Annotated in this window: 157 protein-coding genes, 2 tRNA genes and 3 pseudogenes (1 of these 162 running past the window's edge); 86 read left to right on the forward strand and 76 right to left on the reverse strand. The window is 55.9% G+C overall.

Going from position 1 to position 202,426, the window contains the following annotated elements; translation table 11 throughout:
- Positions 1-270, forward strand: partial view of a hypothetical protein gene (locus tag GSQ81_RS16720; protein WP_158911774.1) — the 3' end only. It extends 786 nt beyond the left edge of the window; 270 of the gene's 1,056 nt are visible here — the last part of the coding sequence; its start codon lies beyond the left edge, outside the window; the stop codon is at positions 268-270.
- Positions 271-389: 119 nt separating this feature from the next.
- On the opposite strand, the gene GSQ81_RS16725 is transcribed toward GSQ81_RS16720, so the two are convergent.
- Positions 390-3,950, reverse strand: a complete 3,561-nt coding sequence (locus GSQ81_RS16725; protein ID WP_158911775.1) for a carboxypeptidase-like regulatory domain-containing protein — start codon at positions 3,948-3,950, stop codon at positions 390-392.
- Between the two features lie 327 nt (positions 3,951-4,277).
- On the opposite strand from GSQ81_RS16725, the gene GSQ81_RS16730 reads away from it, so the two are divergent.
- On the forward strand, positions 4,278-5,795 hold the full coding sequence (locus tag GSQ81_RS16730) for a tetratricopeptide repeat protein (RefSeq protein WP_158911776.1): 1,518 nt from the start codon (positions 4,278-4,280) through the stop codon (positions 5,793-5,795).
- Positions 5,796-6,292: 497 nt separating this feature from the next.
- Here the strand turns inward: GSQ81_RS16730 and GSQ81_RS16740 are convergent, their stop codons facing one another.
- The 5 genes from GSQ81_RS16740 to GSQ81_RS16760 form a co-directional block, all read right to left on the reverse strand.
- Complete coding sequence (locus GSQ81_RS16740; RefSeq protein ID WP_158911778.1) at positions 6,293-6,661, reverse strand: cupredoxin domain-containing protein; 369 nt, start codon at positions 6,659-6,661, stop codon at positions 6,293-6,295.
- A gap of 65 nt (positions 6,662-6,726) precedes the next feature.
- Positions 6,727-7,218, reverse strand: coding sequence for a hypothetical protein (locus tag GSQ81_RS16745; RefSeq protein WP_158911779.1), 492 nt, complete (start codon positions 7,216-7,218; stop codon positions 6,727-6,729).
- Between the two features lie 14 nt (positions 7,219-7,232).
- On the reverse strand, positions 7,233-9,440 hold the full coding sequence (locus tag GSQ81_RS16750; protein ID WP_158911780.1) for a tetratricopeptide repeat protein: 2,208 nt from the start codon (positions 9,438-9,440) through the stop codon (positions 7,233-7,235).
- Between the two features lie 31 nt (positions 9,441-9,471).
- Positions 9,472-11,322, reverse strand: a complete 1,851-nt coding sequence (locus GSQ81_RS16755) for a CRTAC1 family protein (RefSeq protein ID WP_254060258.1) — start codon at positions 11,320-11,322, stop codon at positions 9,472-9,474.
- A 402-nt stretch (positions 11,323-11,724) separates the two neighbouring features.
- Positions 11,725-12,264, reverse strand: a complete 540-nt coding sequence (locus GSQ81_RS16760) for a polymer-forming cytoskeletal protein (RefSeq protein WP_158911781.1) — start codon at positions 12,262-12,264, stop codon at positions 11,725-11,727.
- Positions 12,265-12,597: 333 nt separating this feature from the next.
- Between GSQ81_RS16760 and GSQ81_RS16765 the strand changes: the two genes are divergently transcribed.
- The 4 genes from GSQ81_RS16765 (at position 12,598) to GSQ81_RS16780 (ending at position 15,966) form a co-directional block, all read left to right on the forward strand.
- Positions 12,598-13,299 carry a hypothetical protein gene (locus GSQ81_RS16765; protein WP_158911782.1) on the forward strand — a complete coding sequence of 234 codons (702 nt, stop codon included), beginning with the start codon at positions 12,598-12,600 and terminating at the stop codon, positions 13,297-13,299.
- Positions 13,300-13,393: 94 nt separating this feature from the next.
- Positions 13,394-13,588: a YqaE/Pmp3 family membrane protein gene (locus tag GSQ81_RS16770; protein ID WP_158911783.1), complete on the forward strand. Its 195-nt coding sequence runs from the start codon at positions 13,394-13,396 to the stop codon at positions 13,586-13,588.
- Positions 13,589-13,615: 27 nt separating this feature from the next.
- A complete protein-coding gene (locus tag GSQ81_RS16775; protein WP_158911784.1) occupies positions 13,616-14,290 on the forward strand; it encodes a YdeI/OmpD-associated family protein in 675 nt (224 codons plus the stop codon).
- Positions 14,291-14,340: 50 nt separating this feature from the next.
- A complete protein-coding gene (locus tag GSQ81_RS16780; RefSeq protein ID WP_158911785.1) occupies positions 14,341-15,966 on the forward strand; it encodes a DUF5597 domain-containing protein in 1,626 nt (541 codons plus the stop codon).
- Here GSQ81_RS16780 and GSQ81_RS16785 read toward each other — a convergent pair.
- The gene (locus tag GSQ81_RS16785; protein ID WP_254060259.1) at positions 15,963-16,922 is read right to left on the reverse strand and encodes a YafY family protein; all 960 of its coding nucleotides are present in this window, start codon (positions 16,920-16,922) and stop codon (positions 15,963-15,965) included. The two genes, GSQ81_RS16780 and GSQ81_RS16785, sit on opposite strands and share 4 nt — an antisense overlap.
- Before the next feature lie 130 nt (positions 16,923-17,052).
- On the opposite strand from GSQ81_RS16785, the gene GSQ81_RS16790 reads away from it, so the two are divergent.
- Entirely contained in the window at positions 17,053-17,559 is a 507-nt protein-coding gene (locus GSQ81_RS16790; protein ID WP_158911786.1) for a DinB family protein, read from the forward strand.
- Between the two features lie 71 nt (positions 17,560-17,630).
- Here GSQ81_RS16790 and GSQ81_RS16795 read toward each other — a convergent pair whose 3' ends face one another.
- On the reverse strand, positions 17,631-18,071 hold the full coding sequence (locus GSQ81_RS16795) for a CBS domain-containing protein (RefSeq protein ID WP_158911787.1): 441 nt from the start codon (positions 18,069-18,071) through the stop codon (positions 17,631-17,633).
- A gap of 61 nt (positions 18,072-18,132) precedes the next feature.
- Between GSQ81_RS16795 and GSQ81_RS16800 the strand changes: the two genes are divergently transcribed.
- Together GSQ81_RS16800 and typA are read left to right on the forward strand one after the other, a co-directional pair.
- Positions 18,133-18,780: an FmdE family protein gene (locus GSQ81_RS16800; protein WP_318523738.1), complete on the forward strand. Its 648-nt coding sequence runs from the start codon at positions 18,133-18,135 to the stop codon at positions 18,778-18,780.
- A 225-nt stretch (positions 18,781-19,005) separates the two neighbouring features.
- Positions 19,006-20,838, forward strand: coding sequence for a translational GTPase TypA (typA, locus tag GSQ81_RS16805; RefSeq protein ID WP_158911788.1), 1,833 nt, complete (start codon positions 19,006-19,008; stop codon positions 20,836-20,838).
- Positions 20,839-21,195: 357 nt separating this feature from the next.
- Here the strand turns inward: typA and GSQ81_RS16810 are convergent, their stop codons facing one another.
- Together GSQ81_RS16810 and GSQ81_RS16815 are read right to left on the reverse strand one after the other, a co-directional pair.
- Positions 21,196-22,845 (reverse strand): carboxylesterase/lipase family protein, encoded by a 1,650-nt coding sequence (locus GSQ81_RS16810; protein WP_254060260.1) that lies wholly within the window; start codon positions 22,843-22,845, stop codon positions 21,196-21,198.
- Positions 22,846-22,953: 108 nt separating this feature from the next.
- Positions 22,954-23,565: a superoxide dismutase gene (locus GSQ81_RS16815; RefSeq protein WP_216846458.1), complete on the reverse strand. Its 612-nt coding sequence runs from the start codon at positions 23,563-23,565 to the stop codon at positions 22,954-22,956.
- Positions 23,566-23,765: 200 nt separating this feature from the next.
- On the opposite strand from GSQ81_RS16815, the gene GSQ81_RS16820 reads away from it, so the two are divergent.
- From GSQ81_RS16820 to GSQ81_RS16875, 12 genes are all read left to right on the forward strand, one after another.
- Positions 23,766-26,228 (forward strand): glycoside hydrolase family 15 protein, encoded by a 2,463-nt coding sequence (locus tag GSQ81_RS16820; protein WP_158911790.1) that lies wholly within the window; start codon positions 23,766-23,768, stop codon positions 26,226-26,228.
- A 120-nt stretch (positions 26,229-26,348) separates the two neighbouring features.
- Positions 26,349-28,355 carry a transketolase gene (gene tkt, locus GSQ81_RS16825; RefSeq protein WP_158911791.1) on the forward strand — a complete coding sequence of 669 codons (2,007 nt, stop codon included), beginning with the start codon at positions 26,349-26,351 and terminating at the stop codon, positions 28,353-28,355.
- Between the two features lie 73 nt (positions 28,356-28,428).
- A complete protein-coding gene (locus tag GSQ81_RS16830; RefSeq protein WP_158911792.1) occupies positions 28,429-28,566 on the forward strand; it encodes a hypothetical protein in 138 nt (45 codons plus the stop codon).
- A 91-nt stretch (positions 28,567-28,657) separates the two neighbouring features.
- Positions 28,658-29,140: a ribose 5-phosphate isomerase B gene (rpiB, locus tag GSQ81_RS16835; protein ID WP_158911793.1), complete on the forward strand. Its 483-nt coding sequence runs from the start codon at positions 28,658-28,660 to the stop codon at positions 29,138-29,140.
- Positions 29,141-29,221: 81 nt separating this feature from the next.
- Positions 29,222-30,076, forward strand: a complete 855-nt coding sequence (locus GSQ81_RS16840) for an oxidoreductase (protein ID WP_158911794.1) — start codon at positions 29,222-29,224, stop codon at positions 30,074-30,076.
- Positions 30,073-30,699, forward strand: coding sequence for an HAD family hydrolase (locus GSQ81_RS16845; RefSeq protein ID WP_158911795.1), 627 nt, complete (start codon positions 30,073-30,075; stop codon positions 30,697-30,699). Before GSQ81_RS16840 ends, GSQ81_RS16845 begins: the two co-directional genes overlap by 4 nt.
- Before the next feature lie 19 nt (positions 30,700-30,718).
- Positions 30,719-31,624: a phosphogluconate dehydrogenase (NAD(+)-dependent, decarboxylating) gene (gene gnd / locus GSQ81_RS16850; RefSeq protein WP_158911796.1), complete on the forward strand. Its 906-nt coding sequence runs from the start codon at positions 30,719-30,721 to the stop codon at positions 31,622-31,624.
- A gap of 58 nt (positions 31,625-31,682) precedes the next feature.
- On the forward strand, positions 31,683-33,239 hold the full coding sequence (zwf, locus tag GSQ81_RS16855) for a glucose-6-phosphate dehydrogenase (protein ID WP_158911797.1): 1,557 nt from the start codon (positions 31,683-31,685) through the stop codon (positions 33,237-33,239).
- 144 nt (positions 33,240-33,383) lie between these two features.
- Positions 33,384-34,181, forward strand: coding sequence for a 6-phosphogluconolactonase (pgl, locus tag GSQ81_RS16860; protein WP_158911798.1), 798 nt, complete (start codon positions 33,384-33,386; stop codon positions 34,179-34,181).
- The gene (gene glk, locus GSQ81_RS16865) at positions 34,182-35,216 is read left to right on the forward strand and encodes a glucokinase (RefSeq protein ID WP_158911799.1); all 1,035 of its coding nucleotides are present in this window, start codon (positions 34,182-34,184) and stop codon (positions 35,214-35,216) included.
- A gap of 129 nt (positions 35,217-35,345) precedes the next feature.
- Positions 35,346-37,934 carry a M1 family metallopeptidase gene (locus tag GSQ81_RS16870; protein WP_158911800.1) on the forward strand — a complete coding sequence of 863 codons (2,589 nt, stop codon included), beginning with the start codon at positions 35,346-35,348 and terminating at the stop codon, positions 37,932-37,934.
- A 327-nt stretch (positions 37,935-38,261) separates the two neighbouring features.
- Positions 38,262-42,011 carry a TonB-dependent receptor gene (locus tag GSQ81_RS16875; RefSeq protein ID WP_158911801.1) on the forward strand — a complete coding sequence of 1,250 codons (3,750 nt, stop codon included), beginning with the start codon at positions 38,262-38,264 and terminating at the stop codon, positions 42,009-42,011.
- Positions 42,012-42,131: 120 nt separating this feature from the next.
- On the opposite strand, the gene GSQ81_RS16880 is transcribed toward GSQ81_RS16875, so the two are convergent.
- From GSQ81_RS16880 to GSQ81_RS16930, 11 genes are all read right to left on the reverse strand, one after another.
- Positions 42,132-43,322 (reverse strand): glycoside hydrolase family 27 protein, encoded by a 1,191-nt coding sequence (locus tag GSQ81_RS16880; protein WP_158911802.1) that lies wholly within the window; start codon positions 43,320-43,322, stop codon positions 42,132-42,134.
- Positions 43,323-43,458: 136 nt separating this feature from the next.
- The gene (locus GSQ81_RS16885) at positions 43,459-43,962 is read right to left on the reverse strand and encodes a GNAT family N-acetyltransferase (protein ID WP_158911803.1); all 504 of its coding nucleotides are present in this window, start codon (positions 43,960-43,962) and stop codon (positions 43,459-43,461) included.
- 36 nt (positions 43,963-43,998) lie between these two features.
- Positions 43,999-44,274 carry a hypothetical protein gene (locus GSQ81_RS16890; protein ID WP_158911804.1) on the reverse strand — a complete coding sequence of 92 codons (276 nt, stop codon included), beginning with the start codon at positions 44,272-44,274 and terminating at the stop codon, positions 43,999-44,001.
- A gap of 144 nt (positions 44,275-44,418) precedes the next feature.
- Entirely contained in the window at positions 44,419-45,879 is a 1,461-nt protein-coding gene (gnd, locus tag GSQ81_RS16895; RefSeq protein WP_158911805.1) for a decarboxylating NADP(+)-dependent phosphogluconate dehydrogenase, read from the reverse strand.
- 368 nt (positions 45,880-46,247) lie between these two features.
- Positions 46,248-49,037, reverse strand: coding sequence for a ComEC/Rec2 family competence protein (locus GSQ81_RS16900; RefSeq protein ID WP_158911806.1), 2,790 nt, complete (start codon positions 49,035-49,037; stop codon positions 46,248-46,250).
- 40 nt (positions 49,038-49,077) lie between these two features.
- A complete protein-coding gene (gene rlmD, locus GSQ81_RS16905; protein ID WP_158911807.1) occupies positions 49,078-50,379 on the reverse strand; it encodes a 23S rRNA (uracil(1939)-C(5))-methyltransferase RlmD in 1,302 nt (433 codons plus the stop codon).
- Between the two features lie 143 nt (positions 50,380-50,522).
- Positions 50,523-51,239, reverse strand: coding sequence for a hypothetical protein (locus GSQ81_RS16910; RefSeq protein ID WP_158911808.1), 717 nt, complete (start codon positions 51,237-51,239; stop codon positions 50,523-50,525).
- Between the two features lie 12 nt (positions 51,240-51,251).
- On the reverse strand, positions 51,252-52,097 hold the full coding sequence (locus tag GSQ81_RS16915) for a type III pantothenate kinase (protein WP_158911809.1): 846 nt from the start codon (positions 52,095-52,097) through the stop codon (positions 51,252-51,254).
- A 15-nt stretch (positions 52,098-52,112) separates the two neighbouring features.
- Positions 52,113-52,901: a biotin--[acetyl-CoA-carboxylase] ligase gene (locus GSQ81_RS16920; RefSeq protein ID WP_254060261.1), complete on the reverse strand. Its 789-nt coding sequence runs from the start codon at positions 52,899-52,901 to the stop codon at positions 52,113-52,115.
- Between the two features lie 7 nt (positions 52,902-52,908).
- A complete protein-coding gene (gene nadC, locus GSQ81_RS16925; RefSeq protein WP_158911811.1) occupies positions 52,909-53,793 on the reverse strand; it encodes a carboxylating nicotinate-nucleotide diphosphorylase in 885 nt (294 codons plus the stop codon).
- Positions 53,794-53,821: 28 nt separating this feature from the next.
- Entirely contained in the window at positions 53,822-56,584 is a 2,763-nt protein-coding gene (locus GSQ81_RS16930; RefSeq protein WP_158911812.1) for a valine--tRNA ligase, read from the reverse strand.
- A gap of 137 nt (positions 56,585-56,721) precedes the next feature.
- Between GSQ81_RS16930 and GSQ81_RS16935 the strand changes: the two genes are divergently transcribed.
- On the forward strand, positions 56,722-57,222 hold the full coding sequence (locus GSQ81_RS16935; protein WP_158911813.1) for a hypothetical protein: 501 nt from the start codon (positions 56,722-56,724) through the stop codon (positions 57,220-57,222).
- Between the two features lie 310 nt (positions 57,223-57,532).
- Here GSQ81_RS16935 and GSQ81_RS16940 read toward each other — a convergent pair whose 3' ends face one another.
- The 5 genes from GSQ81_RS16940 to GSQ81_RS16960 all read right to left on the reverse strand — a co-directional run bounded on the left by GSQ81_RS16940 (position 57,533) and on the right by GSQ81_RS16960 (position 61,372).
- Positions 57,533-58,294, reverse strand: a complete 762-nt coding sequence (locus GSQ81_RS16940; protein WP_158911814.1) for an SDR family oxidoreductase — start codon at positions 58,292-58,294, stop codon at positions 57,533-57,535.
- On the reverse strand, positions 58,291-59,676 hold the full coding sequence (locus tag GSQ81_RS16945) for an FAD-binding oxidoreductase (RefSeq protein ID WP_158911815.1): 1,386 nt from the start codon (positions 59,674-59,676) through the stop codon (positions 58,291-58,293). The genes GSQ81_RS16940 and GSQ81_RS16945 overlap by 4 nt, the downstream gene beginning before the upstream one ends.
- A gap of 72 nt (positions 59,677-59,748) precedes the next feature.
- Positions 59,749-60,138 carry a 50S ribosomal protein L20 gene (gene rplT / locus GSQ81_RS16950; protein WP_158911816.1) on the reverse strand — a complete coding sequence of 130 codons (390 nt, stop codon included), beginning with the start codon at positions 60,136-60,138 and terminating at the stop codon, positions 59,749-59,751.
- A gap of 181 nt (positions 60,139-60,319) precedes the next feature.
- Complete coding sequence (rpmI, locus tag GSQ81_RS16955; RefSeq protein WP_158911817.1) at positions 60,320-60,517, reverse strand: 50S ribosomal protein L35; 198 nt, start codon at positions 60,515-60,517, stop codon at positions 60,320-60,322.
- A 324-nt stretch (positions 60,518-60,841) separates the two neighbouring features.
- Positions 60,842-61,372: a DUF2059 domain-containing protein gene (locus GSQ81_RS16960; protein ID WP_158911818.1), complete on the reverse strand. Its 531-nt coding sequence runs from the start codon at positions 61,370-61,372 to the stop codon at positions 60,842-60,844.
- Between the two features lie 223 nt (positions 61,373-61,595).
- Between GSQ81_RS16960 and bla the strand changes: the two genes are divergently transcribed.
- From bla to GSQ81_RS16975, 3 genes are read left to right on the forward strand one after another with little or no spacing between them, the layout of a single operon-like run.
- Positions 61,596-62,438, forward strand: a complete 843-nt coding sequence (gene bla, locus GSQ81_RS16965) for a subclass B3 metallo-beta-lactamase (RefSeq protein ID WP_216846502.1) — start codon at positions 61,596-61,598, stop codon at positions 62,436-62,438.
- Positions 62,439-62,493: 55 nt separating this feature from the next.
- Positions 62,494-63,828, forward strand: coding sequence for a M48 family metallopeptidase (locus GSQ81_RS16970; RefSeq protein WP_158911820.1), 1,335 nt, complete (start codon positions 62,494-62,496; stop codon positions 63,826-63,828).
- A gap of 24 nt (positions 63,829-63,852) precedes the next feature.
- Positions 63,853-64,197: a histidine triad nucleotide-binding protein gene (locus GSQ81_RS16975; protein ID WP_158911821.1), complete on the forward strand. Its 345-nt coding sequence runs from the start codon at positions 63,853-63,855 to the stop codon at positions 64,195-64,197.
- A gap of 216 nt (positions 64,198-64,413) precedes the next feature.
- Here GSQ81_RS16975 and GSQ81_RS16980 read toward each other — a convergent pair whose 3' ends face one another.
- Entirely contained in the window at positions 64,414-65,526 is a 1,113-nt protein-coding gene (locus GSQ81_RS16980) for a response regulator (RefSeq protein WP_158911822.1), read from the reverse strand.
- Positions 65,527-66,557: 1,031 nt separating this feature from the next.
- Between GSQ81_RS16980 and GSQ81_RS16985 the strand changes: the two genes are divergently transcribed.
- Positions 66,558-67,229, forward strand: a complete 672-nt coding sequence (locus GSQ81_RS16985; RefSeq protein WP_158911823.1) for an OmpH family outer membrane protein — start codon at positions 66,558-66,560, stop codon at positions 67,227-67,229.
- A gap of 410 nt (positions 67,230-67,639) precedes the next feature.
- On the opposite strand, the gene lepA is transcribed toward GSQ81_RS16985, so the two are convergent.
- Positions 67,640-69,442, reverse strand: a complete 1,803-nt coding sequence (gene lepA / locus GSQ81_RS16990; protein ID WP_158911824.1) for a translation elongation factor 4 — start codon at positions 69,440-69,442, stop codon at positions 67,640-67,642.
- Between the two features lie 133 nt (positions 69,443-69,575).
- Between lepA and GSQ81_RS16995 the strand changes: the two genes are divergently transcribed.
- Both GSQ81_RS16995 and GSQ81_RS19860 read left to right on the forward strand, forming a co-directional pair.
- The gene (locus GSQ81_RS16995) at positions 69,576-71,453 is read left to right on the forward strand and encodes a lytic transglycosylase domain-containing protein (protein ID WP_254060262.1); all 1,878 of its coding nucleotides are present in this window, start codon (positions 69,576-69,578) and stop codon (positions 71,451-71,453) included.
- Positions 71,454-71,596: 143 nt separating this feature from the next.
- Positions 71,597-72,421 (forward strand): hypothetical protein, encoded by an 825-nt coding sequence (locus GSQ81_RS19860; RefSeq protein WP_216846459.1) that lies wholly within the window; start codon positions 71,597-71,599, stop codon positions 72,419-72,421.
- Between the two features lie 76 nt (positions 72,422-72,497).
- Here the strand turns inward: GSQ81_RS19860 and GSQ81_RS17005 are convergent, their stop codons facing one another.
- The 7 genes from GSQ81_RS17005 to GSQ81_RS17035 all read right to left on the reverse strand — a co-directional run bounded on the left by GSQ81_RS17005 (position 72,498) and on the right by GSQ81_RS17035 (position 78,800).
- Positions 72,498-73,049: a peroxiredoxin gene (locus GSQ81_RS17005; RefSeq protein ID WP_158911825.1), complete on the reverse strand. Its 552-nt coding sequence runs from the start codon at positions 73,047-73,049 to the stop codon at positions 72,498-72,500.
- 106 nt (positions 73,050-73,155) lie between these two features.
- Positions 73,156-74,010, reverse strand: a complete 855-nt coding sequence (locus GSQ81_RS17010; RefSeq protein WP_158911826.1) for an LpxI family protein — start codon at positions 74,008-74,010, stop codon at positions 73,156-73,158.
- Positions 74,011-74,039: 29 nt separating this feature from the next.
- A complete protein-coding gene (locus GSQ81_RS17015) occupies positions 74,040-75,194 on the reverse strand; it encodes a Gfo/Idh/MocA family protein (RefSeq protein ID WP_158911827.1) in 1,155 nt (384 codons plus the stop codon).
- A gap of 50 nt (positions 75,195-75,244) precedes the next feature.
- Positions 75,245-76,564 carry a hypothetical protein gene (locus GSQ81_RS17020; protein WP_158911828.1) on the reverse strand — a complete coding sequence of 440 codons (1,320 nt, stop codon included), beginning with the start codon at positions 76,562-76,564 and terminating at the stop codon, positions 75,245-75,247.
- Between the two features lie 27 nt (positions 76,565-76,591).
- Positions 76,592-77,374, reverse strand: a complete 783-nt coding sequence (gene lpxA, locus GSQ81_RS17025) for an acyl-ACP--UDP-N-acetylglucosamine O-acyltransferase (RefSeq protein WP_158911829.1) — start codon at positions 77,372-77,374, stop codon at positions 76,592-76,594.
- On the reverse strand, positions 77,371-77,901 hold the full coding sequence (gene fabZ, locus GSQ81_RS17030) for a 3-hydroxyacyl-ACP dehydratase FabZ (protein ID WP_158911830.1): 531 nt from the start codon (positions 77,899-77,901) through the stop codon (positions 77,371-77,373). The genes lpxA and fabZ overlap by 4 nt, the downstream gene beginning before the upstream one ends.
- Before the next feature lie 26 nt (positions 77,902-77,927).
- Complete coding sequence (locus GSQ81_RS17035) at positions 77,928-78,800, reverse strand: hypothetical protein (RefSeq protein ID WP_158911831.1); 873 nt, start codon at positions 78,798-78,800, stop codon at positions 77,928-77,930.
- 173 nt (positions 78,801-78,973) lie between these two features.
- Here GSQ81_RS17035 and GSQ81_RS17040 point away from each other — a divergent pair, with 173 nt between their 5' ends.
- A complete protein-coding gene (locus tag GSQ81_RS17040; protein ID WP_158911832.1) occupies positions 78,974-79,354 on the forward strand; it encodes a DoxX family protein in 381 nt (126 codons plus the stop codon).
- A gap of 448 nt (positions 79,355-79,802) precedes the next feature.
- Here the strand turns inward: GSQ81_RS17040 and GSQ81_RS17045 are convergent, their stop codons facing one another.
- A complete protein-coding gene (locus tag GSQ81_RS17045; protein WP_158911833.1) occupies positions 79,803-80,240 on the reverse strand; it encodes an MmcQ/YjbR family DNA-binding protein in 438 nt (145 codons plus the stop codon).
- 20 nt (positions 80,241-80,260) lie between these two features.
- Complete coding sequence (locus tag GSQ81_RS17050; RefSeq protein ID WP_158911834.1) at positions 80,261-80,701, reverse strand: DUF3253 domain-containing protein; 441 nt, start codon at positions 80,699-80,701, stop codon at positions 80,261-80,263.
- A gap of 13 nt (positions 80,702-80,714) precedes the next feature.
- Between GSQ81_RS17050 and GSQ81_RS17055 the strand changes: the two genes are divergently transcribed.
- From GSQ81_RS17055 to GSQ81_RS17100, 10 genes are all read left to right on the forward strand, one after another.
- Entirely contained in the window at positions 80,715-81,353 is a 639-nt protein-coding gene (locus tag GSQ81_RS17055) for a hypothetical protein (RefSeq protein ID WP_158911835.1), read from the forward strand.
- A 63-nt stretch (positions 81,354-81,416) separates the two neighbouring features.
- Positions 81,417-82,661: a tyrosine--tRNA ligase gene (tyrS, locus tag GSQ81_RS17060; protein ID WP_158911836.1), complete on the forward strand. Its 1,245-nt coding sequence runs from the start codon at positions 81,417-81,419 to the stop codon at positions 82,659-82,661.
- A gap of 64 nt (positions 82,662-82,725) precedes the next feature.
- A complete protein-coding gene (locus tag GSQ81_RS17065; protein ID WP_158911837.1) occupies positions 82,726-83,532 on the forward strand; it encodes a hypothetical protein in 807 nt (268 codons plus the stop codon).
- A 47-nt stretch (positions 83,533-83,579) separates the two neighbouring features.
- Positions 83,580-86,285 carry a ribonuclease R family protein gene (locus GSQ81_RS17070; RefSeq protein ID WP_158911838.1) on the forward strand — a complete coding sequence of 902 codons (2,706 nt, stop codon included), beginning with the start codon at positions 83,580-83,582 and terminating at the stop codon, positions 86,283-86,285.
- A 222-nt stretch (positions 86,286-86,507) separates the two neighbouring features.
- A complete protein-coding gene (locus GSQ81_RS17075) occupies positions 86,508-86,780 on the forward strand; it encodes an oxidative damage protection protein (protein ID WP_158911839.1) in 273 nt (90 codons plus the stop codon).
- A gap of 90 nt (positions 86,781-86,870) precedes the next feature.
- Positions 86,871-86,947: transfer RNA gene (locus GSQ81_RS17080), tRNA-Pro, on the forward strand.
- A gap of 551 nt (positions 86,948-87,498) precedes the next feature.
- Entirely contained in the window at positions 87,499-88,590 is a 1,092-nt protein-coding gene (locus tag GSQ81_RS17085; RefSeq protein WP_158911840.1) for a homocysteine S-methyltransferase family protein, read from the forward strand.
- A gap of 20 nt (positions 88,591-88,610) precedes the next feature.
- Complete coding sequence (gene metH / locus GSQ81_RS17090) at positions 88,611-91,334, forward strand: methionine synthase (protein WP_254060263.1); 2,724 nt, start codon at positions 88,611-88,613, stop codon at positions 91,332-91,334.
- Between the two features lie 136 nt (positions 91,335-91,470).
- Positions 91,471-92,769: an aminotransferase class I/II-fold pyridoxal phosphate-dependent enzyme gene (locus GSQ81_RS17095; RefSeq protein ID WP_158911842.1), complete on the forward strand. Its 1,299-nt coding sequence runs from the start codon at positions 91,471-91,473 to the stop codon at positions 92,767-92,769.
- Positions 92,770-93,768 (forward strand): NAD(P)-dependent oxidoreductase, encoded by a 999-nt coding sequence (locus GSQ81_RS17100; RefSeq protein ID WP_158911843.1) that lies wholly within the window; start codon positions 92,770-92,772, stop codon positions 93,766-93,768. It abuts the gene before it with no gap.
- Here GSQ81_RS17100 and GSQ81_RS17105 read toward each other — a convergent pair.
- The 3 genes from GSQ81_RS17105 to GSQ81_RS17115 form a co-directional block, all read right to left on the reverse strand.
- Positions 93,765-94,976: a beta-ketoacyl synthase gene (locus GSQ81_RS17105; RefSeq protein WP_158911844.1), complete on the reverse strand. Its 1,212-nt coding sequence runs from the start codon at positions 94,974-94,976 to the stop codon at positions 93,765-93,767. The two genes, GSQ81_RS17100 and GSQ81_RS17105, sit on opposite strands and share 4 nt — an antisense overlap.
- A 2-nt stretch (positions 94,977-94,978) precedes the next feature.
- Entirely contained in the window at positions 94,979-95,245 is a 267-nt protein-coding gene (locus GSQ81_RS17110) for a phosphopantetheine-binding protein (RefSeq protein WP_158911845.1), read from the reverse strand.
- Between the two features lie 206 nt (positions 95,246-95,451).
- A tRNA-Ser gene (locus GSQ81_RS17115) sits at positions 95,452-95,541 on the reverse strand.
- Positions 95,542-95,838: 297 nt separating this feature from the next.
- Here GSQ81_RS17115 and GSQ81_RS17120 point away from each other — a divergent pair.
- On the forward strand, positions 95,839-97,605 hold the full coding sequence (locus GSQ81_RS17120) for a CRTAC1 family protein (protein WP_254060264.1): 1,767 nt from the start codon (positions 95,839-95,841) through the stop codon (positions 97,603-97,605).
- A gap of 13 nt (positions 97,606-97,618) precedes the next feature.
- On the opposite strand, the gene GSQ81_RS17125 is transcribed toward GSQ81_RS17120, so the two are convergent.
- Positions 97,619-98,470 carry a phytanoyl-CoA dioxygenase family protein gene (locus GSQ81_RS17125; RefSeq protein ID WP_158911846.1) on the reverse strand — a complete coding sequence of 284 codons (852 nt, stop codon included), beginning with the start codon at positions 98,468-98,470 and terminating at the stop codon, positions 97,619-97,621.
- Positions 98,471-98,505: 35 nt separating this feature from the next.
- Positions 98,506-99,630 carry a cellulase family glycosylhydrolase gene (locus tag GSQ81_RS17130; RefSeq protein WP_158911847.1) on the reverse strand — a complete coding sequence of 375 codons (1,125 nt, stop codon included), beginning with the start codon at positions 99,628-99,630 and terminating at the stop codon, positions 98,506-98,508.
- 138 nt (positions 99,631-99,768) lie between these two features.
- Here GSQ81_RS17130 and GSQ81_RS17135 point away from each other — a divergent pair, with 138 nt between their 5' ends.
- From GSQ81_RS17135 to GSQ81_RS17145, 3 genes are all read left to right on the forward strand, one after another.
- Complete coding sequence (locus GSQ81_RS17135) at positions 99,769-101,271, forward strand: glycoside hydrolase family 125 protein (RefSeq protein ID WP_158911848.1); 1,503 nt, start codon at positions 99,769-99,771, stop codon at positions 101,269-101,271.
- Positions 101,272-101,378: 107 nt separating this feature from the next.
- Entirely contained in the window at positions 101,379-104,288 is a 2,910-nt protein-coding gene (locus tag GSQ81_RS17140) for an FAD-binding and (Fe-S)-binding domain-containing protein (RefSeq protein WP_158911849.1), read from the forward strand.
- A 123-nt stretch (positions 104,289-104,411) separates the two neighbouring features.
- Positions 104,412-105,668 (forward strand): glycoside hydrolase family 28 protein, encoded by a 1,257-nt coding sequence (locus GSQ81_RS17145; RefSeq protein WP_254060265.1) that lies wholly within the window; start codon positions 104,412-104,414, stop codon positions 105,666-105,668.
- A gap of 3 nt (positions 105,669-105,671) precedes the next feature.
- On the opposite strand, the gene GSQ81_RS17150 is transcribed toward GSQ81_RS17145, so the two are convergent.
- Genes GSQ81_RS17150 through trxB form a run of 3 tightly spaced genes read right to left on the reverse strand, consistent with a single transcriptional unit; the run spans position 105,672 to position 107,638 of the window.
- Positions 105,672-105,986 (reverse strand): DUF167 domain-containing protein, encoded by a 315-nt coding sequence (locus tag GSQ81_RS17150; protein WP_158911851.1) that lies wholly within the window; start codon positions 105,984-105,986, stop codon positions 105,672-105,674.
- Positions 105,983-106,675, reverse strand: a complete 693-nt coding sequence (locus tag GSQ81_RS17155; RefSeq protein WP_158911852.1) for a YggS family pyridoxal phosphate-dependent enzyme — start codon at positions 106,673-106,675, stop codon at positions 105,983-105,985. The genes GSQ81_RS17150 and GSQ81_RS17155 overlap by 4 nt, the downstream gene beginning before the upstream one ends.
- A 9-nt stretch (positions 106,676-106,684) precedes the next feature.
- Positions 106,685-107,638 carry a thioredoxin-disulfide reductase gene (gene trxB / locus GSQ81_RS17160; RefSeq protein ID WP_158911853.1) on the reverse strand — a complete coding sequence of 318 codons (954 nt, stop codon included), beginning with the start codon at positions 107,636-107,638 and terminating at the stop codon, positions 106,685-106,687.
- A gap of 72 nt (positions 107,639-107,710) precedes the next feature.
- On the opposite strand from trxB, the gene GSQ81_RS17165 reads away from it, so the two are divergent.
- From GSQ81_RS17165 to GSQ81_RS17180, 4 genes are all read left to right on the forward strand, one after another.
- The gene (locus GSQ81_RS17165; RefSeq protein ID WP_158911854.1) at positions 107,711-107,911 is read left to right on the forward strand and encodes an allantoinase; all 201 of its coding nucleotides are present in this window, start codon (positions 107,711-107,713) and stop codon (positions 107,909-107,911) included.
- Positions 107,912-108,587: 676 nt separating this feature from the next.
- Positions 108,588-109,328, forward strand: coding sequence for a hypothetical protein (locus tag GSQ81_RS17170; protein WP_158911855.1), 741 nt, complete (start codon positions 108,588-108,590; stop codon positions 109,326-109,328).
- Positions 109,329-109,365: 37 nt separating this feature from the next.
- Positions 109,366-112,239: an IPT/TIG domain-containing protein gene (locus GSQ81_RS17175; protein ID WP_254060313.1), complete on the forward strand. Its 2,874-nt coding sequence runs from the start codon at positions 109,366-109,368 to the stop codon at positions 112,237-112,239.
- A 102-nt stretch (positions 112,240-112,341) separates the two neighbouring features.
- Positions 112,342-113,721 carry an NAD(P)/FAD-dependent oxidoreductase gene (locus tag GSQ81_RS17180; protein ID WP_158911857.1) on the forward strand — a complete coding sequence of 460 codons (1,380 nt, stop codon included), beginning with the start codon at positions 112,342-112,344 and terminating at the stop codon, positions 113,719-113,721.
- An 18-nt stretch (positions 113,722-113,739) separates the two neighbouring features.
- On the opposite strand, the gene GSQ81_RS17185 is transcribed toward GSQ81_RS17180, so the two are convergent.
- Positions 113,740-114,663: an MBL fold metallo-hydrolase gene (locus tag GSQ81_RS17185; RefSeq protein ID WP_254060266.1), complete on the reverse strand. Its 924-nt coding sequence runs from the start codon at positions 114,661-114,663 to the stop codon at positions 113,740-113,742.
- Between the two features lie 235 nt (positions 114,664-114,898).
- Between GSQ81_RS17185 and GSQ81_RS17190 the strand changes: the two genes are divergently transcribed.
- Complete coding sequence (locus GSQ81_RS17190; protein WP_254060267.1) at positions 114,899-115,894, forward strand: YihY/virulence factor BrkB family protein; 996 nt, start codon at positions 114,899-114,901, stop codon at positions 115,892-115,894.
- A gap of 154 nt (positions 115,895-116,048) precedes the next feature.
- Here GSQ81_RS17190 and GSQ81_RS20125 read toward each other — a convergent pair.
- A pseudogene (locus GSQ81_RS20125) lies at positions 116,049-116,870 on the reverse strand (alpha/beta hydrolase family protein); the annotation flags it as partial.
- Between the two features lie 248 nt (positions 116,871-117,118).
- Here GSQ81_RS20125 and GSQ81_RS17200 point away from each other — a divergent pair.
- Positions 117,119-118,567 (forward strand): sodium:solute symporter, encoded by a 1,449-nt coding sequence (locus tag GSQ81_RS17200; protein ID WP_158911860.1) that lies wholly within the window; start codon positions 117,119-117,121, stop codon positions 118,565-118,567.
- Between the two features lie 99 nt (positions 118,568-118,666).
- On the forward strand, positions 118,667-118,981 hold the full coding sequence (locus GSQ81_RS17205) for a hypothetical protein (protein WP_158911861.1): 315 nt from the start codon (positions 118,667-118,669) through the stop codon (positions 118,979-118,981).
- Between the two features lie 44 nt (positions 118,982-119,025).
- Here the strand turns inward: GSQ81_RS17205 and GSQ81_RS17210 are convergent, their stop codons facing one another.
- The 9 genes from GSQ81_RS17210 to GSQ81_RS17250 form a co-directional block, all read right to left on the reverse strand.
- Entirely contained in the window at positions 119,026-119,997 is a 972-nt protein-coding gene (locus GSQ81_RS17210) for a 2-hydroxyacid dehydrogenase (RefSeq protein ID WP_158911862.1), read from the reverse strand.
- Between the two features lie 102 nt (positions 119,998-120,099).
- Positions 120,100-122,151: a beta-L-arabinofuranosidase domain-containing protein gene (locus GSQ81_RS17215; RefSeq protein WP_158911863.1), complete on the reverse strand. Its 2,052-nt coding sequence runs from the start codon at positions 122,149-122,151 to the stop codon at positions 120,100-120,102.
- A 144-nt stretch (positions 122,152-122,295) separates the two neighbouring features.
- Positions 122,296-123,261 carry a lipopolysaccharide assembly protein LapB gene (locus GSQ81_RS17220; protein ID WP_158911864.1) on the reverse strand — a complete coding sequence of 322 codons (966 nt, stop codon included), beginning with the start codon at positions 123,259-123,261 and terminating at the stop codon, positions 122,296-122,298.
- 150 nt (positions 123,262-123,411) lie between these two features.
- Entirely contained in the window at positions 123,412-125,109 is a 1,698-nt protein-coding gene (locus tag GSQ81_RS17225; protein ID WP_158911865.1) for an L-lactate permease, read from the reverse strand.
- A 227-nt stretch (positions 125,110-125,336) separates the two neighbouring features.
- Positions 125,337-127,427 carry a VWA domain-containing protein gene (locus tag GSQ81_RS17230; RefSeq protein WP_254060268.1) on the reverse strand — a complete coding sequence of 697 codons (2,091 nt, stop codon included), beginning with the start codon at positions 127,425-127,427 and terminating at the stop codon, positions 125,337-125,339.
- A gap of 21 nt (positions 127,428-127,448) precedes the next feature.
- A complete protein-coding gene (locus GSQ81_RS17235; RefSeq protein ID WP_254060269.1) occupies positions 127,449-130,496 on the reverse strand; it encodes a TonB-dependent receptor in 3,048 nt (1,015 codons plus the stop codon).
- A gap of 136 nt (positions 130,497-130,632) precedes the next feature.
- A complete protein-coding gene (locus GSQ81_RS17240; protein ID WP_254060314.1) occupies positions 130,633-131,412 on the reverse strand; it encodes a TIGR03435 family protein in 780 nt (259 codons plus the stop codon).
- A gap of 36 nt (positions 131,413-131,448) precedes the next feature.
- Positions 131,449-132,699, reverse strand: a complete 1,251-nt coding sequence (locus GSQ81_RS17245; RefSeq protein WP_254060270.1) for a TIGR03435 family protein — start codon at positions 132,697-132,699, stop codon at positions 131,449-131,451.
- 83 nt (positions 132,700-132,782) lie between these two features.
- On the reverse strand, positions 132,783-133,583 hold the full coding sequence (locus GSQ81_RS17250) for a glutamine amidotransferase (protein WP_254060271.1): 801 nt from the start codon (positions 133,581-133,583) through the stop codon (positions 132,783-132,785).
- A 74-nt stretch (positions 133,584-133,657) separates the two neighbouring features.
- Between GSQ81_RS17250 and GSQ81_RS17255 the strand changes: the two genes are divergently transcribed.
- Together GSQ81_RS17255 and GSQ81_RS17260 are read left to right on the forward strand one after the other, a co-directional pair.
- Positions 133,658-134,968 carry an aminotransferase class I/II-fold pyridoxal phosphate-dependent enzyme gene (locus GSQ81_RS17255; protein ID WP_256369681.1) on the forward strand — a complete coding sequence of 437 codons (1,311 nt, stop codon included), beginning with the start codon at positions 133,658-133,660 and terminating at the stop codon, positions 134,966-134,968.
- Between the two features lie 215 nt (positions 134,969-135,183).
- Complete coding sequence (locus tag GSQ81_RS17260) at positions 135,184-137,823, forward strand: GAF domain-containing SpoIIE family protein phosphatase (RefSeq protein ID WP_158911869.1); 2,640 nt, start codon at positions 135,184-135,186, stop codon at positions 137,821-137,823.
- A gap of 13 nt (positions 137,824-137,836) precedes the next feature.
- Here GSQ81_RS17260 and GSQ81_RS17265 read toward each other — a convergent pair whose 3' ends face one another.
- Positions 137,837-140,317, reverse strand: coding sequence for an ABC transporter permease (locus GSQ81_RS17265; RefSeq protein ID WP_158911870.1), 2,481 nt, complete (start codon positions 140,315-140,317; stop codon positions 137,837-137,839).
- A gap of 602 nt (positions 140,318-140,919) precedes the next feature.
- Between GSQ81_RS17265 and GSQ81_RS17270 the strand changes: the two genes are divergently transcribed.
- Both GSQ81_RS17270 and def read left to right on the forward strand, forming a co-directional pair.
- Positions 140,920-141,327 (forward strand): carboxymuconolactone decarboxylase family protein, encoded by a 408-nt coding sequence (locus GSQ81_RS17270; protein ID WP_158911871.1) that lies wholly within the window; start codon positions 140,920-140,922, stop codon positions 141,325-141,327.
- A gap of 187 nt (positions 141,328-141,514) precedes the next feature.
- On the forward strand, positions 141,515-142,108 hold the full coding sequence (gene def / locus GSQ81_RS17275) for a peptide deformylase (RefSeq protein ID WP_158911872.1): 594 nt from the start codon (positions 141,515-141,517) through the stop codon (positions 142,106-142,108).
- A gap of 127 nt (positions 142,109-142,235) precedes the next feature.
- Here the strand turns inward: def and GSQ81_RS17280 are convergent, their stop codons facing one another.
- From GSQ81_RS17280 to GSQ81_RS17295, 5 genes are all read right to left on the reverse strand, one after another.
- Positions 142,236-143,684, reverse strand: coding sequence for a sulfatase (locus GSQ81_RS17280; RefSeq protein ID WP_158911873.1), 1,449 nt, complete (start codon positions 143,682-143,684; stop codon positions 142,236-142,238).
- A 98-nt stretch (positions 143,685-143,782) separates the two neighbouring features.
- On the reverse strand, positions 143,783-145,234 hold the full coding sequence (locus GSQ81_RS17285; RefSeq protein ID WP_158911874.1) for a sulfatase-like hydrolase/transferase: 1,452 nt from the start codon (positions 145,232-145,234) through the stop codon (positions 143,783-143,785).
- 368 nt (positions 145,235-145,602) lie between these two features.
- Entirely contained in the window at positions 145,603-147,183 is a 1,581-nt protein-coding gene (locus tag GSQ81_RS17290; RefSeq protein ID WP_158911875.1) for a sulfatase-like hydrolase/transferase, read from the reverse strand.
- A 169-nt stretch (positions 147,184-147,352) separates the two neighbouring features.
- Positions 147,353-147,628, reverse strand: a complete 276-nt coding sequence (locus tag GSQ81_RS20370; RefSeq protein WP_371715349.1) for a helix-turn-helix domain-containing protein — start codon at positions 147,626-147,628, stop codon at positions 147,353-147,355.
- Between the two features lie 131 nt (positions 147,629-147,759).
- On the reverse strand, positions 147,760-149,190 hold the full coding sequence (locus GSQ81_RS17295; protein WP_158912318.1) for an arabinose isomerase: 1,431 nt from the start codon (positions 149,188-149,190) through the stop codon (positions 147,760-147,762).
- Positions 149,191-150,197: 1,007 nt separating this feature from the next.
- On the opposite strand from GSQ81_RS17295, the gene GSQ81_RS17300 reads away from it, so the two are divergent.
- From GSQ81_RS17300 to GSQ81_RS17310, 3 genes are all read left to right on the forward strand, one after another.
- Entirely contained in the window at positions 150,198-151,358 is a 1,161-nt protein-coding gene (locus GSQ81_RS17300) for a substrate-binding domain-containing protein (RefSeq protein WP_158911876.1), read from the forward strand.
- Between the two features lie 274 nt (positions 151,359-151,632).
- Complete coding sequence (locus GSQ81_RS17305) at positions 151,633-153,171, forward strand: glycosyl hydrolase family 39 (protein ID WP_216846460.1); 1,539 nt, start codon at positions 151,633-151,635, stop codon at positions 153,169-153,171.
- A 2-nt stretch (positions 153,172-153,173) separates the two neighbouring features.
- Positions 153,174-153,527, forward strand: coding sequence for an L-rhamnose mutarotase (locus GSQ81_RS17310; RefSeq protein ID WP_158911877.1), 354 nt, complete (start codon positions 153,174-153,176; stop codon positions 153,525-153,527).
- Between the two features lie 206 nt (positions 153,528-153,733).
- Here the strand turns inward: GSQ81_RS17310 and GSQ81_RS17315 are convergent, their stop codons facing one another.
- The gene (locus tag GSQ81_RS17315) at positions 153,734-157,216 is read right to left on the reverse strand and encodes a carboxypeptidase regulatory-like domain-containing protein (RefSeq protein ID WP_254060272.1); all 3,483 of its coding nucleotides are present in this window, start codon (positions 157,214-157,216) and stop codon (positions 153,734-153,736) included.
- Positions 157,217-157,646: 430 nt separating this feature from the next.
- On the opposite strand from GSQ81_RS17315, the gene GSQ81_RS17320 reads away from it, so the two are divergent.
- Complete coding sequence (locus GSQ81_RS17320) at positions 157,647-159,047, forward strand: ATP-binding protein (RefSeq protein ID WP_158911878.1); 1,401 nt, start codon at positions 157,647-157,649, stop codon at positions 159,045-159,047.
- A gap of 65 nt (positions 159,048-159,112) precedes the next feature.
- On the opposite strand, the gene GSQ81_RS17325 is transcribed toward GSQ81_RS17320, so the two are convergent.
- Positions 159,113-159,757 (reverse strand): response regulator transcription factor, encoded by a 645-nt coding sequence (locus GSQ81_RS17325; RefSeq protein WP_158911879.1) that lies wholly within the window; start codon positions 159,755-159,757, stop codon positions 159,113-159,115.
- Between the two features lie 561 nt (positions 159,758-160,318).
- Between GSQ81_RS17325 and GSQ81_RS17330 the strand changes: the two genes are divergently transcribed.
- From GSQ81_RS17330 to GSQ81_RS17380, 11 genes are all read left to right on the forward strand, one after another.
- Positions 160,319-160,819, forward strand: a complete 501-nt coding sequence (locus tag GSQ81_RS17330; RefSeq protein WP_216846461.1) for a rhodanese-like domain-containing protein — start codon at positions 160,319-160,321, stop codon at positions 160,817-160,819.
- Positions 160,820-160,825: 6 nt separating this feature from the next.
- Entirely contained in the window at positions 160,826-161,341 is a 516-nt protein-coding gene (locus tag GSQ81_RS17335) for a heme-binding protein (RefSeq protein WP_158911880.1), read from the forward strand.
- Positions 161,342-161,604: 263 nt separating this feature from the next.
- Positions 161,605-164,856, forward strand: a complete 3,252-nt coding sequence (locus tag GSQ81_RS17340; RefSeq protein WP_158911881.1) for a TonB-dependent receptor — start codon at positions 161,605-161,607, stop codon at positions 164,854-164,856.
- A 258-nt stretch (positions 164,857-165,114) separates the two neighbouring features.
- Positions 165,115-165,609: a DUF6644 family protein gene (locus GSQ81_RS17345; protein ID WP_158911882.1), complete on the forward strand. Its 495-nt coding sequence runs from the start codon at positions 165,115-165,117 to the stop codon at positions 165,607-165,609.
- Positions 165,610-165,651: 42 nt separating this feature from the next.
- A complete protein-coding gene (locus GSQ81_RS17350; RefSeq protein WP_318523733.1) occupies positions 165,652-166,131 on the forward strand; it encodes a DUF6644 family protein in 480 nt (159 codons plus the stop codon).
- 330 nt (positions 166,132-166,461) lie between these two features.
- The gene (locus tag GSQ81_RS17355; RefSeq protein WP_158911884.1) at positions 166,462-169,752 is read left to right on the forward strand and encodes a carboxypeptidase regulatory-like domain-containing protein; all 3,291 of its coding nucleotides are present in this window, start codon (positions 166,462-166,464) and stop codon (positions 169,750-169,752) included.
- 33 nt (positions 169,753-169,785) lie between these two features.
- Entirely contained in the window at positions 169,786-170,208 is a 423-nt protein-coding gene (locus GSQ81_RS17360; protein WP_158911885.1) for a DUF6152 family protein, read from the forward strand.
- 29 nt (positions 170,209-170,237) lie between these two features.
- Positions 170,238-171,008, forward strand: a complete 771-nt coding sequence (locus GSQ81_RS17365; RefSeq protein WP_216846462.1) for a hypothetical protein — start codon at positions 170,238-170,240, stop codon at positions 171,006-171,008.
- 46 nt (positions 171,009-171,054) lie between these two features.
- Positions 171,055-172,170 (forward strand): hypothetical protein, encoded by a 1,116-nt coding sequence (locus tag GSQ81_RS17370; RefSeq protein WP_158911886.1) that lies wholly within the window; start codon positions 171,055-171,057, stop codon positions 172,168-172,170.
- Positions 172,171-172,276: 106 nt separating this feature from the next.
- Positions 172,277-172,870: a hypothetical protein gene (locus tag GSQ81_RS17375; protein WP_158911887.1), complete on the forward strand. Its 594-nt coding sequence runs from the start codon at positions 172,277-172,279 to the stop codon at positions 172,868-172,870.
- Between the two features lie 498 nt (positions 172,871-173,368).
- A complete protein-coding gene (locus GSQ81_RS17380; protein WP_158911888.1) occupies positions 173,369-174,535 on the forward strand; it encodes a YeiH family protein in 1,167 nt (388 codons plus the stop codon).
- Here the strand turns inward: GSQ81_RS17380 and GSQ81_RS17385 are convergent.
- The 5 genes from GSQ81_RS17385 to GSQ81_RS17405 form a co-directional block, all read right to left on the reverse strand.
- Positions 174,440-175,795 (reverse strand): histidinol-phosphate transaminase, encoded by a 1,356-nt coding sequence (locus tag GSQ81_RS17385; RefSeq protein WP_216846463.1) that lies wholly within the window; start codon positions 175,793-175,795, stop codon positions 174,440-174,442. The genes GSQ81_RS17380 and GSQ81_RS17385 overlap by 96 nt on opposite strands.
- Before the next feature lie 54 nt (positions 175,796-175,849).
- Positions 175,850-176,293, reverse strand: coding sequence for a hypothetical protein (locus GSQ81_RS17390; RefSeq protein WP_158911889.1), 444 nt, complete (start codon positions 176,291-176,293; stop codon positions 175,850-175,852).
- Positions 176,294-176,295: 2 nt separating this feature from the next.
- A complete protein-coding gene (locus tag GSQ81_RS17395; protein ID WP_158911890.1) occupies positions 176,296-176,913 on the reverse strand; it encodes a hypothetical protein in 618 nt (205 codons plus the stop codon).
- A gap of 411 nt (positions 176,914-177,324) precedes the next feature.
- On the reverse strand, positions 177,325-180,039 hold the full coding sequence (locus GSQ81_RS17400; protein ID WP_158911891.1) for an ABC transporter permease: 2,715 nt from the start codon (positions 180,037-180,039) through the stop codon (positions 177,325-177,327).
- 2 nt (positions 180,040-180,041) lie between these two features.
- Complete coding sequence (locus tag GSQ81_RS17405; RefSeq protein ID WP_158911892.1) at positions 180,042-180,386, reverse strand: PadR family transcriptional regulator; 345 nt, start codon at positions 180,384-180,386, stop codon at positions 180,042-180,044.
- Positions 180,387-180,973: 587 nt separating this feature from the next.
- Here GSQ81_RS17405 and GSQ81_RS17410 point away from each other — a divergent pair.
- A pseudogene (locus GSQ81_RS17410) lies at positions 180,974-181,353 on the forward strand (transposase).
- Here the strand turns inward: GSQ81_RS17410 and GSQ81_RS17415 are convergent.
- Entirely contained in the window at positions 181,340-181,522 is a 183-nt protein-coding gene (locus GSQ81_RS17415) for a hypothetical protein (RefSeq protein ID WP_256369694.1), read from the reverse strand. The pseudogene GSQ81_RS17410 and the gene GSQ81_RS17415 sit on opposite strands and share 14 nt — an antisense overlap.
- Positions 181,523-181,692: 170 nt before the next feature.
- Between GSQ81_RS17415 and GSQ81_RS17420 the strand changes: the two genes are divergently transcribed.
- The 9 genes and pseudogenes from GSQ81_RS17420 (at position 181,693) to GSQ81_RS17455 (ending at position 189,781) form a co-directional block, all read left to right on the forward strand.
- On the forward strand, positions 181,693-182,376 hold the full coding sequence (locus GSQ81_RS17420; RefSeq protein ID WP_371715350.1) for a TonB-dependent receptor domain-containing protein: 684 nt from the start codon (positions 181,693-181,695) through the stop codon (positions 182,374-182,376).
- Positions 182,377-182,527: 151 nt separating this feature from the next.
- Positions 182,528-183,031 (forward strand): hypothetical protein, encoded by a 504-nt coding sequence (locus tag GSQ81_RS17425; RefSeq protein ID WP_158911895.1) that lies wholly within the window; start codon positions 182,528-182,530, stop codon positions 183,029-183,031.
- Positions 183,028-183,390: a hypothetical protein gene (locus tag GSQ81_RS17430; RefSeq protein WP_158911896.1), complete on the forward strand. Its 363-nt coding sequence runs from the start codon at positions 183,028-183,030 to the stop codon at positions 183,388-183,390. The genes GSQ81_RS17425 and GSQ81_RS17430 overlap by 4 nt, the downstream gene beginning before the upstream one ends.
- A gap of 181 nt (positions 183,391-183,571) precedes the next feature.
- The gene (locus GSQ81_RS17435) at positions 183,572-184,159 is read left to right on the forward strand and encodes a sulfatase-like hydrolase/transferase (protein WP_158911897.1); all 588 of its coding nucleotides are present in this window, start codon (positions 183,572-183,574) and stop codon (positions 184,157-184,159) included.
- A 160-nt stretch (positions 184,160-184,319) separates the two neighbouring features.
- The gene (locus tag GSQ81_RS17440) at positions 184,320-185,267 is read left to right on the forward strand and encodes a rhodanese-like domain-containing protein (RefSeq protein WP_158911898.1); all 948 of its coding nucleotides are present in this window, start codon (positions 184,320-184,322) and stop codon (positions 185,265-185,267) included.
- A 101-nt stretch (positions 185,268-185,368) separates the two neighbouring features.
- Positions 185,369-186,289, forward strand: coding sequence for a PIG-L family deacetylase (locus GSQ81_RS17445; protein WP_158911899.1), 921 nt, complete (start codon positions 185,369-185,371; stop codon positions 186,287-186,289).
- Positions 186,290-187,683: 1,394 nt separating this feature from the next.
- Positions 187,684-188,127 (forward strand): annotated as a pseudogene (locus tag GSQ81_RS20130) (DUF1016 N-terminal domain-containing protein); the annotation flags it as partial.
- Positions 188,128-188,239: 112 nt separating this feature from the next.
- A complete protein-coding gene (locus GSQ81_RS19870; RefSeq protein ID WP_254060316.1) occupies positions 188,240-188,743 on the forward strand; it encodes a PDDEXK nuclease domain-containing protein in 504 nt (167 codons plus the stop codon).
- A gap of 111 nt (positions 188,744-188,854) precedes the next feature.
- On the forward strand, positions 188,855-189,781 hold the full coding sequence (locus GSQ81_RS17455; protein ID WP_158911900.1) for a site-specific integrase: 927 nt from the start codon (positions 188,855-188,857) through the stop codon (positions 189,779-189,781).
- A gap of 754 nt (positions 189,782-190,535) precedes the next feature.
- On the opposite strand, the gene GSQ81_RS17460 is transcribed toward GSQ81_RS17455, so the two are convergent.
- Positions 190,536-191,648, reverse strand: a complete 1,113-nt coding sequence (locus GSQ81_RS17460; protein ID WP_158911901.1) for a toll/interleukin-1 receptor domain-containing protein — start codon at positions 191,646-191,648, stop codon at positions 190,536-190,538.
- Between the two features lie 141 nt (positions 191,649-191,789).
- Here GSQ81_RS17460 and GSQ81_RS17465 point away from each other — a divergent pair, with 141 nt between their 5' ends.
- The 4 genes from GSQ81_RS17465 to GSQ81_RS17480 all read left to right on the forward strand — a co-directional run bounded on the left by GSQ81_RS17465 (position 191,790) and on the right by GSQ81_RS17480 (position 195,668).
- Positions 191,790-192,476: an ion channel gene (locus GSQ81_RS17465; protein WP_158911902.1), complete on the forward strand. Its 687-nt coding sequence runs from the start codon at positions 191,790-191,792 to the stop codon at positions 192,474-192,476.
- 254 nt (positions 192,477-192,730) lie between these two features.
- A complete protein-coding gene (locus GSQ81_RS17470) occupies positions 192,731-193,033 on the forward strand; it encodes a hypothetical protein (RefSeq protein ID WP_158911903.1) in 303 nt (100 codons plus the stop codon).
- A 947-nt stretch (positions 193,034-193,980) separates the two neighbouring features.
- On the forward strand, positions 193,981-194,769 hold the full coding sequence (locus tag GSQ81_RS17475; RefSeq protein ID WP_158911904.1) for a hypothetical protein: 789 nt from the start codon (positions 193,981-193,983) through the stop codon (positions 194,767-194,769).
- Between the two features lie 137 nt (positions 194,770-194,906).
- Positions 194,907-195,668 carry an SDR family oxidoreductase gene (locus GSQ81_RS17480; protein ID WP_158911905.1) on the forward strand — a complete coding sequence of 254 codons (762 nt, stop codon included), beginning with the start codon at positions 194,907-194,909 and terminating at the stop codon, positions 195,666-195,668.
- Between the two features lie 829 nt (positions 195,669-196,497).
- On the opposite strand, the gene GSQ81_RS17485 is transcribed toward GSQ81_RS17480, so the two are convergent.
- The 4 genes from GSQ81_RS17485 to GSQ81_RS17500 all read right to left on the reverse strand — a co-directional run bounded on the left by GSQ81_RS17485 (position 196,498) and on the right by GSQ81_RS17500 (position 199,853).
- Entirely contained in the window at positions 196,498-197,376 is an 879-nt protein-coding gene (locus tag GSQ81_RS17485) for an alpha/beta fold hydrolase (RefSeq protein ID WP_158911906.1), read from the reverse strand.
- Between the two features lie 109 nt (positions 197,377-197,485).
- Positions 197,486-198,262 (reverse strand): hypothetical protein, encoded by a 777-nt coding sequence (locus GSQ81_RS17490; protein WP_158911907.1) that lies wholly within the window; start codon positions 198,260-198,262, stop codon positions 197,486-197,488.
- A gap of 24 nt (positions 198,263-198,286) precedes the next feature.
- On the reverse strand, positions 198,287-199,291 hold the full coding sequence (locus GSQ81_RS17495) for a zinc-binding dehydrogenase (RefSeq protein ID WP_158911908.1): 1,005 nt from the start codon (positions 199,289-199,291) through the stop codon (positions 198,287-198,289).
- Positions 199,292-199,313: 22 nt separating this feature from the next.
- Positions 199,314-199,853, reverse strand: a complete 540-nt coding sequence (locus GSQ81_RS17500) for a DUF302 domain-containing protein (protein ID WP_158911909.1) — start codon at positions 199,851-199,853, stop codon at positions 199,314-199,316.
- A gap of 291 nt (positions 199,854-200,144) precedes the next feature.
- Here GSQ81_RS17500 and GSQ81_RS17505 point away from each other — a divergent pair, with 291 nt between their 5' ends.
- The 3 genes from GSQ81_RS17505 to GSQ81_RS17515 all read left to right on the forward strand — a co-directional run bounded on the left by GSQ81_RS17505 (position 200,145) and on the right by GSQ81_RS17515 (position 201,838).
- Complete coding sequence (locus GSQ81_RS17505) at positions 200,145-200,387, forward strand: MarR family winged helix-turn-helix transcriptional regulator (protein WP_158911910.1); 243 nt, start codon at positions 200,145-200,147, stop codon at positions 200,385-200,387.
- A gap of 86 nt (positions 200,388-200,473) precedes the next feature.
- A complete protein-coding gene (locus GSQ81_RS17510) occupies positions 200,474-200,803 on the forward strand; it encodes a muconolactone Delta-isomerase family protein (RefSeq protein ID WP_158911911.1) in 330 nt (109 codons plus the stop codon).
- Positions 200,804-201,001: 198 nt separating this feature from the next.
- Complete coding sequence (locus GSQ81_RS17515; RefSeq protein ID WP_254060317.1) at positions 201,002-201,838, forward strand: alpha/beta fold hydrolase; 837 nt, start codon at positions 201,002-201,004, stop codon at positions 201,836-201,838.
- Between the two features lie 358 nt (positions 201,839-202,196).
- Here the strand turns inward: GSQ81_RS17515 and GSQ81_RS17520 are convergent.
- Positions 202,197-202,426, reverse strand: a 230-nt coding sequence (locus tag GSQ81_RS17520) for a single-stranded DNA-binding protein (protein WP_158912323.1), incomplete at its 5' end; no start/stop codon positions are given.

Below are 202,426 nucleotides of genomic sequence, written 5' to 3' on the forward strand. Positions count from 1 at the left end.
ACAGGCGGCACCGTCGACTTTGGCAAGCTCACGATGCATCACGCGGACCTCACCATGATCGATGCCACGAAAGCTCCCTGGTTCGATCTCGACCTGGTGAACTATCAGGAACAACTCGTGCAGGGAATTTGCCGCATGACTCCTCAGGCTGGCCTCGAGATCTTCATGCCCGAATTTGATGAAAAGAAGGGGAACCGCAAGGTCACTCTCGAATGGCTCAAGAACCGCAATCTCTCGATGCCATCGGATGTTCCCGTCCAGCAACCCTAAGGCTGCTGCTGAACAGAGCGCTCGTTGCTCAGACGCTGAGGCTCATTGCAGGTGCAGATATAGGGCAATAAAAAAGGGCGCCCGCTTTGGAAGCGGACGCCCTTTCTGCTGAACTCTCTTTAGAAAGCGTATTTCAAAGAGAACTGGAAGAAGCGCGAATCCGGGGTGTAGCTCTGGAAGGATCGCGCGCCGGTGATAAGCCCACCATTACTGGAGATACCAGCATTGCTGGGGTCTCCATAGGCGGGCGTGTTGAGGGCGTTGAACATATCCGCGCGGAACTGCAGATACTGCTCGCGGAAGGTGGGGAACGATTTGAACAACGACATGTCGATGCGGACGTAACCAGGGCCATAGATCTGGCCGCGTGGACTGCCCACATAGGGAAGTGCAGCCGCTCCTGAAACAGTGTTTGGAATGGGTTGATTGGTTGGTGAATCGGCGTAGGTTGCGGTTGAGTAGCCAATGGTGTCAGCCTTTGGATTGGCAAACGTGCAGGGGTTATACCAGTTCTGCACGGTGCGGACCTTTGCGGGGCACGCGATCCCTGGGTTGGTGGCATCGGCGGTGCCGCCTCCCTGGTAGGGGTTTTTGCCAAGGTAGACTGCGTTGACACCAGAACCGCTGGGGCTGGTGAGGTTATTGGTTCCGATGGTAATGGGCTCACCCGTCTGTGCTCTGAAGACGAAGCTGTCGGACCAGCCGCCAACGATGTAATTCAGAAGACCAGAGGTATTCACAAATTCGCGACCTCTGCCAAACGGAAGCTCATAGTTGCCGTTGAGAGTAAATCGCTGACGGACATCGAAGGCAGAGTTGCCATAGTCAGCACCGAGCCCAAGAATATTCCAACTGCGATAACCGGGATCCGATGTGCTGCCGAGAGGTGTCGGAGCATCATCGAGCGAATGTGACCAGGTATAGGTAGCCAGGAAACTAAGTCCTCTCGATAGCCGCTTCTCTACCTTGCCTTGTAACGAGTTGTAGCTGGACACTGCATCGTATGCCGTGAAGGCCGGTCCTCCGAAGTGCGGATAGGGCTGCAGAGGATTGACCTTGTCTCCAGCAGTGTCGATATAGCCGCTAAAGCTGTTGGGGGCAAGGGCCATTGGGCCGTTGGGGTTGGGGAATGTTTGCAGGTGGCGGGAGACAGCGCCCACGTAGCCGAGTGAGGCCACCATGGAGTTGCTGATCCCGTACTCTACGGTGAAGTTGTACTGTTGGCTGTATGGCGTGCGTACGTTTGCCTCGCTGCCACGAAGCGCCGGTTGTTGAATGGAGTTGATGAGTCCCTCGGCGATGGCGTTGGTGAAACCATTCTCAAGCGTAAAGCCGTTGTTGACGCAGGAGCCCTGGAAGTTGCAACCGCCGGCGGCAAAGCCGGAGTCGAACTCGAAGGGGAAGTTCATGCCAAGGTTTGGATAGTAGCCTGTACTTTCGAGGCCACCGAAGAAGATACCGTAACCGCCATGCAGCACCAGCTTATCCGTTGCCTGATAGGCAAAGCCCAAGCGTGGACCGAAGTTGGTTTTCTGAGGGTTCACCAGGTAGCGGTTACCCGTGTATTTAATGGTGATGTTATCCAGAGCGAGCAGCCGGGTAAAGGCTACCGGCAGGACGAGCCCACGTTGGCTATTGGGAAGCAGATAGAGCCCCGTGCTGTGGCCTTCCGTTGGCGCGCTGGTAGGAATAAACGCAGCCTGGTTGTCATGACGTTCGAGGTAAGGAGTCGAATAGTCGTAGCGCGCGCCAAAGGTCACTGTCAGCTTCTGGCTTGCCTTCCAGTCGTCCTGCAAATACCCCGAGCGATTGAAGCGAACGTCGGAGGTATTGAAGACGTTGGAGATCGACGAACTATTCATGTTGTTGGTGAGAAAGTCAGCAATGCCGTAACCGGTATTTGCCACACCCGACTGGCCGGTATAGACGCCGGTGAAGTTATAGGTTCCACGGGCCTCCGGTGGTTGCGAGGTATCGAACCGAATCCGCTGGATATTTACGCCGCCCTTGAGGGTGTGATTGCCGAGGACCTTGGTGACGTTATCGAGAATTTGATAGACATTCTCGTATTCGTTCGTTGCATACCAACCGGGCGATCCAAAGGTTGAGAGGCCAGCGACGTTGAAGATTGGCAGACCGCCGTTGTTCTTAGAGTAAGGAATGCCGCCCAGGCCCAGGTCTGAAGCAGCGTTGGGATTGTTCGCGTTCTCGTGCAACCCGGTGTAGTGGCCGTAGTTGTAACCAAAGCGGAATTCATTGGTGAGCGTTGGCGAGAATACGTGGGTTTCGCTGCCGGCGAAGTTTTCGCCCAGTTGAGCTACCTGACCGGTGTCGCCAAAGCCACCGCCATCCAGAGTACTGCCGAATGGAGCGGGGTGAGACGCCGGTTCGTGGTTGTAGCTGAAGCGGCCGAATGCCTGATCCTTCGAGCTCAGGTTCCAGTCCATACGGACATCCCATTGGAAGGTGTTGTCGATGGAGTTGGTCTGGTCAGTAAAGTTGCTGAAAGTCTTCCCTACCGGGCCAACGTTTGGAGAGGGGAAGAGGCTGAGTAACTTCAGGGCGACCGGATCGAGGGCCACGCCTGGCTGAAGGTCAAGACGATTACCCGCGACCGGCGTCGTGCCGTTAGCGGATGAGTTCGGGACGTAGAGATGGACCGGATTGCTGATGAGATTTGTATCTGTGCTCAGCAGCTCGCTGAAGTTGCCGGTACGCATCAGCGCGGTGGGAACGGTAAGGCCGGAATGGGTCTCACCAAAGACGATGCGGTTTGCCTGGGCATCACCAAAGAAGAAGAGCTTGTTTTTGAAGACGGGAAAGCCGAGGGTCGCGCCGAACTGGTTCTGACGATACTTGGCGATCGGGCTGGAGCCCTGGAAGAACTCACGCACGTCGAAGGCGTCGTTGCGAAGATACTCCCACGCACTTCCGTGGATGTTGTTTGTACCGGATTTAATGCTGGCGTTAATGACTGCTCCGGCAGAGTGTCCGAACTCGGAGCTGTAGGCGCCGGTCTGGACCTTGAATTCTGCAAGGGCATCGGGTGGAGGCCGCACAACGTAGCTCGATCCATTAAAGAAGTCGACAACGTTCACGTTGTTGTCGACGCCATCCATGATGTAGTTATTTTGCTCGGCACGCTGGCCGTTGGCGTTGAAGTCGCCGCCGTTCTGGCCGCGAGCACCGTTAGAAGGAGCGACGCCTGCGGTGAGTTGTGCGATGAAGACCCAGTTACGGCCATTGAGCGGGGTATCGTTGATCGTCTTCGATTCAATCACCTGTCCAGTGGACCCTTCCTGCGTCTGCATCAAGGGAGGGGCGCTCGAAACCGTGATGGAGGTGGAGGCTTCGCCCGTCTTGAGCTCTATATTGACGGCGACGCGGTCCTGAAGATGGAGCTGAATATTTTCCTGAGTGGTTGTGGAGAATCCAGTAGCAGTGACCGCGACCTTGTAGCTGCCGATTTTGATCGGCGAGAACACATAGTTGCCGCTGTTATCGGTCCGAACGGTCAAAGTCAATCCGGTATCGACATTGGTGAGGACGACTTGTGCGTTGGGTATCACTGCTCCGGTTGTGTCCTGCACAAGACCTATGATGGCGCCTTGATCGGCTTGGGCGAAGGCGCGATGACTCAATGCGCCAAATAACGCCAGGGCAAAGAGCAAAGCGCTCACGCCCCCAAACTTTCTGCATCGTTGAACTATTGTCATGTTGCATCCTTATGGGAAATCGTTTTCTTTAGGAAATGGTTCACATCGGAGTGGAATTCTCTGCTTCCGATATCTGGCCCTGGAAATAATGCGGAACAGCGGATACTATGGCGTTTCTGGCACTGAAAAGTTTATGAAATCGGCAAAAATCCCTTATGTAACCGCTAAACAATCCATTCAACGCCACACGAAGCTTTGCAGAGCGGATGGGTCTTGTCAAGAAATAATTGCCGGCTGTTATTGACGGCGATGTCATCCTCCTTAAGGTGGATAGTTTGCTAATTCTCTGGTATGGGGAAAGCGATTACGCAGCCAGATTCAACCCTGGAACGTAGTAGAGTATCCCTTGTCGCAATATGCCAACCGGTAAGGGAGAAACAGCTCCAGAGAGTTGCTGCCATGATGAATGATTCCTTGCCGGCGCATGTCGTTTTGATCTTCTGCTGTCTCATCACTGTGTCTGGTGCAGCACAAACGGCTGCTCGAAACACCGCTGTTATGTCAGCTGGAGATGCAACGGCACTCTCGCAGGCACTTACTGCCTACAACGGAGGCAATGAAGGAGCCGCGGTACCGGAGTTGGAAAGGCTCGCGGCAAAATATCCAGATAATTTTCCGGCAAATGAAGCTCTGGGGCTGATCTATGCCGGTGACGGTAACTTCGCGCAGGCCCTCCCCTATCTGGAACATGCGGCAAACGCAAAGAAAGAAAATACGATAGCGCAGGCTAACCTGGGCGCAGCGTATCTGCAGGTGGGCGATGTCAAGGCTGCGGTGCAGGTTCTGAAGCGGGCGGCTATGCTCGATGCGAAGAATGGCCAGACCTTATCCAATCTGGGCCATGCATTATTTCTAGATAAGCAGCCGCAAGCAGCGGCAAATGCATTTGCAAAAGCATCGGCGATAGATCCTGCCAATATGGACGTTCGCTACGACTGGGCATTGGCTTTGCATGAGTCCCAAAAGGATGCATCGGCGTTAGAGGTACTTCAGCAAATTCCCGCCGGGCAAAGAAATGAGGCTGTTGAGTCGTTATGGGGCGAGACCGCGGAGAAGCAGGAGCAATTTAAAGAAGCCGCAGATCACATGCAGGCGGCGGTGAAGTTGAATCCGAGTGAACAGAATGTCTATGCGCTGACCCTTGAATTGCTGCGCCACTGGACCTGGCAACCGGCAATCGAGATCGCCACCTATGGCGTGAAGAACTTCCCTGACAGCAGAAGATTGCAACTGGCGCAAGCAATTGCGCTTTATGGAAGTAAGCACTATGTCGATGCGGCCGCAGCCTTCAGCGTGTTGTTGTCTCTCGATCCCGATAATGAAAGTTATGGAGATCTATTGGGAAAGAGCTGTTCTGCATTGGGATGGAGTGGCGCTGTGCAGTGCGACACGATGATCGATTTTGCAGATAAGCATCCTGCGAACGCACAAGTAGCGGTGTATGCAGCGTCAAACATCCTGCACAATGCGGACCCGGATGCAAAGGATACGCTTGATCACGCGGAACGATTGCTGGCACAGGCGATTCGTGTCGATCCCAGGATTGCCGAGGCTTACTATGAGCTCGGAACCTTACAGCAGGAGCGATCGCAATGGAGCGAGAGCGTAGTCAATCTGAACAAGGCGGTCGAACTGCGGCCTGCTTTCCCCGCGGTCCATTATCGACTGGCGCGCGCGTATGCACACATGCATCAGCCCGCACTGGCCGATAAGGAGAGGGCCCTACTGTTGAAGTATGACCAGCAGGTACAAGATGATTCGCGAGCAATCATTCGAGAGGTAACTATGTTTCTAGTGACGTCCCACTAGGTGAATATCTTTGTTCGCCCGCATAGAAGCACGCCCACTCCCTGGGGATAACAGTCTATGGCTGCTATTCATCTACGCGCTGCAATCCGTAAATGGATAAGTCGCTGGAAGGGATATTCAACCCTGGAAGCAGTACATATTTATTTTTCACCAGCAGCTTCTTAAGGCCGCGCAGCTCCTGCTCTGTATCAGGGGAGTCCAGGAAATGTCCCAGCCAATCTCGATAGGCAGACCATAGCGCTATGCCTTCATATACATGTCGATTGCCTGCACTGGCTGCCAGCAGTATTCGTATCATTGGGTCGCGTGGAGATCCCGACATCCATATCAATTGGACCTGCGATCTCAATGTCCCGGAGTTGAGTAGATTCATCATAAGCATTGATTGCCACTGAAAATAGAAAATTCTATAGAGCTAATAAGGAGCAATTATTTTTCTGATGCTTCCGGCGAAATATAGAAGCCCTCGCCATCATCAAGATTAAGTTCCGTAAAACTTATTTTTCGACATGAATTCCTAACTTCATCCTATCGTGACCTGCTCCGCAGTATATTGAACATTCGCCTTCAAAATTACCAGCTTTAGATGGTGTGAGAAGCACTTCGCTGGAGTGATTTTTCTTGATGCGTACTTCGAGTCCAAGGCCGGCCACGGCCAAACTGTGAGTAACATCATCGGAAACGAAAACCAGTTTCACCTGCTGTCCTTGCTTCAAGATAATATTCGCCGGACTAAACTCATAGCGCCGGGCATGAATCGTAATGACAGGCACCGTTGATTTGACTTGCGCCTGCTGAGCAAACCGGGACATTGGATTCAAAACAACAAGTGCTGCAGCTATTACTGCACTCTGAATAAATCTCATGACACAAGCCTTTTCTTTACGACGTCAAAATTGCCAATGAATGTTCACACACTAAACTTTTCTGCCTAAAACAAAGAACCAGCTACCTGTTCTGCAATACCTGTTGCCTTTAGCTGGAGCGCCTCAAGAGTCACCGCTCGATTCATCCTCAAATTTGATCCAACGCTGACAATGAATTTTTTGTCGCGGACACGGCCAATCACCTGCTCTCCATACAGGTCTTCAGAATTGACAGGACACAATATCGCTTCGTTACCAATTCCCTTGAGGAGAGTTGCATGGGATCGGCAACGAGACTCATCAGCCGTCGATTCGCCGGGGGCAGATTTTATGTCGTGTACTACGATTTGAAGGTCATATACCGTGGAGCCTTCCTGGTATTGAAACAGGCAAACACTTCCATTGTCTGCAGTGCTCTGCATCTTCAAACTCGCAGCGGCATTCAGCACGCCGGAAGCAGTGGCGTTATTCAACCATGGGCAGGAGGTCTGCGCACGGCCTGTTACAGGAACCATCGCAATGCCTAATAACAATAGCCAGCTTATATATCGTGACATCGAGGAGCTTCTCTTTATTTCTGTGCTGTTTGAGTGAAACCGTTAGTGACGTCGGCAAGGTCGGTGTGAAGGTGCCAAGGTATGCTTTCAGTCGAAATCTCAGGGTGACTGCGGAGATATCCAAGAGAGTATGTACGAGCATTCGAGTTAATCTTCTCTGTTACAAATAATGCCTGTTGCTCTTTGGCCTGCTTTATCATGCCCATCCGGTGGTAGAGAATAGACAGGTTATAGTGTGCTGAAAGATCATCGGGATCAATTGCCTGTAATGCTTCAAACTGAGTCATCGCTTCGTGATAGTTGCCCTGACGATAATAGGTAATACCCAGATCTCGTCGTGCATCCCGGGATTGAGGATATTGTCTTACTACTTCCAATAGATCGTCCAACTCCTCCTTCGGGTGTGAGGCTCTTCGTTCCAGTAGCGCTGCATAATAGAGCGCACGCGCATTGTTAGGACTTAGCGATAAGGATTTTTGTATGTTGTCCCACGCTGATTCGTACTTTTCCCAGGGAATTTCGGTGACCGCAATATTGGTATAAGCATCGGCATAATCCGGCCTTAGTTTGACGACTTCGCCGAAGGCCTGAACTGCTGAAGAATATTGCAGTGCATCAAGGTAGCCTATGCCCAGGTTATTCCATCGCATCCAGTCAGGATTATCATTGGCATCGGGTTTCTCCGGCTGGTTCTCTCCAATATTCAGCGTCCGGCTGCGTGTAGCAAGTTGCACCACGGGATATGCCGGATGATCTTTGCCCAATACATTGTTCAAATAGCTTTGCCGCAAATGGCGATAGTTGACCTTTGCAGTGATGGTGATTGGGCCGCTTATGTTGGAAGGCACACGAAATTGATACCTGACAATCGTCGACCTTCCTGCCGCGATCGTGTTGTCATAAGCGACCGAATGGATAAGTTGGACCTGGTGATTATCGACAAACTCGCCATCCTTATCGACGGGCCGATTGGTGAAGCTGTGCGCCCGCTCGTCCAGTGAGCCATCGGGTTTAAGGAAGCCGCTGTGATAGATATCTTTACCACTGGCATCTTTCACCGTGAATTCGACCCAGGCTTCGTAGAGGTCACGAACTTCTGGAATAAGTGAGTGCCCTATGTTCTTATTTTGAATAACAACATAGACATCTAGAACATCGTTTGGCCCGATACTGAAAGGAACAGAACCGAGCGGCGCAATTAATGTTTCGGTATTGGCCTTTTTCAATCCAAAGATATCTACGTTCAGATAGTTCCCAGTCTGAAGAAATCTGACAGTCTTTTCCAACTGCTCATCAAAGCCATAGTAAAAAGGCGCTGCTGTATTGCCGGCAGTCCAGCTATGCGATGCGAAGGTTCCATGTTTTGCTCCGTAATCTGGAAGAGTATTGGGAGCGCGCATCATGTGGCAGGCCTGGCAGGTTTTGAAATCTCCAGAATAAAAAGTCAGCGGGTTTCTGTGCGAGAATTTGGAGTTCTGCCATTCATCAAAAGTGGTAAAGGCACTTATAAACTTGAAGTCGTTGAGATGCTCCGGAAGGTTTGCCTTGTGGCATGCGGCGCAAAACTCTGGGGTCCGATAGAGGTCCTTCATCACGGCCCGTACATGGCGATCCGTGTGACTCATGATCTCGCTGTACGGAACTTCACCCGGAATACGGTTTCCTTTTTCATCCACCATTACCGATGGGACGCCCATGACGAAGCCGCCATTGCCGCTCGTCGAGCGCACTGCCTGAATGGAGTGACAAACAGTGCAGGTCAAACCGTTCTGGTCGAACTTGCGGTCGACCTGCGAATTTTGCGTGAGCCCACCGCTCAACACACCGATAGGATTGTGGCAGCTATCGCAATGGCGAGAGTATTCAATGCCTTTGGTCTTAATCAGGAGATTTACGCTGGTCCTGTAAAACGGCTCGCGGAAAGAGTTCGAGTGGAGCGCCTGGCGCCACTGGTGATAGGCCTCCTGGTGACAGTGAGCGCAGTAGGTGGCATCTGGAAAAGCTCCCGGCTGGATAAACTCATTGCCTTCGATCTGAGGATTTCCCGGAGCAAAAGGCAGTTCTTTACCAAAGCGGTAGTTATAGGTGGCGCTGACTTTATCTGAATAATCTTTTCGCGGACTTTCCTGGGTCAAACCGCTCTTAGCAAATACTGAAAAGAAACACAGGGCAACTGCGGCTGAACTCGCAATCGATACGCCTAATCTCCTCGCCGTTTTCATAGGTCATCGTTCCGTTCAGAATAGGTCAGCATTAGTTGGCCGCGTGAGAGGTGGTCTGTACTGCTGTTGCACCTTTTGCGATCGCGTCATAGACGCTTGGCACGAGGCCTTTGCCTTCTTCAATCACAAAGTAGCGATCCACTGCCGGAAGCTTGATGTGTTCCACTGCTCCACTTGACCAGTGGACCTCGACAGAGTCCACCGTGGTTGCCTGACCTAAGCCGAAGTGAAGGCGCTGGTCATTCGACGATTCAAAGCTTCCACCACTCATCACGTCGCCACGCTGTCGAATGCCTCCCGCAGTGAGATATACGGTAGTTCCAACGGCGTCACGCGGGCTTTTCGGTCCCCCGATCAACTTAATGCCTACCCATGCGTGGGTGTCGGCATTGACGTTGCGAAGCAGGACAGGCGTGTGGTCGATGCAGTTAATGACGACATCAATCTTTCCATCATTGAAGATATCGCCGAAGGCTGCTCCTCGGCCGGGAATGACATCGGCAAGACCAGTCCCCTCTACTGCAGGAACGACTTCGAACTTCTTACCCAGGTCCACATTGTGAAAGAGCAAAGGCCGCTGCGCGAAAGACGTTCCCCAGTCATGATGATCGGCCTGAGGATAGACATGGCCGCCGACCATCATAATGTCTTTCCATCCATCGTTGTCGTAATCGATGAATTCTGTACCCCAATCCAAAAATGGATAAGTGAGCCTGGCTATACCTGCGCCTGCAGTAATCTCCGAGAAATTCCCATCGCCTTCATTACGAAAGAGTGTGTTGTAGTCATCGGAAAATGTAGTGGTATAGATATCGACTAATCCATTGTTGCGATAGTCCCCGACGGCAAGTCCCATGGATGCTGTTTCGCGGGCTTCCTGATTGAGCGCAAAGCCGGAATAGAAACTTGCATCGTCGAAGGTCCCATCGCCCTTATTGATATAGAGGTAGTTTGGTGTCGAATCATTCGCAACGATAAGATCTACTTTCCCATCGTTATTGACGTCAACGAAGGTAGAAGAAAATCCATAATTTTTGTTCTTATCGCTGACTCCGGCCTTCTCGCTTACATCGGTGAAAGTCCCGTCTCCATTGTTATGAAACAGGTGGTCCGGTTCACCGGGAAGACCGCGCGGGCCGCACATGACATGCACGCCGCGGAACTCGCAGAACCCATTGTTAACATTGTCTGAGCCAGCGCCGATGGGATGCTTTGCGTCCCAGTGGACATACCCGGGAACAAAGAGGTCGAGATGCCCGTCGCCGTCATAGTCGCCGAAGCTCGCTCCTGTAGACCAGTTGCCGAGAGTTACACCGGCCTTCTGTCCTACATCCGTGAAGGTGCCATCGTGGTTGTTATGGTAAAGGCGGTTTTCCCCATAGTTTGAAACATAGATGTCAGGCCAGCCATCGTTGTCGTAGTCGCCGATGGCGACACCAAAGCCCCAGCGATCGTTGGTCACGCCTGCTTTGGCGGCAACATCGGTAAACGTGCCGTCATGATTATTGTGAAACAGCGCAGCATGGGGAGGTTCGGCTTTTCCATCCTCCGCATCGTAAGTCGAGCCATTCACAAGATAGATATCGAGCCAGCCATCATTGTCATAATCGAGCAACGCCACACCGGAACCGATGGTCTCCAGGATGAAGGGCTTCTGTGAAGTCCCCATCTTGTGGGTCCAGACAGTAAGGCCTGCTTTTTTCGAGATGTCTTCAAAGACAATCGGCCCCGTCTTCACGAAGCCGCCCTCTGTGATCGGCCGTTTTTCGGAGTCGAGTATGGGAGCGAACTGTCCGCCAGTGGCAGATCCCCCCTGATGCGCCCGAGGAATTCCTCCATCCTGTAATGGCGTCTGAATGGTCTGTTCGGTTGCCTGAGCCATTCCTGCAGATGGCATTCCCACCATTAAAGCAACGAGCGCACATGCCAAGCCCTTAGGCAAAGTTTCGATGAACATACCCTGACTTTCTTTAATCCTGACGGAGTCAATGAGACTAACGACCTGATTATCATGAGATTTGAAGCGGGTGTCTTCCTTCAATCGGATGACATACGAATGGTGGATAGCCATCTCATTCTGTAAGCGGATACAGACTTGCCAGGGCCGCGATTGCTGCTCTTTATTCTGAAATGGCTTCCAGGTAGATCTCCACGGCGACGAGAAGTCAGTCTAGGGCGGGCAGGGTGTTGTCGGTAAAAATGGTGCGAGTCGAAAGATAAGAGAACTGTACGCAAAATGGCCCCGGCGCAAGCCGAGGCCATTCTGAAAACGTACGGTTGTAGCTTAAGCCTGAGTTGTTACGGGCTCGGAAGCAGGAGCAGCGCTGGTCGCCGTGCCGCCCTTGAGGTCCGTGCCGCCCGGCTTGCGGATGTCGATGCCGCCCTTGAAGAACGCGCCATCCTCGATGGAGATGCGGGCTGCAATGACGTCGCCGGTCAGTGAGCCTTCGCTGCGAATGTCCACGCGATCGCTCGCCTGGCAGTTGCCGCGCACCTTGCCCAGAACGACTACTTCGCGGGCAACGATGTTGGCCGCGACCTGGCCATTGCGGCCTACAGTGACGCGATTGCCGGGCAGATTGATGGCGCCTTCTACCTTGCCGTCGATGTACAGCGATTCAGAACCCGACAACTCTCCCTTGACGATGAGGGATTTGCCGATCGTCGCCTGCTCGCCCGTGGGCACCGCCGAGGCTGGCGTCGCGCTGCCTACACTCGCCTGCCGCGTCGGGCTGGCCTCGTAGTTCGGGCTTGCTGCCGGAGTCGGACGCACTGGTTCGGGAGTTGAAGGGCTATTGCTTCCGGGCTGATTCGGTTTCCACATATCTGTCTCTGTCCTTTCGTACTGCTTAAATATTCCCGCCGCGAGCTATCGAACGCGCCACCACGACGGCAGCACGCATTCATTCCACGATACTACTCTGGATTTCGCCTGCATAACGTCGCCAACGGCAACGAAATCCACAGATTTTACGCGCCTTCCGTTGACTCGGAAGGTTCTTCCCGGCCTTCCGTTCCTTTCTTCCGGATATCGTCCCATTTATTCCACTCCCCAAAAGTGTTAGGCAGGTTAAAACGGCACAGAGCATCCCACGAATTAGCATGGCAGCACTTTGAAAGTTCTATATTGCAGCAATCTCAAAACACAGGCCCGACCTTGAATCTCTCTGCGCTTCGCAAATATCTGCCCGCATCTCTGCTGTTCGTCTTCGCGCTTCCATCCGCACAACTTCTGGCTGCGCCCAAGGTTCACACCGTCACGCTTGGCCCCAGCCGCCACGTTCCCTACGTCCCCACCGACGCCACGCCCGAGACTAAGTCCGACGAGTCTTCCACCCTGCATGTCCGCGCCCTCTATGTGGATGACCGTCAAAAGGAATGGACCACCGGCGAGATCCACGATGTCACCGACCGCACCTTTACCGTCCGCCGCGCCCTGCGCCTCAACGACGCGCTGCCCACCGACTCCGCCCCGCGCTGGGTGTGGGAGCCCGGCCCCTGGCTGATGGTCGACCGCGTCAGCGGCCACGTTACCGCTCTGCATTTGCCCGACTTCGACTCCACCGTCTCCAACGCCGTCTGGTTCCGCGACTACGCCGCCTACTGCGGCATCGCCACTACGGCGAGGGGCGGTCTTTTCGCCGTCGTTGCCCAGCTTGGAGCGCGTAAAGCCGTTGTTCAGAAGAAGATCGGCGAATGGCCCCAGGCGAACCACTTCATCCCCGTCTGCCAACCAGCCAAATGGCAGCGCCTGCCCATGCGCGTTACCCTCCAGCCGACCAGCGGCGAGGCCACTACCTACGATGTGCTCGGCTCCAGTTCGCTGGTCGAAGAGGGCGACAACTCCGACGAGAACTAATCGCCACCCAGATGCGTATCTCACTCCATCAGCGGTAACATCGCTGTAGCGCAGTCCGCCGCAAGCGGACGAAATTCAGACGAAAGGTCCGCAAGTGAGACTTGTTATCGCATTCTTCTTTCCCTGGCTGACCTTCTTCACCATCGGCCGCCCCTTCGCCGGCGTCATCTGCCTGGTGTTGCAGATCACCGTGCTTGGTTGGATTCCCGCGACCATCTGGGCGGTCTACGCCCTGAGCCAGTACAAGACCGACCAGAAGATCCACCGCGCACTCAGCCGTCAATATTAAATTCCCTAGCGGAGTCGGCACCGTCCCATGAGCACAAGCAAGAAGTTTCGTGGTCTGCTCGAACCGTACAGCAAGCTCAACTGGGTCATCGTCAAGCTGCCCTTCGACGTCGCTAAGACGTGGAAGACGCGTAACCGGCTTCATGTCAAAGGCACGGTCAACGGCTTTGCTTTTCGCACCTCGCTCTTCGGATCTGCCCAGGACGGCCACTTTCTGCTGGTCAACCGGCAGATGCAGAAGGGCGCAGGCGCTGCGGTGGGCAGCATGGTCGAGGTTGCCATCGAGCCTGACCTCGAAGAGCGCAGGGCATCCATCCCACCCGAACTGACAAAGCTCCTCAAGCAGCATGGCTCACTCAAAAAGTGGTACGAGCAACTGAGCGTCTCCGCCCGCGATAACATCGCTCGCAACATTAACGGTCCTAAAAGCCCTGAAGCCCGTCTTCGCCGCGCCGAACAGACTGCCGAGCGCATGATGCTGGCCATGGAAGGCGAGCGCGAGCTTCCGCCTATTCTGCAGATGCAGTTCACGCGTTATCCACAAGCGCGTGCAGGCTGGGAGGCGATGACGCCGGTGCAGCGGCGCGGCCACCTGTTCGGAATCTTCTACTACCAAAGCCCGGAGTCGCGAGAAAAGCGCGCTCGCAAAGCCATCGACGAAGCTCTGAAGATAGCGGGAGCCAAAGGTCGCGAAGCTAACTGAATCGTTTTATAGCTGGACATTATTGTCAACCACAGAAGACAATGCTCTGCATGAAACGCAGCCGGTTTTTCAGCATTGCATCCCTTCTTCTGATCTTTTCCGCCTCTACTTTCGGCCCTCTCGAACTCCACGCACAGTCCCGCCCGAATGATTCTCTGCCTCGCATCGTCCAGAAAGATGGGCGCTACGCCCTGTTCGTGGATGGCGCGCCATTCCTGATGCTCGGCGCTCAGGTCAACAACTCCAGCGCATGGCCCGCGATGTTGCCGAAGGTGTGGCCCACGGTTGAGAAGCTGTACCTGAACACACTGGAAGTTCCGATCTACTGGGAGCAGTTCGAGCCGCAGCGAGGACACTTCGATCCCTCTGTACTGCACACGCTTCTCGACCAGGCCCGTCAGCATCACGTCCATCTTGTGCTGCTCTGGTTTGGCACCTGGAAGAATGGCAGTGGACACTACACGCCGCCCTTCATCAAGCTCGATGAGGCCCAGGTGCCGCACGTCGTCAACGCGGAGGGCCACAAGGTCGATTCGCTGTCACCGCACTCGCAGGTCGGCCTCGATGCCGATCGCGCAGCGTTCACCGAGCTGATGCGCGACCTCAAGGCCGCCGATCCCGAGCACACCGTCATCATGGTCCAGGTAGAAAATGAGTCCGGCACCTACGGCAGCGTGCGCGACTTCTCGCCCGAGGCCCAGAAGTTTTTTGACGGACAGGTCCCCGCCGCTCTGCTCAAAGCCATGCAGAAGCAGCCCGGAAGCTGGCAACAGGTCTTCGGCGACAACGCCGACGAGTTCTTCCACGCCTGGTCCATCGCTCATTACATCGGCGAGGTAGCCGCAGCAGGGAAGGCGGTTTACCCGCTGCCCATGTACGTCAACGCGGCGCTCCGCGACCCCTTTCACCCTGGCAAGCCCGGCTCCTACGACACTGGCGGCCCGACGGACAACGTCATTCCCATCTGGAAGGCCGCGGCTCCGGCGATCGATCTGCTCGCGCCCGACATCTACATGCCCGACTATGCGCGGTATACCAGGGTGCTCGAACTCTATCACCGTGCCGACAATCCCATGTTCGTGCCTGAGACCGGCAACTCGCCGGAGTATGCCCGCTACTTCTTCGCGGCGCTGGGGCATCAGGCTATCGGGTTTTCGCCCTTCGGCATGGATACGACGGGCTACGTCAACGCTCCCATAGGAGCTACGCGCGTCGATGACGATGCGCTGGCACAGTTCGCTCTGAACTACAGCATCTTCGGCCCCATGGACAGCGTTATTGCTCGGCTGAACTTCGAAGGAAAGCTACAGGCGGTCTCCGAAGACCCTGCCGTCCACACGCAGACGCTGGACTTCGGTAAATGGAAGGCGGTTGTGTCGTATGGCCTGCCTCAGTTCGGCAACGGCAAAGTGCCGCCCGGCAACACGCCAGCCGATGGAGGCGCGATGGTCGCGCAGCTTGGCCCAGACGAGTTTCTCGTCACTGCCGTCCATGCCCGAGTCGATTTTGAGTCAGCCGATTCGTCGAAGCAACGCCAATTCGTAAAAGTCGAAGAGGGGGAATATCAGGGCAATGACTGGCACTTCACTCGCATCTGGAACGGCGATCAGACGGACTACGGCCTGAACTTCACCTCGGCTCCGCAGGTGCTACGCGTCAGCTTGGCAACATACTAGCTGTCGGCTCCGGCGATTGCGCGAGCATCTGCCAACACACGCTCGCGCAACGCCTCCGGCTCAACCACCTGCACCCTTGGCCCGAAGCCCAGAATAATGAACCGCGCCTGCTCTTCGCCTTCGAATCCAACCCGTAGAGCAAGCCAGCCCTCTGGAATTAATCTCTTCGCTACGGCTTGTTCGGCAGAGACAGGATTGCGCCACTGGCTTAGTGAGCTTGCCGCAGACGGAGCCATCAGGAGCGTGGCTTCATAGGTCCGCCGCGCCTGCTCCAATCGAGCGGTAGATTCTCTCCAATATCTGCCGAGGCTAAACCTTGCCGGACGCTTGAAGCTTGTCGCCAGCGCCGTCACTGCCTGCATTCGAGAGACGCGATAGGTACGCATCCCCTTCGCCGTCCGTGCCACCAGATACCAGGTCGAACCCTTGGCCACCAGTCCCAGAGGATCGACTGTTCGCGCCGCTGTTTCGCCATCGGCACGTGTGTAGTCGAACGTCACCCTGCAATCCCTCGCGACTGCATCCTGTACTACGGGCAACATCGACAGGTCTTCGGACGAAGGGTGCCATCCGGTATGGTCTACATGCAGCCGCTCGCGCATCGCCTCGGCCTGACGGCGCATAGAGACGGGCAGGGCAGCCATCAGTTTGCCGAACGCACGCTCCGCCGCTGCAGCCAGCAGTGGATCGCCCAGCGCACGTGGCTGTGCCATCAGCAGGGCGCGCAACTCCGGCTCGTCCAGCCCGGGAACCTGTGTGCGCCAGCCCTTCTCCAGCCGCCAGCCGCCCTGTGCTCCGCGCAACGCTGTCAGCGGCACTCCCGCTATGCATAAGGCTTCCATATCGCGATGCATCGTTCGCTGCGAGACCTCAAGCCGCTCCGACAACTCCCGCGTGCTAAGTTGCCCGTGCGCCTGCAACAGCATCAGCGCAGACATAAGACGACTGGCCTTCACGCTGCAATCCTCCTTGGCGGGCTAAACGAACTTTTTTATTATGCGGATCTAATTATGACAGTAGGTGTCATATATGCACTTTTAGTCTTCAACATGTAAGCAACGCAGAACCAATCTCAAGGAGATCTACATGGAACTGAAAGAGTTTTTTCTCGCCCAGCTCGATCGCGAAGCAGCATCCTCCCGCAAAGCAATCGAGCGTACCCCTGAAGGCCGCAACGATTGGCAGCCGCACGAGAAGTCCATGAAACTCGGTCTACTGGCCGCGCTCGTCGCCACCATGCACGGGTGGGTATCGATGATGATCGAGACGGACGAGCTCAATCTCGACGACCCTCGCAATGAAGATCTCAAGACCAAGCCGGTTGCTACCACGGCCGAGTTGTTGAAGCTTCTCGATGAAGGCGTCGCCAAGGCCCGCAAATCGCTCGAAGCCACCACCGAAGAACATCTCCTCAAGTCCTGGAGCTTCAAGATGGGTGGCAAAACCATCAGCGAGGCGCCCCGCCACGTCATAATTACGGACTCCGTCTTCAGCCATCTCGCCCACCATCGCGGACAGCTCACCGTCTACCTCCGCCTCAACGAAGCCAGCGTTCCGGCCATCTACGGGCCATCGGCCGACGAGCAGTTCTAGGCCGTCCAGAATGCAAAAGAGCGCGGTGGCCCCTGTGGGCGATCCCGCGCTCTTGTCTGTTTCGGGCCTCGCTACTGCGAGATATAAGCCTCAAGATGGCGGATTCTCGCCTCCTGCTCGGAGATCGCGGAGTTCACCAGGTCGCCGATCGAGACCATTCCCACCACCTTGCCGCGGTCCTCGACCGGAAGATGTCGTATGCGATGGTTGGTCACCATGCGCATGCACTCGCCTACCGTGTGCTGCAACGAGACGGAGATTACGGGAGAGGTCATAATCTCCCGCACCCTGGTTTCCTTCGACGATCTCTCCTGCAGGATCACCTTGCGCGCATAATCGCGCTCCGAGATGATGCCGGCCAGCGCCCCATGTTCCATCACGAACAGAGCGCCCACTTGCTTCTCGGCCATCATCACGATGGCCTCATACACGGAAGCATCCGGCGTCGTCGACCAGATCTCTCCCGCCTTTTGCCGCAGCACTGTGCCGACTGTTGTGGTCAATTCACTCATAGGCAGCCCTCGGGCCTCGGATAATACCCCCGCCGCGCTGCCGTGTGCAAGACGTTGCTGCTTGCCGAGCTTTGTCGATGGAGCGCATCCCGCCTATCATCACCCCATGCAGACCTTTGACGAGCTCCTCCGCGAAGCCGAGATCGCCCACGGCCATCTCTGCGCCGGGCAGATCCTCGGCGTCCGCATGGCCATGCTCGGCTGCCGGCGTCTCGGCATCGACGACCCCAAGGGAGCCGATCGCAAGCGCCTCGTCACCTTCGTTGAGATCGACCGCTGCGCCACGGATGCGATTGCGGTGGTCACGGGCTGCCGCCTGGGCAAGCGCGCACTCAAGTTTCGCGACTGGGGCAAGATGGCGGCGACGTTTCTCGATCTAAGGACCGATAAAGCCATTCGTATCTCTGCCTTAGAGTCGTCCAAGCAGCGCGCCCGCGACCTCTATCCCCACATCGAAAACAAGAACCAGCAGCAGATGCTTGCCTACCGCGAGCTGCCCGACGAAGACCTCTTCAGCGAGCAATGGGTTCACGTTCCAATGCACGCCCGCGAGCTGCCCGGCTATAAATCTCTTCGCATTGCTTGCGCTCTCTGTGGCGAAGGCATCAATTACGACCGCCAGATCGAGATCGACGGTCGAATTCTCTGCCAGGGCTGCGCTTCTCCTGAGACGCGCTACTACCAGCCGCTACTCGAAAAGCTGGACTGATGAGTGATGTAACCGGACTAGTACGGTTTTAGGGGTTACATGTAACCAGATAAACCTACATTTACCGGTTACATCCGGCTTCAGGCTCTCTCTTTGGGATACCTCTTGCCGAATCGCGATTCATCGGATATCTATCCGCTTATCGTCCGCCTGCGGTAGACTTATATTGACGCGCATTTCCATCTTCGTCCCATCCTCCAGCGCACAGACAGGACATACATCGCAGTGAGCTCTTCTACCGCAGTTGCCGTTAAGCCCATCTTCAATATCGCCATCATCGCCCACGTCGACCATGGCAAGACCACCCTCGTCGACGCCATGCTTCGCCAGTCCGGCACCTTCCGCTCCAATGAAGCCGTCACCGACCGCGTCATGGACTCGAACGACCTCGAAAGAGAGCGCGGCATCACCATTCTTGCCAAAAATACCGCTCTCTACTATCACGACAACAAGATCAACATCGTTGACACCCCGGGTCACGCCGACTTCGGCGGCGAAGTTGAGCGCGCCCTCAAGATGGTCGATGGCGTCGTTCTGCTGGTTGATGCCTCGGAAGGCCCCCTGCCGCAGACGCGCTATGTGCTCTCGAAGGCTCTCGAAGCCGGGCTGACCCCAATGGTCGTCATCAACAAGATCGATCGCCCCGACGCCCGTCCGCAGGAAGTTTTGAATGAGGTCTATGACCTCTTCATCGACCTCGACGCCGACGAGTCCGTGCTCGACTTTCCCGTCCTCTACACCAACGGCAAGCTGGGTACCGCGACTACCGATCCTGCGATCCCCGGCACCGATCTTCAGCCTCTCTTCGAGCAGATCATCACCACGATCCCGGTTGCTCACGGCGACCCCGAGGGAGCTGTTCAGATCCTCGTTACCAATCTCGACTACTCCGACTATCTCGGTCGTCTCGCCGTCGGCCGTGTCTTCAACGGCACGATGCGCACCGGCCAGGAGTACAGCGTCGCCAAGCTCGACGGTACCTTCACCAAGCACAAGATCACCAAGCTCTTCAGCTTCTCCGGCCTGAAGCGCACCGATATCGAAGAGACGCAGGTGGGTGATATCGTTGCCATCGCCGGTATCCCCGGCATCACCATCGGCGAAAGTTTCTGCGACGTGGAAAATCCCCAGCCGCTTCCGCAGATCGTCATCGACGATCCCACCATCGCCATCCAGTTCAACGTCAACAACTCCCCCTTTGCCGGACGCGAAGGCAAGTTCGTGACCTCGCGCAACCTGCGCGACCGTCTCGACAAGGAACTGCTGACCAACGTCTCGCTCAAGATGCAGGACACCGGTTCGCCGGACTCCTTCAAGGTGCTTGGCCGCGGCGAACTTCAGTTGGGCATCCTCATTGAGATGATGCGCCGCGAAGGTTTTGAGATGATGGTCAGCCGTCCCGAGATCGTCACCAAACGTATCAACGACGAAGTCATGGAGCCGGTCGAACATCTCTCGATCGACGTTCCCGAAAACTTTGTCGGCACCGTCATCGAGCGTCTCGGACCCAGAAAAGGCGAGATGACGAAGATGATCAACCACGGTTCAGGCCGCGTCCGCATGGAGTTCCGCATCCCCTCGCGCGGGCTTATCGGTCTCCGGTCTGAAATGTTGACCGAGACGCGCGGCACGATCATCATGAACTCAATCCTCGACGGCTACATCGCCTATCAGGGTGAAATTCCGCAGCGCGTCAGCGGCGCCCTCATCTCCGACCGCCAGGGCACCACGACCGCATACGCGCTCGAAGGCCTGCAGGATCGCGGCGTGCTCTTCGTCAGCGACGGCGTAGAACTCTACGAGGGCATGATCGTCGGCGAACATAGCCGCGACAATGACCTCGACGTCAACGCTGTACGCGAGAAGAAGCTGTCGAACATGCGTGCCTCGGGTTCAGACGATGCTGTCCGCCTCGTGCCGTTCAAGAACCTGACGCTCGAGCAGTGCATCGAGTTCATCGCCGACGACGAACTTGTCGAAGTCACACCGAAGTCGCTTCGTATGCGCAAGAAGGTATTGCAGGCCAATCGCCGCCCCCGCAAGGGTTCGAGCGAGTAATTGCAGCTAATTCAAACCGGCTGGATGTTGCGATAAGCAGCGTCCAGCCGGTTTCATTTAAAAGCTGTCCGGAAAACCTGGAACGTCATCTCGACCGGAGCTGCGCAGTTTTATCGCGTGGCGTAGTGGAGAGACCCCTGTATTTTGTTTTGCTCTTACCTGATCTACTCTCTCGGTCGGTGCTGTTTCTGGATATGTTCTGAAGCAGCCACAGACTAAAACAAGCAACGACTAAATACAGGGGTCTCTCCACTGCGGCGGCAAGAAGCACCGCCTTCGGTCGAGATGACGTGCGGTTGAGGAAGCAAAAGCGAGCTTCGGCTGAGATGACTTTTTCTTTATCGAAACAGGAAATGCTTAAGTTCCCGGTTGAAGATACGGAGCCTGATGGATCAGCTTTCTTTCCTCGCCGCGAGGATCATCTTCAACGCGTGAGACGGAATCCCAGACCATCGTCGGCCTGTGTTCCAACTCATAGCGAGACCAGTGGGGGATCGCCTTATTGTTGGGATCGCCTGTTCGGGCAAAGGCAATGAACGTATTGCTTACCTGGTCGGCTACCTTCTGGGCATCGGCTTCTCCGCCGGTCATGGAGGCTGCGATCTCTATATTGTCGAAGGCGAATGGGATGTCCATCGTGTGCGGCGCGCCCCACTTGCCTCCGTCCACGGGCGACTTCCACGCAAAGTTGTAGGCCCATGTCGGGCCTTGGCCCGCTTGGAATCCAGCGCCGTGCTGTGCGGCGCGGCGGTCGCTTTCGATCACCATGCCGTGCCAACTACGAAAGGCCGTCGTTACAGCAAAGAAGACATCGCTCGGTGAGTACTCCGGATACCACTTGCGATAGTCCGCCACAATGTCCGCTGTCTTCAGGTCTCCGAGAAAGGAGCGGTATTTTTCTAATCGAACCGGCAGTTCTTCCCAACTGAGAGAAAACAGCGAGGGGTCGCCGCTCCCGATGAGGAAGCGCGTCTCATCGTGGACATTGCCGAGAATCATCGGAACGTTTGCAGAGATTGCAGGCGCATCCGGCGAGAACGGGTCTCTTGGCAAGGCTCGACCGTCGAGAACAGGGCCAAAGTATTTGCCTGCACGCATGGCAGAGACGAGCTTTTCCATCGGTACTTTCTCGGGATCGCGAATGTCTTGGAGATTTGCACGCGACAGGCCGATGGCTGCGAGCACAGCCTCGGCCGATTCTGTAGCGTGCTCCTGAGTTCTCGCAGTCAACTGCTGGCCGCTCATGGTCACGATGCGATGGAAGAGGCCCTTTGCCACGGGCATCGCCATCAGGGTCGCGCACTTGGCTCCGCCGCCGCTTTGTCCGAAAATCATCACCCGCGACGGATCGCCGCCAAACTCGGCGATGTTGTCGCGCACCCACTCCAGCATCAGCACCAGGTCAAGCTGGCCTGCGTTACCGCTGTCGGCAAATTCCGCACCGCCCAGCTTTGCGAGGTACATATAGCCGAACAGGTTCAGACGATGGTTCATGGTCACGACGACGACATCGCCGCGCTTGACCAGACGAATGCCGTCGTAGACTGGGCCGTTGCTGGAGCTGCTGCTATAGGCTCCGCCGTGGATGTAGACCATCACCGGGCGCTTGCGCCCATCGCGCAACCCTGCGGTCCATACATTCAGGTGCAGGCAGTCTTCGCTGTTCAGCGGGTTGGCCTCATCGAGCGGAGAAAAGGCCGAACGTCCGCTGCGCGCGTGAATCGGCTGCGGAGCCTGCGGGCCAAAGGCGAGCGCATCGCGCACCCCGGTCCACGCTATGGGCTCTACCGCAGGCATAAACCGTCGCTTCGCGGTGTCGTCTCCGTACGGGATTCCCTTGAAGACGTTCACGCCATCCTGAACGAATCCGCGAACCTTGCCTGACGTTGTCGTGGCTACCGGAGAGCGTGTCTGTCCCCACATCGCATTCGGTGCTATCGCTGATCCCGTCACAATCAAAGCCGAACCCTGTAAAAGCTCGCGCCGCGTCACCTGCTTCTTGTCCACACTGTCTCCTGTTTGGTTTAAGGATCTGTATGACGATACGGACAGCGTGCACCGGAAGACGCAAAAGGGCCGCCCGAAGGCAGCCCTTTTACTCTTGCTGAGGCGAGTTTACTTCTTCGCCGTTGCGAAACGCTTATTGATCTCGTCCCAGTTCACGGTGTTCCACCATGCGGCGAGGTAGTCGGGGCGCTTGTTCTGATACTTCAGATAGTAGGCGTGCTCCCAGACATCGTTGCCCAGAATCGGGTAGTGGCCCTGCGAAATGGGGTTGTCCTGATTAGCGGTGGTGACGACCTTCAGCTTGCCGCCTTCGAAGATCAGCCAGCCCCAGCCGGAGCCGAACTGCTTGGCGGTCGCCTCGTTGAACTGCTTCTTAAAGTCTTCGAACGAGCCGAAGTCGGCCTTGATCTGGGCTGCAATCTCGCCGGTGGGCTCGCCGCCGCCCTTGGGCTGCATGATCTGCCAGAACATGGTGTGGTTGACGTGGCCGCCGCCGTTGTTCTGCACTACCTTGCGTACATCGTCGGGCACGCTGGCAAGGTCCTTCAATAGATCTTCGGGGGATTTCGTGCCAAGCTCGGGGTGCTTTTCGACAGCGCCGTTCAGGTTGGTCACATACGCCTGATGGTGCTTGTCATGGTGCAGCTTCATCGTCGCTTCGTCGATGGTGGGCTCAAGCGCCGCATAGTCATAGGGCAAAGGGGGTAGTTCGTAGGCCACGGTCATTCTCCTGTCGCTTTTTGTTTGGGCCAGGCTCGGTCACACACTGGCGGTTCATTCTGGTTGGATGCCGCGCAGACATCTTTCGATGCCATCGGCAAATCCGCTCGACCCTCGAATCATAGCGCACCTCTGGCATTCATCTCTTATTCACCGTTGGATCAGAACCGTTTAGCGGATTTTTAGAGTCTAATAGTGCAATGAGCGATCTCGCAGCCGCCTACCGCTGGCTCGACGATCAGGGGCCAGCGTTCGGCGCTCCCGGTCTCGAACCCCGCTGGACTTCCAGCCAGAAAGATGCAGTTTCCACTGCGTATTCCGCGTCGAGCCGCGTCTGGTTCACCCTTTCGCACGGCATCCTCAACGAGATTTACTATCCTACGATCGATCGTCCGCAGACTCGCGACATGGAGCTGATCTTCACCGATGGCGAGACCTTCCTGCACGAAGAGAAGCGCGACATTCACTACGATCTGCATTACATCCACCCCAATGCTCCCGCCGTCCGCGTCGTCGCTACGGACCCCAAGGAGCGCTACACCGTTACCAAGCAGTTCATCAGCGACCCGCATCGTTCCTCAGTCCTGATGCATGTGCGAGTCACCGGCGATGAGGAGTTGCTCTCGCGCGTTAAGTGCTATGTTCTGCTGGCGCCCCATCTCGACGGCGGCGGCGCGGGAAACTCCGCTCGCTCCATCGAGGTCGCGGGCCAGCGCTGCCTGCTGGCGTGGAAGAACAATATCTCACTGGCCCTGGGAGTCAGTTGCGGGTTCACCCGCTCTTCCTGCGGGTATGTCGGCTCCAGCGATGGCTTTCAGGACCTCGCCACCGATATGACGATGAGCTGGCAGTTCGGCCAGGCGCTCGACGGCAATATCGCCATCATGGGCGAGATCGATCTTGCCCACAATCGTGAGTTCACCGTTGTGATCGGGCTTGGCGATGGGCACCACGCTGCTCTGGCCTGCATGATGCAGACCCTTGCCACGCCGTACCGCGCCCACTGTGAGCGCTTTATCGAGCAATGGCTCCGTGTCGATTCGCCGAAGCTGATCGCCGCCTCGTCGACCGACGGCGGAAGGCTGGCCAATATCAGCCACAATGTCATCCTCACCCACGAGGACAAGACCTACTCCGGCGCCTTTATCGCCTCGGCCTCGATTCCTTGGGGAGCGTCCAAGGGCGACTCCGACCTCGGCGGCTACCATCTGGTCTGGACCCGCGATATGGTGCAGTCCGCTACTGCTCTGCTCGCCTGCGGAGATACAGAGGCTGCGCTGCGAGCGCTGGTCTATCTTGCCTGTACGCAGCGCACCGACGGCAGCTTCGCCCAAAACTTCTGGGTTGACGGCGTTCCCTACTGGTCCGGCATCCAGCTCGACGAGGTCGCCTTTCCCATCATTCTGGCGTGGCGTCTGTGGAAGGAGAAGGGCCTCGGCAACTTCGACATCTTTCCTCTGGTTGAGCGCGCCGCTGCCTTCCTCGTCTGCTATGCCCCGGTGACGCAGCAGGAGCGCTGGGAAGAGACCGCCGGGTACTCTCCCTCGACTTTGGCGGCGGTGATCTCCGGCCTTATCTGCGCCGCTGATATCGCCCGTGCCAAGGACTCAGAAGAGCTTGCCGTCTTTCTTGAGAACTACGCCGACTGGATTGAAGCCCATCTGGATGAGTGGACGACGACCACGGAAGGCGTCCTCTGCCCGGAGATCAAGTATCACTACATGCGGATCAATCCGCCTGCTCCCGGCGAGCCCTTCTACAACGATCAAGTGGCTCCCGGCCACATCCATATCGCCAACCGCGCGCCGGATGAGAAGCAGGACTTCGAGGCCCGCGAGATCATCGACGGCGGATTTCTCGAACTCGTTCGTTATGGCATTCGCCGCGCCGACGATCCGCTGATCGTCGATTCGCTCAAGGTAGTCGATGCCATCTTGAAGCGCGACACGCCCTCCGGCGTCTGCTGGCGACGCTACAACCACGATGGCTACGGCCAGAAGAAAGACGGCGGCCCTTACGATGGTTGGGGACAGGGCCGTGCGTGGCCTCTGCTGACCGGGGAGCGTGCCCACTACGAGCTTGCCGCCGGTGGCTCGGTTACTCCCCTGATCTCAGCTTTTGAGAAGTTCAGCTCCATTGGAGGCATGTTGCCCGAACAGGTATGGGACTATGCCGACCTGCCCTCGGAAGGGATGTACTTCGGCAAGTCCGCTGGCTCCGCCCAGCCGCTGGTCTGGGCGCATTCGGAGTACATCAAGCTGCTCCGTTCCGTGACGGACAAAAAAGTCTTCGACCGCATCTCGGTTGTCGAAGAGCGCTATGCTGTTCCTGCCGCGAAGCGTTCCTTCACGAACAAGGTCGAGATCTTCCAGATCGCACGGCCCATCTCGTTTCTCCCCGCCGGGTTTAGCCTTCGGGTGGTCGACCGGGGCCGGTTCCGGATCGTCTATACCTTCGATAACTGGATCACTGTCAATCACATCGATGCCCATAGCATGGGCCGGATCGGCTATTTTGCCGATATTCCGACAACCTCGAAACAGGATGGAAAGATCATTTTCACGCTTTGCTGGCCCAACCAGAGCCAGGATTCAAGCCAGCCCGACCGCTGGCTCGGCAAAAACATCGAAGTCACGATCATTCCGCCCTCTTCGAGCCAGTAAATCTCGAAGAGGTGCAAGGCCCCAGTACAGCTTGCTACACTGTTATTGAACGACCAAAATCATTGAACAGCAGATTCGCCGCCCCGCGCCGCGACTCTTCACATAAGAAAAAGGAAAAGAATGAGCGACCAGCAGCAGTCCGATAAGCAACATGCGTTAGATCAGCTCTCCATCAACGCCCTCCGCTTCCTCGCCGTCGATGCCGTTCAAAAAGCGAACTCCGGCCACCCCGGCGCTCCTCTCGGCTGCGCGCCCATCGCCTATCTGCTCTACCACAAGATCATGAAGCACGATCCCGCGGACCCCAAGTGGATCGACCGCGACCGCTTCGTCCTCTCCAACGGCCATGCCTCGGCCCTGCTTTATGGTGCGCTCCACCTCGCTGGATATGACCTGCCTATCTCGCAGCTCGAGCAGTTCCGCCAGTGGGGTTCGCACACCCCCGGCCATCCGGAGTACGGCGAGGCGCCGGGCGTTGAAGTGACCACGGGCCCGCTTGGTCAGGGTTTTGGCATGGCGATCGGCATGGCCACGGCTGAGAAGCATCTCGCAGCCGTCTATAACCGCGACGAGCGCAAGGTCATCGACCATCACACCTATGTCCTCTGCGGCGACGGCGACCTGATGGAAGGCATCTCGCACGAGACGGCGTCGCTGGCCGGAACGCTGAACCTGGGCAAGCTGATCGTCCTCTATGATGACAACCTCATCTCGCTCGACGGACCCACCGAACTTAGCTACACCGAAGACGTTACGCTGCGTTTCGAGGCCTATCACTGGCATGTTCAGATGGTCCACGACGGCAACGACCTCGTCGCCCTTGAAGCCGCCATCGCCGCAGCCAAGGCCGAGACCACCCGCCCCTCGCTCATTCGCGTTCGCACCGTCATCGGCTATGGCAGCCCCAAGGCCGGTACCAGCAAGGTTCACGGCGAAGCGCTCGGCGTAGAAGCAGTTAAGGAGACCAAGAAGAACCTCGGCTGGCCCGAAGACAAGACCTTCTATGTTCCCGCAGAGGCCCGTGACAACTGGGACAAGGCGAAGGCTCGCGGCAAGAAGGCCCACGAAGCCTGGAGCGCCGACTTTGCGGAGTACAAGAAGGCGTATCCAGAGCCAGCAGGCGAGTTCGAGCGCGTCGTCAAGGGCGAGCTGTCGAAGGACCTGTCGAAGAAGATCCCGGTCTTCCCGACCGACAAGCCGGTTGCCACGCGTAACGCTGGCCAGATCGTTATGAATGCCATCGAGAGTGTCGTCCCCGAGCTCTTTGGCGGTGCGGCTGACCTTACCGCTTCCACCAAGACCATCTTCAAGGACTCGCCCAGCTTCCACGTCGATCCCAAGGGCCGCAACGTCTTCTTCGGCGTACGCGAGTTTGGCATGTGCGCCATGGTCAACGGTATGGCTGCCCACGGCGGTCTTATTCCTTTCGGCTCCACCTTCTTCGTGTTCTCGGACTACGCTCGCCCAGCACTTCGCCTGGCTGCGCTGATGTCCGTGCATTCGCTTTTTGTCTTCACTCATGACTCTGTCGGTCTTGGCGAAGACGGCCCCACCCACCAGCCGGTCGAGCACCTGATGGCCCTCCGCGCCATTCCGCAGTTCACCGACTTCCGCCCAGCGGACGCGAACGAGACTGCTGCCTGCTGGCAGCTTGCCCTCGAACGCAAGAGCGCCAGCTTCATGGCTCTCTCGCGTCAGGACCTTCCCGTCCTCGACAACGAGAAGTACAAGGTGCATGAAGGCGTGAAGAAGGGTGCCTACGCGCTCGATAACAGCGGCAAGGACATCATCCTGATCGCCACCGGGTCGGAGGTTTCGCTGATCCTTAAGGCTGCGGAAGAACTGAAGGCCGCGGGCATCAACGCCTCGGTCGTCTCCATGCCCAGCTTCAAGGTCTACGACGAGCAGACGGACGCCTACAAGGCCAGCCTGCTGCCGGAGAACACTCCCAAGCTGGCAGTCGAAGCCGGAGCTACCATGGGCTGGTACAAGTATGTCGGCCACAATGGAGCGGTCATCGGAATTGACCACTTCGGAGCATCCGCTCCCGGGCCGATTGTGATGGAGAAGTTCGGCTTCAGCGTTGCAAACGTTGTTGCGCAGGCAAAGAAGCTGGTCAAGAAGTAAGCAGGGAATCAGGGGCGGGGCCATCGGGCTCCGCCTTTTCTTGCGGCAGCACAAGGCTTCTTCGGAGAGAGTTATGGTCAGCAGCGAACGCGAGATGGTGCGTCGAAACGACGAGTCGCCTAAGGAAGAGCGTTTTACTTCTTTGCAGCCGACCTACGAAGACAGCGTCCCCCCGGAAGAGGACTGGGAGCTGGAACAGGATTACTCCTAGCGGTTCCATTCTGTTGTCGTATGACCAGCTTTTGTCCGCCTGTTTGGCCTCGATCCACACCACATTACGGAAACCTGAGGTAGTTCAAATCATGAAAATCGCTATCGCCTCCGATCACGCCGGCTTTCCTCTGAAAGAAGAAGTCCGCGACCACGTTCGCAAGCTCGGCCATGAGGTCGAGGACCTCGGCGCGTATAACACTGAGCCTTCCGACTATCCTGACTTTGCCCTGCTCGTCGGCAAAGCGCTGATGGCCGGTACGGTGGAGCGCGGCATCCTCATCTGCGGCTCGGGCGTTGGCGTCTGCGTCGCCGCCAACAAGATGCCGGGCGTTCGTGCCGGTATGTGCCACGACACCTACTCTGCGCATCAGGGTGTCGAACATGACGAGATGAATGTGCTTGTGCTGGGCGCGCGCATCATCGGCTCGGCGCTTGCTTACGAGTGCGTCGATGCTTATCTCAAAGCGAATTTCATCGCTTCGGAGCCTCGCTTTGTGCGTCGCCTCAACAAGGTTAAAGCGATTGAAAAGACCTACATGCCCGAGGCCGCGGGAACCACGCTCGCTTCATAATCGAGGCGGATTTTCATATTGGCCTGACGCAAACTGCGCGGAGCGTCGAGCCGAAAGGCCGCGCAAACGCATCTGAAATACATGGCAAACGTTACTACATCCCGCACATGGTTCATCACCGGAGCTTCTACCGGCTTCGGTCGCCTTCTTGCTGAAGAAGTTCTGAAGGCTGGAGGCAAGGTTGTTGCTACCGCCCGCAAGCTGGATTCGATAGCCGACCTTGAAGAGAAGCATCCCGGCAAGGCCAAAGTCTTTGCTCTCGACGTTACCGACCCTGCACAGATCCTTTCCATCGTTGCTCAGACGCTCACCACTTTCGGTCCTGTCGATGTGCTTGTCAACAATGCGGGCTACGGTCTCGCTGGCGGCATCGAAGAGGCCACCGAAGAAGAGTTCACGCCGGTCTTCGAGACCAATGTCTTCGGCCTGATACGCGTGACTCGCGCCTTCCTTCCGCACTTTCGCACCCAGCGTAGCGGCAACATCGTGAACCTCTCTTCGATTGGCGGTCTGATCGGGTCAGCCGGTTGGGGCTATTACAACGCAAGCAAGTTTGCGGTCGAAGGATTCTCTGAAGCGCTTGCTGCTGAGCTTGCTCCTCTGGGCGTTCATGTCACCATCGTCGAGCCCGGCCCTTTCCGCACCGACTTTCTTGGGCGTTCCGGTGTCGAAGCCAAAGAGCGCATCGCCGACTACGACGCTACCGCCGGAAAGACCCGCCAGTATTTTCACGACCAGGCAGGGAAGCAGCCGGGCGATCCGCTCCGTGCTGTCCACGCCATCATTCAGGCAGCCGAGTCTCCTCAGCCGCCTCTGCACCTTGTCCTCGGCGCGCTGGCTCTCCAACGCATGAGGGGCAAGCTCGATCAGTGGAAGAGTGAGCTTGATGCCTGGCAATCCACTTCTCTCGGCGCAGATTTCCCGGAGGGCGAGTGAGTCTCACTCCCATTAAGACGATCTTCTGGGACATCGGCGGAGTTCTGCTTGCCAACGGCTGGGACAGCAGGCAGCGTGGTCGCGTTCTCGCTGCACTCGGTGTCGATCTCGCGGCCTATGAAGCGGTTCACGACGAAGTGAACTACTACTGGGAGCGCGGCCTCATCAGCGCCGAGGACTTCTTCGCGCAGACTGTCCTTGAAACCAACCCCGATCTTAATCTCACCTTCGAGCAGCTTTGGCCTCTTGTGTGTAGTGAGAGCAAAGTTCTCCATCATGAGTGTTTTGACATCCTCGCCGCTCTCAAGAACTCCGGCCAATATCGTCTCGCCACTATTAACAATGAGTCGAAAGAGCTGAACGCCTACCGCCTCGACACCTTCCAACTTCGCCCCTATTTCGACTACTTCATCTGCTCGGGCTACGTCCACGAGATGAAGCCTCTCCCCGATATCTACCGCGCGGCCATCGATATCTCCGGCCTTCCTCCTGAGACGTCGCTGTTTATCGACGACAAGCAGGAGAACTGCATCGCCGCCCGTAGCTTTGGCATGAATGCCATTCACTTTGAATTACCCGCGCAACTTCGCGCTTCACTTACTCAACACGGCATCGCCGTTTAGCAACGAAAGGAACTACATCATGGAACTGGGAATTATCGGACTCGGCAAGATGGGCTTCAACATGGCGGAGCGTCTCCGCCTCGCCGGTCACAAGGTCGTCGGCTTTGACTTCAGCAAAGAAGCCACTGCCAAGCTGACCGCCACGGGCAATCTCGGCGTCAACTCGGTTGAAGAGCTGGTCAAGAACCTCTCCGCGCCTCGTGCCATCTGGATCATGGTTCCCGCGGGCGACCCCGTTGACCAGACCATCGCCCAGCTCGAGCCTCTGATGGAAAAGGGCGACACCATTATCGACGGCGGTAATTCGAACTACAAGAACACGCAGCGCCGTCATGACGAAGTGACTGCCAAGGGTTTCGAGTTCGTCGACTGTGGAACCTCGGGCGGCGTATGGGGACTGAAAGAGGGCTACAGCCTCATGATCGGTGGCGACAAGGCTCCCGTCGAACGCCTTACCCCCATCTTCCAGGCGCTCGCGCCTTCGCCCACAGAAGGTTGGGGACACGTTGGGCCCTCCGGTGCGGGCCACTTCGTCAAGATGGTCCACAACGGCATCGAGTACGGCCTCATGCAGGCTTTTGCCGAAGGGTTCTCGATTATGAAGGCCAAGGAGCCCCTCAATCTCGACCTTACCCAGATCGCGCACATCTGGCAGAAGGGCTCGGTTGTCCGCTCGTGGCTGCTCGACCTCACCGCTGCGGCGCTCGACAAGAACCCCACCCTCGACGGCCTCGAAGCATGGGTGCCTGACTCCGGCGAAGGCCGCTGGACTGTTACGGAAGCGATCGACCTGAACATCTCTGCGCCGGTCATCACCGAGTCGCTGATTCGCCGTCTCCGCTCGCGCGAAGAGAACAACTTCACCGATCGAATGATCTCGATCATGCGCGGCGCCTTTGGTGGCCACGATGTCAAAAAGAGCTAAGCCACCAGAGAAATCGAAGCCATCAACAAGCCCTAACCAAGCACGAGAGGTAATTGATATGTCAACTGAACCCCACGTCACTCCAGCGGTCACTAACGTCAGCCCGCAGCCTGAGAGTACGCCGGACCCCTGCGTCGTCGTGATCTTCGGCGCATCGGGTGACCTTACCAAGCGTAAGCTGCTGCCTGCGCTCTATCACCTTGAGCAGGCCAACCTGCTTCCCAAGGACTTCGCGGTGGTTGGCGTTGCTCGTCGGCCGCTCGAGGATTCTTTCGCTGCGGACATGAAGGAAGGCATCATCGCTGGCGGCGGTGTCGAAGAGTCCGATCCCAAGCTGGCTCCCTTCGTCGAGAAGATCCAATACCATGCGATGAACTTCGATGATGCTTCCGGTTACGAGGCTCTCGACAAGCTGCTGGGCAAGATCGACAAGAAGTTCGGCACCTGCGGCAATCGCCTCTTCTATCTCGCCACGGCGCCGGAGTACTTCTCGGACATCATCAACTTCCTCGGTCAACACGGCATGTCCAAGCCTTGTAAAGGTGGGGGAGCGAACGGCAAGCAGAACTGGGTCCGCACCATCATCGAGAAGCCGTTCGGCCACGATCTAGAATCCGCCAGGGCGCTGAACGACGAAGTGAACAAGGTCTTCCACGAAGATCAGATCTTCCGTATCGATCACTATCTCGGTAAAGAGACGGTTCAGAACATCCTCGTCTTCCGTTTCGCCAACGGCATCTTCGAGAACGTTTGGAACCGTAACTACATCGATCACGTCGAGATCACCGCTGCCGAGTCCATTGGCATCGAAGGCCGTGGGCCTTTCTATGAGACAGCCGGTGCACTTCGCGACGTGGTGCAGAATCACGTCATGGAGCTGCTCAGCTTCGTCACCATGGAGCCGCCTGTCTCCTTCGAGGCATCCGCTGTTCGTGCCGAGAAGGTGAAGGTGTGGCGCGCCATTCAGCCGATCCATCCGGCGGATACCGTCCGTGGTCAGTATGGCCCGGGCACTGTCGATGGCAAGCCTGTCGTCGGCTACCGTCAGGAAGATCGCGTTCATCCTCGCTCGCAGACGGAGACCTATGCGGCTCTTCGGCTGGAGATCGAGAACTGGCGTTGGGCTGGTGTTCCCTTCTACATTCGTGCCGGCAAGCGTCTTGCCAAGCGCGTCACGGAGATCACTGTCCAGTTCAAGCAGCCGCCGCTGCTGCTCTTCAAGGGCAAGGACGGCAGCAAGGGCAACGTGGAGCCGAACATCATCTCCATGCGGATTCAGCCTGACGAGGGCATCACCCTCCGCTTCGGCGCGAAGGTCCCTGGGCAGGGCATGAACATCAGCCCCGTCAACATGGACTTCAGCTACGCCGAGTCGTTCGGCAAGTCCTCTGCCAATGGCTACGAGCGTCTGCTGCTCGATGCCATGCTGGGCGATGGTACGCTCTTCGCCCATCGCGACGGAGTCGAAGCCACCTGGGCGCTTATCACGCCGATCCTCAAGGCATGGGCGGAGAAGCCGGTCAAGGACTTCCCCAACTACGCTGCCGGAAGCTGGGGCCCCACGGCTGCTGATGCTCTGCTCGAAGTAGAGGGCCGCAAGTGGCGCAAACTGTAAACTCGGCTTTTACAAGCTGAACTTTGTTCTTTGATGGCGGGACTTTGGTTCCGCCATCAACTTAATATCAAGTAGGGCGGCTTTGGGTTGATGTTTTTTATCGTCTAAAGCCGTCCGAATATTTTGACAAGAGGCGCAAACCGGATGCCGCGACCAGTCACCATTACCTACCGCATCTCACCTACTCCTGCTGCTGTAGCTCAGGCCGCTGCCCAACTTTTCGCCGATACTGCCGTTGCAGCCGTTCAAGCCCGAGGCCTCGCCCGCATTGCCATCTCCGGCGGCACCACTCCCAAGGCGATGTTTGCTCTGCTCGCCGATCCTGCTCAGCCTTTTCTCAAGCAGGTTCCGTGGGACAAGCTCGATCTCTACTGGGTCGACGAGCGCTCGGTTCCTCCCACGGATGCCGACTCCAACTACCGCATGACGAATGAGGCGCTGCTCTCAAAGGTTCCTCTCGCGCCCGAGCACATTCATCGCATGGAAGGCGAGCTGGATCCTGCTGTCGCAGCCGCTCGTTACGAGTCCACCATTCGCAACTCCTTCAAGCTCGAAGGTGCTGAGACACCAACCTTCGATCTCGTCCTGCTCGGCATGGGCGACGACGGCCATACCGCCTCGCTCTTCCCTCATACCGAAGCGCTCAACGATCTCACCGATATCGTTACGGCCAATCATGTCCCGCAGAAGGACACCTGGCGCATTACCCTCACGTGGCCCGTCATTAATCAGGGTAGGGAAGTGGCGTTCCTGATCGAAGGCGCGGCCAAGGCGCAGGTCCTTCACGATGTTCTGCTCGGACCGTATCAGCCCGAGACTTATCCTTCGCAGATTATTCGTCCTGCGAGTGGGCGTCTTACCTTCTTGCTCGACCCGGCTGCGGCATCTAAGCTTCCTGTACCAGAAAACTCAGGGGCGACAGGTACGTTGGAGCTTAAATAAATGATCCTCGCGGGCGACGTAGGCGGCACCAAGATTCATCTTGCGCTTTACGACTTTCAGGATGGCAAGCTGCACTCCATCCGCGATCAGAAGTTTCCCGCCCACGAGTTCACGTCGCTCGACGCCGTCGTCGAACAGTTTCTCGGCACGGATCAAGGCGCTCGCAGCCAGATTGCCGCTGCCTGCTTCGGCTGCCCCGGTCCCGTTCGCGGAGGACGCCTCAAGCTCACTAACCTTCCCTGGGTGCTCGATGTTCACGAGCTTCAGAAGTCGCTCGACATCGAGCACATCTTCCTCATCAATGATCTTGAAGCCAATGGCTACGGCATCCTCGAACTCACGCCGGACAAGATCTACACGCTGCACGCCGCCAATACCGCTGCCGTCGGCCATCGTGGACTCATCTCTGCGGGTACCGGACTGGGCGAGGCGCTTCTGATCTGGGACGGCAAGCACCATCGCCCCATCGCCAGCGAGGGCGGCCACTGCGACTTCGCCCCACGCACCGACCGTGAAGTAGCTCTTCTGCAATATCTCCGCAGCACACTCAAAGGTCATGTGAGTTATGAGCGTGTCCTCTCCGGCCCCGGCGTTCACAACATCTACTCTTACCTTCGCGATGTTGAGAAATTGCAGGAGCCGCAGTGGCTCCGCGACCGTCTCGCCGCCGAAGATCCCAATGCCGTCATCGGTGAGTGCGCGCAGGACGGCTCCAGCTCGATCTGCTTCGAGACGATGAGAACCTTCAGCGCGATTTATGGCGCAGAGGCGGGCAATATTGCCCTCAAGGTACTCGCCATGGGTGGCATCTATCTTGGCGGAGGCATTGCTCCCAAGATCATCCAGACACTTCAGAACGGCGACTTCATTCAGGCTTTTCTCGACAAGGGGCGTCTCTCACCGCTGCTTCAGTCCATCCCCGTGCGCATCATCCTTGACGACACCTGCGCTTTGCTCGGAGCCGCTGCCTACGCCGAAGCCCGCGCCGCGGATCTCTCCAACCACTCGGAACGGGCTGCCTCCATCAAGCACTAACGGGCTCCCTGTGGGCGTCCGATCACACAACGCATGAATAGGATCACAAAACATGCGAATTCAGACGCTCTGGTGTAGGTAGAGCGTTTGTCTCAATGAGCTTCAGCATGTAACGTTTAAGCAGAACACATGCTGACCACAAAGAACCTCCTCCCTTCGGCCCTCCTCGTCATCGCCTCCTGCATCGCTCCCCTCGCGGCTTCGGCCCAGCGCCTTCCCTCCGGCGTCCATCCCGAGCACTACACTCTGGCGCTCACTCCTGACCTCAAGGCCGCGACGTTCACCGGCACTGAGAGCATCGACCTCAACCTCGATCAGCCCAGCACGACCATCACGCTCAACGCGGCCGAGATCAAATTTCTCTCCGTCACCGTGGGCTCACAGACCGCGCAGGTCTCGCTCGACCCTGACAAGGAGCAAGCGACCTTCACCTTTGCTCAGCCTCTCTTGGGCAAGGTCACTCTCGACATTCGTTACGACGGCATCCTTAATGACAAGCTGCGCGGCTTCTATCTCTCGAAGACCGCACGGCGCAACTACGCGGTCACCCAGTTCGAGCCGACGGACGCCCGCCGTGCCTTTCCCAGCTTCGATGAGCCTGCGCTCAAGGCCACCTTCGACATCGCTCTGACCGTTGATCGTGGTGACACTGTTATCTCCAACACCAATATCGTCTCCGACACCCCGGTACCGGATGAGAAGCACACCATCAAGTTCGCCACTACGCCGCGCATGTCTACCTATCTGGTGGCGTTTCTCGTAGGCGACTTCCAGTGCACGAAAGGCAGCAGCGACGGTGTTCCCATCCGCGCATGCTCCACGCCCGACAAGGTCAAGCTCACGCAGTTCGCCGTCAAGTCGGCTGAGTACATCCTGCATTATTACGACACCTACTTCGGCATCAAGTACCCCATGCCCAAGCTCGACATGGTAGCCCTGCCCGACTTTGAGGCTGGAGCCATGGAGAATTTTGGCTGCATCACCTATCGCGAGACTGACCTTCTGATCGACAGCAAGACCGCCGGCATCCCCGAAAAGAAGAATGTAGCTGCCGTGGTAGCGCATGAGATGGCACATCAATGGTTCGGCGATATGGTCACCATGCAGTGGTGGGACAACATCTGGCTCAACGAGGGCTTTGCCACCTGGATGGAGCACAAGCCGGTCGCTGCATGGCATCCCGAATGGAACATCCCGCAGGACGAGGCGCAGGAGCTGGATACCACGCTGAACTACGATTCGCAGGCTACCACCCGCACCATTCGGGCGACTGCCGATACCCCTGCCCAGATCAACGAGATGTTCGACGGCATCGCCTATGGCAAAGCAGGCGCAGTTCTCAACATGGTCGAGAACTATGTCGGCGAAGAGACCTTTCGTCAGGGCGTCCACAACTACCTCGCCGCACATCTCTATGCCAACGCGACTGCCGAGGACTTCTGGAACGCACAGACTGCGACCAGCCATCTGCCTGTCGACAAGATTATGTCCAGCTTCGTCGCGCAGCCCGGTGTGCCTCTGCTGACCTTCTCCGACACCTCTGCCTCGGGAATACCCGTTGCCCAAAGCCGCTTCTTTCTTACGCCGACCGCTGCGGATCAGACCAGCCAGCAATGGACGCTGCCTGTCTGCCTCAAGACCAGCGGAAAGCCAGCCTGTCATCTGCTCGCCCCCGGCGAACTTACTCTTTCTGCTGCTGAAGGCAGCCCATTCTTTTACGCCAATGGCTTAGCCAAAGGCTACTTCCGCACGGCTTATACGGCGGCGCAGTACAAGGCGATCGAGGCGAAGGCAGAGACGGCCCTCACTTCGACTGAGCGCATCAACTTTATCGGCGACCGCTGGGCGCTTGTTCCTTCGGGACGGTCCTCTATCTCCGACTACCTCAACTTAGTCCTCGCTCTCAAGCAGGACCCCAACGCTGCTGTCCTCGAAACCGCGCTGGGCAAGATCTACACCATCAAGTCGAAGGTCGCTACCGGCAAGGATCTGGACCGGCTCAACACGGCCCTGCGCAATCAGTTCGACCCCGTTTATGCTGCTCTTGGTAAGCCTTCGAAGCATGACTCCTTCGATCAAAGCCAGCTTCGCGCCCTTCTCTTCGAGCTTCTTGGAGTTGCCAACGATCCCGCCATCGTCGCTCAGTCCCGCGAGATCGCAGACCGTAGCTTCGGCCACAAGAGGGACAAGAATCTCGATCCCGCCCTCAGCGACGCGGCGGTTATGATCGCCGCCAGCAATGGGGACGCGGCCTTCTACGATAAGGTTTTTGCTGCCAGCAAAGACTCGAGCGATCCCGGGCTCCAGTCCGATGCGCTCCAGACGCTGGCGCGCTTTCTCGACCCTGCGCTTGTCACCCGTACGCTCGACTATGCCTCCTCAGGCGAGGTTCGCAACCAGGATAGTTGGCGAATCTTATCCATTCTGCTGCAGCAGCGTGCTACCCGGACGCAAGCGTGGGACTACATCCAGAAGCATTGGGACAAGGTCCACGCTCAGTTCACGACCAACTCGGGAGTGCGTGTCGTCGCTGCCGCTGGCTCGTTCTGCACCGCTGAAGGCCGCGATCAGGTGACCGGTTTCTTTGCCACCCACCCGGTCGATGCCTCGGCACGCACCCTGGCCAAATCCATCGACAGCATCAACGCCTGCATCCAGTTCCGCGCGACGCAGGAACCTAGTCTCCACCAGTGGCTCGAAGGTCAGCCTGCGCAATAGCGTTTACGCGCTGCACGCCGCGTTTTTCCAGAAAATGCGCCGTGCAAGGTACAACCAGTGGAGAATTCTATTCAATTTGCGCCTACTGTAGCCGCTTTGTGGGTAAAGCGGCCATAGAGGCGCGTTATTGCCAGTTTTTCGTGCGTTCCATTTAGGACATTCAAGTACAAAAGCAACAAAAATAGTTCTTGACAGGGGATGCTTAGAAAGTAGAAGCTAGCTTTCGTCTCAATGTGGTCTGACCTGTTAGGTCTATAAATCAATCGAAGCGCAATTCAAGACGTTGCGCACGATAACGTTTTCTCTTTTAAACTTTGTGAGGTAAAGATGACGTACAGTAACATCCGTTTCCAGCGCCCACCGGCGTCTTCGGGCAAGCACTCTGTCTTCCTGCTTGCTCTCATCGCCGCAGTCGCCCTGTTCTGCACCCTGCCGCTCCGCGCCCAACTCTCCGGCAAAGGAGAGATAAAAGGTGTTGTTACCGATCCTTCCGGCGCTGTTGTTCCCGGGGCTTCCGTCGTGGTCACCTCGACCACCAAGGGCACCAGGGTGACACGCACGTCGACCTCTTCGGGAGACTACGATATCTCCCCGCTCGATCCTGATATCTACACGATTGCCGTCACGGCGGCGGGCTTTCAGACGACCACGCAGGAGCATGTCAACGTCAATGCGCTCGAGATCTCGAACGTGAATATTGCGTTGTCCGTCGGCTCCGAGGCGCAGAGCGTCACCATCTCCGCCGCGCCTCCTGCTCTTGAAACCAGCAACGCCACTCTGGGCGCCACCATGGAGCAGTCGATGTATGCCGCGCTGCCCATTCAGATGGGCGCAGGCGGCAGCCCCGACCAGCGCCGAGCGACGGACTTTGCTGTCCTGATGCCCGGTGTTCAAGGCAATGAGACCAATGGCAATGCCACCACCAACACCGGCGTCGTCAATGGCTCCGGCAGCCGTGGCGCAGCGTCATCGGTGTACATCAACGGCATTCCATTTACGTCAGTCGCCGGTCAAGGCGATACCCGGTTCGTCTGGACTGCGATTTCAGTGGATGCTATCGACCAGTTTCAGGTCCAGACCTCAGGCTACTCGGCCATGTATGAAGGCATGGGCGTTCAGAACTACTCCACCAAGTCCGGCGGCAACAAGCTCCACGGATCGGTCTACGACTACTTCCGCAACACCGCTCTCGACAGTTGGGGCTTCTTCGCTCCGGCGCAGATCGATCCCACGAAGGGCTACGCAGTAAAGCCTCGCGAGAACATGAACGAGTACGGCGCTGTGCTGAGCGGCGCGATCAAGAAGGACAAGCTCTTCTTCTTCCTCAACTATGATGCCTACCGTTTTGCCCACGGCCCTCTGGCGGCATACCAGACGGTACCGACCCAGGCGGAATACAACGGAGATTTCAGCGATCAAGGCCTGAAGGTCTACGACCCGACTTCCACGGTCTGCAACTCTGCCGGTACTTCCTGCACCCGTACGCAATACGCCAACAACACCATTCCTCTGGCGAAGCAGTCGCAGGTCGCACAGCATCTGCAAAGCTTCTTCCCCAAGAACATCACCCTGCCCACCACGACCGGCAACAACTTTGTCGGCGGCTACAAATACGGTCTCTATAACTGGATGACCACTGACCGCGTGGACTGGGTCGTCAACTCGAAGAACACCGTTTCGCTCACCTTCGGCAAGGGCCGCCAGGCGACGACTGGCCCAGCCGTTCAGACGACCTCCGGCCGCAGCGTTCTTCCCTTTGCTCCCTACAACTACGGACAGGAATACGCCCCCAAGACCACGGTCTGGGTGTTACAGGACAACTACACGATTACCCCCAAGATGGTGAACCAGTTCAACTATGGCTTCGCCCGTTATAACGGCCCTACCTTCAATCCCAACAGCGGCGGAGACTTTGCCGCGACGGCGGCTGGCATCACCGGTCTTCCTACCGGTCAGGCGTCCAATGCCTTTCCGCTCGTCACCTTTTCAGGCAATGGCAGCAACCCCACCGGCTGGGCAGGCAGTGTGGCCAACACCGCCATCTCCAATGCCTATATCGCAACCGACAACCTTCAGTGGATGCTCGGCAAGCACACCCTCACCATCGGCGCTCAGATCGCATGGCTGCAGTATCAGTATCTGACCAACGCCACCGGTACCAGCCCCTTGACGCTGGCCAACACGGCATCTGAGACGCAGGGCTTCACCTGCACCGTCAAAAACGAGAATCCCTGTTCTCTCGCCCATTCCACGACCACGCTCGATACGACGGGCGGCTACTCGTACGCCAGCTTCCTTTCCGGGGCGGTCGATAGCCAGTCCCTGACCGACAACCTCGCTATCGTTGAGACCGGAGCGCGCTTCCGCCCCATCTCGCCCTATGTGCAGGATGACTGGAAAGTAAACTCCAGGCTGACTGTGAACATCGGCCTGCGGTATGACTTCTATCCGACCTATCGCGAAGCGAACGACAAGCTCTCCTTCTTCAACCCAACGGAGACCAATCCGCTCACCGGCAACAATGGCGCTTTGGAATTCGCCGGCTCAGCCGCTGGCGCCGCAAGCTGCCACTGCCACACGGGTGTCAACAACTACTTCAAGAACCTCGGGCCACGTCTCGGCTTCGCCTTCCAGAGCGATCCTAAGATGGTCTGGCGCGGAAGCTGGGGCGTGATGTACACCCACGGCAACGGCGTTGGCGGCTCTGCGACCTCCAGGTCTGGCAGCGGAACTCTTGGCTTCTCCGCCAGCCCCAAGACGGCTTACGTCAACGCAACCAACTACGATCCTTCCCAGCAGCTCGATGCTGGTTTCCAGGGTCTGACGCCACCGCCCGTTCTGCCTAACTATTCGTCCAGCTTCGGCACCGGCTACAGCACCGCCTTGAGCAATCCTTCAACGGCTCCGCAGTCTGTCGGCTACGGCGATCCTTACCTCGGAGCCCGTGCGCCTCAGTACATCAACTGGAGCTTCGGCTTCCAGCGGTCGTTCACTGACACCCTGACGCTGACCATGAGCTACGTCGGCTCGCAGGGACACTTTGAAGTCACCGATGGCAATAACGGCCGCGGCTACTGGATCAACCAGCTCGATCCCAAGTACCTCGGTCTCGGAGCCATCTTGAGCAACAAGGCCACCCCGGCAAACATTGCGGCGATGGAAGCTGAGGGCGTCACGCCGCAAAACGGTTACACCTCCTTCGATCCGAAGCAGTCGCTTTCGACCTTGCTCAAGCCGTTTCCCCAGTACAGCGTCTCCGACACGTATGGCAACATCGGAAACTCCAACTACAACGGTCTGCAGATCTCGCTCAACAAGCGCGTCTCCCACGGCCTTACCTTCATGGCCAACTACACCTGGTCGAGAGCGATCGACGACGGCGGCGTCTTCCGCTCCGGTTACGATATCCCGGCGCAGTTCTCCGGCGACGGCAAGTTCCACAAAGTCGATTCGATCGAACGCAACGTGTCCACCTCTAACCAACCGCAACACTTCGTTCTCACCGGCGTCTACGATCTTCCCTTTGGCAAGAACGGCTTCGGTGGTCAATACGCTGTGACGCGCGCTTTGCTCAGCAACTTCAAATTCTCCAGCATCGTCCAGATGTACTCCGGTTCGCCTTTGACGCTCACAGCATCTTCCTGCGGCACCAACGCTGCCAACGGAACCTGCCTGCCGAGCCTGGCTCCCGGCTTCTCCGGCTCGGTGATGCCGAATGGCAACTGGGGACATGGCGGAAACACGACGACGCTCGCGAAACTGCAGTTCATCAATCCGGCTGCTTTCATCACGACTCCTTCCACGGCAGCCAATCCTGTATTCAGCAACTCGCCTCGCACCGCTCCGTATAACCTCTACGGTCCCGGCAACTACAACGTGGACATCAGCCTCCGCCGCACCTTCGGTCTCGGCTTCGAGGGAGCACACCTGATGTTGGAAGCAGATCTGTACAACGTCACCAACCACACTCAGTTCGGCGGTATCGGAACCCAGTTTGGCAGCTCCACCTTCGGTACGGTCAGCACCCAGGCCAATACTTCACGCGATGCTCAATTGACGGCGCGCATCGAGTTCTAAAACACAGCCTGCCATCTTCGAGATCGGCAAGCTCACAACTTATCAAATGTAAGAAGGGTTGCCGCCTGCGATGAAGCAGACGGCAACCCTTTTTCTTTGCTCTAAAAACGCCGCAAGCTGCTACGGCATTACCTTGATCATCACGACTCCGTGGCTGGGAACTTCGGCCGAATAGCCACCGGTCTTCTGTCCTACATCCTTCTTCGCCCAGAGGTCGCGTACCGAAGCGCTCAGCGTATCGGGATAGCCGATGTCTGTCCACTTCACCGAGATCTTGGCCGAGGCAGCACTGCGATTCAGCAGCGCGACTGCACGCCCGCCATCGGCCAGTTGCTTCGACCAGATCTCCAGATCGCCGTCCTTCTTCACCCTGCGTCCCTGCTGTCCCAGAGTGTCCTGATCGATCGCGATGACCTCTTTGTTCAGCAGAATCTCCTTCGTGTCGGCGGACATGTGTTCGATGTCATTGCCCGCCAGCAGCGGAGCCGAAAACATTGCCCACATGCTGAAGTGCGCACGATTTTCCGTCGTCGTCAGGCCGTTGTTGCCTACCTCCAGCATGTCCGGATCGTTCCAGTGGCCGGGGCCTGCGTAGCTCTCGATCCCATCCATCAGGTCCAGAATCTGGACCACGCCATTGCCGCCCCAGGTCTTCTTGCAGTCCCAGCAATCCTGAATGTCGCCCGTAGACCGCCACATATTTCCAATAGACCCAGCCCAGAGCCACGGCTTCGTCGATCCCCACTCGCAGATGCTGAAGAGGATCGGTCTTCCTGAAGCCTTCAGCGCATCGCGCATCACCGTATACGACGCTTCGCTGTTCTGCCCCGGCACGGTATTGCACCAATCTTCCTTCAAGTAGTCCACGCCCCACTCCGCATACTGACGCGCATCCTGATACTCATGGCCAAGGCTGCCGGGACGGCCTCCGCAAGTCTTCATACCTGCATCCGTGTAGATTCCGAACTTCAAGCCCTTGGAGTGGACATAGTCTGCGACGGCCTTGATGCCGTTGGGAAACTTCTCCTTGTCCACGACGATGTTGCCCTCGGCGTCGCGGCCCGTCTGCCAGCAGTCGTCGATGATCACGTACTGATATCCGGCATCTTTCATCCCATTGCTGGCCATCGCATCGGCGGTCTCGCGAACGACGCCTTCGTTGATGCCCTTGCACGCATACTTGTTCCAGCTATTCCAACCCATCGGCGGCGTTCGCGCCAAACCGTTTTCCAGCGCGTTCCCAGCCGCTGGTACCAGCAGTACAAGCATCAGTAGCGAACATATCCAAACCCAACGCAGTGTTTTCATCATGTCTCCTTTTCAATTTTGCGAAGTTGTCCCTCCCTACTCGCAAATGCGCAAAAGAGCAGGAGAACGGAACGGCCAGAGATTTCCTGAACCGTCGCGCTAATTGTAATGTAACCATTTACATCCTGTGGAGCTGCGCCTAATTCAGCCGCTTTTCAAAGCAGATCACGCGCAGCCCCGGCCGAAACGACAAACTGATCTCCCCGGTCTTTTCATATCCCAGCTTGAGGAATAGTCTTTGCGCTGCCTCATTCTCCGCGCTCGTGTCTGTACGCACGGCCGGGATGCCACGCTCTGCTGCAACTTCTTCAGCCTTCTGCATCAGGGCCAGTGCCACCCCCGCACCGCGAAACTGTGGATCGACAGCAAGGCGATGCACCATCACTCCGGCTTCTTCGATATTCCAACCGGCGTGCCCATAGTCCGGTTCGTGGCCCGTCGTTAGCGAAACCATCCCTGCAAAGATGCCGTCGATCTCGGCCACCCAAAGCTGTCCCTGCTCAACATCATGCTCAAACACTGCGGCAGTCGGATAATTTTCATCCCACTGCAGATTTCCTGTCGCCCGCATCGATGGCACTATGCGTCGCAACAACTCGATGACCGCTGCAACATCCTCCTGCTCAGCCAACCGTATTCGCATGTTCTGGAGCATCCGATCGATAGGTATCAGTTAAAGTTACATAATACGAAAGCGTTCCCGCATTAACCGCTGAAATCGCGGCTTCCAGATCAGGTCGTATGCCAGCTCTTTTCCCGGAAACATGGCCAACGCGGCCTTCCTGCTGTCGCCGATCATCTGTGCGGCCTCATCTACCGTCAGTGACGCATCCTGCGCGATGACCTGCATGGTCATGTTCATCATCATCTGCAAGCGGCGGAGCAGCTTCTGTTCCTCGGCTCGTTCCGCAGCGCTGATTCTCGCAGCCACCTCACCCGTCTCGTTCAGCTCCATCGAGTAACCTCCGCCAAACACCAACCTATAGTTAGATATCCAAAACCCTCCCGCGGATTCCTGCCTCACTTCTTCTACAACGCGCACCAAAAAGATAAAGGCCAGAGGCAATTGCCTCTGGCCTTTATCCATCCTGCAAAATGACTAAGCGTTATAGGTCGAAGAGGCAACCCGGCCGCCGCGTCCGGTCCAGTTGGTGTGGAAGAACTCGCCGCGAGGCTTATCGACGCGCTCGTAGGTGTGAGCGCCGAAGAAGTCGCGCTGCGCCTGCAGCAGGTTCGCTGGCAGCCGCTCCGTTCTGTAGCCATCGTAGAACGCAAGCGCCGTCGAGAACGCAGGCATGGGCACGCCGATCTCGATTGCGTGAATGACAGCCTTCCGCCACGATGCGCCGTACTTGTTCAGCGCCGCCGAGAAGAAGTCGTCCATCAGCAGATTCTGCAGCTTCGGATTCTTGTCGAACGCCGCCTTGATGTCTCCCAGGAAGGCGCTGCGAATGATGCAGCCGCCGCGCCACATCAGCGCGATACCGCCCATATTGAGGTTCCAGTTCATCTCTTTTTCAGCAGCACGCAACAGCATGTAGCCCTGCGCGTAGCTGATCATCTTCGAGCAGTAAAGCGCCCGGCGAACGTCTTCGATGAACTGCGCCTTCTCCGAAACCGTCAGGGCCTTTTTCGGTCCGGTCAGCACCTTCGAAGCCGCAACGCGCTCGTCTTTGAGCGCCGAGAGACAACGTGCAAATACGCTCTCGCCGATCAACGTCACCGGCATGCCGAGGTCCAGCGCAGAGATGGCGGTCCACTTACCCGTGCCCTTCTGTCCCGCCGTATCCAGAATCTTGTCGACCATCGGCTGGCCATCGTCGTCCTTCTTGGCAAAGATCGTCGCCGAAATCTCAATCAGGAAGCTGTCCAGCTCGCCCTTGTTCCATTCGTTGAAGACCTCGGCAAATTCATCGGCGGTCAGGCCGAGCCCGTCCTTCAGCAACTGATAGGCCTCGCAGATCAACTGCATATCGCCATACTCAATGCCGTTGTGGACCATCTTGACGTAGTGGCCCGCACCGTCTTCGCCCACCCAGTCGCAGCAGGGAGTGCCGTCTTCCACCTTTGCCGCGATGGCCTGAAAGATCTCCTTCACATGGGGCCATGCTTCCTTGTTGCCGCCCGGCATAATCGACGGGCCGAACCGCGCACCCTCTTCGCCGCCGCTTACTCCGGTGCCGATAAACAGAATTCCCTTGGCTGCAAGGTCCTTGGTGCGGCGGTTGGAGTCGGTGAACAGCGAGTTGCCGCCGTCAATAATGATGTCGCCCTTTTCGAGGTGCGGCAGCACCTGCTCGATCGTCTGGTCGACGACGTCGCCCGCCTTCACCATAATCATGACGCGGCGCGGCGTCTTCAGCAGCTTGCACATCTCTTCTACCGAGTGCGCTCCAACCACCTCGGTACCCTTCGCCTCGTGGTTGATGAACTCATCGACTTTAGAGACCGTCCGATTGAACACGGCGACCTTGTATCCGTGGTCGTTCATGTTCAGTACAAGGTTCTGGCCCATAACAGCCAGACCAATCAATCCAATATCACAAGTTGCTTCTGCCATTTCCTTTTCCTTCTCCAATGCGATGCGTCTCAGCGCACCGCTCAATGTGCGTTTATTTTTGTCGGCCCATTATCGTCGTGGAAACTGGTCCGCATCCAAAGCGATCCGTCATACGCATCGCTAAATGTGTATCTGTCTTTGTCGGCCCATATCGTCGCGGAAAGTGGTCCTGCCAAGGTGTCTTTTTATCATATGGAAGCAACGATAGGATAGACCCGCTGCACAGAATTGACGCTTAGATCAAACGCATTCCAGTATGTGCTTATTTTGCTTGAAAGGAAGGGTTCCCTTATTTGCTTTTGTTCCTGTCTGTTATTGAAATCATGTAAACGATATCAATAGGGATTGCTTCTTTTTTCAAGGCACAGTCATTCATCTCCCGCACCTAATACCTCGCGAATTCCACCGTCGCGCCCCAGAAAAAATGTAGTCAGTCCAAACTCGTCCGTCCGGTAAAGCCGCGTATGCGCCGCCGCAATTCGGTCGATGACCTCGACGCGAGGATGCCCGAAGGTATTCCCCTTGCCCACTGAGATCACCGCATCCTTTGGAGCAGCCTGCGCAAAAAACTCCGGCGTCGTCGAGCTATTGCTGCCATGGTGCCCCACCTTCAGCAGCGTCACTGGCCGCATCTTTCTATCCGCCATCATCGCCTGCTCGCTCGGAGCCTCGGCGTCTCCCTCCAGCAGTACCGAAGCCTTGCCATACTGCATCCGCATCACCAGTGAGTCATCGTTCACCGGAGAGCCTTCGTTCCTGTACCCAGGCTCGGGTGCCAGCATCGAAATCTCCGTTCCACCCCACGCCAGATCCTCTCCTGCATGAAAGTGCTTCACCACCACCCCCAACGCTTTGGCCTCCGCCAGCAACTCACGGTAAGCCTCTGAATCCGGATCGATCCCCACCCACAGCTCCCTCGGCCTGAAGTCCCGCAACACCGCGGGCATCCCGCCCATGTGGTCGCTATGCGCATGGCTCAGAGCCACCACATCCAGCCGCCGAATCCGCCGCGACCACAGGTACGGAGCGACTACCTCCTCTCCGATATCAAACCCACTGCTCGCCGCCGCAGCCTCGGAGGGCCCACCTACCGGCCCACCCGCATCGACGAGCATCGCCTTGCCCTCTGGGCTTACCACAAGCAGCGAATCTCCCTGGCCTACATCGATCGCCGTTACCTCCAGCGTTCCCGGTGAGGTCACCGGCCGCTCCGGCCACAACACCATCACCGCAATCAGCGGTAGTACAGCTACGGCCACCCAGCTCCACGCCCGCGATCGCCTCACCGCCCAGCAGCAGAATCCCCATCCCACTACTGCAAGCAAGACTACCCACCAGACTGGCCCAGGAACTCGCATATCCGCTGCTCGAATCTGACTCACGCGCCCAATCCCATTCGTGATCCCGTGCAGCAACAACGCCGTCGCCGCTCCGGGCAACATCGCCAGCACCGGGCTTACCAGCATCGCGCAAAATGTCACCACCGCCATGGGAGCCAGCACCGTTACCAGCGGCACGCTTAACATATTCGCAGGCAGCGCAAACACGGTGGCCCGATGAAAGTAAACCGCCATCGGCAGCGCCATCACCAGCTCTACGACCACCCCAATCAACACCAGCTCCAGAGCCCAGAATCCGCACCGCCCTGCCATTGCCGGAACGCCTCGCGCCCACCGTCCCAGCAGCTCCGCAAACGCCTCGCCCCAAACTCGCAACATGACCCGAAACTGCGCCACCTCGGGCCGCAGCCGCACATCCTCCCACTCATCCCGGATATGTCGCGCCGCTCGCGCATATTCCGCAGGGCCTCGCTCCCACAGCGGAACGGCGATTCCTCCAATCGCCATAATGGCAAGAAACGTCATCTGAAAGCTGGCCTCAAACAGACTCCCGGGCGACCATACCAGCACCCCCAGCGCCGCCGCGCCCAGTGCATTCAGCACATTTCTGTCCCGTGACAACAAGCGAGCCACCAGAAAGATTGCCACCATCCACAAGGCTCGCTGCACTGGAACCCCAAACCCGGTTAGCAGCGCATACCCTGCCGTCAACGCAATCGTCAGCAGCGTAGCCAGCCACTCGCTCAGCCTAAGCCGCCGCGTTACCCAGAACACCAGCCCTGCCAGCAACGCCACATGCATTCCCGAGACCACGAACAGATGGAACGATCCCGTCCGCTCAAACCCCAGTCGCAGCGCACGATTCAACCCCGTGCGGTCGCCGAAGAGCATAGCATTCAACATTCCCGCATCGTCTGCGCCCAACCGCAGCGCCTGTGGCATTCCACGGTTCGCTCCCGACCTTACATATCCCGAGATTCGGTCCGATGCCCAGCTCTGCGCCGCGTACACTCTGCACTGCAGGTCGCGCGCGCCTTCGCCCAGCATCGTCACCTTGCTGGCCTTGACCGTTGCGTGAAAGCCCAGCCCCTGCGCCAGCAGATAGTCCGCATACTGCCACGCGCCCGGATCGCGATACCGCTCCGGTATCTTCAGCCGCATCGGCCCTTCGATCACGTCCCCACACCGCAAAACATCGGGTGCCCCACGTCCGGATTCTCGGACGTGGGTTTGCATCGATCCAATCGTGGCCCTATCCATCAGCACCGTAACTCGGACCCCGCCCGGCACCGGAACCATCCGCGATATATCCGGGGTCAGGTATTCCACATCCTCCACTTGCAGGTCGACGGAGACAGCATCGGCGGCATCCGGCTCTTTCTCCAGCCACCACGCAGGATCGTTGTCCTGATCGACGGCCTTCTGACGCGGCGGCAGTTCTCGCACCCTGATCACGCGCCCCCGAACCTGTCTGCTTAATCCATCCGCATAACTCTGCAAGATCGTCTGCGGCACTGGCGACGGCTGCACCTCGGCACACCACATCCCCACCACCATCCAAACCGCGGCCAAAGGCAGAATTGCAGTTCGAAGCGACCACCGAAGTCCGACGAGAACTAATCCGGCCAAGACCACCAAAGCGATCAGCAGCACGATCGCAGGCTGCCGGTTGTGGGCCATCATCTCGCCCACGGCAAACCAGGCCGCCGCAGCCAGCAGAGGAGCGCGCCCAAACCGCAGCCGCTCCGTCCCTGCCTCTCTCCAAAGCTTCGGATTAGGCCGGCAGCTCGATTTGTCAGCTTTTAATGCTCTGTTCACTGACCGTATCTACCGTTCCTTTTGCCGCGTCTCTACTGCGTTACGGACAGTCGAGTACCACCACTGTCTCCTGATGAAACGTTTGCGGAAACATATCGACCATATGTAACTCTTTAATTTGGTAGCCGAAGTCTACCAGAGCCTTCAAATCCCGCGCCAAAGTTACCGGATCGCACGAGACATAGACGATCTCCTTCGCGGCGACACGTCCCAACAGCGTGCAAACTTCCGCTCCCACCCCGGCTCTCGGAGGGTCCATCACCACCAGCTCGGGTCTTTCCCGCTGCACCACCGCGCCGCGCAGAAACTCCACCGTCGTAGCCGCAACGGCGCGTCTGCCATCGCCTTTGAAGGTCTTTATGAGATCGTCCGCCGCAGCCTCTACCGCAACAACCTCCCCGAAACTCGTCTTCAGCGCTCGCGAAAACAATCCCACTCCGGCGTATAGATCCCATGCCAGCGCCCCTTGACGGCCTGACGTAACCATCCGCACCAGATCATCTACCAGGAAGCGGTTCACCTGAAAGAAGCCGCCGCGGCTTACCCAATACTTTTCTCCAGCCACCGCATAACTCAGTCCTTCGGCTCCCCAGGACGCAATGACTCGCGGACGTTCGGCTCTCCGCGAGCCTTCTGCATGCAGCATCGACGCTCCTGCTCCCACCAACTCCGGCAGCAGCTCTTGCAGCCGCTCGCAGAAGGCATCGAATCCCGCAACGCGATGCTGCGTGAACACGGTCATCTGCAAGGCGCTCTCGTCTTGCGTGGTAAAAAATTCAACCTCTGTGATCTTCTCCATCCACCGCGCCGCATCGGAGGTCTCGGCCAACTCCAACAATGCCTCTGCCGCTCGCCACAATATTGGCGCGGCAATCGGGCACATTTCTATTGGCAAAAAATCATTCGATCCGCGCCGCAGATATCCCACACGCAGCACACCGTCTACCTTCGCAACGCGTAGCCGTATGCGGTTGCGATAGTGCCACGGCTCGCCCGCATGAACCTCGACCTCGGGCAACTTCACCAGACCGGCGCGCTCCAGCGTCTCCCGCAAAATCTCCATCTTGATCTCAAGTTGAGCTTTGTAGTTTGCATGTTGATAGTGGCACCCACCGCACTCCCCAAAGTGCGCGCACTTCGGCTTCACCCGGTCGCTCGAAGCCTCAATAACCTGCACCAGTTCGGCATTTATGATTCCAGCCTTGCTCTCGGTTGCACTGGCCTCCACCAGCTCTCCCGGCAGCGTAAACGGAACAAACACAGCCCTCCCCGTACCCTCACCTTCAGCCTGATGAGCCAACCCGGCCCCACCATATACCGCTTTTTCAATTCGTAACATCATTCGTTACTTTCATTTTTCTTCTATATAAATCGTTACTCCAATAAGAACGCCGCTTTGGCCATTGCAGCATGGACAAACTACACTGCCGTTGTCTGTTCCTGATCGGTGTCATCGGTGCAGATCGGTGTTAAGCTTTCCCACCTTCATCCATGGCTCATATAAAAGAGGCTCAACCTCGGCAGCTTCCGTGCCTCTAGCATTCGCTTCTGCAAGAACTGCTGCTGCACCTGCTTGATCTGCACCGCCTGCATCTTTCCCTTGTACGGCGAAAGCTCGCGTGCAGCCTGCTCCCTCAACGCTACCAGCTCCTCTTCAGGGGCAGCGGTCAACAGAGCCGCAAACAGCTTCTCTTCGAGCACGGTCAAGGTCCGGTCAAGCTCCTCGAGCGACATCACAGGTTCAGCAACTAACCCCAGGGCCAGCGCCCGCAACCGGCCTGCAACCTCCGCTGCCACTGCATCCGCCGGAGCACTCAGCGCGGCGGCCTCTACAACAGCCGCATTCGCCTCCAGATACCGCCCCACCCGCTCTGTCTCAAAGCCGCTCTCCGTCGTCTCTGCGCTTGCGGTGGATGCAGTTCCAATCGCAGCCTCGCGCGCCTGCTCGACGGCCTCCATCACACTCTGCGCACACCACGCCAAGCCATTCACCTTGCGCGCTCTGCCAGTGGCTCGCAGTGCTTTGGCGTCATGTTTATCAAACGCGTTATCGATGCCGCGCAGCACTGCCTCCAGAGGAATGCCCGCCTCGCGCCACGTCTCAATCAGCGCCCAGTCGAGCGTAGACAGCATCAGCAGCGATCCGCGCCGCTGCTGAAACCGCTGCTCGATCTCCGTAAAGTAATTGAAGTAATTCTGCATCTATCCTTGCATCTACCCTTGCGGCTGCTTGTTCTCCGGCAACGTCCCACGCTTCTTATGCCGATCGAGATTGCGTTCATAGACGATGCGCAGCCCAGTCAGTGTCAGCATCTCATCCACTGCGCCGATGTACTTCGATCCCTCGGCGATCAGCGTGGCCAAGCCACCCGTGGCGACGGTCTTCGTCTCCGGCCCCAGTTCTGCAATCATCCGTTCCAGAATGCCATCCACCAGCCCGATATAGCCGTAGTACAAGCCGATCTGAATGTTATCGACCGTCCCGGTGCCGATGATCTTTGCGGGCTTCTTGACGCTGATGCGGGGAAGCCGCGCCGCTCGCGAAAACAGCGCGTCTGCAGAGATGCCGAGGCCCGGTGCAATTGCGCCTCCCATAAACTCGCCCTTCTTCGAGATCACATCGAACGTGGTTGCTGTGCCCATGTCGACCACGATCGTCGGGCCACCAAACCGCTCGAAGGCCGCAACGCAATTCACGATGCGGTCCGCTCCCACCTCGGTCGGATTGTCCGTCAGCACCGGCAGCCCGGTCTTCACTCCCGGCTCAATGAAGACCGGCTTCACCTGAAAGTACGTCTCGCAGGTCTGCCGCAGCGTCGAGTCCAGCGGAGGCACGACCGACGAGATGACAATCCCATCTACTACTCCAATCTCCAGGTCTTTCAGCCCAAACAAATTCCGCAGCAGCATGGCGAACTCATCCACCGTCAGCTTGGTGGAAGTGGTGATTCTCCAGTTCGCAACCAGCTCCGTCGCCACAGCGTCAGGAGCGCTCCCATCCGCCAGCCGGTACAGCCCCAGCACCGTATTCGTATTGCCGACATCCATCACTAATAGCATCGCAATCTCGCCTCGTTACCCTTCCCGAACCCCGCCCGAGAGCACGGTGTGCATCGTGCCGTCGTCCCCGTCTACGAGCAAAAATCCGCGCGGATCCAGCCCATTCGTCACGCCAGTATAGCCGCCGCCTTCTTCTACCTTAACCCGCTTGCCGCGCACCCAGCTCGAAGCTTCGGTAAACCGCTCCAGCAGGCCAGCTCCGGCAATCTCACCACGATGCTCCTGCACCAGCAGCGAAATCTCTTGATCCAGTGCCCGCAGCAAGGCGCCTAAAAGAACCTCGCGCGAAACTTTGCCGCGACTCTCCATCCGCAGGGAAGTTGCCAGTGCCTCCAACTCGGCTGGAAAGCCAGCGTGGTTTACATTGATGCCGATGCCAATCACTGCATACCGCAGCATGGCTCCATCGACCGCTGTCTCAACCAGGATGCCCCCGCACTTCCGCCGATGCAGCAGCAGATCATTTGGCCACCTGATATCCACTACTTGTCCAGTTACTTCGCGAATCGCTGCCCGAGCAGCCAGCCCTGTAGCCAATGAGAGCCATAGCGCCATGGTCATTGGAAGCGTTGGCGCGACCAGAGCGCTGACGTAAAGTCCCTCTCCCGCTGCGGAATGCCAGCCATGTCCACCGCGACCGCGGCCAGCGGTCTGCTCCTCGGCGACCCATACGCCCACTCGTGCCCCGGCCTGCGCGGCCTCCAACGCCAATGCATTGGTCGAGCCGACTGACGCGAAGTGCTGCACCCGTCCAGCGAATGCTGTTCCTGCAATCTCCGTGTCCAGCGCGGCTAAATCGAACACGCTGCCCTCAGTAGACATCTGCTGTAATCTTCATGCTCAGATCGACCGCGACCGCCGAGTGGGTCAGCGCTCCTACCGAAATAAAATCCACGCCAGCCAAAGCGTAATCGCGGACCGTCTTCAGATTCATATTGCCGGAGGCTTCGATTGGAGCGTTTGGTAGAGATTTTCGAATCTGTTTGACTGCCTTCTTCACAATCGCTGGCTTCATATTATCCAGCAGAATCGATTCGGCTCCCCCCGCGATGGCCTGTTCCAATTCAAGCTGGCTGCGCACCTCGACCTGCACAATCTGTCCAGCCTTCCGGCCTTTCAGAGCGCGCTCCAGCACAATGGGAAGGCCGCCGCCCAGCGAGATGTGATTGTTCTTGATGAGAATGCCATCCTGCAAATCCAGTCGGTGGTTCACGCCGCCGCCGCAGCAGACGGCGTATTTGTCGAGCGCGCGCAGACCGGGGATGGTCTTTCTCGTGTCCAGGATCTTGGCCTTTGTCCCTGCGATGGACTTCACGAACTGGTTGGTCAGCGTGGCGATGCCGCTCATGCGCTGCATCAGGTTCAGGGTGACGCGTTCGCAGGAGAGAATCGCCGAAGCGTTGTGGCGAATCACCGCCAGCGACTGACCCTTCTTCACCTTCACGCCGTCGAAGATCTCGGGATGGCTTATCACCTCGAAGCGTCCCAACGGCGTGGTCGACATCTTGGAGAAGATATCGAGGATCACCGGAATGCAGCCCAGCCCCGAGACGATGCAGTCCTCGCGAGCGATGATGGTGCCGGAGGCGCGCAGGCCTTTGTCGATGGTCAGTGCCGTGGTGACATCGTTGGCGACCTTGTCTTCTGCCAGTGCCGCTTCGAGAATTGTGCGAATCCGCTTGCTCTTCCAGTCCATTCTCTAATCCTATTCCCGCTTCACCGAATCAGTTCGGCAAAGCCTCCAGCGCAGACTTCGCCTTGTCATGCAGCATCTTCGTCTCTGCCGCCTGCTTTCGCAACCCATCGACGATATGTGCCGGAGCCTTGGCCATAAATGCCTCGTTGCCCAACTGCCGCTCGGCTGCCGTCAACCCCTTCTCGAACTTGGCGAGGTCTTTGGTCAGGCGCTCGCGCTCGGCAGCCACATCGATCTGCCGCTCGTAGACGACAGCTACATCGAAGCTGGCAGTCGAACGTGTATTCCCGCCCGTCAGCGGCCCATCGGCAAACTCGACTGAAGCCACACGAGCCAGCCGCGCCAGCATATCGGCATTCGCGTCGGCCAGCGCCAGAATGCGGTTATCCGCATGAAGGACAATCGGCGCTGCTTCTTTCTCAGGGACGCCAAGCTCCCTGCGCAGGCCGCGCACCGTGACGATCAGCTCCTGCAGCGTATTCATCGTAGTAACCGAAGCCTCATCTGCAGGGAAGTCACTCGCCTTCGGATAGCGCGTTAGTGCAATCGACTTTGCCGGAGCCTTGCCTTCATAGAGCGCGTGCCAAAGCTCTTCAGTGAGGAAGGGCATGAACGGACTCAGCAATCGCAGCGCCGCTTCAAACACGCCGACCAGCGAGGCCAGCGAAACCGCCGTCGCCGCGTTCTTCTCCGTGCCCTCGCCAAACTCCAGCCGCAGCTTGACCAGTTCCAGATACCAGTCGCAGAACTCTCCCCAGAAGAACTGATAGACAGCCGCCGCCGCCTCGTCGAAGCGGTAGTCGGCCAGAGCACGGTCTACCTCCGCGCTGACTGCGCTGAGGCGTCCGAAGATCCAGCGCGTCTCGAGCGGCGTCTCCTCGGGCAACTCCGTCACCGCGCCGCCAGCGGGGAGCATGGACATGCTGTACCCGGCTTCCTTCGCTCGTTCTACCTGCATAAAGAGGAAGCGCGCCGCATTCCAAATCTTGTTGGCGAAGGCGCGATAGCCGTCGGTGCGCTCTTCGCTGAAGGCGATGTCGGTGCCGGGGCTGGCCATGCTGGCAAGCGTGAACCGCACCGCATCCGTGCCGTATTTTTTTACGACCTCGATGGGGTCGATGACGTTGCCCTTGGTCTTCGACATCTTCTGCCGCTCGGCATCGCGCACCAGCGCGTGGATGTAGACCTCGCGGAAGGGCACGGCATTCTCCAGCGTCCGTGCCGACCCGTCAGGCATAGGCACATCCAGCATGAAGTGGCAGCTCAACATAATCATGCGAGCCACCCAGAAGAAGAGAATATCGAAGCCAGTCACCAGCAACTGCGTCGGATAAAACGCTGCCAGATCAGGCGTCTTCTCCGGCCAGCCGAAGACGGTGAAGGGAAGCAGCCCGCTCGAGAACCATGTGTCGAGAACGTCGGTCTCCTGCACGATCTCGGCGGAGTTACAGTGCTGGCACTTCAGCGGCGTATCGCGCGCAACGGTGGTCTCGCCGCAGGCGGCGCAGTGCCATGCCGGAATGCGGTGGCCCCACCACAACTGGCGCGAGATGCACCAGTCATGGATGTTCTTCATCCACTCGTCGTAGGTCTTGCGGTACTGGTCGGGCGTGAACTTGATGTAACCCTTGTCGACGGCCTCAATCGCTTTGTCGGCCAGTGGCTGAATCTTGACGAACCACTGCTGCGAAAGCCGCGGCTCGATGACGACGCCGGTGCGCTGACTGAGGCCGATGGAGAGGGTATGGTCTTTTACGTCAACCAGAAGACCCATCTCCTTCAAGTCTTCAACAATCTTCGTCCGCGCAGCATAGCGGTCCAGCCCGTGATACGCCGAACCCGGCAGCAGTACATGCGCCGTCTCATCGAGGATGGTGAGGTTCGGCAGGCCGTGGCGCTGGCCGATGGCGAAGTCGTTGGGATCATGTGCGGGAGTTACCTTGACCGCGCCAGTGCCAAACTCCGGCTTGGCCCAGTCGTCTGCCAGAATCGGAATCTCGCGGTTCGCGCCGCCATTCACGCCGCTCAACGGCAGGCGAACCATCTTGCCTTGCAGTGCGAGGTAGCGCTCGTCGGTGGGGTTCACCGCAACCGCGGTGTCGCCCAGCATGGTCTCCGGTCGCGTGGTGGCCACCACAATTGACCCCGACCCATCCGCCAGTGGATAGCGGATGTGATAGATCTTGCCGAGCCGCTCTTCGTGCTCTACCTCAAGATCGCTGACCGCAGTCTGAATCGCCGGGTCCCAGTTGACGATGTAGGCCCCGCGATAGATCAGCCCCTGCTCATGCAGCCGAACGAATGCTTCCTTGACGGCGACGCTGAGGCGGTCGTCCATGGTGAAGTACTCGCGGCTCCAGTCCACGCTGGCGCCGAGGCGCTTCATCTGGTCGAGGATGGCTCCGCCATAAACGCACTTCCACTCCCATACGCGTTGGACAAAAGCCTCGCGCCCAAGCTCCTGCCGCTTCTTTCCTTCAGAGGCGAGCTGCCTTTCCACCATCATCTGGGTGGCGATTCCGGCGTGGTCGGTACCGGGAACCCACATGGCCACTTCGCCGGACATGCGGTGCCAGCGGGTGAGGATGTCCATCTCCGTCTGGTTGAGCATGTGGCCCATGTGCAGCCGTCCGGTGACGTTGGGCGGAGGCAGCAGCATGGTGAACTTCTTGACGCCCTCCTGCGTACCCTCAGAGGTGGCGACGTCGAAGAGGCGCTCGCGCACCCAGTACTCGGCCCAGCGCTCTTCAATAATGGACGGATCGTATGCTTTCGGCAGTTCGTGGCTCATGTTCTTTAAGCCTAGCATCGACCGCAGGTCGCACCGCACCGCATCAACCTTTGCAGAGGCCGCAAATGCCTGTCCTGTGCTTTTCCTGCGGCACACATCCTAAAGCCACCGTAAACTACCTCCAACGAGGAATTTTCATGACAAAGCTGCTTCTCGCCGTCGCTCTCCTTCTCGCAGCGTCCACTCCCTTTGCCCGCGCCGATCAGGACCGCGTCAGCTTCGGTGGCGACATTACCGTCGCCGAGGGCGAAACTGCCGGTGATCTTGTCTGCGCCTTCTGCTCGGTCCACGTTCACGGCGATGTCAAAGGGGATGTCGCGGTTCTCTTCGGCAGCGTCACGGTCGATCCGACCCGCAACATCTCGGGCGACATAGCGATCCTGGGCGGCGATCTGAACCTGGCTCCGGAGACAGAGGTAGGCGGCGACGTTGCCATCATGGCGGGCAATGCGAACATGGCTCCCGAGGCCACGATCCGCGGAGACCGCACGGTGATGCCGGGCAAGGGCTGGCTGCTTGTGCCGTTCGCGCCGTTCCTTATTCTTATAGGCATCATCTGGCTGATCGTGTACATGGTGCGGCGCAACCGCTACCGTTTTCCGGCTTACCCCAATGGTCGGGGCATTCAGGGTAGATAGGTAGCCGATTCCGGCATCGGATCGAAGCCTGTCGCCGCCCCATCTGTACGTCCTCTTGACTGGAGTGAAGCCTGTCGTCACTCCAGCGGTACGTCATCTCGACCGAAGCGGAGCGGAGTGGAGAGACCCCTGTATTTCGTCCTTGTTTTTTGCGGTTGCTGATTTTCGATGATGAACCAACGGCGGTTCCAGCAGAACAAAAACAAGCAACAGCAAAAGCGAAAATACAGGGGTCTCTCCACTGCGGCGGCAAAAGCGCCGCCTTCGGTCGAGATGACGTGAGTTGGGGCAGATTTTTAGGCTGCAGTGCTCAGAGATTGAGCTTCTTGAAGATGCGCTCCGGGATATTGCGGATGATGAACATGATCGGCTGCCACTGGAACGGCACGTAGAGAGTGTCCTGCCGCTTATCGATCGCGTTGACGATGGATTTAGCCACGGCATCGACATCGGCAAACTTCTCGCTGCCCTTCATGCCGGAGGTCATCGCTGTCTTAACCGGACCGGGCTTGATGGCGAGCACGGTGACGCCTTCGCGGTCGACGCGGTTGCGTAGCCCGCCTAGAAACGCCGACAGGCCAGCCTTGGAAGATCCGTAGAGGTAGTTCGACTTGCGCCCTCGGTCTCCTGCGACCGACGAGATGACGGCCAGCGTTCCCGCATGGCGCTGGACGCAGAAGTTGGCCAGCCACGTCAGCAGCGAGACCGGAGCCATGTAGTTGGTGTAGATGATCTGCGCGGCGGTGTTGAAATCCTGCTCGGCCTTGGCCTGATCGCCGAGGATGCCGTAGGTAAGGTACGCCACATCGAGGCCGGTCAGCGAGTTGACGGCATGAGCGAGCAAAGTTGGATGCTGGTCGGTGTTGTCGAGGTCGGCGACGGCGGTATCGACGTAGCTTGCGCCGCGAGTGCGTAGATCGGTGGCGACGGCGGCAAGCTTCTCTGCGTTGCGGGCTACGAGAAACAGGCGCGCGCCTTGTGCGGCCCAGATACGGCAGGTAGCTTCGGCGATGCCGGAGGTGGCTCCAAGGACGAGGATCTTGCGGGGAGTGGTGCTATCAATCTGACTCATAAACCTGGTCGATCTCCTGTGACGCGCTCCCAGAAGCTGGAGGTAAGTTGCGGGTCGCGGTAGCGGGCGAACTGCTGCCACTGCGGATAGAAGGCCTGGAACTGCGCCGCGGTCATGGCTGCATCTTTGGCAGGGTAGAGACGGCCACCGAACTCGCGGGTCATGTCGGCGAGGCGCTCGAAGAGAGGGAAGCTCTTATCGGGCTTAATGGGGAAGTCGAGCGCCAGTGTGATGCCGGGCTTGGGAAAGCTCATCATGCCGGGCGAGGGCACATCGCCAAAGACCTTGAGCACGGCGAGGAAGCTGGCGAGGCCGGACTTGGCGACCTCTTTGAGGATGGTGATGGTGCCTTCGCGTGCGCTCTCCCACGGAATGACGTACTGGAACTGGAGCAGGCCGCGCTTGCCGTACATGCGGTTCCAGTGCAGCACCTTGTCGAGCGGATAGAAAAAAGGCTCGTAGTCCTGCAATGCGACGACGCGGTTGTGGATCTGCTTGTGGAAGAAGGCAGTGTTGAAGAGGCTGACGGAGAGATGGTTCAGCGCGAAGCCGGGAGCGTCGAAGGGGAAGACCAGCTTCGGTTTAGGTGAGGGCGTGAGCATATCGCGCTTGGTCGAGTGGTCGCCCTGCATGAAGACGCCGCGGGCAAAGTTCTTGCCGGTGGAGGCGCAGTCGATCCAGCTTACGGTGTATTCGATGTCCTGGCTCCGACGAGTGAGGTCGAGAAACTCGTCGATGCCGTGGAACTGAATGCCTTCGTAGTCGATGAGGCGCGACACGATGGGCTTGAGCCGCAGTTGCGCCCAAGAAATAAGACCGGTGAGGCCGAGACCGCCGATGGTGGCAGCGTAGAAGTCAGAGTTCTCGGTTGGCGAGCAGAGCTTGCGCGTGCCGTCGGAGCGGACTAGTTCAAATTGCGTAACGTGGCGGCCGAAGGTTCCGGCGACGTGGTGGTTTTTGCCGTGAATATCGTTGGCGATGGCTCCGCCGAGAGTCACATACTTCGTGCCGGGCGAGACGGGAAGAAAGAATCCACGAGGAACGGCGAAGTCGAGGATCTGCGCCAGCGTGATTCCGGCCTCGGCGGTGAGCAGGCCGGTCTCGGGATCGAAGGCGATCAGGCGGTTCAGACCGGTGGTGACCAGCAGGTTGCCGCCGTTGAGCAGGCATACGTCGCCGTAGCTTCGGCCCATGCCTACGGGCAGCACGCCGTTGTGCATCCCGCTGGCGACGGCTGGGTAGTCGCTCTGCCAGTGCAGAGGGACCACGTTGGCGTCGTAGTTCGGATACCGGCCCCAGGACTCAAAGGGCGCCTGACCTTCGAACTGCTCGTCCGGGGTGCGGAAGTTCAATTCTGGCGTTGTTCCTGAAGCTGTGGGCATAGGGTAAGAATAGCCGATTGCAAAAGCGAGAGGCACGGCTGAGCCGTGCCTCTCGAGTTGTATACGATTAATTTATGCTGCGGCTGTGGCGCGTGCGTCCTTCGCGGACTTCAAAGCACCCTTGGCCTGTTCGGCGAGGGTCGCGAAGCCAGCGGCGTCGTTGACGGCGATGTCGGCGAGGATCTTGCGATCGAGGCCGTTGCCTGCCAGCTTGAGGCCGTTGATGAAGGTCGAGTAGCTCATGCCGTTGATGCGGCAGGCTGCGTTGATGCGCACGATCCAGAGCGCGCGATACTGCCGCTTCTTCTGTTTGCGGCCGGTATAGGCGAACATGAGTCCGCGCTCGACGGCTTCCTGCGCTGCCTGATAGAGCTTGGATTTGGTGAGGAAGTAACCACTGGCGCGCTTGAGGATCTTTTTGCGCCGGTCATTGCGTTTTGTACTCCGTTTTACACGGGGCATGGTGTTTCTCCTTTTGCGTACATCGTTTGAGCGGCTGGAGGTAAGGTGGCCTCTTCACTCGCTATGCAACTTCAGATCTCAGTGGACTCGCTTGCGCTTGTCCAGGGGCCTTTACGCTTTGCTGACCCTTTGCCTGGTGAGGCGGCTCGATCTGAAAAACCGATGGTTCCCTGCCTGAAGCTCAGGCGTAAGGAAGCATCCGTGCTACTTTGGCGTGATCCGCATCGGAGACGAGAACCTGGCCACCAAGCTTGCGCTTGGTCTTGGTTGCCTTCGAGGTGAGGATGTGGCGCATCTTGGACTGGCCGCGCTTGAATTTGCCCGTACCGGTCTTCTTGAAGCGCTTTGCGGCGCCGCTGTGTGTCTTCAGCTTTGGCATTGTGTTCCTAACGAAGTGCTGCTTTTGTACAACCCTTTGAGTATATATGACGATGGCCCGATAAGTTGAGCCGTTTCACCCCTGCTTCCTTTTCTCTGCGATCTGGTCAGCTAAGGAATTTAGAATCAACAGCATATTGAGCTAACCTGGCTGGCTGACCGAGAGTTTTATCGAAACGCGTGCACCACGTCATCTCAACCGATCGAACTCAACAATGAGGCACGTCATCTCGACCGGAGCGAAGCGGAGTGGAGAGACCCCTGTATTTCGCTTTTGTCGCGGCATGTTCTTCCGGACTCAAAGAGGAAACGCTTTTGAGAAAAGTTATTTTGTAGGTGTCCCGGGTGGTGGGCCTGACTTTTGCATCTGCTCGGCGAAATCTTTGGTGAGCTGCTCGATCTGGGGTTGGAGCGTGCGCATCTGCTGCACCATCAGCGCCATGCTCTTTGACATCAGTTGGGGCGCTTTGGCGACCATTGCCTTTCCGGCGGGTGAGCGGTAGAAGCTCAGGATGCCGTCGAGCTCTTCTTCGGTGTAGGTCTCGTCGTAGACCTGAACCATGATGGGCTTCATCTTGTCCCAGTTCACGGAACCGGTGATGAGATTGCCGATCCTCTGCTGGTAATCGTCATAGACGGTCTGCTGCGCGGGCGTCAGCTTCAGGTTGGCTGACTGCTCGGCCGCAGATGCCTTCATTCGCTCGCTCATCTGGCCCAGCATCTGCGTCATCAGCTGGTTCATGTTGGTGAGCTGCATCAACTCTTCCACCTTTGCCTTCTTGGAGGCTTCGTCGGCGTGGGCGAAGAGCGGAGTGATGAGGAGAAGGGCGAGGAGGGTTCTCGTGATGAGCTTCATGGGTGCTTCCTTTGGGATGGGGACTGTGGCTTGCAGGCGAGGAGGTGGTGCGGCCTGCCGAAGGGAAGCATACAGGATGGAGAGGAGAACCTGTGTCGATATCTTCAGTCCACAGCCGTTTTGCGTAAGTTTTAAGGAGGTTGTGGCGGAGCTGAGTTTTCAACAAGGGAGGTATGGAATGCGTCGTAGCGGAAAGCTGTGGAGGCTTGTGGCCTGTTGGCTAATGTTGACGGGATCGATGATGGCGGTGGCAGCAACCAGTATGCAGGACCCGGCGTGGACGACACCGTTTCCGCCGTACCGGATTGCCGGGAACCTGTACTACGTCGGCAGCAAGGACCTGGCGTCGTACCTGATCGTCACGCCGCAGGGAGACATCCTCATCAACAGCAGCCTGACCAGCTCACCCCAGCTGATTAAGAAGAGCGTCGAGCAGTTGGGGTTCAAGTTCAGCGATGTAAAGATTCTGCTGATCAGCCACGCGCACTGGGACCATGCGGCGGGCAGCGCCGAGGTGAAGAAGCTGACCGGCGCACAATACATGGTGATGGACGCGGACGTTCCGGTGGTGGAGTCGGGCGGAAGGAAGGACTTTCATTATGGCAAGTCGCCGGATGACTGGTACCCTCCTGCCAAGGTTGACCGTGTGCTGCATGATGGCAGCGAGGTTCGGCTTGGCAGCATGGTGCTGGTCGCACACCTGACGCCGGGGCATACCAAGGGCTGCACGACCTGGACGATGAAGGTGACCGACGGCGGGAAGACGTACAACGTCGTGATTGTGGGCAGCCCGAATATGAACCCCGGTTATAAGCTGGTGGGCGATCCGGCGTATCCGCAGATGGCCGCGGACTATGAGAAAGGGTTTCGAGTGCTGAAGTCGCTGCCCTGCGACATCTTTCTGGGAGCGCATGGCAGCTACTACGACATGCTGGAGAAGTATGCGCGGCTGAAGCAAGACGGCGTAAATGCATTCGTCGATCCTGCGGGATATAAGGCTTATATCGCCGACAGGGAGAGTGCGTTTAAGGCGGAGCTGGCGAAGCAGCAGCGAGGGAAGAGGTAAAAATACCGGAGCAGGGTTGTACACAAAACTCTGCTGGCGGGAGTCCTACTAAGCGATGCGTCTTCGAACAATTTTGCTCCTGCTGGTTGCGCTGGCCGCTCTGCTGACGGCGCCGCAGTGGGTGAAGAGCACCACGGTTACCGAAGCGCAGGCGTTACACGTTGCCGCGCAGGATCAAACTGCCTATACGCTTCCGCCTGCGAAGTTGAAGCAGGCCGAGGGGCTCTTCCGTGTGCGGACGATCCTGTACTTTGTTGGCAGCGTGTGGAGCATTCTGCAACTGCTTCTACTGCTGGCGCTGGGTGTTCCACCACGGCTGCGCGATATTGCGGTGAGGGCTGCGGAGAATCGGCTGGCGCAGTGCTTCTTATTTACGCTGCTGCTGTTTGGCGCGATCGCGGTGCTGGATGCGCCGCTGTATGTGTACGGGCATCATCTGGGGCTGGCGTATGGGCTCTCGGTGCAGCACTGGCCGAGCTGGCTGTGGGACCAGGTCAAGAGCTTTGTGATGGTGTGGATTGTGGGCGGAATGCTGGTGATGGTGCTGTTCTGGGTGATTCGCCGCTCGCCCGGGCGATGGTGGCTGTGGTTCTGGATGCCGGCGATGGTGGCAGTCCTGTTTGGGGTCTTTTTAGCGCCGGTGTTGGTCGATCCGCTCTTCAACAAGTTCGAGCCATTGCAGCAGTCGAACCCCGCGCTGGTCGCGCAACTGGAGAAGGTCGTTGCGCGCAGCGGCATCAGCCTGCCGCCGGACCGGATGTTCTATATGCGTGCCAGCAGCAAGGTCACCGGGTTGAATGCCTACGTCACCGGCTTTGGCCCATCGAAGCGGCTGGTGCTGTGGGACACCACGATCAAAGATGCCACGCCGGATGAGCTGTCCTCGGTATTTGGCCACGAGCTGGGCCACTATGCGCTGCACCATATCGCGCTGGGGCTGGTGTTCACCGGATTGCTGTTGCTGGTGGCGTTCTTTGTCGGGCAGAAGCTGACGGAATGGCTGCTGCGGCGTTATGGCGCGCGGTGGGGGATTGGGTCGCAGAACGACTGGGCGTTTCTGGTGGTGCTGTTGCTGGCGCTGAATACGTTGTCGTTTTTCTTAGCGCCGATTGAGAATGCCTTCAGCCGGTCGATCGAACATGCCGCAGACGTCTATGGGCAGGAGGCGGTTCATGGCATCGTGGCCGATCCTCAGGCGGTGACGCAGCAAGCGTTTCAACGGCTCGGCGAGGCATCGCTTGAAGATCCTGTAGCGCACCCTTTTATTGAATTTTGGACTTACAGCCATCCTTCGATCGAGAGCCGTGCAGCCTTTGCCGCCACATACAACCCATGGGTTATCGGCGAGCATCCAAAATTCTTTCCAAAGGATCGCAATGCGATTTTTTAAAAGAAGACGGCCCTGAACCTACCGATGCCTATTGACTGCCTGTTCTGCAAAATCGTTGAAGGAAAGATCCCGGCGAGCCGCGTTTACGAAGACGAACTCTGCATCGGCTTTCCTGATATCAATCCCCAAGCCCCTACGCATCTGCTCATCATCCCCAAGCAGCACATCGCCTCGCAGGCGAAGGCTGCCGCCGAACATACGCCTCTGCTGGGCCATCTGCTCGCCACGGCTGCTGAGATTGCGCGCAGCCGTAAGTTGAATGGCGGCTATCGCGTGGTCGTCAACACCGGCGATGACGGCGGCCAGACGGTGAACCATCTGCACCTGCATCTGCTGGGCGGGCGGCATATGGACTGGCCTCCGGGCTAGTGTGCGTTTGCCTGTGAGATTCGGCCATGCAAAAGTTATTTCCTCTCAGGTGCAGCTTCCTTCGTTTGTCATTCCCGAAGGGAATCTGCGTTTTGCTCGAATCACCAAAACGACATCTGGAGGAGAACCGCTCGAAACGATTGACAATGGAACGATCTATTGCAAAAAGCCCTGCGAGTGATTTCGCAGGGCTTTTCAGTTTTGCTTCGATTCCGGTTATTGGTTGAAGTTCGGCTCGTCCTCTTCTACCAGGCCGTAACGGCGCAGCAGATTGGGCAGGTTCTGCGAGAACGCCGCGCGGGGCATGACCGTGTCGCAGCCAGCTTCAACGGCCTTCGCCTTCAGGTCTCCCTGCAGATGCGAGAGGAAGCCGACAATCGAAGTGCTGCGCTTGAGCTTGGTCTTCAACTTCGGAATCAACGTCAACGGTTTGGCGTTTGCGTTGTTGAGGTCGAAGACGATCAGGCCGGGACGCTCCTCTTCTTCGAGGCCGGTCAACGTCGCAATCGACTCCTTGTCGTTCTTGATGAAGGCGATCTTTACCCCGAGTTTGCGCGCCGTCTCCTGAATCTTCGCGATAAAGAAAAGATCCTCAATAAAAAAGAAGATTTTAGTTGGCGCGTCCTCAGGAATTGGAATGGTTTTGCCCTGCGAATAGTCGATGGGCTGTGAATCGCTCTGATATCCGCGCCCGCCTCCGCCACCGCGGCCTTGAAAGTTGCCGTGGGTCTCGATGGTCGATGGCGGCGTATCGGCGAAGTTGCCGTTGGCCACGCGGTAGCTGTGGTCCATGGGGCCGACGAAGCTGCGCGGTCCGCGCTGCTGCTGTCTGCCTCCACCGCCTCCACCGCTCTTGCGCTTGAAGCCGTTATTGCCCGGCTGATGGCTGTTGCTGTCGCGGAAGCCTCCGCCATTGCTGCTGCCGCTGCTGGCGACGTTGCCGGGGTTTTCCGGGGAGCGCTGGCGGTCACGGTCGCGGAACTTCTTCTTCCAGCGCTTGGCTGGGGCCGATCCGTTGGCTCCGTTCTGCTGCTGGCCGGAGTTGGCCTGAAAACTTTGAGGCTGGGAGGTCTGCACGCTGGCAGCCTGAATGGAGCCGATAGGTTGGTCTGCTGACTGCTCCCCGGAGGTCCCGGCCTGGGCTGCGTCCTGGGGGGAGTCCGGCCCCTTGGTCTTGCGCTTGCGGCGACGGCGGCGGCTGCTTTTGGACTGTCCCATTCCGTGGGGGACGTTCGCCCCGGAGAATTGCTCGTCGCCGTCCTGCTGACCGGCTGACATTGACGAACCCTGGGGCGATTGCACCTCGGGTACATTCTGCTCTGAAGTCATGCTTCCACTTCCTATTGCACTAGATCACAATTAGCGGTTCACTCTCACGCCACGGGCCTCGTCGTCTCCGCGCAGATTTTGCGGAGCCAGCCAAACCGGGATTGCAGCGTCGGAGGAAACGGTCTCAAATTACACTCGAACGGACGTCTTGATATTGCCTGTTGGCTGTGACCAGCGATGATCTGCCAGCGAAACACAACCTGGAACGCCTTACTTTGGCGAACCCTCACCCTCTACCTGTTTGCGACAGAGTCCCACAAATTCACTGTGCCTGGCTGCTTGCTGCCAATCTCTATTTTATCAATTGACGGCTACACAATGAGCGGCACCCACAGCCGGTTCACGAAGTAAGACTTAGAGTACGCGCAAAGGTAGCGATTGGCAAGAACTCTCTTTGCGGAAGAACCGGCTAAATTTATCGGTGAATGGCCGACTTATATAGATGAAGCTTGGGCAGGGATACGAGAGACATCGGCGGATAAAAGAAGCAAAAGCCGCTCGACGAGCGGCTTTTGCATAACGAATGGCCAGTCACTGGCCTCCTGAAAGACTTCCGGTAAGGGAAGTGAGCCTCTCGGTCGATGGCAAAACCCTCATCGGGGTTTAGCTTCTTTCGATCCGGGGCATTACAACCGCGCTTCAACTTCGACTCGGAGGAGTAATGCTGAGATAGATAGCAATCGGTCGGCCAAACCAGGGTGACGGATTCATAGGACTTATGGGCCGTATAAAAGTGGAGATACCAGAAAACGGAAGTCCTGGATTGATGGCGCTATGCTTTTTAGGATATTCAGCAAAGATTTGGAGTTTGACCGACTACCGAGGCAGTCCTATAATCCAAGATGTTCCGCCAACCCTCTCGCTGGCCGACGGTTTCTTTGTTATGCTGGCCGCGGTGCTCGAGGTAAAAGGTAGTTACGCTTTTCGAGCGTCACCATCAAGAGGATGCAGGAATGGCTCGGAAGGTCGCGATTGGTGCGCCTACGGCCGGATGATTTTGGAATGATCCCCGAAGGAGTATCACACACCGCATGAATCGTACCCTTACGCTAGTCTCCGCCCTTGGCGCGGGATTGTTGACCGTTGCCGGGATGGCCCAAACAACGACGCCCACCACCCAACCCGCCGCTTCTGCTGCTGTGGCGCCACAAGCTGTACCAGCAAAGATTGCCCTGATCGAGTATGAGCAGGTTGCAGCCGCTACGAATGAAGGACAGCGCGCGATTCAAGAGGTTCAGGCCAAGTATGCACCGAAGAAGACTCAGATCGACTCTCAGTCTGCGGAAGTGGATTCCCTGAAGAAGCAACTGCAGAGTGCGCCTGCGACCCTCTCTGACGAAGAGCGCGCCAGCAAGCTGCGCACGATCGACACCAAGGAAAAGCAGCTCCAGCGCGATGCTCAGGATGCCACGCAGGCCTATAACGCCGACCTACAGGATGCTCTCGGCAAAGTTGCGCAGAAGCTTGGGCCTACGGTGGTGAAGTACGTTCAGGCGAATGGCTATACGCTTCTTCTGGACCTCAGCGGACAGCAGGCCCAGGGAGGCGTCTCGGTCATGTGGGCGACCCCTGGAACCGACATCTCGCAGGCGATCATCGAGGCTTACAACGCTTCTTCTGGAGTCGGAGCTCCTGCTCCTTCTGCGCCGACCCCGGCTGCGCGTCCGCGTTCGACCACGACGCATCCCTCAACCACCAAGTAACAGGCAGCAAATTTTTGACAAAAGGGAGACCTCTCAGGAGGCCTCCCTTTTGCCTGCCTGTGGAAAATTCTGTGGATTTTCAGTGCGCCGCCGCCAAACACAGCGCCTTGGAAAGGATATTACCCTGGGTGGGTATCTCGTGAGTGCTATCTAACTCGATATGGGTTATGACCTTACGATGGACAGTGCAATAGTTTGCAGTTGTTTTTGCATTCTTCGAGCAAGTATAACGATTTCAAGGGTTTCCACAGATCAGTGTTACTGATGAGTTACAGCCTCAGATTTCAGCGCTGCTCGTAAGCTCAAAGAGTTCATCTATTTTGAAGAGTACAGCCGCTGCCGGATGCGATATATCTGGTTACTTCTAAGAGCTGCATCGACCGATAAACCCAAAACTTAATCAAAGTGCCCTAATCTTCCCCGACTTTGAGCACGGCTAAAAATGCCTCCTGCGGAATATCTACCTTGCCGATGCGCTTCATGCGCTTTTTGCCCTCTTTCTGCTTATCGAGGAGCTTGCGCTTGCGGCTGATGTCGCCGCCGTAGCACTTGGCGATGACGTTCTTGCGGATGGCGGTGACGGTCTCGCGGGCGATGACCTTCGATCCGATGGCGGCCTGAATGGCGACCTCGAACATCTGGCGCGGGATCAGCTCGCGCATCTTGGAGACGAGAGCGCGACCACGATTCTGGGCGAAGTCCTTGTGGATGATGATGGAGAGCGCATCGACGGGATCGCCGCCGATGAGGATGTCCATCTTGACCATGGGCGAGACCCAGCTCCCGGCGAGGACGTAGTCGAGCGAGGCGTAGCCGCGGGAGACGGTCTTGAGGCGGTCGTAGAAGTCGAGCACGATCTCGTTGAGTGGAAGCTCGTAGGTGATCATGACGCGGGTGTCGGAGACGTACTCCATGTTCTGCTGACGGCCGCGCTTCTCTTCGACGAGCTTCAGGATTCCGCCGACGTACTCTTCGTTGGTCAAAATCTTGGCGATGATGACCGGCTCTTCGATCTGCTCGATGTTCGAGGGATCGGGCCAGCGCGAAGGATTGTCAACCTCGATGACGCTGCCGTCGGTCAGGGTGATCTTGTAGCGGACGCCGGGCGCGGTGGTGATGAGGTCGAGGTCGTACTCGCGCTCCAGGCGCTCCTGAATGATCTCAAGATGGAGCAGGCCGAGGAAGCCGCAGCGGAAGCCGAAGCCGAGCGCGACGGAGCTTTCTGGCTCGAAGGAGAAGCTGGCGTCATTGAGGCGGAGCTTTTCGAGCGCGTCGCGCAGCATGGCGTGCTCGTGCGAGTCGACGGTGTAAAGACCGGCGAAGACCATGCTCTTGATGTCTTCGAAGCCGGGTAGCGCTTCGGCGCAGGGGTTCTCGACCGAAGTGATGGTGTCGCCGACCTTGGTGTCGGCTACGTTTTTGATGGTGGCCACGAAGAAGCCGACTTCGCCGGCGGAAAGCTCGACCATCTCGACTGGCTTGGGAGTCATGACGCCCATGCTTTCGACATCGAAGGTCTTGCCGTTCGACATGACCTTGATCTTCATGCCCTTGCGCAGCTTGCCGTTGACGATACGGGCGAGCACGATGACGCCTCTGTAGGGATCGAACCAGCTATCGAAGATGAGCGCTTGCAGCGGTGCCTCTGGATCGCCCTTTGGCGGCGGTAGCAGTGTCACGACCGCTTCTAGAATGTCAGCGACGTTGAGGCCGGTCTTGGCCGAGACCGCAATTGCGTCATCAGCAGGTAGCCCGACGGATTTTTCGATCATCTCCTTGGTGCGCTCGATGTCGGCGCTGGGGAGATCAATCTTGTTGATGATGGGAATGATCTCAAGGCCACCGGCGATGGCGAGGTAAGCATTGGCGAGCGTCTGTGCCTCGACGCCCTGCGAGGCGTCGACAACCAGCAGTGCGCCTTCGCACGATGCCAGCGAGCGTGAGACCTCGTAGCTGAAATCGACGTGGCCGGGCGTGTCGATGAGGTTGAGCTGATAGGTCTCGCCGTCGTGCGCCTTGTACATCATGCGGACGGTGTGGGCCTTGATGGTGATGCCGCGCTCGCGCTCGAGGTCCATGGTGTCGAGCACCTGCATCTGCATCTCGCGCGCGGTCACCGAGCCGGTCAGCTCGAGCAGACGGTCGGAGAGGGTGGACTTGCCATGGTCGATATGCGCGATGATCGCGAAGTTGCGGATGTGACTTGGATCCATACGGGGTGCGAACTGCCTCAACTTTCGATGCTATCACTCGGGCGGCGTGGAGTGAACGTGAGGTATCTCGAATGGAGCGAGTGTGAGATGCGCAGGTTTGAGCGTGCAATCCGTCTTACAATGAGCAGGGAAGATGGCTCGAACAACTCTACTATTCAAAGACGTGCGGCGATGGGCACTAGTGGCAGCGTGTGTGCCGCTGGTGATGCTTGCGGGCTGTCCGCAGAACCAGGGCGCAGCGACGGCCAAGGTGCCTGCGCAGGCGACGGCTCCGGCCATTGCAAATGGCCCCGCAGACAAAGCGCAACCGGCAGGGAAGATTGTTGCGGCGAAGGCTGAACCGGTCGATCCGGCGGAGGCTTACAAAGAGCAGCAGTTGATCAACCATGCCGAGCAGCTCTATCGCAGCGGCGTCGACAACTACAGCGCTGGTCATCTGGATGCTGCGCGCGCGGATTTCGACTCTGCCGTGGATGCGATGCTGATGAGCGGGATGGACCTGAAGGGCGACCCCGACCTCGCCGACGAGTTGGACCACCTGGTGAGTGCGGTGAACTCGCTGGAGATGGCGGCACTGAAGCAGGGCAACGGATTTTCGCCCGCCGTTGAAGAGGCACCGCTCGACGCTGCCAATCAGGTCACCTTTCCCGCGAACCCTGCTTTGACTGCGAAGGTGGAGGCGGAGTTGAAGACGACGCAGTCGGACTTTCCGCTGGTGATCAATCAATACGTCGCCGGGTTTATCAGCTATTTTTCCAACTCACCCACGGGACACGCACACCTGCTGCGGTCACTGGAGCGTGCGGGAAAATACAAGACCATGATCTCGAAGGATCTGCGGGATGAAGGGCTTCCTCAGGATCTGATCTATCTTGCAGTGGCCGAGTCGGGCTTTCAACCCCAAGTAGTGAATGCGCATTCGGGAGCTGGCGGCATGTGGCAGTTTATGCCGTTTCAGGGGGCGTATGGTCTGACGCACAATGGATGGTTCGATGAGCGGTTCGATCCGGAGAAGTCCTCCATCGCCTATGCGAAGTATATGAAGGCACTCTACAACCAGTTTGGCGACTGGTATCTCGCAATGGCCGCGTATAACTGGGGCCCGGGCAATGTGCAGCGCTCGGTCATGCACACTGGCTACGCTGACTTCTGGGAACTGTATCGGCGCAACGTGCTTCCGGAGGCGACGAAGAACTATGTGCCGGGGATCATCGCGGCAATCATCATGGCGAAGAATCCGACGCAGTATGGACTGGACAAGATGGTTCCCGAGCCGGCGGTTGTCTACGACACGGTGACGGTGAGCTACGCGGTGGACCTGCGGCTGGTGGCAGATGTGACCAACGCAACGCTGCCCGAGATTGTTGGACTGAATCCGAGTCTGCTGCGCATGACGACGCCGCGGGAGATGCCCTTCGATCTGCACATTCCGGTTGGCACCGGCGACCTTTTTGCTTCGCGGATCAAACAGATTCCCGAGGACAAGAGGGACACCTGGCGGTTCCATGTGGTGCACGAGGGCGAGACGCTCGATGCCGTCGCAACGACATTTCATACTCATGCGAGCGATATCGCGGAAGAGAATGGCGTCACCGGGAACGATGGTGTCGATGGCGGCGATGAGCTGGTGATTCCGATCGCGGCACCAAGAGCGGTGGCCCATCCGCAGACATATAAGGTGCGGCGCGGCGATACGCTGGTTACGGTTGCCGACCGCTTCGGCGTAACGGTGGAGCAACTGCGGAGCTGGAACCATCTGCGATCGAACGCTGTCGCGACGGGGCATTCGTTGCGGGTCTCCGAGCCTGTGAAGCTCGCGCCGCGAATGCGCTCGCGTGGCAAATCGTCGCGTGGGCACAGGTCTTCAGTGTCTTCGCATTCGCGTTCGAAGGGACCGCATGCAGCGTCATCACACACAAAATCGTCTTCATCCGGACGAGCGGATTCGAAAAAATCGAGTACAAACTCGAAGCACGGCGTCTCCAAAACGAAACGGAAAGCTGCCCGATAAGTTACCCCGCGAAAAAGATTACTTGCCTTCGGTAGCGCTTGGATGCATCCTGTTGCTAGAATCTCGTCGCAGGTAGTAAAGATGGATTTGGTTGCATCGTACTTGTAGCGAAGAAGTCAGAGCAGTGTTGAGGGGAAATGACAATGGCGTTCGACGACACGATTCGGTACCACGCAGCAGCCGCAGATAACAACGATCACGACTTTGCCGATGAAGCAGAAGACGACGATCTGCGCCACCGCTTCGACGAGGACGATGAAGAAGAAGAGGTCACCCTTAGCTCCGACGACGATGAGGATGATATCGACGAGGACGATGACGACGTGCGGACGCGGCCCGATGCTCATGCCGAAGAGGCGAGCCTGTTCAGCCTGCCGCCGTCGCCGGTGAGAGGCTATACGCCCTCAACCAGAGAGGCGACTCTTCCCGTCAGCGCTCCGGTGCAGGCTGCAAAGCCCGCCGCCAAGAAGGCAGCGGCGAAGAAAGCTCCTGCAAAGAAAGCAGTGCCCGCCAAGAAGGCTGCACCGGTAAAGAAGGTTGCAGCGAAGAAGGCCGTTAAGAAAGCTGTCAAGAAGGCCCCAGCGAAGAAGGCCCCAACGAAGAAGGCAGCAGCGAAGAAGGCTCCTGCAAAGAAAGTTGTAGCGAAAAAGGTCGCGGCGAAGAAGAGCCCGGCCAAAAAGACATTGAGTTCTGCCGCGAAGAAGTCCAGTGCTCTGCGCGGCGGTAAGGTCGCCCCTAAAAAGGCGTCCGGCAACAAGAGCACTGCCAGTAACAAAAAACCAACGAAGAGAGGTAATACCTTGGCAACCAAGAAAGCAGCAGCAAAGAAGGCCCCTGCGAAGAAGGCAGCGGCAAAGAAGGCAGTTAAGAAGGCTGTAAAGAAGGCCCCTGCAAAGAAGGCAGCAGCGAAGAAGGCTCCTGCAAAGAAGGCCGTAAAGAAGGCTGTAAAGAAGGCCGTCAAGAAGTAAGCAACTAACCTAAGGCAAGCAAAAAGGCCCGGACACTCGATTGAGAGCCCGGGCCTTTTTGCGTCTGTTGCTATCTCTACTTCTTAGCTTCTTCGATTGCGGCGAGAACTTCTTCGCTGTGGTGGTCCACCTTGACATCGGGCCAGAACTTCACGACCTTGCCCTTGGGAGAGATGAGGAACGTCTGCCGCTTGGCGAAGTGCATATCGCCGTGCGTCATCACCGGGACGCCGTATGCATCGACGACCTTGTGATCGGGATCGGCCAGCATCTTGAAGCTGAAGGTGTCTATCGCGCACCATGCCTTGTGGCTGGCGACGGTATCGAGGCTGACGCCGAGGACGACCGCGTGGAGCTTGTCATACTTCGGCTGGTCGCGCTGAAAGTTATGCGCTTCGATGGTGCATCCAGTGGTCTGGTCCTTCGGGTAGAAGTAGAGGACGACCCACTTCCCCTTGAACTCGCTGAGGCTGATGGGCCGGTCTTCCTGTGAGGGAAGCGTGAAGTTGGGTGCGGTCATACCGACCTTGACCGTGTCTGTATCTGTGTCGGCAGCATGGGCTTTCAAACCAACGCCGCATGTTGCCACCAAGCCTATGATCGCTGCAAGCAAAATTCCTTTGCGCATCTTCGTTCCCCTTTGTGAAGCATGATGAATAGACGAGCCCATTTCTCAATAGGACGCCTGTTCAATCCCTTTGGTTACGACGTCGTGACAACATTGTGACAATTGACTATTGAGCAAGGATAGCGATGCCAGCGGCATCTGCGGTGGCGACGATAGCTGCCGGATCGAACATCAGCGTCCTGCCTGCTTCTACGGCGAGACAGGTCGCGCCTGCACGTTGCATCGTCTGGATAGTGGCGACGCCGACGACCGGCACGTCGAAGCGCATGTCCTGATTGGGCTTAGCAACTTTTACAACGGTCAGCGAGCGGCTGAGGGTGGTTTGGTCGCCGATCTCGATGCCGAGGGTGCGAAAGAGAGCACCGGCACGCTCGATGGTGGCGTCTGTGCCTTCCATGGCCTCAACCGCAACGCAGGCCTGCGCAGCGATCACCACGGTCTGGCCGAGGTCATATCCAGCGATGGCCTGGGCCACGGTGCGGCCATAGGCGATGTCTTTAAGTTCTTCTTCGCTGGGAGCACGGCTGGTGAGAACGCCGGGCTTTGCGAGTAGAGGCTCGAGGTAGGCGGTTGAGGAGATCAGTTCGATGCCCTCGTCGCCGAGGACTTTTGCGATTGCGCCGAGCAGCATGTCGGTGTTGCGGGTGCGGAGGTTGAGCAGCAGTTTTGCCAGACGCCAGTCGGGACGGATGCTGGAGAAGATCTGCTTGTGCTTGACCTGTCCGGCCATGACGGCGCGGGTGACGCCTTCGGCCTGAAAGGTTTCGATGAGGTGGGAGAGTTCGCCGAGCGACATCCAGTGGACGTGAATATCGGCATCGGCTGCGGCGCGAGCGTCGATCTCGGGGTCGGCCTCCTCCTTGATCGCTGCGACGACGACCTGAAGGCCGTGGGCGCGTGCAGCGTCAAGAAGGAGAAAAGGGAAGCGACCGTTGCCGGCGATGAGGCCGAGTTTATCCATAGTTCAATGATGCCATTGCAAAGCGAAGCCTACTTCTTGCCTTCGACTTCGTCCTTGAGGTGAATGGTGCGGCCTGTCGCAGCAGAGCGGCGCGCGGCGTCCAGAATGCGGACGACGGTAACGTTGGTGTCGAGCGAGGTCATATCGTGCTCCGGCTTGAGCGTTCCGCCGAGGACAGCGCTGAGATAGTTGAGAGAGTTGTTCTGGGGCGGCGCAAGCGCGGGTGCGTCTTCGACATGTTCGGTGTGCTCGCCGGGGAGACGGACGCGAAGCTTCACGCCGGGTGCGCCGTCCACATAAAGCGTGTCGATGTAGCCTTTGACGCCGTAGACTTCCATGTCTTTGCGGTCGAAGGGCCAGTTCCACGAGCCTTGAATGATGGCCTGCGCGTGCGGATAGGTCAGGACGATGGTGCTGTCGTCATCGACGTTGGGATAGATCTCCGGCTTGATGTGCAGGGTGACAGCGGTGACGGTCAGCGGCAGTTCGCCGTGCATCATCCATGTGGTGAGATCGACGCCGTAGCAGCCGAAGTCGAAGAGTGATCCGGCACCGTTCTGCTTCGGGTCGGTGAGCCACTTGAAGAAGTCAGGGCTGACGCCGATCTCCTTGGGGCCGCGGTGTCCGTCGTGAAAGACGAGCTTGCGCAGCTCGCCGATCTGGCCTGCCTCAAGCATGTTGTTCGCCGCGGTGTTGGAGGCGTACCAGGTGGTCTCATAGTTGGTGAGCACGGGCACGTTGTACTTCTGCGAGAGCTTCTGGATGGCCAGAGCGTCTTCGACAGTGGTGGCGAGTGGCTTCTCGACCATGGCCGGGATGTGGAGCGGTGCGGCCTGCTCGATGGCGGCGCGGTGTCCGGCGACAGCGGTATAGACGAGGATCGCCTGCGGGTGCGTCTTGGCGAGCATCGTTGCTTCGGACGAGTAGAAGAGATTCTCAGGGAGATGGAAGCGTGTGGCATACTTCTGGCGCAGAGCGGCGTCGGGTTCGGAGATGCCGACGAGCTCGACATCGGGGTGCGAAGGCAGCTCGTGCAGGAAGCCCATGATGTGGTCGTGGTTCAGACCGACGACGGCGACGCGGATGTGAGCAGGATTCTGCGCTGAAGCGGAAGAGAGGCTGAGCACGCTGAAGACGCAGAGGGCGAGAAGCGATTTAAACGTGTAACGAAGAGAGGAGGTCATAGGTGCAGACCAGTCTACCTTTCTGTGACAAATAGCGCTTCAATAGCCAATTATTTGGATCGCACGACATTGATGCTAATTGTTGATTGCGTTGAGATTCGTATGGGTTTTCCATTCTGCGTGGGCGGTTCAAAGAGCCATTCGAACATCTGCGCTTGAATTTTATGCTGGAGCGATTCTGAGGGTGCGCCTTTAACTTCTGCTGACTCGACCGTACCATCGGATCGAATTAATAAGGAAACATGGACAACAAAGGAACCTTGAGCTTTGGTATCCACATAGACAGGATCCAGCCCACATGCCAAGCATTGAAGTGAGCTATTTGAGGAGATCTTCGCGCTTAACGGTTTTACTACCTGTTCAGCTGGCTTAGGATCACCTACGGCCAGTACATCTGTCGCGATCGCAAGCGTATTGCAGGTGACGCCGCTATGTATAGTACAAATTTGGTCTCGGACACTAGCCCATTTTGCCGTCAATGGTCCCGGTGGGATGCTGAAATATGTCGTCGGCGAATGAAAGAAATTGATGAGCAAAGAATTAGAAGCAAAGCACCCGGTGGTTGTGCATAGCCCGCATTCCTGCCAATGACAGGCTTGGACCTCATGAGAAGCAGTCTGCCAATCAGTCCCATTTTCAGAAGTTAAGGCAACAGGAACGCTGTGGCCTCCCCCAGGTTTGTCTTTATCGACAACTTTGAATCCGGACATCCAATAATGCCCATCTACAGCGAGAAAGCTTGCAATACCTGTGCTTGGAGGATCATAGAAAGTCCAGTTTTTACCACCATTTGCCGTTGTTAAGAATCCTGCTTCGGAGAAAGGTCCCTCTGAAAGGAGTATGCCCATTTTTTCAGAGCTTAAGGTGACCAATGAATAGGTGTATGGAAATTTCCGTAAAACCTCAGAAGGTTCCGTGATGGCGTGTGGAATGTCGCTGCCATCCAGATAAAGCAATGCTGATCCTGTCCGAAAAATGCCATGAGACGAATCTGCCAGAGAAGCTTGAAGGATAGTCTGGTCGCTTACATTGCGCCTGAGCCATGTGGTTCCACCGTCTTCAGTAATGAGGAGTGCCCCAGAGGTCCCGAAAGCATAGCCGAATGTTTCGGAAGCAAACCCAATACCCAAAAGAACAGCGCCACCATTCTCAATATGGTGCTTAACCTCCCAATGTTTACCATCTACAGAGGTAGCAATACCTTCGCCGACCCCGCAGATCCAAAAGGAAGATTTTGTAGAAGTAATGTTAATCGGACGAAAGCTAACGTCCGAGGTTGTCCACGAGGCTGGACCGGTAATTGTTTGCGCGTAACTCAGAGTGGTGAGCATCAGCGCTGCGAGCGAACGGAGAAAGATGCGGTAGAACATGCCCGCCGATTTTATCTCAGATACTGGCTATTTGATGACCCCGCGGTCGCTGTTGGCGATGAACTCTGCGAGATAGGCGACGTGTTCACCTGCGCCTTTGGCAACCGTCTCGCGGATGGCTTCGAGCGCCTGGGTCGTATTCAGCTTCGAGGCTTGCAGCAGACGGTAGGCAGCGCGCAACTCCTTCAACTGCTCCGGCGTGAAGCCGCGCCGTTCGAGGCCGACTTTGTTCAATCCGTAGGCGTGGTTGTTGCGCTCAATGCTGGTGAGCGAGTAGGGCAGCACATTCTGCGTGATGGTGGTGCCCCCGCCGATGTAGGAGTATTTGCCGATGCGGCAGAACTGATGCACGGGGCACAGTGCGCCGACTACGGCGTAGTCCTCGACGATGACGTGTCCGGCCAGCGTAGCGGAGTTGGCCAGGATGCATCCGTTGCCGATGTGCGAGTCGTGGCCGATGTGGGTGTAGGCCATGATCAGACAGCCGCTTCCCACCGTCGTCACTCCGCCCCCGCCCATCGTCCCACGCGAGATGGTGACGTACTCGCGGATGCTGTTGTCGTCGCCGATCGTCACCCTCGTCGGCTCGCCAGCGTACTTCAGGTCCTGCGGAGAGATACCCACGCAGGCGAAGGAGTAGATGCGGTTCCGGCTGCCGAGGGTCAGGTGCCCGTCAAGCACGACGTGCGAGACCAGCTCGCACTCTTCGCCGAGCACGACGTTCGCTCCAATCGTGCAGTAAGGACCGACCGTGCAGGACTCCGGAATGACGGCTCCAGCGGCGACGATTGCGGTCGGGTGGATACTCACTCGGCCGGTACCTCGGAGGCAGGCTTCTTCGCCGCGCGGGGCACGAGCTGGCACATCACGGTCGCCTCGCAGGCTACCTTGCCGTCGACGGTCGCGATGCCGAGCATCTTGACGGCGCGGCTGCGCCATTGCAGCACGGTGACCTCGATGCGCAGTTGATCACCGGGAACGACGGGGCGGCGAAACTTGGCGTTGTCGATTCCGGTGAAGACCATCAGCTTGTCGGCGCGGTCGGGAATCTCGGTCAGCAGCAGCGCTCCGCCAGCCTGGGCGATGGCTTCGACCATCAGGACGCCGGGCATGATGGGGTAGTCGGGAAAGTGACCCTGAAAGTGCGGCTCGTTGAAGGTGACGTTCTTGATGGCGACGATGCGCTGCTTGCGTTCAATCTCGACGACGCGGTCGATCAGCAGGAAGGGGTAGCGATGCGGCAGGATGGACATGATCTCGACGATGTCCATCGTCTGCTTGGCGGCCTCAGGGGCCTCGGGCGAATTGGTTTGCTGTTCACGCTCAGATTCAGTCATGGCAGCCCTGAGTATAAACCGCCGGGTTACTTCTTTTTCAGCAGATGGTCGGGGTTGAAGAGTTCGTGCGGCAGGCCGGTGTTGTACTGCACGTTGGTCAGGAAGCGCTGATTGCTCATGTCGCCGTTGTGATAACGGGTAATGGTGAGGGGTGTGGGCAGGCCCTGCATGGTGTGATAGTCGTCGTACTCCTCGACATCCTCGTCGTGGTCTTTGAAGGTGGTGTTGCGCCACTCAAAAGTACGGCGCAGGGGAAGGTGGGTGGTGGCATCGAGGTCGATGGTGACGCCATCGTTGTTCGCGCTGAGGATGGTGACCTGATCTGCCATGCGGCGCTCGACCATGCTGGTGCCGTCGTAGAGCACCATGACGCCGGGGGCCTTGAGCCAGGTGCGAACCACGTCTTCGATGGAGTGGGCCTGCCTGCGGTAGTAGTCCTCGACCTGATCTTTGGGCAGGGTGGTCTTGCCCTTGAAGGTGACCTCGTAGCCTTCGCCGCCGGTCCAGATCTGCACGACGTCGATCTTCTTGCCAGGGAAGATCATGCTCTTGTCCGTGAGGAAGCCGATGCGCTCGGCCTGCGGCTGTTCCCCCTCGGGAAACTGTTGCCACGCGTCGAACTCTACCACCATGCCATTGGGTCTCCCCTGAAAAAAGGTGGCGATGTGGCCGTGGAACTGCATGTCCCGGCGATGGAGCCACGCGTCTCCGCCCAGCGCGGTGACCATCTCGTCCATCAATTGATGCCCGCGCTGTTCCTGCGTCTGCGGAGTGGGCTGGGCGGTCGTCGCGTTGGGAATATCGCTGGCCTGTGCCCGGAGCAGGGGCGAGGCGAACGTGGCTGACAAGATGCCTGACAACAGGGTGCAGAAAAACAGGGTGCAGAGAACCTTCTTCATCGAAACTCCATTGGCAACGAATCCATCGCTTCTTTGGACGGCTGCGGGCGGGCGAATGTTCGGGCAAAAAATATTCTGCATAGATCCCGCTTATCCGATAATCTCATCCTCACGCAATCGCATCGCCTGCGCGGCGCGTTGCCAATTCTCTCAACAGCGGAGCCTGTCCGAATATGAAGATCGCCGTAGTGATAGCTCGTGTTTTGCTTGGCCTGATATTTCTTGTCTTCGGCCTCAACTATTTCTTCCATTTTCTTCCCATGCCGCCGCCGCCGGGCGATGCCGGTGTATTGATGGGCATCTTCTACACGCATGGCTGGCTGACCTTCCACGGTGTGCTCTATGTGCTTGCCGGCGCGCTGCTGGTGGCCGGATGGTACGTTCCCGTCGGGCTGACCATTCTGGGACCCATTATTGTGAACATCCTGCTGTTCCATCTCACGATTGCGCCGGGCATCGCTCCGGGAGCTGTGGCGGCTGTGCTGGAGCTGTTCCTGATCTGGGCCTACTGGCCAGCCTTTCGGGGTATCTTTACCGCGAAGCTGGAGGCGTAGAACCTCAAAATCCCAGCAAAAGCGCTTGTCAAGCCCCAAAATGGCTTAACTTACACAAAATAAACCGAATAGAGGTTGCAGGTGAGTTTCACTCCATTCGCTACAATTTAAATAAAGCAGAAAAGAGAGAAAGGCCCCGCCGCAATGCTGGGCCTAACTCGTTTAGAAAGAATATTTTGACCGCTAAGTCCCCTGGAATGAATATTTGTCAAAAATAAATTAGGTAAATCCTTGAATCAAAGCGCTTTAGGCCTAAAGTGCCCCGGGGGGGGGGGCCTCCCGGAAATCTTTAGCCTAAGAATCTGTTTAAAACTCATTAGCCACGTCATCTCGACCGGAGCCGCGCGGTTTCATCGCGCGGCGGAGTGGAGAGACCCCTGTATTTCGCTTTTGTTTTTTGTTGTTGCCAGTTGTTCTGAACTTCAGAGAGGCAATTTTTAAACGGGTTCTACGAGGCTGATCGCCGGGAGGCCAGAAGTTTTCTGCGTTCCGTTATGAGCTGCCTTTGTTTCGTCTTCGGCATGGTCAGCATGGTGCGGGTCTTTGGCGGCAGCTTGGCCAGGGTCAGGTCGTAGGCGGCGCGCAGTTGCTGCTCCCACTCGGCGGTGCGAAAGACGTTCCAGCGCTCGGCGGCGACCCAGTGAATGCGGGCGACGTAGGGCGCGGGGAAGATGCCGTCGATCTCGAGTAGTTCGGCGGAGCGCTCCGGCCCTGCGGGGTAGGAGATGACGCGCGGGTGGTTGTCGGTCTGTTCGAGCTTGACCCAGGCAAACATCTTGCCGCCGACGGCTTTGTCCCCAACCCAGAAGACGAGGCCACCGAACTGCGCGGTTTCGACGACGTGAGGAAGGCCAAGGAGGAAGGCGCGGATGCGTTCGACGTCCATGACAGAAGTATAGGAGAGGCTTAGCGCAGGCGAAGCCGGATGGGGCCTTTTGCTGTGGCGGGATCAACGATTGCTCCATGCTGGGTGATGACAATCTTTCCCGCGACCACAAGACGACGCGCCGCGGCACGGGCTGGCTCCACCAGCCCCTCCCAGTCGCGGCGAGTGGCTTTGTCCTTACCGCGAGCGTCGCCGCTGACCAGCTTCGCCGCCTCTGACGGGCAGATCGTCTTGCTCCTGTCTCCATCGACGCTGCGTTCGGCGAGAAGCTCAAGAATGGCGGCCTCAAGTGCCACATCCTTTTCGCCGGGGCGGTAGCCGGTGCAGGCTTCGCTACAGAACTTAACGATGTCCCAGTCCTGCTCCCACTTCTTCTGCCACTGAATGGGGCGGCGGCAGGTCTTGCAAAGCTTGTCTTTGCGTGGAGTGGGACGCTCGGGGTTGCGTTTGCGGTCGGGCATGAATTGAAAAGGGGTGGATATTTATCAAGGTGCCTATTTGGGTAAATTTGGATCAGGCGTTGAGGGATACACCACCCACTATACTTTCGCCATGGAATTCAAGCTGGTGAAAGTGTTCTTACTCATGGCGGCTTGCTTTTGCGTGGGAGGTATTGGTTATGGGGTGTACGCGAGTAGAGAGAGTATTTCTCCTAAGAAGGGCAAGGGGCGACTCATTGCGTTCCTTCTTTGCGGAGCGGGTATTTGCATCGGTGCATTAGCTATCGGCTCGTTGCAATGGACAACCCCCATTTATCAGGTAGATGGAGTCGTCGAAAGTGCGCAAATTCACTCACAGAATAAAGGATATAGAACGAGCCTGATAGTGCAGACATCATCGGGTGTGGACTTGGTACTTAACGCAGATGGTCGGAGTCCTTATTTCCGGACTGGTGAACATCTCCAGGTGTCTTATCGTGGATATAGTGGCTCGATACACAAAGCCCTGTTTCTTTCCCCTACCGGAAATGAAGAAGGTATTTTCAATGGTACTGATGATTGGCCGCCTTACTTTATGTTCCTAATGGGGTTGTTTGTTATGTGGGCAGGAGTTCGCAAATTCAAACGTGATCCTGAAGGAGCAGGGGAGTCTAAAGGTATGTGGGGAAATTGACCTCTGTTTGAAAAGTCCGGGTCTTTATACTTGAAAGATATGTCCGCTTCTATAACGGAGACCATGGCTAATTTTTTATCGCTTGAAGACCAGCTTGACCTCATCACCAAGGGCGCTGCCGAGATTCTTCCGCTGGACGCTCTTAAGGAGCGCATTCAGCAGTCCATCGCTTCGGGCAAGCCGATGCGCATCAAGGCGGGATTTGACCCGACTGCACCGGACCTGCATCTGGGCCATACGGTGCTGATTCGCAAGCTACGGCACTTTCAGCAACTGGGGCATACGGTCATCTTTTTGATTGGGGATTCGACGGCGCTGATCGGCGACCCGACCGGGCGCAACGTGACCCGCAAGCCGCTGACGCCCGAGCAGATTGCCGCCAACGCGGAGACGTACAAGGAGCAGGTGTTCAAGATTCTGGACCCGGAGAAGACCGAGGTTCGGTACAACTCCGAGTGGCTGGACAAGCTGAACTACTACGACATGGTGCGGCTGCTGGCGCAGTTCACGGTGTCGCAGATGCTGGAGCGCGAGGACTTCCACAAGCGCTTCGACGCGGAGCAGCCGATTGCGCTGCACGAGATGATCTATCCCGTGGCGCAGGGGTACGACTCGGTTGAGCTGAAGAGCGATGTGGAGCTGGGCGGGACGGACCAGAAGTTCAACCTGATGCGTGGGCGCGATCTGCAGAAGCACTTTGGCGAACCGCAGCAGATTGTGCTGATGGTGCCGATTTTGGAAGGGCTGGACGGCGTGCAGAAGATGTCGAAGTCGCTGAATAATGCGATTGGCATTCATGAGCCGGCGTCGGAGATGTATGGCAAGCTGATGTCGATCTCCGACGAGCTGATGTGGAAGTATTGGACGCTGCTGACTGATCTGCGTAAGTCGGAGATTGCGCAGATGCAGGCCGATGTGACCGATGGCAAGCTGCATCCGATGCAGACGAAGAAGAACCTCGCGCATGCAATTACTGCCGATTTTCATTCGGCGGCTGAGGCCGATGCGGCGGCGGAGAACTGGGCGCAGCAGTTTCAGCAGCGCGGAGTGGCGAACGATCTCGAAGAGGTAACGGTGGAATACAGTGCCGTCGCGGGGGCCGATGCGAATACAGTGCGGATGGCGAAGCTCCTGGCACAGGCTGGACTCGCCAGTTCGGCAAGCGAGGCTACGCGCAAGCTGGCCGAGGGAGCAGTGCGCGTAGGCACTGAGGTGCACCGCGAAGCAACGCTATCGCTGGAATCATTGCCGGCGAAGCTGACGGTGCGGCTGGGCAAGCGGGCCAAGGCTATTACGATTACGGCATGAGCCGCGTTTGAGTCGTCGCATGGTTTTGGCACAAACCTGCGCGGAAAGATGGCATCCTACCACTATGCGTATGTTGACCCGCTCGAAGTTCTTTTGCTGTGTGGCCCTGGTTCTTTTTGTTGCTCTGCCGCTCCACGCGCAGGACCCCAGGCAGATCGTGCAGACAGCGGTTAACACGGAGCTGGCCGCGAGCCGCAACGATCACAGCCTGTGGCGATATCGCGACGCGCAAAGGGAAGCGAACAAAGTTTCCATTGTGGTGCAGACCGCCAAGGGCTCGGTAAAGCGCCTGATCGAGAAGAATGGCGCACCGCTGACTGCTGCCGAAGCGCAGACAGAAGATGCACGGATACAGAATGCGATCCACGACCCGGAGAAGATGGCGAAGCAGAGGAGAGATGGCGCGTCCGACGATAAAAGCGCGACGGAGCTGCTGAATATGCTTCCCACGGCGTTTCTCTGGAAGATCGCGAACGAGAACCGCGATTCAATCACGCTGACCTTCACTCCTAATCCTGACTTCAGCCCGCCGGACATGCAGTCGCGTGTGTTGAGTGCGATGGCAGGCGATCTGGTAGTGGACAAAAAACAGCATCGCATCGAGACCATCAGTGGAAAGCTGGTGCGCGACGTGACCTTCGGCTGGGGGCTGCTGGGACGGATGAAGCAGGGCGGAACGTTTCGTGTGGAACGGCGCGAGTTGAAGCCGGGACTGTGGCAGATTACCGAGACGCATGTGAATATCGCGGGCAAGGCGCTGCTGTTCAAAAATATTGGCCAGCAGCAGGATGAGGTGCAGACGGACTTTACCCAGGTGCCTGCGAACACGACGTTCGAACAGGCGGCGGAGATGTCGAAAGAGAAGCATTAGCCGCTGCCGCTGCGCGATGATGGTCGCGGCGGTATGCTCAGAGTGAGATGGCGCAGACACCGTATCCCCGAAGTGATCGTGAACTGATTGGCAGGATTGAGCGCTCTCCGGGACATCGCGCTGGATATAAGCAGTTGGTGCGCGAGTTTGGGCTGGGCGGTGGCCGCGAACGGCGTCTGCTGCTGGAGCAGCTTGCGCGCATCACCGCTCGCGGAGAGCTGGTCAAGATCGACACGGAGCAGTGGAGCCTGCCTGCCGCTGCGCCCGAGAAGACGGCGCGTGCTTCGCGAAATGTCGAGCAGCCCGTGGAACACCGTGCCACACGCGACCGGCTGGTGGCGGGAAAGATCGATCTGCACCGCGATGGTTATGGCTTCGTCCGTCCCAACCAAAGCACCAACCGCGAAGACGATCTCTTCATTCCTCCGAATGAATTGAACGGAGCGATGCAGGGCGACGAGGTGCTGGTGGACGAAGCGCCGCCGGGCCGCGATGGGCGCCGGTCGGGCCGTGTAGCGCGTGTGCTGACGCGACGAAATCCTACGGTGGTCGGCCTCTTTCACTACGCGCGGTCGCGGGGGCGAGCGAATGCCTGGGAGAATGCGCCTGTAGTCAACGGAAATTACGTTACGCCACTCGACGAGCGGATGACGCAGGCCATTCTTATACCCGAGGGCGCTGAGATTGCCATCACGCCGACGCAGACGCCGCATCGCGTGTTGGGCGAAGAGGCCCAGGCGCAGCGGGCTCACTGGTCGGAGGAACTGGATCCACACTGGCCGCTGGAAGGGCTTGCGGTCGATATTGAGATTACGGATTTTCCTGCGCCGGGACGTCCTGCGCGCGGGCGTGTGCTCGAAGTTTTAGGGCCGCCGGATGCGTTCGGCGTTGATGTCGAGATCATTATTCGCAAGCATCATCTGCCGTATACCTTTCCTGCCAATGTGCTGGCAGAGGCTACGGCATCGGCTGCGCAGACGGTCGAGACGCTGGGTGCGGACGAGGTGGAACGGCGCAGAGATTTTCGGGGGCTGCCGATCGTCACCATCGATGGCGAGACGGCGCGAGACTTCGACGATGCCGTGCTGGTAGAGCCGCTGGCCAATGGCAACTGGCAGCTTCAGGTGCACATCGCCGATGTGAGCCACTATGTTCGTCCGGGTACGGCGCTCGATCTTGAAGCGCGGCTGCGTGGGACGTCAGTTTATTTTCCTGATCGCGCAATTCCTATGCTGCCGAATCAGCTTTCGAGCGGAATGTGCAGCTTGCGGCCGGATGAGGATCGCCTGGTGCTGAGCTGCTTGATGGAGATCGACGCGCGTGGCGAGGTGCTCGGTTACGAATTGTTTGAGGGCATCATTCGCAGTGCACGGCGCATGACGTACACGCAGATTCAAGCGGTGCTCGACGGAGATGTGGCGACGCGCGCTGAGTTTGCCGCGCTCGTGCCGGACTTCGAGCGCATGTACGAGCTGGCGTTGAAGCTGAATGCGAAGCGCCATCGTCGTGGTTCAATCGACTTCGACCTGCCGGAGCCGGTGGTGCAGTTCGATCCCGAAGGCAATATGGAAGCCATCGTGCGCTCGCAGCGCGGCTGGTCGCATCGCTTGATTGAAGAGTTCATGCTCTCGGCCAACGAGTGCGTCGCGCACTGGATTGAGGCGCAGGGAGTGCCGGGCATCTATCGCATTCACGAGATGCCCGATCCCAAGCGCATCGTCGATTTCGAAGAGACAGCGAGCCAGTTCGGCTACTCGCTCGGCTTCAGCAGCCTGCCGGTGAAGCGCGTGCAGATGAAGGCCGACCGACGCTCGGTGCGCGGGACAAATCGCACGGCGAAGACGCATGAGGTCGCCGAGTCGATCCCGGTGACGCCGCAGATGTATCAGCGGCTGACGGCGAAGATCACGGGCAAGCCGGAGGAGCGGATTCTGGCCTACCTGATGCTGCGCTCGCTGAAGCAGGCGCGCTACAGCGAGCAGAATGTGGGCCACTTCGCTCTGGCCTCGCCCAGTTATACGCACTTCACGTCGCCCATTCGCCGCTACCCGGACCTTATCGTCCATCGGCTCCTGCGCGATCTGCTGCAGGGGGGAGCGAACCCGCATGGCGAGGCTATTCTGAGCTCCGACCCGCAGCCGTGGCGCGAGATGAGCGATGCAAAGCGGGACGCTCGACATACTTCCTCGCAGGCTCGGCTTGGCGATGCGATTGAGGCTATTCCAGAGGCAGAGATCGCTGCCATCGCGACCGAGTCGAGCCAGGCAGAACGCCGCGCCGACGATGCCGAGCGAGAGCTGATCGAGTGGAAGAAGATACGCTTCATGGAGGACCGCGTTGGGGAAGACTTCAACGCCATCATTCTCTCCTGTACGAAGTATGGTTTCTTCGTCGAGCTCGACGACCTGTTTATTGAGGGGTTGGTGCCGATTGCGAGCTTGCAGGACGACCGCTATTTCTTTCGCGACACCGACCGGCAGATCGTAGGCACACGCAACGGCCACGTCTTCAAGATGGGCCAGCGCGTCCACGTTCTGCTCGACAGGATTGACCGTCAGCAGAAGCGGTTGCAGTTTGCGCTGTTGCCATCGGAAGAAGAGAGTCAGATTCTTCGCGGATCGCTTCGTAAGACAAAAGGGAAGGCGGCTTCGAAGAAGGAGAGTGTTCAGCCCAGTCCAAATCGTACCGGCAAACGTAAGACCAAGGACCGCGCCCGCGATAAGAAGTCTAAAGGCAAGCGCAAAAAGTCTTAGGGAGGTTTTCCTCCAGATGTAGTCTTGGCGATTTGAGCAAAACGCAGATTCCCTTCGGGAATGACAAATAAAAGGAAGCCACCCCTGAGAGGAAATAGCGATAGCGTGCTTATTCGCTGATTTTCTCCCTATAAAAGACCGTGAAAAGCGCAAAAACACCGCTGTTAGCCGATGCGAAAGAAATCCGCGTAAAATAAAGACTTCCAAGGAGATTTAACGCAAATGGCGCACATGGTTTTCTGCACCAAATACAAGGCTGAAATGGAAGGCCTCGACGAACCACCCTTCGATTCGGACTTCGGCCAGAAGATCTACAAAAACGTCTCCAAAAAGGCCTGGGGCGAGTGGGTAGAGCGTCAGAAGATGCTGTTGAATGAGTATCGTTTGCAGCCCTGGACGCGTGAGGCGCAGGAGTTCCTGGTGGAGCAGATGAACGAATTCTTCTTCGGCGAAGGCGGCTCTTTGCCCAAGGAATACGTCGCTCCCACGAAGTAGCGGATGGCGCGAAGATCGCGCCGTTCGTGTACACTTAGGTCTGCAATATACCCCGCCGTCGCCCGCCTGGGCAGACGTGCAACCAATAGTCGGGACGTGGCTCAGCCTGGTAGAGCGCACCCTTGGGGTGGGTGAGGTCGCAAGTTCGAATCTTGTCGTCCCGACCATTTATTTCAATAACTTAGCGATTGATTTCAGGAATCTGGGAACAACTCAAGGGACACAAAGGGACAGTAGCATTCTTTCCTCCCGAGCTTTCTTCAGCCCTTTCATTGCCTGCTTTTATGGCACATGGAACTGCGCCACAGGCTGATATAGACCGCGCCTTCAGCGCGGGTGACAGGGAACGCCCTTCTGGTGGTGACCTGAGGTGCTGCTTCTTTTACAGGGCGGCGTCGCTCTAATACCTGTAGGGCGAATCCATTGGCTGCTGATGGTCCCCGTAAAGAGGACATACCCCAGGGGCCGAAGCCCCGTTTTTTTGTGACTTTGAGAGACCCAAGGCTGAAGCCTTGGGGTACCCAGAAGCAAATACGGATTCGTCAGACACTCCCTAATATCTGTAGGAGGATGGGATGCCCGCAGGCTGGCTATAATGGAAGGATATCCCACTCGTGTGACAACGTTGAAGCGCATATGAACTCAATGGGTTAGGTACCCCACTTACGGCGATGCGCGCTATTGCCAGCATCGCCACAGGCAAAACCGTTAGGAAGAGATGACGACAGCCCACCAGCATCCCCTGCGAAAGATCCTCGATAGCCGAATTGCCATCATCGATGGAGCGATGGGCACGACGATCCGCACCTATGGCATGACAGAAGTCGACATCCGTGGGGAGCGGTTCAAGGACTCGACGAAGGACTTGCTGAACAACGGTGACCTCTTTTCCCTGACCCAGCCAGACATGATCTGCGACATCCATCGCCGGTTTCTGGAGGCTGGGGCGGACATTATTGAAACGAATACTTTTGGTGCGACCAGCATTACCCAGAGCGAGTTTTTTGTCGACGATCCGCGGGAGCATGGCGGCCGGAAGAACCCAGAGTTCTACCAGAAGATTATCGAGGACGCCTCGCTCAGGGATCTGGCTTACGAGATTAATGAGAAGTCGGCGCGGCAGTGCCGCGAATGGGCCGATCGCGTCGGGAATGCGACAGGGCGTCAGCGGTTTGTTGCGGGTGCAATCGGTCCGATGACTGTATCGCTTTCGAACTCGCCCGATGCCGATGATGCGGGGTTCCGGGTGGTCACTTTCGATCAGGTGAAGACAGCCTATATCGAACAGGTACGCGCGCTCATCGCCGGTGGCTCGGACCTGCTTCTGGTCGAGACCATCTTCGACTCGCTGAATGCCAAGGCGGCACTTGTGGCCATCCGCGAGGTGTTTGATCAGGATGGCAAGGAACTGCCGGTGATGATCTCGGCAGCGGTAGGGCGCGGCGGTGAGACGCTGATCTCCGCTCAGACTACGGAGGCGTTCTGGAATGCGGTGAAGCATGTAAAGCCGCTGTCGGTGGGGCTCAATTGCTCGCTCGGCCCCGATCTGATGTATCCCTTTTTGAGCGAACTGTCGGAAAAGGCAGACGTAGCAATCTCGGCTTATCCGAATGCCGGTTTGCCTAATCCTCTCTCGGAGACCGGTTTCGACCTGGGTCCGGAAGATATGGCCCGTTATTTGGGTGACTTCGCACGAGGAGGGTTGATCAACATTGCCGGTGGCTGTTGCGGTAACACGCCCGAGCATATTGCGGCGATTGCCAAGGCACTTGAAGGCCAGGCTCCGCGGGAATTGCGAGCGACCCGGTGACCATGGATAGGAACCAGAATTTGAGCGGAACTGATACTGTGGTCGCGGCGGAGACCAAGCCGTTGCGGCTATCGGGATCGCAGCCCTTTACCCAGCAGCCCGGCGTCTACATCATGATCGGCGAGCGGACCAATGTGGCCGGTTCGCCGAAGTTCGCCAAGCTAGTGAAGCAGGGCAAGTACGAGGAAGCAGTCAGCATTGCCCGGCAGCAGGTTGAGAATGGCGCGAACGTCATCGACATCTGCATGGACGAGGGCATGATCGACGGCGTTGCCGCAATGACGCGTTTTCTGCAGTTGCTGGCGAGCGAGCCCGAGGTCGCCAAGGCGCCCTTTATGGTGGACTCCTCGAAGTGGGAGGTCATCGAGGCGGGGCTCAAGTGCCTGCAGGGCAAAGGCATTGTGAATTCGATCTCGTTGAAGGAAGGCGAAGAGAAGTTTCGCCAGAATGCCGCGACGGTGCTGAAGTATGGCGCGGCGGTGGTGGTGATGGCCTTCGATGAGAATGGCCAGGCCGCAACCTTCGAGGAGAAGATCCGCATCTGCGAGCGCGCCTACAGGATCCTTGTTGACGACGTTGGATTTCCACCTGAAGACATTATCTTTGACCCGAATATCCTCACCGTGGCCACCGGGATGGAGGAGCACAACAACTACGCCGTCGACTTCATTAATGCGACGCGCTGGATCAAGGCGAACTTGCCGCACGCGAAGGTCAGCGGCGGCGTCTCGAACATCTCGTTCAGCTTCAGAGGTAACAACAAAGTCCGCGAAGCCATGCACGCTGCGTTTCTTTATCACGCCATCGCGGCGGGCATGGACATGGGCATTGTGAATGCCGGGATGCTCGAGGTGTATGAGGAGATTGAGCCCGAGCTAAAGGTGTTGGTCGAGGATGTGCTGCTCAATCGCCGCCCCGATGCGACCGAACGACTGGTGGAGCACGGCGAAACGCTGAAGCATGTTGGCACGGTCGTAAGCGAGAAGAAGGCTGAAGAGTGGCGTAATGGCACCGTCGAGGAGCGGCTCTCTCACGCACTGGTCAAAGGAATAGACGCGTATATCGAACTTGACGCCGAGGAGGCTCGCGTCAAGCTGGGCCGGCCTCTGTTGGTGATCGAAGGACCGTTGATGGACGGCATGGGCGTCGTGGGCGATCTCTTCGGAGCCGGCAAGATGTTCCTGCCCCAGGTGGTGAAATCTGCCCGAGTCATGAAGAAGGCTGTGGCGCATCTGACGCCTTTCATGGAGGAAGAGAAGGCTGCACTGGCTGCGGCTGGCCAGGAGGTCAAGGCGCAGGGAAAGATTCTGCTCGCGACGGTCAAAGGTGACGTTCATGATATCGGCAAGAACATCGTCGGCGTTGTGCTCGCGTGCAATAACTACGAGGTGATCGACATGGGGGTGATGGTCACCTGTGAAAAGATCCTCGAACGCGCCAGGGCCGAGAAGGTGGACGTGATTGGACTCAGCGGCTTGATCACACCGTCTCTCGACGAGATGGTGCATGTGGCCCGCGAGATGGAGCGTCAGGGTTTCAAGTTGCCGTTGCTGATCGGCGGGGCGACTACGACCCGCACTCATACCGCCGTCAAAATTGCGCCGCACTATAGTGAACCGGTGGTCCATGTGTTGGATGCCAGCCGCGCAGTCCCTGTGACGACCAGCCTTCTGAGCGTGGAAGGCAAGGCAGACTTTGTGGCGCAGCATCGTGCCGAGTACGAGGCGCTCCGCAAAGCGCACTCCGCGCCGCGCCAGCAAGTTGTTCCTCTTCAAACTGCTCGCGCAAGACGGACGCCCATCGAGTGGCGAGCTGGGGATGTACCCACGCCCGCGTTTACGGGAGTGCGCGTGTTGGACAATTTTCCTCTGGCAGAGCTGCGTGCGTTCATCGACTGGACCCCGATCTTTCACGCCTGGGGGCTGAAGGGCGTTTACCCCCGCATTCTTGAACATGAGACCCAGGGCGAGCAGGCGCGTCAGATCTTCACCGATGCCAATGCTCTTCTGGACGTCATCATTGAGAAGAACCTGATTACCGCGCGTGGCGTCTACGGATTCTTTCCAGCCAATGCTGTGGGGGACGATATCGAGTTGTACACCGATGCGACACGCACCGAGGTGCTGGACCGGTTCCACTTTCTGCGTCAGCAGGCAAACAGGGAAGGGAGCGAGCCATGCCGCTCGCTCGCTGATTTCATTGCGCCGAAAGAGACCGGGTTGCAGGATTACATGGGCGGTTTCGCGGTGACCAGCGGCATCGGCCTGAAGGAACTATGCGACAAGTATCGTGCTGAGAACGATGACTACAACGCGATTATGGCGGAGGCGATCGGCGATCGGCTGGCTGAAGCTTTTGCCGAGTGCCTGCACAAACGGGTGCGGGATGAATGGGGTTATGGCTGCGAGGAAGGTCTGAGCAACGTAGACATTATCGCGGAGAAGTACCGCGGAATCAGGCCGGCTCCAGGTTATCCGGCTTGTCCGGACCATACGGAAAAAGGCACGATCTGGCGGTTGCTGGATGTGCAGGCGAACACGGGAATGTTGATTACGGAGTCATTTGCAATGTGGCCTGGCTCAAGCGTGAGCGGGCTCTATTTCGCCCACCCTCAGTCGCGCTACTTCAGCCTTGGCAAGATCGATCGCGATCAGGTCGAGGACTATCACGAGCGCAAGGGGATGAGCGTGGCAGAGGTTGAACGATGGCTTGGGCAAAACCTGAACTACGACCCTGCGGAATAGCGCTCGGACCTTTGGGGGCTTGATCAACGGCCTCGACGAGAAAAATTTCGAGCGGCCTCTATTTTGCTTCAGAGGCATGGATGAAGTGGCATCTCCCGATAGTGTGCAATTCGGATAAGCGGTATAGTCAATACTCATGAATCAGACCTCATCCCTTCCACAGAACTCGACCGCGACAAGGAAGAGCTTTCCTTCCTCAGCGGGGGAGATGTTTCAGGATTACTTCGTTGGTGACCGCGAGGACAGCTATAAAAAGCGCGACCTGATCGATGCGCGGGCGCGAAGAATATTCGAGAACACGGCGCTGGCCTGTTCCATGGACGCCTATCCGTTTCAGGCCCCTTTGAGCACGCGGTCCGGGCCTGTGGTGGAGATGGATGGCCACCGAATGCTGATGCTGTCTTCCTACGATTACCTGGGATTGATTGGGAACCCGAGAGTGGATGAGGCCGCGATTGCGGCGATACGGAAGTATGGGACTGGCACGGGTGGCGCGCGCCTGTTGACCGGCACATTGGATCTCCACCGGGAGCTGGAAGAGGCGGTAGCGAGGTTCAAGGGGACGGAGGCGGCGATCACCTTTACCTCCGGGTATGCAGCAAATCTGGCCGTGATCAGTGCTTTGTTCGGGCCTGCCGACCGTGTGATCCTCGATGCCCTGTCGCATCGGAGCCTGATGGATGCATGTCGGCTAGCGGGGGTTCCGGTCCAGACATTTGCGCACAATGACCCGGCTTCTCTGCGAGAACAGTTACAGAAGGAGACCGGAGCCAATCGCACGCTGATCGTCTCCGATGGAGTGTTTTCAATGGATGGCGACATCGGCTGTCTTCCGGACCTGATCGCGCTGAAAAAAGAGTTTGGCTGCTTTCTTCTGATGGATGAGTCTCATGCCAGCGGTGTGCTGGGCAAGCACGGGCGCGGGACAGATGAGCACTTCGGTGTGCTTACGGACGATGTCGATATCTGGACCGGATCGCTGGCGAAGGCGATTCCGGCGAGCGGCGGATTTGTGGCGGTCTCGAAACGGCTGGCGATCTTCCTGCAACATGCGTCGGCCCCGTTTATCTTTTCGGGAGCGATGTCGGCTCCGGTAGCGGCCGCTGCCTGCGAGGCGCTGAAGCTTTTGCAAGACGAGCCAGAGCGGGTCGCGTGTTTACAGGCGAATGCGGTGTTCCTTCGTGAAGGCCTTCAGGGCCTTGGATACGATACGGGGCTATCGGAGACGGCGGTGATTCCGGTAATGCTGCACGATGATGCAAAGACGGCCTTGTTTGCCCGGAAGCTACGCGATTATGGGATTCTGGTCTCTCCGGTGATGTTTCCTGCGGTCGCGCAGGGGACAGCCCGCCTGAGGCTCTGTGTGACGGCCGCTCATACTCGGGAGCATCTCCACTTTGCGCTCGATGTCTTCGAGAAGATGCGGAGCATATAAGTGCCTGTCCTGGTGACGGGCGCGAGTGGTTTTCTGGGCGGACGGCTGGCGGAGGTGCTGATCAACGAAGGGGAGCAGGTTACTGTATTGGCCCGCTCAACCTCCGATCTCAGCCACCTTTCCGAATTTCTGCCTAATCGTCTGCGCGTAGTTCGAGGAGACTTAACGGACCGGGAATCGCTGCTGGACGCGGTGCGAGACGCGACCCATATCTTTCACTGTGCGGCGGCATCGACGGACTGGGCTTCGATGGAGGTCTACCTCGAGAGTAATGTTCGGGGTACGGAGATGCTTTTAGCAGCGGCATTGAAGGCGCGGCAGCTCCAGCGATTCGTTCATGTCAGCACCACGGACGTCTATGGGTACCCTGCGATTCCGTGCGCCGAGACCGGCGAGGTTCGAGATGTAGGTCTGCCCTATAACCGGACGAAGATTCAGGCCGAGCAGGCAGTGTGGCGAGCTTCGCGCGAGGGGCTACCGGTGACGGTAGTTCGGCCAGCGACGATCTATGGGCCCAGAGGGAAGGCGTTTGTCACCGATATCGCGGACTTATTGCGGAGCAGGCAGATGGCGCATATCGGTGGGGGACGAGCGACCGGAGGCTTCCTCTATGTCGATAATGCTGTAGCTGCGATGCTCGCGGCAGCCCGGAGCGTGGACGCTGAAGGGCAGGCGTACAACCTTGCGGATGGCACGGGAGCGACCTGGAATCAATATGTTACGGCATTGGCGGGAGGATTGGGGTACAGGCCGCCGTGGATTGATCTGCCCTATGGGCTGGCGATGAAGATTGCAGGTGCGATGGAAGCTCCGTATCGCTGGGTAAAGATGCTGCCAGGGCGTCCGATGCTGACGCGTCATGCGGTTCTTCTACTGGCGAGAGATCAGGAGTTTCCCAGTGGTAAAGCGCGAGCAGAATTTGGCTTTGTCTCGCGAGTTTCCTTCGAAGAGGGGATTGCCCGCTCCGTGGCTTGGGTGAAGGGCCTGAGACGTGTCTAGGGGAGAGATTTGAAGGCGAGGACAGCGTTCAGCCCGCCGAAGGCGAAAGAATTTGAAAGGCATGCCTCCACAGCAACCCTTCGGGCCTGGTTGGGGATGATATCCAGATCGCAGGCGGGGTCTGCGGTAAGGAAGTTGGCGGTGGGAGGGAGAACGCCATCCCTGAGGCTGAGGATGCTGGCTACGGCCTCAAGGGCACCAGCAGCGCCGAGAGCGTGGCCGTGCATGGATTTGGTGGAGCTAACGGCGAGCTTGTCGGCATGAGTTCCGAAGGTATCGCGGAGGGACGCGGTCTCGATGCGGTCGTTGGCCTCCGTGCCCGTGCCATGGGCGTTGATGTAGCCGATCTGCTCAGGAGCGAGTCCGGCGTCGCGAAGGGCCATGCGCATCGCGCGGGAGGGACCCTTGGCAATCGGCTGGGTAATGTGACCAGCATCGGCTGACATGCCAAAGCCCACAATCTCGGCCAGCGGGCGTGCACCACGGGCAAGGGCCACCTCCAGTGGTTCGAGCACCAGCATGGCGGCTCCTTCGCCCAAGATCAGGCCGCTGCGCTCGGCGGAGAAGGGGCGGCAGGTGTCCTTGCTGACGACGCGCATGGCTTCCCATGCCTTGAGGCCGCCGAGGAAGAAGGGTGCCTCACTGCCGCCCGCGATTGCGAGAGGGGCAACGCCGGAGCGGACCAGCCAGAAGGCATGGCCGATGGCGTGGGCGGAGGAGGCGCAGGCGGTAGAAAGATTGTAGGCAGGCCCCTCGATGCCGAACTGCATCGAGATGTGGCTGGTACCGGCGTTGCTCATGCCAAGCGGGATGGTATAGGGGTGGACGCGGCTCTTGCCATTGTGGAAGAGCTCCCAGTAGCCTGCCTCTTCCGCGCCTCGGCCGCCCAGGCAGGAGCCGGTGACGATAGCCGCAGTCTCGCGCAGATCAGGGGTCCATTCAATGCCGGCCTCTGCAATGGCTTCGCGGGCAGCCAGGACAGCGAACTGAGCGAAGCGGTCCATGACATCGATATCTTTTGCCGCGAAGTGCTCTTCGGGGATGTAGTTCTGGACCTGGGCGCCGTTCTTGAAGCGGATCTGCGAGATATCGACGCCGACCATCTCGCGAATGCCGGAGGTGCCCGAGATCAGGGACTGCCAGAAGCTGGAGGTGTTATTGCCGAGAGCGCTGATGACGCCGGTTCCAGTGACGACGACGCGATGCATGGTCACTCGCTGGGCGAAGAAGGCGCCTTCGCCTGGAGAAGCTGGGTGATGCCGTCGACCATCTCGTGAATGTTCTGGATGTGCTTGGCGTCCTCATCGTTGATCTCGATGTCGAACTCGCTTTCGAGGCCGAAAAGGATGTTAAGGCGGTCGAGGGAGTCGATCCCAAGCGACTCAAAGCTGCTATCGGGAAGCACATTTTCGAGCGGAATGCGCTTGGTGGTCGCGATGACCTTGAGAACCCGATCCTGGATGGTATTGTCTGTCACTTTCAGCGATGATCCTTGCCACCAAATTAAGTGGGGTGAACTGGCTTTGCAGAGCCAATTCTACCCTGACTTTGAGAAGGTTGATACCGCGGAGGCAGGCCAAAGCGGGCAGGGAAGCAACGGAGAGAAGCAGGTTACCGATTTATCAGTCCGAGTTGGGCTTGTAGGGAGATCTTGGATTAGCTGAGACGATCTCGGATAGATGATGGCGGAAGAGGAGGGATTCGAACCCCCGATACCCTTTCAGGTACGCCAGTTTTCAAGACTGGAGCCATCAACCACTCGGCCACTCTTCCTTTTTGAAGTTTAGTACGTGACAGGCTGCCAGCGCAAAAGAGGTACAAACTGAATGGCGGCAACGACTCCCCGTTCCACACCTATGACCATCAACTCATGCTTATCTCAAGGTTCATCTTAAGGATGACGCGAGCCTCGGCAGAACGGCGAAGGCAGCCGATTTCAGCAGGCTCATGAGGGAAACATGTATCTTATTGCCAGATAGATCAGGTGCGCACAAAGCATGAATTGTAGAAGTGCATCGTCTCGAAAGAAACCATGAATTCTTGGACCAAGGGTAAGGTGGGAGCATCTCGGTGAGAACCAATGCAGTCAATTTGTGGTGGTTCTGTATATTTGTCCTCCTCGCCATCGCGGCTCCAGCAAATTCGTTGTCGCAAACACCCCACCCCAAAAATCCGGGATTGCCCTCTGCGGAGCCGCCTCTGGTGCCGGGGAATTTTGTCGATACCACGAGTGCGAGTGGGATCAAGTTTACGGGGGTGGCTTCGCACACTTCTAAAAAATATTTGATTGAGACAATGGGCTCGGGCGTCGCTGTCTTTGACTATGACAATGATGGTTTGCTGGATATCTTCTTCGCGAATGGCGCTCCCTTGTCCGATCCGACGCCGCTGGGAACCATCCCTCAAAAGAAGAGCGAGAAAGACTGGAACCGGCTCTATCACCAGAAAAAAGACGGCACTTTTGAGGACGTCACCGAGCACGCAGGGCTGCAAGGCGTGGGCTACGATATGGGCGTTGCGGTGGGCGACTATGACAACGACGGCTACGAAGACCTATATGTAACCGGGTATGGGGGCAATCACCTGTACCACAACAACGGCAACGGAACGTTTACCGATGTAACGGAAAAATCCGGTACGGGTGGAAGCGGATGGTCGACAAGCGCGGCATGGGTCGATCTGGATAACGACGGTCTGCTCGATCTGGTCGTACTCCGCTACATGAAATGGGACTTCAACGATATTTGGTGCGGAGAGCACCGCGATGGATACCGCGCTTACTGCCATCCCGACACGTTTCCAGCGATTCCGCCTCTGGTCTACCACAACGATGGCAACGGGCACTTCACCGAAGTTGCGCAGAAGATTGGCATGGGTGCGCCGGGCAAAGGACTCGGCATCGCCATCGCCGACTTCAATAAGGACGGCAAGATCGATGTTGCTGTCGCGAACGATTCCATGCTGGAGTTCCTCTACCAGAACAAGGGCGACGGCACTTTTGAAGAGACGGGGTTGACGTCCGAGACTGCGGTTGATGGGGATGGCCGTACCTATGCTGGAATGGGGATCGATTTTCAGGATTACAACAACGATGGCCTGCCCGATCTTGTCGTCACCGATCTTGCGAACCAGAAGTACGCGCTCTATCGCAACAATGGCGACAGCAGCTTTACCTATGACAGCTACGTCTCCGGTATCGCTGGAATCACCCTGCTGCACTCCGGCTGGGGCATCCACTTTCTTGATTACGACAACGATGGCTGGAAGGACCTGCTGATTGCGCAGGGGCACGATCTGGATACAGTGCAATTGGTTTATCCGCAGTTGCATTACAAAGAGCCTATGTTGCTCGCACGAAATACCGGCCAAAAATTTGTCGATGTCTCCAGCGAATCAGGCAGCGTCTTTCAGCAGCCGTGGGTCGGGCGAGGCATGGCCGTCGGCGATCTGGACAACGATGGCCTCGTCGATGCAGTGGTAACAACCAATGGCGACACCGCGCACATCCTTCACAACGAAACCGCGACCCATAATCACTGGCTTTCCATCTATCTGGTGGGACACCGCAGCAACCGCGACGGCATCGGCGCGGAGATTAAGGTGACTACATCAAAGGGCGCGGAATATGTGACGGTAACGACTGCAGGGAGCTATCTTTCGTCCAACGACAAGCGCGCTCATTTTGGGCTTGGTGCCGATGCCGTGGCAAAAGAGGTCGAGATTCATTGGCCCAGCGGCATCGTTCAAAAATTGGAGAATGTGCAAGGCGACAGGACCCTGAAGGTCGACGAGCCGGACAAGCCCATAACAGCCGCAGCCGACAAATCAGAGAAATAGAAGGCGCCCTGCATCAAGTCGCCGATGCAGGCTCTGGATGAATCGAGTAGATCACCGGGTTCAATGGCGACGCCACAATATCGCCCAATTGGACTCCAGGACACCATCGCTCGGTATCTGCAATCTGGTTCTTGTTCTTCGGCGTCACCAGACGTATGGCTTCATCCATATAGATGATCGTCATGACCTCACGGGGACGATCGGTTGTATTCGCGCCGGCACGATGAAAAGTCCAGCCTGCGTGGAAGCTCACCTCTCCGAGATCGAAGGCGCTCTCCTCCAGGTGGAAGGAGCTGAGCGCCTGCTTGAGCGTCATTTCGCTCTCATCGCTGATCTCCAGGTCGCGTCCAATCTGGAAGCGATGGCTCTTCTCGCAAAATGCGAGCGGCCCCATCTCACGCGGAGTCGCCTGCAGCGGAACCCACACGGTCACCATCTTGTCGCTCGATACCGGCCAGTAGTATTGATCGGCGTGCCATGGCGTGATGCCGCCGCCCGCCTCCTTGTAAAGCGCCTGGTCATGGTAGATGCGCACGCCCGTCGCTCCCATCAACTCCGCTGCGATGCGAGCGAGCCGCTTCCCAAAGACGAACTCCTTCACTTCATCCGATTTCGTCCACAGATTCATGATCTGCAAAAATGCTTTGCCGTAGGTCGTGCGTTGCTCCATGGGAGCGGCATCGGCTGACAACTCCGCGACGCGCTCGCTCATGGCCCTGCGATAGTGCTGAAGCAGCGCAGGAGAGAGTACGTGCTTCAGCTTGATGTAGCCATTCTCGGCATAAAACAAGATCTGTTCAGGAGCAAGTGCGAAGGGAGCATCGAGTTCGTCAAGCAAATCCGCTTTATCGATTGCCGCTGCCATAGGTTCTGTCCTCCATCGTGATGGAAAAGTTCAAGCTATTTGGCAGGTGTGCCTCGACCTGTAAGTTGGCGAATCAGGTCGACCTCATGCTGCCGGTAAGGAGTGTCATCCTGGCGAAAGACCTCGTGGAACCAGACGGTGGGCTCTATCAACACATAAGGCCGCTTCCACGAGTCCCACGGCAGATAGGTCTGCGTCTTGCCTGCGACCAGTCCCCAGTTGATCGCTGCGACGTTGTACTTCTTCGCGATCGGCAGAGAACCGTCAAAGGTACTGCCTGCGCCGCGCGCCATATATTCGGTGCACAGAATCGGCCGATGTCGCGGCTCCAATTCCTTGATGCGTGCCTCGAAATCTTCGGGCCAGCCGTAGTTGTGGAATGAGATCACGTCAGACTCGGCAAGCTGAATCTTCGTCGTGGCGCTCTCCTGCGCTGGATCGGACCAGTTGCCTGTCCACACGCCGCTCGTCAACGGCTGCGAGGGATTTTCTGCACGGGCCCAGGCAAATGCCTTGGGCAACAGCTCATCGACGCGTTTTACCTTCGCTGGAACATCGGCCTCGACATCTCCACCCTGATTGTCCGGCTCGTTCCACACGTCCCAGCCGAGGATGCGATCGTCGTTGGCGAAGGCCCCCACCACGCCTTGAACATATGCCTTCAGCTTCGGCTCATACGAGCGGTCGAGCAACTCATGCTTGCCCGGGCTTTGCACCCACCCCGAGTTGTGGATTCCCGGAATGGGCGGATGCTGCGGGCCCAGGTGAGGATCGGTCTCCCAGCACGAGTCGAACAAGACCAGCAGCGGACGGATGTGGTGCTTCGCGGCGATGCTCAAAAAAGTATCGAGCCGCTTCTTGAAGCCTTCGGGGTCCTGCTGCCAGAGCTGGTCCTGCAGGAACACGCGCATCGTGTTCATCCCAATCGATTCGCCGAGTCCCAGCTCCTTATCGCTCAGTGCAGGATTGAAGGTGGCTGCCTGAAACATCTCGAGCTCGTTGATGGCATCGGAGGGGATAAAATTCGCGCCCACAAGCCACGGCTGTTTTGTATACCAGTCGTTCGCCTGTTTTTCCGTCCAACGTGGGCGTCCCTGACCCATCACAGTGACTGTCTCCAACATGGCGAGAGCGAGAACGAGGGCAAACTTGAGCTTCATCGTTAAACCTTTCAAATGCAAGTGAAATGGGATTGAGAATCCCGGCTTCCATGATATAGGAAATCAATGAAATCGGTTACATATTGCATTTGTCTATACTTAGCGATAGCCGCCCTCGGTGGAGGAATAAACAGAAGCATGACAGACACTTTTTCGCCTAACGAAGCATCAGAGGGCCACCAGCAAGCTGGCCTCTTTACCCGTCGCCAAATACTACATGGTTCAGGCCTGTTGTGCGCTACCGCATTCACCTCTTCGCCTCTCTTCGCTGCGTTACCCAGCACTACTTATGACCAGCGGCCCGCGGCTTCGAAGCGGAAATTTGTCAGTCAGGCCATCGAAGCGGCCATTGTCCGCACAAAGAAGCAGATCGCCGATCCGCAGTTGGCAGCGATCTTCGAGAACTGTTTTCCCAATACTCTCGACACGACCGTTTTTCCTTCCACTATCGATGGAAAGCCAGACACCTTTGTCGTCACTGGCGATATCGATGCCATGTGGCTGCGCGATTCTTCGGCGCAGGTGATGCCCTACCTGCCCTTCGCAAAAGAAGATCCAGCGCTCTCGCGCTTGCTCGAAGGTGTTATCCGCCGTCAGGCAAGACTTATCCTCATTGATCCATACGCAAATGCTTTTGTGCCCACACCCTCCAGTCCGCCGCTCTCCTGGTCGCTTCACGACGACACCGATATGCATCCCGGCGTCGGCGAGCGTAAATGGGAGATCGACTCCCTCTGTTATCCCATTCAGCTTGCGCACGCCTACTGGAAAGCCACAGGAAACACTGCGCCCTTCGACGAAACCTGGAAGCAGTCGGCACACGCCATCGTCCGCACCTTCCGCGAGCAGCAGCGCAAGACGAACCACGGCCCCTATCACTTCCAGCGTCCAGCGGCGTCGCCCACCGATACCCTCATGCTCTCCGGCTACGGAAACCCCGTTCGTCCCAATGGTCTCATCAGCTCCATGTTCCGCCCGTCCGACGATGCCTGCATCTATCCTTTCTTCATCCCTGCCAATCTCTTCGCGGTGGCATCGTTGAAAAAGCTGGCAGAGCTCGCCACGGGAGCGGCATCCGATCAAAAGCTCGCATCGGATTGCAACGCTCTCGCTGTCGAAGTAGCAGACGCGGTCGCTCGTCACGGCATTGTCGAACATCCGACACACGGCAAAATTTATGCCTACGAGATCGATGGCTATGGCAACCACGTCTGCATGGACGATGCCAATGCTCCCGGGCTCCTTAGCCTTCCTTTTCTCGGCGCCTGCTCTATCTCCGATCCGCTTTATCAGCGCACCCGCGGCTTCGCCCTCAGCAAAGACAACCCTTATTTCTTCCAGGGCAGAGCGGCCGAAGGTATCGGAGGCCCGCACATCGGCCTCGGCTACGTTTGGCCAATGTCCCTTCTCATCCGCGCCTTCACCTCAAACAATGACGCGGAGATCCGGCAGTGCGTCTACACTTTGCGCAACACTACCGGCGGCACTTATTTCATGCATGAGTCCTTTCAACAGGACAATCCAAAGGACTTCACCCGCGCCTGGTTCGCGTGGGCCAATACGCTCTTTGGCGAACTCATCCTAAAGCTCGCTACCACCAATCCCTCGCTTCTCCGCGAAGATTTCAGCGTTAGAGCATAGACATCAATTTCAACGCACATAAGTTTTCGGAATGACCTGAGACTGCCAGATCATCAAGTGCACGCTCGTCATAAAATAGCCGTACTGTTTTGGAGAGCAACGCGTTCATGTCCACACTGTCCCCTTTTGTCCTTCTTCCCAGCTCGCACGCACGCACCCGTGATCAATTTCCCGGGGCCTCCGAACTCGAGAAACAGCTTCGCGCCAGAATCCGTGGAGAAGTCCGCTTTGATGCTGCTTCGAAAGCTGCGTACTCCACCGATTCTTCGAACTATCGTCACATCCCCATCGGTCTCGTTATCCCGCATGACGAGCTCGATGTCATCAATACGGTAGCCATCTGCCGCGGCTTCAACGCGCCCATCCTCTCTCGCGGCGCCGGGACTTCGCTCGCGGGGCAGTGCTGCAATGCCGCCGTCGTCCTCGACTTCTCGAAGTACATGAACAAGATGGACCCCGTCGATCCCGTTGCGCGCACCGTTCACGTCCAGCCTGGCATTGTTCTCGACCGTGTCCGCGAAGCGGCAGAGAAGTTCGAGCTTACCTTTGCTCCCGATCCTGCCACGCACAGCCGTTGTACCCTCGGCGGCATGATCGGCAACAACTCCTGCGGCGTTCATGCTCTCATGGGCGGTAAGACTGTCGACAACATCGAGTCCCTCGACCTTCTCCTCTACGACGGAACCCGCCTTACGGTAGGCCCCACCACCGAAACCCAGCTTGAGCATTACATCGCTGCTGGGGGCCGCATCGGCGGCATCTATGCCGAGCTAAAGCGCCTCCGAGATTCTTACGCCGCTCTTGTCCGGAAAGAATTTCCCCGCATTCCCCGTCGCGTCTCTGGCTTCAACCTCGACGAGCTTCTTCAGGAAAATGGCTTCAACGTCGCCCGCGCACTGGTTGGCAGTGAAGGCACCTGCGCCATCATCCTTGGAGCCACGCTGCGCCTCGTGAAGAGTCCGCAGTATCGCACCCTCGTCGGCGTCGGCTTCGAAGATATCTTCATCGCGGCCGATCACGTTCCTCAGCTCCTCACCCACAAACCCATCGGTCTCGAAGGCATGGATGGCCATCTCCTCGATGCGCTTCGTAAAAAACACAAGCTCGAAGAGGATCTCTCTCTGCTCCCCGAAGGCCGCGGCTTCCTCCTCGTCGAATTCGGCGCCGACAGCCAGCCCGACGCTGACCAGCACGCCAAAGACTTCGCCGCCACATTAAAAAGTCTCCCTGCCAAACCCACCTGCCGTATCTACAACGACCACGAAGCTCACCGCGTCTGGGTCATTCGCGAGTCCGGCCTTGGAGCCACCGCCGTCGTCCCGAACCAACCCATGCGCTGGGAGGGCTGGGAAGACGCTGCCGTTGATCCTGCACAGGAAGGCTCTTATCTTCGCGCCATCGATGCCCTGATGCGCGAGTTCAACTACACCAGCCCCATGTACGGCCACTTCGGCCAGGGCTGTGTCCACATGCGCTTCAACTTCGACTTCGAGAGCGAAGCCGGTGTGCTCGCTTTTCGGCAATTCATCGACCGCGCTGCCGATCTCGTTGTCGCTCACGGCGGCTCGCTCTCGGGCGAACACGGCGACGGCCAGGCTCGTGCTGCGCTGCTTCCGAAGATGTACGGCCCCGAACTCATGCAGGCGTTTCGCGAGTTCAAGCAACTTTGGGATCCAGACAACCGACTCAACCCCAGCAATCTTATCGATCCGCACCAGCCTCACGAAGACCTTCGCCTCGGCGCAGACTATAAGCCCTGGCAGCCCAAAACTCATTTTGCCTACGCCGAAAACGATGGCTCGTTTGCCGCTGCAGCTCTGCGCTGCGTCGGAGTGGGTGCTTGCCGTAAACAGGATGCAGGAACCATGTGTCCCAGCTTCATGGCGACTGGCGAAGAACTCTATTCCACCCGCGGCCGCGCTCATCTCCTGTGGGAGCTGATGCAGAAAGAAGTCCTTCCCGGCGAATGGAAGAACGATCAGGTAAGGGAATCGCTCGACCTCTGCCTCTCGTGCAAGGCCTGCAAGAGCGAGTGCCCCACCAGCGTGGACATGGCCACCTACAAGGCAGAGTTCCTCTCTCATCACTATGAACATGCCTCGCGCCCACTCTTCCACTACGCCTTCGGACGCATCGACCGCTGGGCTCGTTTTGCCTCTATCGCTCCCGGCATTGTTAATGCGATCAACAACGCGCCGCTGATCCGCAACGTTATCAAATCCATCCTCCACATTCACGGCAAACGAACGATGCCGCGCTTTGCCAAGCCCTTCATGCGCGAACGGAAAAAGTCCCAGCCTGAAACCGGTAGAGATGTTTTTCTCTGGGCTGATACCTTCAATAACTACTTCCATCCGTCCACCATGCGATCGGCCTATGCTGTTTTAGCCGACGCAGGCTTTCGGGTAGGCTTGCCGAATCAGCACCTTTGTTGCGGCCGTCCGCTCTACGACTTCGGAATGTTGGACACGGCGAAGGAATATCTCCTGAAGATTCTTGATGCTCTCGCTCCGCAACTGGCAGCCGGAACTCCCATCGTTGTTCTCGAGCCGAGCTGTGCCTCGGTCTTCCGCGACGAGCTGACCAACCTTCTGCCCAATGATCCTCGCGCCGCAAAACTCCGCGATCAGACTCTTCTGCTCAGCGAGTTCCTGGTAAAGCATGCGCCTGACTACCGCCCTCCGCAGATCGATCAGAAGATTGTCGTTCATGGCCACTGCCATCATCATGCAACCCAGAGCATGAAGGACGAGATGCAGATTCTGCGTGCCACCGGAGCCGATGTTCAGCTTCTGGACTCAGGCTGCTGCGGCATGGCTGGTCCTTTCGGATTTGAAGCGGACAAGTACGAGGTCTCGCAAACACTTGGGGAACGAGTTCTGCTCCCCGCTGTTCGCAGCAACAAAGAAGCCATCATCGTCAGCGATGGGTTTAGCTGCCAGGAGCAGATCACGCAAAACACCTCTGCCAAACCCATGCATCTGGCCGAGGTTCTGGCACAAGGCCGCCAGCGGTAACTCCTATCCTCGAAATCCCTAAACAGTCGCTTACCTGAATGTGGTATGACCAATTTCAGGTAAGATTCCGAAGAGCGCAGTGTGCGCGTTGGAGAGAGCATGAAAACGAGCGGTATTTGCTGGATGGCAGTTGCAGTGGCAGGTTTGATGGTGGGCGCAAGCATCCCCGCAATGGCAGCAGGCAAGGTCTGTGATGCCCGCGCCTACGGTGCCAAGGCGGATGGGGTAACGAAAGATACCCAGGCTATCCAGAACGCGATTGACGACTGCGCGAAGGCCGGAGGCGGCACAGTGAAGCTCTCCGGAGGAACATTCCTCTCCGCTCCCATTGTGCTCAAGAACAACATCACCCTAGACATTGCCAAAGGAGCAACGCTGCTGGGCTCTCCCGATCATGCCGATTATCCCGCGAAGACCGAGTTTCGTGGTCCTGGCTATCAGGCCCTTGTCGGTGCGACCAATGCTCAGAACATCGCCATCACAGGCGGAGGAGTCATCGACGGCAACGGCGCAAGCTGGTGGGCGCTGGCGCGGACGCAAAAGAACGCCGGTGTGCTTGGCAGTGAAAATTCGCGGCCAAGAGGCGTTGTCTTCGACCACTGCAAACATGTCCGTATCGAAGGTGTCACCGTTCAGAACTCGCCTTACTGGCAGATTGTTCCGTACTACAGCGACGATGTGGTTATCCGCAACGTCCGCGTCCTCGCTCCGCAGCACTCGCCGAACACCGACGCTATTGATCCCTTCAGCTCCAGCAACGTCGTCATCGACCATGTCTATGCCGATGTAGGGGACGACAACGTGGCCATCAAGAGCGGCATGATCAATTCGCCCGGTCCGGACGCGCCGAGCAAGAACATCACCATCACTGATTGCGAGTTCATGCATGGCCATGGACTGTCTATCGGCAGCGAGATCGCAGGCGGCGCACAGAACATTCATGCTGAACGAATCCACTTCAATGGCACCGATCAGGGCATTCGTATCAAGGCGAATCGCGACCGCGGCAACGATGTCAGCAACATCTCCTTCAAGGACATCACGATGGAGAATGTGAAGACCTCGATTCTCATCAGCGAGTACTATCCGAAAGCGCTTCCTCAGGGCGAGGTTGCCGCAGAGCCGGTCCAGCGGCTGACACCGCACTTCCACAACATCACCATCGAGAACGTGAAGTCGGTCAACAGCGCGTGGGCAGGCGTGATCATCGGCTTGCCTGAGGCTCCGGTAAAAGACCTTGTCATGAAGAACGTCGATATTCAGGCCACAAAAGGAATGGCGATTGCCTATGCCGACGTTACCGGAAGCAATGTCAAAGTGACAGCGACGGAAGGGGAGGGAATTACCGTCGCTCCCACAGCCAAGGCGACCTTCAAATAATAATCAGCAAAGTTCAACGGGAAAGAGCGCGGCTTGAACCTCAGCCGCGCTCTTTCCTGTAATGCGAAGCACCTTCATGCGGCTGGTCGCGCCGGAGAGGATGGCGATCCGCGCCTGTTGAATTCGCAGCAGATCTGCGACGAACTCGATCAGCGCTTCGTTGGCACGTCCATCGACGGGTGGCGTCGTCAGCGAGATCTTTACTGCGCCGGCATGGATGCCGGCGATATCATTTTTCTTTGCCCCCGGACGTACGCGCACCGGCAGCGTGCAGCCGTCCGCGACATCGTGAGCGAGAGTAAAAACGTCTTCGATCATGCTGGATACTCCCGCTTGCCGAAGAGCGCGGTGCCAACGCGGACGCAGGTGCTGCCTTCCTCAATTGCGACGACAAAATCGTTCGACATGCCCATCGAGAGCTGTGTCAGTGCGGGATGTGCCTTCTGCGATTCATCGCGGAGCCTTCGCAACTCTTTGAAGTAGGGCCGCGCAGTTTCGGCGTCCAGCGACCATGGTGGAACAGTCATCAGGCCGACAGCTTCGATTGATTTGAGTTCGTCAATTGCTGCCAGCAGTGCGGGAAGTTCGTCCGGGCCCAGGCCGTGCTTCGATTCTTCGTGGCTCAGCTTTACCTCGATCAGCACCGGCAACTTCTTCTTCAATGCGTCTGCGGCGGCGTTCAACCGTTGCGAAATCTTTAACGAGTCCACCGCATCGATTGCGTCAAACAGTTCGGCCGCTTTATTTGTTTTGTTCGATTGCAGCGGACCGATCAGGTGAAAACTGGCGTCGGTTAGTGCGTCGAGGTGCTGCGACTTCTCTTGAAATTCTTGCACGCGATTTTCGCCGAAGAGGCGCTGACCTGCCGCATAGGCCTCCAGAATGACTTCGACTGGATGAACCTTGCTGACGGCCATCAGAGCGACTTCGCTCTCGGAACGATTGCTTTGGCGGCAGGCCTGGGCGATCTGTTCGTGCAGGTGGGCGAGATTGTCGGCGATGGACATGGTTCTGTCTTATCTGCCGTGCTCTTCCAGATACTTCTCGACCTCGAGCGCGGCCATGCAGCCTGATCCGGCTGCTGTGATGGCTTGCCGGTAGCGACGGTCCTGGATGTCGCCGCAGGCGAAGACTCCGGGGATGATTTCGCCGTTCAACGTGGGGAAGACGTTGCTCTGCGTCAGGATGTAGCCGTCCTCGTCGAGATCGAGCATTCCCTTGAAGGCTGACGCATTTGGCGTGTGGCCGATACCGAGGAACATGGCGGAGACAGAAAGGATGGACTCTTCGCCGGAGGTACGGTTCTTCAAGCGCAGGCCTTTTACGTCCTTCTCTTCCACGCCGAGCACTTCTTCTACCGTCGTGTTCGAGAGGAACCTGATGCTGGGGTGAGCGATGGCGCGGTCTAGCATGATCTTCGAGGCGCGGAAGTTCTCGCTGCGGTTGATCAGCGTGACCTTCGAGGCGAAGCGGGTCAGAAAGAGCGCTTCTTCCATGGCCGAGTCGCCGCCGCCGATGACGGCGATCTCCTTGCCGGAGAAGAAGAAGCCGTCGCAGGTGGCGCAGGAGCTGACGCCGTGGCCGATCAGGGCCTGTTCGGACGGAAGGTTCAGCCAGCGGGCGCTGGCGCCGGAGGCGATGATGAGTGTGCGGGCGTGAATGATCTCGTTGCCGAGGTTCAACTCGAAGGGGTGCTTGCTGAGATCGACCGAGGCCAGATGGGCCATGCGCAGCTCTGCGCCGAAGCGGACTGCCTGCTTCTTCATGTTCTCGATCAGTTCGGGACCTTGAATGCCGTCGGGCCAGCCGGGAAAGTTTTCGACCAGCGTGGTGATGGACAATTGGCCGCCGGGCTCGTGGCCTTCGAGGACCAGGGGCTTGAGGTTGGAGCGGGCAGCGTAGATGGCAGCGGTCAGTCCGGAGCAGCCGGACCCAAGGATGACGGTGTCGCGAGTATTGTTTTCTGGCATATGAACTCTCTTAGTGTAAATGCGCGGTTTAGGAAAAGGATTCAACGCGCATTTAGTGACACAATTGAGGCTATGGCAAATCTTACGTTGGTCTACGGAATGAGGCTGCTGCCTGCAGATGAGATCGCGGCAGTGGGCGACGCACCCGTCACGCTGAACAATGGCAACGAAGCGCATGTAACGATGCATGTTCTGGAAGGAAGCAGGGAACAGATTGAAGCTCAGCTTCGCCTGAGCATCGATGCTTTTTTTGATTTCTACCCCGAGATCTAACACCTTTTGAGGGGCACCCCCCGGGGGTACCTGTGGCGTAAGTCTATATTTTCTAATGGTTTGCCAAATTATTGCCCTGCAAAATATTCATTCTTGATGAGTTATAGGCAAAATATTGTTTCTAAATGAGTTAGGCCCAGCTTTGGCTGGGCCTTTTGCTTATTTCCTATGTAGTTTCAAGTTTAGCGAATTGGGTGGAACTGTTTTGCAGTTTTCGGAGATTTATTTTTGGGGTGGAAGTTGTTTTTTTTGTGCAGCTTATTTGGATCGAACTTGAGCTTGGGGGCTTGACACGCATTTCGCCGGGATTTTGAGGCTGGGGCTTCCTGGGAGAAGGCAATAGGCCGGTCGTTACGCCCTTTGGGCTTCACTCCGGCCTTCGGCAGAGTGGAGGCCGCTTCGCGGCGGTTGTTTAGACGCGAGGCTGAAGCCTCGCTGTACCTAACGGCAGGAGCAACGGCAACAGCAAAAGCAGGAGCAACGGCAACAGCAAAAGCAGGAGCAACGGCAACGGCAAGGACAAAGGCGGGACAACTACAAAGGCAATTCCAAGGACGACTGCGAATGCTCGGGGGAAAGTAAGGAGAGGCGCGGGGAAAGAGCTTGTATTGAAATAGGGCAGGACCGTCACGTTACCAGTCTTCTGCCGAAGAAGAGCAGAGGACGGTGTGGCGAGATGTTCGGGACTCTGTGGATATTTCGATGGCTGTGCGCTTTGCCAGCGGTGACGTTGCTGATGACGGCCGTTGCCGCTTATTCGCAGGCCCCAGTCTCAGCCGGTTCCGGGGCTGTGGCCGTGGCGCAGAACGTGGAAGATGTTTTGCACGCGATGTCGGATCGAGCGGACGTCATCTTTGTTGGGCAGGTGGTTGCGATACGCCCCCATGATGGCGATGGCATGGGCGCGGGGTTTGTCGAGGTCGATTTTCAGGTCGATCAGGCGATTCGCGGCTGCGCCGTCGGCGCGTATGCGATGCGGGAGTGGGCGGGGCTGTGGTCTGGTAATGCCCAGCGCTATCAGGTTGGGCAGCGGTTGCTAATGATGTTGCATGCGCCCGGGGCGAGCGGTTTGAGTTCGCCTGTCGGCGGGTTGGATGGAGCGATTCCCATTTGGGGGGTGGCCGATGCTTCGTCGCTTGTTGCGGCTGAGGCGAATCCGCCCGTGCCTATGGCCGATCTTCGCTGGCTTGGCGCGAAGGTGCTGCATCCGGTGTCTTATGTTTTGCAGGCGGCGCTGTCTCCAGCGCCTTTGATCCTGGGGCAGCAGGTGGTCTCGTCGGGCAATCCGATTGTGAACCCGATTGTCTCCGCAGACAATACCTCAAGCCGTGCTTCGACTCCCGTGCAGCAGGCGACGGTCGATACCGTGGTCAAGCTGCTGACCTCGTGGAAAAAGGCAGCGGATGATGGCCGTTGAGGTTGCTGTGTGGCTGCGAAGAACATCCGCATTGGCTATGTGTTGGCTCCTCGCTGGCGCAATAGCCTTTGCTGGAGGACCGCGATGGGTGACGGGGCCGCCGTACTTCAGCACGTCTGCCGTTCCGGTGGCCTGGTATACGAATCAACTACTTTATTTCACCGATCCGGGTGATCTTAGCTCCTATGTCGATCATGCTGCTGCGGACGCGATTGTGGCGGCCGCCGCGAACGCGTGGAATGTGCCTGTCACCAGCCTGGTGCTGGGTGATGGCGGCTCGCTGGCCGAGCATGTCAGCGGAGCGAATGTCTACCCGGGCTCGGATGGGCTGGTCTTTCCAGCGGACGTGCAGAGCAGCAACTATCAGGCCAAGCAGATCGCGGTGATCTACGACAGCGACGGATCGGTGACGGACATGCTTCTGGGCAGCGGGGCGAGCGATCCTTCGGGCTGCCGCCAGAATGCAGTGACGGAGAGTGTCGATTCTATTGTTCCGGCTGGCTATATCCAACATGCCCTGTTGATCCTGAATGGCCGTTGTACGGGACCAGCGGCGGAACAGCAGTTGCAGATGCAGTACCAGTTGATGCGCGCCTTTGGACGCATCCTTGGGCTTGGCTGGTCGCAGGTGAACGACAACGTATTTACAGGGAGCCCGCAGCCGACAGCGATGGAGGCGCTGAACTGGCCGATCATGCACCCGATCGACATCATCTGCGGGCCATATACCTACCAGTGCCTGCCGCAGCCGTTTACGCTGCGGGCCGACGATCTTTCGGCGCTGACGATGCTGTATCCGATTGCCCAGAACCAGGCGCCTCCGGGCAAGACGGACTCTCTGTACCTGGCGCACGAGATTGAAGGATATGTGTATTTTCCGACGGGGCAGGGGATGCAGGGTGTGAATGTAACCGTGCGCCGCTGGCATCAATTTCTGGCTCTTCCGGAGACATGGCAGACGGCATCGGCGGTTTCGGGAGCGATGTTCAAGGGAGCGGGAGGCAATCCGGTGACGGGCACTCCGGCCACGGCTGCGGGAAGCAGTGGGACTGCGAACCTTGTCTACGAGGGGTTCTATGAGATGGCCCGGATCCCGATGCTCGACGGAAGTTGGGACAGTGACGTTTTAGACACGGAACCGATCAATCCGCTCTATACGGGCCAGTACGCGGTGGGACCCTATGTCGCCAATCAGGTTGAACCCTCGGGGGCGAACTCGGAGTTCGATACGGACATCATGAGGAGTTATCAGCTCGTGGTGCGGCAGAACTTGACCCCGGCGGGCGCGGCCAATAGTTGTAACACCGCAACAGACGGGGTTGAGGCGGCTCCGGCTGCGACTGCGCCGCAGGGCTGGTGGATGGGGACGCTCTGTGCCTATGGGCATACGGCGTGGTCGTCGCTTTCGATCAAGGCTGATCGCAGCTTCACGATTGAGGTGACGGCGCAAGATGAGAGTGGGTTCTCTACGATGGCGAAGGCGATGCCGGTCATCGGCGTGTGGAATGCGACCGACGCACTGAAGACGCTGCCCAGCGTGGCATCGGCCGCTACGGCATTCAATGGCACAGCTTATGGGACGACTTCGTTGACGGTGCAGAGCGCACCGGCGAACCAGTTTCGAATTGCGATTGCGGACCAACGCGGCGATGGGCGGCCGGATTTTGGCTACCAGGCTCGTGTGTTGTATGCGGACAGCATCAGCCCGTCGAGCGTCAGTGCCGAAGGTGGAGCAGTCACGATCACGGGAGCGGGATTTCGCGTGGGGAATGCGGTGACCGTCAATGGTGTAGCTGCTACGGTGACAAGCTGGGCGGCTACTTCGATTGTGGCGACGGTTCCCTCGCTGCGGGCTTTGGGGCACACTACGGCGATTGCCGCAAACGTTACTGTTACCGATCCTTCGACCCGAGGCACCACTATGATGACGGGCGCGTTGAACTATGCTGCGCCTCTGCCCTCGCTCAACCTTGTGACGGCGCCGTCGGGGACGGTGTTTGTTGGGGATACGTCTGCTGTCCCATTTGCGGTAAAGGCATTGGCTGCGGACGGGAGGACTCCCATGGCAAACCAGCTTGTAAGCTTTACCGCGAGCGGCGATGGCAGTGTTCAGTTTGGAGCGTGCGGTGGCTCTGTTTGTAACGTGATGACAGATGCGTCGGGTGTGGCGTCGACGACGGTGACCGCGCTGGCAGCGGGGTCCGTCACTGTGTCGGCAGCGAGTATGGCGGGGACGCAGAATGCTTCGTTTACGATTGCCACTCGGGTGCGGACTCTGGCTCCGATTCAGGGGATGTTGTATGTCGCGGCTGGTGCAACTTTTATCTGGACACCGCAGGTAGAGGCGAGCGATAACTCGGCTTCTACTGTGGGTGTGGTGGTGAACTGGCAGGCTGTTTCCGGAGGGATAATTTTATCTCCGGGACAGTCGCAGGTAAACGGCTTGGGAGTGGCGGAGACGCAGGTGAGTATTGGTCCGCTGACGGCGGGAGAGCAGGCGACGGCTTCGGCCTGCGCCTGGACTACGGTATGCGCGACTATCGCGGCGCAAGGGGTGGATCCGGCTGATTGGCGCATTGAAGTGGTCAGCGGAGCGGGGCAGTCGGTTGGTGCGGCGGATGTGCTGGCGCCAGTGTTGGTGCGAGTGACGGACGCGGTGGGCAACGCGGTGGCGGGAGCTGTGGTTGAGATTCACCAGACTATTGATGCGTGGCAGGGGCCTTGTCCTGATCGTGGACGCTGTCCGGTGCCGCCAGATGAGAGCGCACAGGTTTCGTCGGCTATTTCAGATGCCAATGGCCTTGTAACTGTCCTCCCGTTGCAGGTTGTCGGAATTGCGGAAGTTACGAATCTGGTTGCTGCCACGGGAACGCAAGGGTTCGTTTCGTTATCGTTGCAGAAGCAGCCATGATGAATTGAGAGAGTGGGTGTGACACAATCAGTTTTGCCGGAAGTGGAGCATAACCGCTGCCTTCGGCATCAAACCCTATAGTCAAGAAGAGGAGCCGCAACGATGGTTGATGGAACTTCCGGAGGTGGTGTCGAGCGAAAGCGGGTGGTCATTATCGGCGGAGGGTTTGCGGGGCTGAATGCAGCGCTGAGCCTCGCTAAGCTGCCGCTCGACATTTCGCTGGTCGACCGCAGAAATCACCATACGTTTCAGCCACTCCTCTATCAGGTAGCGCTTGCGGTACTTTCGCCTGCGGACATTGCGCAGCCTATTCGATCCATTCTGAGCAGTTATCCGAATGTCGAAGTGCTGATGGATGAGGCTGTCGCCTTTCATATCGATGAGCAGAGAGTGGAGCTGAAGACAGGTGCGCAGCTTGAGTATGACTATCTGATCGTCGCTACGGGCTCTACGCACTCGTACTTTGGCCATGATGAATGGGCGAAGCTTGCGCCGGGCCTTAAGACGATAGAGGATGCGACGGAGATCCGCCGCCGCGTGTTGCTTGCGTTCGAACTGGCGGAACGGCAGATGCAGGAGACTGGCAGCCATCCTTCGCTGAACTTCGTCATCATTGGCGGCGGACCTACTGGAGTAGAGTTGGCGGGAGCGATCAGCGATATCGCGAAGCTGTATATGTCGAATAACTTTCGCCATATCGATCCTTCGCAAGCACAGGTGCTCATTCTTGAAGGGTCACCGAATATCCTGGGGATGTATCCGGACGATCTGCAGGCGAAGGCACGGGAGCAGCTCAATGCGCTTGGCGTAAAACTTCGTGTCAATGCGCATGTCTCCGATGTGAAGCCCGGTTATGTGATGGTGGGGGATGAGCGCATCAATGCTGTGGTCACGCTTTGGGCGGCGGGTGTGCAGGCTTCGCCGCTAGGGAAGTTACTGGGCTTCCCGACGGATAGAAAAGGGTGTGTGCTGGTGGATGGACATCTCAATCCGCCGGGGCATCCTGAGATATTTATCTGTGGCGATCTCGCCCATGTCGAACAGAACGGCAAGCAGGTTCCCGGCGTTGCGCAGCCCGCTATGCAGATGGGGAAGTACGCTGCGAAACGCATCGCCAGACTGGTGGCGGCGGATTTAGGGAGCGACGGTACAGGTAAGAACGAGCCGTTTCACTACTTCGACAAAGGTGATATGGCGACTATTGGACGCAAGGCCGCCGTGGCCAATATTCAATGGCCGTTCAAAGGGCACTGGAGCGGTTTTCCTGCATGGATGACGTGGCTGCTTGTCCATATCTTCTTCCTGATCGGCTTTCGGAATCGGCTCTCGGTGTTTCGCCAGTGGGCCTGGACCTATATCACCTTCAAAGACAGCGCCCGCCTGATTACTGGTTCGCAGGAGCTGCCGGGGTGGAATGCCTCGGAGACACAACAGCTTCACTCTGACACGGAGCCTCTGGATCTGGGATCGCCTAAGACGTAGTTTCGTGGGGCCGAGAATTCAGATGCTCTGCTGGTGCGGGTTTAAGATCGACGCTCGATGCCCAGTGGCCTGTTCGAAGAGGCGCATGGTTTCGCCTTCTTCGAGTATCTTCACCTTGCTGCTGATCCCCAGTCGTGCGGCTTCTGTCATCAGGCGCTGCGGTGGCTCGTCCATTGGCTCGCGTCCAAGGTTGAATGTGCCGAAGTGCATTGGGACCATCCACTCCGCGCCGGTCTCTACAAAGGCGCGGATGGCTTCTTCGGGACTGGTGTGGACGGTTCGATAGCTGTCGGGGAAGTAAGCCCCGATGGGTAGCAGGGCCACCTCTGGATGTAGGCGTTCTCCGATCTCAGTGAAGCCGGAAAAATAAGCGGTGTCGCCGGAGTGGTAGATGGAGTGCCCGTTGGCTTCGACGACATAGCCGCCGTATCCACGGTGCGTATCGTTGAACATGCGCGCGCCCCAGTGTTTGCAGGGAGTCAGCGTCACGCTTAGACCACGCACTTCAAGCTTTTCCCACCACTTCATCTCGTGTATGTGCGAGAAGCCCAAGCCTGCCACCAAGTCTTTTACTCCCCAGGGGACTATAACGTCGGGAGCTTTCTTGCCCAGCATCTGTGCGCTGCGGATGACGCGGCGCAAAGATGCTATGTTGAGGTGGTCCATGTGGGCGTGGGTCAACAGCACGACATCAATGGCGGGCATCTCATTGATTCGCAGTCCAGGACGGCGCTGCCTTCGGAGCAGAATCAAATGTTTGGCAAAGACGGGATCCACCAATACTGAGCGGCCGCCCAGTTGCAGTAAGAATGACGAGTGGCCAATGAAGGTGATTCCAAGCTCATTAGGTTCGACGATCTCCGCCAGCCGGGTTTCGCCTGCTATCGGTTTCGCGTGACTCTCCTGCACTAACCGCCAGAGCTGCTTCAGTTTCGTTACCACGAAGGGCTGACCTCTCCACCGATTAAACATTTGTCACCTTTTATGTAGATGCATCCAATCGCTGTTGCTTTGCCCATAGCTCTTTGATGGTCCAATGCCGAATTGGCCGCCGAGGTTGAATCAATTCGCATCTATCTCATAAGACGAGCATACCAATCCGAGGGACTCCGCTATTTCAACCGACCGCACTCTCGTCAAGTCTTCCGATCCGCGGCAGCAGTGGATATGGGACTATGTGTCTCGTTCCCCGTTGCGCTCGCTTTGGGACTTGCAGGGAGTCTCTGTTCGCGTCGTGGCGGTGCGTACGTGGCATAACTTCCTTGCTGACAATCTTCTAGGACGGGCCGCCGAACTTGGGTTCTATTTCATCTTTGCGCTATTTCCCACTCTATTCTGCGCCAGCTCTCTGCTAGGTCTTGCCGCCCGTTCCGCTTCGAACATCTACGACAAGCTCCTGCATTATCTGGCTGTCGTCATCCCTCATGCGGCGATGGGCACTGTGCTTGCGACCTTCAACGAAACCACCGCTGCTGCCACCAGCGGCAAGCTGACCTTTGGAATTGTTGCCGCACTTTGGTCGGCCTCGGTTGGATTTTCGGCCATCCAGGACAGCCTCAACACTATCTACAAGGTCACTGAAACCCGCTCTTACTTTCGAGCACGCTTCTCGGCTATTGGGGTCACTATCGTTCTAGCCGCTCTGGTTACAGTTACGCTTGCGTCCATGCTGGCCAGCGACTTTTTTGCCCGCCTTGTGCGCGATCATCTCTATCATCATTTTCTTGGCAGCGTTGCAGTCGTCGTGATCCGATCCCTGGGTTGGATGATTGTTGCAGCCCTCATCACTCTCTTCTTCGCCGTCATTTATTACTGGGCGCCCGATGTGAAAAAGAGCTGCTGGCGATGGCTCACTCCCGGCAGCATCATCGGCATCGCTTTATGGATTTTGGCTTCTATCGGCTTTCGCGTGTATCTGCACTTCTTCGATAATTTCTCTGTAACATACGGCTCTCTTGGTGCCGTCATCATTCTGCTGACGTGGTTTTACATTACCGGGCTTACGCTCCTGCTTGGCGCGGAGATCAATAGCCAGATCGAGATGGCTGCCGCAGAGAAGCGGCTGCTTGCTGCTCGGCCTTCATCGTCTTCGTCGCCCAAGCCTCATACGTCAGGCGATCCTTCTCCGCAGTCCATGTCGCCTCGGGAAGCACCATCAAATTCTCCCGCTTGATTCCAGGAAAGCCCGTTCCCAGTGCGTCCAGCCCACCCTCCCTGTCCTCGCGGATGTAGTTTTTCGCGATGTAGACGTTGTTCGCCTTTGCCCAGGTGCTTACATGTGTAACAGGAACAGTGGCAATATATTTTGCGGTCCAGTTCGAAAAGTGGATTTGCTTTTCAAGCCATTCAACGCCATCGCGGTCTACCCAAGAAGTGCGATGGCTGATGCCGGGATAAAAGACCGTTGTGAACATATCCTTCTCTGTTCCTCGAAGGGCTATGGCTCGCGCACGCGTGTCGGCAAACCAGTCCGGGTCGTGATGGGGGATATCCATGACCGTATCCGCTAATCCATTCATCACATACATCGGGCCACGGTCGGCGTTGAGCGCGTAAAGTATCGCTCCACGGTCTCCCAGCACACGCAGCGATTGGTAAGGCGGCCCCTGGCAGGGAAGCTTATTCGCGTCGAAGTATCCTGGTTCGACTCCGTCGTAGTCGCCGCCTCCGCTCAGAAGTACAGCATGAATTTGCGGATCGATCGCTCCGGTAATCCCTGTGATAAACGAACCCATCGAGTAGCCCACGGTGGCAATTCGCTTTTTGTCGACCTCGGGCCTTTGTGCGAGATAAGCGACGGCCTGCATGACATCCACTTGCATCAGGCCAGCCAGTCGTTGCCCCCAATCGATCCGCGGCAGCCCTGCCGGAGGATCGACCCATCTGTCGTGCGATCCTGCCTGCGACTTTTTGTCGATGTTTCGCTCGCCTTCGCCGATTGGATCGTACGTCACTACCATTGCTCCGGCGCGGGCGAAGAGCATTCCGCTATAAAACGCATACCAACTGAACTTGTCGCCGCCGTGTCCATTGACGACGACGATGCCGGGCAGCTTGCCCTTCCACTTTTCGGGCCGGTAGACGATTGCAGGCACCAACATGCCGTCCGCCGTTTGATAGGTCACGCGCTCGGCGATGACTCCGGGCATGGGAGAAAAGCTGGACCAGGTCTTGGCCTCGAGTTTTGGCAGGACTGCCGGAATATAGAGTTGCTTGCGAATTGTCTGCCGCCATCCCTCGTCTCTCGCGGCCCGTTGCGGCGCCGTCAGCGGCGTTGCGGCTTGAACGCAAGCGGTTCCTGTCAAAACAACGATTGCCAGAGCCAGTCGCAAATGCCTCACTCATTCCCCCAAATCTCTTCTATAAATTGTAGGCGCGATAGAATCGCACAACGACTATGAATCTCTACGCTGCCGTTCTGGGCATTATCGTCCTCACGCTCCTTGCTGTCTCGCTGGGGAGTCTTCGCAATGTCAGGACCAAGGCCGACTATCTTGTCGCTGGACGTTCGCTATCGGCGTTTGTTCTGGTCTTCACGCTTTTGTGCAGTTGGATTGGATCGGGCTCTCTGCTGGGGGGGGCGGAGAATGCTTACCGGCATGGGTTTGCTGCGTTGTGGCAGGCGGGCGGAGGATGGGCCGGTCTGTTGCTCATCTATTTCATCGCGCCGCGTGCCCGCAAGTTTGCCCAGTTCACTATTCCCGATCTGCTTGAGGCCCGTTATAGCCAGACTGCCCGTGTGCTTGGCGTCATTGCCATTCTTTTCACCTACACGGCGGTTACCAGTTATCAGTTTGTCGGTGGCGGCGATATTCTGCATCTCGTCTTTCCCACGTTTATTACTCCTGTTCTTGGCCAATACATACTTGCTGCCTTTGTCATTGTCTTTACCGCGATTGCGGGAATGGCATCGGTAGCTTATATGGACGTGGCTATCGGCCTGCTCGCTACTTTCACGTTGATCGTTGCGCTGCCGGTGCTTATGCATCGTGCCGGTGGCTGGAGCGCTCTTCATGCAGCTCTGCCTGCAACACATTTTCAGGTGCTTGGCGACCTGAGTTTTGCGCAGGCGATGGAACTCTTTCTGCCGACCTGCCTGCTATTGCTCGGCAACCAGTCCATGTATCAGAAGTTTTTCTCGGCGAAGTCGGAAAAAGCGGCGACTCGCGCCGTGGTTGGCTGGATTATTGGCACGGTGATTTTGGAGACGGTGATTGTGGCGATTGCCGTTGTTGGCTCTGCGCTCTTTCCCGCAGGAGAGGTGCATGATCGTCCGAGAGAGATTCTTGCCTATTGCGGACTTCATGGCTTCGCCGGGTCGAGGTTACTCGAGATCCTTGGGGCGCTGCTGGTCGGAGCTATTTTTGCCAAGATTATCTCTACTGCCAATAACTGGCTTTTTTCTCCTGCGACCAACCTTATTAATGATATTTTTCTGCGCTATATCTCGCCTGATTCCTCGAATAAGCGGACGCTGGCCATTAGCCGTTTGATGGTTGTGCTTCTAGGGCTATGGGCGCTCTACCAGTCGCTGCATGTTCAATCGGTGCTGAAGAAATCTCTTTATGCCTATACGATTTACTCGGCGGCGCTGACGCCTGTTATCCTTGCCGCCTTTTTCTGGAAGCGGGCTACTGCGAGCGCAGCCGTGGCCAGCATTGCCGTTGGAACTGTGGTCACTATCTCTTGGGATACCAGCTTTGTCCATGCCCATGTTCCGGCTATTCTCGCGCAGAGGGATGCCATCTTCCCGGCTCTTTTTGCTTCGCTTGTTGCCCTCATCATCATCAGCCTTCTTACTCCGCCACCCAGTTCGGCACAGCTTCAGCCATTTTCCGAGTCATGATCCCGAAAGAAACGAACTAAAAATAGTGCAACCAGATTTTCACACTAACCTTCTGGCCTGTAATGCATCCAACACCCTACATCACCCAGGAGGCGAACCATGGCCATCGCTAAAAAACACAGTAGCTCTGATGACGACCTTCTGAAGGTAGGCCCGGATGCGACTGCTACCTTCGATAACTCTTCCAGTAACCCTACCGAATATGCCAGCAGCGAGAATCTGGATGCTATTGATACCGACGAAGACGAGCTGGACGACGAAGATATCGATGAAGAAGATGAAGAGGAATACGACGAGGAGGATGACGAGGAAGAGGAGGACGAAGATGACGAGGATGATGATGATGAGGAAGAGGAGGACGACCACGACCTCACAACAGGTCCCGAAGCGCCCAGCGTCTATCGCAAACTGTAGATCCTAAGTTTGTTCAGGGGAGAATCGGCCGTTCTGGCCATAAGCTAATAGCCTGCGTCGGTCACGACATTTTCCAGGGGCTTGCCAGCGATGAATCGTCGCACCTGCTCTGCCCCGAACCGGAAAGCGCGATGGATGAACTGCGGCGTCGATCCGCCAACATGTGGCGTGATGAGGCAATTTGGCGCGAGCCACAGCGGGTGTCCGGCAGGCAGCGGCTCGGGATCGGTCACATCGAGGGCGGCACAGATCCGATGCGCACTGAGTGCTTCTACCAGTGCATCGGTCACGACTACTGGCCCTCGGGCTGCGTTCACCAGCAAAGCTCCGTGCTTCATCAGGCCCAGCTCGGTTGCTCCGATTAGTCCGCGAGTATCAGCGGTCAGCGGCACGATGGCGACCACAATATCAGCTTCGGGGAGTAGCTTTCGCAGCTCGTCGACAGCATGAACTTCGGGTGCCTGGCGGGCGCTTCGCGCTATACGCGAGATCTTGACTCCGAAAGGAGTGAGCCGTGCTTCGATTGCCGCGCCGATGGAGCCATAGCCGACGATCAGCACTGTTTTGCCGGCGAGATCGTCACCCAAGACGCGGTATTGTCCAACCTGAGCTCCGCCCTCGTTTAGAAAGCCATCTGAGACAGACGCCTGTCCCTTCCACTGCTCGCGCATCTGCATATCGCGATAGAGAGGAAATTGCTTGAGCGAGGACAGGATCGCGGTTAGGACCCACTCCGAGGCGGAGATGTCGTGGATACCACGACCGTCGCACAGGATTACGTTCTTGGGCAGCCAGGGCGTGATCCAATCTACGCCTGCCATCATCGATTGCACGACCTTTACGCCTCGCAGATGTGAGAATGCCTCTGCGGCATCGCGGCGCTGAAACGGAAGAATCCAGAAGTCAACCTCGACTGTGTCGGCTAAATTACGGGGGATTCGCACGATCTCCGCCTCGTGCGGGAAATCGGCAAGCAACTCTTCGGAAAGACTCTCATCAACGCCAACACGCACCATGATCGACTAGACGCATCCCCGGTAAGATTGTGGCGGACTCGATTGGGATCGAATCCGCGGTTTTGTCCATACTACAAGAGGCGCGACTCACAATGCCTGCATTTACAGAGCCCTTTTGACTCGCGGGAATGCGGTGATCCGCAGCTTCGCGGCGGCATAGGGAACAAGCGTTATCTGTTCTTCCGGCTGATCGGTGGCGACAGGGCCTTCCGGCACGGGATCGGCAACGCCATCGACCGCACGCCATTGTGGCAGCTTGTGCGCGCTTACCTGCAATGTGACAGGCGTGCCATTCAGGCTGAAGGGAGATGCGCCGACGGGTTGTTCGTGAATAGGCAGCCTACTCACACTCGCCTCGTCTACCGCGAGAGCATAGTTCCATGAGGTAGAGGGGAAGACTTGCCAGTCCGCAGTCATTCCGCGGTCCTGCAACTTCACCCAGCTTTCGCCGATGGGATAGGAGAAGACCAGCGGACCTCGTTCGAGCGAGATGGAATTTTTGTAGCCGGATAAAAGCCTGGGTGCGAGAGGGAGCTTCAGTTCGATGACATCCCCGGGCTTCCAGGTGCGGTCGAGCCGCACAAAAGAGGCGACTGCGGGAGCAGGCTGTGCTTCTCCATTGATGTGGATTGTCGCGCCGCCAGCCCATGCGGGGATGCGTAGCCGGAGTGGAAATTTCAAGGATGCGGATGGGTTTACGGTAATGCGTATTGTTTCTCTAAAGGGGTATTCGGTCTCTTCCACCAGATGAACTGCGGTGCCCCTTATAGTCGTTCGGACTTCGCAAGGCGAGTAAGCAGCAGCAACCAGTCCGCCGTCGTTCGACGCCATCCAAAGGCTTGCAGCGAACTTTGGCCAGCCCTGGTGAAAGTTCGCAGTGCAACAGCCGAAGTTCGGCTCAAGACCATAGAGGTTCGATTCGGGGCCATCTGTCGTCCAAGGTTTGTGGTGGAGGCTGCACTCCACCTGGTTGGGCTCCTGGTTGTACTGGTGCGCCCACATATCGTCGGTGAAGGTTCCGGGCAGAGCGTTGAAGGCGATGCGCTCTAGGCGGTCTCCGAGCGATGCATCACCCAGGATGGCCAGCGATTGTTCGAGCGAAAACATGGTCTCGACGACGGTGCAGAGTTCCGAGCCTTGCGAGGGGTTCGGCCCTGCGAAGTGTTCGTCGCAGGAGAACATGCCGTTGGGCAGGCCATGATATTTGTCCAACGCGGAAAGCATCTGGTGGATTGCCTGCCGATCGGTTTCGTCGTTCGATATAACGGACCAGACTGGGGAAGCTTTAATTGCCTGACCGTTATTTACGCCGTGAGTCGCGAGGGCGACATCTTTCAAGCCGCCGCCCTCATTGAGCTTGATGAATTCCGGAGTGATGCGCTGGGTGTATTTGAAGTCAGCAAAATTGGTCTTCCAATCGAAGCCCTGCTGGTGAAGGAGACGCGCGAGCTCGAGCAGGCTGGGGTTGCCGGTGCGATTGTAGAGCCAGATGACAACGAGAGCATTGTCCTGCCAGCGAAACTTTCCCCAATCGCGGAGAGGCCGGGTGGGCAGAGTCTTAAGTTGATAGTCGAAGTAGCGTGTGAGCAATGGAATGACGCGAGGGTCGCCGGTGGCTTCCTCATATTGCACGAGCGCCTTGAGCATCACCATGCGCGGCCACCAGTCATCGTTGCTGTGAGGGCCGATCATTCCATTCGCGGCCTGGTTTGTCAGCGTCCAGTCGATGAATTTCTGGATCTTCGCTTTGAGCCGCGGATCGTCAAGCAAATAAGCGAGAGGGATGAGGCCGTCGATGAAGTATGGGCCGCGCTCCCACGCCTCTCCTGTGCCGCCAAGCCACGCGCTGTTAGGGCCTACGTCGGCCCATGTCTCGTCAAGGTGTCCGCCGAGGCCGTTGGCTTGAATCTGCAACTGACTCCGAAGCCAGCCGGTAGGTCGAACAGCGCCAAGCGGAAGCTGGTAGAAAGCATTCTGGGCGAGCGGTGCGCGATTCTCGACTGCTGCATTAGACGGTGCCGGAGCGATCGCGGCCGAGGCCTTCGAAAGCGCATGAACAGCCCGGCTGCTGGCTGGAAGTGACGCTAGCGCGGTAATTCCAGCTTGCTTCAGAAAACGACGGCGGCTGGCGAAGGACGAGGAAACCGTTTTCATTTCAAACTCCGATGTAAATCCAACTTTATATCGCTTGCATGCAACTGCGTTGGCGGAGACGTTATACCAAGCGCACCACACAAACTATCTCGCATCGAAAGGGGGAGAAGGTAATTTTTGTGTGTTTTCCAAAATGCAATGCAATTATTTCGCGGGCACTGTGTCTGGCTGCGCCGGGTTCGGTGTGTCGATGGACGAATGGGTGCTGTTCAGCTTCGAGCAGAGGGCGAACTCGTTCTGCGCCTCCGGCTTGAGTCCAAGATGCTGGTAGATCTGCCCAAGTCTGAAATGGAGCGCCGAAACATCTGGCGCAAGTCCGACGGCCTCTTTCAACTCTTTTTCTGCCTGCGGAAGCATCTGCAAAGTCTGATACGCGCGTCCCAGTTGCTCATGCGTTTTAGGATTTGCAGGCTCGAGGGTTGTAGCCTGTTGCAGATAGGGCAGCGCCTGCTCCGGATGGCCCTGCTCGGTCAGCAAAACACCCAGATTGAGATAGGGCTGTCCACTCTTTGCGGAGGCATCCTGCTGCCATTGGATTGCCGCCATGTAAGCCTTGCGCGCATCTTCAATGCGATTTAGCCCCTCATACGACAATCCCAGGTTGTTCTCACTCTTTACGTCGTGTGGATTGAGGAGCAACGTATGGTTAAAGCAGTTGATGGCATCCGCAAATTTGTTTTCGTTATATTTCGCGCGTCCCAGCAGGTACCAGGCATGCGCGTCCTGTGGCGTTTCGGCTACCACTGCGCTGAGCCACTTGTCTGCGTCTGTGTAGTCGCCCAGTAAGACATAGTCGAAGGAAACAATCTTGAGGTCTTCGGGCGAAGGCCGCTGGTTGCGCGCCCCTGCGGTGTATTGTTCAAGAGATTGTGTAGGCTTCTGCTGGAGAAATAAGGTATACCCCAGCAGAAAGTGGGCCTCGGCCGAATCGATATGCTCGGCCAAATAGCTTGTCAGAGTGGCATTTGCCTTCGCAAGATCGCCAGCCTGTAGCAATGCTCTGGCCTGTGTCAGAGAGTCATCCGCCGGTTTTACAGTGAGTTGCTGGGCCCCAAGCGCTTTGAATGCAAACAACAAGAGAATGGGCGCAAAGGAAAGATTGAATTTCATGCAGGGAGAGTGCATCCTTCTGCACCGAACCATCGAATCGGGCCATACGGCTTCAACCGGCGCATGAAACATCATAGTGCACGCTAATCATGCAGGCCAAATATGGAGTCATGCTCTTCTTGAGCGCGCTGCATCGGCCCAGGTGCATTTTTACCGGATGTGAATGACGTAGGTATAGATGAGTGCCAGGCAGCCGGCGAGGCTTGCCAGAAAGATGCTGTGCTTTAAGGTGAATCGAAAGAGCCTCGACTGATCGGGAACGGACAACCCCGTGGCCGCGGCGGCGATGGCGATTGTCTGCAAGCTGATCATTTTGCCCATTACTCCGCCAACCGAGTTAGCAGCAGCCATCAGTACAGGATCAAGTCCGAGCCGTCCTGCTGTTACGACCTGCAGATTTCCGAACAGCGCATTGGCGGCAGTGTCTGAACCGGTAAGAAAGACTCCCAGCCAACCCAGCAGGGGACTGAAGAACGGAAACATCACACCGGAAGCGGCAAAGCTGAGTCCTAATGTTGCGGTTGCACCGCAGTAGTTCATCAGAAACCCGATAGCCAAAACGGCTGAGATCGTCAAGATGGGGAGAAGGAGTTGGCGAGTCACTGCTATCAGCAGGCGCGCAAAGCGCAGGGGGCTTACTCTGAGACAGATCGCTGCCAAGAACGTCGCGACCATGCACGCTGTTCCGGCCGCGGAAAGCAGGTTCATGCTGAACATTGCATGATAGGGCGTGGGCGTTGCCGCGATGGGTGGCATCTTCCGTACGACGTCATTCAGAAATGGCCATGGAAAAGAAAAACTTACGAGATTCAGCTTCGCCTGAATCGGCACCACTCCCCAAAGAAGAACGCATATGACAAGAAAGGCATAGGGCATCCATGCATACAAAATTTTGCCCAGACTGTTTTTGGTCGAAAGATCTATCGGGGCGCTTATTTCTTCTGGTTCAGAGGCTCTATCGACCTTGAGTACTATTGGCTGATCTAAACAATTGCGTATGGAGGGGCCGGACTCCTGCCCTGTCGGGTGCCAGAAACGCAGATAGACAATAAGCGCAGCCAACGAGGAAAGTGCCGCAAGGATATCTGTAAGCTGCGGTCCCACATAGTTGGAAACTAGAAACTGAACGCCTGCAAAGACCGCTCCACACGTCAGGGCTGGCAGCCAGATGCCGGACAGGGAGACAAAGCCTCCTGTCGCCATGATGATGTATGCGGGAATGATGAGAGAGATCGGCGCACATATTCGACCGACGGCTCCACTTAATTTTTCAAGTGAGAGGCCAGTTGTGCCTGCCAAGGTAATCACAGGAATTCCAATCGAGCCGAAAGCCACCGGCGCCGTGTTGGCAAGCAGGCAGATGGCAGATGCGCTGAATGCGGAAAATCCCAACCCGACAAGCATGGTGGCAGCAATGGCGACAGGAGTTCCAAAGCCTGCGCCACCCTCGAGGAAAGCGCCAAAGGCAAATGCAATTAGGAGTGCCTGCAAACGGGGATCAGGAGTAAGTCTGCCGACGGAATCTCTGATGACCTCAAACTGTCCTGTCTCGACGGTCACGCGAAACAGGGCGATTGCCCAGAAGATGATCCATGAAATTGGAAATAGCCCGAAGGCTGCCCCGTATACCGCAGCGCTTGTAGCCAGGAGCGGAGGCATATGGTATCCCGCGATCGCAACAACGAGCGTAACAGCGAGTCCGGCAAGGCCAGCAATCCACGCCGCCTTCTTCATGATGCCCAATAAGATAAGCAGCGTGAAAATAGGAGCCGCCGCAATGATTGCGGAGAGGGCCAATCCATGGCCGAAGAGCGAATAAGTTTGATTCCAAATTACGATAACGGCCATCCCAATAAGCGAATTGGATCAACATGGAGAATTAGTGGCAAGTTGGGCCTGATGAATTGTCATCGCCGTCGTGGCTCAGGTGCAAAATCTAATACGGATGAGACTAGATAAAGGTCAAACTATCGTCAATTGGAAAGCAAAAGATGCGGTATCGCAGAAGTGATCTATGCTGCTATGCCCAGTAGATGACGAACCGTCGCGTGCGCTGCAAGGCACAGGATCTTTAACTATGGGACCAGTGTGATCGGCGCCTGCCAGAACGCGCTCTTTTGTCCGGCAGGATTGAGCACCGTTACCTGACAGTTGTAGTCACCCGCAGGAAGATGACTCAGTCCGATGCTGAAACGGAGAGGCATTGTCTTTAAGGAGTTACTCATTGCGCTCGCCATTTCCATGGGCTGCGTCTCGAACACCTTGGTCTGTCCCTGATAAAAGCTCACAAACGCAATCAGCGGCTGTACCTCGGTCGCGCCCTGCTCATAGGCTTGCAGGTAGACATAGAGGTCGCGGCTCTTGCTAAATACGCGGGTCACACTTGGAATCAGCTTCTGCCCATTCAGCACCAACGGATTGGCTGCCTCGTCTTTAGCTCGCTCTTTTGCTTTGGCCGCGTTGTAGATCGCGTCCTTCAGATCGGCTTGCTGGCCACTCAATACGACTGAGCTGATCGCCACCCTTTTCTCTTCTTTGTTGAGATTAGGAATGACGAACGGAGTCTCGAAGGTTCCAATCCTTCCCGTCTCATCATCGCGCGCTAGGAATTTGATGGTGTACTTGCCCGGCAGCAGCGTGAAGCCAGTGTCATATTCCACTGGCCGTTTGGCCAACTCCGCCGCCGTCTCATCGCTGAGTTTGATGTTTACGTTGTCGCGCATGTTCTCGACGGTCATATTGCCGCCTAGCTCGTCCTTCACCTCGAGAAGAAAGTCGATGAGCGTATGCTCCGCACCGCGCTTCTTGGCCAGCGCCAGCTCCCTGCCAGGAATTTTCACCACGACCGGCACGAAATACTCCGCACGGTTGAACTGAAAGTAATTGACCTCCATCGCAATGGTCAGTTCCGTCACCGGATCGCCAAGCATCAGCGCATCTTCCAACTGTCGCTCTTTATCGGCGTCATTGAACTTGGCGAAAACCTTGCCGGCATAGTAGCCCTGCCTGTAATCGAGGTTCGCGGCAAGCTCCGGATTCACTGAGATCTTGATATGCCGGAACCTCCCATCCAGCGTCGCATTGCTCGTGTAATAGCCAAGGATGTAATAGCTTGTAATGTTCTGCTGCGCCTGAACGATACCCCGTGTCAGGTCGTTGTAGTCGAGCAGCGCCTTGCCGCCGGTGTCTCCGGCCAGCGCATAGAGGGTGTCCTGCGACTGCTGCATCCTCGTCGTCACCGCCAGCGCAGCCGTGCCCGTGTACATGGCTGCGTTGCCCGGTGACCCCTGTGTCGCATCTCCCAATGGAGCCTGAGCGACCAACCCGCGCGCGTCGATAGGCCAGAACGACACGCCCGAACGAATTGCGTCATCGATCGTCGCATGCAACTGCGCCTGGTTGTCGACGCCATGCAGCGTCATGCCGCTGGCGAAGTAGACCAGCACCTTCTTCTCGCTCAACCGCCCAAGCATCTTCGCTGCTGTCTGCAACGCGGAGAGCTGCCGGTCGGTATTGAACAAATTGAACTCGCCGCTATCCTGCCCGAACGCTGCGCCGGTATCAGAAGTGTCCGCATCGTCCGTGAGGTCTGCGCTCTGCTGGTTCTCGCCTACGATCAGCGTCTCCAGAATGCTCAACAGTCGACTGTGATCGTCGGTAAAGTCCTGCAGCACGTCCACGGAACTGCCGCCGTAGCGCATGATCGACACCAGGTCCGACGACGTCATCTGCGTCCGTATGAACTTCTGGGCAGCCTCCAGCGCGCGCAGCTTGTCGTCGGGCGGCATCGCGGTCAGATCGAAGTACAGCGCAATCAGCCGGCGGTCCTTGTAGCGCACATCGCCTGGCTTCTCGGTCGCGATCTGGGTTACGCCTAGCCGGTTGTACACCGTAATGTTCTCGGGCTTGGCCGGAGCAATGGGAGGAGCCGAAGGAAGCTTTTGATATTCGCAGAAGCTGATCTGCTGCGGCACGCCGTCCTCGGTCACGGTGAAGTCTTTCGCTGTCAGCCCGCTGAGCGACTTCCCTTGTTTGTCCTTGACGTTTACTGCTTCGACCACCAGCTTCGTGCTGACAGACATGGTGTATTCGCCATTGTCGCCAGCCGGCTGCGTATTCTGTCCCACCACCTGCGCTCTGGCAGTCAGCGTTCCAAGAAGCATCATTGTAAGCAGCCATCGCATACTTTAGAACCTCAGGTGCAGAGAAGTCTGCAAGCTACGCATTTGCATTGCCGCTGCGGGCAATCCAAATTGCGTGCTGGTGATGGAATTTTGCCAATTGGAATAGGTAACGTGGTTCAGAATATTCGTAGCGGCAATTTGCAGATCGAGATTCGTCTTAGACTTAAGACGGAAGGTGCGCACCATCGCAGCATCCAAAGAAAACTGGCTCGGTCCTGTGATTGAATTTCGGCGCGCATCGCCCCATTGTCCCAGCGGAGGTGCCTTATAGGCCCCTGGATTTAGAAACAGTCCCGGGGGTGCGGCATAGAGCGACTCGCCGGTAACGCTCGGTCGAACGAAGGCCGAATATCCCGCCACCACGACGGAAGAATCGATTGGCGTTTGAGGCAGACCGCTGCCTGCGGTAATCTGCGTCTGCACGGTCCACTCCTTGTAGAGCCTCCCCCTCCATCCGGTCATCAACGACCCTCCGGCCATCCCCATTCCTGTCGTATATTGCACCTGCACATTGAGCAGGTGGCGCTGGTCGAAGTTCGAGAGACCGCGCTCACCGCTCAGGTTGCGCCAGTCCTGCGCAATTGTGGCCGAGCTCTGCGTCTGAGTGTCTGTGGTTGAACTTTCAGTCGTGGTTCCCTGCCCACCCAGCGCGGAATCGTCATCGATCGACTTCGAGAAGGTGTACAGCACCGACGCGGTAAAGCCGCTGTGCAGTCTTCGTCGCAACTGGATCTGCCCGGACTCACGCGTGGAGTTGCCCTGTGAAACAAGGTATTCGAAGCCTGTAGGACAGTTTGGACATGGGTTTGCCGCTCCTATCGGATTCGTGTTGGGCAGAAACTCCTGCACGCCGCGTGTCCCTTTGATGCCCAGATACGTCGCTACCATTTGCAATGATCCCGGCAGATCGCGCTGCACCTTCAGGTTCCACGTATGAACATAGCCGACGCGAAAATTTGGATCCACACCGAAGGTTTGTGGTGTTGTCGTGGAACACGGTTCGAACCCATTCGCCAGTGTCAGTGGGCACGTTGCGCTGTTCTGCACTGTCAGACTTTTGGCAAGCGGTGCCTGCTGTGCCATCTGGATCGCGATGCTCTGATAGACCGAGGTGTCGTAGTTCATGCCATATCCCGCATTGACCACCATCGACGATCCAGGGATCGGCCGCCACGCAATCCCGATTCTCGGTTGCACGCCGCTGCGGTCAGGACGCATCAGCGATGCCGGATACCTCTGTCCCGTCAGCTTGCCCACTGGATCGCTTGCCAGTACCGGTGCGATTGCCGAAAATCCTGATGCCACATCCAGGTTGACCAATCGTCGCTTCAGCTCTGTCACCGGCGCACCGTACTCCCAGCGGGCACCGGCGTCGATCGTGAGTTGGGGAGTGACTCTCCAATCGTCGGTCAGGTAAGCGTCGTAGACCGATTGCCGCAGATATTTGTCCGGGTTGCCGAATCCGATGTTGCTCGCATCCGGAATACCCAGCAGAAAATCTGCCAGGTCTGACCCGCTGTTCGCCGCGCCGCCTGCTGTCGCTGCGCCTGTAAAGCTGAAGGTGCCGCGCGGGTTTGCCTGCGACAGGTAATTGAACTGCTGCCGCCGGAAGTCGAATCCCCCCGTGATGTTGTGAGGCGAATGGTTCCACTTCATGATGTAGGAGACACCGTTGGTCGCATTGCGGATGAACGAGCTCTGGCCATCGGTCAGCGCCGTCAGGCCTCCGGAAAAATTGAGTGTTGGCGGTCCCCAATACGTCGGTGTCTGATCGTTGCCCGTAATGCCAGCCTGTCCCGAGATGTTCTCGCGATTCTGCCAGTAAGGTGTTAGCCGCGTGGACTGTCGACTGAATTGGTAGCCGAGATTCAAGCGCATGTGCGCGTTGAGGGTGTGCGCCCAGTTGATCTTGCTGCTCATCCCCAGGCCGTCCGTCGTGTCCAAAAAACCAAGCAGGTTGGTGGTGCTTTCGCGTGTGCTGGTTGCGGCAAAGGTGCCGGTAATCTGGTTGCTGCGTCCGATGGTTTTGCTTGCCGTTGCGATTAGCGCGTCTTTATGGGTGTCGGTGATGAGCGGGATTTGATAGTTGTACTGTGAGCTTCCGGTAAAGTTCGGCAGCGGATAGAGGTTGAGCAGCGCTCGTGCCTGTGGGTTGATGGGGACTCTGTTTCCCGGATAGGGCTGTCCTGTCGTTGGATCGTAGATCACGACCGGCTGCCCCTGCGCATTCACTGCCTGGGAGAAGTCCCCATCCCGCTCCGCCAGGTTCGGCACCAGGCCCGCCGTAGTAACGGCAACACTGTCGCGTGTCCGCTGGTAGCCCACAAAGATATTGGGACCATTGCGCAGCAGGCCGGGTATCTTCAACGGTCCCTCCAGAGCAAACCCGCCTGTAATCTGGCTGGTATCTGGCTTGGAGGTATCGATCCCTGTTGGCGACCACGACCGGGCATCGAAGACCGAGTTGTTGAGCCTCGTATTGAGGCTGAAGCTATACAGTGACCTGCCGCTGGCGGTATTTCCAAACCGCTGTGCTAGCGTGAACCGCGATGTGGCCGCGTTATTTACGCTGCCATTGATCAACAATCCCTCCGCCGCGCGCTGCGCAACCTCGTCGGAAGGCGGCACAGGTTCGCCTTTCTGTTTGGGCGTTTCGCTTGTTCTCTTCGGCTCGCTTCGGGTTTGTGCCTCTGCGATGCCCGCGCTCAACACGGGCTTCAAGGCAGCTCTTATCTGCTCTAACGAGAGTAACTGCAATTCCGCCTTACCCATGGCAACGTTCGGTGCAATCGTCACCTCCTGCTTGACCTGCGTGTAGCCTGTCATTTCTACGTCGACTGTTGCCGGGCCATCAGACAGAGCAGGGAAGGAATAAAACCCTTGCAGATCTGTTATCGCAACGTTTTTTTTACTGCCTTGCGTGACCGTTACCGTCGCGCCCGGTACCGGTAGCCCTCCGGAGGTGACCAACCCGTGATACTCCGAGGCCATCGCCGCGCTCGATGCCGCCAGCATCCCAAGCATGCATAGTCCCAGACGTACCCGCTTCACAAGGCCCTGCGAAATCAAATCAACTCCTCAAGCATCAATTTCTCGACGGCATCGAATTGATGACAATCATATCCAAAGAAGACCTAGAATGGGTCCAATTTGGATATGTTTATCGTTTTTGCAAACAAGGCGTGCTCTAGTTTGCGGATGGCAATTTTTCCAAGTGATCGATGAGCAGCATCTCCACGGGCACCTTCTGTGGCTCCAGCTTCAGTCCCAATTGCTCCTGCACTGCCGTAAAGATCGATGGAAACAGAGAATCTGTTGCTCCGTCCGGCGCGAAGCTCAATTTAACATCGTAGTTGCCGGTGATCTCTGTCTTATCAGCAACTGGTCGTCCCAGCGGGTGGGCCAGCATCGCAGCTAAACTTTTCATGGAGATACTTGGGCTTCGTATTCCGTCCTGCAAGATATATCCGGTTGAAGAAACTTCCTTGCTCGTCGTGAGTTTCGATCCGCCCCTGGCAACGACCAAGGCATACCCTGGCAAGTTTTTCCATTCGCGATGGAACGTCAAATTGAATCGCTGGGCCAATAAGTGCTGTAAGGGAAGTCTCAACTGTTCATAGCTCAGAGGAGCGTCGCCCTCCGGCGCCGCTTCGACGTCGTATAGCTTCGAATCAAGCCAATCCAGCTTTTCCCCGGAGATTTGATCGTCGTTAATTCCAAAAGCCATCTCAATCAGAAGCTTCATTGAGGCGTTCCTTGCACTAAACCGTCTCTCTCCCGATGGGCTGATAGATGTATATCCTTGTTCGGCTGGAACTGGCCGCACGGATGCCACCTCGAACGACGGAGCAGCCACCGGCACTTGTGCCGAGATCGAAAGGGACACTCCGCTCCACAATGCGAAGGCCACGCAGCTGGCGGCTAACAGAAATCGATTCCGACTATTAGGCCCGTCCCATTCGGTCATCACCCGGAATCATTCTCCTTGAGATTGCCTGCGCTACTAATTCGCTGAAGGCTTTTCTACATGATCGATAGCGATCACATCGACCGGCGTCTTTTCCGCGTCCAGCTTCAGTCCAAGCTGTTGCTGAATTGCCTCGAAGAGACCTGGCGAAGTATTAGCCTTATCTGTTTGCGTGGGCAGCGGCGGTGGATGTCCATTGAACTCCGAATCATCTGGGGTAAATGTGAACTGAAGATCAAACTTGCCCTTGATTCCAGTCTGATCGACTACAGGTCGATCCAGCACAAGCGTCTGTAGAAAGCTCGTAAAATCCTCCAGCGTTCCATTCCGCATCATCAGCAGCAGCCCATCGGGGCCGGGCCGGAAGCCGAGGCCAGGCAACGGCCCGGGGAGTTCAGTCGGCTTCAGCTTCTGCCCATTCTTGCCAACCGTCAACACGTACGCCGAAAGCTCTCGTTTTTCTTGATGGAACGTCAGCTTGAACCGATCTGCCAGCAGTTTCTTCATCATGGTCCGCAACTGCTGGGGATTGGGAACACCCTCTTGCACCGGCACTGCGGCAATGTCATACCGGTCTTTGTCCATCCACTCCGGTGCGCCCACAATCTGTTTTGCCTGCACGTTGTAGGCAAACGAGATCAGATCGACGAGAGAGGAATTGCGCGTTGCAAAGTCGCGGCCTCTTACTGTGAGCCCCTGCATCTGCGATGCTCCGGAGTCGTTCGGCTTAATCGTCGCTACATCAAACGACGGATCTGCGTCTGCCGCCATCAGCTTCGGCGGTGGCGGCGGCGCTGGAATCTCCCATGCCGTCTCCCTGGTTGTGCGTACTAAATCGAGTTGCACGGGGGCGCTACCCTGCGTCCAGGATCCTGTGATCACGTTGCCATCTCCGCTCAGTGTTCCCTGGTAGCTACCGCCGATCAGGTCGACCGAATACTTGAATGCAGAGCCGTCCAATGAAACCGAAGAGGCATTGATGGGCTGCGCTCCCTGGTCGATGCTGTACATCTTCGCGCTCCAGCCCTTATCTGCGCGGGCTATCTGGAGGATGATCCGCAGTGATCGCTGACCCACATTCAGTGTCCCTTGCCAGTTGCCGGCAATGTCTCCTCGGGCATGAACTTCTTTTGCCGGAACCGCGCCCGAAGCAGTTTGTCCAGAAGGAGTAGTCGCGGGTGTCTGGGCCCAACCCACAGGCGAACATAGTGCCACTGCCGCAAAGGTCATCGATCCCGCTACAACCAGAGAGACTCTCTTACGCCTGCATGCAATCCATTCGATCATCGCTGTCCTCTTCCTCAACACCGGAATATATCCTTTGACATGAAGATTGACCAGCAATACGCCAAATAGCCATTGCTGCGCTTTTAGTCAGCCATCCCACTAAGCCAGTTTTGCCAGAACCGCTGTGCCGCTGCCTCTAGCTTGGGCGCAAAGATCCGGCTGTCTTCGCGCAATTGTGCAACGCTGACTTCAGCATGAGCCAATTCGCAGGCGTGTCCTACATACCATCGCTCCAGGTTCTGTGCCGTGACCTCGGGATGAAACTGAAGTCCCAACGTGTGCTCTCCGATCACAAAAGCCTGATTTGAATAGGCTGCCGTCCTGGCGAGGTGCTGCGCGTTCGCGGGGAGATCAAAGGTATCGCCATGCCAGTGAAGCACCTGTAAATCGGGAATGAGAAGCTCTGAGAAGAAAGGGTGGAGTGCTGCATCGGCGCCCGCCTGGATGGGAGCCCAGCCAATCTCCTTGCCTTGCGTGCCCGGGTAAACCGAAGCCCCGGACGCTGCCGCAATCAATTGGGCACCGAGGCAGATGCCAATTGTCGGCAGTTTTTCAGCGAGCCGCGAGCGTATCAGATCCATCTCTGCGTGGAGGAAGGGATATGCTTCGTGCTCATACACCCCAATCGGGCCTCCGAGAATCACCAATAGATCGGGCGTCAGGGGATCAATAGCGCGCAGATCCGCGGTGCAGGCATCAATGATTTCAATTGTGTAACCAGCACGCGTCAGTTCCGTCCCGAGCGAACCCAGGTCTTCGAAAGCGAGATGAACCAGTGCCAACGCTTTTCGCATGAGCCCTCCATAAAACATGCAGCATTTGGTAGCCTGTTTATATAGACATGCGCCCCTTTTGAAGTCTATGGGACCAATCAGGATGCGCAAGCGCGCTCTGTTGCAGAGCCGCTCTGAACATTATCGCAATCAGCGGTGGGCGGTGAAAGCATGATCCCCATTCTGTGATTGACAATAGAATCAGTGCCTTTGACTTTTCTCGATCATCACAGGAGTTAGCCATGTCCTTGCTTCAGATTCAGACAGATTATTCCGTTCTTCAAGAACTTGGGCTCAAGTTGGATTTGACGCGAGGAAAACCATCCTCCCAGCAATTGGATCTCAGCGTGGAACTTCTTGATCTTCCTGGCAGGTCAGATTTTTTTGCTGAAGACAAGACCGATACCCGCAACTATGGCGGATTACAGGGTCTGCCCGAGGCGCGGCGCTTGTTTACAAGCCTGTTAGGCGCACCGCAGGAACAGATTGTCATCGGCAACAATGCCAGCCTCGCGTTGATGCATGACCACGTTGCCTTTGCGCTTCTGAAAGGAACCTGCGATAGCTCCGAGCCATGGTCGAAACAGGGAGAAATCGCCTTCCTTTGCCCGGTCCCCGGATACGACAGGCACTTTAAGATCTGCGAGGACTACGGCATTCGGATGATTCCGATTCGTCTTAATGAAGACGGGCCGGACATGGATGAAGTAGAGCGATTGGTCGCTTCGGATGCGTCCATTAAAGGCATGTGGTGCATCCCGAAGTACAGCAACCCGACGGGCACGGTTTATTCCGATGCCGTGGTGGAGCGGCTTGCAGGGATGAAGACTGCCGCGAACGATTTCCGCATCTTTTGGGACAACGCCTATGGCGTACACCACCTCACGGAAGAAAAGATTCCACTCGCAAATATTCTGGAGTTGTGCGCTGCCAAAGGAAATGCAAATCGAGCATTTGTATTCGCCTCCACCTCCAAAATCACCTTTGCTGGTGCGGGTCTTTCTGCTGTCGCTGCGTCGAAAGCCAACATTCAATGGTTACTCTCGCGGTTGACCCCGCAAACGATAGGGCCCGATAAGATCAACCAACTGCGTCACGTCCGCTTCTTGAAAAATGAAGAGGGCATTGCAGCCCTGATGGAAAAGCACAAGCAATTGCTGGCCCCAAAATTTCAGGCTGTTCTCGATGTTTTCGATGCAGAGCTGTCAAAGCTTCAGGATGTTTCGTGGACCAGGCCCAAAGGAGGATATTTCATCAGCCTCGATGTTCCCTCCGGCTGCGCGAAGCGGGTTGTAACTTTGGCCAAGGACGCCGGCGTCGTTTTGACGCCTGCGGGAGCAACTCATCCTTACGGGAGCGACCCTGAGGACCGAACCATTCGGATCGCCCCGTCGTTTCCTGGCCTCCCCGAAGTCCGGCAAGCGGCAAAGGCGGTGGCGCTATGCGTTCAACTTGCTGCTGAAGAAAAGACACATGCTCGACAAGCGGGGGGCTGACACATCGAGCAAGTCGGATCGGGTTTAAGCTGAATGCCATAGAGAAAAGTGTGCCGCGCGATCCCAAACATCGGCGTGTTGTTCGATCCGGCGCGAAATAGAACAGCAGTTGACGGGGCAGGCTACACGCAAAGATATCGATCAAGATCGATACCGCGGATGGCTTGAGGATACAGCTCTCGAATGTGCTCAGGTTAGTATGAATCGAAGATTCTATGAGACATTCTCGGTACTCAACCGTCATGCGCCTGCTACTTGCGCTCGTCGTTTTGGCTGGTCTCATGTATTGGGCCGCCAACAACCATGATCGGTTCGAGGTCGGTCTGCGCCTGGATCAGCATTCCCGCGATCCATTTGAAATGGACGCGGATACTCGCGAGATCACCAGCTTGATGCCGGAAGCCGAACGTTCCGGGCTGGTTAAAGGCGCGACGATCGCGTCGCTCAATGGCGCTCCATTCACAGGCCACGCACAATGGGCTGCGATCAGCAATCCAGGCAAGCCCGGCGAGTTGGTGTTCGTTGGCTTCGAGCGTCCTGATGGCTCAATCGGCAGCACCCTGATTACCCTTGTTGCCGCCCAGCCTCAGCCCGGCGCTCCGCGGGGACCGGGAGAGATGTTGCAGCAATTTGCTCTATTCGGTCTTTTGCCGTTGCTCTGCATGCTGATGGGCTACTGGGTGGTTTTTGCCAAACCCCTCGAGCTGAACGCGTGGCTATTGCTGGTGCTGCTCCTCTTTCCCGAGGTCGTCTCTGGTCTGGCAACGGGACTGGCTGCAGGAGGCTGGCTGGTTTTCCGTGAACTCTATTGGCAATCTCTACAAATTCTTGGCCCCCTGGCACTCTTGTGCTTTGCTATCTACTTTCCGGAACGCTCGCGCGTTGACATTGACCGGCCATGGTTAAAGTGGGTGGTGATAGGGCCTGCTCTGCTCTGCGCGGTTGTAGATTGGCGCCAGATATACGGGCAGTTTTATTTGGCAGGTAATCCGCCGTGGCTCATCCACATGGTGCACTGGACCGATCGTATTGAGAACGCGATCGACCTGATGTGCGTGGTGCTTTATCTAGCTATCATTTTCCGCAAGATGGAGTCTGCGTCGACCGAGGACGCTCGCCGCAGACTCCGCGTTCTTCTGGCAGGAACGTTCGTTGGTCTTGGAGCTCTGCTGATTGCTTTCGTGCTGCTGCCCGATCTTGGCTATTCCCCGAGTACTCACGGCCATATATGGGTGGCATACACCGGAGCAGCGCTCTTTATGCTCGCTCCTTTAACGCTTGCCTATGTCGTGCTGGTGCCGCGGGCGATGGATGTGAGCATTCTCGTCCGCCAGGGTACGAAGTATGCCCTGGCCAGGGCCACAGTGTGGGGCGTGCAGTTCGTCCTCATCATGGCCGTGTCCTATCGCCTGTTGCTGCCGCTGCTCACTCAGAAGCAGATTCGGCGCGATCAACTCTGGCAAGGAGTTCTTTTTCTCCTTCTGATTGCGGCGGTAGGTTTTGTCTTCCGCAAAAAGTCGACGAACTGGCTGGACAAAAAATTCTTCCGCGAAGCCTACGACTCCGAGCGCGTGCTCAAAGAGCTTTCCAATGAGGTTCGAAGGTTTACCGAGAGTGAGCCTCTGCTGCTGACCGTTTCAAGATGCATTGCCGAAACACTCCACGTCAATCAAATTGGGGTTTTCCTGCATGGCCGCGCAGGTTTTACTCTGAATCAAACTGTCGGCATCTCGTTGGAAGGCGCAGGCACCTTGACGCTTGCGGCAAATTCATCGACCATCCGCAATTTGACCACCACCAACTCGCCCGCGCAGTTGTACCGGGAAGAACCCGACGCCTGGTATTTGATGGCGGCACAATCGGAGCGCAGAACTCTCGATGAACTCGGAGCCGAGTTGTTCCTTCCTCTATCCGGACGCAACCGGCTTCTGGGAGTGATGGCGCTCGGTCCCAAGCAGTCAGAAGCGGCTTACTCGAAGTCCGACCTCCATCTTCTCCAAACCCTCGCAGATCAAACCGGCATGGCGCTCGAACTCAGTGAACTGGCGCACTCGCTGGCGAACGAGGCTGCACTCCGGGAGCGCGCAAACCGTGAGATGGAGATTGCCCGCGAAGTTCAGGAGCGCCTCTTTCCCCAGGAGATGCCTCAGTTGGAGGGCGTCAGCATTGCCGGAGCCTGCCGCCCCGCCCTGGGAGTCGGCGGAGATTATTACGACGTCTTCACGCTCCAGGATGGCAGGCTTGGATTGGCCATTGGCGATGTCTCGGGCAAAGGGATTTCAGCGGCATTGCTTATGGCCAGCCTGAGAGCCTCTCTGCGTGGCGTAACGATTGATAATCCGCGAGAGTTCGCCAAGCTGATGGACAAGGTGAATCGACTTGTCTATGAAGCCTCAGCGAGCAACCGCTATGCGACCTTTTTCTTCGGCGCATTCGATCCGGCAACGCGAGTTCTCGAATGCGTCAATGCCGGACACAATGCTCCGCTGGTTCTGCGGCAAAAATCTGACGGTTCCTTCGAGATTCTGCGCCTCGAAGCCGACGGCCCTGTGGTTGGCCTGCTTCCTTTTGCCGTTTATACCGAACAAAGCCTGCGCCTCGAGCCGGGAGACCTTTTAGTTTCCTATACCGATGGCATCAGTGAAGCCATGACTCATGATGATGAAGAATGGGGCGAGGAACGAATGATGGCGGCTGCCGCCAACGCAAGTAGCTGCACGGCAGACGAAGTGCTGCGGACCATCTTCGACGAAGCGGACAAGTTCACCGCTGGCGCTCCGCAGCATGATGACATGAGCTTGCTCATCCTGAAGCTCGACATCGTGGATCATTCATCCGCTTCGGTCAATGCATGAAGCTGTATAAAACTCACTCTGTACGCAAGGCAACTACCGGATCGATGTTGGCGGCGCGGCGCGCAGGCAGATAGCTGGCGAGGAGCCCGCATAGTGCAAGCAGGATTGCGACCGAGATGGCCACGAGCGCGTCGAAGCCACTCAGCTTGTAAGCGAGGAATGAGGTAAGGAGCTTCCCGGAAGCGATGGAGACGATGACTCCAAGGGCGCCTCCAATTCCAAGAAGGATGAGGGCGTGGCGTAGGACAAGCCAGAGAATCGCTTCGCGCTGTGCGCCAAGCGCGAGACGAACGCCGAGTTCGCGCGTGCGCTGGCTGACGGAGTAGGCCAACAGGCCGTAGATACCGGCGACGGCGATCAAAAGTCCTGTAAGCGCGAAGAGACTGAGGAGCCGTGCCGCGAGGACCTGATTGCCGAGAGAGTTATCGACGACCTCCTGCATGGTCTGGACATTGTTTAGCGCGGCATCGGGTTGCAGGTCATGTATGGCGCGGCGGAGTTCACGGTCGATGGTGTCGGAGGCCAGCGGGGAGCGAATGGACACGTTCATGAGGAAGCTTCCAAGGATCGGGTAGAGCTCATCCTGCGGGAGAAGCTGGACAAGGTTATAGTCGATTTCGGGCAGTGGTGGCTGACCGAGCGTCTTTTGTGGGCTGTCGTCTATAACGCCCACGATGGTGGACCATTGGCGTTCGCCAGTGTCGTTGTAACGGAGTTGCTGGCCTATCGGGTTCTGGTTGGGCAAGAAGCGACGCACGAAGGCTTGGTTGACGATTGCAGCAGGAGGCGCCGCGGCAGAATCTGTGGTTGCGAAGAAGCGGCCTTGTAACAGCCGGATACCCATGGCCGTAAAGTAGTCGCTGCTTGTGGCCCGTGCCTGGGCATAGGCTTGGGCGGAACGTTGTGGCTTGGGGTGATTGGTAAGCTCGACGCTCATATTGAAGTCCCAGTTTCCTTCGAGAGGACGGATAGTGGTGAGTCCTGCAGATTGGATACCGGGGAGAGCTTTGATGCGGTCGAGCAATGGGGTGTAGAAAGTCTGGATGAGGGTGGAGGCGTTCGCTTGTTGTTCTGAACCGGTGAAGAGTCCCGAATTATGAGGAAGATAGATTTCACCGGTAACGACCTGATCGGGGACGAAACCGACGCGTGTGTGGCGGAGGGAGATGAGCGTGCGAACCATGAGTCCCGCGGCGACCAAAAGAGTAAGCGTGAGCGCGATTTCGCCGACGACGAGGGCGTTTCCCCATCTGGTCTGCTGAGGGCTAATGCCGGATGCCGCAGTGCCCTGGCGAAGGCCGTCTTGAGGGGGTACGCGGGTCGCATGCAACGCCGGAAGAAGACCAAAGAGGACGGCAGAGAGGCATGATGCGACGAAGAGGAAAGCGCAGACTTTGAGGTCGATGTGGATCTGGTCTCCGAAAATCACTGCGTTGGCGAGATAGTGCTTGAGCAAGCGGAGAGTGAGGTCGGCAAGTTCAAGGCCGAGCGCGCCGCCAGCGAGGCCGAGCAGAAGACTCTCCGTAAGAAACTGGCGAATGAGACGGCTGGGTCGTGCGCCGAGCGCGGTGCGGAGCGCGACCTCGCGGCGGCGGTTATTTCCACGGGCGAGTAGAAGGCCTGCGACGTTGGCGCAGGAGATGAGCCATACCACGAAGACGGCGATGTCGAGCGCAATGATGGCAGGACGAGCGGTATCGGTCACAACGTTGGCATAGCGCTCCATGTGGATGGGGTTCACATCTTCGTCCTTGGGGTATTGATGCACCAGTTGCTGGTGGATAGAGTTCATCTCGTGCGTGGCCGCCGCCACAGTAACTCCGGGGCGCAGGCGGCCAATGACGCTGAGCATCGCGGAGGAGCGGTCTTGCATGCTTTTTTCGCCCAAGGGGATAGGAGTCCAGATGGAGTTCTCACCCGTGTTGGCAGGAAAGGCGAACCCGTTCGGCATGACGCCGATCACCGTATACGGAATGCCGTTGACGGCGATGGAGCGGCCAACGATCTGCGGATCGGCATGGTAGACCCCTTGCCAGATGGAGGCGCCGAGGATGACGACGTTGTTGTGGCCGGACTTGCTGTCGTCAGGCACGAAAGTGCGGCCCATCATTGGCCTGGCTTGCAGTAGATCGAAGAGATTGGAGCTGGATACGATCTGCGGGACGAGCCTGGGAGTAGAGGTGCCGCCGAGGGTAGGCACCTGCTCGGTATAGTAGGCGATCTGCTCGAAGGAGTGGCTGCGAGCTTGCCAGTCCTGAATGTCGAGCAGTGAGGTCGGGCCGAAGCCGCCGCTTTCGGTGCGGACGGCCATCTGCACGACATCCTCTGCGTGAGGGAACGGCATGCCGCGCAGGAGCACCTGGTCGACGACGGAGAACATGGCAGCATTGATGCCAATTCCGAGTGCCAGTGTAAGGATGGCGGTGAGAGCGAAGGCCGGTGCATTGCGCAGTTGTCGAAGAGCGTAGTGCAGATCCTGGAGCAGAGTTCGCATGCTGAATCTCCGAAAAACAAACTGTTCAAATACAGAGGCACGTTGATGCCCAAGAGAGGATTTTACAATCCCATGTAATTGAGTGAGATAGAACTGTATGCACTTCGCCAGATGTCCGGATTCGCGATAGTATGTCCACAAACGGACACTATTGGTATCTCGGTCTGGCATTGGCAGGCGATTCAAAAGGCATGGACGTTCGAGAGCACACACGACACCGATGGCAATGGAATCTATGTACGCTCAATCAAATGGAATGTACGCCTTCAGCCACAATGCCGATGGCTCAGTGGCAAAACAGCGAGTATCTTTCCTTCCATCGCATGGTGGGATGGCCGCTACGTTTTGCCCCACTCTGATTTAATGTTTCGACGTTGGACATCGCATGAATTTAGACTGATTGGGGCTATCAACAACAGTCACATTGCACTGGTGATACCCCGGCTCGTACAAGAATTCCCTGGCGTCTTGGCAAGTTCCCACTTGGAACGAAGGCGGCAGCCTATCAGCGCAGAGGCAGAGGAGCAAAACTGACCATTGGGGTATCACGACTGTGAAGGTGGCGGAACAACCTCTATTATTGCGATTGGAGGACTTATTCGGTGGCTACTGTAAAGCTTTGGACCGATGAGGAAGCCGCAGCCGTCCCAGCGGTCAAAGATGTGTTCGACGATATACGTGCTACGCGCAAGTCAGATTTTGTGAACAACTTCTGGCGTGCTCTCGCGAATCAGCCCAGTCTTCTTGAGCGAACGTGGTCGAGCGTCAAACAGGTGATGATTGAGCCCGGAGTGCTCGATCCGCTTACAAAAGAGCTGATCTATATAGCGGTATCCACGGCAAACAGTTGCAGCTACTGTGCCCATTCACACACGGCCGCGGCGCGCGCCAAGGGACTCTCCAATCAGCAGTATGCTGAATTTCTAGCTATCCTCGGCATGGCAGCGGAAACGAATAGTCTGGCCAATGCACTGCAAATTCCTGTAGATCGAGAGTTTCTTATCGGGTAAACTCGGCCGCCAGTCCGAAAAGAAAGTTCATCCCACTATCATATCTGCGCGTCTGATAGGTATATGACTGAAGTCGAGTAGCTACTACTTTTATCTCACTGAGGACAGGAATCGTGATGCCATCATTTTTAAAACAATTCTCCTCTGCACTTTGTTCTGAGCAGTATCTTACGACCGGTACAGGAAGATGAGGATCAAGATCGTCAGTGTCGGCGAACCTGTCCTGCGCAATGCAGCGCGGCCGCTTCGTCCAGAAGAGATCGGCAGCGACCGCATTCGCGAGCTGATCGAACATATGCGAGAGACTCTGGCGGATGCTCCCGGCGTAGGCCTGGCTGCGCCTCAGATTGGGGAGCCTTTACAACTGGCGATCGTCGAGGACAAAGCAGAATACCAAGTGACTCTGACGCCAACGGAGTTGGCGGAGCGTGAACGGTCCCCGGTTCCTTTTCATGTGCTCATAAATCCTGAGATCGAGTTGTTATCACCTCCGAACGTGAGTTTCTTCGAAGGTTGCCTCAGCCTACCTAGTTGCGTGGCGATCGTGCCTCGTGCTCGAACTGTGAGAGTGCGGGCTCTCAACGAAGCTGGTGAGTTCATACAGATTGAAGCCGAAGGTTGGTATGCGCGCATTCTGCAACATGAGATCGATCACCTAAAAGGGACCTTATATATCGATCGCATGTGGAGCCGCAGCTTCTCCTCTGTTGATCACTACAACCGGCACTGGAAATCCAAGTCTTCCAGTGAACTTGTGCGGGAGTTTCACGTCGAGAAGTAGCGCGTAGGATCGATTGGTTGTCGTGAGGGCGGCGTAACCTCATGGGGGCGTTCTGCAAAACCTCTTCAATCATAAGTGCCGCCGCTGGATCAGAGAATTCACCCTCATTCAGCGACGTTCGAGCACCTTAGGCCACGCCGTTCCGCTTCAACTCGGCATTAGTGACCGGATCGCGCCATGGCGATCTGTTGGGGTTGAGAAAGCTCTTCTTCCACGTCTCATAGTAAGACCGAAGAGTGTTCAACTGATGTTCGTACTTTGAGTCTGTGGCAAGATTGTGATTCTCATGCTTGTCTTCACGCAGATCGTAAAGTTCTTCAAAGGGCGCCGCTACGTCTGTGTAGCGGATGTACTTCCAGCCGTCAGTACGAATCGCGCCGCTCGACGGAATAAAGCCGTGAAATGGAAAATCATGTTCTACGAAAAATACCTGACGGCCATCATCAGATTCGCTACCTAGATGTTTTAGAACGCTTCGCCCTTGCATTACTGATGGCGGCGCAATTCCTGCCATATCCAGTAGTGTGGGATATAGATCGAGATTGAGGGTGGTTTCTTGTTGTCTGGCGCCGCGCACGGGAGCGGGCAAACGAGGGTCGTAAATAATTAGCGGGATCCGGATGGACTCTTCGTGTGCATACCACTTGCCGGCGAAACCATGCTCGCCGTTGAAGATGCCGTGGTCAGCCGAATAAATAATGATCGTATTGTCTGCAAGACCTTGTTTGGCGAGTGTTTCTCGAATGCTGCCGATGGCGGAGTCAATACCGCTTACGAGACGGTAATAGCCCTTCATCGAATCCTGATACAAGGCGGGCGTCGCAAAACGAATACCCCATCGGCGACGATTTTCAGAGCGTTGAATGCTGAGAGGAAAGCGATTGATATCTTCAGAACCCGCTCCGATGGGAGGAGGTATCCGGGTTTGTGCGTAGAGAGGCAGCGTGTCTTCTGACGGAAGATATTGTCGTGGGTCGTCGTCCTGTACATGAGGGGCCTTGAAACTAATCGACAACAGGAATGGTTTCTCCGCCGGAGCCGTGCGAAGAAAGTGGTTAGCCTGGTCACGCATGATGTGAGTCAGATGCGGCCCAGGCTCGCCTTTAGGAAAGTAATTACCCTGCCCAGGAAAACCTTCCCATACATCGAAGCTGTCCTTCGGCATATCTTTACCTACACCGAATTTTCCGACGAAGCCTGTGTGATAACCGCTTTCCCTAATCAGGTTGAAATAGGTAAGACGAAGCTGTTCTTGCGTAAGTGACGTATCAAAGTCTTTGATGCCGTGCGTTGAGGCATACTGCCCCAACATGATACTGGCTCGGCTGACGCAACAGATGGGCGTCGTGCAGAAGTGATTCTCAAAGAGAACACCTTCGCTTGCCATGAGATCCAGGTGTGGCGTTTTTACGATGGTATTTCCTGCGCACCCCATCACGTCCGCGCGATGATCATCGCCGAGCATGAAGATGATGTTAGGCCGACGTGGAGGCTTCCTGGTTCCGGTTGCAGACGCTATATTAGCCGTTGCAGTCATCGCTGCCATTTCGAGAAACGTTCGTCTTGTAACATTCATTTTTCTACCTACTTCTTTAATATGACGCTGAAATATGCGCGTCTGTTCTGATGAAATCCTAGATTGTCATCTTGTTACGCGGGCGCAAACGACGTCGCCTATATAAAAAACTTCGCGGGAGCGATCGAGGCGGCAGGTTCACCCGCATCTGTAATCCTGCGCTGTAACTCTTCGCGTAGTTTGGCAGTAACTTCTTTGTACTGTGGACGACCGATCAGGTTCGTATGTTGAGATGGATCGCCAGAGATCGAATAGAGTGCCAACTCTGTGTAGGAGGTACTGTGTGATTGATCATCCCCGCGAATATTAGGATCGTAGACGCAATAGCACCAGTCGGGCGTGCGTAAAGCTCGAGCACACATGGATGCACTGATCTGGATATATGCCGTCGAACCCCACTCGCTGCGCACTTTGGAGCTACTGATCAGTGGAAGCAAGGAGCGTCCGCGCATGCTCGATGGCGGCGTAATCCCGGCAGAGTCCAGCAAGGTCGGCGTGAGGTCTAATAGGGTGACAATCTCATCAACAATTTGCGACTGGTCAAAGCCAGGTCCCGCGACGATGAATGGAACGCGAATAGCAGAGTCATGTGGGGCTCTCTTGTACTCGCCCATGCGTGTTCGAAAGGTGCAGCCATGGTCGGAGAAGAAAAGGATGACAGTATTCTCTAGCTGTCCTGTCTTTGCGAGTGACTCAACCAATCGGCCAATACAGTCGTCGATGGCTTGAACGCAGCCGTAATAGCCGGGAAGATGCGATTGCCAGTTTCCTGGCAGAGTCACCAGATCGGCTGGGACGTGAGGGTCCTCAAAACTTTTCTCATAACGCTGCGGAGCGACAAATTGATCAATATCGTTTTGATGATGCGGCTCCAACTGCGAGAGAAAAAGAAACCACGGCTTCTCGTGTTTCTGTTCGAGAAAGCCGATCGCGCGATCGGTCACAAAGTCCACACGATACTCGTCCTGAAAGCCGATGTCTTTACCAGAGTCGTCCCAGTAAGATCCATGGGTAGGGTGTGAGACGATCTCAAGGACATTGGCTCCTTCCCAAAGGTCTTCGAAGCCGCCGCGCGAAGGGCCGGGCGGGATCCAGCCGAGCTGTTTGCCGCCTTCCGGTGCATCGTCGCTGGAAACATGCCATTTGCCGACAAATGCTGTTGTATAGCCATTCTTGTGGAACTCCGTGGCGATCGTGGGTAGCGAATGATCCAGTTCAAGACCTAGCTTCCAAACACCGGCCTCCGTGGCATAACGACTCGTCAGGAACGACGCACGCGATGGGGAACAGAGAGGCTGGACTGAGACAGCTTTGCGAAACATCGTGCCGCGAGCGGCGAGGGCATTAAGGTGTGGGGTCCGTGTCGATGGATTCTCGCCGTGCGCTCCTATAAAGTCGGCGCGGAACTGATCAGCGCAGACCATGAGCACGTTGGGCCTTGGCTTTTTTGCCGCCGCAGGTTTCACAGGTTCGGCATTCGCCACAGCCACCGAACCAGAAGCGAGCGCGGCAGTGCGAAGGAAATCTCTACGAGAGGTAGCTGAGGCCAAGGGATTTTCTCCGGGGTAGTATGTAAAACATTCCAGATGACAATTGTCGGCGAAGAAGCGCGCAGCGATTTATCTATAAATGACAATTTGTGGTGCTGTTTCCGCGAAAGGGAAGACAGCTTAGGCATGGGGCAACATTCTTACGAGGATGCGGGAAGAACACACGCAACAACAACGCGAGTTGTGCTTGAATGCCACTGCAAAAAGTTTACACGGAAGTTCTCTGCCTGAAAAGGTGATGCGCCGAGAAGCACGCTGAGAATCTGAATTCAGGAAGATACATGCAAACGGACTCGACTTACATGTCGGAAGTCGAGATTATTTTTTGGATGGGGTATGCCTATTTCACGATCGGTTGATGGCTTGTTCTACTTTGACCGCGTCGCGTTGCCCATGGTCAGTCCGGTATCGTAATCAAGCTCACGTGGCAAATAACCATCGTTCTCACGCTGACGCGTCCTTCCCGCGTTCGCCCAGATTTCGGGAAAGTCCGGCCGCCATGCTCTCCGTCCCCAGTAGTAGCCGCGGAATGGATCGCGTGATTCGTTCATCCAGTTCAGCAGGCGGTCGTGCAAGTCGTTCCGTATGGCTGCGTGTTCCAGAGAATCAATCAGGTTCTTCAATTCGCCAGGATCGCTTTCAAGGTCGTAGAACTCATCGGTCACCATCAGGTTCACTGACAACTTATATCTTCCGTCGCAGATGCAGCGGATCGGCTGAAATGCGCCGAAACCATCGTGGTCGACCTCATACCGTCCCCATTCAATAAATACTTCTTTACGCACCGAGACGCTGGGGTCTTTCAGCATCGGCAACATACTGCGACCTTCCAGTGTTTTCGGAACTTCAAAGCCGAAGAACTCCATCAAGGTTCCATTCAAGTCGATGTGTGAGACGAGCTCTTTCGATACCGCGTTCGCTGGCGCCTTTCCCGGCCATTTGGCGATAAAAGGAATATGAGTAATCTCCTCGTACATAGCGGGTCCCTTGTCGTTCAGGCGGTGGGAGTCGAGGAAGACTCCGTGGTCCGACGTATAGATGACCAGGGCATTCGGCGCGCTCTTCTCAATTTGGTCGAGTACACGTCCGATTTCCATGTCGATGAATGTATGCGAGCCAAAGAAATGTTTGGCTTGAATTGGCTTTGGATGCTGAGCCAAGGTGCCCCCATGCAGTAGCGAGTTCGCCCAGATATGCTGCTCAACCGGCTTCCGCGTTAACGGATCGGTAACATTGGGGTCGCTGGGAAATACGAAATTCTCATACATCCGGGAGTATTCGATGGGGCAAAGGCTCGGGTCGTGCGGCTCGTCATAAGCGACTACGAGTAAAAAATCCTGATTCTGACTGTTGGCAAGAAAATCCACGGCGCGGTTTGTAACCCGATGCCCGTAACACATCTCCGATGTCCATGATGGATCATCACCCGTTGCCGATTTTCGGGAGCGTAGCCGGTCTTCGACCGTGAGCTCCGATAGATAACGGCGCATGTCATACCAGTACGCGCCATTCCATCCGGGGGCGGGCATTCCGGTATCAAAATAATCAGTTCCGGAGAGATGCCATTTTCCCGTAAAAGCGCATTCAATACCACGATCGTGTAATCGCTGGCCGATGCTGTGCACCGTCTCTCCCAGGGGTATGCTGTTTCCCCATACGCCATTTGTATGTGGGTAAAGCCCTGTCCAGATGGAAGAACGCGCAGGAGCGCATACGGGCTGGCAGTTATAGGCCCGGTCGAACCGAATTCCCTGGGAGGCAAGACGATCCAGATTCGGCGTCTTCAAGCCCGTATTCCGATAACAATTCAGCATGTCGCGCCGAACCGATTCGCCGAGAATAACGACGACCTGACGGGGTTCGTCGCTCACCATTCCTCGTACAGTGGGAGTTGCCGCCGCTGCTACGCTTGCGGTCCCTGCAGACTTGATAAATTCTCTTCGATTCATAAACCGTTATCCTTGAACCAATCTCTACTGTTCGCTTTATGAATGCAAGTATTTCCCCTATTCAGGGGCCGCCTCTGCGGAAGTGTAGTGGGCATTGATTCAGGCCCAGCCTGGTTTTCATCAGTGCCGAGACCCCAATCACAGATTCCTACGCGAACCCCTTCGTTAGCTACCTGTTTTTGCAGTATCTTTGGTGGAATGCAGTAGAAGCAGCATGACGTCTTTGTCCATCCATAAAGACAACACACCTACTCGGCGGTCGCATATTGACTCGAACTTTTCCTGTGACCCGTTTGAACATTGCAGTAAACGCCCAGACCGTGTCGTAGCCAAGCGCATCGGCGATCACGGCCAACGGCTTTTCCTCGGTCAACATTGGAATGGCCACAAAAGTGCGAACTTGGTTTCTCCATGCCTGAAACGTAAGATCCGTTTCCCCGCGAATTCATCTCGTTAGCGTGCGTGGCGAGATGTCGAGCTTTGCCGCCCAGCGTTCTAGAAGCTTGTCTAAAAACTAACCAGATCATCGCAGGAGTAGGTGAGCGAAGGCGATGTGGATCACCATGCGCCAGCGCGTTAGCATACTTGGTGAAAGCCAATACCTATCAACTCAGCGGTCTTCTTCAAAGTGGCGGCCACATGGCCCACGCCTACAGCGCAGTGATGTGCGGGACCCTGCGCATTCCATGCGTTCACGAAGCCGCGTGCTCCTACCGAGAAGCGGTATCGGCTGTTGGTATTGCCGATCTCGAGGATTTCGCCCGCCACGCACTCACCTTCCGCGACCAGCAGCTTGAAGCGCGATTCCGCATCCTCCACGACCGAGAGTAGCGTAACAGGGCCGTGCTTCACGCTCATCTCCACCGAAAGCCCACGTCCCACCTTGCCGTGGTAGACCTTAAGCGGCCTCACTTTGGTCTTGCCCTCGGAGATGGCGATGTGCCCTGGCCCGTCGTGGCCCATCAGCACCAGGTCGTCGTTAAAATCCATGGCGTAATACTCAGTGAACGATCCGCCCGCGCCAAGAACATCCATTATCTTCATTGCCAAGGCATTTTTCACCTCATACTCGCCCGCGACAGGAATGTGCCGGGCAGTCAGTAGCGAGCTTCCCAGAATGATCGAACTCATGGTGTCCTCGTTAGCCGCATTGCCGGAACCCATGTAGTAGTAGGCCAGGGCATCGAGTTTGTGTCGCTCAACAAATACATCCAGAGCTGCCGATGTCCGCGCCGCCCGTCGCAACTCCTCGGGAGCACAATCAGGCTGCACATCGAAATACACAAAAAACTCCTCCAGTCGCCGCGCTAAAGTCGCCTCGCCGACCTCGGACTCTAGCGCACTCAACTCGTCTACTTCCACGATCTCCAAATGTGTGCCAAAGACGATTGAGACCAGGGTCACATCGGTCATGATGTCCAGCATTCCGTTGTAGTAATGGCCCATCAGCCCCAGCCGCGCCGAGGACAAGGTGGCGCGCACCTGCGCCGCAGCCACCCATCCTTCGATTTCCCCCCAAGTCTCTTCATCATCGAGCACGCCCGTGACCTGGTGGAAGGGAATCCGGGCGCGCGCCATCACATTGGCGATCTCTGGAACCGGGCACGCCGAGCAGTAAGCCAGCCACTCGCCCGTCATTTTCGTGCGATCGTCCAGCTTGTTAAATGCCTTGTAATCGATTGCTGCCTCGGGCTGCAGATTCAGCACAACCACCGGCACACCGGCTCGCTGCACCAACGGTAGAACCGTACTTGAAAGGGCGTACGTGGTGACATAGAGGAACAGGATGTCGATGTCTTCACGCCGGCACTGATGGCCGGCTTCATGCGAGTGCTCGGGAGAATCCACCATGCCCAGGTTGACTACTTCCACCCCGGCACGAGCGAATCGTGCCCCCACCTGTGCCACGTATCCCTCAAGACGCTGCCGCAGCCCCGTGAATTGCGGCCAATATGTATCCAGGCCAATCCCACATAGGCCCACTCGCAACGGCCGCCCACTCTGCATTGTCACTTTCTTTCCTCCTTAAAAACTGCATTTGCATCACGCCGCAGTCCGAACGATGTGAGTCCGTCTCTCGAACCTGACTTCAAAGACTTCGAGCATCCACACTTCGTTCGAGAAACCAGACGAGTTATATCCACAGATAAGGACTCTTTAGCAGCGTGCTCGTCTGATCTCCGTTTATAGATACATCCATAACTTAGCGTACGCGCTTGAAGTCGAGTATGATTCGCCTGCCCTTTTGAGCAGAAATTAAAGCTCGTTCTATTGCTTTGGAAACTCCTGAGTGACTTTCGGGTAAGTCTACAACGCAGATTGATCTGATCGTAAAAAACTCCCGTGCGCGATGCTCGGCACGCACGGGAGGAGATGGCTTAACATGCATGAAATCCCATTGGAGATTTCATCCACCTAGAACATTATCTTGAAAGACAATTGAATCACTCTCGGGCCATGCGATGCCTGCGTTACTTGAATTATCCCAAAGCAGCCTGCCTGGAGAGTTCCTCCTACGCCAGTGAATTGGGTGTCAGATGTTCGGTGACATGCGTCCGCTTATCAAGCCCATATCCAGTTATTGACACCGGGACTCTCCAGCCTGTTGCGTCCGACGTTCCCTTCGATATGCAGCGCATTCTTACAGAGCACAGAAGGGGGCGTCGTACCTTGAGATATTCGTTCGAGGGCCAAGACCGAGAAACCCACCCCTCTTTAAAAGGGAACCTTATAAGGTGGTAGATGTTTTTGTCAAGGAAATATTTATTTCATTCAGTGCAGGTTTCCGGATGTCAATAATATTGCAGGGAAAAATAATTATTGCACTCAATAAAATTGACAAACGATTCGAACCCACCCTATGCTTGCGGTGCTGCGCTGGGTCATAAGAATCGGCGGCCATGTTGAAGCGGTGCAGCGAAGTCGTCAACCCGGGGGCCAGAGCGGATATGCAAACCAAAAGTAAGGCGGGACGGCCAAAAGAAAAGCGGCCTTCTGCCGGAGACCTTTCGGAGATGAAGCGCGCGCCAGCTCAGTACCACGTTGATGTATTGGGAAAGGGGCTCGATGTTCTTGATAGCCTGCGAGGTGCCTCCGTCGAGTTGCGATTAACGGATATTGCCGAAAAATCCGGGCTGGATATGAGCACGACCTTCCGTATGCTTCGTACCCTGGAAGCACATGGCTACGTTGTACGGGACAAGGCGACCAAGCGGTTCAGGCATACCCTGGGTCACAGGAACTATCGCGTTGGCTATGCTCAACTCTCCACTGATCAGCCCTTTGTTCAGAGGGTGACTCAAGGATTGGTAGACGCCGCAGCCCAGGCCCAGGTGGAGTTGCTTGTGGTCGACAACAAGGGGAACCCCGAACAAGCCCTAAAGAATGCGGAATGGTTAATTGCACAAAAGGTGGATTTTGTAATTGAGTATGAATTCCATTCTGGAGTCGGGCCTGCGCTGGCCGATATGTTCCGCAAAGCAGATATACCTCTTCTGGCGATCGATATCCCCATGCCCAGCGCAATTTACTTTGGTGTCGATAACTATGAGGTAGGCAGATTAGGCGGACAGGCATTGGCACAGTTTGCCAGTGATCAGTGGAATGGAAACGTAGGCCGCGTTCTGTTGCTGGAACTGCCCGAAGCTGGTCCCATTCCTCAAGCGCGCGTCCTTGGGACGGTCGACGGAATACGGAGCGTGTTACCCAAATTGGATGACGGAAAAGTGCTTCACAAGGATGGCAAGGGAACCGAAAAAGGAGGGTATGCGGTTACCCGTCATTTCGCCCAGTCTTTAGGGCGGAAAGAGCATTTGCTGATCGCAGCTTCCAACGACAATTGTACCCGCGGAGCGATTCGTGCGATCCGGGAGATGAGACGGGAACGGTCTACGGCAATCATGTCGCAGGGATGGGGGCCGGACCTGGATCTCGAGGCCGAACTGCAAAGCCCCGATAGCCCTCTCATCGGTGCCATAGCCTATTTCCCTGAAAAGTACGGTGAGAGAATCCTGCCGATCGTCCTTCAGTGTTTGAAGCGGCAACATGTTTCTCCATCTCACTATTGCGAACACAGGCTGATTCTGCGGGATGGGCTCTTCATGCGCCAGAGTTCGCAAGGAGCCCTCTCCAGTGAAGTCTTTGCAGTACGTCCTGGAGCAAAAAAATCAAGATGAGCGGCCGCCTGCAAATATTGGCTAGCATCAGCATGGGGAAAGCGTATTCATTTCCCTATCGAAGTGCTCACCCTAGATCTTCTGGTGACGAGACGCGGCAGCTTGGCGGACCCAGCTTGATGTTGTTGCGGCCACTCCAGTGGTCAACTCCACCCAGCATCTCCGGAATAAGGAAGTTTCACTATGGGCAATATTGCAGCTCGCGCTATCCGGGTAATGACGTTGTGCGACGTGCAATCTTGCCTGACAGCAAAAAAGAAAAGGAGCGTGCACCATGCACATAAGATTGGCGACAAAATATCGGTTTCAGCATTACCGGGCAGTAGGTGAATTCGCCCGACTATTTGTTGTGGGCTTTACCTGCGTTGCGATGCCTGTCGCGCTGCACGCTCAGCAGCCACTTCAACTGACCATCCACTGGGACAAGACCTCGGTGGTCTCCAAGTCAACGCCTACGTTTCAGATCGTAGTGAATCCACCTTTGCGGCGAGGTGAGCCGATGAACACTGCCGCCTACAAGGCGGTGAAAGAACTGGGTGCGGACTATGTGCGCTATGTACCCTGGCTTCCGTATCCCAGGTTGGCAGTGGCGGAGTTAGAGCCATCCACGAAGCAGAAGACCTCGTGGGACTTCAGCCTCATCGATCCTATGACGATTGACTTTCTGAACGCGACGGAGGGGCATCCGACCGTCATGAATTTCAGCACCATGCCAGCGTGGCTCTTCAAGACCGATAAGCCGGTGACTTATCCGGCCGATCCCAATCAGCCGGTCTGGAACTACACGCAAGGCACGGAATTGCGCGATCCCACCGGCAAAGAGGTGGGCGACTACTATGAGCGGCTAGTGAGTTGGTATGTAAATGGTGGCTTCACCGATGAGAATGGAGTGCGGCATGAGTCCGGCCATCATTACAAGTTCCCGGTGTGGGAAGTATTGAATGAGGTGGAATCGGAGCATTCTACGACGCCCCAGGATTACACCAAACGGTATGATGCCATCGTCGAAGGGATTCGTCGCGCCAGCCCTGATACAAAGTTCATGGGCATGGCGCTTGCGGCACCTAAAGAACATCCGGAGTTTTTTGAATACTTTCTCAATCCGGCCAATCACAAGCACGGCATCCCGCTGGATTACATCTCGTACCACTTCTACGCGTCTCCCACACGCTCGCAGAACATCTCAGACTGGCAATACACGTTCTTCGATCAGGCGGATGGATTCTTGAGCACGGTGCGATTCGCCGAGAGTATTCGCAAGCGGCTCTCGCCGGAGACAAAGACGGACCTGGATGAGTTAGGTGTCATTCTACCGACCGATAACACCGCAGCGGACAAGGTGCCACCGCCAGCCGGCTACTATAACCTGGCTGGCTCTTTGTACGCGTATTTATATATAGAGCTTTCACGACTACAGATCGACGTCATCGGCGAATCGCAGCTTGTTGGCTATCCAACGCAGTATCCCAGTGTGAGCATGATGAACTGGATCAACAACAAACCGAACCCGCGCTTCTGGGTACTCAAGCTGATCAAGGACAACTTCCATGCGGGCGACTCGCTGGTGGAGACAAATTTAGGAGGTCCGGCTTCGAGCGATGTTGAGGCACAGGGCTTCCTTACCACTGACGGCCACAAACTTCTGCTGGCTAACAAGCGGGATCATGCTGTCGAGGTTGAGCTGCCGGATGCACAGAAGGCGAGTGCGCTGACAGTGGATGAGTCGACAGGGGATGAACCAGCACACAGCGTGAAGCTGGCGGACGGCAAGATCAAACTGGAACCCTTTGCTGTGTCGGTGGTGAGTTGGTGACGATGAATCCGAAGACCGATTTCACCGAAGACCAACCGGTAAAGAGGTTCGCCTTCATTCTTCGGCTGCGGGAGGGCGCAGCCGAAGCCTATGAAAAGGCGCATCAAGAGGTTTGGCCCGAGATGCGCGAGATGCTAAAGAGCGGAGGCATCAGCGAATATTCCATCTTCCGCCGGGATAACTTGCTGCTGCTTACCTTCAAGGCGGTGGACTTCGAGGCCACCTGGAGCCAGTTCGATGATCACCCGGTAAACCTGCGCTGGCAGAAAGCCATGGAACCATTTTTTACGACACAGGAGGGCCTGCGCCCCGGAGAACGCTTCCCAATGATGGAGGAAGTTTTCTTTCTGCCCTGAAAGCGAGTGATTCACCAAAGAGCACATCACCGTATTCTCAGGAGAGAGCGCTTACTTGAGGTAGAAACGCACGATTGAAGCGATTGATTACCGAGCTGAAGATGGATGCGGAGAAGAGGCATCGCCCGATTGTCCAATCTTCTGTTTAGAACAAGTCTTGGAACGGCAGACAATCGCAGCTAAGACTCGAATACCAAGATCGACCGTTAAAATGAGAACTTCGCTGCCAGTTGTATAAGGCGAGGAGTCGCAGCACTCTCAATCTGACCGAAGCTGGGATCTTCTCTCTGTCCGTCAACCGATGCCGGGCCATAGAACTGAGCATGATTAAAGACGTTGAACGCCTCCGCTCGAAACTCCAGTGACTTTGTGTCGGCTAAGCGCAAACCCTTTTGAAGCGTCATGTCGAAGTTCTCAATCCCCGGACCATAGAAGATTCGGCGCTTGGCGTTTCCAAGCTGACCAAGATTCTCTTCTGGAAATAGCGCAGCATTGAAAGCTGGACGACCATTGCGACCGTTCGTATTGATTTTGAGTGTACCCGGCAGGTGCTGCGGAGTATCGAGCAGATAGTTATTCGCGCCGTTTCCAAGTGTGCCGAGAAGGGAGTTATCCGAGTTGTCAAATAACGTTACAGGAAAGCCGGTAGTGAAGCGGGCTGTGCCGGAGAGACTCCATTGCTCTGTAAGACGATTGCTTTTACGCAGAAGCTCGGTAACGGGCAGCGCCAACGTATAGCTCCCTACAAAAGCGTGCTTCATATCCCACGCTGAGATAGTACGACTTTGCCGGGGATCAATCGGATTGAGCTGTTCTCCGAGATTTGATCCTTGATCAATCGACTTTGCATAGGTGTAGCTCAGCAGGAACTGTGATCCGTAGTGCTGATAACGGAGAGTGGCTTCGAGAGCGTTGTAATTTGAATTCGCGATGGAGCTATCGGAGGTGTTCTCTCCATAGCTCGGCCCCTGCCCGACGCGGGTTCCCTGGATCGTTTGTCCGGCACTGTTGGTATACGGCGAGTCCTCGCCGAAGGGACTGCAGCCGGGGAGACTCAAGCACAGAGCAGGATTGCCTGGGTTGACTGAGACAAGCGCAAGCAGGCGGTGACCCTGGTTCCCGACGTAGCTCACAGTCAATAGAGTATTTTTTGTAATCTGCCGCTGAATTGAAAGCATGTAGTTGCTGGTATAGGCCGCGCGATTGGTGTGATTGAAGAATGGGTCTGCTGCAAGAGGCAGGAAGTTCGCCCAGTTGACTGAAGTATCAAAATTGGAAGCGGAGACGCTGTGCGACGGAAAGGGGAATGGAAAACGCTGTCCATTGTTCACCCCCGTAGCGGCTGTAATGAACGGTGTCGCCAGTAACGGAGGGCCAGGACTGAGGTAGTTGAAACCGAAGGGAGGAACTGAGTACATGATGCCTGTCGAAAGGCCCTGAAACGCGGTGTAGAAGAGGCCATAGCTGGCACGAATGCTGCTCTGCCCATTGCTTCCGAAGATCCTGCTCCAGATTCCTCGATCAAATTGCGGTGAATATGCGAGGCCGATTCTCGGCGCAAAATTCTTGTAGCCGGTTGGGGCAAGTGTCTTCGGCACACCAGGATCGCCCGCGACGACCAGCCCTGAAGGAGCCCCCGGATAGAGCGTTGACTGCGCTCCGGGTATATAGGTCTGGATTTGGTTGAACTTTTCCCACCAGGGCATGATGACATCCCAGCGAAGGCCAGCGTTGATCGTTAGGTTCTTTCGCGCCCGCCAACTGTCCTGTGCGTACAGGCCGAAATAGCGATTTCGTAGATAGAACGGCTGACCGGAAGATTGGGTGAAATTACTTGGAGTACCCAACAGAAAATCGGCATATGGATTGCCCGTCTCGGTGCCGTTAATGTTGAAGGTCCCGTTGAAGGTGGCGTTCGGGTGTTCGTTGACTTCATCCGCATGGAACTGACCGCCAAACTTGAGCGTGTGAGAACCCATCGCTCTGGAGATTCCGTCACTCACGTACCAGGTATTGTTTACCTGCGTCAGATTAGTGATCGGCACGCCCATGATAAATGTGGGGAAGGTGATGTTCTCCACGCCTTCGAACTGTGGAGCCTGCACATAAATCCCTGAATCAGTTCCAGATGCAAAGCCTTGCGATGCCAGGCTAACGCCGAGGCCGCCCTTCGGCTGGCCGATGATGTTTGCATCGCGGAGATAGCCAACGTGAAATTCATTGACAGTGTTTATGCCAAGAACCTTCGTATCCCCCAGAGAGAAGAGTTGTGCACGCCCGATTGTCAGCGCATCGAATCCGGGAATGCTCGCTCCGGCGACCGCCCCTGGATATGGATTGTCCAGTCGGTAGTCATCTAAGAAGTAATAGCCGGACAACTGCCCTAGCCTGTTATTGAGGTCGACGCGTACCGATCCTTTATCATCCCGAACCGTCTGCGAAAACGCTGACGTTGAAAACTGACTCGTACCCGAGTTCGGAGATGGAATGTATTGCAGAAGGTTATTGGCCGGCTCCGACCATGCACTTTGTGGAATCACTCCATTTGGAAAGACGGCAGCGTATGCTTCTCCTGAAGCGACCGCATAGCCAAGTTTCTGCGTCAGCAGAGAAGCCAGATAGGGACCGCTCACATTCCCTGTAAGCGCATTCATCTGTGTCTTCGGATCGAAAAAGTTGCCGTTGCGCTGCGCGACGGTAGGAACTGAGATGTTCCCTGTCGAAACTCCCTGAGTCGTGCGTGTTCCCTGATAGTCGGTGAAGAAGAAGAGCTTGTCGCTTTTGATCGGTCCTCCGATAGCTCCGCCAAACTGACTCTGATTGAAGGCGGAGCGGGTAGGATCGAAGTAGCCCCTTGCATCCAGATTTGTGTTGCGAAAAAACTCGAACGCTCTGCCGTGAAATTGATTAGACCCTAGCTTGGTGATGACGGTGACAATTCCGCCGTTGTAGTTTCCGTACTCAGGATCGAAATTCGTAGTCAGTACGCGGAACTGCTCGATTGAATCAAGATCTGGGATGATCGAGGTGCCGCCATTCATGTGCTCCTGTACGTCAATTCCGTTCACTAGAAATCCGTTGGAGGACTCGCGCTGGCCGTTGATGGAGAGGTTGCCTGGATTCAAATTGCCAGACGGATCGATGCCGCCGGTGACGCCTGCCATAATGACAGAGCTGGGTAACAAGGTTGAGATAGGGGCCACGCCCGGTTGAATTGCCAGTAGGTCAGTGTAGCTACGCCCGTTCAATGGGAGCGCTGTCATCTGTGATCCCGATACAACTTCGCCAAGGTTCGTTGTCGAGGTCTCTACCTGCACACCAGTCTCACTTGTGACTGTCACGGTGTCAGACTGTGACCCTACGGCTAGAGCGACATCCACCCGAATAGCTGAAGCCGCGTCCACTGTCAGATTTGCCTTTCGCTGCGGAGCGAATCCGCTAGCTTCGATGGTGAGATCGTAGCGTCCGACCGGAAGGTCTGGGAATGAGTAGAGTCCTTGCTTGTCGGAGATGCCTTGGTAGATCGTTCGCTGGGCGAGATTGATCAGTTTCAGCGTGGCTCCTTGAATTACAGCCCCGCTTTGGTCCGCAATCGCACCGGAAATGCTACCCCCAGTTGCTGCCAGTAAGTAACCGGCTGCAAGAAAAAGAAATAAAAAAACCAGAAGATAACGAGCTGTTCTGGCCACAATAATGGATGAAACCAATCTCTGTCTGAACAATTCCCACTCCAGGCTTAGCTATTGCGGCAAACGGAGCGCAAAAAAAACAAAGACTTAGCGTCTCGACGCCCTATACTCACGCAAATGATCAAGAAATGAAGTCGCGATCGTCGCTGGATCTCAAGAAAAGCCTCAGCGGTTTGCGACCTTCTATCGTGCTGGATTGCATCGAGCGCCGGGACAACAAGCGCACCCGGCATTGCCGCAGCATAAACGCACCAGCGCCATATCGAGTTTATGGTTGTATTCGCGACTGCTCATAGTGCTTATAACAAAATTAGCAAAAGGAGGGGTACTTTAGTGGTCGACGCAGAGTATCTTTCGGCCATTTCTTGCGTTCCCCTTTTATTTGAACGCGTAGCCACCACGCTTGGTACGATCAGGCAGGAGTGAATGTATGACTCGATGGTGGTTGCGGCAGCGTCCGACAAGCGTATTCGCAGCATCTGGCATTCTCATCTCCGTCATTGCCGTGTGTGATTGGAGATTTGTAATTAACGCAACGCTTGGTTTCTTATACATCTTTCCCATCGCAATGCTGGGAACGATCATGCGCAGATGGCAACTGTTGTTAGTTGCTGTCTTCTGCATGTACCTGTCAATAAAGCTCGATTCCTTTCCTATGGATATGGAAATCCCGCGAAGCATTCTGATCTTTTTGACCCTGGCCACTACAGGGCTGCTCTCCCGAGGGATAGCGAAGGGATATCGATCAGAAATGGCTAGCCTGGCGCGGCTGAGAGAAGAAATGGCGGCGCGCCAAACGGAGGTAGAAGCCCGGCTTGCGGCAGAAGAGCAGTTGGAGTTTCTGATTCAAAGCAGTCCAGCTGCTGTTCTCACAATGACTTCGGATGGACAGATACTCCTGGCCAACCCGGCCGCACATCTGTTGCTTGACGTTCCTGTGGGCAGTCTTGTCGGAAGGCGTATTGCGCGCTACATTCCTGCGCTCGGTTCCGTTCCTTCTCTTGACGAGACGACTAATATCTATCGAACCGAGATGCAGACACGAGGCCAGCGGGAACAAGGGGATGTGTTCCTCGCCAACGTGTTCTTCTCAACCTACCGTACGGCAGCAGGGCCACGGTTGGCGGCGCTTATTGTGGACGCATCTGAGCATCTACGTGAGCGCGAGGAGTCGAGTTTTCAACAGCTCTTGGCAGGATCGCGCATTCTAGTAGCAGCCGTATCGCATGAGGTGAGAAATGTATGCGGAGCGATCGGAGTGGTTCACGAGAACTTAGCCAGGAGCGGGCTGTTACGCGAAAATCAGGATTTTGAATCTCTTGGCTCTCTTATTCAGACACTCAGCAAGATCGCTTCACTCGAGTTGAAGCGTTCCACGGGAGGTCTCACGTTCTCGCATTTCGATATCCAAGAGGTACTGACTGATTTGCGGATTGTGCTCGAGCCTTCCTGTGAAGATTCGGAGATCGAGCTTCGATGGAATATCCCCGGGGATCTTCCCCGCGCTCGCGCGGATCGTCAGTTGCTGATGCAGATATTGCTTAATTTGACGAAGAATAGTCAGCGCGCCCTGGAAAACACCAAGATCAAGTGGATTGAAATCGTAGCGCGAAGGACGTCGGAAGGTATTTCAATTTCTGTTACCGACAGTGGCCCCGGTATCCCTATCGGACACGAGCTGTTTCAACCTTTGCAAAGAGGCGCACATGCAACGGGATTGGGCCTATATCTGTCACGTGCTTTCGCTCGCTCGTTTCAGGGTGATCTTCGTCAGGTTCCTACTGCAGTGGGGTGTTCTTTTATTCTGGATCTCCTGGCACTACCGGACTAGCATTAGCAATGCTGGCTTGAGACGAGGGATGGATGGCAGGCCCTTTTCCATATTCTTCTGGACCGCTATCTCTTGTCGGTCTCCAGTGACCTTTCAATGGCGAAACGAACAAGTTGGCTGCGAGTTCGCACTCCCGTTTTTTCAAATAGGTGTTGCAGGGTAGCCTTGACCGAACTCTGTGAGATTCCAATTCGAGCGGCGATCTGCTTGTTAATGAGGCCTTCAAACACACATCGCAACACCTGTTGCTCACGAGAGGTTAGTATCTCTCCAACTTTTGGTTCATCCAAGCGCGATTGAGTGGGAGAAGGCGGAGCCACCTTGAGATCGATCCATTTGCGGCCGGCGGCGACAGCGCGAATTGCCTGGAGAAGTGTGGCAGGAGAACCGTGTTTAAGAAAGACTCCAGAAATGCCTTGATTCCATACCATCTCAGAATCGGCCGCGCTAAGACCTGCAGTGACGAGTAAAATCTTGCTCGTACTTCTTGCCGCCGCTGCCGAAGATATGAAGCACAAGCCTGTGTCGTAGCCAAGATCAAAATCCAGCAATACCAAGTCAATTGCATGGCTTTCAAGCAGATTGACTGCTTCCGAGGTTGTCCCACACTGCGCAACAATTTCGAACTCCTCTTCCGTTGCCAAGAGCCGCGTTAGACCCTCGCGGAACAAGATATGGTCGTCTAATAGCAAGAGACGAATTTTATGCATCTGGTAACTCCCAATGGCATCTAGCAGCAAGAACGAACTTTGGAGCAGTCCCAACTGATTTGGGTATAGCGACAAACCTGCGGTTGAACAAACCGATGAAAGGAATAAGCCTCAAAGAGGCTATGGTGCGAGTGGTCTTCAGTTCCTCTAGCTGCGTTCTTGAGTGACAGATGGCTACAACCTTTCAATTTAAAATACTTGACAAGTGGCACAGCTCACAATAACTTGAACGTGTGACCTCCTATCCACACATTTATTGTTGTCCGACCATGTCTATCCCATGTTCATGGCGACCAATGGTGTGTGCGACGAACTAGCTTCTCCTGCGATATTTCTATCCGCATTGAAGAAAGACCCGCTCGCTACTACCTCGGAGTGGGTCTTTTCTCTGTCAGCTAGTAAGCCCTAAATCCTAAGTCGAACATGAAGCGCTAATGAGGCCCAATTCCCAGATGTGGAAAGCTGCCGCTGTTGGGGTGTGTCCTATATGCGGGTTGGCTTTGTGCCCGTGTTCGGATCTGTTGTTAAACCGAGAAATTTCAACCAGAGAGGACTAGATAAATGCTCAAGAAATTTGTTGTACTCGCGATGATGTCTGCAGCCGCCTTTGCGCAGGAAGCGCCAAAGCCTGCGGTGGAAGCTCATGCAGGTCACCGCGCGCCGAGCAAAGCAAAAAAGCTAACGAACGCGGAATTTGACGCCTATCTTGCACATCCAGACAAGGTTTTATTGATCGATGTACGTCGGCCAGATGAGGTTTCAACGCTCGGTGGCTTTCCTGTATACCTCAGCATTCAATTGAAGGACCTGAAGAATCATCTTGGCGAAATTCCAAAGGACCGAGAAATCATCACGGTTTCGAATCATTCAGGCCGTGCAGGTTATGCGGCTGATCTATTGGAAAGTAATGGCTTCAAGGTGCTGGGAGCAGTGGGTGCGGATATCTATCAAAAAGATGGCGGCACTCTCGCTGTGAAGTTCCCGATTCCTGCGCCCCATGCAAATGCCGGTGCGGATGGTACTGCGACTAAGGCTTCGGCTGGCGAAGGGAGCAACAACTAAGCGGCCATGACAAGCTTTAACCTGAAGCGATTTCGTAACCTTATCAACGCACCGCTCATTATTGTGGCATTCCTTGCTGGCACTGCCATCAGTAGAGCACAAACGCTTGTAACTCAAAAAGCACTCTCTGTGGACGCGGCACTAGCGGTGGCCCATGGAGCCCTGGATAAGTGCCACGCTGATGGATATCACGTGAGCTTATCGGTGTTGGATAACAGCGGCTTAGTTAAAGCTCAGATACGTGGGGATGAAACCGGTCCCCATACCCTGGAGCATAGCCGACGCAAAGCATATACAGCTCTTACCTTCAAGCGTAGTTCTGCCGAAACTGCAAGGGCTTGGGCCTCGGCGAAAACTCCGCACCCGGAGATTGAAGGGACTGTTGGTGCGGCTGGTGGCCTTCCGATTAAGGCAGGTAATCAAGTGATTGGAGCGATCGGAGTAAGTGGAGCTCCTGGAGGAGAAAAAGATGAGGCATGTGCAGCGGCGGGAATTGCAAAAATCGCTGTCTTGTTAAAGTAACTCGTGTTAGCTCAGCATCTGCGATGCATCGTGGCGAAGACCTTTACTCTTCGCCACGAGAGGAATTAGCGCGTCATTATGTATCAGGCTTTGGCGCATCTACCGGTTAGCTTATGTGCTCATCGCGCTCTGTCGACTAGTTCGCGACGTCGACTCTGAAGTACAGTTCACAACAACTTAATTTAATGTTCAGCGCAGGTATAGCCGAATTGCAGATTTTACTGGATTTCTCAGCTTCCCTTGTTCGGATCAGGATAAATTTTATGTTCAAGCACATATTAATGGCGTTAGGGATATTGGCAGGGGCGACCTATATGTCGGCTCAAGTCGCGACGAACGCCATTGTTGTAGGTACAGTCACGGATTCTTCCCAGGGAATCATTGCAAATGCAAGTGTGACACTGACTCATCTCGCTACCGCCGCCATAACTAAGGTGACTACGAACAGTAACGGACAGTATCGAACGCCCCCCTTACGCATCGGCGTATATAGCGTTGCTATTGAAAGCAAAGGATTCAAGCAATTTAGAGAATCGGGAGTGATCCTGGATATTGGCGCGGTCCGTCAACTTGATGCTGTACTAGAACCAGGACAAGTCTTCGAATCTGTGGATGTCCAGGCAAATCCAGAAGGTCTACTTCAGAGCTCCGACTCAACAGTCGGAACGGTTATCACGAATCAGCAGATTGCTGCCCTACCCCTTAATGGGGGGGGCAGTGGACGTGATTATCTTCAGTTGGCAACCCTTTCCTCCGGCACTACGCCAGCGCTTGGTACAAGCGGAGGAATTGGAATAGGTGGTCAGGCTGGAAGCCAGGTGGCCTTCCTGTTGGACGGGCTTGACAACAATAACCAACAGATCTCGACAGGTCATAGCGGTCAAAAAGAGATTATCAAGCCGTCGGTCGATGCCATCGAGGAGTTCAAAGTGGTGACAAACGGTTATTCGGCCGAGTATGGGCGTTCCTCCTCAGGTGTCGTTAGCGTGCAGTTGAAGTCTGGCACCAACGCAGTCCATGGGAGTGTCTTCGAGTTTCTACGCAATGATGCAACCGATGCACGCAATTATTTTGCCCAGCAGGCACTTCCATACAAGCAAAATGATTTTGGCGGGACTATCGGTGGGCCGATTCGCAGGGATCGCATCTTTGCTTTTGGGGATATCGAGTTCTTTCGTCTCAGACAGCAGATTCCGACCTATAGTCTGGTTCCCACGGCGGCGCAACGGAGCGGTAGTTTTTCAACGACCATCTACGATCCAACAACCTATAGCGCTTCCACTAAAACCCGCACAGCCTTTTTGGGAAATCAGATCCCTTCTGGCCGGTTCGATACAATCTCTCAGAGAGTGTTGAACTATTTTCCTCAAGCTAACTTTAGTGCGCCTGGCAACTCGTACAACTATCTGTACAACAGTCCTGAGCCTTCTAATAACTATCGATGGGATATTCGCTCTGATCAGATATTAAACAGCAAACAGAGCCTGTACGAGCGATTCAGTTCGCAACAGGTGAATAATGGCCTTGTTGCGCCTTTACCTCCATTGGATGGCCAGAACTATACTGGATCCGGTTCGCAAACCACAAACAGTCTCAGCTTTGTAGTCGGCTACAACACTGCGTGGTCGCCTACAGTATTGGCCTCCGTACGGAGCGGTTGGAATTTTCTCTACTGGCATAACTTCCTTCCCAATCAGACGCTGACCTCGATAGGAATTTCGGGTGTTGAGACGGTCTACCCAGGGTTTTCGCAAATTGCGGTTACAAATTATGCAACCCTTGGTGTGAGCAATGTTCCGAATATCGACTCCAGCGAAGATCGTCAAATTGCCGGCGACATTACTTGGAACCGCGGACGCCATGCTCTAAAGTTTGGATGGCAGGAATTCTGGTTGCAGACCAATTTCAACAGCTCTCAGAGATCCAGCGGCATTTTCAATTTCAATGGAGAGTACACATCTAAATCGGGAGGATCGGGCACCGCGGATCAGGCATTTGCTGATTTCCTTCTCGGTACATCTTCCAAGGAGCAATTATCTAGTATTGCTCTCCTGAATTTCCGCACTCCATATACTCACTTATTTGTTCAGGATGATTGGAAGGTAAATCGAAATCTAACCCTAAATCTGGGGTTGCGCTACGAAATCAGTCCCCCTCCAGTAGATAAGCACAATGCGATCGCCAACTTCGATATGGATACTGATCCTGACAAGCCGCAACTTGTCCAGGCAGGTTCGAAGGGGAACAGTATTCCAGACCGCGCACTTCAGAATGTGAGCTACACCGGCGTGGCTCCGCGTGCCGGGTTTGCATACAGTCTTCCAGACAAAAAAACTGTTATTCGTGGCGGATACGGCATCTTTTACTCTAATCTCATCACGCTCGGCGGAATGCAGTCCCTCGAAATCAATCCTCCAAATAGCCTGCCCCGCGTGACCATCTCTCCGAATGCAACCATTCCCACTAATTACCTGGCAGCCGGATTTCCGGAGGGCACGCTTTCTTTTACAAATGGAAAAAATGTTGAATTAGCTTCCTATGATCGTCGTGCCAAGGTTCCCACAGATCAACAGTGGAATCTTAATGTCCAACACGAGTTACCATTTGGGATTCTTACGGAGGTAGGATACTATGCGAACAAATTTGACCATAACTGGTGGCAGGTCGATGGTAATCCAGCAGCACCCACGCCAACTTCATTGCTTCCTCCATCTGGTATCAACGGATATCGAGCTTTCACTTCTACTACAATTCCGGTAGCCGGTAGCCCTATCATCACTCTGGCAGATGTTATTCGAATTAGGAAGGAAGGATGGAGTCAGTACAATGGGCTACAGTTAAAAGCTGAAAAGCGTTATGCCGACGGCCTTACATTCATTGCATCCTACGCCTTTTCAAAGACGATTGGTATCGGTGACATTAGTGGGATTCAAAACCAGTCCAATATTAATGCTGAACAAGCCGTGACGAGCACAGATATGCGACATCACTTCGTTGGCAGTACGGTTTATCCGCTTCCATTTGGCCGAGGTAGACATTTCGGCAGCAGTTGGAACAAATGGGTTGATGGGGCACTTGGTGGTTGGAGTGTGACTCCAATTGTGACGTTGAGTTCGGGCACGCCGCTAAATCTGACCGAGGCTGCTAACCCGTCGAATACCGGTGGAACTGCGGATCGTCCTAATGTTATCGGTAGATGGAAGCTTAACAAGCCCTCACCACGCGAATGGTTCAACACGAGTGCCTTTTCGGCAAATCCGTCGGGTACCTATGGAAATGCTGGCCGTAACCTTCTGATATCTCCGGGCACGGTAAACATTGACGCTGGCATCCACAAGACCCTTGTCATCAGCGAGCGTCTCACGGCGCAGTTGCGATTCGAGTCGTTCAATGCGACTAATACACCGCACTTTGGATCTCCTGGATTGGACGTAGGAGCGTCCAAGGCATTTGGAATCATTACGACTGCCGGAGCGCCGCGAGAAAATCAACTTGCAATCAAGTTCTTGTTCTGATAAGTAGTCGCGTCTTCCCGTTGATCTTAGCTGTTGCCGCCTAAGATCTCTATCGTGTCGAAAACTACACTGCAATTCGATTTCGCGAAATATAGTTATACGCCAGCGGCTATCTTTCATCAGTTTCGTGTCGTCGCCGAAAGATTGCATTGACGAATAACTACTCTTGTCGCCCTTCGCACGAATCATAGTTTCCCCTAGCAAGCACCATCATCATTTCTTGTAAAAATCTTAAGACCCGAATACGGAACTAGACGAATGCATATTCTGCTACATCTATGTCAATGGATTTATGGAACCCACCTTTCGACCGCAATCCGTGAATCGGTATGGGTATTTCCTATTATTGAATCAATCCATGTGCTAAGTATCGCAGTGCTGGTTGGCACAATTGCCATTCTGGACCTTCGGTTACTGGGTCTGATCATGAAACGTGAGCCCGTCTCTGGAATTGCAAGGCAAGTGTTGCCGTGGACATGGACGGGGTTTTTTATCATGTTTGCTACTGGATTACTTCTTACGATCGCTGAGGCGGAAACCAACTATTACAATTGGGCATTTCGCATTAAATTAATCCTCCTCATCCTGGTTGGATTAAATCCACTCATCTTTCACCTCACAATCTATCGTAAGGTCAATACTTGGGATATCTCGAATGTAACCCCGCTCCGAGCTCGTATCGCAGCGACCTGCTCATTGACTCTTTGGGCCGGGATCATCATTGCCGGTCGAATGATTGCATACCTGCACTAAATATCTGTACTGCTGCCAGCATTCGAAGGGTGATTTTTCAATATGACTATTCTAGGATTCTGCCACTGGCTGGCCAAGTCCCACATCGGAGTCATCATGCGCGACTCGACATGGGGTTTCGCCATCGTCGAAATTGGCCATCTTCTCGCCCTTGCCATGTTTGGGGGTGCTGTCCTGTTAGTGGATCTACGACTTCTCGGCCTTGGATTCAAGACGCAATCAAAGTCTCAGGTAGCACGGGAATTACTGCCGTTGACAGTTGGAGGGGTGATTGTAATGTTTGTATCTGGATTTCTCCTCATGGCGAATGGCCCGATTCGTTATTACTACAATCCTGCGTTTCGGCTTAAAATATGTCTCTTTTTCCTTGCGCTATGCTTCCATTTCACACTTCAAACAAGAGTGGCGCGACACACACTTGATTGGGAAAACAATTCAAGCTGGCTAAAAGCTGGCGCGATAGTTTCTCTTATTTTATGGTTCAGCATTGGTCTGGCTGGTCGCGCAATTGGATATGTGTAGCTAGTAGGATTAACACTGCTAGTAAGTACAAATGGTGTTAGATAATTGTTGACATTTGTAAGTAGAGAGGATACATAATAGACATGCCATACTATCAAGAAAGAGCTGCTTGTTGCGCGTATCTGTCGATTCGAGAGCGCGGTCGAGCATGTTGTTTGTCATCTTGATGGTTGGTTCCAATCTATAGATAACTCGCCCGCTATTGTTTGAGATGCGGGCGCATGTTTGCCTGAGTCAGCTAGAAACCAAATTACATTGATGACCTCCCGTGTGGCTAGGAATCTAGCTATGCCCCAGAGTGTCATTCAGGCAGTATCTTGTGAGGCGAGCATGTTGCGAAAAATGTTTGTAATGCTTATTTTGCTCTGGAGTGGAACGGTCCTGGGTCAACAGGCTACTAACGCTATCCTCCTGGGTTCGGTTGTTGATACGAGTCATGCAGCAGTAGCAAATGCCACTGTTACCGTGATTAGCACGGCTACATCCGCTACAACGCAAATCCATACGGACAACGGTGGAGAGTATCGGACCCCGCCTTTAGCGATCGGCGAATACCGAGTAATAGTCGAGGCTTACGGATTTAAACAGTTCGCTGTGAGCAAAGTGCTGCTGTCGATCGGCGACGTTCGCAAGATTGACGCGACGCTGCAGCCCGGTAACGTATCACAGGTCGTGACGGTCTCTGCATCGGGAACTGTTCTCCATACTTCCGACTCGACGAGCGGAACCGTCATTGGAAATGATCAGATTGTGGAGTTGCCGCTTAGCAGTGCGAATGGAAGAGATTATTTACAACTCGCGACGCTTTCAGCTGGCACTGCACCTGCAATTGCCGGGGTAGGAATCAGCATTGGTGGTCAGCAAGGCTATAACGTGGGCTTCCTGCTTGACGGAATCGATAATAACGCTCAATTTATCCGTTATACATATGGCAACCAAAAAGAGGCAATCAAACCTTCTATCGATGCCATCAGTCAATTTCAGGTGGTAACTAACGGTTATTCTGCAGAGTATGGCCGTTCCTCTTCTGGGGTCGTAAGTGTTTCCACAAAATCAGGAACAAATCAACTTCACGGCACTGCGTATGAGTTTTTTCGCAACGATGCCCTTGATGCGACTCCCTTCTTTGCGACTAAGACGCCTTATAGCCGCAATGACTTCGGAGCTAGTATCGGCGGCCCAATTATTCGTGACAAAGTATTTGCTTTTGGCGATTTTGAGCTATTGAAGCTGGTTCAAAGCGCTACCCAACATAACACGGTCCCAACTGCTGAGGAACGTCATGGGATCTTCCCGGGCCCGGTCTATGATCCTGCAACCTATGGTGCAAACACTGTCAATGGACTTCCTGCGCGAACAGCCTTTAAGGAGAACAGTATCCCCGGTTCCAGGATTGATCCTATTGCCGCTAAGCTATTGCAACTGTACCCATTACCACAAACGACCGGTGGTTTGGGCTGCACCACCTGCAACTACGACTATGTAGCTCCTGCAAATCAGTTTCCAGTAAAGTTCGATTTTCGTATCGATGACATCCTGTCTACTAAACAGAATGCATTCTTCAGATGGAGCACTCAAAATCAACATTACCCGCCAACTATCACGCTACCGCCGATTGGTGGCATTTACTATACGGCGGCCGAGCCTACGGATGATTATGGGCATTCCTTCGCTTTCGGCTACGACAGAATATGGTCTCCGACTCTAATCAGTTCTGTTCGTACGGGTTGGAACTACCTTAAGTCAGTTGCTTCCAGTCCCACGAGCCCTAATCTCAATGCCGCCATTGGTTTCATTGGAGCAGACACTCTCGTGCCCGGGGGGCTTGTAAGTACGAGCGTAACAGGATTTACGACATTGGGCGGCGGCGGCAAAGGCAATATTACTAGTACAGAAACTCGCCAGATATCTGGAGATCTGACCTGGGCACACCGTACGCACAATATCAGATTTGGTGTTCAACAATATTGGCTGCAGACAAACTTCGTCAGTGAGCAACAGTCAGAAGGAACGCTCAGCTTCACGGGAGTATTCACAAGGCAGACTAATAGTGTAGCCGCATCTGCATACGGACCGTTGGCAGACTTTCTCCTTGGCATCCCTGCATCGGGTAATCTTTCGAATGTTGAGACTGTCACCGATCGGCAGCCGCTCACGCACTTTTTTGTACTAGACGACTGGACAGTGAGCAGGCGCTTCACTGTGAATATTGGCCTTCGTTATGAATTGAACCGGCCGCCGTTAGACAAGGGCGATCAGTTGGCCAATGACAATCTGGATCTTACCGGAACTCCTGTTTTGATTCTGGCAGGTCAAGGCGGCAATAGCCGCACAAGCCGATCGACAATCCAGCCCGACCATTGGCAACTTGCTCCCAGAATTGGTTTTGCATATAGTCTGCCAGACGATAAGACCGTGATAAGAGGAGCATACGGCTTCTTCTATGCGAACACGCAACAGCCTGGGGGCATGCAGTCCTTGCAAATCAATCCTCCATTCCATTTGCAGATAGCGTTGTCGAATGCTCCCACCGCAACTAATCCTTCATTCACTCTTCAGGGAGGCTTTCCTGCCAATAGTCTGTCTCTCGCGAATGCATCGAGCGTGCTAACCGTATCAGATGATACCCGCGGTCGTTGGCCGCGAGCACAGCAATGGAATGTAAACGTTCAGCGTGAGTTGCCCGGGCACATTCTGTTTGAAATAGGGTACGCAGGAAATGATCTGACCGGTGCATGGATGCAATATGATGCAAACCAGGCTCCCCCAAAATCTGGAAACACGAATCTAAACCGACCTTTTCAGACCTTAGCGGTCACGGGAACACCGTACACCGTTTCGCTGGCGGACATCGTCCGCATCGGCAAGATCGGCTACAGCTACTACAACGCGTTACAGACAAAGGTGGAAAAACGCTACTCAGGCGGCGTGAGTATTCTGGCTTCCTATGGCTATTCCAGAACGATTGGGTTAGGAGAGAACCAATCAGGTGGAGTCCAGAATTCGTACGATATACAGGCAGATAAGGCAGTCTCAAGCCAGGACATAGCGCACCATGTCACCGCGAGTGCGGTATACGATCTCCCTTTTGGTCGCGGAAAGAGCTTTGGATCGACGTGGAATCGATATGCCAATGTGGCACTCGGAGGGTGGAGCCTTGATCCAATCCTGAGCTTTAGCACGGGACTACCGTTCAACCTTACCGTAAATGGAAATCCTTCGAATTCCGGTCAAGGCAGCTTGGATGGTAATAATGATAGGCCCAATGTCGTTGGAGATTTTCGCGCTGCCATCAACCCGGTAATCGGATCGCGTACGCACACGAAGTCGCAGTGGTTCAATACGGCAGCTTTTGCTCCTAATGCTCCGTACACCTTTGGCGATGCGGCGCGTAATCTACTGCGGTCCTCGGGGGGATTAAATCTGGATCTTGCGGCTCACAAGAAATTTCAAATCACAGAACGAGTGATCACACAGTTGCGGCTTGAAGCATTCAATGCCACGAACCATGACATCTTGGCCGCCCCCAAAGCGGCAGTCGGAACGGCGACATTCGGCCAGGTTACCGCAGCTCAGAATTCTGCTCGGGAATTGCAAGCCGGAATAAAGGTGTTGTTTTAGCTCAAAAACCACCACTTAACACAAAGGAGATCCATGATGAAGAAGTTATTACTTAATGCTGTTCTAGCTATAGGCGTAGTTGCGATTTCTACTCCCGCCTTTGCGCATCATTCGTTTGCGGCTGAATACGACGCGAGTAAGCCCATTACTCTACACGGGAAGCTTACTAAGCTGTCCTGGGTTAATCCGCATGGGTGGATTTATGTCGACGTTGCTAATCCGGATAAAACGGTTACGAGTTGGGCCGTTGAATTTGGTGGCCCAAATGCGCTTCTTCGGCGCGGTCTTCGCGAGACCGATTTTCCACTCGGTATTGAACTAACTGTGAATGGTTATCTCTCTAAGAATGGAAAAAAAATTATTAACGGTACTTCAGTCAAACTACCCGATGGCCGGAGTCTCTTTACAGGGTCGGTGGGGACTGGTGCACCAGGCGATCCCGGCGACAAAGAATAACTTCCAACATTCAAACGAAAGAGGAGATTATGGGTTTTCGTAAGGGCAACTGCTTCATTTTTATCGCCGGCATCGTTTTAACTGCCTCTGCTTGGGGGCAGTCGGCCAAGCTAGCAACTATTCCACGCCTCGCCGATGGCAAACCTAACCTCAACGGGATTTGGCAGTCGATCAGTGGTGCAGACGTTAACTTGCAGGATCACATCGCAGACAAATATGCTCCGGGTGCGCAAAGTGTTGTTGAAGAACATGAGATTCCTTATCTGCCAGAAGCTCTGAAGCAGAAACAGGATAATTTAGAAAAACGCAGGACTTCGGATCTCGACACCGCAAAGTGTGATCTTCCTGGAGTTCCACGCATCACCTATGCACGTAATCTTCCTTTCCAGATATTCCAACTGCCGAAAGGCGACAAGATCACGGTCCTCTATGAGTTTGCACACGCGCATCGCTTCCTCTATACCAACGGTACGGTCCATCCGCCCGGGCATATCAATTGGTGGCTTGGAGATTCACGCGCCAAGTGGGAAGGGGATATTCTCGTCGTCGATAGTGTTGATTTCAATGACCTCACATGGTTCGATCATGCGGGAGACTATCACAGTGAATCGTTGCACGTAGTGGAACGGTACAGACTGCTAGACGCAGATCATATCGATTACAAGGTTGAGATTGAAGATCCGCAGGTGTATTCCAGGCCATGGCATATCGATCTCATTCTGTACAAGCACAAGGAAAAGAACTTCCAGCTTCTAGATTATGTCTGCTATGCCTTCGGCCTCGATAAGTATTATCCATAGCGCAACGAGTCCAATCGAATCCGCAACGAGACAGGAGAATTTAAAAGTGAATGTGAAGCAGATACACCATATAAAGAATCTGTCGATTGTTTTGGCACTGGGCACTGCGATCTGCATGCCGGGCATTGCCCAGCCGGCTACCTCCAAAGCCGAAGTCTCGACCAAACCGTGGAAACCCAAGCTCTTGAGTGACGGTCAGCCTGATATTAGGGGTGTTTGGACAACCGTCTATTACGGTATGGGCTGCCTCACCAATCCTACCAACGGCGACGTCAACTGCGTGCCGCCACCTGGCCCAAGACCTGCGCCAGGCACGTCGAATGCTGGCGGACCACCGGCGCCGGATGCTAGTGGACATACCGCAGGTCAGAGAGGTCATGGCAATCCCCCCACTATTGCTAATTCGCAATCTGCACCAGATGTTCGAAAGAACGATGGTCAGAAGCAGACTGGGCGCGTGCCAAGAAGAGCGAGGAATGCTCCAAGCAGAATTACCGATACTGCCGACTATGACATTCCTTACACCCCGGAGGCCCTGGCTCATCAGCAAGATCTATTTGCTCATTACTATGCGCCAACAAGTTATGGAGATATCGACCCGCAGCAGCGCTGCTGGCCTTTGGGAGCTGTTCGGCAGTTCACCTGGCATGATGTTCAGGTAGAGCAGTTTCCGGGTTACGTTCTTCTTATCTTCGAAGGAAGTGAAGTGTATCGAATTATTTATCTTGATAACCGCCCACATGTAGGGAGTACCCTAAAACTCTGGATGGGCGATTCTCGTGGCCATTGGGAGGGAACCACGCTTGTTGTTGACACCACCAATAACAATGCTAAGGGTCGTCTTAGCCGGGCGGGGGACTTTTCAAGCAACAAGGTTCACCATATCGAGCGCTTCAAGTTTATTGATGCAAATCATTTTCGATATGAGGCCACCTTTGACGATCCATCTGTCTACACGCGACCGTGGACGTTCGGTTTCGATGAACATCGCGCTTTCTTCGGCGGAGATGGAGGCGCACCTCCAGGTCCTATCACTGCTGAATCACAGGCTAAATACGAAAACTGGGAAGAAGCTTGCCAGGAGGGGCTGATCCCAGGAGGAAACGACATTCCGGGTTTGCCAATAAACCCTCCGGACAGCACGAGCAGTAACAACAAATGAGCCCTAATTTCTAGAGTAATCCACCTGAAAACCTAACGTGTTATCCCTCATTGGGGATAACACGTTCCACCTAATAACTAGTTAATGGCGACAAGGAAAATATTCTATGTACGAACCAAAACTCTTTGCCCAAGCTATGACGGCGATCATCCTTCTCTTTGGTGCAGCTTCGATATCTTCATTGGCACAGCGACTTCCATTAGCCACTGGCGTGAAAAAGGTGTGCACCATCGAATTCAATAAAGACTCAAGACGTCCAGCGCGTGTCGAGGATGCCGCACTGCCATGCCTCGAACAGGCAGCCAAGAGACTTAAGGCAACGCCCAACATTAAGTTGGTTCTCGTTGGCATATCGCATCCGTTATATGATCGCGAAGACCAAGACCATGGCATGGAGCGTGAAGGCGAGGACATGACTGGTCTCGATATACGGTTTAGCGATGTGGCCGCGTATCGCGTTGTGAATACAAAAGCATATCTCACCCAATGGCTAGGGGCTGATCCAACGAAGATCATTCCGACTACCGACGAATATGCGCTTGGGCGACAGGTCATAATCTATGCGGTGCCCGGTGACGCTAGCTTTTTTCACAACTATACAAAGACGACACCAACGAACGAATCAAAGTGCACGGTCAAGCCATGCCCAAATCCTTTAGAGGATGTTTTGACTCCACAGGCACGTCCTCGTATTCAATAAATACTATTTAGCTGAACAAATAGATCGTGTTGTGGCTGCGCTCTTGGTTCGTTCTCCGTAAGGCTCGGTCTGGGACGAGGTTAAAAGTGGGATTGCAGCTTATTTGTAGTGGATTTTAATAAAGACAAAACCTGTTAGTGATATACATTAGGCAATCATGATGGTTCGCACACAAATCAAGTCGCTGAGCCTCATGCCCTCCTGCTGTCTCTTCTGTTGTAACTAGCTAACAGCCAACGTTGTTTTGGATCATTCAGATCCCTTATAGTCATCCCCATTCAAGCTAAACCACTCGACCGCAATCGTTGTGAGTTATTTCTTTCAGGAGCAATCGATGTCCAACCGTGTACCCACTTCGAAGTTCAATATATCAATCGATGGCTGGGCCGTCATTCTCTCCCTTGGCCTCGCCCTCGTTGTTCGTCTTGGGCTTCTCAAAACTGTCCCCTGGTAGTCAGCAGTCGCGCTTCGCTAATTCAATAAGACCGGAGAAAGAACATGGCAATCTCAGCCGAGACCGAACTACCAGACCTTCGCAATGAATACCCGCCACACGCTCCCGGTACGATTCCCGCAGAACGTACAACTCTTCTTGGTCTTTTCCCTGGCGTTGCATTGCTCGCCGTGGTCGGTTACGCGGGCAAGTTCGTGGAGCACTTCCTCAATACCTACACTAAAGCTCACCACATTACCTTTCCGAACATCGAATATGTTCTCTGGGCCATCGTCTTCGGGATTGTTATATCCAATACCGTTGGGCTTCCGCGCATCTTCCGCCCCGGAGTGGCAACTTACGAATTCTGGCTCAAAGCTGGAATCATTCTTCTCGGTGCCCGATTCATTCTTGGAGACATTCTGCGTCTTGGTGGACTCTCGCTTGTTCTGGTCTTTATCGCTCTTGCGCTCTCAATTACATTTATGACGTGGCTTGGCCATGCCTTCAACCTCAGTCCAAAACTAACAACTTTGCTCGCAGTCGGCTCCAGCATTTGCGGGGTGTCAGCCATCATCGCCACGCAAGGCGCCATTGATGCCGACGAAAAGGATTCTTCTACTGCTATTGCTGCTATCTTGGCGTTAGGTGCTCTTTCTCTTTTCACCTTTCCTCTCATAGGTCATGCTCTCCACATGTCGGACCATGCTTATGGTCTCTGGGCTGGACTCGCTGTCGATAATACCGCCGAAGCCACCGCTGCCGGAGCTCTTTACTCAGATGCCGCCGGTAAGTTTGCTGTTCTAGCCAAGACATGCCGTAATGCCCTTATTGGTTTTATTGTCCTTGCCTATGCGATCCAGTGGGCACGCAAAGGTCTAGCGAACGAAGCCACTACGAACCAGCTTCAACACAAGGCTTTATTTCTCTGGCAGAAGTTTCCGAAATTCGTTCTCGGCTTTATCTTCATTTCGTTGCTCGCTACGCTAGGGGCTTCCAGTAACCCTGTCGTCGCGCAATTAGGCTTCACACAAGTTGAACTTACAGCACTCGGTAACCTAAGCCGTTGGGCCTTTCTACTCACTTTTGCGGGCGTAGGATTACGCACCAACCTTCGAGAGCTCTTCAAGCAAGGCTCACGCCCTCTGATCGTAAGCGCTCTGGGTGAAATTGCCATAGCTATCATTACCCTTGTACTGATTCTCGGAGCCAGCCGGATCTATCATCTCTAACTCAGGCCATTTGTCTTTGGTGGCACGGATACCGCACACCCAGCTTTTAGTTATTGGGAAATCGTCTTTCGAGCTAATGCGAGTTTGAGCGGAGCTTGTTGTCATTTGCTGCTGGATTCCGTCTGGTGTTAATCGCCACTTCGGAATATCACGTAGGACCTCACGAAGTTGTTGCTGGGCGATCCGGTTCTCCTCGGGCAGACCAACAGTGATACGGGCCCATGTGAGAGAAGGCGAAAAGGTTCGACCGATGTCGACATTGCGAGCACGGAACGCTGCCGCGAGTTCCGCTTGTGGGCGTCCGGCATCGAAGAAGATAAAGTTTGCGTGCGAATCTGTGTGTGCGAGCTTCAGTTCATCGAGAGCCGAGATCCATTTTGTTCGTTCGGAAGATGTAATGGTCCGAGTCCGAGCGACGTGTGCCGTGTCGGCGAGAGCCGCAGAAGCGGCGGCGATGTTCATGCGACCTAGCGATTCGGCATCTCCGGCACCTTGCTTCCTGAGAGTATCGGCCAAACGACGCGGAGCAAGCGTATATCCAATGGGAAGCCCGGCGAGACCATGGATCTTGTCGAAGGTACGAAAGACGAGAACGTCAACACCCTCGCGGACGAGCGATACGGCGGATCGAATTTCAAACTCCGCAGTGTACTCGAGGTATGCTTCGTCTACGATCACCGGAACGTGTTGTGAGGCTTCCCGGAGAAAGTGTTTGAAAGGTCTATCAGCGCTGACTGTGCCGGTAGGGTTGTGTGGGTTGATCAAGTAGAGGGCTCGGGTTCGGGAATTGATCTTCGCCGCGAGACCAGGCAGATCATTCTCATACTTCACGTCGAGGGGAACGGGAACGCCGATTCCCCCGACATGCGAGGCGGCGTCGACATGAGCCAGGTATCCTGGCGTTGAATAAATGAATTCTCCGCCCGGCCCTCCCTGGCTTCCGAGATAGAGACCGAGCGCTCCCAGAATTTCTCCCAATACGATCTGTTCAACCGGGATGCGCTTATAAGCAGCGATCAACTCTGCGAAAGCCTGAGCCGCGTTTGCATCCGCGTACCGGGCAAGGCGAGAAAATTCGCGCTGGATTGCAATCTCGACGTTCGAAGACGGTCCGAAGGCATTTTCATTGAGATTAAGACGGATCAATCTCTGTGGGTTGAGATCGGCAGGTGCGGCGGTTGCTGAGAGCGGCATGAGAGTTGCGCCCAACACGAAGCTGGAGGTCTTTAGCAACGATCGGCGAGTAAGATTCGATGACATTTGTTTCATTCCTTTGCCGGGTAAAGCTTGAGCAGTTCCACATCACCCATTGTGTCAATAGGTGATGTGGAGGCCGAGTTGTAGGTAGCGCGGAAAGTTCGCCTGAGCTGTAATGGCGCCAAAGTTCGCGCTGCCAAAGGCCGTATTTGGACCGGCGAACAATGGAGTGTTGAACGTGTTGAAGGTCTGCGCGCGGAACTGGACGTTGACGCGGTCACGAATCAGGACACTCTTGAACAGAGTGATGTCCCAGTTCTCGTAACCCGGACCACGCAATGCGAGTGAGCGTGGCGCGTTGCCGAACGTGTAAGCCGGCGCGGTGGTAAATGCAGCTGGGTTAATGTATCCGTTTAGACGGCTATACAAACTACCTTTAGTCCCAAGAGCAGCCCCGTGAACCAGGTTGGGTCGCTGCACACCATTGCCGGCGATAGTGCTATTGGGATTGCTGCTCTGGCGGATCGAGACCGGGAACCCACTCTGGAAGGTGGGCAGCACGTTCAACTGCCAGCGACCGATGATCTCATCACCCCAGCGCGTGCCGGTCGAAAAACGTCTCCTTTTCCAAACGGCAGATCGTAAAGAACACCGGCGACGAAGCGATGAGGAACATCGGCGACAGAGTGTGAGTATTCGGCTTCAAGATCATAAATGTTTTGGGGAGCCGACACTCCAGGACTCTGGATGCTATTAGCGGTAGCAAAAGACGAATCCATATTGCGCGACCATGTGAAGGAGGTGATCAGATTGAGACCGTGAGCTGCGCGCTTCTCAGCCTTTACCAAGAGTGCGTTGTAGTCGGCATGAGCAGAGCTGACAAAGAGATTGATTGAGGTGAACTGAGGGAATGGGCGAAGTGTCTGCGAACGGGCCACCGTGGACCGACCGATGATCCCGGGTCCGCCAGCTACATAATTCGGATCCTGATCGCTCAAAGATCCGCCGAGGCTGAAGTTCGATGGGTTAAGTTGATTGATGTTGATCGGAGTGCTGCTGGTTGGAGAGGGATTGAGGTTGATTGACCGCGATCCGATGTAGGAGGCATCCAGTGCGATATGACCTGTCGGTATCAGTGCATCTAGACTGGATCGATGGATTCTGGTTGCGGATTCAATCACGATTCGATTGCCGATGTCTCTCCAAGGACCAGGAAAGGAAGCTCAGAATGAGAAAGCTGAAGATCATCGAACATATCTCGCTGGACGGCGTGATTCAGACTTCCGGCGAACCTCCGTGTACCGGCTTCCTCGACGACGCAGCGGCGTGAGCGAATGCCGAAGTTCTGATAGGAACGGATCGGCCCAGGCTTGATAACTCCTCATAAATCGGCTTGTGGGAAGTGATCGTGAGTTCTCGATGAGTGCATTGGCGATTATCACAAACCTAGCGTCCGCCGGGTTACGACTGGATTCCCGAGGACTTGATAAAGAGGAAGGGTGCTATGTAGTTGTCTAAATGACGCGAGGTTTCTCGAATCGCGGATTCCGACATGATCTTGGTGTTTTCTATGCTCTCGACTGAACCTAAATCTATTCCATACGCAATGCATTTGTAGGATTTACATTCGCAGCGCGGCCTGCAGGCACTGCGCTCGCCAAGAGGGCAACCAGGGCGACACCGACAATGGCGAAGGCATAACTTGCCGCATCGAGAGACTTCATTCCGTACAGCGAGCTTTCGAGCCCCTTCCCAGCCGCCATGGCGAGCGGCACGCCAAGTACAACACCGGCCGCGCATAACAGCAGGCTTCCGCGAAGGACCATCCACACTACCTGCGAGCGCTGTGCGCCGAGGGCCATCCGGATGCCAATCTCCGCGCTGCGGCGGCTGACGCGGTAGGCGAGCGTTCCGTATAAGCCGGTCGCGATGAGCACCACGGCAAGCATGCCGAAGCAGCCTGCGAGGCGAGCGAAGAGAGCCTGTTGCGCTATGGACTGCTCGAAGACCGCGCTCTGAGTCATGGGCTCGAGCAAGGGCATGTCAGGATCGATCTGGGTGATCACCTTGCGTACCGTGGGCAACATTGTCATGGGGTCTCCGGGCACACGCATCTCGACGTTGAGATCATTCACCGCGCCCCCCTGCGTGAATACGGTCCATATCATCGGCATCGCTTCTTCGGTGATGCTGGTGTACTTATGATCTTTGACGACACCAATGATGAGGCTTGCGTCGGTGCCCTTGAGATCGGTGAGAACGTGGCCTACGGCGTTGAGTGTACCCAGATATTTTTTCGCGAAGGTCTCATTCACGATCAAGACCTTTGGAGTGGACGGGGAGTCGGCATCGGAGAAATCGCGCCCCTGCAGTATCTGCACGCCCATGGTGTGAAAGTAATCCGCGGCTACGACGTTTCCTCTGAAGCTCGCCTGTGAGGGATCGATCCCGTTCGGCTTGTGACCGTCCACAAGCAGGCCGGCGTTGTTATTGGACCATCCAGTACCGGGCCGGTTGCTCGCCATGGAAACGCTCTCTACACCGGGGATCGTTCGCAGTCTCTGCTGCAGCGCGACGAAGAAGGCGATGCTCTCTTCCTTGGTATGAGCGTGTTGCGGATGCACGCCGAAGACCAGCAAGCCCTTGGGCTTCTGCCCAAGCGGAGTGTTCAACAGATTTCGCAGCGTGCCGAGCAGCAACCCCGCGCCAACCAGCAAGACGACGCACATGGCTATCTGCGTCACGATGACCGCATTGCCTGCGCGCATCTTCTGCGAGTTTGACTGTGAGACCGTTGCGGAGCTACGCAGCACCATCTCCGGGCTGCTCGACATCGCAGCACGCAACGGGGCAAGTCCGAAGACGAGTGCCAACAAGAACAGCACGCTCAGTGTGAACCACAGCACGGTTCCATCCGGCTGAAGGTTCGATTGAATCTGCGCCCACGATCCGAGAGCACGCGTAGCGCCCACAGCGAATGCCCACGCCGCGATGCCGCCCAGCGTAACAAGCAGCACGCTCTCCGTAAGTAACTGGCGAGCCATCTCCGTGCGCCCCGCGCCGAGTGCAAGCCGTACGGCGAACTCTCGCTGCCTGCTTGCATTGCGTGCCATCAACAGCATCACCACGTTGCTCATGGCAATTAGAAGCACAAGGCAGACCATCGCCATCAGCGTCTTCAGCGCACGGGCGAAGGAGTCGTCCTGGTTGTCGAACTGCTTCGCATCCTTGAACGAGAGCTGGTAGGTTGGGTCACCCGCATGCTTCTGGTGAACCCCTATGTAAGCCGCCTGTTCAAAGACTGCCTGCGCCCTTGCCAACGCTTGCTCACGGCTTACGCCAGGTGCGGTGCGAACCATCAGCCTCATGCACCAGAAGTCCTGCTTGGTCAGGTACATACCGTCTTCTGCGGGCGATCCCCAGGCATTGAAATCCGGCCTGCTCTGCAGCGGAATCCAGAAGTCCAGCGGAAGCCCTCCCTCAGTGCCTTCGAATCCTTTGATCGCGACCCCGACGATGGTGAAGGGAACTGACTTGATGTACAGCGTCTTTCCAATTACATCGCGACTACGGTCGAAGTGCGTAGCCCAGAACTTCTCGCTGATGACGGTGACTGGCGTGTGGTCGTCCTCGTCTTTCTGCAGAAAGCCGCGACCTAACTCCGTGCCAACGCCCAGCCCACGAAAGTAGTTGCCGCTGACCATGTCGCCCGTAGCCTCCTCCGGCACTGTGCCTACGCGCACAGGGGCCTTGCCGCTAAAAGACATGGGAATGAAGGCTATGACCTCCTGCAATCCGCTCTGCTGCTCGCGTAGAGCTCGATATACGGGATAGGAAAAGGAGTTGTCCGAGTTGCCGGTCTGCGAGGCGCCGTCCGGCCATCCTGTGGTGTGCAGGTAGAAGACGTGCGAAGCGTCCTGCACCGGCAACATCTTCATCAGCACGGCATGCATGACGCTGAAGACGGCTGTGTTCGCGCCCACCCCCAGAGCCAGGGTGAGCACGCAGACGATGGTAAACACCGGCGTCTTCGCCAACTGCCGCACACCATAGCGGACATCCCGCCAAACATTCGCAAAGAACATCGTCGTCCTCGATTCCCTCTGTCGCTGCTTCAATAGAGTGGTGTTACCAAACTGCCTTCGTGCTGTCCGTGCCGCCTCTTTGGTATTCATGCCCTCACGCTCGTACTTTTCTGCGAGCATCTCCAGATGGGTCTTCATCTCTTCGTCAAAGGCGCTGTCGGCGCGTCTCTGCACAAAGAGTGTCTTCAGCTTGGCCACGAAGGTAAGCGCGCGGTCAGACATGACTAGGCCTTTGCCTCAAGCGCCAGCACGCGGCCAATGACAGCGGCGATGCGCTCCCAGTTTTCGGTCTCGACTGCAAGCTGCTTCAGGCCGCGCTTGGTGATGCTGTAGAACCGCGCCCGGCGGTTGTTCTCGGAGACGCCCCATTCACTTGCAATCCAGCTTTTCTGCTGCAGGCGCAAGAGCGATGTGTAGACCGTGCCTTCGTTCAACGTAAGCACGTCTTCGCTCAACTGCTCGATGCGCCGTGCGATGCCGAAACCGTGCAGCGAGCCCAATGCCTGCAGCGTTTTGAGGATCATGAGATCGAGCGTTCCTTGTAAAACCTCGGATTTGTCCGCTGCCATGCCTTCTCCTTTGGATATTGCAAAGAAGCTATCACCTTCTCCTTTGCAATGTCCATAGAAGTGCTTTACGCAACACTTTGTCCAAAGGTTCCTCGCCGCAACAATTTCTTAGGGCAGGACAATCGGATCGGGGCCGTTTCGATACCAGTTCCTCTCGAATGACGGGCAAACCGCAAGTTATTTCAACTGTTGAGAACAAGGCGAGTCACTCATTGGGTCCTGAGCAGGAGGGCTTGAGGTGTTATGGATGAGTGGCCGGCATTCGGCTTCATGTAGCGAAGAGGAGGAGGGGCCGGAGTCAAGCTCGCAATCGGCAAGAGGGGCCCCCAGGGCATCTTCAATCCTGGGCAAGCAGATGAGAAGACAGACGTTCGCCAATCTCGCAATGGTGGGGTTCCGCACCAAATTCGGAAGGGTAATGACCGGTCGACTTAATTCAAATCAGACTTCTGCTAATAGCGGGAAACACTTTCAGCATGTTGTTTAGAAGCTCCTGGCAAAACTCATCATCTCCAAGCTTAAAGCCTCAGAGCCTGTTCACGATCTAGTTGCTAGCGGGGCGGTGGGATTGGCTGGACACTATATGTATGGGGAAGAAGGTGTATGGAAGCGACGTAAGCCGTGAGCAGGTTGCTCTTGTTCGTCCTTTGTTGGAGGGAGTCGCCAGCGCACCAAGCCGCCGACGGTCGATCGGTACGAGGCATTGTGCGGTGTGCTGTACCTGCTCAAGAGCGGTTGCCAGTGGCAACTGCTGCTGGGTGAGTTTCCCAAGTGGCGGACGGTGCAAGTCGCGAAACGCAACCAACTCCACACCTTCGCCGTCATGCCCCAGCGATGGGTCGTCGAGAGGTCCTTCGCATGGCTGGAAAAATGTAGAAGACTCTGGAAAAACTGAGAAAGTTCGCTCAACACCAGCCTGCAAAGAATCCATCTCGCCTTCCTCGTCCTTCTACTCAGAAGATCGTGAACAGGCCCTCAGGCCCGGGAGATGAGTAGACTCCATACTTAAGACCTTTGGAGTGAATGTAATTCCCCAAGGCTTTCATATCGTGGAACTTGCGATGATCGGGTTGTAAGACATCGTTTTTCATCGCGCTCTCCTTCCATCTACATTGACGAAGGGATAGCCCACAAATCCTTCAATCCAGAAGAGACGAGAGCGTCGGCTTCTGCGCGCACGTCTGCCTCGGTCACCTTCTTGCCAAATGATTCCACTTCCCCCAACCCAGTGGCGGAAGTGGGGTGACTTCGGCGCAGGCATTACTCGCGGTGTCAATGGTGCTCCAATCGGCTGGGACACGACGATATCGGGTCGCTCAGTCGCTGGCCGTTGAATCAACTTCGTGCCGGGTATCAGTATTCGGATGCGGCTAACTGGACCTTTGGTAGTCACAATCTCAGCCTCGGCGGTGATCTTCGGCAACAATATACAGACCAGTCACAGACTTTCCAGACTGACGCCTCTCTCACCTTCAATGGCACCTTCACGAAGAACTCTCTCGCTGATTTTCTTGTCGGACGCATGAGCAAGATTACTCAGCAGTCTTATAACGGCGGCAAGCCTGCAGCTACTACCCCCGATCTCTTTGCCGAAGATGATTGGAAAATATCGCCTCGTCTAACGTTGAATCTCGGTCTCCGCTGGGAACCGTTTGTTCCGCTGCATGATCGGCTGGATCGCGTGTCACAGTACCGGGCTGGCCAGCAATCTACGGCGTTGCCGAATGCTCCCATCGGCTATGTGTTTCCTGGCGATGCGGGCGTTCCCTCGAACACCTACCCTGGTCGCTGGGGAGTACTCGCGCCGCGTGTGGGTTTTGCTCTGGATGTTTTCGGCTACGGCCTCACCAGTCTTCGCGGTGGCTTCGGCATCTACAATGCGAGTATCCGCTCGCAGGCGCTAAACAATCTCTCTACCAACCTGCCTATGCGTACTCGCTGGCTATTAGCTCGCCCACTGGTGGTCTCGCAAATCCGTATAGCGATATAGGCGGAGATCCTTTCCCGTTCACCGCGCCAACCCCGGCCCAATATTCCACCTATAAGTTTGCAACGCCACTCGCTGCTCTCACCGATTTCTCGCCGAACTTTCGCAACGCGCGCATCGATCAATGGAACCTGAATGTGCAGCAGCAACTCTCATGCAGAGCGTCCTTACCATTGCCTATGTGGGCAGTGTGGGCGAACATCTCTTCGCCACCGTGGAGGAGAATCCGGCTCTTGCCAACAAGGCCGGCAGCAGCACTCAGGCTCGCCGCATCAACACCAACTTCACCAGCATCACACGGCAATTTTCTGGAGCCCACTCGTCGTACAACTCACTGCAGTCCACGTACAACAAGCGGATTAGCCACGGCGTGACGGTGCTTGCCAACTACACCTGGGCACGATCGATCGACAACGATTCCGATGACAGCAGTGCAATCTACAACCCGTTCAATTACCGCTCCGCGCGAGGATTGTCTGACTTCAATATCGGGAGCAGTTTCGTTACCTCTTTTATCTGGAAGCTGCCTGAGCCAGGAAGCAATGGTCTGATGGTTCGCTCTCTTGCCAAGGGATGGGAGCTTAACGGTATTGTCAAACTGGCTACTGGAACTCCGTTTTCCGTTACCTCCGGTGTCGATAACTCCAAAAGGGCGTGAATGCAGATCGCATTAGTCCCGCGGTTACCTATAACGGTGCTTCACGCGCACAGAAGGTCTCGAAGTGGTTCAACACAGCGGCATACACAACAAACGCCGTCGGGACCTTTGGCAACAGCGGGCGGAATTCACTGGTCGGCCCAGGTTTGGAGAATGTCGATTTTGGATTTACTAAAGCTCTTCCGTCGCTGAAGGTCGTTCATCCGCTCTTCCGCGCTGAGGCATTCAATCTTCTGAATCACACGAACCTGGCCAACCCCAACTCGAGTTTGTCTTCATCAACCTTCGGAAAGATCACATCCGTAAATGCAAATGGCTCGCCACGCGTCCTGCAGGTTGCATTCCGGCTCGAATTCTAAGGACATCGGCGAAAGATGGTGCCGTTACCTGACGATACAAAGAGGTGTTCTTGATGATCAATCGCAGGCAACTTGTCGCAGCAGCCGCCTCCGCTGGGGCGGCTACTGTCTCAGGCGCGCGGGCTGAAGTGCCACCATCAGAGACCACGTCAAAGCTCTCTAAAACTATCCGGAGGATGACATGCCCATAGACCGCCGCCTCTTTCTTCAGCGACTCGCTGCTGGAAGTGCCACTGTTGTGCTGGGTGACTTATCCGCCCTAGCACTACCGGTAGCGCAGAAGAAACCTAACATCGTTGTGATTCTTTCCGATGATGTGGGCTATGGTGATATCTCCAGCTATGGCGCAACTCATGTCCACACGCCGAACATTGATTCAATGGCTGCGGCAGGTTTGCGTTTTACCCGAGCACATTCGGATTCTGCCACATGCACGCCTTCACGCTATGCCATGCTCACCGGCAGTTACGCGTGGAGACAAGATGGTGTCCAGATATTACCCGGAGATGAAAAGTTATTGCTTGATACTAATCGAGCGACAGTTGCATCGGTATTGAAGTCTGCCGGTTATGCGAGAGGTCTGGTCGGGAAGTGGCATCTTGGTCTAGGTGACGGAAAGATCGATTGGAATGGTGAAATCAAACCGGGTCCATGTGAGGTCGGTTTTGATGATGCGTTCTTCCTCGACCAATGCTCAAACGTTGACCCGGTTCTTCAGTCCATGTTAACGTCAAAATATGACGTTTCCTCTTCTTTGTTGTCGCTGTGACCAGCCCCTCCTCGGGTGAGCCGCGACATTCTCAGATATTCCTGAAACGACTTCTCCAAAGCTCATCCGAAATCCTCCATCGTTTGTTCGGTAGCCTCCGTCTACAAACCAACATCCGTGCGTGGGCTTGTTTGCGACGGTTCGGCTCTGGAGAGATCCTATGCAACTTGTAACAGAAGTAAGTAACGCCAGCAGCACATGGATAGAAGCAAAGAGCCAATCCGGCGCGGGCTCGAGAACGCCTGAGGAACTCGCCAACATCGTCGTGCAGTTCGCATCCTCGGATCAATGGACGGATCGAGTGCGGCTTCGCACCAAACATCGCTGGTATGAGCGGCTGTATCACGGCCCGGATCACGACATCTGGGTGATCAGCTGGCTGCCCGGGCAATCCACCGGATTCCACGATCACGGTGAATCCTCCGGAGCCTTCATCGTTGCGACCGGTGTTCTTGAGGAGCATCGTCCTGGTGAGCACCCCTTTGTGATACCTCCGGGCCAGCCGCGCGCATTCGGTCCCGATTACGCGCATGACGTTCGTAATGTCTCCCTCGCGCCGGCCGTGAGCATTCACGCATATTCGCCCCCGCTCACCGATATGAACGAGTATGAGCTGGATGGGAATCAACTGGTTCCGCGCGAACGAGCGCCTGAGCGGGCGGAGACGCTCGATCAGGAATGGCACGCGCAGAAACTTGCAAATCTAACCGGTGTCCGGAGCATTGAACAAATGCTTTCAGGGGCACGTGCCCGGCTGAGACGACTATCGCCGGATGAAGTCTACGAGGCGGTATCAAAGACAAAGGCGATCCTCGTCGATATCCGTCCGGACAGCCAGCGTGCGATCGAGGGTAGTATTCCAGGCGCGTTGATCGTCGAGCGTAACGTGCTCGAATGGCGGTTCGACCCGACATCCAGCTCGCGGCTACCGCTCGCGACCGATCATGATATCCAGGTGATTGTGTTCTGTTCCGAAGGCTATACCTCAAGCTTGGCGGCAGCAGCTCTGCAGTATCTCGGACTTTGGCGCGCGACGGACATCGTTGGTGGATTTCATGCATGGCGAGGAACCGGTCTACCGATTGTGCCGCCAACCAAGGTTTCCTAGAACTGGGCCCGTGATGCGCTACATCCTGGAGACGGATCATTTTTGATTCGATTATTTGCGGTGTCTAAGTTACGGAAGTCCACCAGAACTAGAGAGTATTTATGGCGAAACCAGTAAATATTGACAGCAAGACTGATCTAGGTCGGAAGGCCTTCTCAATCGGGCAGAGAACACTCCCGTTGACGATGTCATTTATCTTTCTCTTGTCTGCATTGACCTACGCGCAACCACCTGGCAAGACTCTCATTGTCGTCGCGCATCCTGATGACGAATACTACTTTGCAGCGACGGTTTATAGGATGGCGGTGCAGTTGAAAGGTACCGTCGATGAACTAGTGATAACCAACGGAGAGGGAGGATTTCACTATTCCACATTGGCAGAACCTTTTTATGGTGAGACTTTGACAACCGAAGAGTCGGGGCGAAGAGAGCTCCCGGCGATCCGCCGAGAAGAGACTCTAAGAGCAGGGAAGATACTGGGGATCCGGGATCATTTCTTCCTTGAACAGAAAGATCAAGCCTTTACAACCGATCGGGACTCAGGGCTTAAACATCTTTGGGACTCCACATACATTCAACAAACAATCGCAGATCTCATCAGAGGACAGCACTATCAGTATGTCTTTACGATCTTGCCGCGTTCTACCACGCATGGGCATCACCAGGCGGCCACTGCGCTCGCGGAGCGCGCGGTTGAATCCTTACCAGTAGATCTCCGTCCGGTCGTACTAGGCTTCGACACAGATTCGAGCGAATATGTGCCCGCTGCTGGATTTGTGGAAGCTAAAGGATGGGAACCAGGATATGCCTTTGCTTTCGACAGAAATACCCACTTCGGGTTTCACGACGCTTTGACTTTTCAAGTCATCGTCAGTTGGATGATCACGGAACATAAATCGCAGGGCCTTCTTCAAACAATGCATAACAAAGACGCAAAGGAATTCATCTGGGTACACCTTGACGATTCTCCCCTGACGTTGAGTGCTACATCATTACTATTTCAGCATCTGGCTCCGGGTTAGTATCCTATATGTTCTCGAAATGCTCCCTTACAACGGGCTTTTACATAATGCAGTCAATCGCGAGTTCAGATCCGTGAGGGCTATCTTAGCTGCATGAAATCCGCACATTCCGTGGACGCCGCACCTGGGGCGTAGATGCTCCGCAAAGGTGGCCCGGACGCGAGGTGCGGTACAGCGAACGTGTAGGACGAAAGAGGAAGCTGACGAACATTCATTGCCCGCCCAAAATGTCCCCCCAACCAAGTTGGGATTCCAACTCTCCAAAACTTTAGGTGGAGAGATGGACCGGGACAGAATGCAGAACACGATGGATCCCTTTTCATTTGTGCTTCAGTGACGAAGGTCCCGATCCCGGTCCGAATCCCGTCGGTCAGAAAGAACCGAGGGCAGCATCCAGCCACAGCAGGCGAAGGAATATTATCTCAATCCAACCGGAGCGAATTGAGACGAGATTCCACGCCAAGGGTGTATCGGCGTGGCCGATCTCTATCGAACGAATCAAAAACTCGCAAGATATTTACACCCGCGCCGTCGATCAACAAAAGCGAAAAGCGAGCCTGAAAGTCGTTGAATTGGCGCTGCCGCTGAAAATCCAAAAACTTCAGCACCCTCGGAAGGTTCTCCGGCGATTCGCCGGTGTCAGTAATTGTCTGTAGATAAAGGGGTTGTTGGTGGACCTGATCGGGATCGAACCGATGACCTCTTCCATGCCATTTCTCAGATGAATTGTAAGTTAATGACTTTTGGAGGCCTCCGTCGCCCCGTAAGCCCCAAAAGCGCCCTTGGAACAGCTTATTGCTCCCTTATTGCTCCCAAAACCTGAGTCATTGCTCCCACGAGTTAAGCCCTTGATTTTGACGTATAGGGCTCGGGACAGCGAAATGGAAGCGGCATCGGTGTGACCCACAGATAAAAGCATCATGCTAGCCCATTGATAAAGAGCAGCGCGATTTAGGAAGCCGCTCGCTCGGCGGACGCTATGTGAGCTTAGAGGTGCATTTTCCAATGCTCAGGGAATCTCGTCTGGTTTCATAATTAGGCTGGTTTCGACCGTATTATAGCCGCATAACGGTCGTCGTTGAGTTCCAGCTCAGTCGCCACTTTGCCGCATGCCCGATCTTTATGAGAGGAGCGGGTCGCCCCTAAATCAATCGTAATCGGTGACATATTACACGGCAATCCAAAGGCGCAAGTTATTTATTTTCAATAAATAATGCCTACGACAATGTCACTTGTCGTTGGCGATCTCTGTGCTAGCCTGAAACTGTCAATTTTGCAGCAATTGCTGCAAAATTAGGTGCTGCGACCCAAGGAACGCCACAGGAGACATCGGATGCCGTGTAGACAAACCCAGCTCCCCCCCTTTATCGGAAAAATACCGTCTGGAGTACGTTGTGGCTGAACTAACCGCTCTGCCCTCCGGTTACCCGGCACTCCTGGAAGAGTTGAAGGTCAGAATTCGAGCTGCGCAGTTGCGCGCCGCTCTGACCCTTAATCAGGAGACCATCCTACTCTACTGGTCCATTGGGCAAGACCTCTCCTCCCGCTTTGCGGCTGAGGGGTGGGGAACAAAGGTGGTAGACCGGCTGGCGAAGGATCTCGGGACGGAGTTTCCGGGGGTGGAGGGCTTCAGTCTCCGCAATCTTCGCTACATGCGTTCCTTTGCCGAAGCCTGGCCCGATTCCAAAATTTTGCAGCTTGCTGCAAAATTGCCTTGGGGTCACCATATGGTCCTGCTCGACCGGCTCAAGGATGGGCAGAGCCGAGACTGGTATCTACGCGCCTCCATCGAGTATGGCTGGAGCCGAAATGTGCTGACTCACCAGATTTCAACACAGCTGCGGGAGAGGGAAGGGAAGGCTCTGACCAACTTCGCTCGGACCCTGCCGGAGCCGGATTCCGACCTTACCCAGCAGATTCAAAGATCCCTATTCGTTCGAGTTTCTTACCCTGAGTTCCACCGCGAAAGAACGGGAGCTCGAGCGCGGGCTCCTCAAACATCTTCGCGACCTTCTATTGGAGCTGGGCCGCGGATTCTCCTTCGTCGGCAGCCAGGTGCCGTTGGAGATTGGCGGTGAGACCTTCTATATTGATCTGCTCTTCTATCATCTTCGGCTGCACTGTTACTTCGTGATCGAGTTGAAGACGGGAAAGTTCAAACCCGAATGGGCGGGCAAACTCAACTTCTACCTGTCTGCGGTGGACGATCTGTTCCGCAACGGGCCGGATGCCGCGACCATCGGTCTGCTTCTCTGTGAGACACACAACAGCGCCGTGGCCGAATATGCTCTCCGCGACATAGCGAAGCCGATCGGCGTATCCACCTACCGGGTGACCAGAGAACTGCCGGCGCCGGTCCGGGATGAACTTCCGACGGTGGAGGATCTGCAGGAAGTGGTCGCAAAACTCCGCTCAGAGATGGAAAAGCTGCGGCAGGAGGAGCGGGATGAATAGTTGCGTCTCGATGATTGCCGAAAATCGAATTGTTGCCACGTCGTGGCGCCCATTGTGCAGCAGCTTGTTGCACAATGGGCGTCTCGCGAGTGATAGAGAGGTCGGCAGGCAATGAGTACTTCTCTGGTTCAAGTTGAAATGCCGCCCATAGAGCCACCTTTCGCCCTCACGCCAGCCCAGACTATTTTGCGGAAGATGGTTCTCGACTCTGTAAAATCCATCCACTCCAAGCGCAACTACGCGAAAGCGCTCGATGATCTGTTTGCCTTCTGTGCCAGCCGACCTCTCTCGCGTGCGCTACTGATGGAGTACCGGACGACTATGGACCATCTCTCTCCATCGACCGTCAACGTTCGCCTGTCAGCAATACGGAAGCTGGTCGGCGAAGCGCAGCGCAATGGGATGATAGGTCTCGAAGAAGCCACTAATCTCACGGACGTTCCCAATGTCCCGCAGAAGGGAACTCGGCTGGGTAACTGGCTCACCCGCGAACAGGCGAAGGAGCTTCTGACGGTACCCGATCGCTCTAAGCTCAAGGGAAAGCGGGACTACGTCATCATCGCGCTCCTGGTGGGCTGCGCTCTGCGCCGGCGGGAGTTAGCAACGCTTAACATCGATGATATTCAGCTTCGGGAACGAAGGTGGGTGATCATCGATCTCCGCGGCAAAGGCGGACGCATCCGAACGGTAGCGGTACCAATCTGGGTAAAGCAGGGAATCGATGCCTGGATTTCGGCCGCGAAGATAGAGAAGGGCAGACTGCTTCGTCGGCTTTCGAAATCGGGAAAGATCGTTGGTGAAGAATTGGGAGACTGGGCTATCTGGTCGGTAGTTGAACAGTCATCGAAGCAAATTGGGATTGAGCATTTCGGCGCTCACGACCTCCGCCGAACCTGCGCCAAGCTCTGTAGAAAAAGCGGTGGGGATCTGGAGCAGATCAAATTCCTGCTCGGTCATTCATCGATTCAGACCACCGAACGCTATCTTGGTTCGGAGCAGGATATAGAGATCGCGGTCAATGATAATCTTGGGCTCTAGTGGTGAAGATAACTGCGTTTGACGCCAGCCATATACCCTTCTGCAGTCGCTTCATAATGGCTGCGATATAGTTGCGATATCCGATATCGCAACCGAGATCAGCGGGACAGGCTAGAATGTCGTTTTTGCTTGCTTGGGCAGTCCTTTTCAGCCATTCTGAGTAATAACTTTGGCGGAACCTCATCCACCTCTACAATGTAGCTTGAGGAATTATCTGGCGTAGCGATTGTGCCAGTATTTGTCGCTCCGTCACTAGGTGCCTGAGTGTAGCTTCGCTCTTTTATATGGCGTAAGTTTTGCGCGGTAAATGGCGCATTTCCGGGGCAAGTGGCAGTAGGATACCTTTGCCGCTATCTTTTATCGCGAGAGAAACGAATGTGACTTGGTATAAGTTGCTCATTTATAGTGGCTTAAATAGGCAAATTGGAGAATTAAGCCAGACGCGCTGGTGGGGAGCTCACGCCAAATAGTCTGCAAACATTTACGCCATATAATTTGCAAAACAACACTATTTGGCGTAACGCGTGATTTGAGGTGGCAAGCGCAAAATTGCGATAGTGGCTGTTCATCGCTTAAGTCTATGATTGCGCACGACAGATGCAGGCTTTCTACTTAAGGCTCGTTCGATCAAGGTCAGAACGAAATGCCAAAACTTACGCCAAATAGCTCTGAAAGACTACGCCAAATAACTCTGAAAATGACAGGCATGGCCATGGAACTTGCTTGGTTCTTCCCAAACGGTAACCGGAAGGATTCAAGGACGTGTCGTGCGAAGGGCTTTGGAAATTGGGTGTCCGGTTTCCCAAAGGCAGCTGAATTCGTCCAAGAAATCCTTCCCCGCATGTGATCCCACGCTGTCGACTGAGAACGAACTCTTCGTAAAGGGCAGCGGCTTCACCGAACCCTGATAGCGGATATGACTATGCAACACGGCATCATCAAGAATCAAACCTCGAAATGAGCGCTGCACCGAGTACGTGCGGCAGTGTGCATCAGGGTCCAAGCCGGCCTTGCTGAGTATCTCCCAGGCATGCTCTATGGAAAGTCGGAGTTGCTCTCCAAAATCAATATCTTGATGTGCCGAAGAGATAACGTGAGGATCCGCATCGGGATCAAGAAACAGGCAGCGAAATTCGAAGCCTTTCTTGATCCGGTCCGGCAATGACACGAGGAAATCTAAGTGATCTTTATCGAAAAGCTTCCGATTTTTTCGGCCAAAAATGAGAAGGCGCTTCTTCGCTATGGAACTGGCCGCCTCATAAAGGGCGTGACTCTCAAATCCTTTTTCGAAGTGCACGGTGGTCAACCAGACAGGCTTAGAAAACTCGTCTTGCTTCCTTGCGAATGCCTTCAACACAGACGGAATCGCTACCGCACCTAGCGGCGTTTCTTCGATTTTCTTGATTTCAAGTCGAAGCTTCGGCCAGTATTTATCGAATCTGTCATCCACATATTTGATTGGGTCGGCGCCTTTACCCACGGCCGAGTTCAGGGTGGTGATGAGCTTGCGGATACCTGCTTTGCTGGTATCTGTTCCCTGAAATTGCTGAAGCGGACCTAACAGTTCGGGAACGCCGAGGAACAAAGGACAGATCTTCGCGGTGTCTCGCATCGCGCCCAGAATGACACCCGCTTCAAATGAGAGCCAAGCTGAATCGGCATTCTCAGGAGTGACACAGACCACCCCAAACCTACACTGAAGCAGTGATGTCCCAATGGAGCTATACCAAGGCGTCCCAATAGGGATGTCATCTGCGGACATCCAGAAGTTCACATTAGGCAGTACCAGAGGTATCCAATCAACGAGTGCCTGACCCAACACCTGGCTTCGTTTTTGAGACCAGCTGACGAAAATCTTTAGGCGCATGAAATCTCAGTCCCCTCCACCGATCTGGTCGAACACTAAAGCGAGCTTCTCGGATAATGGCGCGTAATGCGTCATGAACTTCTGGCATGGTAGGATATCCGCTCGAAGAACGCATCCGAAATTATAGAGGATACGGCGCCCTTGCCTGACTCACCAATTGTCGTTCGCGGCTGGATCACGCCCGCAGTACGTTGGGTGGTCTCATTCTGCTCGTCAGGTGGGCGTCTTATCCTCCCCAAAGCCGAGCTTCCTCAGTCGAGTTCTTCATCTGACTTTGCTGCGTCGGAACGCCGAGCAAAATGGGTCGATACTTTCGTATTTGGGTGTTTATCGCTGGAGTGTCTGGCACTTCTGCTGGAGGCGTCAAGCGCTGGCGCAGCTTTGAAGTGGACTGCGATGCTACTCGTCTCTTGGCGAATCGTGGACGTGGTTGCAGCCGATATCAAGATGTGCATCTTCGATCCCTTCGATCAAGCTGTACGACTCGGACAAAACCAAAAACGGTACGTGTCGACGACACCAACCCGCGTCATCCTTCTTGGCATTCTCAACTACATCGAGTTGCTCGTGAGTTTTGCGTGCATTTACTGTTTTGACAACAAATTGATCGCCCAGACCAGCACAACCATCGGGTGGGAGACTGGCAGCCTGGGAGTTTTGGAACGAGCTCTTCATCTCAGCATCGTCACTCAACTGACCATCGGCTTCGGTGATCTTGCTCCTACGGGCTGGCTTCGTCCGGTGGTGTGGCTTCAGGGCGGTTCAGGCCTGGCACTCATAGCACTGTTCATTACTCGATATCTTTCCATGCTCCCCGTAGTCCCCTAGTACCCGGAAGCCAAGCCTCGCTGGCATTCGTAATAGCTAGGCTCACGGCGACGCATTTGACGGCTTTCCTTACGCCGGTCTGTTGGAGGTGCTTTGTGCCCTGATCGCTTACGCGTATCGCGATATGATCCCCCGGAGTAGAGTGGAGGGTTTGTTTCTATATGAACTGATGCCCTTAGCGGAATCCTTTGACACGATAATCGTGCATTGCATAAATGGCAGTAAAAAACCTTAGTTAAGGACGACCGACCAAAATGAACGACCCGAAAGGCTCAGTCTGGCGCAAATGGGATTTACACGTCCACACCCCCGCATCGTTGATTCATCACTACGACGGAACTGATCCGTGGCCACAGTTCCTGAATGAACTGGCTAATCTTCCGCCGGAATTTAAGGTCATTGGGATCAATGACTACATGCTTTTAGATGGCTACAAGCGGATTCTGGCTGAGAAAGCGGCGGGAAAGCTCACCAATATCGATCTGTTTCTCCCATTTATCGAATTCAGATTGGATAAGTTAGGCGGAAGCCAGAACCACCTGAGCCGCGTTAATTAGGGGACACCTCAAGAAACGGAAATTTATGTACGCTAAGGCGCGCCAGACGCGCTGGTGAGGAGCTCCCGCCAAATAGTCTGCAAACATTTACGCCATATCGTCCTCGTGTTACCAGAATTGACCCCCCAGATGAGATTAAGAACAGGTTCTTGTCATAAGCGCCATCTCCGCCGACGTCAAGAAGGCCGGAATTGTTTAGTTCAACACTCGTGACTGCAATCGGTCTGCAACTGTTCGTCCCGCCTGGAGTGGCATGAATTTCGCTGCTATCTATTTCAACAATTGCGCCCCGCTCTGCCACGAGTGTGTCAGCCGTATCTTGATTCGTTAAAGCTATCCTGCTGAGGTAGAAACGGCGTTGTCCATATCAGCGACACTTCAATCGACAGCGATGGCGACGACCTGATGCTATCCGGAGGGTCCGCCAACATTGAAGCGTGTACGTTTTCTGCTCGTTTGTACGCAATCACTGCTGACGAAACTCACGCAGTTTCCTGTCGTGTGCATGGGCAGAGGAACGTAAATTTTCCGGAGTCTTTGCGTAGCCAGCTTCGTCACCGTAACCAATCGTAATGTATTTCGACATGAACTCCCCCTTTCCTTCTTGGACGCTGTGTCCTGTGTTGCTGTTCTGCCTACTGTCATTTTGATTTGAGGCAATCTCGAAGACAGCGGTTTTCAGTAATGGCTCCAGACATCGCCAAGGTCGATGCCAATCGTCATCTCAACCTTGGCCTGCCTGTATGGAACTTCAGCAATGAGGTGTTGCGCTGGCTTCTTCATGGGAGCAGTCTGCTCCCCCTGCGGAGGACCTGCTCATCCCATTTATCGGGACCAATTCAACCTCGTAGGCGCACAAATTCCGAGTTGGCCCCCTTCCCAAACAGGATAAACTGGTTTTCACAGACCGAGTTGACACGCGTTATACGGTTATCTGGAGATTAAGAATGCCAGTCGTCGGAACATGCCCTTTGTGTCAAACCGAGAACGTTCTCCTCTGCCGGTCCCATTTGGAGTTCCCTCGGTTTGTCTATAAGGCACTTCGCGACGAGAACAACGCACTTAACAAGAATCCAATTCATATCACCCGTGAGGGCGTTGAGCAGACACAGCGGCAAAATTGGCGTCATCTGCTGTGCAGGATGTGCGAGAACGAGCGCTTTAACGGGCTTGGCGAAAGACACGTTGCAAGAATCAGTCTAAAAACCGACGGGAGCTTCCCGTTGATGGACATGATCCGCGATCGGCTCCAGAAGAGCGATGGGCGAACGCGATATTACGATGCGACCGACACAGCTGTTCCCCATCAGCAGTTGGTCTACTTTGCCTTGTCAATGCTTTGGCGATCGATCTTCATTCATGAGCGTGAGAGACCGATCCGTCTTGGCCCCTACGAAGAATCGATTCGTGAATACCTCCTAGGCGGACCTCCGCCGCAGGATGTATCCATACACGTTATCGTCCGGAACACCTCACCCCTCACTCAGACATCGCACAGCATGTATCTCAGAGCAAAAGGACTGGTCGGGCGTGTCTATGCGTTTAGTATTCCGGGGATAACGTTTCACATCACCTTGGGAAAACATCGGTATGACGAAACCCGAACTGGCTGTTTACTTCATGGAGAGGAAAAGCTCATTCTCGAATCCCTCGTTATTGAGGAAGCTCTGGACGAGCAGACCCGCAGGCAAGTCCGGAAGGCAGAAGAAGGCGGAAAGATTCGCGTTTTCGTGTGATGTAGCGGTGGATTGCTGCGATGCGATTCATAAATATAGGCAAGTAACGATAAACGCGTTTATAGGGACTGACCGCTCCCAGCAAGAAGTAACGTCCAATCTGCACCGTGATGCATCCAATGCGGCAAGGAGCAACAATGAACATTTCAGGCAACACAATCCTCGTAACCGGAGGAACCAGCGGCATCGGCCGCGCTCTTGCTGAGGCGCTGCACGGCAAAGGAAACAAGGTCATCATCGCTGGACGACGGCAGGCGTTGCTTGACGAGGTCACAGGCCGCAATCCCGGAATGGTCGGTATCGCCGTGGACCTGAGTGATCCTGCGGCCATCGCAACATTCGCCGAGTCTGTGAAGAGCCAGTTTCCTGAACTGAATGTTCTGGTCAACAACGCAGGCATTGCTGGCCACGAGGACTATACGGCGGATTCTATCGACCTGACGCGCGCTTACAGCACGATTCAGACCAACATCACCGGCGTCGTGCAATTATCGGCTGCTTTGCTCCCCACATTGCGTGCTCAGCCACACTCCACGCTGATCGTGACCACCTCAGGGCTGGCGTTCGTTCCCTACCCGCCAGGTCCGGTTTACAGCGCGACCAAGGCTTTCATGCACAACTGGCTTGATGCGCTTCGTGTGCAACTGCGGAAGACCAGCGTTGAAGTGCTGGAGCTCGCGCCGCCTTACGTACAAACAGAGCTCGGCGGTCCGCAGCAGGCGAGCGATTCGCGTGCGATGCCTCTCAAGGATTTCACCACGGAGGTTGTGCAGATTCTGGAAAGCAACACCATCGAAAAGGGAGAGATTCTCGTCGAGAGAGTGAAACCTCTGCGCACTGCCGAGAAGGATGGCAAGTACCAGGAGTTCCTCGACATGTTCGCCGGCATGCACGATTAAGTGACTGAGCCGGTCGTCGTATCAGATGATCGGTCACCGGTTCCTCAGGTTTCTCGTACCCCCTCAACTCGAAATCTCGGCCGCCGCAAGGGGCTTGTAACGGATGTCTCAGGTCCACAGCGTAACGCATGTCCCGGTACACTCACCCCCTTAGCGAGGCTTGTCTTCCTTATGTGCGTGCGTCAGCACACATGAATTTCAGGGTCGCGTTGCGGCAGGAACAGGCCGCCGAGGTGGGAAGCGGAGAACGCAAAGCCGTCCTAGCGCGGGAGGAGACCCCTCCCGCAACTCAGGCCGATGTTTTAGCGAGACACTGAGTATAGCTTGGGTAGGTATGTGGCGTAAGTCTTTGGGCGCTCTTTGGCGTAGATCGGCCTCAGACGCATCTCGGGTTGCCGGCCGGCGTTCTTAGATTGTCTCCCTCAAGCACCTCATTCCATAGGTGAAGCGGAGGACGCTCGTCTAGGCGGTCCCTTTGTGGACGCCACTCCTGGATGTCTCTTACGCCACTTATCGCTCAAATCTTTACGCCAGATAGCTCCCAAAGCAACAGGCTGGCGACGCGGCCGAATTTGTCTGAAGAAGCCAAATCAGATACCTATACATTGACCACTCCATCGGGTGAACAACATCGGTTCACCGGGATTGTGAATGTGGCGCGTTGGACAACGGCTACTGCTTTTGCGTTTTGAACGCATCATTGATCTGTACTGTGTAACTGTTGCGACGATCAGCGAGATAGCGATGGACATCTGAGATGACAACCGATCCTTCTCCTACCGCGGAAGCAACTCGTTTGACCGAGTTCGCAGGCTCGACACGTTGACTATTAATTTAGAAATGTCTCCAGAGCTTCTGTAAGTTCCTCAGGGTTTTCTTCTGCAATCCAATGTCCGCTTTGTGAAATTTGAAGGCCTCTGACGTTCTCCGCAACTTCACGCATCATCACTTCGACGCCAACACTGGTGTTACTTATTGCACCGAAAAGGGCAAGAACGGGGATTTGGAGCTTTCCGTTCTGTGCAAGTGCCGATCGATTGTCCAGTCCGTCCTGGTCGAAGGCTCGGTAGAGTTCAAAACCTGCTCGCATCGCTCCCACAGCGCTATAGGCAGACGTGTATATGTCCAGATCATCCTCACTGATTGCGGAAGGGTCAAAGATGCGAGAGTTATAGAACAGTTGTAGGTACTGGCGTTCTCGCGCCGCAACGAGCATCTCGGGAACATCGCGGGCGCCGTGAAAGGCAAAATGCCACACACGAGGATCGACGCGAAGCTTGTCGAAGACCGATGTCCCCGGTAAAGGCGCATCCATCACTACAAGATGAGACACCTCATCACGAAACATCTCCGCAAAAGCGTAAGCGACCATGAGCCCAATATCATGCCCAACCAGGGCAACCGGGCCTTGGATTTGAAGATGTTCTCTCAACAAACGATGAATATCCCCTGCCATAGTACGTTTGTCGTATCCGCCCGCTGGACGTGAAGAGTTTCCTGCCCCGCGATAGTCCGGCGCGATGACGCGAAAGCCCGCTGAAACGAGGTTCGGAATGACGTGACGCCACTCCCACCATGTCTGCGGAAAGCCATGCAGCAGAACGATCGTTCGTTCTCCTTCGCCCGCCAAGACGTAGTGCAATCGTAGCCCCGGTTCAATTTGGGCCATGCCATGCGTAATCGAAGATTTTCCTAGTTCTGGAGGCATTGTTCTCCCGTACTTTCAGCATTTTTCGAGCGAGCGCATGACCCCGTCTATTTATTGCGGGCGGCATGAACGCATAGCGTTTCCATAACGCAAATCTTTCTGACCAATTTCATTTGCCCTTTAGTGTTTCCTCGTCGCTAGAAGAGGAGATGATAACTGAATCGATATCGATCAAAACCGTCGAAGAACCCGACAAGACGGTAGTCCCGTCATCTCTGCGACTCACAACACGTCTTCGGGTCGGGAACCAAAAGCCATCGAAGCAGCGGTAGTCGTGACAATAGTGAGCAACGGTTCCCTTTGCCACGTCGGTAAAGTAGTCGTGGCGCTGTAGAAAGCCCTTATTGTCAAAGTAGAACGTCTGCTCCTTAGAATGCGTGTCGATATCGGCGGGAAATTCGGCCTTGATGCTTCGCCAGATCTCGCCACTCTCGATGTGCTCAGCCCCTTCCGTACATACGATGCCACTGTTCATCAGAAAGAACGGCATCGTGAAGTAGTTCCAAAAAGCATAGGCGATGAAATACAGGAACTGTAGATCATTCCATGGCGTCGATCTGATGTGCCCGTCGTATGCATGTTTGGGATCGAGCAACTCATCGTTTCGTTTACCGTCGTCTGACTGGAGCCATACCTGAGAGGGGACAAACAGACCCCGCGTGCCATTTCGCGGAAACGGAACTAGTTCAACTGAAGGCGCAATCGGGTCGATGATGACATGAACATCTCGAAGACCATCGGGATAGCCTTTCAGTTCAAAGAGAGAGCCGGAAAGCCTAAGTCGTACATCTAAGCGTGTCACTTTCCGCCAACGGTCGAGCCCTCCATTGGCGTCAAGAGCTAGGTTTAAAAGTTCGATCACTTGATGCTCCTCTTCTGCTTTCATCAGCCATTGGATGCGAGCGGTATCTTAGAGAGGGGTGGTGTCGAGGAGTATGGTCCCTTGGATCTCACGATCTTCCAACAGGCGATGTGCTTCTGCTGTCTGGCTCAGCGGAAGCACACGAGCTATTGAAGGACGGAGCTTCTCTTCCAACGTGGCCTTCACAAGAAACTCCATCCCTGCCCGGATCAACGCAGGCTTGGCCAGAAAGACCGGAAGATACAGACCTGTCATTGTTTGAGACTTCTGCATGAGCCGACGTGGAGCAAACGGCTGCCCGGGTCCACGCGTTGATCCGAAGATAATGTAACGGCCAAATGGTGCGAGGCACTCAAAGTTCTGTTCGAAGATCTCGCCGCCAATCGATTCAAGGAGTACATCCACTCCCTGTCCGCCCGTCTTCTCCAGCACATGTTTTGTCCAATCTTCTTGCGTGTAGTCGATGGCTTCGTCCGCGCCTAGGCCACGAATGAAGTCCAGCTTTTCGCTTGTACTCGCAGTTCCCAGGACAATGCCGGCACCTAAAATCTTCGCAATCTGAACTGCGAGGCTGCCCACGCCTCCCGAAGCACCCTGAACCAGTACCGAGTCTCCCGGGCGAATTTGCGTGGAGGCCGTCAACAACAGGTATGCGGTGAGTCCTTGGTTGGGCAGAGCAGCGAAGAGATCAGCATCGGCAGAGTCAGGGATCTCGATGCATAGGTTGGTTTCAGCAACGACCTTTTGAGCATAGCTACCACCCCCCGGGGTGTAGGCCACTACTTTCTTGCCGATCAATCCCCGATCTTCCTCCGAACCGGCGCTGACTACCTTACCCACCGCCTGTAAGCCTGAGATATGCGGCAGTTCAATTCCTCCGACGTGGGTTTCCGGACGGTTATATGTGCCTTGCCGTTCCCGGATGTCGACATAATTCACGCTCGACCGTTCTACCTCGATGAGCACCTCCTTCTCCTGGGGCTTGGGTTCTGGCATATCGCCAAACTGCATTACATCGCGCGCCCCGAATTTCTCAAAAAATATCGCCTTCATGAGATCTCCTGAAATGGATTTGTTACTTGGATGCCTGAGAAATTGCCACGTCCGCAAGACCTGTGATGCCGGCGATCAACTGTTCGAGCTTGCGATCAAGTTCTATGGCGGCCATGCGTAGCGGAGGATTGTCAACAGTGACCATCAGAGTGGAGGGTCGAACGTAGTACAGCGTTGAACCTGACGTGTTTTCGACAAGCAACATCTCCACGGGAGCGAACAATCCCGCAGAAATATCCTCGCGCATCATCGTGATGGCAAATAGTGGATTGCCAAAGATGATACGCACTACACGCTGGCTAATGCCGTATTTCGCAATCCAAGTGCTGTGCTCGATCTGCGCAAACACCATGAAGCCGCTTGGGCCCACGAAACGCCTCGTCACCTCAGCGTCAAATTCCTTTGACGAAGCACTATTGGCCGCAACTTCATTGATGAGCGGGACGCTAGATTCTCCGGCTTGCTCGTGGAGTCGGCGCAACACTTCGTCGAATGCTAAGGTGCTATCGATCTGGAGTCGCACTCCCCTGAACTCGTGTGCAGTTTGGTTCGCTGTGTTCATATCATCCTTTCGCCATCCACACCTTCTGATGGGGTATCGCGTCATCTGGATGCATATACATCATGTTTTTCTATATATAAATTACGATACAATAGTGATGTGTATACATCACTTCCATCGGAAATAAACCCCTGCGCCTGTACGACGGTAAAGAAGTTGTCACGAGTATTGGGCCGATTTTACGACTCAAACATCTCTCCAGCCGGCGTAAACATCACGCAATTGGCTGTTCTCCGCTGTATCGCACGGCGGAGCGGGGAACCTTTGGTCCGCGTAGCTGAAGAGATGGAGATGGACCGAACGTCACTTTATCGCGCAATTGCTCCCATGATTCGAGACGGCTGGATTGCCTCCACAAGCGAGAGCCACGCTCGATTCCGCACAGCGACTGTGACAAAGAAAGGACAGCGACTCCTGACCGATGCAAACAAACGCTGGGAAGAAGTGCAGCACACCGTCATTGGCAAATTTGGACAGAAGAAGTACAAGGCGCTCCTGACCGAGCTGAATCGGTTGGCAGACTGCGCAGTTTAGGGGCGACCGAACTCATTTCCTTTGCAAAAAATCGGACTGAACACCACATCGAAGGCCCGCCTGCATCCAAAGTGATGAGGTGACGAATGCTTTTTTACCTGCAAATGAGATGGAATATCGAAGGCCGGATCTCCCTGAATGACGTCTTCGATCTCCAAAAGTCCGAAGAAGAAACTGTCGCAGGCCGCATCAAGGTTATAGGAATGTATAAGGTCGCAGCGCAGCGCCGGGTGATCGCAATCATCGACATAGAGAATGCCGACGAACTGGACCGCAATTTTATGGCTCGCTTGCCACTCCGCGAATACCTTGAATTGGAAGCAGTCTGGGCTTTGCGGACCTATGAAAGCTTTCTTGAGGATTGCAAATCTGGATTCAAGGATACCCATCCCCTAGAGCCGCAATCAGTCGTTTAGAAGCTTCCTGATCGGACAGGATGTTCATGAAGCAGCTAGTGACGCCGATGCCGGCAATAAATTCCCCCATCCGCGCGGAAAGCCGGCACAAGAGTCGAAGTCGAAATATCACTCCAGATGACTGATTCTGCATCTCAAATCTGAGGTTTGTTGATCGTGCACTTTGAGAAGACGGAGCTATTGAATATTGCGTTCGAAATGGCCGGGCCAGTGTCTGGATCGACCGTATTCCTGTTGCACGGGTGGCCAGATGCACCAGTCGGCTGGACGCATGTCGCTTCAAGATTACAGGGCGAGGGATTCAGAACGATAACCCCATATCTGCGCGGGTCATATCCCACTGAGTTCCTATCCCAGTCCACTCCCAGGTTTGCGGGAGCGGTGGCCATGGCCCAGGATGTGATCGACCTCGCAAATAAATTGAGAATTAAATCGTTCGCTGTTGTTGGACACGATTGGGGCGCACGTATCGCGTACACACTTGCAACGCTATTTCCAGAACGTATTCGAGCGATGGCCGCCCTCGCACTGGCATACCAGCCTCGCGGAGAGTTTCGCCTTGGAAGCTTCGCTCAGTCAAAGCAATTCTGGTATCAGTTCTTCCAATGCACAGATAGCGGAGCCGAGGCGGTGCGAAGAGATCCGATTGGATTCGCTCGAGTTCAGTGGGACACCTGGAGCCCCTCCGGATGGTTCACCGAGGAAGACTTTACCGCTGCAAGCAGATATTTCGAAAAGCCGGACTGGGCTGAAATCACCTTGAACGCCTATCGATCCAGGTATTTGAACGGCGAGGTAATCGATCACCGCTACGACGAACTTCAAGCGCTAATCAACAGCAGTGAGTCAATCTCAGTTCCGACTATCATGATCCAAGGTGCCTCAGATTTTTGCGACCTTCCCGCTGCTTCAGAAAATCAAGAAAAATATTTTCTGCGGCACTATAAACGTGTCGTTCTGGAGGGTATTGGCCATTTTCCGCATCGGGAAACTCCCGATGCAGTCGGCGAAGCTGTGTTACGCCTCTTGATCTAATCAGGCTTCAAATCCAGAGTGGCCACGTTTTTTTCAATTTAGGTGCACGGAGGACTGCTGAACGCGATGCTCGTTTGTGCTTCCTAATCCGTGGCCGCCGTGAGCCATCTCCTACGCCACTTATCTCTCAAATATTTACGCCAAACAAGTCCAAAAGCAACACATATGCGGCACGAATCATCGTGAAACCGTTGCTTCAAACCAAGGAATGATCGAAACGACAGTTTTGTAAGTTAGGAGCCTACTCTATATCCATCGAATGTGTCCTTTCTTATGACACCGGTAGACAATTCTCGAACACTCTCGCTAAAAGAGTGAATGGAACGACATTCGTTCCATCCACCCGAGCTCGCGACGATTACTCGTCGTCGGCTCCGTCCGAAGGATCATCTGCGGCCTCGACCTTCGAGAGCCGCTTGATGCTGATGGCGTGGATCTCGGCGATCCGGTGCTTGAAGGTGACACCCTTGACCTCATCTTCCACCTCGCGATAACGGAGGATGCCTTCCAAGGTAACCAGCTGCCCCTTTTGGAGAGTTTTGGCGAACTTCGAGAGATTCCTCCAGGCATCGACGCGATGCCATTCGG

The sequence above is a fragment of the Granulicella sp. L56 genome (genome assembly GCF_009765835.1).
In the GTDB taxonomy this organism is placed as follows: domain Bacteria; phylum Acidobacteriota; class Terriglobia; order Terriglobales; family Acidobacteriaceae; genus Edaphobacter.

Coding starts and splice junctions, on each gene's coding strand:
- GSQ81_RS16730 (WP_158911776.1), top strand. CDS start 4,278: ATGGGGAAAGCGATTACGCAGCCAGATTCAACCCTGGAACGTAGTAGA.
- GSQ81_RS16740 (WP_158911778.1), bottom strand. CDS start 6,661: ATGAGATTTATTCAGAGTGCAGTAATAGCTGCAGCACTTGTTGTTTTG.
- GSQ81_RS16745 (WP_158911779.1), bottom strand. CDS start 7,218: ATGTCACGATATATAAGCTGGCTATTGTTATTAGGCATTGCGATGGTT.
- GSQ81_RS16750 (WP_158911780.1), bottom strand. CDS start 9,440: ATGAAAACGGCGAGGAGATTAGGCGTATCGATTGCGAGTTCAGCCGCA.
- GSQ81_RS16755 (WP_254060258.1), bottom strand. CDS start 11,322: ATGGCTCAGGCAACCGAACAGACCATTCAGACGCCATTACAGGATGGA.
- GSQ81_RS16760 (WP_158911781.1), bottom strand. CDS start 12,264: ATGTGGAAACCGAATCAGCCCGGAAGCAATAGCCCTTCAACTCCCGAA.
- GSQ81_RS16775 (WP_158911784.1), top strand. CDS start 13,616: ATGAGCACAAGCAAGAAGTTTCGTGGTCTGCTCGAACCGTACAGCAAG.
- GSQ81_RS16780 (WP_158911785.1), top strand. CDS start 14,341: ATGAAACGCAGCCGGTTTTTCAGCATTGCATCCCTTCTTCTGATCTTT.
- GSQ81_RS16790 (WP_158911786.1), top strand. CDS start 17,053: ATGGAACTGAAAGAGTTTTTTCTCGCCCAGCTCGATCGCGAAGCAGCA.
- GSQ81_RS16795 (WP_158911787.1), bottom strand. CDS start 18,071: ATGAGTGAATTGACCACAACAGTCGGCACAGTGCTGCGGCAAAAGGCG.
- GSQ81_RS16820 (WP_158911790.1), top strand. CDS start 23,766: ATGAGCGATCTCGCAGCCGCCTACCGCTGGCTCGACGATCAGGGGCCA.
- tkt (WP_158911791.1), top strand. CDS start 26,349: ATGAGCGACCAGCAGCAGTCCGATAAGCAACATGCGTTAGATCAGCTC.
- GSQ81_RS16830 (WP_158911792.1), top strand. CDS start 28,429: ATGGTCAGCAGCGAACGCGAGATGGTGCGTCGAAACGACGAGTCGCCT.
- rpiB (WP_158911793.1), top strand. CDS start 28,658: ATGAAAATCGCTATCGCCTCCGATCACGCCGGCTTTCCTCTGAAAGAA.
- GSQ81_RS16840 (WP_158911794.1), top strand. CDS start 29,222: ATGGCAAACGTTACTACATCCCGCACATGGTTCATCACCGGAGCTTCT.
- gnd (WP_158911796.1), top strand. CDS start 30,719: ATGGAACTGGGAATTATCGGACTCGGCAAGATGGGCTTCAACATGGCG.
- zwf (WP_158911797.1), top strand. CDS start 31,683: ATGTCAACTGAACCCCACGTCACTCCAGCGGTCACTAACGTCAGCCCG.
- pgl (WP_158911798.1), top strand. CDS start 33,384: ATGCCGCGACCAGTCACCATTACCTACCGCATCTCACCTACTCCTGCT.
- glk (WP_158911799.1), top strand. CDS start 34,182: ATGATCCTCGCGGGCGACGTAGGCGGCACCAAGATTCATCTTGCGCTT.
- GSQ81_RS16870 (WP_158911800.1), top strand. CDS start 35,346: ATGCTGACCACAAAGAACCTCCTCCCTTCGGCCCTCCTCGTCATCGCC.
- GSQ81_RS16875 (WP_158911801.1), top strand. CDS start 38,262: ATGACGTACAGTAACATCCGTTTCCAGCGCCCACCGGCGTCTTCGGGC.
- GSQ81_RS16880 (WP_158911802.1), bottom strand. CDS start 43,322: ATGATGAAAACACTGCGTTGGGTTTGGATATGTTCGCTACTGATGCTT.
- GSQ81_RS16885 (WP_158911803.1), bottom strand. CDS start 43,962: ATGCGAATACGGTTGGCTGAGCAGGAGGATGTTGCAGCGGTCATCGAG.
- GSQ81_RS16890 (WP_158911804.1), bottom strand. CDS start 44,274: ATGGAGCTGAACGAGACGGGTGAGGTGGCTGCGAGAATCAGCGCTGCG.
- gnd (WP_158911805.1), bottom strand. CDS start 45,879: ATGGCAGAAGCAACTTGTGATATTGGATTGATTGGTCTGGCTGTTATG.
- rlmD (WP_158911807.1), bottom strand. CDS start 50,379: ATGATGTTACGAATTGAAAAAGCGGTATATGGTGGGGCCGGGTTGGCT.
- GSQ81_RS16910 (WP_158911808.1), bottom strand. CDS start 51,239: ATGCAGAATTACTTCAATTACTTTACGGAGATCGAGCAGCGGTTTCAG.
- GSQ81_RS16915 (WP_158911809.1), bottom strand. CDS start 52,097: ATGCTATTAGTGATGGATGTCGGCAATACGAATACGGTGCTGGGGCTG.
- nadC (WP_158911811.1), bottom strand. CDS start 53,793: ATGGACTGGAAGAGCAAGCGGATTCGCACAATTCTCGAAGCGGCACTG.
- GSQ81_RS16930 (WP_158911812.1), bottom strand. CDS start 56,584: ATGAGCCACGAACTGCCGAAAGCATACGATCCGTCCATTATTGAAGAG.
- GSQ81_RS16935 (WP_158911813.1), top strand. CDS start 56,722: ATGACAAAGCTGCTTCTCGCCGTCGCTCTCCTTCTCGCAGCGTCCACT.
- GSQ81_RS16940 (WP_158911814.1), bottom strand. CDS start 58,294: ATGAGTCAGATTGATAGCACCACTCCCCGCAAGATCCTCGTCCTTGGA.
- GSQ81_RS16945 (WP_158911815.1), bottom strand. CDS start 59,676: ATGCCCACAGCTTCAGGAACAACGCCAGAATTGAACTTCCGCACCCCG.
- rplT (WP_158911816.1), bottom strand. CDS start 60,138: ATGCCCCGTGTAAAACGGAGTACAAAACGCAATGACCGGCGCAAAAAG.
- rpmI (WP_158911817.1), bottom strand. CDS start 60,517: ATGCCAAAGCTGAAGACACACAGCGGCGCCGCAAAGCGCTTCAAGAAG.
- GSQ81_RS16960 (WP_158911818.1), bottom strand. CDS start 61,372: ATGAAGCTCATCACGAGAACCCTCCTCGCCCTTCTCCTCATCACTCCG.
- bla (WP_216846502.1), top strand. CDS start 61,596: ATGTTGACGGGATCGATGATGGCGGTGGCAGCAACCAGTATGCAGGAC.
- GSQ81_RS16970 (WP_158911820.1), top strand. CDS start 62,494: ATGCGTCTTCGAACAATTTTGCTCCTGCTGGTTGCGCTGGCCGCTCTG.
- GSQ81_RS16975 (WP_158911821.1), top strand. CDS start 63,853: ATGCCTATTGACTGCCTGTTCTGCAAAATCGTTGAAGGAAAGATCCCG.
- GSQ81_RS16980 (WP_158911822.1), bottom strand. CDS start 65,526: ATGACTTCAGAGCAGAATGTACCCGAGGTGCAATCGCCCCAGGGTTCG.
- GSQ81_RS16985 (WP_158911823.1), top strand. CDS start 66,558: ATGAATCGTACCCTTACGCTAGTCTCCGCCCTTGGCGCGGGATTGTTG.
- lepA (WP_158911824.1), bottom strand. CDS start 69,442: ATGGATCCAAGTCACATCCGCAACTTCGCGATCATCGCGCATATCGAC.
- GSQ81_RS16995 (WP_254060262.1), top strand. CDS start 69,576: ATGGCTCGAACAACTCTACTATTCAAAGACGTGCGGCGATGGGCACTA.
- GSQ81_RS19860 (WP_216846459.1), top strand. CDS start 71,597: ATGGCGTTCGACGACACGATTCGGTACCACGCAGCAGCCGCAGATAAC.
- GSQ81_RS17005 (WP_158911825.1), bottom strand. CDS start 73,049: ATGCGCAAAGGAATTTTGCTTGCAGCGATCATAGGCTTGGTGGCAACA.
- GSQ81_RS17010 (WP_158911826.1), bottom strand. CDS start 74,010: ATGGATAAACTCGGCCTCATCGCCGGCAACGGTCGCTTCCCTTTTCTC.
- GSQ81_RS17015 (WP_158911827.1), bottom strand. CDS start 75,194: ATGACCTCCTCTCTTCGTTACACGTTTAAATCGCTTCTCGCCCTCTGC.
- GSQ81_RS17020 (WP_158911828.1), bottom strand. CDS start 76,564: ATGTTCTACCGCATCTTTCTCCGTTCGCTCGCAGCGCTGATGCTCACC.
- fabZ (WP_158911830.1), bottom strand. CDS start 77,901: ATGACTGAATCTGAGCGTGAACAGCAAACCAATTCGCCCGAGGCCCCT.
- GSQ81_RS17035 (WP_158911831.1), bottom strand. CDS start 78,800: ATGAAGAAGGTTCTCTGCACCCTGTTTTTCTGCACCCTGTTGTCAGGC.
- GSQ81_RS17040 (WP_158911832.1), top strand. CDS start 78,974: ATGAAGATCGCCGTAGTGATAGCTCGTGTTTTGCTTGGCCTGATATTT.
- GSQ81_RS17045 (WP_158911833.1), bottom strand. CDS start 80,240: ATGGACGTCGAACGCATCCGCGCCTTCCTCCTTGGCCTTCCTCACGTC.
- GSQ81_RS17050 (WP_158911834.1), bottom strand. CDS start 80,701: ATGCCCGACCGCAAACGCAACCCCGAGCGTCCCACTCCACGCAAAGAC.
- tyrS (WP_158911836.1), top strand. CDS start 81,417: ATGGCTAATTTTTTATCGCTTGAAGACCAGCTTGACCTCATCACCAAG.
- GSQ81_RS17065 (WP_158911837.1), top strand. CDS start 82,726: ATGCGTATGTTGACCCGCTCGAAGTTCTTTTGCTGTGTGGCCCTGGTT.
- GSQ81_RS17070 (WP_158911838.1), top strand. CDS start 83,580: ATGGCGCAGACACCGTATCCCCGAAGTGATCGTGAACTGATTGGCAGG.
- GSQ81_RS17075 (WP_158911839.1), top strand. CDS start 86,508: ATGGCGCACATGGTTTTCTGCACCAAATACAAGGCTGAAATGGAAGGC.
- GSQ81_RS17085 (WP_158911840.1), top strand. CDS start 87,499: ATGACGACAGCCCACCAGCATCCCCTGCGAAAGATCCTCGATAGCCGA.
- GSQ81_RS17095 (WP_158911842.1), top strand. CDS start 91,471: ATGAATCAGACCTCATCCCTTCCACAGAACTCGACCGCGACAAGGAAG.
- GSQ81_RS17105 (WP_158911844.1), bottom strand. CDS start 94,976: ATGCATCGCGTCGTCGTCACTGGAACCGGCGTCATCAGCGCTCTCGGC.
- GSQ81_RS17125 (WP_158911846.1), bottom strand. CDS start 98,470: ATGGCAGCGGCAATCGATAAAGCGGATTTGCTTGACGAACTCGATGCT.
- GSQ81_RS17130 (WP_158911847.1), bottom strand. CDS start 99,630: ATGAAGCTCAAGTTTGCCCTCGTTCTCGCTCTCGCCATGTTGGAGACA.
- GSQ81_RS17135 (WP_158911848.1), top strand. CDS start 99,769: ATGACAGACACTTTTTCGCCTAACGAAGCATCAGAGGGCCACCAGCAA.
- GSQ81_RS17140 (WP_158911849.1), top strand. CDS start 101,379: ATGTCCACACTGTCCCCTTTTGTCCTTCTTCCCAGCTCGCACGCACGC.
- GSQ81_RS17145 (WP_254060265.1), top strand. CDS start 104,412: ATGGCAGTTGCAGTGGCAGGTTTGATGGTGGGCGCAAGCATCCCCGCA.
- GSQ81_RS17150 (WP_158911851.1), bottom strand. CDS start 105,986: ATGATCGAAGACGTTTTTACTCTCGCTCACGATGTCGCGGACGGCTGC.
- GSQ81_RS17155 (WP_158911852.1), bottom strand. CDS start 106,675: ATGTCCATCGCCGACAATCTCGCCCACCTGCACGAACAGATCGCCCAG.
- trxB (WP_158911853.1), bottom strand. CDS start 107,638: ATGCCAGAAAACAATACTCGCGACACCGTCATCCTTGGGTCCGGCTGC.
- GSQ81_RS17165 (WP_158911854.1), top strand. CDS start 107,711: ATGGCAAATCTTACGTTGGTCTACGGAATGAGGCTGCTGCCTGCAGAT.
- GSQ81_RS17170 (WP_158911855.1), top strand. CDS start 108,588: ATGTTCGGGACTCTGTGGATATTTCGATGGCTGTGCGCTTTGCCAGCG.
- GSQ81_RS17175 (WP_254060313.1), top strand. CDS start 109,366: ATGTGTTGGCTCCTCGCTGGCGCAATAGCCTTTGCTGGAGGACCGCGA.
- GSQ81_RS17180 (WP_158911857.1), top strand. CDS start 112,342: ATGGTTGATGGAACTTCCGGAGGTGGTGTCGAGCGAAAGCGGGTGGTC.
- GSQ81_RS17200 (WP_158911860.1), top strand. CDS start 117,119: ATGAATCTCTACGCTGCCGTTCTGGGCATTATCGTCCTCACGCTCCTT.
- GSQ81_RS17205 (WP_158911861.1), top strand. CDS start 118,667: ATGGCCATCGCTAAAAAACACAGTAGCTCTGATGACGACCTTCTGAAG.
- GSQ81_RS17210 (WP_158911862.1), bottom strand. CDS start 119,997: ATGGTGCGTGTTGGCGTTGATGAGAGTCTTTCCGAAGAGTTGCTTGCC.
- GSQ81_RS17215 (WP_158911863.1), bottom strand. CDS start 122,151: ATGAAAACGGTTTCCTCGTCCTTCGCCAGCCGCCGTCGTTTTCTGAAG.
- GSQ81_RS17220 (WP_158911864.1), bottom strand. CDS start 123,261: ATGAAATTCAATCTTTCCTTTGCGCCCATTCTCTTGTTGTTTGCATTC.
- GSQ81_RS17225 (WP_158911865.1), bottom strand. CDS start 125,109: ATGGCCGTTATCGTAATTTGGAATCAAACTTATTCGCTCTTCGGCCAT.
- GSQ81_RS17230 (WP_254060268.1), bottom strand. CDS start 127,427: ATGATGCTTCTTGGAACGCTGACTGCCAGAGCGCAGGTGGTGGGACAG.
- GSQ81_RS17240 (WP_254060314.1), bottom strand. CDS start 131,412: ATGACCGAATGGGACGGGCCTAATAGTCGGAATCGATTTCTGTTAGCC.
- GSQ81_RS17245 (WP_254060270.1), bottom strand. CDS start 132,699: ATGATCGAATGGATTGCATGCAGGCGTAAGAGAGTCTCTCTGGTTGTA.
- GSQ81_RS17260 (WP_158911869.1), top strand. CDS start 135,184: ATGAGACATTCTCGGTACTCAACCGTCATGCGCCTGCTACTTGCGCTC.
- GSQ81_RS17265 (WP_158911870.1), bottom strand. CDS start 140,317: ATGCGAACTCTGCTCCAGGATCTGCACTACGCTCTTCGACAACTGCGC.
- def (WP_158911872.1), top strand. CDS start 141,515: ATGAGGATCAAGATCGTCAGTGTCGGCGAACCTGTCCTGCGCAATGCA.
- GSQ81_RS17280 (WP_158911873.1), bottom strand. CDS start 143,684: ATGAATGTTACAAGACGAACGTTTCTCGAAATGGCAGCGATGACTGCA.
- GSQ81_RS17290 (WP_158911875.1), bottom strand. CDS start 147,183: ATGAATCGAAGAGAATTTATCAAGTCTGCAGGGACCGCAAGCGTAGCA.
- GSQ81_RS17295 (WP_158912318.1), bottom strand. CDS start 149,190: ATGCAGAGTGGGCGGCCGTTGCGAGTGGGCCTATGTGGGATTGGCCTG.
- GSQ81_RS17300 (WP_158911876.1), top strand. CDS start 150,198: ATGAAGCGCGCGCCAGCTCAGTACCACGTTGATGTATTGGGAAAGGGG.
- GSQ81_RS17305 (WP_216846460.1), top strand. CDS start 151,633: ATGCACATAAGATTGGCGACAAAATATCGGTTTCAGCATTACCGGGCA.
- GSQ81_RS17310 (WP_158911877.1), top strand. CDS start 153,174: ATGAATCCGAAGACCGATTTCACCGAAGACCAACCGGTAAAGAGGTTC.
- GSQ81_RS17320 (WP_158911878.1), top strand. CDS start 157,647: ATGACTCGATGGTGGTTGCGGCAGCGTCCGACAAGCGTATTCGCAGCA.
- GSQ81_RS17325 (WP_158911879.1), bottom strand. CDS start 159,757: ATGCATAAAATTCGTCTCTTGCTATTAGACGACCATATCTTGTTCCGC.
- GSQ81_RS17330 (WP_216846461.1), top strand. CDS start 160,319: ATGCTCAAGAAATTTGTTGTACTCGCGATGATGTCTGCAGCCGCCTTT.
- GSQ81_RS17335 (WP_158911880.1), top strand. CDS start 160,826: ATGACAAGCTTTAACCTGAAGCGATTTCGTAACCTTATCAACGCACCG.
- GSQ81_RS17340 (WP_158911881.1), top strand. CDS start 161,605: ATGTTCAAGCACATATTAATGGCGTTAGGGATATTGGCAGGGGCGACC.
- GSQ81_RS17345 (WP_158911882.1), top strand. CDS start 165,115: ATGCATATTCTGCTACATCTATGTCAATGGATTTATGGAACCCACCTT.
- GSQ81_RS17350 (WP_318523733.1), top strand. CDS start 165,652: ATGACTATTCTAGGATTCTGCCACTGGCTGGCCAAGTCCCACATCGGA.
- GSQ81_RS17355 (WP_158911884.1), top strand. CDS start 166,462: ATGTTGCGAAAAATGTTTGTAATGCTTATTTTGCTCTGGAGTGGAACG.
- GSQ81_RS17360 (WP_158911885.1), top strand. CDS start 169,786: ATGATGAAGAAGTTATTACTTAATGCTGTTCTAGCTATAGGCGTAGTT.
- GSQ81_RS17365 (WP_216846462.1), top strand. CDS start 170,238: ATGGGTTTTCGTAAGGGCAACTGCTTCATTTTTATCGCCGGCATCGTT.
- GSQ81_RS17375 (WP_158911887.1), top strand. CDS start 172,277: ATGTACGAACCAAAACTCTTTGCCCAAGCTATGACGGCGATCATCCTT.
- GSQ81_RS17380 (WP_158911888.1), top strand. CDS start 173,369: ATGGCAATCTCAGCCGAGACCGAACTACCAGACCTTCGCAATGAATAC.
- GSQ81_RS17385 (WP_216846463.1), bottom strand. CDS start 175,795: ATGTCATCGAATCTTACTCGCCGATCGTTGCTAAAGACCTCCAGCTTC.
- GSQ81_RS17400 (WP_158911891.1), bottom strand. CDS start 180,039: ATGTCTGACCGCGCGCTTACCTTCGTGGCCAAGCTGAAGACACTCTTT.
- GSQ81_RS17405 (WP_158911892.1), bottom strand. CDS start 180,386: ATGGCAGCGGACAAATCCGAGGTTTTACAAGGAACGCTCGATCTCATG.
- GSQ81_RS17425 (WP_158911895.1), top strand. CDS start 182,528: ATGCAGAGCGTCCTTACCATTGCCTATGTGGGCAGTGTGGGCGAACAT.
- GSQ81_RS17435 (WP_158911897.1), top strand. CDS start 183,572: ATGCCCATAGACCGCCGCCTCTTTCTTCAGCGACTCGCTGCTGGAAGT.
- GSQ81_RS17440 (WP_158911898.1), top strand. CDS start 184,320: ATGCAACTTGTAACAGAAGTAAGTAACGCCAGCAGCACATGGATAGAA.
- GSQ81_RS17445 (WP_158911899.1), top strand. CDS start 185,369: ATGGCGAAACCAGTAAATATTGACAGCAAGACTGATCTAGGTCGGAAG.
- GSQ81_RS17455 (WP_158911900.1), top strand. CDS start 188,855: ATGAGTACTTCTCTGGTTCAAGTTGAAATGCCGCCCATAGAGCCACCT.
- GSQ81_RS17460 (WP_158911901.1), bottom strand. CDS start 191,648: ATGCGCCTAAAGATTTTCGTCAGCTGGTCTCAAAAACGAAGCCAGGTG.
- GSQ81_RS17470 (WP_158911903.1), top strand. CDS start 192,731: ATGAACGACCCGAAAGGCTCAGTCTGGCGCAAATGGGATTTACACGTC.
- GSQ81_RS17475 (WP_158911904.1), top strand. CDS start 193,981: ATGCCAGTCGTCGGAACATGCCCTTTGTGTCAAACCGAGAACGTTCTC.
- GSQ81_RS17480 (WP_158911905.1), top strand. CDS start 194,907: ATGAACATTTCAGGCAACACAATCCTCGTAACCGGAGGAACCAGCGGC.
- GSQ81_RS17485 (WP_158911906.1), bottom strand. CDS start 197,376: ATGCCTCCAGAACTAGGAAAATCTTCGATTACGCATGGCATGGCCCAA.
- GSQ81_RS17490 (WP_158911907.1), bottom strand. CDS start 198,262: ATGAAAGCAGAAGAGGAGCATCAAGTGATCGAACTTTTAAACCTAGCT.
- GSQ81_RS17495 (WP_158911908.1), bottom strand. CDS start 199,291: ATGAAGGCGATATTTTTTGAGAAATTCGGGGCGCGCGATGTAATGCAG.
- GSQ81_RS17500 (WP_158911909.1), bottom strand. CDS start 199,853: ATGAACACAGCGAACCAAACTGCACACGAGTTCAGGGGAGTGCGACTC.
- GSQ81_RS17505 (WP_158911910.1), top strand. CDS start 200,145: ATGGACCGAACGTCACTTTATCGCGCAATTGCTCCCATGATTCGAGAC.
- GSQ81_RS17510 (WP_158911911.1), top strand. CDS start 200,474: ATGCTTTTTTACCTGCAAATGAGATGGAATATCGAAGGCCGGATCTCC.
- GSQ81_RS17515 (WP_254060317.1), top strand. CDS start 201,002: ATGGCCGGGCCAGTGTCTGGATCGACCGTATTCCTGTTGCACGGGTGG.